This window comes from Rahnella woolbedingensis, assembly GCF_003602095.1.
GTDB lineage: Bacteria > Pseudomonadota > Gammaproteobacteria > Enterobacterales > Enterobacteriaceae > Rahnella > Rahnella woolbedingensis.
This window is the reverse complement of sequence record NZ_RAHH01000010.1, coordinates 1-194,128: the sequence shown is the minus strand read 5'-3', so window position 1 is coordinate 194,128 and position 194,128 is coordinate 1. Positions and strand designations below refer to the sequence as shown.

The window sequence follows — 194,128 nt, the reverse complement described above, 5'->3', positions numbered from 1 at the left end:
ACATAATGCATTTAATAAAATAAAAAATTATTCTATCGATGATCTTAAGTTATCATGGAACCCTACGCATGATGATATAAAGGGAAAACTAGAGCTCATATTTGACCTTTATCAGATAGATCAGTATAGCAAAGGATTGAACCGCCTTAACTCTAAATCAATAACCTACTATGCAGTTATTTTATCCAAATGGATGCATGGTAACTCATTAAGCGAAATCATCGCTGGTGCAATATCTTATTATAAGTCGAATAGGAGAGAATTATATTTTTCAAATGGAGTTCGAGAGTTATTTGATTCCGGCAATCCTACTCATATAACCAAGTTAGTAAATGATACTATAAAGGATATTGAGTTAAAGGTGGGTTATCAACTGCAAAATTATATATCACATTACTGCCAGCTTCTATCGCTAATATTTGAGAGCAATCCTGGAGCTAATTGGTCCCAGTTCATAGAATTTGGATCGAATGATCCAGTTGTTTGGCAATTGCAATTTATGGGATTCTCAAGGCATTGTGCTGTGTTCTTGAAAAATAATTTCCCACGTCATTTAAAAATTGATTCTGGAAATTCACAATTAAACATCTCTAATAGAGAGGGAATTAAATCAAAAGTGAAGCAAAGTCAATTGTATTGGCTTGAGATACAGGCATTACTTTAAATGTTGTTTTACTTTAATATTTGCTCTATCTTTCGTTCATAGATCAGCTTGTTTAGTGCGAACGGTAGGGCTTTGATTTAAAAGTGTTTCATCAATTAAATTTATTAATGAAGTATTATTTTTTGTAATTGGCACTGCTAACATTACTTCTCTTTAGATTGCCAAATAATCAAAAGCCAGACTAATTATCACCGAACTCATAATTTCAAGGGATTACCTATGCAAGATAAAATTACAGTATTTTTTAGCTCGATTAGTTAATATCTGACCTGTTTGGTATAATAAAAGCACCAGCAAGTTAAAGATCTACATTGCAGCTAAGATCACAAAATATCACGTACAACCTGTAATGAGCAGTAAAGAAAAGTTCTTAGGGGATAGAAGTACAGGTCAGATTTCATCAAGATAGTCTAAAACCTGCTGAGACCTACACCTACTGAAATAATGCAGGGTTTAACTATTCATGAGAAATCAACCTATCTTGTTAATTTAATGAACTTTATTATCCATAGCGAAGAGTTTTTTCATTAAAGCTATGCTGTTTTGTTCGCTAAGCATCCGAGTACTGCGTGTTCAAATCCTGCTGCTCGATAAATCCTCAGGCTCCTGTATTCATTGGGTTATATACATATGATTGTTGACTCGAAAAATGAAATGGTGTTTGATCCTATTGGTAGAGTATCCTTTATTAGACTATTAGCTTTTGAGGTGAAAAATGGAAGTCTATTCATCATTCTCTAACTCAATGAACTTTAGACGATCAAATATTCGTACGTCATCAATGTACAAGCGATATGCTTTACTGTTTGACCGGATTATTTTTAATAGGTTTGGCTGTCCTATCGGAGAACGTGATTTATTTTCTAACCTGCATGAATACGTTTCAACTCTCTCAAGCGAAGAGACAGATCTGAAAGACAAGCTGAAGCTTTCTAAAAACAAAAAATTTCAAGACTTATTTGTTGATTTATGGGACGTTGTAGAAAACCCAGAAGCGACACATAATGAAGCTCAAGAGTATGTCTTAGAATTTCACAGCAGTGAAATATCAAAATTCTCCTGGGGAAGAAATCTCATTGATGAAGAGATAGGGATCTATAATCATCATAAAGAGTATAAAGCAGCGGCAATAGTAGGTGGTGATATACGTTCTGATCTTGGCTTCAATTTTTTATTGAAAAACAGATTCAAAGACTTTCACGTAAATTTTGCACCAGTAGTTGCACAAGCGGTGAAGTCAGGATTGCAAGTGCCTGAAGTTGATAAATTATTTACAACTGGCCTACTTGTCCCAAACTTTGAAGAGTTAAGTTGGGATCAAATATTAGAGCTTAGGGAAGACAAAAATATTAAAGCGTTTAGACAAAAATTTTTCTCAGTTGATAACCAAGAACAACCTATAGATAGAGTTCTTTCTTCTTCCTTGGAATCATCACTATGGGATTTAGCTATGCAAATCAAACCGAGTATGGGTAAAAGTAGTTTTGAAGCAGTGGTGAGTAATTTACCCCTTCCCACCGTGTTAAATCCTTTCGGTCTTTACTATGGAGTTAAATCAGTTATTCAAAACTATGAAAACAAAAAGTCCCACTCATGGATATATTTCGTACATTCCATGACACTTAAAACCTAAAAATAAATTTCAGCATTGATCATTACTTCATAAATTTCGACGCCTCAAAGTCAATCATAATTGCTTAAATGCTGCCTTTGGTTGCCACTAAGGCTGAAGTTGAATTCAGTTTCAGCCTTAAGTACTATCGCATTTGGGTACTCCCTACTGATACTCCGTAAGGTTGTCTCAATTAGTATCATTTATAGTTTGAAACTATCTATAAGATACTGTATCATACAAGATATCTAAATGAGACAAAAGGGAAGAGTAATGATTTTTGGGTATGCGAGAGTATCGACAAAGGATCAGAACCTTGAACGTCAGCTTTCTGTACTGAATCCTGCCTGTGATAAAGTTATAACTGAAAAAGCATCAGGCAAATCCACCAGCGAACGTCCTGAGTTGCAAGTGTTGATTTCACACCTCAGAGAAGGTGATACGTTTATCGTAAAGTCCATTGACCGGTTGGCCCGTAATACTAAGGATCTGCTTGAACTAGTTGATAAGATGATTGAGCAGGGCGTTACGGTTAAGTTCCTGGATAACTCAATGAGCTTTGACAATTCACCAGCATCACGGCTGATTCTTACAATGATGGGGGCTGTAGCTGAATTCGAACGTAGAATAATTGCATCTCGTCGTGATGAGGGGATTGCTATTGCTAAAGATGCTGGCAAGTACAAAGGTAAGCAAAAGAATCAATCTCTTCACACTAAGATCATTGATATGCTTAAAACAGAAAAGTATTCCCCAGATGAAATAGCTAAACTTGCCGATTGTGGTAGAGCTACTGTTTTTCGTGTCAAAAAAGAGATGAAGATTACCGAACTGATATAGCGGCAGGGGGTAACAGAGGATATATAACAAATTGCTGTAAATATATCCTTTCGATATCTAACTAGATTATTTTTCTGATCTATCAAGTACTAAGTAACTTGGCTGGCACATACTACCTCGTTCCTGCAGCCAGTAGTAATCCAGATCAGCAACTCGGACATTCAGCCCTGAGTCAACACGGTTGATCTGTAACCGCAGCCCAACGGTATCTTTGTACGATAAACCTGATTTAACAATGTACTTGTACTTAACCCCTTTTTCTTCCTCATACGCCTTGATGAAAGGAGTTATTTTCTGCTGAATCTCTTTTAGACAAATCACTTCATTATCAATAACAAATGGTTTCTCCACTTTTCCATCAGGTACAGCCGCCATTGATGAAATTGAACAGCAGGATAAAAGTACCGCCATTGAATATTTTTTCAATTGTATTTCCTTATTGAAGATTCACATTTAATACTTCACCAGTATCTGCATTGAACGTGCAGGAGTACTCCACATTTTTAAATGCACCGAAACCGTTTTGAGCCTGTGCCCTATGCCCGTAAAGAGTGACTAATTTTCTATTTTTATCTTGCCAATTGTACGAAGAGAACTTTGGTTCAAGAACTCCATCAGTCCATTTAAACTGGTACTGAGCAGAGTTTTCAACGGCAACTTTACATATGTAATCCCCTGCTTTATGTTTTGACGCGTAACAATGAGCATCATCAAGGCATTGAGCCTCTTCTTCTTTTGCTTTCTGCTCTTTTTCAGCTGCAAGCAACGCATCATGAGCGGTCTTGTCTGCTGCTTTAATTCTTTGTTCTTCTTCATACTTTGCGTAATCGGTAGTATTTGTTATGTTGTTTTTTCGAGCAACAGAAAACTCTTTGCCGTCTTTAAAGCCAAGTTTTTCTGCTCTGAGTTCATCGCTTGAGGATCGGGCAACACTTGCAACTATGGCAAGCCCAATAATCAGTACCGGAACGGTGTAGTTATTAACAAATTTATAGGGTAAGTACTTTTCTTTGAGGGTTCCAAATGATAATACAACCCAGCTTATCGCGACCAAGGCAGCACCAAGCTGACAAACCCCAGCAGCAAAAAGCACCACTACCGACCAGAAACCAGTACCTGCGGCGAAAAAATCCCCAAACTTTTCCAGTGCCGCTAAACAAAGCAATATCCCCCAAATCCCGTAAATGCCTCTTTTTAGAACTTTATTCACTGTAATTATCCTTTTTTATACCTTTCAGGCCAAATATGATGTACTGACTCATCTATAAAATCGGCAATGATTTGCTCTCCTTTAGGCCAATGACGTTCAAGTGCGTTATAAAGTGTTCTTTCGTGGAACCCATTTGCCCTAGATAGTTGTGCTAGTGTTCCTCCTTTCTTCTTGATAGCTACAAGTATGTCGGCTCTGTGCCAATTCTCGGTACTGGCATTTTGCTCCTTTTTCTGACATCCTGATTCTTTATGAATACTCATAATGATCACTCGTTACTTATATTGAGAATATAATTGATCATTATAAGGTACATGTCAAATCATAATAAGGAACATTAGTTCCTTTAATTGAATAGTTGTGGGACGTAAATGGCTGACAAGAAAGAGAGCATTGTGCAATTTAGCGAGAGGCTGAAATCGATTGTTCCTTCTGGGTCTGGACGTGATTTCGCAAAGAAAGCGGGTATTGGTTACAGTACAGTGCATAACTATCTTCAGGCTGTCTCAAGCCCAACCTTAGATAATCTTGTATTGCTTGCTAAAGCTGGGAATGTCTCCGTGGAATGGTTGGCTACAGGCAAGGAGTTTGTGGTGACAGAGCTTGCACCAGCACACGAAATGAAGAACGGCAGAGTTTTCAAAATTCCTTTTTATAAAAACAGTGAATTCCTTTTATTGGATGCTGAAGCATTCTCATCCCTCCACGTTAACGCTGAACACCTCACTGCTCTTCGTGTTGATACCGACGTGATGGAACCTACGTTTACGACCGGTAGTGTTTTAATAATAGATCAAAGCCAAAAGCATCTTAAAGACAGCAAAGTGATTGTGATGAGTAAAGGGGGGAGCTACTTATATAAGCGAATCCAGATAGTTTCTGATGGGTATAGTTTATGTAGTGATAATATCAAATACAATGAAATAATTATCACAGAAGACTCGCTTTCTACTTTTGAGATTTTAGGTGAAGCCTTGATAGTACTGAACCGTGTATAACAAGTTCGTCGTCAAATATTAGGATAAGGGTGAATCTCACGATTCAGTACTGTTATAGTACTTTTATGAGTGGTACATTAGCTTTGTTGCACCACAACAATAACCAATTGATTAACCAACACAATTTAGTACTAACGGCTGATGGCAGGGCCTCCACCAATTTCAGGCCTCCCTGTTTTATCCATTCCCTTTTATTCCTGATTCATCACCCCCTCTTAGCCAAGCTGCGCCCATAAAAAAGGGCACGTTCTCCGCGCCCTTTGCTTACTGACTGTTTACCGACTTCCTTTAATGATGAACCAGCGTCGCAAAGTAATACACCAGCGGGATGGCGAGTATATAAAGCCCTAAAGGTACTTCGCGGACCTTTCCTGCCACCACTTTAATGATGATGTAAAACAGCAAACCACCGGCGATACCGGTACCGAAACTGTTGGAAATCAACGTAATCATCACCATCATCAGCACCGGCAAGGCATCAGTGAAATTCGCTAAATCAACTTTGCGAAGATTACTGAACATATTCAGGCCAATCAGAATTAACGCAGGTGCCGTCGCCTCTTTTGGGATCATCAGTGCAACCGGTGTGAACAGCAGCATCAGCAGGAACATCACCGCGGCAGAGAGAGCCGTCAGGCCTGTTTTTCCGCCCGCCTCTGCGGCAGCTGACGATTCTATCAGCGCCGTTGCAGCAGGGATCCCTACAATCGGACCCAGTGCGGCAGCAATAGAATCCACCATAAACGGGCGGTTGATGTTCTTCATATTGCCTTCTTCGTCAAGCAATCCGGCTTCTCCGCCTACGGCCAGAGTTGTGCCCATTGTCGAGAAGAATTCTGACGCAAAGAAAATGAACAGGAACGGCAGGAAAGCGATATTGATCGCGCCAATCAAATCGACTTTGCCAAACAGCGGAGCCATCGAGTGGGGCAGGGAAATCCATTGATCGGGCAGATGGGTCACGCCGAACGGGATACCGGCCACCGTCGCCAGCAAAATGGCCCAGAGAATGGCTCCCGGTACTTTGCGTGCCTGTAATCCCACGGCAATCAGTAAGCCCAGCAGCGCAATCAGCGCACCCGGTGCGGTAAAGTCACCTAAAGCCAGGGCATGTGTTTTGGCATTAGCCATTACCAGTCCGGCGTTACGAAAACCGAGCAGGGCAACGAAAATACCAATTGATGCCGTCAGCCCGAGTTTGATGGACTGCGGAACGGAACGGGTGACGACTTCCCGCAGACCAAAAACGGTCATCACGAAGAATAAGATGCCCGACCAGCAGGCAATACCTAATGCGATGGGCCAGGTGATGCCGTCACCCGCCAGCGTGATGCCGACCAGCACGGAACCGCCGATGCCAGGGCCGACCATAAACGGCAGGTTAGCGTAGAACGCCATTAATAGTGAACCCAGAACAAACACCAGGATCACACCGGTTGTCACCGCACCTTTGTCCATCCCGCTTACCGCCAGCAAACCGGGGATCACCACCAGCAAATACGCGGCGGCGAGAAATCCGGTGATCCCTGCCAGACATTCGGTTTTCACTCTGGTCTGGCGCTGATGCAAATGAAAGCGTCGCTGCAACCAGCTTTCACGCGTGGGGGTGGTGATATTTTTTACAGAACTTTCAGACATGCTTAAATTCCCCTGACAATAATTTTTATAATGTTTTGTTTGCTATCATTTTTGCATCCAGCTTGATGCCGGGCGTTTCAGACTTATTCCGGCCAGATTTCCAGAACCGGGTCGACAATTTCACGCAATCCGCCGTCAGTGAGGCCTAAATCAGTCAGATGCGGCCCGGCATTACACGCCAGACATGTCCCCTCGATGGCTTTAAACACGCGGTAAGGCGGTTCCCAGTCGGCTATCCGTGCGCTGAGTTCACGCAGATTTTTAAACTGTTCAGCCAGCTGCTCCGCCGGCAATTCAGAAAGCATTCCGGCAATGGGCATGTCGACTTTTGCCAGTAATGTGCCGTTCTGACTGAGTGCCATTCCGCCGCCGCTGGAAATAAGCTGATTCGCCGCCACAACCATGTCCGCGGGTGAGCGTCCCAGTACCACCAGATTATGGGAATCGTGCGAGTAGGAAGTGGCAATCGCGCCGCGCAGTTCACCCCAGCCTTCCAGCAATGCCATTTTTGGCGTGGCATCATGCCTTCCGTGACGGTGCTGTACCCAAATCAGGCTGAAGCCTTCAGGGAGTTGTACGACGCCGTCTCTGACATCTACGGTCACTTCGCTCCACTGTGTGAAGCGCGCGCCTTTGATATTGCGCAGGCGTGCTTTGCCGTTTTTCAGACCCGCAATTTTCATGCAGAAGTCTTCCGCACTCAGGGGGCTGAGACGCATCGTATTACGGGGAGGCGTAACGCCGCTCGCAGCCGCCGGCGTAAAGAGAAGTTTGCTCTCTTTTGCCACACAGTTTCCTGCTACGTAAACCGCGCGGGGATGCAGATTTTCCAGCGAATCAAACGCGATGATATCTGCCGTACGTCCCGCTGCAATCAGTCCTAAATCAGAACGCTGCATACGGATTGCGGCGTTGAACGTCGCCATTCTTAGTACATCTTCAACCCGTAGTCCGTATGAAATCAGCAGTTTCACTAATGCAATCAGGCCACCTTTTTCCAGCAGGTGGTCGGGCGGAACATCATCAGTACATAGCGTAATTTGTGAGGAAAGGTGTGGCAGCGCCTGTAAAGCGGCGGCGATATCCGGCAGAAGATAAGGATGTGAACCGCGGATTTGCAGTGTCAGCCCGGCACGCAGTTTCTCCAGAGCATCTTCAGCAGAGGTCAGTTCGTGATCGGAAGTGACGCCAGCCGCCAGATAGGCCTGAAGCTGTTCATCTTTCAGTCCGCGGGCATGACCTTCGATTAGCTTTCCGCTGTTTAAACCGGCTTCGAGAATTTCCAGCATCCGTCCGCTGCCATTAATGACACCGTGCATATCCATGACTTCTGCAACGCCAGCGACCTCCGGCCAGCTCAGCATCGTTTGCATTTCCTGACCGTTAAAGTCAGCACCGGACATTTCCAGACCAGGAGTAGAAGGGACACTGGAAGGTGCCGCGCAAATGACTCTCAGAGGCAGATTGCGGCTCGACTGCACGGCATACTGCACACCGGCGACGCCCAGCACGTTTGCCAGTTCATGCGGGTCCCAGAATACGGTGGTCGTCCCCTGAGCGACGACAATCTCGGCGTATTTTTCCGGTGAAAGGTGTGAGCTTTCGATATGCACATGAGTGTCGATAAGTCCCGGTGAAAGATAGTGACCGATTAAGTCATCAACATTTTCTGCCTGAGAAAATTTTCCGCGCGGGTGGACGCTGGCAATCATGTTGCCAGTGATCCCGACATCTGCTTCACGAATTTCTCCTGTCACCATATCGATAACGTTTGCGTTAATCAGCAGACGATCAAAAGGAATTTTCCCCAGTGCAGCCTGAACTGCGCGCTGGCGCTGAGGTAACGGAGCAATGTTTTCAGTCATGTCAGTATCCGAATTTGCAGAGTGATTGGGCTAATGTAGGGAGAGGAAACAACTTTGCACAGATGAATTATTTTATCCGTTTATAAGATGCGGTTATGCTGAGCAAACGTTTTCTATTTTTAGCGGGATCTCTGAATATTATGTCTGAACCCTGGCGTCGGTTGCCTGCGCTCTCCCTGAAGCAAATTCAATACTTTGTGACCCTGGCGCAGTTACGCAGTTTCACTGAAACGGCGAACCGTCTGGCGATCAGTCAGCCAGCGTTGAGCAGTGCACTGCGGCAAATTGAATTAGTGTTAGGGGGGAAATTATTAAACCGCACAGCGCAGGGCGTGAGTCTCACCGAACAGGGAGAAGCGGTTCTGCCTTATGCCGAACGACTACTGAATACGGCGCATAGTGCCTTCGATGATATGCAACAAATCATGCAACAGGGGGGGGATGGAACTTTACGTATTGGATTAGTCCCCTCAGTCAGCACGTTGTTATTTCCCGCAGTCCCGCAGTTATTATCGGAATATTTCCCTGATATGCGTGTGGAATTCCATGACCTCACGAATGATGCATTATTACTGGAACTGGAGAACGGTTCTGTCGATTTTGGTATCGGTGCGACTGACAGCACTGTGCCGGATTCTGTTGCGATATATCCGTTACTGGAAGACCCTTTCGTGGCGGTTGTCCGCCGGGATGACCCGTTATCAGAGGGGCATAATATTCCCTGGAGGCAACTGGTTAAAAGGGATATTGCATTGTTTTCTAAAGGGAATGTCAGCCGACTGGTGACTTCGTTAATAGAAAGCCACAGACTGAATTTGCGTGTGAGTTATCGCGTAGACTTTCAGGAGACGTTATACGGGTTAGTGCGTTCGCGTCTGGCATTAGCGATATTGCCTGAGTTATATACTGCAACACTTAATGATAATGAATTAACAGTGATTCATTTACAGCAACCGACATTGAGCCGAACGGTCGCGATGATGCGTAAGCCAGCGCCATTGCGTTCGCCTAAAACGGAACAATGTTTCCAGTTTCTTTTGCAAACATTTCACCGGCAAATCAAAGAGAAAGCAGAAAGAAATATCTGAAAAAATAGTTAAAAATCGCTTAAGTTATTTTGTACGAAATATGAGCGTCAGGCCGAAAGGTATTTCGACCTGACTCTGTCTGTCAGCGTACGAATTTCCAGACTGCTACCGGGATTTTATCGTACAGCTTGTTCATCGTCAGCTCCGCTAAACGATGGTCGGCCGCCGAGTAAAACAATTCCAGCTCGTCGTCGGAGAGTTCATACTTATTTTTCTCAATGACACGTTCAAGTGTATCAATTGTGGTGCATTTTCTTAAACGCATCAAATAGTCGATTTTGTTCATCTTAGCCTTTTCATTTTTATCTGATGACTGCATATAAATTATTACTCAAGTCTTCATTAGGGTACAGATGTAGTCCCCTGAGAACATTCTGAATAATCGCTTCTTGGTCTTTTGCCATTGGCGTAAATCAGAATCGTTAATTCCATAATTACTGAACAAGGTGTAGGTATCATCCAGATACTCTTCAACCAGATCACTTAAATGGGTATCATCCGGATACTTTATTTTAAAGCTCATCACAAAGGATGCGATGTGCTCAATCAGTTCGTTGAGCTGCAGGTTAACAGCTGAAGTGGGGTCGTTGACCCAACCGTGGTGACTGTCACCCAGTGTCGCGATGCCTTCATCGTAGAGCATTTCATTCAGGTAGCGTAACTGAGCGATATCGTGCCGCTTAGGCGAGTACTCATCCATATCATCCCCTCCGTAATGGTTTATTCGGTGTTGACAACACTCTGTGAGTAAACAACAAAACTTGATGGCTTACAGAAAACGGCTCTCACTACTAAAACGCTATGAACTGATAACGCTATGAACTGATCTATACATCAAAGACAATCGCAGTCTTTGAGATGGACTTTTCCGGACTTATTTGGAACGGATAATTTAAATATAATTCATTTTTAGAAAGCTGCGCAAACGTATTACTCAAACTTACAATTCTTCAGCAGTTGAACCTTTGAACAAATCAATAATATCAAACTCCAGGCCCTGAGGTTTAACAAGGAATGTGACACTTTGCGTCAAAAACTCATTGGCATTAATGTCCAGGCAACCGTTGAAAATCGTCCATGTGAACTGGTAGTTCATCGAATAACAATTTTCACCGACTGCAGCGATTGACACGATTTGCAAAGAATTCGGTTCATAACGTGCATTTTCTGATAAATAAGTTAAATCACCAATTAAGGGTTCTTCAATTTCAGATAAATAACGTTCAATAATCTGTATCAAATCTGAAGGTGTCAGATTTTCCCCATTAATAGGGTAGGGGATAAATTTTTTCACCGGTTTTCGCCTTTGGACTCTATACCTTTCTATTATTGCATACTTTTATGGGGATGTGTTTTGAGAAAAGAAAAAAAGTTGTAATGCGGAAAAATCATAACTTTCTGATTGTAATGGTAATTAGCTAATATTCATCAAATTTTACCCTTTTCTGACAATTTTACTTTGCCACAGATGCGCCTTCACGACCCGGGGGAGGGCATCCGGTAAAAAATCGAAACAGTTCACGTCTTGATACAAAATGCACTATGTGATGTTATATTGTAACGAATGGAGGGGCTATGACCAAAACACTCTTTACACTATCTTCGCCAGCGCGCTGTCTTGCCGTGCTGGCTGTGCTCGCTGTCTTATGGGCCGCAATTTACTGGGCAATTTCACTACCATGATTTTTGTTAATAATGTTGAAGTCGGCTATGACCGCCGGGCGGTCGCGATGCCAATCAGCGGGCAATTTCTTGCCGGTTCACTCACAGCGGTTATCGGGGCCAACGGGGCGGGTAAATCGACTTTCCTTAAAACGCTGGCAGGCCTTCAGCAGGCGGTTACGGGCAATATTACATTCAGCGCAAACCTGCGTCCGCGTCTGGCCTATTTGCCACAGCAGGCCGAACTGGATCGCGGTTTTCCGATCAGCGTATTCGATCTGGTCGCGATGGGATGTTGGCCACAGAGCGGACTTTTTGGCGGTATAAATCAGCAGTCAGCTGACGCCGTGGCGAAGGCGCTGGAGACGGTCGGGATGACAGAAATGTCGCATTTGCCCGTTGGGTCGCTTTCCGGTGGCCAGCTGCAACGCACTTTATTCGCGCGTTTACTGGTGCAACAGGCGCCTCTGATCATGCTTGATGAACCCTTTACCGGCATTGATACCCAGACAACGGATCTTCTGCTCAAGGTCATTGCCCAGTGGCATCAGGAAGGAAAAACCGTCATTGCGGTTTTACATGATATCTCAATGGTTGCCCGGCATTTTCCTCATGTGCTTTATCTCAGCGCGCAGCAGAATTTGTGGGGAACTGCCCACGACGTGCTGGGACACTTCCCGCATCAGGCACATGCCTGTATTTCGACCGAACCTTTTTCTCTTGTGGCGGGAGTCGCCAATTCATGATGCTTTTCCATTTGCTGGCCGACCCCTTTATTGAGTTTGGTTTCATGCGCCGGGCGTTAATTGCCTGCATAGCATTATCCATCAGCGCCACGCCTCTGGGGGTTTTCCTGCTATTACGCCGCATGAGTCTGGTAGGAGACGCACTATCCCACGCCGTATTACCGGGTGCGGCTATCGGATATCTGATATCGGGAATGTCGCTGGTCGCCATGGGGATCGGCGGTTTTATTGCAGGACTGGCGGTTGCGATGCTATCCGGGCTGGTAAGCCGCCGGACGCAACTCAAGGAAGATGCCAGTTTCGCCGGTTTCTATCTGGGCTCGCTCGCGCTGGGTGTCACACTGGTTTCCCTGCGCGGCTCGAGTGTTGACCTTCTGCACGTTCTGTTTGGCTCCATTCTCGCTATCGATTCTTCCGCCATGATTATGGTCGGCATAATTACCAGTGTGTCATTGCTGGTACTCGCCTGCATTTATCGCGCTCTGGTCATTGAATCTTTTGATTCGCTGTTTTTACGCGTCAGCGCGGGAAAATGGCTGGCAGCGATACACGGGATTTTCCTGGCGCTGGTGGTCGTGAACCTTGTCGCCGGTTTCCAGATCCTCGGCACACTGATGTCGGTCGGTTTGATGATGTTACCTGCGGCAAGTGCGCGTTTCTGGGCGCAGGATTTACCCCATACCTTGCTGAGCGCCATGATTATCGGCGTGATTGCCAGCGTCGTCGGGCTTATCTGGTCTTACTACGCTTCACTGCCCGCGGGTCCGGCGATCGTACTCAGCGCCACGGTGATCTTCTTTATTTCAGTTTTATTTGGAAAGCGTGGCGGGATGTTAACTGCCTCGCGAACGTAAGCAGTACCACAATTAAGGGGACATGATGAAAGTATTACCTGTATCACTCGCAGTCGCTGCCCTGCTGTCGAGCCCGCTGGCCATGGCGAAAACCGTCGAAGCGGTCGCCAGTTTTTCCATTCTCGGGGATATCGTTCAGGAGGTGGGTGGCGAACACGTGAAAGTCACGACGTTAGTCGGGCCGGACGGTGATCCGCACAGTTTTGAGCCTTCGCCAAAAGACAGTAAGGCGATTAACGCGTCTGATGTCGTTTTCGTCAGTGGGTTAGGGCTGGAAGGTTGGATTGATCGTCTGGTGACGGCTTCCGGTTATAAAGGTCATTTAGTGACGGCGTCGGAAGGCGTTAATTCCCGCAAAATGGAAGAAGACGGCAAACAAATCACCGACCCTCACGCCTGGAACAGCATGGCGAATGGCGTGATTTATGCGACCAATGTGATGAATGCGCTGATCAAAGCCGATCCGGAAGATGCTGACTATTTCCGTCAGCGCGGCACGGCCTACATTGAGCAACTGCAAAAACTGGATGCCTGGGCAAAAACGGAATTCACCGGCATTCCCCAATCAAAACGTAAAGTGCTGACCAGCCATGATGCCTTTGGTTATTTTGGTCAGGAATATCACGTCAGCTTTATGGCGCCTGTGGGTTTCTCAACCGAAGCTGAAGCCAGTGCCAGCGGTGTGGCTTCGCTGATTAAGCAGATCAAAGCGGAGAAAGTGAAAACTTACTTCATCGAAAACCAGACCGATCCCCGTCTGGTGAAACAGATTGCTGCGGCGAGTGGCGCGCAACCTGGCGGAGAACTGTATCCTGAAGCGCTTTCAGGTCCGCAAGGCCCGGCGACGACGTACATCAAAGCGTTCAAGCATAACGTTGAGACGATTGTTGCCAGTATGAAATAAGATTTTCCCTCCTCGCGGTTTATCTGTGAGGAGGTTTTACATCATGTCTAAACATAAGAAAAAGCCCCGTCGGGCAAGCGGCGGGGCTTTTGTTTTTTTAGGACAGGCGTAACGAAAAGGCGCGGAATTAACGCTTCTTCTTTTTGCCCTGGACTGCTTTAAAACGCGGATTACTTTTACAGATCACATAGACGCGGCCTTTACGGCGCACTACGCGACAATCCGGATGACGTTTTTTCGCTGAACGTAATGAACTCAGAACCTGCATAACAATTTCCCTGATGTTGTTTACTTCTTACCGAGGAAGCTGCCGAAGCGTTGATTGAATCGCGCGGTGCTGCCTTCTTTTGAATACTCTTTCTGCTTACCGGTGTAATACGGGTGGGAAGCGGAAGAAACTTCAATCGTGATGTAAGGGTAGGTGGCCCCTTCCAGTTCAATGGTGCGGTCTGTCGAGATAGTTGAACCGACCTTGAAGTACTCATCAGCACTGGTGTCGTGAAAAACCACGGTGCGATATGCAGGATGGATAGCGGGTTTCATATTGCCTCAATTTGTTATGTTATACTATAACAATTAGTATGCACCCATCTGTTTTCCGGTTCAAGACTCAGGCGAAAAAAAAGGCCGCATAAGCGGCCTTTCGTCAGGTTGAGGATCCGTTACAGCGTCGGATGCTCTGGTTTATGCGTATGTTCGATATCCTCGTTCTTCTTACCGAAGCGGCGACGAACCACCACGAAGAAGACGGGAACAAAGAAGATCGCCAGCAGTGTCGCTGTGATCATCCCGCCCATTACGCCTGTACCTACGGCGTTCTGAGAACCGGAACCTGCACCGGTGCTGATTACCAGCGGCATTACACCGAGGATAAAGGCCAGTGAGGTCATCAGTATCGGACGAAGACGCATACGAACCGCTTCAAGCGTGGATTCGATCAGACCCTTACCTTCTTTGTCCATCAGGTCTTTGGCGAATTCGACAATCAATATGGCGTTCTTCGCGGACAATCCAATGGTGGTCAGCAGGCCTACCTGGAAGTAAACGTCGTTACTGAGGCCGCGCATCGTTGCTGCCAGAAGCGCACCCACAACCCCGAGCGGAACCACCAGCATGACCGAGAACGGTATTGACCAGCTTTCGTACAACGCTGCCAGACACAGGAATACGACAATCAGGGAGATAGCATATAAGGCCGGAGCCTGGTTCCCTGACAAACGTTCCTGATAGGACAGACCGGTCCAGTCATAGCCGATACCGTTTGGCAGTTTGGAAGCCAGAGACTCCATCATCGCCATCGCTGCACCCGAACTTTTGCCCGGAGCTGGCTGACCCAGAATTTCCATGGATGGCAAACCGTTATAGCGTTCCAGACGCGGTGAACCGTATTCCCATTTCGCACTGGAGAATGCGGAGAACGGCACCATCTGGCCTGCGCTGCCACGGACATACAAGTTATTGATGTCTGACGGCAACATACGGTATTTATTTTCAGCCTGAACGTACACTTTCTTCACGCGACCACGGTCGATGAAGTCGTTGACGTAGCTACCACCAATCGAAGCACCCAAAGTGGTGTTGATGTCGGAAATTGAAACGCCAAGTGCCGTTGCTTTTTCCTGATCAATTTCGATTTTGAACTGAGGCGTATCTTCCAGACCGTTAGGACGAACCTGAGTCAGCAAGTCCGGATGTTGAGCAACCATGCCCAGCAACTGGTTACGTGCTTGTGTCAGTTTGTCATGCCCAAGGTTAGCCTGGTCAACCAGCTGGAAGTCGAAGCCTGTCGCCGTACCTAACTCAACAATTGCCGGTAAGTTGAACGGGAACACCAGTGCATCTTTGATGCCGGCGAAGGCATGCATCGCACGTCCTGCAATCGCAGGAACTTTGTTCTCGGAACCACTACGTTCAGACCAGTCTTTTAGACTGACGAACGCAATACCGGTGTTCTGACCACGACCTGCGAAGCCAAAGCCGTTAACCGTAAACACGGAGTTTACGTTAGCTTTTTCTTTATTCAGATAGTAATCGGTCACTTCATCGAGCACTTTCTGCGTGCGTTCCTGGGTTGCACCTGCTGGCAACTGCGCCATGGTCAGGAATACACCCTGGTCTTCTTCCGGCAGGAAGGAGGTTGGCAGGCGGATAAACAGGAATGCCATGCCGACTACGATCAGCAGATAAATCACCAGATAACGACCGGTGCTGCGCAGAATGTTACCTATGCTGTCGGTGTAGTGGTGCGTACTTTGGTCGAATTTCTTGTTAAACCAGCCGAAGAAACCTTTTTTCTCGTGATGCTCACCTTTGGCAACCGGCTTAAGCATGGTCGCACAAAGTGCAGGCGTCAGGATCATCGCGACCAGAACGGACAGCACCATGGCAGAAACGATGGTGATGGAGAACTGACGGTAGATAACACCGGTAGAACCACCGAAGAAGGCCATCGGGATGAATACTGCGGACAGCACCATCGCGATACCGACCAATGCCCCCTGGATCTGCTCCATGGATTTTTTGGTGGCTTCTTTCGGAGGCAGGCCATCTTCGACCATAACGCGTTCGACGTTCTCGACGACGACGATGGCGTCATCGACGAGCAAGCCTATCGCGAGCACCATCCCGAACATCGTCAGGGTGTTTATCGAATAGCCAAACGCCGCCAGAATTGCAAAGGTACCGAGCAAGACCACCGGAACCGCAATGGTCGGGATAAGCGTTGCACGGAAGTTTTGCAGGAACAAGAACATGACCAGGAATACCAGGACGATGGCCTCGAACAGCGTTTTACCTACTTCTTTAATCGAGATTTTTACGAATGGCGTGGTGTCGTATGGATAAACAATTTCCAGGCCAGCCGGGAAGAACGGCTGCAGCTTATTCAGCGTGGCTTTAACCGAAGCCGCGGTGTTCAGGGCGTTCGCACCGGTCGCCAGTTTGATACCCAAACCTGACGCTGGTTGTCCGTTGAAACGGGCAATAACGTCGTAGTTTTCACCACCAAGTTCGATTTTAGCCACATCTTTCAGACGAACCTGGGAACCATCCTGATTTACTTTCAGAATGATTTTACCGAATTCATCGGGTGACTTCAGACGGGTCTGCGCCACGATAGAGGAGTTCAGCTGCTGGCCCGGAACCGGTGGAGTACCACCGAGCTGACCTGCTGCAATCTGGTTGTTCTGAACTTTGATGGCGTTAATAACATCGACCGGCGTCAGCTGGTAGTTATTCAGTTTGCTCGGATCCATCCAGATACGCATCGCGTACTGAGCACCGAACAGCTGAACGTCACCGACACCCGGAGTACGGCTGATAGGATCCTTGATGTTGGAACCTACATAGTCGGCGATATCATCCTGGGTCATTGAACCGTTATTGGAAATAAAGCCCGCTACCATCAGGAAGCTGCTGCTCGATTTCTCTACCGAAATACCCTGTTGCTGAACTTCCTGCGGCAGCAAGGGTGTTGCCAGCTGCAGTTTGTTCTGAACCTGTACCTGCGCGATATCCGCGTCAGTACCGGAAGCAAAGGTCAGGGTAATCTGAACAGTACCTGATGAATCACTGGTCGACGCCATGTACATCATGTTGTCGATACCGTTCATGTTCTGTTCAATAACCTGAGTAACGGTATCCTGTACGGTCTGCGCATCCGCGCCCGGATAGGTTGCTGTCAGCTGAATCGCTGGTGGTGCAACGGTTGGATACTGTGCGATTGGCAATTTAAGTATTGCCAATCCCCCTGCCAACATGATGATGATCGCAATTACCCATGCAAAGATGGGACGATCTATAAAAAACTTAGCCATGAATTACCGGCTCCTATTAAGACTTCGTCGCTGTAGCGGGTGCTGCTGCGTTTTGATCGACTTCCTGTGCAGTAACCTGTACGCCTGGCTTAATTTTTTGCAGACCTGTCACGATAACTTTATCGCCACTTTTCAGGCCGTCTGTCACAACCCATTTGTCGCCAATCGCCTGCGTGGTGGTCACAGTACGCAGTTCAACTTTGTTGTCCGCGCCAATCACCATCGCCGTAGCATCACCACGTGGGTTACGGGTAATACCTTGCTGAGGAACCAGCAGAGCGTTGTCATTCACACCTTCATCCAGACGCGCGCGCACAAACATGCCTGGCAGCAAGGCGTCATTTGGATTAGGGAAGATGGCACGCAAAGTAATGGAACCGGTCGTTTCATCAACAGTCACATCAGAGAATTCTAATGTACCCGGCTGTGAATATTCTTTACCGTTATCCATCAGCAATTTGACCTGTGCTTTACCGTCAACTTGTTTCATTGCACCATCAGCGAGTTCCTGTTTCAGGCGCAGGAAATCGTTGCTCGACTGAGTGACGTCAACATAGATAGGGTCGAGTTGTTGCACAGTCGCCAGCGCGTTGGTCTGACCGTTAGAAACCAGTGCACCTTCAGTTACAGAAGATTTACCGATACGTCCGCTGATAGGGGAGGTGACTTTGGTATAAGCGAGATTGATACGTGCAGTTTCAACCGCGGCTTTCGCGCTTACAACGGCTGCATCAGCCTGAGCTGCCGTGGCTACAGCGGTATCGTAATCTTGCTTACTGATGTAGTTAGTACCGAGCAGTGGTTTGTAACGGGTGACGGTGAGGCGTGAAATTTGTGCGTTAGCCTGAGCTTTTACCAGATCGCCTTTAGCGCTGTCATACGCGGCCTGATAAGTGGCTGGGTCAATCTGATATAAGGAAGTTCCGGCTTTAATGTCGCTGCCTTCAACGAAATTGCGTTTCAAAATGATACCGCCAACCTGAGGACGTACTTCAGCAATGCGAAAAGCAGCAGTACGACCAGGAAGTTCGGTAGTCACATTTAACGGTGCAGTTTTGAGAGTAACGACGCCAACCTGCGGAGCATGAGGTGCACCTTGTTGAGCTTCTTTATCGTTACATCCTGTAAGTGCTAAGCTTCCGGATAGCATCAGAACTACCGCCAGAGGCGTTAACCCTCTGTTTTTGTTCATAAATAAACCTCAAGTGTCCGATTTCAAATTGTCCAATGGATCACAACATTCCAAATCCATTGCTGCGCTTTTAGTATGTGCGTGCTATGTTACATACATTCAAGAATGTATGTAAATCAAACTCCCCTTAAAGATAAACCTATGGCACGAAAAACCAAATCACAGGCGCTGGAAACCAGACAACAGATTCTGGATGCTGCTGTGCGTGAGTTTTCTGCCCGTGGGGTATCGTCGACATCACTGACTGACATTGCGAATGCAGCTGGTGTGACGCGGGGCGCAATTTATTGGCATTTCAGAAACAAAGTGGAACTGTTCAACGCGATCTGGGAAGCCTATGAATCCCGGATAAAAGTGCTCGAAGTAGAGTATCAGACAAAGTTTCCGAATAATCCACTGCGTATTTTGCGCGAAATCCTTATTTACATACTGGTCGCCACCGTGACCGATACCCAGCGTAAGGCATTGATGGAAATTATATTCCATAAATGTGAATTTGTTGGGGAGATGACATCCGTTCATGAAGCCCGCAAAGCGCTCTATATGGAAGGGTACGGTAAAATTGAACGTATTCTTGTTCATTGCATAGAAGAAAAACAGTTGCCGGCCGATCTCGATACCCGCCAGGCGGCCATTATTCTTCGGGCTTTTCTCACCGGACTGATGGAGAACTGGCTTTTCATCCCGGAAAGCTTTGATTTAGAAGGGAATGCTGGCAGGTTTGTAGATACGTATATTGATATGCTTCGCTATTCCGCGTATCTCACCGCTGTAAAATAATGCCTTAATACTTTCTGTTTAATTAATAAGCCTGCAAATATTTACCCTCACCTGATGATTTAATCAACGTCCAAATGTTGTATTCAGATACGCTTTTCTCCTTCCTTTCACCACGAACGCTGCTATTGTCATCTTTATATTATTCCTTTAGTAAATGAGCTGACGCTGACGTATGTTTATCCGGTTTTTTGCCGCCTCTTCTGACGTAATTCCCACCATGAAAATAAATGGGGTTTTGCGTTTTTTTACGTTTGTGATGTGCCTCGCACTGCTGGTGTTTTCCCTTCCCGGACAGGCCGCCACTAATGATGTTCCTACCCGCAATGAAGTTCAGAATCAGCTCGATGCACTCAATCGCCAGAAAAACCTGACGCCGGTCGATAAACTGTCCCAGCAGGATTTGATCCACACGATTGAATATCTGGATGCGCTGGACAGGGTGAAACAAGACGCCAGCCAGCTGCAAAAACAGGTAGCCGAAGCGCCGCAGAAATTACGAGTGGCGATAAGCGGTCTGGATCAGCTCAAAAACAATCCCAAAGATGATGCAGATAAAGCGCAGCTGTCGGCGCTTTCGTTACGTCAGTTGGAAAACCGCCTTAACGATACCCTCGACGATTTGCAGTCTTCGCAGGAAGATTTATCGACTTTCAACACCCAGCTGATTTCGCTGCAAACTCAGCCTGAGCGCGTGCAGAACGCGATGTACACTTATTCGCTGGCGATTCAGAAGATCCGAAATCAGCTCAATGGCATGTCGCCCGGTCAGCAGGATTTACGTAACACGCAACAAAACATGCTGGTTACGCAGCAGGCTTTACTGAACGCGCAGATCGACTTACAGCGTAAAAGCCTGGAAGCCAACACGACTTTGCAAGATTTACTGCAAAAACAACGCGATTACACCAACGCGCATATCAATCAGCTGGAACATACCGCGCAGTTATTGCAGGAAGTGGTCAACGGCAAACGACTGAATTTGTCCGAGCGGACGGCAAAAGAAGCGCAAACGCCGGACGACACCTCGAATATCCAAAATGACCCGCTGGTGGCGCAGGAACTGGGGATTAACCGCAAACTCAGCGAGCGCCTGATTGCCGCAACCGAAGAAGGCAACCAGCTGGTCCAGAAAAATATTACCGTGAAAAACTGGCTGGACCGCTCGGCTCAGGCAGAACACGACCTCAAAGAGCAAATCACCGTGCTCAAGGGCAGTTTATTGCTGTCACGCATTCTTTATCAGCAACAGCAAACTCTCACGCCGCCGTCCGGTCTGGTCACGGACATGAGCACGCGCATTGCTGATTTACGTCTTGAACAGTTCACCATCAACCAGCAGCGTGATGCGTTATTCCAGGGTGACAGTTACATTCAGGGCGTGGTCGGGAACAGCAAAGAAACGATCAATGCTGATATCAGCGATGCGCTGGATCAGATTGTCGATATGCGCCGCGAACTGCTGGATCAGCTGAATAAACAGCTCGGTAATCAGCTGTCGCTGGCCATCAATTTGCAGATTAACCAGCAGCAATTACTGAGCATCAACCAGTCACTGACAGAAACGCTGACGCAGCAGATTTTCTGGGTTAGCAGTAATAAACCGATGAACTGGGATTTCATTAAATCATTGCCGGATGATGTTAAAAACCAGCTCAGCAGCCTGAGCCTGAATATTCCGCCAGGTGAACTCATGCTGGGCGCAATTCATTCATTGCCGGTCACCATTCCTTTGCTCGTCGTGATCTTGCTGCTGCTGTGGCGGCGGAAATACATTAATCAGCGCATTGAAAAACTCACCAGTGATGTCGGGCAGCTCAAGCGCGACAGTCAGCTGCACACGCCTCAGGCGCTGTTACTGGTGGCCCTGAACGTCTTACCGGGCGTGTTGCTGATGCTGGGCGTCGGCTACTGGCTTTCGCAGTGTGATATCGAACCGAGCGATTTTTTATGGACGCTGGCGCAGCGGCTGGCCGTGTTCCAACTGGTGATGGGCTTTTGCTATCGTATTCTTAAACCGGGTGGGATCAACGAGCGACACTTCAATACACCTGCTGCTACCTGCGCGCATTATCGTCGTTCCGTCATTCGTCTGAGTCTGGTGATGTTGCCGCTGATTTTCTGGTCAGTGCGCGGCGAGAAAGCTCCGCTTGGTCTGGTGGATGACATCATCGGGCAGGTGGTGATTTTCCTGACGTTGCTGGCGCTGACGGTGCTGGTCTTCCCGATCGCACGGGATGGCTGGCGCGAAAAAGATTCTCACAGTATTCGTCTGGTCGTGGTCACGGCAATTGCGCTGGCACCGGCTTTCCTGGTCGGGCTGGTGGTTACCGGGTACTTTTATACCACGCTGCGTCTGGCGGGGCGCTGGATTGACAGCCTTTACCTGCTGATATTCTGGAACATTATATATCTCACGGCGCTGCGGGGATTAAGCGTTGCAGCCCGGCGTCTGGCTTATCGTCGTGCGCTTGCCCGCCGCCAGACAAATGTGGCGAAAGAGGGCGCAGAGGGCAATGAGCCGGTGGAAGAACCGCAAATCGGGCTGGATCAGATTAACCAGCAGTCGCTGCGTCTGACCACCATGGGGCTGTTCTTTATCTTCGCGACGGTGTTCTACTGGATTTGGTCGGACTTGCTGACGGTGATTTCGTATCTCGACAGCATTTCGCTCTGGCATTATTCCAACTCCGTGGCGGGCGCGGTCACTCAGCAAACCGTGACGCTGGGCAATTTGCTGCTCGGTTTCCTGGCGGTGATCGTGGCGTATGTTCTGACGCGCAACCTGCCGGGTCTGCTGGAAGTGGTGGTGCTCTCGCGGTTGCAATTGCGTCAGGGAACGTCGTACGCCATTACTACCATCCTGACGTATTCGATAACCGTGATAGGCGCCATTATGGCGCTCGGTTCCCTCGGGGTTTCGTGGGATAAATTGCAATGGCTGGTGGCGGCGCTGTCGGTCGGGCTGGGCTTTGGTTTGCAGGAAATCTTTGCGAACTTTGTCTCGGGTCTGATTATCCTTTTCGAACGCCCGGTACGTATTGGCGACACCGTGACCATCGGCACATTTTCCGGCACGGTCAGTCGTATCCGTATTCGCGCAACGACGATTATCGATTTTGACCGCAAAGAAGTGATCATTCCGAACAAAGCCTTTGTGACGGAGCGGCTGATCAACTGGTCGCTGAGCGATACCGTGACGCGCGTGCTGATCAAAATCGGCGTGGCGTACGGTTCAGATCTGGAAAAAGTAAAAGAGATCCTGTTGCAGGCCGCGCACGAAAACGCCCGTGTGATGAGCGATCCGGCACCGCTGGTGTTCTTCCTCAATTTTGGTGCCAGCACGCTCGATCACGAACTGCGCGTCTATGTGCGTGAACTGGGTGACCGCAGTTATACCGTGGATGAACTGAACCGCAGCATTGATAAACTTTGCCGCGAAAACAACATTAATATCGCCTTCAATCAGTTAGAAGTGTATCTGCATAATCAGGACGGCAGCGAGGTTCAGGAAGTTAAGCGCGTGTTGAGACAACCGGGTGATGAGCCGGATGCGTTGCCTCAGGGCTAAAGGTAATCGGGCAATTCAGGGGAATGCAAAGTTCCCCTGATACAGTCAGCCGGACGGCTTAAAGATAGCTGATGGACAGCGTACTTTTGCTGTTTTTCAGCTTTTCCTGATAATCGCGTTGTACGATTTCCAGTGCTGCAAGGGCGGTTGCGGGTGCAATTTCGTTGCACTCAAGCAGATAGATCAGATCAACAGCAAGCTGAAGTTCGGGAGGCGCATTTTCTACGGACATATTGGCCAACATTATTATTAGCAGGTTTTGGACTTACCATTATAGATAAGAAAATGCCGGGCCTGAATGCCTGATTAAAAAAATGTGATAAAGATTCAAAAACCTTTTTCCTGCCTCTCGATTTGCCTCTCAATTTTGGCCAGCGCCTGACGACAACGCATTAAGCGTCCTTCCAGTGCGGCCAGTTCCTTTTGCACCCGCTGCTGATCGCTGAACGTGGCGAGTTGCCCCAGCGTTGTTTCCCGGTCTTCAATCATGGCAATCAGGCGACGCTCGAACTGCTGAGTTTCCGCCAGTCTGGTATAATTATCATGGCTTTTGCGTTCCGGTGTCTGATGCGTTTTACGCAGCGTTTGCGTAGCCAGTTCCCGCTGCATGGCGGTGATTTGTGCCACCAGTCGCTCGGCGATAAAAGCCACCTGTGCAGAACGTTTCTCAACCACTTCCTGATTCAGTTGCTGTAAATTCACCTTAATTTCTGCCAAATAATCGCGCAGACGGGTGCCTTTGGTTGAGAAAAGGGCGATATCAAACCGGGCCTGCGAAGCGGAAACATGGCCGATCGGTTCGATTTCCCGCGCCAGAGTTTCTATCTGCTGATCAAGGACATGTAAAATTCGTTCAGTGCTCACAGGTTATCTCCATTAATGACATTCATAGCTTACCTGCAACCGGCGGTTATGACACCTTCGCTGCACTTGTATAAACTGGGGCGCTGAGTTTTTGGCAATTTGTGCGAATCAAAAGGAACTGCATGAAGCGCATATTACTGATTATGGTCGGCTGGCTGTGCGTGGTACTGGCCACGCTGGGCGTGGTGCTGCCACTTTTGCCTACCACGCCGTTTTTACTGCTGGCTGCCTGGTGTTTTGCCCGTTCATCGCCACGCTTTCATCACTGGCTGCTGCACCGCTCATGGTTTGGCCGCTATTTACGGCACTGGCAGGCACACCGCGCGTTGCCCAAAGGTGCGAAGCCGAAAGCCGTTGCGCTGATTGTGATCACATTCGCGATTTCGATCTATTTTGTCCCGCTATTATGGGTACGAATTTTATTGGTTTGCATGATGTTTGCGTTATTGATCATGATGTGGCGATTACCAGTGGTTGACCTTGAGCAATAAAACAGGCGATCATGTCCGGCTGCGGGTTGCTTTTTACAGCAGCTTTGCATAGATTTGGGCATCTCGTACGTCGGTGCGCTCCCAATTTCCTTCCTTGAACGACATGCTTTAAAAGGGCATGACGGGGGACATTTGACCGCCCGCGTTTAAGTATGAACAGCAGCTTTATCAGGCAATTAACATTATGACCGCTACCGCACAGCAGCTACAGTTTATTAAAGACAGTATCAAGACCATTCCTGACTATCCGAAGCCAGGCATACTGTTCCGTGACGTCACCAGCTTGCTGGAAGACCCAAAAGCTTACGCTGCAAGCATTCAGTTACTGGCCGATCGTTACCGCGATGCGGGTGTCACCAAAGTGGTGGGCACCGAAGCACGTGGCTTCCTGTTTGGCGCTCCGGTTGCGCTGGTTCTGGGCGTGGGTTTTGTTCCCGTGCGTAAACCGGGCAAATTACCGCGTGAAACCATCAGCGAAACCTACGATCTGGAATACGGCACTGACAGCCTCGAGATCCACACTGATGCCATTTTGCCGGGTGAAAAAATTCTGGTGATCGACGACTTGCTGGCAACGGGTGGCACTATTGAGGCCACCGCGAAACTGATCCGCCGTCTGGGTGGGGAAGTGACGGATGCCGCATTCATCATCAATTTGCCGGAACTGGGCGGTGAAAAACGTCTGAACGATTCCCATATCAACTGCTACAGCCTGGTGTGTTTCGACGGGCACTGATTCGACGTTTGCAGTGTGATGTAAAAAGGCCCCGCCGTTAACGCGAGGCCTTTTTGTTTTCAGCGTGACTCTTTGGCGCTTTCTCCTGTCCAGACCACCATCACTTTGTCGTCACCGTGCTGGCGGCTGAAGGCGTAATATTGCGCCGTCTGCTGTGATTTTTGTACACCCGCACCGATTGCCGGATGCTGCTCCCTGAATTTCCCCAGTTTTTGCCAGTGATTCAGCAACGCCTGTTTTGCACCGGTCAGCTCCTTCCAGTTCATGTCTGATCGCGTTCCCTGTAAAGGGTCTGATCCCGTCGGGCCGAACTGACGTCCGCTTTCATCACCGTAATAAATCTGCACTGCGCCCGGTGCCAGCAGTAAAAGATCCGCTGCACGCTGTTGCAGGGGAATTGACCCTTTGGCGTCATCGGCGAAAAACAATCGGGTATCGTGTGACGAGAGATAACTCAGCACATTGAAATCCTGCATTTTCTCCGCCATCTGCTGATACGTGGCGTCGATACTGGCAAAGCAATTCAACGCTGCCGCGGCCTGATCCTGAAAATCAAAGTTGATCATCGCATCAAAGCCGTTGGCGTAATAATCACTTTTCATCACACCATGACCCCAGGCCTCACCCGTCATCCAGAATGGTGCATCGTCCAGCGCCTGTGAGGGATTGGCGGCTTTCCACTGTTTGAGTGCTTCGGCAGAACGGGCTTTGAGCAAAGCCAGCGTCGGTTTTTCCACATGCTTGGCGGTATCAACGCGGAAACCGTCGATGCCGTAATCCCGCACCCACTGACTGAGCCAGGTCACCAGATAATCGCGCGGTGTTGCGTCCGGGATTTCACGGGCAGCGGTATCCGGTTTGTTGCGATAGAAAACGGGCAGGCCGCTGGCCTGTGTGGACTCGGTTTTGATATCCGGCAGGAACGCCAGCGACATGGCCAGATCGTCATAACCGGGTGAGTCATAATCGCCGATGTCGGTACGGATCCATTTCTTACCCCACCAGGTGCTCCAGCCGTTTTTGTCGCTGAAATTGATGTAATCATTAAAACTGTGCCAGTTCTGGCCGGGGCCGGGTTGCCAGTTGGTCCAGTTTTTTCCCAGAGTCTTTTCGATTTCATCGCCTTTGAGGTACAGCGAGCCGAAATGGAACGTTTGCATATCCGCCAGCGTGGCATAGCCGGTGTGATTGACCACGACGTCAAAAAGAATGCGGATCCCGCGTTTGTGCGCTTCGCTGACCAGCTTTTGTAAATCTTCGCCGGTGCCCATATTAGCGTCGAGTTTTGTCCAGTCGAGCGTGTAGTAACCGTGATAGGCATAATGCGGGAAATCACCTTTGGTGCCGCCGCCAACCCAGCCGTGGATCTGCTCCAGTGGCGAACTGATCCACAAGGCGTTCACGCCCAGTTGTTGCAGATAATCCAGCTTGCTGGTCAGCCCGGCCAGATCGCCGCCGTGGAAAGTGCCGATTTCCTGCATTCCGTCACTGTGGCGGCCATAGCTGTGGTCGTTATCCGGATTGCCATTTTCGAACCTGTCGGTCAGCACGAAATACACCGTGGCGTTGTGCCAGCTGAAGGTGGCGGGCGTTTTACGCGCTGCGGATTCAAGCAACAACAAACCGCCGCTGGCCGGATCAGGCGTCATCGTAATGTGACCATCAGCGACCTGTGCGCGCTGACCGGAATAAAAATCCCGCACTGTTTCACCCTCGCTAAAAGTACCGGAGACATCCACCGTCAGCGGTTTTCCGTCCCAGCGCGGACAGGTTTCTGCCACCGCCGCGACAGCTTCCTGCGCCGTTTTCAGGCTCAGCTGAAGCGTGGGCGTGCCGCTGCGGGTATCAATTCGTACCTGATAATCTCCCGCGCGGAACTGCTTCCAGTTCACAGGCGGATGACTTTCGCAGGGTTGCAGCGACAGCATCTCATTGAGTTTTACCGTGCCAGAAGGCTGCCAGCACTGATTATCCTGATGTAATTCCAGTATGCGCTGGCCTTTGAATAAAGTGGCATTGCTGGTGAATATTCCGCTGACCGGTTCGGCAAAAGCGGGGAAGCCTTCCAGCGTCCAGCTGGCGTGTGCGGCGGGGGAAACGAGCAGTAATAAAGGCAGGGTCAGGTATTTCATGGCTCTCCTTACGCGGGGCAGGAAGCATTATCAAAACAGAGGTGAACTCAGTGTAATCACTGCGCAAAATTTGCCCTCATCCCTGAACGCGAAAAGTCAGGAGGAGAACGAAGGGGGAGAAACCGCGGCGCAGACCCGAAAAGTAAAGTAATAGGAATGATGGCGACCCTGCTGGTACACTAAGAAGTGGCAGTCTGGCGCGGGCATCATTATGCTTAGCCTGCAGTCGCCGGTCCGCCGACCCGCGCAGAAAGTCGGGTTAAACGGTGTTTTTTCGTGTATTGTCAAATTATTCATTATAAATCAACGATGAAGTATTAATGAGCTATCAGGTTCTTGCCCGTAAGTGGCGCCCCCAAACTTTTGCCGACGTCGTCGGACAGGAACATGTGCTGACCGCGCTGGCCAATGGCCTGTCGCTCGGGCGCATCCATCACGCTTACCTGTTTTCCGGTACCCGCGGCGTGGGGAAAACCACCATCGCCCGTCTGCTGGCCAAAGGGCTTAACTGCGAAACCGGCATCACATCAACACCTTGCGGCGTGTGCGATAACTGCCGTGAAATTGAGCAGGGCCGTTTCGTCGATCTGATTGAAATTGATGCCGCTTCCCGTACTAAAGTCGAAGATACCCGCGAACTGCTCGATAACGTGCAATATGCACCGGCGCGTGGCCGCTTCAAAGTTTACCTGATTGACGAAGTGCACATGCTCTCGCGTCACAGCTTCAATGCGCTGTTGAAAACGCTGGAAGAGCCGCCTTCGCACGTTAAATTCCTGCTGGCGACCACGGATCCGCAAAAACTGCCGGTCACTATTTTGTCGCGTTGTTTGCAGTTCCATCTGAAAGCCCTGGATCCGGAACAGATCCGCAAACAGCTCGAAAATGTATTAACTCAGGAAGCCATTGCCACTGAGCCGCGCGCGCTTCAGCTGCTTTCCCGTGCGGCCGACGGCAGTATGCGTGATGCACTGAGCCTGACCGATCAGGCGATTGCCATGGGGCAGGGCGCCGTCACCACCGAAACCGTGGCACAAATGCTCGGCACGCTGGACGACGAACAGCCGCTGGCGATGCTGGAAGCGCTGGTCAGCGCCGATGGCGGTCAGATGATGGCTCAGGTCGAACAGGCCGCGTCCCGTGGTGTGGACTGGGAAAACCTGCTGGTAGAAACATTGGCGCTGCTGCACCGCATTGCGATGGTTCAGCTGTTACCGTCGGTGCTCGATAACCATTACGCAGCGATCGAACAGCGTCTGCGCGAACTGGCGCGTGTTATTCCGCCAGCGGACGTGCAGCTTTACTACCAGACCCTGCTGATTGGCCGTAAAGAGCTGGCTTATGCGCCGGACAAACGTATGGGCGTTGAAATGACGCTGCTGCGTGCGCTGGCCTTTCATCCCAAAGTGATTATTGCTGAACCCGCTCCGCAGCCCGTCGCTGCTCCGGCCTATATAGCGCCGGTTGCGCCACAGGCACCGTCGCAACCGGCAGCGCCGCGCAATGCACCGCCGCAGCATAACAATCATGCTCCTGCGCCACAGAGCAATGCAGAGCCGGCCGCCATGCCGGATTCCACCGCGCAACTTCTACAGGCGCGAACGCAATTGCTCAGGCAGGGGAGTACCACCCCAAAAAAAGCTGAGCCGGCAGCGCCAGGAAAAGCGCGGCCGGCAACCTCAGCACTGGAGCGCCTCGCTTCGGTGACTGAACGTGCGCAGACATTGGCGGTGAAGAAAGAACCTGCCGCGCAGGTAAAAGAAGAAGCATATCGCTGGAAAGCGATGATGGAACCGGAAGAAGCGCCGGAACCGGTGGCAACGCCTAAGGCGTTACGTACCGCGCTGGAACATGAGAAATCGCCTGAGCTGTCTTCCCGTCTGGCGGAAGAAGCGATTGAACGTGATGAATGGGCGGCTGAAATCAGCCGGATGACTATTCCTAAACTGGTGCAGCAACTGGCGCTGAATGCGTACCGCGAGCAGCCGGAGCCGGGTAAAATCTGCCTGCACCTGCGTTCCTCGCAAAAGCACCTGAATTCGCCGTCTGCGCAAAAAGTCCTGGCGGACGCGCTATCGGCATTGCATCAGACGCCGGTTGAACTGACCGTGCTGGAAGATGATAATCTGGCGGTGAAGACGCCGCTGGAATGGCGACAGGCCATTTATGAAGAAAAACTGGCGCAGGCGCGTCAGTCTATTATTGCGGATAATAACATCCAGACGCTGCGCCGGTTCTTCGACGCGGATCTGGATGAAGAAAGTATTCGCCCAATTTAAACGCCGCGATTGTGACGCGGCCATTGCTGAGAGAGAAGACTATGTTTGGAAAAGGCGGCATTGGTAACCTGATGAAACAGGCCCAGCAAATGCAGGAAAAAATGCAACAGGCTCAGGCAGAAATCGCTCTGCTGGAAGTGACCGGTGAGTCAGGCGCTGGCCTGGTGAAAATCACCATCAACGGTGCACACAACGTGCGTCGTGTTGAAATCGATCCAAGCCTGCTCGAAGACGATAAAGACATGCTGGAAGACCTGATCGCCGCGGCGTTCAACGATGCAGCACGTCGTATCGAAGAAACTCAGAAAGAAAAAATGGCAGCCGTTTCTGGCGGCATGCAGTTGCCACCAGGCTTTAAGATGCCGTTCTGATGCAAACCAGCCCTCTCCTTGAATCTTTAATGGAGGCGTTGCGTTGCCTGCCGGGCGTTGGCCCGAAGTCTGCGCAACGTATGGCATTCCAGCTGCTGCAACGTGATCGCAGCGGCGGAATGCGGCTGGCGCAGTCTTTAACGCGTGCCATGTCTGAAATCGGCCACTGTGCCGATTGCCGTACGTTTACCGAACAGGAAATCTGCACCATTTGCGCCAATCCACGGCGTAAAGAAAACGGTCAGATTTGCGTGGTGGAAAGCCCGGCGGACATCCATGCGATAGAACAAACCGGTCAGTTTTCTGGTCGCTATTTTGTGCTGATGGGTCACCTGTCACCGCTGGATGGTATCGGACCAGACGATATTGGTTTGGGCCGTCTGGAAGAGCGTCTTGAAAGTGAAAGCATTCAGGAAGTGATTCTGGCGACCAACCCGACAGTCGAAGGCGAAGCGACCGCCAACTATATCGCTGAAATGTGCGGCCAGTTTGGCGTGCTGGCGAGCCGTATCGCGCACGGTGTGCCGGTCGGTGGCGAACTGGATATGGTTGATGGCACCACGCTGTCACATTCCCTCGCCGGGCGTAATCCCTTCCGGTTCTGACTGTATATGCGGGCGCAGCCCTCTGCGCCCCGTATTATTTCGCTATCCCTCTGCATTTCTTCCTAAATATTTCTTCCTGCGCTTGAAAAGCCTGACATATAACCCCACCTATTCCTCAACGTCTGATTTGGTCAATAACAGTATCTGGATTGAGGTAATTTGATGAGTATGAAAGGACAAGAGACACGTGGCTTCCAGTCTGAAGTAAAACAACTGCTTCATCTGATGATCCATTCTCTGTATTCAAACAAAGAAATTTTCCTGCGCGAGCTAATCTCTAACGCCTCGGATGCCGCTGATAAACTGCGTTTCCGCGCGTTGTCTGCGCCGGAGCTTTATGAAGGTGACGGCGAGCTGCACGTTCGTCTGGCCTTTGATAAAGAAAAACGCACCCTGACGCTGAGCGATAACGGCATCGGCATGAGCCGCGATGAAGTCATCGACAACCTCGGGACTATCGCGAAATCCGGCACCAAAGCGTTTCTGCAATCTGTAGGTTCCGAGCAGGCGAAAGACAGCCAACTGATTGGTCAGTTCGGCGTCGGTTTCTACTCTGCCTTCATCGTGGCCGATAAAGTCACCGTGCGCACCCGTGCCGCCGGTGCCAGCGCCGACGAAGGTGTGTTCTGGGAATCTGCCGGTGAAGGTGAATACACCCTGGCGGACATCGAGAAAGCCGACCGCGGTACCGAAATTACCCTGCACCTGCGTGAAGATCAGGATGAATTCCTGGATGACTGGCGCGTGCGCTCCATCATCAGCAAATACTCTGACCACATTGCGCTGCCGGTTGAAGTCGAAACCCGCAACGAAGAAGACGGCACCGTTACCTGGGAGCAAATCAACAAGGCTCAGGCCCTGTGGACCCGCGGTAAATCGGAAGTCACCGACGAAGAATACGTAGAGTTCTACAAACATATTTCCCATGATTTCAGCGATCCGCTGAGCTGGAGCCACAACCGTGTGGAAGGTAAGCAGGAATACACCAGCCTGCTGTATATCCCTTCACAGGCGCCGTGGGATATGTGGAACCGCGACCATAAACATGGCCTGAAACTCTATGTTCAGCGCGTATTTATCATGGACGAAGCCGAGCAGTTCATGCCGAACTACCTGCGCTTCGTACGTGGTCTGATAGATTCCAACGATCTGCCGCTGAACGTATCCCGTGAAATTCTGCAGGACAGCCGCATTACTCAGAACCTGCGCAGTGCGCTGACTAAACGTGTTCTGCAAATGCTGGAAAAACTGGCGAAAGACGACAACGAAAAATACCTGCAATTCTGGAAACAGTTTGGTCTGGTATTGAAAGAAGGTCCGGCAGAAGATGGCGCTAACAAAGAAGCGATCGCCAAACTGCTGCGTTTCGCCAGCACCCGCAACGACAGCAGCGAGCAGACTCTGTCGCTTGAAGAGTATGTGGCAAGCATGGTGGAAGGTCAGGACAAGATCTATTACATCACTGCTGACAGCTACGCCGCCGCGAAGAGCAGCCCGCATCTGGAACTGTTCCGCAAGAAAGGCATTGAAGTCCTGTTGCTGTCTGACCGCATCGACGAATGGATGATGAGCTATCTGACAGAATTCGATGGCAAAGTCTTCCAGTCCGTCAGCAAAGCCGATGACACACTGGACAAACTGGCCGACGAAAGCGAAGAGCAGAAAGAAGCTGAAAAAGCGCTGGAGCCGTTCGTTGAGCGTGTGAAAACGCTGCTGGGCGAGCGTGTGAAAGAAGTGCGTCTGACGCACCGTCTGACTGACACGCCAGCCATCGTCACCACCGGTACTGACGAAATGACCACGCAGATGGCAAAACTGTTTGCTGCTGCCGGTCAGGAAGCGCCGGAAGTGAAATACATCTTTGAGCTGAACCCGGAACACGCGCTGGTGAAACGTGCTTCTGATGTGGCTGATGAAGACCAGTTCAGTGAGTGGATTGAGCTGCTGTTGGATCAGGCGCTGTTCGCAGAGCGCGGCACGCTGGAAGATCCCAACCTGTTCATCCGCCGTATGAACACGCTGTTACAGGCGTAACCGGCTGATATAGAAATGAAAAGGGCGTCGTGAAAACGGGGCCCTTTTTTACGATCATTCCTTAGTGAAAAGCCTTACCGCCAGTGCCCGTAAGGTGTGTTCCTTGAGCAAAAGTGCTCAAAATGGTATGGTTGACCGGTTTTCGAAATTCATAATAATTACATGCAAGGGGATTTACGCAATGCGTATCATTCTGCTGGGCGCTCCGGGCGCAGGTAAGGGTACTCAGGCTCAATTCATCATGGAGAAATTTGGTATTCCGCAAATTTCTACCGGTGATATGTTGCGCGCCGCTGTTAAGGCCGGAAGTGAGCTCGGCAAGAAAGCAAAAGAGATTATGGATGCCGGTAAACTGGTAACCGATGAGCTGGTTATCGCACTGGTGAAAGAACGTATTCAGCAGGAAGATTGCCGTAAGGGTTTCCTGTTAGACGGTTTCCCTCGCACCATTCCACAGGCTGACGCTATGAAAGAAGCGGGCATCAGAGTGGATTACGTGCTGGAATTTGATGTGCCAGACGAACTGATCGTTGATCGTATCGTTGGTCGTCGCGTACACCCGGGTTCTGGCCGCGTGTACCACATCCAGTACAATCCACCGAAAGTGGAAGGTAAAGACGATGTGACTGGCGAAGACCTGATCACCCGTAAAGATGATCAGGAAGAAACTGTTCGCAAGCGTTTAGTGGAATACCATGAGCTGACTGAGCCATTGGTCTCCTACTACGGTAAAGAAGCCGAAGCGGGTAACACCAAATACGTCAAAATCGACGGCACACAGCAAGTTTCCGCTGTGCGTGACGAACTGGCTGCAATCCTGAGCTGATCGTCTTTACTGCGCGCTATCACGGGGTGACTTCGGTCGCCCCGTTTGTTTTTCTGCACCAACCCACCTGCTGCCTGAAGTATGACGGGGATTAATAGCAACAATTCGCATTGATAGCTTCTGCCGTCGTTCCGATCGTCTTTGTTTTCGTTACAATGGCCTGCGCCTCTTTTCAGCTTCACAAACAGCAGTATCACAAAACGGCGGCGCCCATCATTTTTCACACGGCTTCTATGCCTTAAATTTAGGATATTCAGCATGACGCAGACTAAATTCGGTGTTCTCCTGGTCAATCTCGGAACACCGGAAGCACCGACTCCGCAGGCCGTTAAAAAATATCTGGCTGAGTTTTTGAGTGATATCCGCGTCGTGGATACGCCGCGTCTGCTGTGGTGGCCTATCCTGAATTTTGTGATCCTGCCGCTGCGTTCTCCGCGGGTTTCCAAACTGTATAAAGCGGTGTGGATGGAAGAGGGCTCGCCGCTGATGGTGTACAGCCGCCGTCAGCAAAAAGCGCTGGCAGAACGTCTGCCGGGAACGCCGGTTGAACTGGCGATGAGCTACGGCAAGCCGGGCATGAAAGAACCGATTGAAAAACTGTTGGCGCAGGGTGTGACAAAAATGGTGGTGCTGCCGCTGTATCCGCAATACTCCTGCTCGACCAGCGCTGCAGTATTTGACGGCGTGGCGCGCGTACTGAAATTTCAGCGCCGCCTGCCTTCACTGAGCTTTATCCGCGATTACGCCACCCATCCGGCGTACATTTCTGCGCTTAAAGCCAGCATCGAGCGCTCCTTCGCTCAGCATGGCGAGCCGGATCGTCTGGTGCTGTCCTTCCACGGCATTCCGAAGCGTTTTGTCGCTGAAGGCGATGACTATGAACAACGTTGTCGTGATACCGCGCAGGCGCTGACCGATGCCCTGCAACTGCCGTCGGGAAAAATAATGCTGACCTTCCAGTCGCGCTTTGGTCGCGAGCCGTGGCTGACGCCTTATACTGATGAAACGCTGAAAGGTCTTCCGGCTCAGGGAGTTAAGCATATTCAGATCCTGTGCCCTGGTTTTGCGGCGGACTGTCTGGAGACGCTGGAAGAGATCAAAGGCGAGAACCGTGAGATTTTTATTCATGCAGGCGGCGAGCGCTTCGAATATATTGACGCCTTAAACGACCAGCCGGAGCATATCGATCTGCTGCAACAACTGGTCACTCAGCACTTCTGAATGAAGTCTGAGCTTTTTGAATTTCCCGAGAATAAAGAATGAAATTTCCTGGTAAACGTAAGTCTAAACACTATTTTCCGGTCAGCGCGCGTGACCCTTTATTGCGTGATTCTATGTTGCAGGCAATGCAGCCGGAATCTGAAGCAGGGTCATCGTACATCGTCGGTATCGACCAGACGCTGGTGGATATCGAAGCGCGCGTGGATGAAAATTTTGTGGCCCGTTACGGCCTGACGCCGGGTGAATCCAATATTCTTGACGATGAAATGTCAGAAGCGCTGTATCAGGAACTGATGAGCCAGCAGCTGATCACGCATCAGTTTGCGGGCGGCACAGTCGGAAATACGTTGCACAACTACTCTGTGCTGGCCGATGACCGTTCGGTGTTGCTGGGCGTGATGTGCAATAACGTCAAAATCGGCGATTACGCTTACCGCTATTTGTGCAACACCTCCAGCCGTGTGGATCTTAACTTCCTGCAAGGGGTGGACGGTGCCATTGGCCGCTGTTTCACGCTGATCAGCGACACCGGCGAGCGCACGTTTGCTATCAGTCCGGGAAAAATGAATGAACTGCATTCGTACAGTGTGCCGGAAGACGTGATTGCCGGTGCGTCCGCGCTGCTGCTGACGTCGTATCTGCTGCGCAGCAAACCGGGTGAACCGATGCCTGAAGCCACCATGCAGGCCATTGAGTACGCGAAAAAATACCATGTGCCGGTGGTCTTAACGCTGGGGACGCAATATGTCATCGCCGATGATCCGCAGGGATGGCGCGATTTCCTGCGCGATCACGTGTCGATTCTGGCGATGAACGAAGATGAAGGTTTTGCATTGACCGGCCTGAAGGATCCGCTGATGGCGGCAGATAAAGCGCTGGACTGGGTGGATCTGGTGTTGTGTACGGCCGGGCCGAACGGCCTGTTTATGGCGAGTTATACCGAAGAGGCCTTCAAACGCACGACTCAGCATCCGCTGCTGCCGGGCGCGATTGCCGAATTTAATCAGTACGAATTCAGCCGCGCCATGCGTCGTGAATGCTGCCAGGATCCGCTGAAGATTTATTCTCACATCGCGCCGTACATGGGCGGACCGGAAAAAATCATGAACACCAATGGCGCGGGTGATGGTGCCCTGTCTGCGCTGCTGCATGATATTGCGGCCAACGGTTTCCACCGTACTTCCGTGCCGAATTCCAGCAAACATTCCCGCGAGTATCTGACCTATTCCTCACTGGCGCAGGTGTGCAAATATGCCAACCGCGTGAGTTATCAGGTGCTGAACCAGCATTCTCCGCGCCTGACGCGTGGCTTGCCGGAGCGTGAAGACAGTCTGGAAGAGAGTTATTGGGAAAGGTAAAAGTTATCGGTAACGATAAAAGTGACCGGGAACGAAAAGTGAAAAGGGCGGGAGATTTAATCCCCGCCCTTTTTTTCAGCCTGTCTGCACCTGATTCCTTCCCGATGTTTTCGCGCGATACAGCGCGTCATCCACCCGTTTAAACAGACTGGTAAAGTCTTCGCCGGTTTCGTACTGCACCACACCGACGCTCACCGTCATCGACGGCAGATCAGCTTGGGCAAACCGTTTTACGGCTAAGCGCAGCGCTTCAGCCACATGCAATGCGCCTTCCAGACCAGTCAGCGGCAGCAAAATCAGAAACTCTTCGCCACCCCAGCGGAACACGGTATCGCTTTCGCGGATCCCGGTTTCCAGCGTTCGCGCCAGCATCACCAGCGCATCATCGCCTTTGTTGTGACCATACTGATCGTTGATCGCTTTGAAGTGATCGGCATCGACCAGCATCAGACTGAAATTATGTGTCCGCTGCGGGTTCTGCGTCCGTGCGTTTTCCACCAGTTGCATAAACTGGCGGCGGTTGCCTAATCCGGTGAGCGGATCGCGTAGTGCGGCGTGCTCCAGTTCCTGCTCAAGACGCTTCTGTTCGGTAATATCGTGAATAATGCACAACATCAGCCGGACGCCATCCACGTCAACGGGACCGGCGTAGGTCTGCACATGGCGAAGATTCCCGTCCGCCAGTTTATGCACGAACGTCAGCGGCTTATGTCCGCCTGGCAGCCGGGCGATTTCATGCATCACCGGCAAAACATCCTGACCCATCGCATTGATTTCCCAGGTATGCTTCATACACATTTCGTCGCGTGTATAGCCATAGAACCGCGTTGCTGCCAGATTCGCATCAACAATCTGTCCGTTATTATCCGGGTCGATCAGCAGCATCGGCGCGGTATTGGTCTGGAAAAATCGCTCATAGAAACCGCTCTGATCGCGGCGGTAAGGTCTGGCTTCGCTCAGGAAAGAACCTGGCACAGGAACATTGGCCGCTGAGGTATGCGTTCCCTCAAACACGATAGCCGGTTCCTGCAAGCCAAACTGCGCCAGCGACAGGCGACAACTGAGCGGAAAGGCGCGGCCTTCTTTGTGAATGGTCCAGATTTCAATGACCTGATCGCCTTTCTTCAGATGCGGCAGATAGGACTCGAGGGATTGCAGGGAATGGACGGAGAACTGACCGTTGCGCAGCGGTGCCAGCAGACTGTTCCCCGCCAGCTTTCTGGCCGCGGTATTGGCGAAAAGAATTTGCTGGTTATGTACTGAGACCACCCAGACCGGCGTGCTCAAAATGTTTAACGTTTCCAGATGGGATAGCAACATCGCAGTACCGATCAATTTTTGGCATAAAAATAGAATACAGCGAAATGACCTGATTTGGCGTTTTTTATGTCGCGCAAGTTAAAGGAATTTTGCGCGGGGAAGGGAAGGGCGCAGCAAACATTCTGCGCCCGGATTTCAGAACCTGATCATACAGGACAAATTGGCCGTTTTTCGTCTTCAGTCATTTTGTCGATTTGCAGCATGTCCACCATACTATTGGCGATTTCCCTCTCGCCCATCACCACGCGATCTGCGCCGCGTTCCATGATGTAGGTGACTTCGTCGTCATAATGCGCACGGGCGATAATCTCGATATTAGGCCGTTTGGTACGGGCTGACGCCACGATTTCCCCGGCCTCGTAGCCATTTGGAATGGTCACCAGCAGCCAGCGGGCGCAATCAAGACGCGCCAGATCCATCACTTCTTGATTGGCGGCATTGCCCAGCACCGTACTGATGCCCTGATCGCGAAGTGCTTCGACACGCGGACGCGAATTTTCAATCACCACCAGCGGAATGCCAGCGGCCTGAAGTTTCTCGCCGAGCAGACTGCCGACGCGACCGTAACCGACCAGCAGGGCGTGGTTGCACAAATCGAACGGGATTTGTTTCTCGTCCTCCACGGCTTCTTCGATGCTTTGGTCTTCAATGGTTTCCGTTTTAGCCAGATACTTTTCAAGCAACGTGAACAGCAGCGGGTTAAACATAATCGACAGAATGGCTCCCGCCAGCACCAGATTACGGCCATGCTCTGACATTAACCCCAGCGAAATCCCGAGGCCCGCGAGGATAAAGGCGAACTCCCCGATTTGCGCCAGACTGACGGAAATCGTCAGTGCGGTGCGTCTTGAATGCCCGAACATTTTCACCAGCATGAAGGCAGCGATGGATTTACCGAACACGATAATCGCCAGCGTGGCAATCACGGTCAGCGGTTCGCGCACCAGAATCATCGGGTCAAACAACATGCCGACGGAGACGAAGAACAGCACCGCAAATGCATCACGCAGCGGTAACGTATCGTGTGCCGCACGCTGGCTGAGCTCGGATTCGTTGAGCACCATACCGGCGAAGAACGCGCCGAGGGCGAACGAGACATCAAAGAATTCTACTGCGCCGTAAGCGATGCCCAGCGCTAATGCCAGAACTGACAGGGTAAACAGTTCGCGTGAACCGGTACTCGCCGTTTTAGCGAGGATCCACGGCACCAGGCGGCGACCGACCACCATCATCAGCACCATGAACGCAATCACTTTGCCGATAGTCACCGCCAGTCCGGTCAGCAGTTCGACCGGGCTTGAGTGATGGCTTTCCAGCATCCCGCTGAACGCGGGCAGCAGGACCAGCGTCAGTACCATCACCAGATCTTCGACAATCAGCCAGCCAATGGCGATTTGCCCGCGCTGGCTTTCAATCAGTTGCCGTTCTTCCAGAGCACGCAGCAGCACCACGGTACTGGCGGTGGACAGACACAGCCCGAACACCAGTCCGGTGGCCAGATCCCAGCCCATCAGGCTCGATAACCCCATCCCCAGCAGCGTCGCTACCGCGATTTGCGCTACAGCGCCGGGAATGGCTATCGACTTTACAGCGAGTAAATCTTTCAGAGAAAAATGCAGACCGACGCCAAACATCAGCAGAATGACGCCGATTTCAGCCAGTTCCGGTGCCAGCGACGTGTCAGCAACGAAGCCCGGTGTAAAAGGGCCGGCCAGCACGCCAGCGGCGAGATAGCCAACCAGAGGAGAGATTCGCAGGCGGTTGGCCAGCATTCCCAACAGGAAAGCCAGGACCAGACCGCCAACGATGGTAGTGATGAGAGGCGTAGAATGATGCATTCAGACTCCTTCTGGTTATGCATAAAGCAAATGTGTTGCTGATTGTTTCTAAGTTTATGGTAAAAATCGTTTTCACGTTGGGGAATTTTGGCCTTTTTATTAAAAATCATCAGCAGACGATAAAAAAAATTCCAACGCGGGATTTAAATGGGTTTTATCAGTCAGATATCAAGGGAATAGGGGTTCATACGCTGCCGATATTTAACTATCGGCAGCCGGAGAGGAAAGGTTAAGGGCTATTTGCGTTCAATATTTGGCAGGAATGCAGTCAGGATCCCAAGCAACGGCAGGAAGGCACAAATCTGATACACCAGTTCGATACTGGTTTTATCTGCCACATAGCCGAGAACCGCAGCGCCCAGCCCGCCCATACCAAAGGCCAGACCGAAGAACAGGCCGGAAACCATGCCGACTTTGCCCGGCATCAGCTCCTGCGCAAACACCAGAATCGCTGAAAATGCTGAGGCCAGGATCACGCCGATAATCACGCTCAGCACGCTGGTCCACATCAGATTGGCGTGGGGTAAAAGTAGCGTAAATGGCGCGACGCCCAGAATTGAGGCCCAGATGACGTATTTGCGCCCAATCCTATCACCCACCGGCCCGCCGATAATGGTGCCCGCCGCGACGGCAAACAGGAATATGAACAGATGGATTTGCGCGTTTTGTACCGACACGCCAAATTTATGGATCAGGTAGAAGGTGTAATAGCTGCTCAGGCTGGTCAGGTAGAAATACTTCGAGAACACCAGCACCAGCAGAATACCCAGCGACATCGCCACCGTTTTACGCGGCAACACAGTGACATTGCTGCTCACCGGCCCCCGCTTTTTGGCGATCTGATTTTGCTGGCGATACCATTTGCTGATTTGCAGCAACACCACAATCCCCAGTAATGCTGCCAGTGAGAACCATGCCACGTTGCCTTTACCATAAGGAGCGATAATAAGTGCCGCCAGTAAAGGACCCAGCGAGGCACCAAAGTTGCCCCCGACCTGGAACAGCGACTGCGCCAGCCCGTGACGTCCGCCGGAAGCCATACGCGCCACGCGTGAAGATTCGGGATGAAACACCGAAGAGCCTGTCCCGACCAGCGCCGCTGCCAGTAATACCACCGGGAAGCTCTGCGCCACCGCCAGCAGCAGCAGGCCGGAGAGCGTAAAGCCCATGCCGATCGGCAAAGAATAAGGCTGCGGATGTTTGTCGGTGTAATAGCCGATCAGCGGCTGTAACAGCGACGCGGTGATCTGATACGTCAGGGTAATCAGCCCGATCTGCGTAAAGCTCAGGGAAAACTCGTTTTGCAGCAACGGATAAATCGCCAGGATCAGCGACTGGATCATGTCATTAAGCAGATGAGAAACGCTGATCGCCGCCAGAATAGAAAACGCAGTCTTTTTGACTGCGTCTTTCTGCGGGCTTTCAGGTTTTGCGGTTGTGTCGGTCATCGCAGGTAAACCTATATTATTTTAGAGGCGCAAAGTGTCGGTCTGTCAGTCGATTTTAGCAATATCAGCGAACTGACCTTTGAGTAAACGGCAAAGATCGCCTGCCGACAGTTCAATATCAAGCCCGCGTTTACCGCCTGAAACATAAATCGTGGGAAATGCCTGCGCCGGACTGTCGATCACCGTCGGCAGCAGCTTTTTTTGACCCAGCGGACTGATGCCGCCAACCAGATATCCGGTGACGCGCTGTGCAATTGCAGGATCTGCCATATCGGCTTTTTTGGCCTTAAGGGCTTTGGCAACCTTTTTCAGATCCAGCATCGAGGCCACCGGCGTGACAGCAACGGCCAGATTTTTGGCATCACCGTTGAGCGAAACGAGCAGCGTTTTATAAACCTGACGCGCATCCAGCCCGAGTTTTTTCACGGCTTCGTCGCCAAAATTCGTTTCATCGCTGCTGTGTTCGTAAGGGTGAAGGGTAAAGCTGACTTTATTTTTTTCCAGGAGGATGACCGCGGGTGTCATGATGACCGCCTATTTTATTTTACTTTTTTGTTCGGAAAATCCTCATCAGCTCAATCTGATGAAAACAAACAATAAAGTATGATTACTGAGCGAGGATGAAATAGTAGAGCAATGAATGGTTATTGCCAAGACCCGCCGCAGATTGATACCCTGTCCGCGCCGGTGCTGTGCCTGCAAAGGCCGGTACTGAAGCTATAACTAATAAAATGAAATTCCTCTTTGACTGGCCGATAGAAATATCGGCCATTTTTTTATCCTTTCAGCAGCTCAGGCAAATTCCCCTCGCCGTACAAATGCAGCGCACCGACGGCTACCACGTAGTTTCCCGCAGGCAAGTCCAGCAGCTGTTTTTTCCAGCGCACATTTCGCTGATTCATCAGCACATCATATAAATCACTGCTGAACGTATTCGGAAGCTGTTCGACCGCCAGCCCCGGTTTGGTGTCCAGCCACCAGCTGATCATGGTTTGCAGCAGGCGGGCGTTAGTGTGCCAGTGCGTCAGGGTATCTTCCAGCAGGCCCAGTCCGTCGTCGGGAAGTTGCTGCAACAACGCAAACTGCTCCTCCGGCCCTTCAAGTTCAATCACCGGCGTTGCCTGTTCTTTGGCAGTTTGCAACAGCTGATAATCGATGCCGTAATTTCCGCGTAGTCCAAGACGCTGCGCCTGCGTGGCCTGCAACATCAGTGCGACCTGCCAGGACGGCAAAGGGTTGAGCGTCCACATTGATACTCCCAGCTCTTCGCATAAGCGTTCGACGTGCAGATATTGGGATTCAGGAAGGCGTTCGGCCAGCGGAGGAAATTCACCGGTCATACTGAAAGGGGAATCGGTGCCGCTGATATCCGCTTCGACAATCAGCGCATCGGCTTTTTTCAGGCGGCGCAACAGATGCACGGGCAGCGGCTGCATATCCTGCGTGCCCATATGAATGCTGCCGACCAGGTGCAGAAAGCGGTTGCCGGGAAGCCGGATATCAATAGCGGGATAGGAATACTCTGCGGGGAACAGCTGACGAAGCCAGCTGAATGCCCGGTTTAAGAACGGCGCCATAATGCAGGGTCTCCCGAAAAATGAGAGACCATGCTAACGCGCCTGCGGTTTAGCGAACAGGGGAAACGTCTTGTTTTTTCGGCGTGTTTTTCATGACTGCCCTTTTTTAGGTGAAAAGCGCAACAGACGGTTTGCGTTGGCTACCACCGTGATGGAAGACAGCGCCATTGCCGCACCTGCCACTATCGGGCTGAGCAGGGTTCCGGTCAGGGGATAAAGCACACCGGCGGCAACCGGGATACCAATCACGTTGTACACAAAGGCACCCAGCAGGTTCTGCTTCATATTACGCAATGTCGCCTGAGACATCGCCAGCGCATCGGCGACACCGTTCAGGCTCGGACGCATCAGCGTAATAGCCGCGGTTTCTATTGCGACATCGCTGCCGCCACCCATCGCAATCCCGACATCCGCCTGAGCCAGTGCCGGGGCATCGTTGATGCCGTCGCCAATCATGGCGACCAGCAGCCCTTTGGCCTGCAAAGCTTTGATAGCGTCGGCTTTGCCTTGCGGACGTACACCGGCAATCACCGTATCAATCCCTGCCTGCGCCGCAATAGCCTGCGCAGTACGCGGGTTATCGCCGGTCAGCATCACCAGCTGATACCCCAGCTGATGCAGGCGTTGCAACGCACTGACGCTGTCTTCACGCAGCGGATCACGCAGGGCAAACAGCGCCGCAATTTTCCCGCTGGCGGCCAGCAATACCGGCGTTGCGCCTTCTCCGGCCAGTTTGTCCAGCAGCGCATCAGCCGCCTGAGTATCGACGCCGTTTTCCTGCATCAGCGCCTGATTACCCAGCAGCAGGGAGTGTTCTTCCACGTCGCCGCGCAAACCCAGCCCGCCAAGGGTACGGAAATTCACGATCTGGGGGATTTCCAGCCCTTCCGCTTTTTCGACAATCGCCTGAGCCAGAGGATGATGTGAACCTTTCTCCAGTGCAGCGGCAAACCGTAAAGCCTGCTGCTCACTGAAACCGCTGAACGTGTGAATGTCTGTCACTTTCGGCAGGCCTTCGGTCAGCGTCCCGGTTTTATCAAATACCAGCGTGGAAAGCGTACTGGCTTTTTGCAGCGCATCAGCATCACGCACCAGCACCCCGAACTCTGCGGCGCGCCCGACACCGGCGGTAATCGACATCGGCGTCGCCAGACCCAGCGCGCAAGGACAAGCGATAATCAGTACCGTGGTGACAATCACCAGCGTGTACATCAGCTGCGGTTGCGGACCAAAGAAGTACCAGATGGCACCACTGAACAAAGCAATCAGCACCACTACCGGCACAAAGACGGCAGAGATTTTATCCGCCAGCTTGCCGATTTCAGGTTTACTGCTTTGCGCTTCGCGTACCAGATTAATAATGCGGGAAAGAGTGGTCTGGCTGCCGATGGCATCCGCGCGGAACAGCACGCTGCCGTCTTTGACCAGCGTACCGGCATGGACTTTTTCACCCTGCGATTTCTGTTGCGGGATCGGTTCGCCGGTCAGCATCGCCTCATCCATCCAGGCTTCGCCACTTTGAATTTCGCCGTCAACGGGGACCCGATCACCGGTAGTCAGGCGCAGCGTCATACCTTGCTGAACTTCCGCCAGCGGCAGGGTTTTCTCGCCTTCAGCGGTCACGACGCGGGCGGTAGGAGGGGTAAGATCCAACAGACGTTCAAGAGCCTGAGAAGAGCGCTGACGTCCGCGTTGTTCCATTGCATGTCCGAGATTAATCAGACCGATAATCATCACGCTGGCTTCGTAATAAAGATGCCGCGCCTGCATCGGGAACGCTTGCGGCCACAGACTGACCGCGAAGGAAAATATCCAGGCTGCGCCGGTACCGAGCGACACCAGCGTGTCCATATTGGCGCTGCCGTGCATCAGGCTTTTCCAGGCACTCCGGTAAAAATGGCCACCCGCGATTATCATGATCAGCAGCGTCAGCACACCGACGATCAGCCAGCCGGTCTGGTTGCCGGCGGTCACCATCATTTCACCGCCCAGTAATCCCCATAACATCATCGGGATACCGGCGGCTAAGCCGACAGCGGCCTGCCAGCTGAAACGGATCATGCTTTTACGTGAGGTTTGTTGCTGGCGCTCACGGCGTTTCGTTTCATCGATAATGATTTCGGCGCCGTAACCGGCATGTTCAACGGCGGCAACCAGGGCAATCTGATCAGCATTACCACTGACCAGCGCGCTGCGTTCCGCCAGATTAACCCGCGCCCGTTCGACACCGTTCACGCCTTCCAGCGCTCGCTGCACTTTACTGACGCAACTGGCGCAACTCATGCCGCTGAGCAGCAGCTGTACGCTGCCGTCTGTGGTTTGTGGCGCATAAGTTTGTGCCGGAACAGGTGACGCCGCCGCTGACAGGGGTTCCGGCAAAACTTTCGCCTTATCGGTCAGCGGCTCAGATTTTGGGGATGCGTCTTCCACTACCTGTGCTTCATAACCGGCGTTAACAACGGCATCGACCAGGCTTTGGCTGCTGGCATCGCCTTTGACGATGGCTTTATCCAGAGAAACTTCAACGGCAGTCGTGCCTTCCACAGCTTCCAGCGCTTTACGCGTTGAAGCCACGCAGTGCCCGCAGGACAGGCCTTGCAGAGATAATACGGTGGTCGTCATGATTATTTTCCTTGGGTTAACTTCACTAAGGACAGAGGATAAACCTTCCAGCAAGGGGAAGGTCAAGCCGCAGTATGGGTTATTTTCATTTATCGTCTATTTACAATTTATTTAGAAACTTCTCAGCAGATTGGCTTATCGTTATCTCCCAAATTATATAACGATGAATGGCAAGGGGATTTCGATGGCAAAGATGCAGACAACGCTTCTGCTGATGGCAGGATTAATGGCGGCACAGGTTTCACAAGCTGCTGACGATTTTCGTGTGACGTACGCCGGTTCGATGGGCGTGGTGATGGACAAATATCTGGGTCCGGATTTCGCGAAAGAGAAGAAGGTAAATTATCAGGGACAAGGGCAGGGCGCTTACGGCATGGCGAACTTGCTGGCGTCGAAAAAAGTCGTGGCAGACGTGTTTGTCTCCATCACACCGGGGCCGGTTGAGATCCTGCAAAAAGCCGGAATGGCCGGGCAGGCTATTCCGGTCGCCAGCACCAGTATGGTGATCGCCTACAACCCAAAAGGTAAATACGCCGAAAAATTTGCTGCTATCAAAGACGGAAAAGCGGGCGCAGAACCGTGGTGGAAAGTGCTGCAAACGCCGGGGCTGCAATTTGGCCGCACTGATCCGGTCAGCGATCCGCAGGGGCAGAACATCATTTTCACCATGATGCTGGCGGAAAACTACTATAAACAACCGGGGCTGGAAAAAGCGGTGCTGGGCGACGTGCAGAACCCTAAACAGATTTCCGGCGAAGGCGGATTGCTGACGCGACTGGAAGCCGGTCAAGTTGATGCCGCGTCGGGCTACGAAAGCGCCACCCTTTCTGCCCATCTGCCGTACATCAAATTGCCGGATGAAATTAATCTGAGCAATCCGCAGATGAGCAAGGGCTGGTACAGCAAAGTGACGTTCAATGTGAAAGATGCGACCGGCAAGGAGAAAACGCTAACTACCCAGCCGCTGGTGTTCTACGCGGTGGTGCTGAACAACGCGCCGCATCCTGAACTGGCAAAAGAATTTATCAGCTACATGCAAAGTGCGAAGGGCCAGAAGCTGTTTGAACAAAATGGCTATGACAAACCGAAAGGCGGAAACCTTTAAATTGCGCGCGTCAGGACTGGCGGTTCCCGCACTGGCACTGCTGATGGTGCCGTTTGTTACCCTGTTTTTCCTGACGCCGTGGTCAGATTTTCATCTGGCATACGGCGACAGCCACGCGGTGGCGGTTTCGCTCGGACTCAGTCTGGTGTCGGTGGGGCTGATTGTTTTGCTTGGTTTACCGGTGGCTTTCTGGCTGGCGAAAACGTCATCGCGCTGGCGCAATGTGGTGGAAGTACTGGTGCTGATCCCGCTGCTGACTCCGCCGCTGGCGATGGGGATTTTGCTGGTGTCAGTTTACGGGCCTTACGGTTCAGTCGGGGAAATTCTTTCTGCTGTCGGTATGACGCTCAATAACAATGCGCCCGCGTTTGTGCTGGCGCAGATTTATGGTGCGTTACCGTATTTTATACTCTCCGCGAGAGGGGCGCTGGAAGCGGTGCCGAAGGATGTTGAGGAGGCCGGTAAAACGCTCGGTGCCTCACCGTTTCAGGTGTTTATCCGCCTCACATTACCGCTGGCTTCGCGCGGGATTGCCGCCGGTGTGGCGATCGCTTGGGTGCGCGCCATCGGGGAGTTTGGCATCGTGATGGTATTCTGCTATTTCCCGCAGGGCATTCCGGTCAAAATGTTTATAAACCTGCAAAACGACGGCGTGACTTCGGTGTATTCGCTGCTGTGGATCCTGCTGATTGTGACTTTACCCTTGCCGATGTGGCTGCTTCTGCGTACCAAAAAACAGACCGTCCATTACAGCTGATCGTCTCTGATGACGTATGATGTTCGTATCATGCGCAAAAATCAGGTTGTCGTGGAGGCGAAATGAATATCAGTGATGTGGCAAAAAAAACCGGTCTCACCAGTAAAGCGATTCGTTTTTATGAAGAGAAAGGGCTGGTCACGGCACCGGCTCGCAGCGAAAACGGCTACCGCAGCTATGCACAAAAACATATCGAAGAACTGACGTTATTACGTCAGGCACGGCAGGTCGGATTTACCCTGGAAGAATGTCAGGAACTGGTAGCGTTGTTCCACAATCCTGAACGGCACAGCGCGGACGTTAAAGCGCGGACATTAGAAAAGGCCGCCGAAATTGAGCGGCACATTGAAGAACTGAAAGCGATGCGTGAGCGCTTACTGACGCTTGCGGATGCCTGTCCGGGTGACGAAGGGGCGGACTGCCCGATTATCGACAATCTGTCCGGCTGCTGTCATAAGCAACACTAACGGGCATTCGGCTCCACGCGCAGTGTCGCGCCTTCTACGCCGGTGATCACCACTTTGTCACCGACGTTCAGCGGTGAGGTGCAGATGGCACGCCAGCTGCTGTCACCGATTTGCACCCGTGTGAACTGATTGTTTACCGGTTCCAGCACGGTGGCGTGAGTGCCCACTAACTGCTGACCGCGCTGGTTCAGCGCTGAATTTCCCGCAGATTTATCCATGCGCTGATTCAGCCACTTCCACCACAACCACGCTGCCACAATCGTCAGCAGCGCAAACGCGGTGCCCTGCCATTCCCACGGCAGCGGGATAATCCACGTTAATACCCCGACCAGCGCGGCTGCGACGCCGCTCCACAGTAAGTAACCACTTGCACCGACCAGCTCAGCCGCCAAAAGCAGGCCGCCCAGAGACAGCCAGAACAGATGCGGACTTGCCATGAGGTCTTGTAGCATTATTTTCCGCCTTTGGTTTCTTTCAGCAGCTCTGCAATCCCGCCGATAGACCCCATCAGACTGGTGGCATCCAGCGGCATCATGATGATTTTGCTGTTATTCGCAGAGCCGATTTTGGTCAGTGCATCGGTATATTTTTGTGCCACGAAGTAGTTAATCGCCTGCACGCTGCCGGCTTCAATGGCTTCAGATACCATTTTGGTCGCCTGAGCTTCTGCTTCTGCCGCACGTTCACGCGCTTCAGCCTGCAGGAACGCTGACTGACGTTCACCTTCCGCTTTCAGAATTTGCGACTGCTTTTCACCTTCAGCACGCAAAATGGCGGACTGACGCACGCCTTCCGCTTCCAGAATATCGGCACGCTTTGTACGTTCGGCTTTCATCTGCGCGTTCATGGCGGAGATAAGTTCAGCTGGCGGACGCACGTCACGGATTTCGATACGGGTGATTTTAATGCCCCACGGATTGGTGGCTTCATCGACGATATGCAGCAAACGTGCGTTGATGTTGTCGCGTTGTGACAACATTTCATCAAGTTCCATCGAACCCAATACCGTACGGAAGTTAGTCATGGTCAGGTTGACGATCGCCTGTTCCAGATTGCTGACTTCATACGCAGCGCGTGCCGGGTCAATTACCTGAATAAAGCAGACTGCGTCGATGGCCACATTGGCGTTATCGCGGGAAATGACTTCCTGAGAAGGAATATCCAGCACTTGTTCCATCATATTGATTTTACGGCCGATGCGGTCCACAAATGGCACCACCAGATTCAGGCCTGGCATCAGGGTTTTGGTGTAACGGCCAAAGCGTTCGACGGTCCACTGATAACCCTGTGGCACGATTTTGATCCCGGCGTAAACCACCAGCAGCGCCAGCACGATCAGAATGAGAATGGGGATGGGAATCAGATCAAACATAGTGTGAAACTCCTGTAAAACGGTGTCCTGACTATTTCGGATGAAATAATCGAGTAAAAACATGTCCCTGGCACATCCGCCAACCGGCATAGTGTGTGTTCAATTGTCGCACAAAAACGGTTGCATCGTATTGATAAAGGATAGTTCAGGGGACAAAAGACGTGAAAAGGCTGCGAATAGTTCGCAGCCTTGAGGTCAGTTTTTACCTGAGCGTATACGTGATCTGTTTGTTTTTTTTAATCAGAAATTATACTTCACCTGAATCATGCCTTCCTGAGATTGATACCCCTGCTGCCAACTGCCGGTGTAACTGAGCGTTGTGTGCAGGTTCGGGCTGAGTTTGACGTCGACGCCCATGGAATACTCGGCAATATCACGGCCTAACGTGTTGCCTGCGACTGAGAATGCGGTCCCGTCATTGCTGTAAACCGTACTGTCATTATCATCCATCATTTCCCGGCGATAGGTCAGGTTCAGGTTTGGCGTCACTTCTTTGCCCGCAATACTGAATGTGTTGTAAATACTGATACCCAGATTCGGCTGCACGCTTTGATAGTTATCTGAACCACCGCGAACTTTCATTTTGCCAATGACCGACCTGAATATTTCCTGGTTAGCCGACATGCTTTCGTCAAAGCCTGAGTAATGGACATTCAGGGCGTTGACGCCTACCTGCGGAACAATTTTTGTGTCTCCCACAGCCAGCGGCCAGCTGATGCTGAGCGCCGTCGAAACTGCTTCGGCAGAAAGGGAACTTTTCCCTTCACCCAGCGAAATCCCACTGCTGGCGACCTGACGAGTGGTGTCCGTAGGTGAGTGTGTATATCCCAGTGAGCCACTCAATACGAAAGCGTTAAACCTCTCTGATGCAAAGACATTGACGGCATAACGGTTTGAGGAAGATGAAGCACCTTCCATTGAGAGATCAAAATCTGAATAATCGACGGAAAGGCCAACGCGGCTATCCTGACTTTCAACATAACCACCGGTAGAAATACCATCAATGTCTGCGTTCAGACCGGAACTGCCCGAACCTTTGCTGGTGTGCGGAGTGATCCAGATTGCATCGTCGCTGAAGCATTCACCTGAAATAGTGCAGGCAGATTTAACGATTGGATTTAATGCCCAGTCCACCTGTTGCAAACTGCGGGTTGTCGGTTTCTGCAAACCAATAGCCATCATTTGCGGATCGTATGCGTGAATATTATCCGGGCGCACAACAAACCTTGGCTGCGGATCGACCGGAGTCACCGGATCAACCGGAACGACAGGGTCAACCGGAACGACAGGGTCAACCGGAACGACAGGGTCAACCGGAACGACAGGGTCAACCGGAACGACAGGATCAACCGGAATGACAGGGTCAACCGGATTCACAGGGTCGACCGGGTTTACAGGGTCAACCGGGTTCACAGGGTCGACCGGGTTCACAGGGTCGACCGGGTTCACAGGGTCAACCGGGTCAACCGGATTCACAGGGTCGACCGGGTTTACAGGGTCGACCGGATTCACAGGGTCGACTGGGTCAATCGGTTTCACCAACGTTGTCAGGGTCACGCTGTTGGCTGCATAACTCAGAGACTGGCTCATGCTGTCATTGCCCATCTGAAGGTTATCGTCAAAACTTCCAGTGACGCCGCCTATCGCAATGAGAACGTTATAAGCCTGCTCAGTATAAGTGCCTGGCGCGAAGAGTGTTTGTATATGTCCGGCTAACTCTGCAGCTCCAGTGATCATCAGCCTTGAGGCACCCAGCAGAGGATCAATGTCGATGAACAACGTAGCATCCGGGCTTTGGCTGTATTTGCCTTTAATGCTAAATGTTTTTCCTGCGCCTGCCGGGCGGACATAGCCGTTATTGTAGACATTTCCGCCGACCGTGCCGTAGCCCTGCAATGTACCGAAAGGATCAACATTGATATTTCCGGCTAATTGCGCGTTGGTATGCATCGCATCACCCACCATCAGTGTGCCTTCCTGAATCACTGTTTCCTGATTAAACGTATTCACTGCGTTGAGCACTGTGCTCCCCGAGCCTTGTTTAACAATGCTCCCGGCTGTGCCACTAATGATATTGTTCAGAGTCAGATCTTCATCGCTGTCGAACGCCAGACTGCCGCCGGTTATTTTAATTTTCCCGCCAGTGACGGATTGTGCTGTGCTAAGGGCTAATTTCCCCTCTCTGATTTCAAGCTCATTAATATAACCCTTGTTATTCCCGCTCAGGGTAAGGCTTCCGGTTCCTTGCTTAACCGCTTTCCCGCTGCCTGCGGAGGTGATACTTGCTCCAATTTTTGTGTCCTGTTCTGGTGCAAAATAAGCAATGCCTTTATTTTGCACTAGCAACTCGCCAGTAAAATCGGACATATCGCCATAAAAACTGACACCCTGATTGCCGGAAATATTAAGTGTTCCGTTGCCGGTAAGGGCGCCATAAAGGCCGAGAACCTTTCCGAATGAGTAATTATTACCCACTAATGTTCCGCTGCCCGTAACATTAATATCACTACGAAGTTTGGCCCCTGCACCGCCCCCATTGCCGTTAGTGCCTGATGCAATGGTACCGCCATCAAGTTCCAACGTTTTTGCTGACCCGGCGGTTTGATCTATGTCCCGCAACTCGAGTGTTGTTCCGTTTCCAACGATGAATGAGCCCGTGCTGTTGCTTAACAAGCCGTTGTTACCGGTCCATTCCACTTTGCTTTGATTGAAAGTAATATCTCCGTTATCAAAGGGTGAAGCGTCTAACTTGGTGGAAATGTTATCAACAGTCAGGTGATGTCCATTTAGCTGATAAGAGCCAATGGTTGCTTTATCGGATGTGCTATAGAACGTCATCAGGCTGTCATTTTTAAGGTTCACTCCCCCAATGCTGACAGCGCCGGAACGGGTATTCAGTAAACTGCCCGAATCCAGTGTTATTATATTCTCAAGGCTATAACCTGAAAGATCGAGTTGCGCATCTTTAGCAACGGTCACGTTATTAGTGCCCTGGCCAAATCCAAGACTGTTATTGAGAACGGTTTTTCCGGATGTTAATAAAGTATCCCCACTGAAGGTATTTGCACCTGTCAGAAATAAAGTGCCGAGCCCCATTTTATTCAGATGGATATTTGCCCCGGAGATAATACTGTTAAGTGTAATGTCGGCATTAACCAGCAAATTAAGTATTGAATCTTTATTATCTTGCGTTGAAATTATTTTGGAGAGTTGACTGCTTTTTTCAATATCCAGAGATGCGGTATGGCCGTTAAGATCGAGAATACTGCCATCTTCTAATATTAAGCGCGCCTTGTTGCCAATTGCCTCATCAACGCCAAGCTTCAGGGTTTCGTCACTTTTCGTTGAAGATGCATTACTGGCATTGTAACCCCGCAAGGTCACCAGACTTTGCAGATCATTTGCCTGGTTCAGGGTAATGACACCGCCCTGATTGTCCTGCGCATCAATCGTGAGATTTTCATTTTTATCCAGAGTACTGTTTATCAGCACATCACCCGACCCCGAGAAGTAATAGCCGGTTTGCGTGGCAGTGAGTGGCTGGTCGAGCGTCAGCGTTTCGCCGGCCAGTGCTCCTAACGCTAATTGCTTGAAATCACTGAGGTCGAAATCAAATTTTTTCGCCTGATCGATGTTGATCATTCCGGCAGAATCACGGGTGATATTTGATAAGAATTTTGAGCTGGCTGCGGCACCGTAACTCACACTCAGAGTGCCATCTCCGAGAGAATCGTCAAAGTCTCCGGTGAGGGTAATTCCTTGCCGTAACTCAATGTTTCCTAGCCAGTTGTCGTTGTGACTTTCTATACGAACGATGCCGTGGCTTTCCCCATTTCCCAGATACAACGCGTCGCCTAACGAGAGGCTGCCTTTGATACCGACTGTGCCATCACCGCCCCCCAGATAGAATTCATCGGAGCTTGTCGTCAGTTTCTGCCCGAAAGTGCCGAGCGATAAATAATTACTGCTGCCGATATACAGTTCATCCGTCAGACTCTTAATATCAGCGGAAGAGGTTATAGCGCCATTGAGCGCAAGCACGCCCCGGGATGTGTCAGATATTGTATCCAGAATACTGGCGATGCTGCCGGCGTTGTCACCCACATCCAGAACACCTGTTTTCTCTATCGTCCAGCCGTCATGCTGTGAGCCCAGACCGGCGAGCGTGCTTACGATCACCCGGCCATCTGAAATCAGGCTGTTTCCGGTGAGCATATTGATACCGGTGATGAAAAGGGTGCCTGCACCTTCTTTGATGATGCGGCCTTTACCGGTTAAATCGGCATTGATTTGCACCCTGAACTTGTCGTCAGGTGTGACCCGGAGAGTAGAATTTTTTGTTGTTAAGTTAACACTACCGTCCAGATAAGCCCCTTCAAGAACACCCTGAGCATCACTGCTTGTCTCACCGCGGGAATCGACGACCAGGGTCGATGTATCATCAAGAACGAAATGTCCACGCGCTGTTGCATTGCGCCCGACGGTAAAACTGGCATCAGTCAGGTTGACCAGGCTGTCGCCCAAATCAAAAGTGGCTTTTTCATACTGAGTCGGGTCGATATATCCGCCGGCATGCAGGGTCAGAGCGCCCTGAACCGCCAGTTTACCGGACGTAATATCCATTCCGCCGCGGGTATTTATATACCCTTTCAAAGTCCAGGATGAATCTTTGGTCGTCGGGGCATATACAAGATGTAGCAACCCGTCCTGAAGTGAGCCACCGTCGATAAAATTGCCCAGGTAGGTTTTAGGTCCGTTGCCGGTAAAGGTGAAAGTGGACTGCGCACCTGATTTTGTGGCAGCAATCGTCGCGCCGTTATCCATGTGGATAATGTCGTCCCAGCTAAGCGACTGGCCGTAGAGGTCAAGGATGCCGCCTCGGGTGCCGAAGCCGACCTGGGTTCCGTCGAGCTGACCGGCGGCACCGAGCCGGACCGTACCGCGACCACTGCTGATATGTAATGTTTTCAGCGCTGATCCGCCGGCGCGTTGTAAAATAGTCAGCCCTTCACCGATGTTTAATCCCGCCTGATTATTTCCGTTACCGGCGATGATGAGCGTGCCTTCACCGAGTTTTCGCCAGATATCACCCACGCCACCGGTAAGTAAACTGGTGACAACAGCGCCTGCATTGATGATATAACCGGCACTGTTGAGGCGGCGACTGCTGTCGCCGCCGTCAGAAAGAATATAATCCGAATTAAAGGTGATGGAACCTGCCCCCAAATTCAAATTACCTGAATTGAGCCGGAGGGTACCCCCCGCGCCCCCGAGGATCAGGTTTTTATTATTTTCAAAATCCGCATCAGCCAGAGTGGCTGAATCGATATCCGTACGTATCCCGTGATAATTAATGTATTTGCCATTGAGTATGAAATGACCTTCTCCGGTATACATATCCTGATAACCGACATCAATAATGTCATCGCTATTTAGCGTATTAATAGCCGGATCGTTAAAACTTTCTATAGTGGCGAGTGTCCAGTCCGGGGCTGCCTTTCCGATGTTTGTCAGAGTGTCATATTGTTGTACTCCGCTATGCGCCGAATGTATGCCAAGAAATTTCCAGCTTTTTGATGTCGAATCCCAGCCCCAGATCCCACTACCGCTATCCCCGGACATTGCGCCAACATCTAATGCCGTTTTTTGCTGTTCAGTTAATTTATAAGTGAAAGTGTAAACATCGCCGTTCTTGCTGACGGTGTTAATAATATTTGTTCCGCCAGCCTCAGGGCCATAATCAAGAGTTTCGGAGCCACCGCCTGCAAAAGCAATGGTCAGATAACCGCCACCGACGCGGGCAATAGCCAGGCCTTTTTTCAGTTGGGACATATCGGTAAACAATTCAGAAGGTGCGGCATCCGTCACCAGCGTTCGTAACCGAGTCAGCTTATAATCATCGCCCGCGCTGATATCGTATGCGCGTTCAGTGACTTCATTCATTAATGTATAACTTGAAGCATTTTCAGCACCACTGAACAAGGTTGCATCAAGTTGCTGAAAACGTTTGGCAAAGGTGAGGTTATCTGTGTAACTAACATGCGCTGCGGAAGGCGCAATCTGAGAGGTAATTAAGGTTGAGAATCCGCCGTCTGAGCTAGAGCTAAAATCAGGAATGACATTGAGTATTCCACTCTCAGAACCGTCTATATGGTAGACGGGAACGTTCAACGCTCCCGGAGAAAATACTCCACGGTTCTCTGCATAGTCACGGTAAACCTGCACGCTTATATCATCACGCATTAATGCTGCGGATGCGCAATTCATCTGCCCCATCAATATTATTGAGGAAATAAATCCTTTTCTCAATTTCATATAATAAACTCCATGTTTATGAAATATTTCAAATGGCTTTCTGTAATAATTTTTTAAATTTTTCTATTGTGTTGATTTAATTGGTTTATGTGTGGGTGCGAAGGGAGTCCGGAGAGCGTTAGTAATATTGCCCGCGCGAAGAATATCATTATTATTAAAGTGTGTATCCTGCTATCTCAATCTGTTAATTAATTTGTATGGGTAATATTTAAATATTAATTCATTTGTTTTTATTATGAAGCGTATCGCTAATTGCTCATGGGTATAAATAGAAGCAATAATTCTGAATGTGATATTGTTTCTCTGCAGGCGGGGTGGCAAAAAAAAAGCCGGCACTGAGCCGGCGTGTCAGGCATCGATTGAATTATTAGTAAAGCAGAGAATATAACTGGCGGCGATATTTGGCAGCCAGTGCATCGCCGGTACCGAGTGCTGCCATGATATCCATCAGCGTTTTACGCGCCGCACCGTTCGCCGCACCTAAATCTTTTTTCAGCGGCGCCATCAGCAGTTCCAGCGCTTCTTCGTTACGCCCGACCTGATGCAATTGCAGGCTGAGTTTAACAATGAGTTCGGCGTTCTCGGGATCTTGCTGTAATTCCTGTTGCAGCAGCTGAATTTCCGGCGTATCAGCCGCCTGTTTCAGCAATTCGATTTGCGCAATCAGCCCCTGATAACGGGAGTCTTTATCCTGCAACGGGATGGTTGCCAGCACGGCTTCGGCATCGTCGGAACGGTTGAGCTGAATTTGCACTTCCGCCAGCAGCATCCCGATATCACTGCGATAATTGCTCAGTTGCCATGCGTCTTTCAGTAATGGCAGCGCGCCTGCAGCGTCGTCCTGTTGCATTAACTCCTGCGCCTGAGCCAGTTTCAGCTCTTCTTCTTTCGGCAGCACTTTTTGCAGTAATTCGCGGATCACTTCTTCCGGCTGCGGTCCCTGGAAACCATCGACAGGCTGACCGTCTTTAAACAGGTAAACCGCAGGGATCGAACGCAGACCAAACTGCTGGGCAATCATCTGCTCGGTATCGCAGTCCACTTTCGCCAGAACCAGCTGACCGGCATATTCCGCAGCCAGTTTGTCGAGAACCGGCCCCAGTTGCAGGCAGTGCTGGCTGCGCTCAGACCAGAAATAGAACATGACCGGCACAGACATGGATTGTTCCAGCGTCTGGTGCAGGTTGGTTTCGTTGATATCGATAATTGTAGGAAGCATGAATTCTGTCTCTCTGACTAAGGCGTTAAAAGCATTAAAAAGGAAATGGGGGCGACTCGTGCCGCTTCAACCCCTTATCGCTTTTACTTAGCTGTTTCCGCGTAATATTTTGTCCAGCAAACGGGATGGCAGCAGGCGCTTAAGCACTGCCAGCGTATGGGCGACCAGCGTGACCGGATAACGAAAACGCGCGCGCGGGTTTTCTAAAGCATGGTGCAGTTTGGGTAAAACTGCCTCCGGTTTGAGCGTAAAACGACGGGCAATACCCGGATTTTCTACCGGCTGGCCGGCCTGCGACTGATTGACGTTGGCGGTGAAGTTGCTGCTCAGCGGGCCGGGCTCAATCAGGCTGACCTGAATCCCGGTGCCGTGCAGCTCCATACGCAGGGTGTCGGACCAGGCTTCCAGCGCAAATTTACTGGCGGCATAAACGCCACGACGCGGCGTGGTAACCAGCCCCATCACCGAACTGGTCTGGATAATGCGGCCTTCGCCGTGCGGTAACATGGCGGGCAGTAAAAGCTGAGTCAGCTGATGCGTGCCGAAAAGGTTGGTGGAAAATTGCTGCTCGAACTGTTCACGGCTGATGGTGCTGAGCGGGCCGTAAACGCCATAACCGGCATTGTTAAACAGGCCGTACAGGCGGTTTCCCGTCAGCGCAATCACCTCGGCGGCGGCGAGTTCGACACTCTGTTTGTCGTCCAGATCTAACTGAATAGTTTCAAAACCCATTTGTTGCAGCGTATCGATATCTTGCGTTTTACGACATGCCGCCAGCACCCGATAGCCGCGTGCGCGTAAATCCTGCGCAGCGACTAACCCGATACCACTGGAACAACCGGTGATTAATACAGCTTTTTGCATAACTTTACCTGTGGGATGTCCCTATTTTTTATGACTGTGATTTACTAGGGAGTCGGATGAAAAGGTAACGTCTTGGTTTTACTCACGTCCCGGTATTATTTTATTCGTCGTATCTTAAACTTAATGCGTCACCAGCGGTGTGAGTTTTTCAGACATCCAGTCGGCAATAAACGACTGCGCTGCCAGTGCCGGATGTAATCCGTCATCCTGCATCCATTCAGGTTTTACGGCGACCTGTTCCATAAAGAACGGCACCAGCGGGATACTTTCCTGCTTCGCCAGCGCCGGATAAATGGCGTAGAACGCATCACCGTAGCGGCGGCCATAATTAGGCGGCAGACGGATTTGCATCAGCAGCGGCTGGGCATTGGCCTGTTTGACCTGACTGATAATCTGCGTCAGCGTTTGCGAAATAGTCTGCGGCGCAAATCCGCGCAACCCGTCGTTGGCGCCCAGTTCAATCAACACCCAGCGCGGATGGTGTTGTTGCAGTAAGGTTTGCAAACGCGCCAGACCTTGTTCAGCGGTATCGCCGCTGATGCTGGCGTTAATGATGGTGGGCTTTCCACCTTCTTTTTGCCATTTGTTATTCAGTAATGTCGGCCAGGATTCGGCTACCGGAAGGCGATAGACTGCACTCAAACTGTCGCCAATAATCAGCAGGTTATCAGCAGCAACGGCGCGAAAACTCAATAATCCTAACAACATAAGGAAGGGGAGATGCCAGCGGAAAATGTTCTTGAGGTTCATCATCTAAGTAAGCACGTCGGTCAGGGTGAAGGTCAGCTCACCATCCTGTCCGGTGTGGAGCTGGTTGTCAAACCTGCCCAGACAATTGCCCTGATTGGCGAATCCGGTTCCGGTAAATCTACTTTGCTTGGCATTCTTGCCGGGCTGGATGACGGCACCAGCGGCGACGTGAAGTTGCTGGGCAAATCGCTCGGCGAACTCAACGAAGAAGGGCGCGCGGCACTGCGGGCAAAAAATGTCGGCTTCGTGTTCCAGTCTTTCATGCTGGTGCCGACGCTCAACGCGCTGGAAAACGTGCAGCTTCCTGCGTTGTTACGCGGGGAAAGCGACGCCAGCAGCCGTCAGCAGGCGGTGCAGTTGCTGGAAAGCCTCGGGCTGGGCGGGCGTCTGCATCATCTTCCGGCGCAGCTTTCCGGTGGCGAACAGCAGCGTGTGGCACTGGCGCGGGCGTTTATTGGCAAACCAAAATTACTTTTCGCCGATGAGCCGACCGGCAATCTGGATCGCGCCACCGGTGAGCGTATTGTCGACCTGCTGTTCTCCCTGAACCGCGATGCAGCGACAACGCTGATCCTGGTCACGCATGATGAGCAGTTGGCCGCGCGTTGCCAGCGGCGGTTACGTCTGCGCGACGGGAAATTGTGGGAGGAAGCATGATCTGGCGCTGGTTCTGGCGGGAATGGCGTTCGCCATCGCTGCTGATCGTCTGGCTGGCGCTGACGCTGGCGGTTGCCTGTGTGCTGGCGCTCGGCAGTATCAGTGACCGCATGGACAAAGGGCTGAGTCAGCAAAGCCGCGAGTTTATCGCCGGTGACCGCGTGCTGCGTTCCGCTCATCCGATTACCGAGGCTTGGTTGCAGGATGCGCAGTCGCAGGGACTGAAAGTCAGCCGTCAGCTCACTTTCATGACCATGACGTTTGCCGGGGAAACGCCGCAGCTGGTGGCCGTCAAAGCCACTGATCTGGCGTATCCGCTGTATGGCGCGCTGCAAACCGAACCGGCGGGGCTGAAACCTCAGCCGGGAACGGTGCTGGTCGCGCCGCGTTTGCTGGCGCTGCTGAACGTGAAAGTCGGCGACAATCTGGATGTCGGCGACACCACGCTGAAAATTGCCGGTGTGATTGTTCAGGAGCCGGATTCGGGCTTTAACCCGTTCCAGACCGCGCCCCGCGTGATCATGAACCTGGATGATGTGCCGAAACCCGGTGCCATTCAACCGGGCAGTCGTCTGACCTACCGTTATATGTTTGCCGGTTCGCCGCAGGCCATTCAGACCTATGGTGAGGCAATTAAAGGCCTGCTCAAGCCCGATCAGCGCTGGAGCGGAATGGAAGATTCCGAAGGTGCGCTGGGTAAATCGTTGCAGCGTTCCCAGCAGTTCCTCACGCTGTCTGCGCTGCTGACGCTGATGCTGTCCATTGCCGCCATTGCCGTCTCGATGGGGCATTATTGCCGCAGCCGTTACGATCTGGTTGCCGTGCTGAAAACATTGGGTGCCGGGAAAAAGGCGCTGCAAAAACTGATCATCGGTCAGTGGCTGGCAGTGATGGTGCTGGCGGGAATTTGCGGCAGCGTAGTGGGTCTGGCGTTTGAAGCGATTCTGATGAAGGTGCTGGCACCGGTTCTGCCTGCCGCTTTGCCGCCTGCCGGTGGCTGGCCGTGGGTATGGTCGATGGGCGCGATGGTGGTGATCTCCCTGCTGATTGGTATCCGTCCGTATCGTCAGTTGCTGGCGACCCAGCCGCTGCGGGTTCTGCGTCATGACGTGGTCGCTAATGTCTGGCCGCTGCGTTATTTCCTGCCGGTGATGGTGCTGGTAGTCGTCGGACTGCTGGCGGCGCTGATGGGCGGCAGTTCGCTGCTCTGGTCGCTGCTGGCGGGTGTGCTGGTGCTTTCACTGCTGCTCGGCGTAATTGGCTGGGGCGCGCTGTTGTTGTTACGCAAACTCACGCTACGCCAGTTGCCGTTGCGCCTCGCTGTTAACCGTCTGCTGCGCCAGCCGTGGGTGACGCTCAGCCAGCTGGCGGCGTTCTCGATGTCGTTTATGTTGCTGGCACTGCTGCTGGTGCTTCGCGGAGATTTGCTGAACCGCTGGGAGCAACAGTTGCCGCCGGACAGCCCGAATTACTTCCTGCTCAATATCACTAAAGAGCAAATTGCGCAGGTGACGGATTTCCTGCATCAGCATAAAGCGGAGCCGGAAACCTTCTATCCGATTGTACGGGTTCGCCTGACGAAGATTAACGATAAGGTCGCCACAGACATCATCAAGCCGGATGATGCGGGCGGGGAAGCGGTGAATCGTGAGCTGAACCTGACCTGGATGGAAGGGCTGCCGGATCATAATCCGCTGGTCGCAGGCAACGGGCCACCGAAAGCCGGAGAGGTATCGATTGATGAAGGGCTGGCAGGACGTCTGGGGCTGAAAATCGGCGATGCCGTCACGTTCAGCGGCGATACGCAGGAATTCAGCGCGAAAATTACCAGCTTGCGTAAAGTGGACTGGGACAGCCTGAAACCCAATTTCTACTTTATCTTCCCGCCGGGTGCGCTGGATGCACAGCCGCAAAGCTGGCTGACCAGTTTCCGCTATCACGGCGATGTCAGCACGATTACGCAGCTCAACCGGCAGTTCCCGACGCTGAGTTTACTGGATATTGGTTCGATCCTGCGTCAGGTCGGACAGGTATTACAGCAGGTGAGCAGGGCGCTGGAAGTGATGGTTCTGCTGGTTATGCTGTGCGGCGGATTGCTGCTGCTGGCGCAAATCCAGGTGGGTATGCGTCAGCGCCGTCAGGAGCTGATCGTTTACCGCACGTTGGGTGCCAGTAAAAAAATGCTGCACCGGACGCTGTGGTGCGAGTTTGCCGTGCTCGGTCTTGTCGCAGGCATCGCCGCTGCAATTGGCGCGGAGGCCGCATTATGGCTGCTGCAACGCAAAGTGTTCGATTTTCCGTGGGAACCGAATTACCTGATGTGGATTGCGGTGCCGGTGGTCAGCGCGGTGCTGCTGTCGGTCTGCGGTGGCTGGCTCGGTGTGCGGTTACTGCGGGGGCGGGCGCTGTTCAGGCAGTACGATAGTTAATGGTTTGCTCCTCCCCCTGCGAAGGGGGAGGCAGGGAGGGGGTTTTAATGGCTAACTGTTTGTCAAAGCACACTTTAACTATGAGATTTTGACCTTAATACCCCACCCCAACCCTCCCCTTCGCAGGGGAGGAGCTTGAAAATCAAAGCTTTTTAACCGCCCATTCAATACCGCTGGCGTATTCTGCCGGCAGCATCGGGATCAGTGCATTCAGGTTTTCTTTCAGCAGGCTGGCACTGGCGTCGTTGAGATTCAGGTGTCCGACTTTACGACCCGGACGCACTTCTTTCTCATACCAGTGCAGATTGACCAGCGGCAGGCTCAGCCACTGTTCTGACACATCGGTGCCAATCAGGTTCACCATCACTGAAGGCGTACTGACTACCGGTTTTGGCAGCGGCAGGCCGAGAATGGCGCGCAGGTGCATTTCAAACTGGCTGTAGGATGCGCCGTTTTGCGTCCAGTGTCCGCTGTTGTGAACACGCGGAGCCAGCTCGTTTATCAGCAAACCTTCGCTGACCACAAAACATTCCATCGCCATCACGCCGACATAATTCAGTTCGTTGAGGATGGCTGACAACATACTTTCCGCCTGCTGTTGCAGGGCGGCATCCGGTTGCGGCAGTGCCACGCTGGTGCGCAGAATGCCGTCCTGATGCAGATTGTGGGTCAGCGGATAAAACACGGTTTTCCCGTCATGTCCGCGCGCACCCACCAGCGAGACTTCGCCGGAAAAGTTGATACCCTGCTCAACGATGCACTCGCCATAGCAATCCTGCGGCAGCGTATTTTCTTCGCCGGAACGTAATCGCCACTGACCGCGGCCGTCGTAACCGCCGACGCGGCGTTTCACAATCGCCAGTTCGCCAATCTCTGAAAATACCTGCGGCCATTCTGCAGCATTAGCCAGCAGTTGCCATGGCGCAGTTGCCAGTCCGAGCTGGTCGAGCAGCTGTTTTTGCGTCAGGCGGTCGGCCAGACGCGGGAAGATTTCACGGTTAACAAACGCTTTGTGTGTCGCCAGTTCGCGGGTCAGCGCGGTTTGCGGCCAGCGTTCGATTTCAGCGGTGATGACGCTTTGCTGATACGGCACGGCTTCCGGTTCGGCATCAAGCCCGACGGGATAAACGGCGATGCCCAGCGGTTCACCGGCCTGGCGCAGCATTCTGCCTAACTGGCCGTTTCCGAGTACGCAAACCGGCTTCATGCTTCCTCCCGCGGATCGGGATTATTCAGTACTTCGTCAGTTTGCGCTGTGCGCCATGCAGCCAGATTTTTAGCAATCTCAGCATCGTGCAGCGCCAGAATTTGTGCGGCCAGTAAGGCGGCGTTGGCGGCACCGGCTTTACCAATCGCCAGCGTACCAACCGGAATACCGCGCGGCATTTGTACGATGGAATACAGGCTGTCGATGCCACTCAGGGCTGCACTTTGCACCGGAACACCGAGCACCGGCACCAGCGTTTTCGCCGCCAGCATGCCCGGAAGATGTGCCGCGCCGCCTGCGCCTGCGATGATCACATCAAAACCATTGGCCGACGCCTGCTCAGCGAAAGTGAACAATTTGTCCGGCGTACGGTGAGCGGAGACGATATCGACATGGAAAGGAATATTCAGCGTTGTGAGGACTTCGGCGGCGAACTGCATGGTCGCCCAGTCACTTTTAGACCCCATAACGATGGCGATTTTTGCCGGGGTAACGTTGGATGACATGTCTGTAAAGCTCCTGTGGTTCGGAAATAGAAACTGCGAGGGCGCAAATGATAGCATGCTCCGCGAGGGAGGAAAACGGTTGCGTCGCCGGAAAACGGCGCATTTTTGATGAGAAGTTTGCCGCAGATTTGTATAATCCGAGCCAATATATTAATAACAAATTTGATTGGAAAATGATTTATGACGCAGGCTTTACTGGCACCGACTTATGATTTTCTTCACTGTGAAACGCCCGCTCTTTGGGTGGATGTGGCGCTGGAAAATCAGACGGTCATGCTGATTGACCACGCGAACTGTGAAAAGAAAGCGGCGGCGACGGCGATGAGCCTGATGACGAAATATCTGGATCGGACCGAGCTGCTGTTTTGTGCGGCGCGTCTGGCTCGCGAAGAGCTTCACCACTTTGAGCAGGTGGTGGAAATCATGCAAAAACGCAATATCACTTATACCCAGCTTTCACCGTCGCGCTACGCCAGCGGTATGATCAAGCATACCCGTCATCACGACGATCTGAATATTCTGGTCGACCGGCTGATTATCGGGGCGTATATCGAAGCACGTTCGTGCGAGCGTTTTGCCAAGATTGCACCGCATCTTGATGAAACCTTGTCGCGCTTTTACACCTCGCTGCTGCGCTCGGAATCACGGCATTTTGCCGATTATCTGGCGCTGGCCGAACAGTATGCCGGAACGGACATCAGTGAGCGGGTAGAGGAGTTTGGCAGAATCGAAGCGGAACTGATTTTAACGCCGGATGAGCAGTTCCGCTTCCACAGCGGTGTACCCGTTACCCTTCATACTTCGAGCTGCTGATGCGTTGACTGCGCTCATTCACCCCGGTCACTTAGTCAGCTATGCTCCCAGGGATTCATGAGCTTGTCGCCTTCCAGAAACTCAAATTATTTCGGGTAATTTTGAGATGGCTTAAAACGGGAAGCTGATCAGTTCGACGTCATCGGCGGTGACTTTCACCATCGAGCCTTCTTCGTGCCATGCGCCGAGTACCACGCGGTGGCCGGTTTTGTTCTCCAGCGGCACATCGTGGATCGCCGGGCGATGGGTGTGACCGTGGATCATCCACTCGACGCCTGCCGCCTGCATTTCGCTGACCACCGCCTGCGGGTTCACATCCATGATTTCCAGTGATTTTCCCTGATTAGACGCCTTGCTGTTGGCGCGCATTCTGGCGGCAATGCCCAGTCGCCATTTCAGCGGCAGTATCAGGAACAGTTTCTGGATAAACGGATTGTGGACTTTTTTGCGGAAGTTTTGATAAGCAACATCGTCGGTACACAGCGTGTCACCGTGCAGGATCAACACGCGGCGGCCATACAGCTCCAGTACTTTTTTCTCCGGCAGCAGCGTCATCAGGCTGTCGCGGGCAAAACGTCTGCCGAGCAAAAAATCGCGGTTGCCGTGAATGAAAAAGCAAGGAACGCCTTGCTGATGCAAATGATTCAGCGCGGCGGAGATTTCGGTGTGAAGCGGTTGCGGGTCATCGTCGCCAATCCAGGCTTCGAACAGGTCGCCGAGAATGTACAGGGCATCGGCCTGCGGCGCATCTTCACGCAAAAAACGCAGAAAACCGGCAGTGATTGCCGGTTCCTGTGCGCAAAGATGAATATCTGCGATAAAAAACGTGGTCATCCCGACGTTGATTATTCGCTGACTGTAACGCTTTTGATCACAACATCTTCTTTTGGAACGTCCTGGTGCATACCGCTGCGGCCAGTTTTGACGGCTTTGATTGCGTCAACCACGTCCTGACCTTCAACCACTTCTGCGAATACGCAGTAACCCCAACCTTGCGCATTTTTGCCGCTGTGGTTCAGGAAATCGTTGTCAGTGACGTTGATGAAGAACTGTGCAGTAGCAGAGTGTGGATCGTTGGTACGCGCCATCGCCAGCGTGCCTTTGGTGTTTTTCAGGCCGTTGTCTGCTTCGTTTTGGATCTGTGCATCGGTGTTTTTCTGGTTCATGCCTGGCTCGAAACCGCCGCCCTGAATCATGAAGCCGTTAATAACACGGTGGAAAATTGTATTATCGTAGAAACCTTTACGGCAATAGTTCAGGAAGTTTTCAACCGTGGCTGGCGCTTTGTCAGCGAAAGTTTTAATGACAATGTCGCCGTGGTTGGTGTGGAAAGTGACCATATTTATCATCCTGCTAATGTTGGTGTGTGCTCTGTGTCAGAGCGGCTACTATAGCCTTTACTTATACCATAACTCAAAAGTTGCCGTCAGCAGCGCGTTTGTGACCACTAAAGCCCGTCCGGCGGCCTTATGCCGTTTCGGTGAAATCATTTTCGTTATATTATGGCCGTGAGTGTCGCTTAAATGCGCCAACGTCATTTTCTACGCCCAACACACGGAATAGCCTGATGCTGAAGATTTTTAATACCCTGAGTCGCCAAAAAGAGGAATTCAAGCCAATTCATGCCGGTAAAGTCGGGATGTACGTGTGTGGGATCACTGTTTACGACCTGTGTCATATCGGCCACGGTCGCACCTTTGTGTCTTTCGACGTGGTATCGCGTTACCTGCGTTACGTCGGTTATGACCTGAAGTATGTGCGTAACATCACCGATATCGACGATAAAATCATTAAACGTGCCGCTGAAAATGGCGAAACCTTCATGGCATTAACCGATCGAATGATCGCAGAAATGCATGCGGATTTTGCTGCACTGAACATCCTGCCGCCGGATTCTGAGCCGCGCGCGACCGGGCATATTCATGAAATCATCGATATCGTGCAGAAGCTGATTGACCGCGACCACGCGTATGTCGCCTCAAACGGCGATGTGATGTTCTGGGTGGAAAGTGATGCGGATTACGGCGTGTTGTCCCGTCAGGATCTGGATCAGTTGCAGGCAGGGGCACGCGTCGAAGTCGAAGCTAACGTGAAACGTAATCCGATGGACTTCGTGCTGTGGAAAATGTCCAAGCCGGGCGAACCGAGCTGGACCTCGCCGTGGGGCGAAGGCCGTCCCGGCTGGCATATTGAATGTTCGGCGATGAACTGCAAACAGCTCGGCGCACATTTCGACATTCACGGTGGCGGTTCTGACCTGATGTTCCCGCACCACGAAAACGAAATTGCTCAGTCCACCTGCGCCCATGACGGTCCGTATGTGAACACCTGGATGCACTCCGGCATGGTGATGATCGACCGCGAAAAGATGTCCAAATCACTGGATAACTTCTTTACCGTGCGCGATGTGCTGAAATATTACGATGCGGAAAGCGTGCGTTACTTCCTGATGTCTGGCCATTACCGCAGCCAGCTGAACTACAGCGAAGATAATCTTAAGCTGGCGCGTACCTCGATGGAACGTCTGTATACCGCGCTGCGCGGTACTGATGCCAGTGCAACGCCAGCCGGTGGTGAAGCGTTCGTGGCACGTTTTTGTGCCGCAATGGACGACGATTTCAACACGCCGGAAGCCTATTCCGTGCTGTTCGATATGGCGCGCGACATCAACCGCCTGAAAGCGGAAGACTTATCTGCCGCGAACGGACTGGCAGCGGAACTGCGTCAGCTGGCGGGCGTGCTGGGCCTGCTGGCGCAGGATCCGGAGCAGTTCCTGAAATCCGGTGCGCAGGCAGATAACGACGATGAAGTGGCCGAAATCGAAGCGCTGATCAAACAGCGTAACGATGCCCGTGCCAGCAAGGACTGGGGCATGGCGGACAAGGCGCGCGACCGTCTCAATGAAATGGGTATCGTCTTAGAAGACGGCGCAAACGGAACGACCTGGCGCCGTAAATAATCTCCTTTAAACTCCAGTTTTTTGGAGATGCGAAATCTAAAGCCTCCTTTTGGGAGGCTTTTTTATAAGGACCGTCCTGTGACTAAAATGCTTCTGACCTATCAGCCCCCGTATGACTGGCAGTGGATGACGGCTTTTCTCGGCGCGCGTGCGTTGCAGGGTGTGGAACAGCAGGACGGCGAGGATTATCAGCGGACGCTGGCGGTGATACATCACGGCGTGCGGCTGACCGGTTGGTTGCGGCTGCGGCCTCTTGAAGACGTTAACAGTGTCGAACTTGAGGTTTCACCCTCGCTGGTGCCGGTTGCGGATATTGTAGCCAGGCAGGTGCGGCGGTTACTGGATCTGGACGCGCAGCCACTGCTTATCGCTGAGGGTTTAGGCGTGCTGGCGGAAAACGCGGTGGGATTGCGTCTGCCGGGCTGTATCAATCGTTTTGAGCTGACGGTCAGGGCAATTCTCGGGCAGCTGGTAAGCGTAAAAATGGCGGCGACGTTGGCGACACGGCTGACCGAAAAATGGGGCGAACCTGTCACAACGCCTTTCCCGGCGCTGACGCATCTGTTCCCGTCTCCGGCATCGGTCGGTAAATTAACGGTGGACGATTTGCGCGGTATCGGTGTGCAGGCCAAACGCGCGGCGTGTCTGATAAATATCGCACTTGCTGTAGAAGAAGGGCGGTTACCGCTTGATGAAATCACCGATGTGCAGGATGGCGTCAGACAATTGCTGGCGATGCCGGGGATTGGCAACTGGACAGCCAGTTATGTGGCGATGCGGGCATGGTCCGCGCCGGATGTTTTCCTCGGCGGGGATTATCTGATTAAGCAGCGTTTTCCGGGCATGACACCGGGGAAAATCGCCCGCTATGCTGAAGTCTGGAAACCGTGGCGTACCTACGCCACGCTGCATTTATGGTTCAATAACGACTGGCAACCAGATACCCCTTAATCGCCCCCGGTTAGTGCTTACCGGTCGGGAATACGCTGTCGTCCGTATGAACGGTGGCGGTTTTCTGTTCCGGCTCGTAGCGGAAAACCCGTCCGCGTCCGTTGTTTTTAGCGGTATAACAGGCCTTATCCGCCTGCGCCATATATTCGCTGCCGCTGACATCGGGGTCATTCATCTTCGTTAATCCGGCGCTGGCACCGATGCGGTAGATTTTGTCTTCCCAGATAAACTCGAACTGATTGATTTCACTGACCAGTTTCGCAAGCGTACTCAACCCCTGATCCGCCGGACAATCGAATAAAATCAGCGCAAATTCATCGCCGCCCAGCCGCGCGAGGCGGTCGCTGTTGCGGATGTGTTCCTGCATCAGCGTACTTATCTGGCGCAGCAGTTCGTCACCGGCGGCGTGCCCGGCGGTGTCATTAATCGCTTTAAAACGATCCAGATCGATAAATGCCAGACAGTGCGACTGATGTGCAGTGGCTATCAGATTCAGTGCTTTTTTCAGGCTGGATTCGAAACTGCCACGGTTGGACAATCCGGTCAGTAAATCGTGAGACGCGCTGTAGCTCAGTCTGCGCATCAGTTCGCGCGATCTGCTGACGTCCTGCATGACCAAAACGATGCCGATCGGCTCATCTTTCAGGGTACGCAGCGGGGAAACCGCCAGCTGGACATCAAACAGGCCGGTGTGATGACCGTGCAGCACCAGAGATCGCTCAACGGAAGAGTGAAGATTTTCATTGATATCAAATTGCAGCAGATTGTCGATAAGCGGGCCATCCTGCCCCTTGCTGATGAGCACAATGCGGTTCACCGGCTGGCCCTGCGCCTGTTCTTCCGTCCATCCTGTCATTTTCTCCGCCACCGGATTCATGAACGTGATGTTCATATTCCGGTCGGTAGAAATCACGGCTTCGTTGATGGAGTTGAGGGTGATGTGCAGCAGCTCTTTCTCTTCATGCAGCGCTTCCGAAAGACGCTTATTGGTCACTTCGGTGTGCTTGAGGTCGTTGATATCCTCAATCTGAGAAATGAAATACAGCGGGTTATGTTCTTCATCGCGCACCAGCGACACCGCCAGTAACACCCAAATCACTTCACCGCTGCGGCACAAGTAGCGTTTTTCCATGGTGTAGTTCTGGATTTCATCATTGAGCAACTGTTCCAGCAACGCCAGATCCTTACCCAAATCGTCCTGATAGGTGATTTCCTGGAAGGTCAGCGTGGTGAGGTAGTTCGCCTCATACCCCAGCAAATTACACAGCGATTTATTCACCTGTAGCAGTCTGCCCTGCGGGGAAACCAGCGCCATGCCAATTGCTGAGTATTCCATCGCGTTGCGAAAGCGGTTTTCGCTTTGCGTGATATGCGATTTCTCTGCCCGCAGGGCGTGCATTGCCATCGCCATGGCGTTTGCGGGAGTCAGGATCAGCAGCAACGGCAGGAAAATCAGTCCCTGAGGAATTTGCACGACGGTATGCGGCTGCACGGAAACAATGCCGCTGGTATGTAGCAAAGCAATCATCAGCGTCATCGACAGAAAAATGATGAACGCTTCGACGCGGGGTAAACGGATGGCGCTCCATAACAGCGGAATGGTGATAAAGGCGAAGGTATAAGGCAGCCATTTGAGCGCCAGAAAACCTGCAACCAATGTAATGACAAGCGTCAGAAGTAACCCGAAAAAACGGTTCGCAGTCAGGTTTTTCCTGAAATAACCGCGTTGATAAATCAGCCCGAGCGGGGTGAGTGCCAGAATGGCGACAGCCTCAGACATGAACCAGGTGGCAAAACGACTTTGCAGTTCCACCGGCGAATGAACGTGCAGGATAAACAGCATCATGATAAATGAGCTGACCAGCGGGCAGAAAATGACTGCAATCAGCAGGAATCTGACCCAGTAACCGAGGCCGGAAAGAGGATCCTGCGCCGGTAACATCCGGCGCAAAAGAGCCGCGCAAAGCGAGGCCTCAAAAAGGTTGTTGAGCAGATAGGGCAGATAGCGCAGGAAAGGCGTGCCCAAAACGGTATTCGCGGCGGCAATACCCAAGGCGCTGGCGCACAGCAAAGGCAGCCAGTCGCGGTAGCGGTGATGAAACAGCACCGGGATCATCAGCGCTGTCGGTAGCCACAAACCCGCCAGACTCGATGATTTCTGAATCACGCTCATGCAGGCGAGCGCCAGCAGGCAGACTGAAATACCTAACAGTACGTGAGATGTCCAGTTCGCCCGATTGACTAAGATCGAGGGTGCTTTGCTTTTTTCCACGGTGAAAACCTTTTTCTGGCTGGAATTTGGATCCAGAACAGTTGCAGTGATGATCGTTTTTCTGTTTTTTTTATCACTTACGCGTCACCATGAGCACTTACGGTGACAGGTACAATCAGTATCGCAATCAGTCTCGTAAGAACGCGTGACTCATTATTAATATAAATTTTACATTACGTTGTAATAGTTGACGAATATTCCGGCCGGATGGCCGGAATACGGGGATCAAAGCAGGAAAATGGTGGCAAGGCCGAGGAAGATAAAGAATCCGCCGGTGTCGGTCAGTGCAGTGATCATGACGCTGGAACCGACCGCAGGGTCGCGCCCCACACGCACCATAGTCAGCGGAATAACTACGCCCATCAGCGCCGCCAGCAGCAGATTCAGCACCATTGCCAGCGTCATCACGGCGCCCATTTCCCAGTCGCTGTACAGCAGCCAGGTCACGACGCCCATCAGTCCGCCCCAGACCAGACCATTGATCAGCGCCACACCCAGTTCCCTGAACATCAGGAATTTCAAATTACCGAGCTGGACATGGTGCAGGGCCAGCCCGCGGACAATCATCGTGATGGTCTGATTACCGGTATTCCCGCCGATGCCGGCAACAATCGGCATCAGGGCGGCCAGCGCCACCAGTTGCGAAATCGTATGCTCAAACAGGCCAATCACGCGCGAGGCGATAAACGCGGTACACAGATTGATCGCCAGCCACGCCCAGCGGTTGCGCACGGCTTTGGTGACCGGTGAAAACACATCCTCTTCAGGGCTCAGACCACCCATGCGGCGTAAATTGCTGTCAGTGTCGTTATTGACGAAATCGACGATTTCTTCCACCGTCAGGCGGCCCATCAGCTTGCCTTTTTTGTCCACCACCGGAGCGGTGATCAGGTCATAACGCTCGAACGCACTGGCGGCGTCCTCGGCTTTATCTTCAGGCTCAAAACTGGTGAGATCGGTCACCATGACGTCTGCAACCAGTGTATGCGGCGGGTTAAGCAGAATCGCAGTCAGCGGCAGTTCGCCCAATAACGTATTTTTACGGTCAGTAATAAACAGCTTATCGGAAGCTTGTGGAATGGCTTTATTCAGGCGCAGAAAGCGCTGTACGGTGCCCAGCGAAACGTCAGGGCGAACTGTCAGCAGCTCAAAGTCCATGATCCTGCCCACGCACTCTTTACTGAATTTCATCACTTCGCGGACTTTATCGCGCTGACGCGGATCCAGTGAAGTGAGAACGCGGCCCGTCAGGTCACGCGGCAGATATTCAGCCAGATAAACCTGATCGTCCACATCCAGCAGCGACATGGTTTTCAGCAGGTCTTTGTCGCTCATTTCTTCAATGAGGCTGTCCCAGACGGTTTCTGAGACTTCGACCAGCGCCTTACCGCGGGCAGCCGGTTCCACCAGTCGCCACAGCGCCAGGCGTTCGTGAATAGGTAAGGCTTCCAGCACGTCCGCCACATCGGCGGCATGGAGCTTTTGCACCCGCGAGCTCAGCTCAGCGGTGTAATCCATCAGCCGGGCGCGGGTGGTATCATCAACGTCAATTTCTTCACCGAGAATGCTGTCAGCGAGGTCATCGGTGTTCAGAAGGAGATCGAGGATCCGGCCGCGGCTCTCGGCCAGTTTTTGGCCGTAACTTCTCGGTTTTTCGGCAGACATTCGGGATCCTTAATCCTTATGGTAGCGGCAGGTCTTGAGTGTGCCGGTACACGTTTTGTCGGAAGTCGGTTCCTGAGGGGCGACGGTTTGCCCATCTGTTTGCTGTTGTTTTTGGTTCTGATGGTGGGAATACGCACCGATACCGGAATAGACCAGGCGTCCTAACAAAATAATGAAGCTGATCGATAAAACGATTTTCGTCATTGTGATGTTGGTTTTTCGAGACATAGTGTGATCGCTTAGTAAATCGTTGCTCCGGTGGAAGGATGAAGAACTGCAAATGATAACGTTTACAATATATAGCACATCTAAACGGGCAGCCAGATAATCAAATAAAGGCGAATTTGCGTTGTGTCCTTTTTTGGAAACAATCCGGCTATTAGGAGTTTTCCTTCTTCTTAGGATTATTCTATCTGACTGGATATCAAAAGCATTTTTGCTAATCTCGGGGTAAATTTGTTTAAGATGATTTTTATGTGAAATCACAAAGATTGTGTTTAATGATCTGCATCAAGAGATTTAAGATAAGTCACATTAGAATCCAGCCATATTTTTCAAGCGTTGTACTCTGGCCTCTGCTGTATTCTTTTTTTCTTCAGTTGTTTTATGTGAAATGACGTTTTTAATACGATAATTTGAGACTGAGCCTGCAACTGTGGTTGTCAGCCTGCTTGTCTGACGTCCGTTACACGATGAATCATTCACCGCAGCATGAAGATCATGCGCAAAACTTAGATGGGCTGAATGCGTAAACTTTTTTCCTGGCATGAGATTCGCCATAAATGGTGGGGACTTCCCGTCATTTGCGCGCTGGTGTTGATCCCCTTGACCTCATGGCTTTCTCCGGTCATCTATTTACCAGAAGGTCGCACCTATCTGATTTATATGCCATTGGCGACGAGTGTTGCGTTGCTGATGGTTTTTGACTGGGCTGCTTTGCCCGGGATCGTCCTGACCTTATTCCTGCGTTATTATTTCAGAGTCGGCGTGGAAATGGCGACGTTGCTGACGGTGATTTATTTCACCTCTCTTTTTCTGGCCTGGCTCGGATACCGCTGGCAGGCCGGGAACCGCTGGTCAGCACCGTTAGGCCTGATGAATCTGGCATGGATCCGTGTCGGGTGGTTGCTCGTATTCCTCACTTTTTTCTTCATGATTGTGCTGCAAATTGTGGTGGAAAGCGGGTTACTGCCGGGTTATCTGGGGCTGGTCACTGTTGATTTCGTAACGTTGCGCGCCCTTATCAATTTGCAGGCGATGATCATCGGTATTTTGCTCAATTCGCATGTAATTTACCTGATTATCCGCATGGTTCGTCAGCCCCGCTACTGGCGAGTGCTGCATATGATGCTGCGTAAGCAACGGGCACCTGGCGTGAAAACCACCGAAATGGTGCTTTGGTTTCTGATCATGGGGATCATGGTGACGCTGCTGTGCGTGCCGGGGATAAGCGAGCCTTTCACTAAAATTTTGCTGAGTGATTACACTCTGACGCTGCTTTTCCCTGTGATGCTGTTCGGGGCATTGCGCTATGGCTATTACTTCATCAGCATCGTATGGAGTATTACCCTCACTATTTTGTTCTTCAATTATCATGGCTTTATCTCAGAAACCGGTTTTGTTCATAATCTGGTATTTGTCTCTGCGCTGATGCTGGTTTATACCATCACCCTGTTGCTGATGGCGGCGCTTTCTTCCCGTCAGCGTCTGCTGATGAAGAAATTCAGATCAGCGGCTTTGCAGGATCCGGTGTTTGGTTTGCCTAATCTGCGCGCCTTTAACCGCGATTTAGCGCGCCATCCGCGTTCCATGCTCTGCTTCATCCGTGTGTCGGATATGGATGTTCTCAGCCGTAACTACGGGATGCAGCTGCGGATCCAGTTTAAACAGCAGCTGGCGGTCGGACTTAAACCGTTCCTCCAGCCCGGCGAACGCGTGTATCACTTACCGGGCTATGATCTGGTCCTGCGCCTCAACTGCGAGGATGCGGATATGAAGTTGCAGGGGCTGCATGATTATCTTGAGGATTTCCGCCTGATCTGGAACGGGTTGCCGCTGCATCCCAACATTGGTTTGTCTTACTGCACGGTGTATTCGCCTGTCGAACATCTGCCTATTTTGCTGGGTGAACTCAGTGGTATTGCAGAAGTTTCACTGACCACCGGTCAGCCGGAATCGAACAAAAGCGATCACAGCCAGGTTCAGCTTGAGATCAGAGACAAAGTCGACATGCTGCACAAAATTCAGCGCGCGTTAGATGACGATCGCTTTGTGCTGATGGCTCAGCCGATTTTGGGTGTGCGCGGTGACAGCTACCACGAAATCCTGTTGCGAATGTTTGATGGCTCGCAGGAAGCACTGGTGACGCCAGACAAATTCCTGCCAGTCGTCCACGAGTTTGGGTTGTCTTATCAGATGGATATGTGGGTGCTCAAACATTCACTGATGTTTATCAATCAGAACCGTGTCCGTTTGCCGAGCCTGCGTTTTGCCGTGAACTTCACGCCATCAACGTTGTGCCGCCCGACATTTACCCGCGACTTTAAATCGCTGATGCTTGAATATGAAATTGAGCCGTTCCAGATCGTACTGGAAGTCACCGAATCGCATCTTTTGCAGAATATGAAATATGCCGATTTCGCGATGCGGGAATTGCGCGCCTATGGCTGCCGGATTGCGATTGACGATTTTGGTACGGGTTATGCCAGTTACGGGCGTCTCAAAGCCATTCAGGCCGATATCCTGAAAATTGACGGCAGTTTTGTGCGCAATATGCTTACCGATTCACTGGATGCTTACATCGTGCAGTCTATTTGTCAGGTTGCACGTATGAAGCACCTGTCGATTGTGGCGGAGTATGTGGAGACAGAAGAGCAGAAAGCCGCGCTTCATGCGCTGGGCGTCGATTACATGCAGGGTTATCTGGTGGGTAAACCGCAGCCACTGGCCACATTGCTCGATTTCCCGACCTCCTGATTTTTGCACGAAATTGAGACGTAGAAACTAGAAAGCCCTCTGAGCACGTTGTGCCGGAGGGCTTTTTTATAGCAACTTCTTAAAACAACAGCTGATCAGTCTTGCGCTGTCGCGTCTTCTTCTTCTTCTTCGAGCATCAGTTTCCAGCCCGTGACGTCATTCCAGTAGCTCTGTTCTTTCTCAAAATCCAGCTGAACCAGGTTGTTCTGCGCCAGATATCCGGCCGGGAAACGCAGTGTCCAGTGGTTATCATCGGTAGATAATCGCAGGGATTCCGGCGTGGTCGTCGACTGGCGCTGGTTATTGAGCAACGCGCCCAGGCGCAGCAGCTGGATCAGAGGAATATAGTGCTTCTTCTTAAACAGGTTCAGGCGTGGCAATTCTTCCAGCTTGATGGCCTTACGATGAAAACGCACCAGCGTTGCCAGCAGCGTTTGCTGTTCCTGATTAAAGCCCGGCAAATTGGTATTTTGCAGGATATAAGAAGAGTGGCGATGCATACCGGTGTGATTAATGCTCAGACCGACTTCATGCAACATGGCGCTGAATTTCAGCAGAGATTCCAGCTGTGGCTGCACCAGTTTGGTATTTTGCGCTAACCACTGACTGTAGAGCTGCTCGGTAGTTTCCAGCACGCGGCGCGCCTGTTCCCGGTCGATATTGTAATGATCGGCCAGACTTTTCGCGGTACGTGTGCGGATGTCCTGATGGCGGAAACGGCCTTCCATCTCATACAACACGCCTTCCCGCAGCGCACCGTCGGAAAGACGCAACTCTTTCACGGCCAGCGCGTCAAATACGCCGCGCAAAATCGCCAGTCCCGGCACAAACACTGACTGACGGTCTTCCGATAAACCCGGCAGATCCAGTGCATCGAAATTTTTAAAGTTCAGCACCGCTTCGGTCAGCATTTCCAGCCGTTCAGGGGTGATCAGCCCGTCTTTTTCACCCATCGCGATCAGCACTTCGTGAGCCGCTTTGATACTGCCTGACGCGCCCAGTGCATACTGCCAGCCTTGCAGACGGTACTGCCAGGCCAGAGTTTCCAGCTTCTGCGCGGCAGCGAGTTGCGCGCGTTTGAAGTTGCTGCGGGTGATTTCACCTTCCGGGAAAAACATCTGCGCAAAACTGACACAGCCCATGCGGCGGCTTTCCGCCAGTAAAGGCTCGAAATCCTCGCCGATGACCAGCTCCGTAGAGCCGCCACCGATGTCGACAACCAGCTTGCGGCCTTTTTCCGGCTGCGTATGTTCAACACCCATAAAAATCAGACGCGCTTCTTCCTGCCCGGAAATAATTTCAATCGGGTAGGGGATCACTTCTTTGGCGCGCTTGAGGAATTCCTCGGCATTCACCGCCTGACGCAGGGTATGCGTACCCACGATGGTGACGTTGCTGTCCGGAAAACCTTGCAGACGTTCTGCAAATAACGCCAGGCAATCCAGCCCGCGTTGAATGGCTTCTTCACTGAGCACACTTTTATTATCGAGACCATCGGCCAGATGAACGCGTTGCTTCAGGCGACCTAAGACCTGCATCGCGCCGTTAACCACGCGCGCGATGACCATGTGGAAACTGTTCGAACCCAGGTCGATTGCAGCAATTTCCTGTGGCTTGGCGTTCATTGGGCTGTTTTTAAGGGGCATAGTTATGTAGCGCTCCAGAGGATCAGGCTTGCTGACTTTGTTGTTCCAGATCTTTCAGATATTCGTAAATCGCCAGCTGTGCACGCACCTTGCGACGATTTCCGCGTGGAACATACCGGTTGCTCAGTTCTTTATCAATCACTCTGGCTTTTACCGTGTCATTAAACAGGAGTTCGAGAATATCCAGAACGCGCTGTTTAAGGCGTGGATCGAGCAGGGCGACAGCAACCTCAATTCGGTAATCGATATTGCGGGTCATCCAGTCAGCAGAAGACAGGAATACTTTGGTATCGCCACCATTTTCAAAGACATAAACACGGTCGTGCTCAAGATAGCGGTCAATAATACTGGTGACCTGAATGTTTTCGCTAAAGCCCGGTAAATTCGGTACCAGCGAACACATGCCGCGGATCAGCAGACGGATTTTCACCCCGACGTTAGACGCGACGTAAAGGCGGTCAATCAGGCCTTTATCTACCAGATTATTGATTTTAAGCGTAATTCTGCCTGTGCCACCTGCCTGTACGTTAGCAATTTCTTTGTCGATCAGGCGATACAGCATGTCGCGCGAGTTTTGCGGCGACACCATCAGATGCTCGAAAGAGACCGGCCGGTACGGGTTCTCAATAAAGTTGAATACCCGGCGGACTTCGTTGGTGATGCGGGCATCGGCGGTGAGCAGCGAATAGTCGGTATAAAGGCGGGCGGTTTTCTCATTAAAGTTGCCGGTCCCAATATGAGCATAGCGGACAATTTCATCGCCTTCGCGGCGGGAAATAAGAAAGAGTTTTGCGTGAATTTTCAGGCCCGGCGCAGAGAAAATAACGTGTACACCGGCTTCTGTCAGACGTTTCGCCCAGTGAATGTTAGCTTCCTCATCGAAGCGTGCCTGAAGTTCGACGACGACCGTCACTTTCTTGCCGTTATGCGCAGCGTGGATCATCGATTCGATGATGCGTGAATCTTTCGCAACACGGTAAATATTGATTTTTATGGATAAAACGTTCGGATCGAACGACGCCTGACGCAGCAGTTCCAGCACGTGTTCAAACGTGTGGTACGGATAATACAGCAGCACGTCCTGCTCGCGGATCGCCGCGAAGCCGTTACGGAATTTATCGAACCATAAATGGCGCAGACGTGGCAGCGGACGGTTGACCAGATTGGCTTTACCGACGTTCGGGAAACCGATGAAATCTTTGAAGTTATGGTAGCGGCCACCGGCAATCACGGAATCATAATTGGAGATGCCCAGCTTGCCGCGCAGCAGTTCCACCATTTCATTGGGCATATCGCGCTGATATACAAAGCGTACCGGTTCGGCGGTCAGACGCTGTTTCAGGCTCGATGACATCAGTTCCAGCAGGCTCGATTCCATCTCTGTGACCAGATCGTATTCGGCATCACGGGTCATTTTCATCGAATAGGCATTCAGTGCATCGTAATCAAAGAAGCCTTTGAAAATATCATCCAGACAATAACGCAGAATGTTATCCAGCAGGATCATCGGTTTACGGCGACGTGGCGCTTCCGGCGGCAGATTGACGAAACGCGGCACTTTATCGGAAGGAATTTCCAGCAGCGCATAGTGAATTTCTTCGCCACGGATGATTTCAACCGCCAGATAGGTGTAATCGTCTTTAAGGAACTGCACCAGATTGGTGTCGTGATTAATCAAAATCGGTGTGATGTGCTGACGCAGGTGATGTTTGAAATACTGGCGCAACCAGGCTTGCTGGTTTTCAGAAACCTGTCGTTCGTTAATCAGGAAGATCTGATTACGTGCCATTTCGAGCAGCAAGTCGTTGTAAAGGCTGTCAAATTCCTGATCAATACGCAGAACTTTTGCCTGAATTTTTTTCAGCAAATGGCGTGATGCGCCCAGAAAGCCTTGTTCTTCACTGATGAGGATCCGTCGCTTTAAATCGGCAAAACGGACTTTATAAAACTCATCCAGATTATTGGAATAGATCCCTAAGAAACGCATCCGTTCGATCAGGGGATTACTTTTGTCTGCCGCTTCCTGCAACACGCGCTCATTGAAGGACAGCCAGCTTAGTTCTTTCTCGATATAAAGCTTTTCCTGACCCATTTTCACTCCGTTCATTTGGCTTGCAACCTGGCCCATACAGGCAAATTTGCCCGAAAACACCGCAATTTAGCTCAGCCTATTCTTCGTGTTGCGGGCTATTGTTAAAATCAGCGCAACAGAAAGTCGTCAGTGAGAGGGGCCTAGTGTCTACTATCAATATTGCGAAAGATTGACAGGAAAGTCCAACATAACTGGGGATGATTTCAGGAGAGTTTATATCAGGGGAACAAATGAGAGAAAAAGGTGGGAAAAGTCTTTGCGGTGAAGGAGTTCATCTCCCCCTCACCGGTAATTTATTGAGTGATTTTTACCGCGTAAAATTAAACCGCGCTGGCGCCAATCAGTGATTCAGGTTTGGCCTGAACCGGTTTGGTTTTGTACTTCGCCAGGAATTGTGGCTGGAAAATACACATGCGGATAGCGCTGCGGTATTCACCATTCACAAAGAATTCCTGCTTCAGTTCTCCTTCCAGCTCGAACCCTAATTTGCTGTAAATATGGATCGCCTTTTTGTTCTCTTTATCGACGATTAAATACAGTTTGTAGAGGTTCAGAACCGAGAAGGCATAATCCATTGCCAAACGGACGGCATCACCGGCGAAACCTTTGCCCTGATGCTGCGGGTCAATGATTATCTGAAACTCCGCACGGCGGTGGATGTGATTAATTTCAACCAGCTCCACTAAGCCAACCGGCCCGCCCTGGAATTCAATGATAAAGCGACGTTCGCTCTGGTCGTGGATATGTTTGTGATACAAGTCGGTCAGTTCGACGAAAGCCTCGTAAGGTTCTTCAAACCAGTAACGCATGATGCTGGCGTTATTATCAAGACGATGAACAAACGACAGGTCGTCCTTTTCCAGTGGACGTAATCTGACGTTGTTATTGCTAAACATGGGGTGTTCCTCAACTATAAAAGCCGTTTTATGAGGGTAACCTTCGTAAATATGAGGTCTGAAACAACCGTGTTTCAGATGAAGGTCGGCGTACAAACGACGTTTAAACGTGCGCCGGGATGTGCATTATATCGGGTGAAATGTAAACAAATGTCAAATAGCGGAAAATAAAAAACCGGCGCGTGGCCGGTTTGTAGTGAAATCTTTGCGCGTATGCAGCTTAATCTTCGGCGTAACCCTGCACAGACAGCGGATTATCATCGAGGACTGCCTGACCGTTTTTCAGTGACAAACGTTCGTCAGCGAACCAGCCGACCACCAGCGGATAAATGTTGTGCTCCTGCGTTTGCACGCGGGCAACCAAATCTTCTTGCGTATCGTCAGCAAAAACCGGCACTTTGGCCTGCAAAATAACCGGGCCGCCGTCGAGTTCTTCCGTCACGAAGTGCACGGAGGTACCGTGTTCAGCATCCTGATTTTCAATCGCCTGACGGTGAGTATGTAAACCCGGATATTTCGGCAACAGGGAAGGGTGGATGTTGATCATGCGTCCCGCAAATCGCTGAACGAATTCTGCGCTCAGAATACGCATGTAACCGGCGAGCACCACTAAATCGGGCTGGAAAGTCTCAATAGCATCGGCCAGCGCAACGTCAAAGGCGGTGCGATCTTCATAGGCTTTGACATCCAGCGCATGGGCCGGAATATCCGCTAAACGGGCTCTTTCAAGCCCGTATGCGGCCGCTTTATTACTGAAGACTGCACTGATTTTTGCGTTGATTCGTCCCTGCTGGCAGGCATCGATCAGGGCCTGTAAATTGCTTCCCTCGCCCGATACCAGAACCACAATCCTTTTCATATCGCTACCTGTCGTCTTCAGTGAAAAAAGTGAGCTGACGCCTGCTTACCCGATAACGACGCGCTCAGCGGAGTCAGAGGCCTTAACATAGCCAATTTTCCACGCTTTTTCACCATTGTCATTCAGCAACGCAATGGCCTGGTCGGCAAGCTCAGCCGGAAGTGCAACAACCATGCCCACGCCACAGTTAAAGGTGCGGTACATTTCGTGACGGCTGACGTTACCGGTAGTCTGCAACCAGGTGAAGACGTCCGGCCATTGCCAGCTGGCTTCTTCGATGATGACCTGAGTATTTTCCGGCAGCACGCGCGGAATGTTTTCCCAGAAGCCGCCACCGGTCAGGTGAACGATGCCGTGAACTTCCACGTTTTCGATCAGATTGAGGATCGACTTCACGTAAATTTTGGTCGGTGCCAGCAGGTGATCGGCCAGAGACTTGCCTGCCAGTGTGGTGGTTTCCGGGTCAGTTTTGCTGACTTCCAGAATTTTGCGCACCAGAGAATAACCATTCGAGTGCGGGCCACTGGCGGCGAGGCCGATCAGCACATCGCCGTCAGCCACTTTGCTGCCGTCGATAATTTCTGATTTTTCCACCACGCCAACGCAGAATCCGGCGACGTCGTAATCTTCGCCGTGGTACATGCCCGGCATTTCAGCGGTTTCGCCGCCGACTAACGCGCAGCCAGACTGTTTACAGCCTTCTGCAATTCCGGTGATCACACTGGCGGCGATATCGACGTCCAGTTTGCCGGTGGCGTAATAGTCGAGGAAGAACAGCGGTTCAGCGCCCTGAACAATCAAATCGTTGACGCACATCGCGACCAGGTCGATACCGATAGTATCGTGGCGCTTTAAATCCATCGCCAGACGCAGCTTGGTGCCAACGCCGTCGGTACCCGAAACCAGCACGGGTTCACGATATTTTTGCGGCAGCGCGCAGAGAGCACCAAAACCGCCCAATCCACCCATGACTTCCGGGCGACGGGTCTGTTTTACTACACCTTTAATGCGGTCTACCAATGCGTTACCGGCATCGATATCTACGCCTGCGTCTTTATAGCTGAGAGAGGTTTTGTCGGTCACTGCGAAGTCCCCACGGCGGTTTGGGTTGGTGGTTGAAGAATAAAGCGCGGCAATTCTAACAGTGGAAGCAAACGTTTGCGAGCGCCTTATTCGATGATGATTTTCAGGCTGTCTATACTCTAACCGGGTTCCTAATGATCTGGATCAGGCTATTTGATATGGCGTTGAAAAAAAATGGCGTTATAATCTCGCGATTTTTTTTTGCAGCTCAACCACCTTAGGAGAATAAACAATGAAGATCGTCGAGGTGAAACACCCGCTGGTGAAACACAAGCTGGGCCTGATGCGTGAGAACGACATCAGCACGAAACGTTTTCGCGAACTGGCTTCTGAGGTGGGAAGTCTGCTGACCTATGAAGCAACTGCCGATTTAGAAACTGAAAAAGTGACCATCGAAGGCTGGAATGGCCCGGTGGAAATCGAACAGATCAAAGGCAAGAAAATTACCGTAGTCCCTATCCTGCGTGCCGGTCTGGGCATGATGGAAGGCGTACTGGAACACGTTCCGAGCGCGCGTATCAGCGTCGTCGGCGTGTACCGTGATGAAGAAACCCTTAAGCCTGTGCCGTATTTCCAGAAGCTGGTTTCTAACATCGAAGAACGTCTGGCGCTGGTCGTTGACCCGATGCTGGCCACCGGTGGTTCTATGATTGCCACCATCGACCTGCTGAAAAAAGCCGGCTGCCAGAGCATTAAAGTGCTGGTGCTGGTTGCCGCTCCGGAAGGGATCGCCGCTCTTGAAGCCGCGCACCCGGACGTTGAGCTCTATACCGCCTCGGTGGATCAAGGACTCAATGAGAAAGGCTACATCATCCCGGGGCTCGGCGATGCGGGCGACAAGATATTTGGTACCAAGTAAGCAGCAAGCAATAAGCCGACTAAGCAGTCGGCTTTTTTTTGGAGTTTTTTTTGCACGTCATACACAACACAACATCACACCTTTAAGAGGATCACATTCATGACCCGTCGTGTCATCGGGGTAAGCGAACGTCCGCCATTGCTGCAGACAATCCCCCTGAGTTTCCAGCATCTGTTTGCCATGTTTGGTGCCACCGTTCTGGTTCCCATTCTGTTCAAGATAAACCCGGCGACGGTGCTGCTGTTCAATGGCATAGGGACTTTGCTGTATTTATTTGTCTGTAAGGGGAAAATACCGGCATACCTCGGTTCAAGCTTCGCGTTTATTTCTCCGGTGCTTTTGCTGTTGCCGATGGGGTATGAAGTGGCGCTCGGCGGATTTATTGCCTGCGGCGTGCTGTTCTGTCTGGTGGCGCTGATTGTTAAGAAAGCCGGAATTGGCTGGATTAACGTGATGTTCCCGCCCGCGGCGATGGGCGCAATTGTGGCTGTTATCGGGCTGGAGCTGGCGGGTGTGGCGGCGAATATGGCCGGATTACTGCCTGCGGATGGCGCACCGGTAGATACCACTACCATCACCATTTCTCTGGTGACGCTGTCGGTGACGATTCTGGGATCCGTATTATTCCGCGGTTTCCTGGCGATTATCCCGATCCTCATCGGCGTGCTGGTGGGCTACGCGCTGTCGTTCTTTATGGGCGTGGTCGATGTTTCTGCCATCGCCAATGCGCACTGGTTTGCGCTGCCAACCTTCTATACGCCGCGTTTTGAATGGGTCGCTATCCTCACGATCCTGCCTGCGGCGCTGGTGGTCATCGCTGAGCACGTCGGGCATCTGGTTGTCACGGCCAATATCGTGAAGAAAGATTTGCTGCGTGATCCGGGCCTGCACCGTTCGATGCTGGCGAATGGTCTGTCGACCGTATTGTCCGGTTTCTTCGGTTCTACGCCGAACACTACGTATGGCGAAAACATCGGCGTGATGGCGATCACCAAGGTTTACAGTACCTGGGTCATCGGCGGCGCGGCTATTCTGGCTATTCTGCTTTCCTGTATCGGGAAACTGGCGGCGGCTATTCAGGCAGTACCGGTTCCGGTGATGGGCGGCGTTTCACTGCTGCTTTACGGCGTGATTGGTGCTTCAGGTATCCGCGTGCTGATTGAATCGAAAGTCGATTACAACAAAGCGCAGAACCTGATCCTGACTGCGGTGATCCTTATCATCGGCGTCAGCGGTGCGAAGATCCACATCGGTGCTGCTGAGCTGAAAGGCATGGCGCTGGCGACGATCGTCGGCATCTTCCTGAGCCTGTTGTTCAAAGTCATCGAGATTTTCCGCGGCGAAGAACAGATCATTGACGTTGAAGATGAGCGGGAAAATCCGCCAGTCTGATCATGATCATTCCTGACCGGCAGGCAGCCGCTTACCGGTCAGGTGCTCGGATCGCAAGCGTTCGCACCGCACACAGTTCATTTCACAACGGATCCTTGCTAGAATTCGGCAGTTCCTTTTATTGACGTGACAACATCTGCGGTCTTCATGCCGCTTCGGTTGAGGTGCTTCTGAATACGCCGGCACAGCTTTCCCTGCCACTTTATCTACCCGATGATGAAACCTTTGCCAGTTTTTATCCGGGGGAAAACCCTTCTCTGCTATCTGCCATTCAGAGCGCATTGCATCAGGAACACGGCACCTATATATATTTCTGGTCACGCGAAGGCGGCGGCCGCAGCCATCTGTTACACGCAGCCTGCGCAGAATTATCGCAGCGCGGAGAAGCGGTGGGGTACGTACCCTTAGACAAGCGGGCTTATTTCGTGCCGGAAGTTCTGGACGGCATGGAGCATCTGGCGCTGGTGTGTATCGATAATATCGAAGGCATTGCCGGTGATGATGAATGGGAAGCCGCGGTTTTTCATCTTTATAACCGCATTCTTGAAACCGGTCGCACGCGTCTGTTTATTACCGGCGATCGTCCTCCGCGTCAGCTGAATCTCAGCCTGCCGGATCTGGCTTCCCGTCTCGACTGGGGTCAAATCTATAAACTTCAGCCTCTTTCTGACGAAGAAAAACTTCAGGCATTGCAGCTGCGCGCCAAACTGCGTGGTTTTGAACTGCCGGAAGACGTGGGCCGTTTCCTGTTGAAACGTCTGGACAGGGAAATGCGTACGCTGTTTATGACTCTGGATCAGCTGGATCGCGCATCTATTACTGCGCAGCGCAAACTGACTATCCCGTTTGTGAAAGAAATTCTCGGGCTGTAACTGAAGGCTGTAACCGGAAGGGACAGCCGGGTTCGTGAACCGAACCCGAATGTGACGGCGGAGTTATAAAATCTCTGTGACCTGTTCCGGCGGACGCCCTAATCGCGCTTTGCCGTTGGCGACCACAATCGGGCGTTCAATCAGCCGCGGATGTTCAGCCATCGCCTGTAGCAGTTGTTCCTCGCTCAGGCTGGTATCCTTCAGGTTCAGATCCTTGTAAATCTGTTCACCTTTTCGCATCAGTTCCCGCGCCGAGCTAAAGCCCAACAAACTGATCAGTTCTTTCAGCTTATCCACCGAAGGCTGCGTTTCCAGATACAAAATCACTTGCGGCTCAATGCCTTCTGCTTCCAGTAACTTCAGGGTCTCACGGCTTTTAGAACAAGCCGGGTTGTGGTAAATCGCGACATCATGCGGCATTAAAATTTCTCCATTCTTGTGCTGAAATCAGCCTTTCTGATACTGACGGAATCGCCCCTGTAACTGACGAAGCTGGTCGATGCGTGCGTCATATCTGGCCTGTTCCAGACTGCCTAATTTTTGTAATGCGCTGGCGTTGCTCAGCATTTCAATCGCCTGATCCAGACGGCCGATTAACGCCATGCTTTCGGCTCTGGCGGCCAGTTCCTGCGCGCGTAAACCCTGCGCGGCGGCGGCCTGAGATAATAAATCCCAGCCATTCGGGTCGCCCGGATAATTGAAAGTATAGCGGTTGAGGATCTTCATGGCATTGGCCGGTTTCGCCCCTTCGAGGTAGGCGTTGGCCAGGTTGAGTTGCAGTACGGCGTTAGAACTGGTCGCCGCGCCCGCCTGTTCCAGACGTGCGATGGCCTGCGGTGCACGTTTGCTGTCGATATCGGTATCGGTCGCTAAATCCAGTAACCATTCATTACCGGGATTTTGTGCCAGCAGCGGATCGAGGATCGCACGTGCCTGATCGTATTTTTTGGCTTTGTAGAATTGCAGCGCATGACCGTATTTTGCCGCCAGTTGCTCACGGATATTGCCGTTGCTCAGTTTCAGTAAATAGTCATCGGAGAGCGGAAAACTATCGGAACCGTACATCCCCAATATGCGCACTTTTGCCATGGTGTAATCTTGTGACGATTGCACAATCGGGTGCGGCATCTGGTTCGCGCGGTTACGGATATCGGCCAGACGGCTGTCCGGCAGGGGATGCGTCAGCAGCATTTCCGGCGGACGGGTCGAATAGGTTGCCTGGTCGGCGAGTTTTTGCAGGAACGCGGGCATGGCCTGCGGATCAAAACCGGAGCGCTGCAGCACCTGAATGCCGATACGGTCAGCTTCCTGTTCATTGCCCTGCGTAAAGCTGATCATCCCTTGTTGCGTTCCCGCCAGCGTACCGGTCAGCGCCGCCATCCCCATTTGCGGGCTGGCCATCGCCAGAAGAATCGAGCCCAGTGCGCCGACCCAGGTCAGCGGCGCATTACGCTGCTGATCTTCCATCGCACGCGCCAGATGGCGCTGGGTCACATGGGAAATTTCGTGCGCCATAACCGAAGCCAGCTGGCTTTCATTATCGGTATAGCGGAACAGGGAGGAGTGGATCACCACGTTGCCGCCGAAGAAAGCGAAGGCGTTCAGCTCATCGTTATTGACGATGAAAAAGTGAAAAGGGGTACGAACGGAATAAGCGTGAGCGACCAGACGTTGCCCCAGCTCGTTGATGTATTGATTGAGCAACGGATCGTTGATTAACGGCGTGCTGGCGCGCATCTGACGGACGTAAAAATCGCCCATCTGCAATTCCTGATTAATACTCAGCGTGCCACCGGCTGTGGTGCCGATGTCCGGTAACTGGTCGCTCACCGGCGGTGCCAAAGGTGAACTGGTTTTGGCAGAACTCACTGGCTTTGACCAGAATGAGCTGTCATCAGCGCCTGCCGGCAGAATACTGCCAGCAAACAGGCTGCCCAGACACAGGGCAATCACCGTTTTTTTCAACCGCATTACCATAAACATTTGCTTCCCAATGAGTTAACCGCGTTACTAATAAGCTTTTAAAGCCTTTCTTCCATGAACTGCATTGCAGACCGTTATTTTGTGGCGCTTTTCTTTGCGCCGCTCTCTATAGTAGCTATCCTCGTGAGAGTTTAAAATACTGTGCAGCTACAGTTGTGTGACAACGAATTTTGAAGATAGTTACTTGTGTCTGAGCGCGCAGGGAACGAACAGCGCAAACTCGTCAGGCCGGGAAATTACAGGAGCGTTATCTGATGTTGGACATGTTATTACAGTGGTATCGCCGTCGCTTTACTGACCCGCAGGCCATCGCCCTGCTGGCCATCCTGGTTGCGGGTTTTTGTATTCTTTATTTCCTCAATGGCATTCTTGCTCCGCTTCTGGTGGCGATTGTTCTGGCGTATTTACTGGAATGGCCAACCGTCCGGCTGCAACATCTCGGGCTTTCGCGCACGCTTTCCGTGAGCGTGGTACTGATCCTTTTTGCCGGTATTCTGATGTTAGGTATCTTCGTTGTTGCGCCTGTCACCTGGCAGCAAGGTGTGAATCTGATGACAGATTTACCCAGTATGCTTAACCGTTTTTACGATTTTGCGGCCACCTTACCCAAGCGTTATCCGGCGCTGGTCGATGCCGGTATCATCGATATGATGGCTGAAAACATGCGCAGTAAATTATCTGGTCTTGGCGAATCGGTGGTGAAATATTCACTGGCGTCGCTGGTCGGCTTACTGACGCTGGCGATTTACCTGATTCTGGTGCCAATGATGGTGTTCTTCCTGCTCAAGGATAAAGAGCAAATGCTCAACGCCGTCCGCCGTATTTTGCCGCGAGACCGCGGGCTGGCAGGGCAGGTCTGGGAGGAGATGAATCAGCAGATCACTAATTATATTCGCGGAAAAGTGCTGGAGATGATCATCGTCGGTATCGCGACTTATCTGGTGTTTGTGGTGATGGACATGCGTTATTCGCTGCTGATGGCGGTGCTGGTTGGCGTGTCGGTGCTGATCCCCTATATCGGCGCGATGCTGGTGACTATTCCGGTGGTGATTGTGGCGATGTTCCAGTGGGGACTCGGTGCAGATTTCTGGACGCTGATCGTCGCCTATCTGGTCGTTCAGGGTCTGGATGGCAACGTGATAGTGCCGCTGTTGTTCTCAGAGGCGGTGAACCTGCATCCGCTGGTCATTATTCTGGCGGTGGTGGTCTTTGGCGGCCTTTGGGGATTCTGGGGCGTGTTCTTTGCGATACCGCTGGCGACGCTGGTGAAAGCCGTGGTGCACGTCTGGCCAGATGAATCACTGAACGAAACGGTCTGAAAACCGGCACCGGGTAAAAATAAAAAAAGCGCGTCTGCGCTTTTTTTTATGTCCACAAACCTGCCATTTAGGCTGTTTACTGTAACGGTTATTTACCGTTTAAGTACGCCATCACAATGTCATGGTGGTTAGTGGTTTTGAAGTCGTCGAACACTTTCTCAACTTTGCCATTGCCGTCGAGCAGGAAGCTGATGCGGTGGATGCCGTCGTAGGTTTTACCCATAAAGGATTTTTCACCCCAGACGCCAAACTGCTCACAAACCTGATGATCTTCATCGGAAAGCAAGGTGAAGTTCAGCAGTTCTTTTTCAGCAAAACGCGACAGTTTTTCTGGCTTATCGGTGCTGATCCCCAGCACTTCAACGCCTGCACTTTTCAACTGATCCATGTTATCGCGCAGTCCGCAGGCCTGTACCGTACAACCCGGGGTCATGGCTTTTGGATAGAAATAGACCAGGACTTTCTGTCCCTGGAAGTCGGCCAGATTAATTTGTTCACCGTCTTGGTCGGGTAAACTAAATTGCGGCGCAGGATCACCGGCTTTCAGTGGGCTCATTGTCTTTCTCCGTATCTTTCAGCTGTTACTGCAGTTTATCTTCATTCTCAGAATAACTAACGACGTTAATACTGCCTTGCGCTTTCAGTTCTGTACATAGCTGATGAAACGCCTGCTCAATAATTGTCGGATCGGTATTCGCCGCACTGTGGGCGGTGATCTGAATGGAAAGCTGCGCGGGCAGGGTCGCGTCTGCCGGACGGGTTTTTGACGCAAGTTCGGCGATATTCATCTGATGTGTATGGAATAAATCGGTAAAACGCTCAATCAGATGAGGGGAGTCTTTCACTTCCACTTTCACCCACACGGTCGCGGGCATCGGCGGACGTTCATGGGCGCTGGTGCGTTTCATCACAATCAGCAATTCAAGCTCCGCCCCTTTTTGTGGCAGGGTGGATTCAATCAGGGTGATGGCGTTCCAGCTGCCGGAAAGCAGCATGATGAACGTAAACTCATCGCCCAGCATTGCCAGCCGGCTGTCCTCAATATTACAGCCGCAGCTGCTCACCTGACGGGTAATCGTGTTTACGATACCAGGGCGGTCGGCACCTAACGCGGTGATGACCAGATAATGTTGTTGTGGCTGCGGCAAAATGAGTCTTCCTGTCGTGCTTTGGAGTATTCCCAAGGTAAACATAAAAAAAACCGCCGGACAAGCGGTTACCGCTCGTTGATTGCTTGCTTTTGCAGTGGTGTCAAAAGTACCATGAGTGACCTGTTTGTGGAGGGGAAGGTCAATGTTTACGGGAAGTATTGTTGCACTGGTTACGCCGATGGACACCAAAGGTGCCGTCGATCGCGCAAGTCTGAAAAAACTGATTGATTATCATGTGTCCAGTGGTACTGCGGCGATCGTTTCCGTTGGCACAACCGGCGAGTCGGCAACGCTGAGCCACGATGAGCACGGTGACGTGGTCTTACAAACACTGGAACTGGCCGACGGCCGCATTCCGGTGATCGCAGGCACAGGTGCAAATGCCACCGCTGAAGCGATTTCTCTTACGCAACGTTTTGAAAATAGTGGCGTTGTTGGCTGTCTGACAGTCACCCCTTATTACAACCGTCCGACTCAGGAAGGCCTGTATCAGCACTTTAAAGCTATCGCTGAAAACACCTCCCTGCCGCAAATTCTCTACAACGTGCCCTCACGTACCGGCTGCGATATGCTGCCGCCGACCATCGCGCGTTTAGCAAAATTGAAGAATATTGTTGCTGTTAAAGAGGCAACAGGGAACTTAAGTCGTGTAAGTCAGATCCAAGTGCTGGTTGATGATGAAGATTTCATTCTGCTGAGCGGCGATGACGCCAGTGGTCTGGACTTTATGCAGCTCGGAGGCAAAGGCGTTATTTCCGTTACTGCTAACGTCGCTGCCCGTGAAATGGCACAACTTTGTGAGCTGGCTGCTCTTGGCAACTTTGCCGAGGCGCGTCGCCTGAATCAGCGCCTGATGCCTTTGCATCAGAATTTGTTTGTAGAAGCAAACCCAATCCCGGTGAAATGGGCCTGTAAGGCACTGGGCTTGATGGCAACCGATACGATGCGTCTGCCTATGACGCCGTTAACAGATGCTGCCCGTCCGGTCGTGGAAGAAGCATTAAAAAGCGCCGGTTTGCTGTAACTCTTAGGAAGATTTGATGGCCTCTTTATTTGACAAGAATAGTTTCCAGATGACCCGATTGCAGAAGACTGCCGTAGCGAAAGTCGTGGGTGTTTCCCTGATTATGCTGCTGGCAGCCTGTTCCAGCGACCAGCGCTACAAGCGCCAGGTGAGCGGTGATGAAGCCTACCTGGATGCGCCAGCTCTGCATGAGCTGAAAGCACCATCAGGTATGATCCTGCCAGTGCAGAACGGCACTTATGATATTCAGTCAGGCGCAATGCAGGGCGCTGTGGGCAAACAGCTAGACATTCGTCCACCAGCTCAGCCGCTGGCCTTGCTTAACGGTTCTCAGACTCAATTAGCGGGCGACAGCAGCACAGTATTGCTGGAAAACACGCCGCAAAACCGCGATTTGTGGAACAACGTTGTTAAAGCTGTTGAGCAAAATAAATTCAAAATTGCCAACCGTGATGACGCGAATCAGACCCTCTCAACCGATTTCGTTGACTGGAATCGTGCCGATGAAGACTTCCAGTATCAGGGCCGTTATCAGATCAGCGTGAAACAGCAGAGCTACCAGCTGGCACTGACAGTGAAAACGCTTGAGCTGAAACAGCAAGATAAAGCGGTGACCTCTACAGCTGAAATCCAGCGTTACAACAGCCAGATGATGAACGCCATCACAGCGAACCTGGATAAGGTTCAGCAGGATACTCAGGCGCGTCTCGATAACCGTCGCGTAGGTGAAATCGACGTGCAGAGTGGCGCTGATGATACCGGCTTACCGGTGCTGATTGTGCGTTCCAGCTATGGCGTAGTGTGGGATCGCTTACCGAATGCCCTGGCGAAAGCGGGCATGAAAGTAACCGACAGCAGCCGTCCGCAAGGCACAATTTCTGTGACTTACAAACCGCTTAATGACGATGCGTGGCAGACGCTGGGTGCGAAAGATCCGGGCCTTAGCTCCGGTGATTACAAACTTCAGGTTGGCGACCTCGACAACCGTAGTAGCTTGCAGTTCCTTGATCCGAAAGGACATGCTCTCAGCCAGTCGCAGAACGACGCGATGGTGGCGGTCATGCAGGCCGCGTTTAGCCAGAGCAGCGCAAAATAATACCAAGGGGCTCCGGCCCCTTTTTACATCTGTTTTTTCCACTGGAGTAAGTAAAGATGCAAAAGTTAGCTGAGTTGTATCGCGGCAAGGCGAAAACCGTCTACACCACCGAAAACCCGGACCTTCTGGTACTGGAGTTCCGTAACGATACGTCAGCACTGGATGGTCAGCGTATTGAGCAGTTCGACCGTAAAGGTATGGTTAACAACAAATTTAACCATTTCATCATGGCTAAGCTGGAAGAAGCCGGTATTCCTACTCAGATGGAACGCCTGTTGTCTGACACTGAAGTGCTGGTGAAAAAACTGGATATGGTCCCGGTTGAATGCGTTATCCGTAACCGTGCTGCAGGTTCGCTGGTAAAACGTCTGGGCATTGAAGAAGGTCTGGAACTGAATCCGCCGTTGTTCGATCTGTTCCTGAAAAACGATGCGATGCACGATCCGATGGTCAACGAATCTTACTGTAAGACGTTTGGCTGGGTGAACGAAGAAAACCTCGCGCGCATGAAAGAGCTTAGCTACAAAGCCAACGACGTGCTGAGCAAATTGTTTGATGATGCCGGTCTGATCCTGGTCGATTTCAAACTGGAATTCGGTCTGTTCAACGGCGAAGTGGTGCTGGGTGATGAGTTCTCTCCAGACGGCAGCCGTCTTTGGGATAAAGAAACTCTGAACAAGATGGACAAAGACCGTTATCGCCAGAGCCTCGGTGGCCTGATCGAAGCTTATGAAGAAGTGGCTCACCGTATCGGTGTGAAACTGGACTAAGCGCAGTAACTTTTTTTTAGCCAGACTGCGCAATCGTTTACGCGGTATGCTCTAAACGGGTGATGATTTTCGTCACCCGTGCTCTTTCGTGCTTTTAATTTTCCTCTTTTCAAACTGTTTTCTTTCATTTAATTCCCCGACCCCTAAAATTACCTCCTTTCGCAGATGGTATTAACTGCATGTGCTGGCTAGTCTTAAAAAAACAGTCTGGAGGTGGATTATGCGTTGGCAAGGGCGTCGCGAAAGCGACAATGTAGAAGACAGACGCGGACAGGGATCTAACGGCGGCGGCGGTTTAGGCGGCGGGGGAATGCGTCTGCCTATTCGCGGCAAAAGCGGTATTGTGATCATTATTGTGGTGCTGGTTGCCGGTTATTATGGTATCGACCTGAGTCCGCTGATTGACGGCGGGCAGTCCGGCGGTATGCAGCAACAGACACAGTCGCAATCCATCAGCCCGAAAGATGATGAACAGGCTAAATTCACCTCGGTGATCCTCGCCTCGACAGAAGACACCTGGAAAGGAATTTTCCAGAAACAGGGCATGACCTATCGTGAGCCGAAACTGGTAATGTATCGCGGGGCAACCCGTACCGGTTGCGGTACCGGCCAGTCCGTAATGGGCCCGTTCTATTGCCCGGCGGACAGCACGGTGTATATCGATTTGTCTTTCTATCAGGAATTACAAAACAAACTCGGCGCAGGCGGTGATTTTGCCCAGGGGTATGTCGTGGCGCACGAAGTCGGCCACCATGTGCAGAATTTGCTGGGCACCGAACGTAAAGTTCGCCAGATGCAGCAGGGTGCATCGCAGACGGTGGTGAATCAGCTGTCGGTGAAAATGGAATTGCAGGCTGACTGCTACGCCGGTGTCTGGGGACACGCCATGCAGCAGCAAAATGTTCTGGAAGAGGGCGACCTGAAAGAAGCGCTGGATGCCGCGCGGGCCATCGGCGATGACCGCTTACAGCAGCAAAGTCAGGGGCGTGTTGTGCCGGACAGCTTCACTCACGGAACGTCTGAGCAGCGTTATACCTGGTTCAAACGCGGATTTGATACCGGCAATCCTGACCAGTGCAACACGTTCGCCAGTCGCTGATTTAGAGGCAATAAGCTCTGGTCTGCCGGTAAAAACTGTTCAATAATCAATGACCGATCCAGAGAGGCTCTGTGAGCCTCTCTTTTTTCCTCATGTTGAACCGCTGGGATTGCCATGGCTTTTCTCGATCCAACCCTATTGATTTTACTCGTCTTCGCCGGTCTGGGCATCATCAGCCATAACAGCGCCGTCACCATCGCAATGTTCTTCCTCCTTACTGTGCGGATTACGCCGCTGAACAACTTTTTCCCATGGATAGAAAAATATGGCCTGACTATCGGCATTATTATTCTGACCATTGGCGTGATGGCACCGATTGCCAGCGGAAAAATCAGCGCCAGCACTGTGGTGCATTCTTTCTTCCACTGGAAATCCATTGTCGCCATTCTGGTCGGCGTTCTGGTGTCCTGGCTTGGCGGACGTGGCCTGACGCTGATGGGCACGCAGCCGCATCTGGTGGCGGGTTTACTGGTGGGCACCGTGCTGGGCGTGGCGATGTTTAAAGGCGTGCCGGTCGGGCCGCTGATCGCCGCCGGCCTATTATCGATGATTGTCGGTAAAACCTGACGGCAATGGATATCGCGCTGAAAAACGGCCTGCAACAGCAGATGCAAAAACAAGGCGTGCGCCGGTTACTGGTTATCAGCGGCGATGCCCGCTGGTCTGCCGTTCAGGCGACGAAGTTTTGCGACGGGCAAGCGGGGGACTGGCTGTGGCTGAGCGATTCACCGCCTGATAACGTGAACGCCTGTTCGGCCTCAGCGGCGCATACGCTGCTCGGACAAGATATTCTGCATGGCGTGTTTGATGCGCGCGACGGTCTGAACGCCCAGGCGCTGGCGGCATTTTCCGGCACGCTGAAAGCCGGAAGCTGGCTGATCTTGCTGGTGCCGGAATGGAACCAGTGGCCTGAACGCCCCGACGCCGACAGCCTGCGCTGGAGCGAACAGCCCCAGGCCATTCCGGCTCCCCGTTTTATTCAGCGTTTTCAGTCTTTGCTCGGACAAGACCGCACCATTGCGGTATGGCGTCAGGGGCAGCCTTTTGAACTCGTGCCGCTGCCTGCTGCACCCGGCTGGCAGGTACCTGACGGCCAGCCCACACCCGCGCAGCAGCAAATTTTACAGCAGCTGATGCAGGCTAAATCTGGCGTCTGGGTGCTGACGGCGCCGCGTGGCCGGGGAAAATCGACTCTGGCAGGCATGCTCACGTTGCAATGGCCGGGCATTTGCCTTGTGACCGCCCCGGCTAAAGTCTCAGCCAGCCAGATCCTTAATCAGCAGACAGAATCGGCCCGTTTTATCGCGCCGGATGCCTTACTTTCGTTATGTCGCGAAGGCGTGGTGACTGACGCTGACTGGCTGATTATCGATGAAGCGGCGGCAATTCCAACGCCGATGCTGTCAGAACTGATTGCGGCATTTCCGCGTGTTTTACTGACCACGACGGTTCAGGGATACGAAGGCACCGGGCGCGGATTCTTACTCAAATTCTGTGCGTCTTTGCCGCAGTGGCAGGATCTGCGTCTGAATGTCCCGATCCGCTGGTCATCCGTCGACACGCTCGAGCCGTTCATCAGCGATTTATTGCTGTTTGATGAGCATCTGCCAGATGCAGATGCGACGGGCGGCACATCAGAAATATTCCCTATTCAGGCGGACGACTGGCTGACAGAACCGGCGCTGTTAGAAGATTTCTACGGGCTGCTGACCAGCGCGCATTACCGCACCTCACCGCTGGATTTACGCCGTCTGCTGGATGCGACGGGCATGACGTTCAGCGCGTCACGAATGAAAAACACGCTGACCGGCGCGCTATGGCTGGTGGATGAGGGCGGGCTGAGCACTGAACTGGCGCAGGAAGTCTGGGCGGGCAGGCGGCGTCCGCGCGGCAATCTGGTCGCGCAGTCGCTCGCCGCTCACGCGGGATCCCCCGACGCCGCCGTATTGCGTTCACGGCGCGTCAGCCGGATTGCGGTACATCCCGCATTTCGCCGTCAGGGTATCGCCCGCGATTTGCTAGCGGAACAAAAACAGCGTGCGCAGCAGGCGGGGCTGGATTTTCTGTCGGTGAGTTTTGGCTACACTTCAGATCTGGCGTCGTTATGGCAGCAGGCCGGATTCCGGCTGGTGCGCATCAGTACGCAGAAAGAAGCCAGCAGCGGATGTTATGCCGCGATGGCGATATTGCCGCTCAGTGCGGCGGGGCAGAAGCTGGCAGATATTGCAGAGCATCAGCTTAACCGCGACTGGCGCTGGCTGGCGCCGCTGATGGTGCTTGAGTTGCCGTTAAACGGCGCGGCAGACACGCAGCCTGATGATGCTGACTGGCGCGAACTGAACGGATTCGCCTTTGCCCATCGTCCGCTGGAAAGCAGTTTACCGGCGCTCAGCCGCCTTCTGTTACACAGCGCTTTGCCGCTGACCGCGCTGCGTGCTCATTTGCAACAGGGGCAGAGCGTGGCACAAATTGTCGTGGCGCTGAAGCTTTCCGGCCGCAAAGCCTTGCTCAGCCACTGGCGTCAGGAAACACAACAGGCGCTGAAAGCCGCGGGAATGGCGGAATAAGTCAGCGGTTTCATTGCAAAAAATGGAAAGACTCGTTCAATAAATCCCAATTTCACTGACCGGCAGGCGGCGTATAGTGAACCCATAAATTTACAACGGGAGAGAGCAATGAGCTCAGAACAGATTATCGTCCAGCAGCCGGAAGAAAGAGCTAACCAGCTGATTTTATTATTTCATGGCGTGGGTGATAACCCGATTTCCATGGGCGAAATCGGTAAGTTTTTCGCTGTTTCGTTCCCGCAGGCGCAGGTGATCAGTGTCGGCAGCCCGGATATTTGTGATTTTGGCCGCGGCTTTCAGTGGTTCTCCGTGCAGGGTGTGACTGAGCAAAACCGTCAGCCGCGTGTGGATGCCGCGATGCCTGCTTTCGTGCAGATTGTCCGCGACTGGCAGCAGAAAACCGGTGTTACGCCGGAGCACACTACTTTGGTCGGCTTCTCTCAGGGTACGATCATGGCGCTGGAATCAACCAAGGTGGAAGAACATCTGGCATCGCGTATTGTCGCGTTCAGCGGGCGTTTTTCCTCACTTCCGGAAATACCGATTACCGCAGCCACGGTGGTGCATTTCATTCATGGCGAACAGGATCCGGTGATCAACCCGTTCCAGTCGAAAAGTGCGGCGGAGCGCCTGAAATCCCTGGGCTGTGACTGTACTCTGGATCTGCAGGCGGGTATGGGACACGGGCTGGATTCACATATGATCAATACTGCTATCGCGCATCTGAAGAACTACCAGCCGAAATCGCATCAGCACTGATTCCTTGCGACGCTAAAAAGAAACGCCCCCGTCTGCATTACAACCGGGGCGTTTTTATTTCTGCTTATGGCGATTATTTGCGGTTTTTTCGCATGAAATCATCCATGAAGTGAGTCAGCTTCTCTGCCGCTGGCAGCGACAATGCGTTGTAGATAGACGCACGAATGCCGCCGATGGCACGATGCCCTGACAGCCCCGAGAAACCGGCTTCATGGCTTTCTGCCAGGAATTTCTTCTCCAGCTCTTCATCCGGCAGTTTAAACGCGACGTTCATTTGTGAACGGTCTGCTTTGCTGCTCCAGCCATTATAGAAACCGTCGCTGTTATCGAGCATCGCATACAGCAGTTCCGCTTTGTGGCGGTTGGTCTGTTCCATATTCTCCAGGCCGCCGACGTCATTGAGCAGCCAGCGCGTGACCAGCAGCACCACATAAATTGCGAATACCGGCGGAGTATTGAGGTTGGAATGGGATTCCACCTGACGACGGTAATTCAGGAACGATGGCAATTCGTCAGACGAGGCTTTCACCACGGTGTCATGTACCAGTACGATAGTGACGCCTGCCGGGCCGATATTTTTCTGGGCATGGGCGTAAATCACTGAGAATTTATTGGCATCGCAGGGTTTGGACAGGAAATCAGAAGACATATCGCAGACACGCGGCACGTCGTCGCGACCCAGAACGCGCTGGAACTGCAATCCTTCCACCGTCTCGTTGGAAACGTAATGCAGATAAGGTGCGTCCGGAGAAAACTCCAGTTCCTCATCCGCTGGCAGGCGGTTGAAGCCGCAAGACTCGCCGCTCCACAGCACTTTCACCGGCCCTTCGCGACGCGCTTCGGTCACGACTTTACTGCTCCAGTAACCGGTATCCAGATATTCCGCCGCCTGTTTCTGACCACGCAGCAGCGTCATCGGCACCATCGAGAATTGCTGCGTCGCGCCGCCCTGCAGGAACAGAATATGGAAATCTTTCGACAGGCCAAGCAGCGTGCGGATGTTGTTTTCGGTTTCTTCAACAACGCTGGCAAACCAGTCAGAGCGGTGGCTGATGCCGAGGATCGACAGGCCCATTTCCGGGACTTCTTTGATCGCGGCTTCAACCTGCGCGAGTACCGTTTCCGGCAATGCGCCGGGACCACCGGAGAAATTCAGAGCGTTACGTGAAATCATGATTATTCTTTTCCTTCTGGCGCATCAGCCGATGCGCCGCTGTGCGCAAAAGCACGGGATAACAGCAACTCGCGGCATGCTGTTTTAACTTTATTCATATGGACTTGTTTGTGTGGGAACATCACTTCCAGGTCCATCGCGTGTACGACCATGGCCGGATCGATTTCAAAGACCAGCAGACTGCCGTCGGGTGCTTCGCTGCAATCAATGCCCAGATAATCGAGCCGGGTGGTCTCAAAAATGGCCTTCAGCGCCTGCTGATGACGGGCAACGAATTCGCCGAAGTTATTCAGAAATGTGGCTTCTTCTTCGCGTTTTTTCTGATCTTCATACATGAACGCGTTGACGTAATGCACCATCCAGTGCGACGAAATCGCCATATGACAGGCATAAGGCACGCCGTCGATCAGCGAAATACGGTATTTGCGGAACTGGCCGTCGGCGTTGCTGTAATCGATGAACTGCGACAGGAAATAATCTTCCACCTGCACGCGGGTCAGATAACTCACCAGTTCTTCCTGACGGGTGACTTTTTCCAGACCGTGACCGCCGTGTGAACCGGCAGGGCGCAGGATCACCGGGAAATCGCTGCCGGACAGGGTGCTGCTCAGGGTGATTTTGCCTTCCGCGACCGCCGACAGCGCGGAAAACGTCACCGGATGCGCCTGCGCAATGGTTAATCCCGGCTGATTCTGCAACAGCGTGCTGGCGGTATGGCGCTCGGAGCTGGGGATATGTTGCGGCGCATTGATCACCGGCACCGGCCACTGGCGGGTGATGCTTTCCAGCTGCTGTAGCAGGAATAAGTTTTCGGTGGTGGCGCTGATACCGACCATCAGTAAATCATGCTCCGGGATCGGCGCTTCAAACGGCGCTTCGGGCGTGATGTAGTAATAAATCAGCTCGATATCGCTGTTTTCCAGCAGACAGTCGAGCGGTACGTTGGCAGACAACGTACCAGGCACCATCAGCATCAGCAGACGCAGTTTTGCCGGTTGTTGCGCGGCGCTGAGGGTATAAACCTGCTGCATGGCCAGCGCTTGTTCCTGAATGGTCAGGCCGAGTTCGGTGCGTTGCAGGCACAGTATGACGGTGGAAAGGTTCATCCACAGTACGGCGTCATCGGGGTTTTGCTGTGCGCGCGTCACCAGCTCCTGTGCGATGTCAGTGCATTCATCACCGGCGATGCTCATACGTAAAAACGGAGCCAGCCCCAGAAATTGCGTGGCGTCGAAATTCTCAGACGCAGCCTGACCGGCGGGGGAAATAGGTAGTGTTTGCAAAGGACTTGTTCTCTCCGTGCATCGGTTTCACGTTGCATGTTACCGGCAGGGGAGAAAGTCAATCGGCGGAGAATCGCTACATTTTCCGCCGACTAATACTGATTAGGAGATCCAACAAGACAGGCCGGGCTTACTTTTTCTTCGGCCAGTCGTCATCGTTATCCCATTCCGCATTGTTGTCGCGGTGCGGGGGGATCTCCGGTTTGTCTTTCAAAAACTTCTTCACATCAACACGGTTCAGCTCTTTGATCCCGCTGATTAACATCCCGACCAGTATGATCAGAACGATCCACCAGTAATCTTTGATCCACTCCATGGTGTGCTCCTTAAAGGGGTGAGAGGGCGATAAATCGCGGAAATATTTCCGTCATCTGACTGGCTAACCAGTCAGCGGCGGCGACTTCCTGTCCTGTCCAGGCGCTGATGAGAACCTGCGGTGAAAGCAACTTCTCGCATTCCTGCGCCAGCGGACGGTAACTCAGATGCCAGGGTTCAACAGCGACGCCACCGGTATCTTCTGCGTACGGGCGGTAAAAACCAAATTCCGCCATATGTGCCGAAAGCCACTGATTCAGCGGATAAAAATAGCCGCCTTCTTCGTATTCCCACGGCTCCAGTTGCAACTTTTTATCGGCCGGTAACAGTGAAGGATCGTACACATCCAGATCACTGCCCCAGTGATGGCGGCTGGCGCCCGGCAGCGCAGACCAGCGCAAAATCAACTGACAACGTTCCGCTGTGGTTAACTCACTGATATCCACCGGCTGGCTGTTCTTATCTAATACTGGTCGCTCGCCGCGAAATTTGCCATTCCAGATAGCCAGTTGGCGACTGAAATCACGAAAAGTGCTGGCTGGCTGCAAATCAAATCCCGCAACACCGGCGGCCTGACGCATTTTTTCAAATGCCTGTGCCGCCTCTTTTTGCAACCGGTGCGGGCCTTCGCCCAGTGTCACCAGATGCGCATCGGAGCGACCGGTCAGCATTTCATGGCTCATCATGCGACTAACTGTTCCATGATGCGCTGATACATGCGGCTGAGAACCTGCAAATCCGCTGCGTGAACGCATTCATTGATTTTATGGATGGTGGCGTTGACCGGCCCCAGTTCGACGACCTGAGCGCCCATCAGCGCGATGAAACGCCCGTCAGAGGTGCCGCCGGTCGTTTGCAATTCCGGCGTAATTTCACTGTAGTGACGCACGGCGTTCACCACGGCATCCACCAGCGCACCGCGTGACGTCAGGAACGGCTGACCGGAAACCACCCAGTTCAGGGTGTATTGCAGGTTATGGCGGTCGAGTAATTCAGCCACGCGCTGTTTGATGATGGCATCGGTCAGTTCGGTGCTGAAACGGAAATTGAACTGCACATACAGCTCGCCGGGGATCACGTTATTGCTGCCGGTACCGGCATTGATATTGGCGATTTGCATGCTGGTCGGCGGGAAGAATTCGTTGCCATTATCCCACTCGGTGGCGACCAGTTCGTTCAGCGCAGGCATGGCGCGGTGCACCGGATTGTCCGCCAGATGCGGATAGGCCACATGTCCCTGAACGCCGTGAACGTGCAGATTGGCGGTCATGGATCCGCGGCGGCCATTTTTGACAATATCGCCGACGCGTGTGGTGCTGGAAGGCTCGCCGACCAGACAATAATCGAGGCGCTCATTGCGTTCCATCAGCGCGTTGACCACTTTGACGGTGCCGTTTACAGCGCTGGCTTCTTCATCTGAGGTGATAAGAAACGCCAGACGGCCCTGATGATTCGGATTGGCGGCGACGAAACGTTCTGCTGCGACCACCATCGCCGCCAGCGAACCTTTCATATCTGCCGCGCCGCGACCATACAGCATGCCGTCGCGCAGCGTAGGCTCGAACGGACCGGTCACCCACAGCTTGTGATCGCCGGTCGGCACGACATCGGTATGACCGGCAAAGGCCAGCGTTTTACCTTGTCCGCGTGTGGCCCAGAAATTCAGGGTATCGCCAAAATGCATCGGCTCCACGTGAAAGCCAGCGGCTTCGAGGCGGGCAATCATAATTTCCTGACAGCCTGCATCGTCCGGGCTGAGGGAAGGTCGGCGGATTAACTGTTGGGCTAAATCGAGAACCGGACAACTCATGTTACTTCACCTGTGCGAGGAATTGCTGATAGGTTTCTGGTTTGAATCCCAGCAGGGACTGACCATCGGCGGCCAGTAAAAACGGGCGTTTGATTACCGCAGGTTGCTCAAGCATTACGGCTTTAGCGCGGGCTTCGTTATCGCAGGCTGAGCGCGTGGCTTCATCGAGTTTACGCCACGTCGTCCCGCGGGTATTGAGCATGGCTTCCCAGCCTTGTTTATCCAGCAGCTTCTGCAATAGCGAGTCATCCAGCCCTTCGACCCGGTAATCATGAAACTGATAGTCAACCCCGTTATCTTCCAGCCAGCGACGGGCCTTTTTGACGGTATCGCAATTTTTTATGCCGTAGAGAATAAAAGAGGTGGAAGCGGAAGTCGTTGCCATAGAAAAACTTAACCTGTCAGTAAAATAAGAACTTTTTACCCGCATAAAAACGGGCGTAAGGATGGGAGACATAATGAGGCAAAACGCCCGCAGGATCCAGACGGGGCGGGATTGTGATCGTGCTTAAAAAATAATGACGGAGTTTTTACATGGTCAAAAAACAGACGTATAATCCGTCCGTCCAATCAAGGGGAGTAAAATGTTAGAGCAAGAGTTAGGTCACTGGAAAGACTTTATCGACCGTATGTTGAAAGCGTAATTGCCCCACATCGTTACCGTTAAAGCAAAGAAAAGATTTATTCTCAGTGCAGCACGTCATTATAAAAAACGTTTGTTCAGGAAGACCATTACGTCCGATTTAGCGACGATTCTCACAGCCAGTAAATCATTAATAAAAAAGGCGTTAATTCACATTAACGCCTTTTTTGTTGCCTGAGATTCTGCGTTTTAGCGGTGCTCGCCCGGCACCGTTTCGACGATATCAGCAATCACCGGATGCGCGTGCTTGCCGGGGAAACGACGGCGGATCAGCACGAAGAACAGCGGCACGAAGAAGATGGCCAGAATGGTCGCGGAAATCATCCCGCCGATGACGCCGGTACCGACCGCGTGCTGGCTGCCGGAACCGGCACCGGTGCTGGTCGCCATCGGCAGAACACCGAAAACAAATGCCAGTGACGTCATCAGAATCGGTCGCAGACGCATTCTCGACGCTTCGAGCGTGGCCTCCAGCAACTCCTTGCCACGAACATTCAGGTCATTGGCAAATTCGACAATCAGAATGGCGTTCTTCGCCGATAACCCGATGATGGTCAGCATCCCGACCTGGAAATACACATCGTTTTCCAGCCCGCGCAGCCAGGTCGCAATCACTGCGCCCAGAACACCGAGCGGCACCACCAGCATCACCGAGAACGGAATTGACCAGCTCTCATACAATGCGGCGAGACACAGGAAGACCACCAGCAGGGAAATAGCATACAGCGCCGGAGCCTGTGAGCCTGATAATCTTTCCTGATACGACAGACCAGTCCATTCGAGGCCAATACCCACCGGCAGTTTCGCAACCAGTTTTTCCATGTCATCCATCGCGGTACCGCTGCTGATGCCCGTCGCCGGTTCACCCACAATTTCCAGTGCGGAATAGCCGTTGTAACGTTCCAGACGCGGTGAACCGGTCAGCCATTTCGACGTGGCGAAAGCGGAGAAGGGCACCATGGTTCCGGCAGAATTTCGCACATACCAGCGGTCAATATCATCCGGCAACATGCGGTATTGCGCACCGGCCTGCACATAGACTTTCTTAACACGGCCACGGTCAACGAAGTCATTGACGTAGGTCGAACCCCACGCGGTGCTCAGCGTGCTGTTGATATCGGCAATAGCCACACCCAGCGCCTGCGCTTTCACCTGATCGATGTCGATCTGTAGCTGCGGGCTGTCATCCAGACCGTTGTGACGTACGCGGGTCAGGTTGCTGTCTTTTGAGGTCATCGCCAGTAACTGATCGCGCGCCGCCATCAGGGCGTCATGGCCGAGACCGGCGTGATCCTGTAATTCCATATCAAAGCCGGTCGCACTGCCCAGGCCGTTGATGGCGGGCGGGCTGCTGGCGATGACGCGGGCTTCTGTGATTTTGTTAAATGCTTTGGTTGCCCGTTCAATCAGCGCAAAAGAAGAGTCGTCTGCACCCGTGCGGTCATCCCACGGCGTCAGGCGCACGAACATACGCGCGACGTTCTGCCCGTTACCGCCGGGCCCTGCACCAATGGTAGAGAACACCGAAAGCACGTCTTTCTTATCTTCAGTCAGGAAATACTTCTCGACCTTTTCCACGACTTTTTGCGTTTGCTGCAGCGTCGAGCCTGGGGGCAATTGCACCTGAACTGTGAATACGCCACGGTCTTCCAGCGGCAGGAACGATGTTGGCAGTTTGATAAACATCACCGCCAGCACGGCGACCAGCGCGGCATACCCCAGCATGTAGCGCACGCTGTTACGCAGAACCCGCGCCACGCCGCTTTCATAACGACGGGCATTGCGGTCGAACATGCGGTTAAACCAGCCGAAGAAGCCGCGTTTACCGTGATGATGACCCTGTGCGATAGGTTTGAGAATGGTTGAACACAGCGCCGGTGTCAGCGTCAGGGCGACGAACACGGACAGCACCATTGCGGAAACAATCGTGATGGAGAACTGACGGTAAATTGCGCCGGTGGTGCCGCCGAAGAAGGCCATTGGCACAAATACTGCCGACAGCACCATGGTAATGCCGACCAGCGCGCTCTGAATTTGTCCCATCGATTTTCGCGTGGCCTCTCTGGGGCTGAGGCCTTCCTCGCTCATCACGCGCTCGACGTTTTCCACCACCACGATGGCGTCATCCACCAGCAGGCCGATGGCGAGCACCATCGCGAACATCGTCAGGGTATTAATGCTGTAACCGAACTGATGCAGCACGGCGAATGTCCCCAGCAATACTACCGGTACGGCAATCGTCGGGATAAGCGTGGCGCGGAAGTTTTGCAGGAACAGGTACATCACCAGGAACACCAGCACAATGGCTTCAAACAGCGTTTTCACCACGTCGGTGATTGCCGCTTTAACAAATGGCGTGGTTTCGTAGGCGATTTCAGCTTTCAGCCCGTGCGGATAATAATGAGAAAGCTCATCGAGGCGCGCACGGACGGCTTTGTCCGTTTGCAGTTCGTTGGCACCGGACGCCAGCTTCACACCCATACCGGATGCGGCCTGCCCGTTATAACGGCTGAGCAGGGCGTAGTTTTCCGCGCCGAGACCGATAGTGGAGACATCGCCGAGTTTGACCTGTGATCCGTCCTGATTCACTTTCAACGTGATCTGGCGAAACTGCTCCGGCGTCTGCAACTGCGCCTGCGCATTAATGGTGGCATTCAGCGCCTGAAAATCGACCGAAGGCGCACCGCCAAGCTGACCGACGGCCACCTGACTGTTCTGCGCTTTAATCGCCGTGACGACATCGGCAGTGGTCAGCTGATAATTATTCAGCTTATCCGGATCGAGCCAGATACGCATGGCGTACTGCGAACCGTAAGCATCGATGCTGCCGACACCGGGCACGCGGCTCAGCGGATCCTGAATATTGGACGCCACGTAATCGGCAATATCCTGCTTATCCATGCTGCCGTCTGTGGAAACAAACGCCACCATCATCAGGTTGGTATCACCGGTTTTTGAGACGGTCACGCCTTGCGTCTGCACATCCTGCGGCAGACGTTTCAGCGCCTGTTGCAGCTGGTTTTGCACCTGCTGAAGCGCTTCATTGGGATCGGTACCGGCAGTAAAACTCAGGGTTATCTGTGATTTACCGTCGTTACTGCTTTGCGACGACATGTACATCAGATTATCGAGGCCAGTCATGTTCTGTTCGATAATCTGGGTAACGGTGTTTTCTAATGTTTGTGCTGATGCGCCGGGATACGTTGCAGAGATTCTGACGTTTGGCGGAGCCAGATCCGGATACTGCTCAACCGGCAGAAAATAGATCGCGAGCGCCCCGGTCAGGGAAATGATGATCGCTAAAACCCAGGCAAAGATCGGGCGATCGATAAAAAAGTTAGCCATGCTTCAGGAACCTCGTTGTCACTCTGGCGTGAGTGACTAACATCAGCAAACAAACACAATGCCAGTAATCTGGCAAAAAAATCCCCTGAGCAACGTCTTCTTAAAAGCGGTCTCAGAGGCGGTACTGTCCCGGCGGGACGGAGCGAGTGTTAGAGTGTAGTTCTACGTCAAAGCACTTTACCTGCTCGCAACGCATAAAACGTGGAGAAATAAAGGAGATAATGTAAAAAAGCCTCCCCGTACACGGGGTTATCTCAGAGCGATATTCGCCGAAACAGTCTACTCTTTGGCTATCTTCATTTTTATGACACCCCGCAGGAGCTGTCCAGATGAGTTTGTCCATGAATTCCGTCTTTGCCCGTCGTTTATATCTTTGCTGGTTGCTCAATAATGAACAAAAACCGAATGTACCAAAACTGATGGAAATCACCGGCTGGCCGCGGCGCACTTTGCAGGATGTGCTGAAAGCCCTGCCCGGAATGGGCGTCGGGCTGGAGTTTGTGCAGCAGGGTGTGCGCAACAACGACGGCTATTATCAGCTCTCGAGCTGGGGGCCGTTAGATCCCCATTGGATTGAGCGCCATAGTGAACAACTTCTGGCCGCGATTGAGCACGGTTGACGGTAGCGGCTGCGGCTGAATCCGGCTATGCTGTCTGGCTTCTCTCACCACTTCTGAGCGGAGGCACGCAATATGTCATCTCATGACAAGTCATCCAGAATCGAAAACGTCCGGAACCAGTTACTCTCTGATAACTGGTATGTTCTTCGTAAATACACCTACGATTTAATCAAGCGCAATGGCGAACGCCAGCCGCAGTCCCGCGAAGTGTATGACCGGGGGAACGGGGCGACTATCCTGCTTTATAACCGGCCTAAAAAAACGGTCCTGCTGATCAAACAATTCCGTATGCCGACCTACGTCAATGGCAACCCGACCGGTATGCTGCTGGAGACCTGTGCGGGTTTACTGGACAACGATTCGCCGGAAGACTGTATCCGTAAAGAAGCGATTGAAGAAACGGGTTTTGCGGTGGGCAGGGTAGATAAATTGTTCGAGGCCTATATGTCGCCGGGTAGCGTGACGGAGATTGTTCACTTTTTTGCCGCAGAATACGATGAGTCGCAGCGTCAGAACGCCGGTGGGGGTGTGGAAGATGAAGATATTGATGTGCTCGAAGTGCCGTTCACCGAAGCGCTGGCGATGATCAAGGACGGGCGCATTAAAGACGGCAAAACCATCATGCTGTTACAACACGCGCAAATTCAGGGCTGGCTGGCGTAACAGTTCACTACTGAGTTTCAGTAAAAAAGGCACCTGCGGTGCCTTTTGTCTTTTACTGTTCCTGGCTGATGGCGACGCTGCCAGCGTGACCTTTCATCGCTGACCACGGCAGAACTGTCCATTCCGGGCTTTCGCATGAACGTAATACCCGGGCAAAGGTTGGATCAAAATACAGTCCTTTCTTCGTGAAATACCACGCCGGGAATTGCCAGACCGACGGTTCTGAATAATCACAATCGTCGTCGCTTTCTTCGGTCGGCTTTTTCATTTGCTGCGGATGCGCCGCAGTCAGCTGTTTCACCAGCCACGGTGCCCATTTTTTATCGCGATACTCAGCAAACGTATCAAAATCGACGTCATTTTTGCCCGTCAGCGTACGGTCTTCTGCGTTCAGATAATGGAAAGGCGCGCCTTCACCGACCCAAACTACATCTTCCAGCGTCAGTGTTTCTGCGGTTTTGGCATTGAGGTTAACTGGCGCTTCACCGAAATCGGGATGTGCGCCGCCGCAGTCATAAGAGGTAAACACGCTGACACTGACGATTTCGTCACTCAGATATTCCGGTGTGACGGTCTGCTGATATTCACCCTGACCAAACCGGCTCGCACCGAGCATACAGGCATGCCAGCCGCTGACTTCCTGCCATAAACGGGTGCGCAATTTCTGGTTAATCGCCTGTATCTCGGTTTCCGGATAGCCCGAAACGATTTCAAACAGGCTAATTTTGGACTGCGGTTCCGTCCACCATTGCAGCTGGTAACCCATGAAATTTTCGCTTTTACCTGCTTTGAGTTGCAGCGCAGATAACCGCAGATACTCGTATGCATCGGTATGAATAAGCGCACTCAGATAGCCGTCGTCCGTGCTCGCCGCAGGCAGTTGCACGGGTTGCAGCAATACCGGCAACGTTTTTCCTTGCGGATTGGTCCAGTTGCCTTGCCAACTGCCATTCTCACCTTTCGTCAGGGTCAGCTCAGGACGCGGCGTATCGTCAAAATCGTCGAGGCCTTCCTGAAGTTTGAGTTCCTGACCATCCAGCGTACCGTTCAGGGGCAAATCTAAATGATATTTCTGATAGAAATAGCGGCCAGTGACTTCGTCTGGTTTATTTAAATCCAGCTCGAGCACAATGCTGCTTTTACCCAGCGTGCCGGAGTACACGACCGGTGGTTCTTCAGCCAGTGCGGGTAGTGAAAACAAGGCTATCAGCCAAATCCATAACTTCATCTGAATCTCCCGGAGAAATGAAAGTCATCCTTTGCGCCATTATTTTTGTTATTGGCTTTGCCAGTGTACTGAATGTTTCGTTACGTCACCATTACGTGATTTCTTATCAGGCGAAAAATTATCCTCTGTCAAAGTACAATCTGACCGGGTATCTCTTTCTTATTTCGAATAAAAAATGCTGCATTGTTGGCAGTCTCTTGTCGGGCGTTACGCTATTATCAGAAAGATAAATCCAAACAGAGCTGAAACTCAAAATGTGCAGATGGATAACCGCCCCTTTATGCCTGCTGGCCACAATGCTGGCTTTTAGCGCGCAGGCTGAGCCGTTACAGGCCATTTATAGCGACTGGCAGGTCAGTTGTGACAACCTTAACCATTGTGTCGCGCGCAATTCTCAGGATGGCCAGGAACTGGTCATGAAAATTTCCCGTGAAGCCGGACCGGAAGGGAAATCGTCGGTCAGCATTGATTATCAGCGTAACAGCGATGAACAGACTGCTGATGCGCCGATTGGCAACCGCCTGCAAATGAATGGCAAAACCCTGAGTTTTAATCACCGCGAATGGGATGTCAGTAAAAAACATCTTTCCACCAATAATCGCCTGGTGGTGAATGACTTTATCGCCGCCATTCGCGAGGGAAGTGCGATTTCGCTGGCGGGGAAAGCGGATCCGGCACAGCCGGTGCCTCCGGTGATTTCCCTGAAAGGGATAAAAGCCGCTTTGCTGGCGATTGATGCCCGGCAGGGGCGCGCGGGCACCAAAACAGCATGGATTAACCGCGGGGCCAAACCGGCAAATACCGTACCGCCTGTTCCGGCCACGCCTGTTCTGCCACGTTTCAGCGAGCCGCAGGCGTTAACCGAATCTGAAATTTCCGCCATCACGCAAAATGCTGCCACCACCATTGAGAATAACGATTGCAGCCTGGATCCTTCTGAACGTGAAGTGCATATTTTTGCCCTGAGCAGCGACAAAGCCCTGATGACCGTTAACTGCGATATGGGTGCCTATAACCTGTTCGCGCTGGGTTTTCTGGTCAGCCGGCAGGCACCTTATAAGATGGATGATCTGGCGCTGAATATGCCGTTTAAACTGGGCGAAGATGAGGAGTCACCGGAACTGATCAATGCCGATTTCGACCCTAAAACGGGCATGCTTTCGACGTATGACAAGGGACGCGGTATCGGAGATTGCGGTGTTTCATCACGCTGGATATTTGACGGTAACGCGTTCCGCCTGGCAGCGTTTGCTTCTGAACCGAGCTGCGATGGTTACAGCAGCGGGGGCGAATGGCCGGTACTTTGGGTGACACAAACCCCGTAATTTGAACGTATAAAAACAAAAAGCCCTGTCAGCGCGAAGCTTGCAGGGCTTTTTGTCGTCTTTTTACGATAAAAGCGCGGAGTAATTTTACTCGGATGCTTTAACGACGACTTTATTGCTGGCGAACTCAACGTTCATATCAGCAACGATTTTGCAGCGTTTACGGGTTTCGACTTTACCGTTGACCATAACCTGGCCTTCAGCAATCACTGCTTTCGCAGTACCGCCGCTGTCACACCAGCCCATAAATTTGAGCAGGTCGCACAGTTCTACGTGCGGGTGTTTTTCGAGAAAGAAAGTTTCCATGTGTTCCTGACTTTTTGTGTAGTGCGAATTGTTTAAGGCTTACTGGCGCTGATGTCGTGATATTCCTCGCACGCCTGCAAGGTATTCTGAATCAGCGTCGCGACCGTCATCGGGCCAACGCCGCCCGGCACCGGTGTGATAAAGGAAGCGCGCTCAGCGGCGGCATCATATTCCACATCGCCGACAACTTTACCACTTTCCAGACGGTTAATACCGACATCAATGACAATCGCGCCCGGTTTAATCCATTCACCAGGAATAAAGCCCGGTTTACCGACGGCGACAACCACCAGATCGGCATTCTCAACATGATGACGCAAATTTTTGGTGAAACGGTGCGTGACGGTCGTCGTGCAACCGGCCAGCAGTAATTCCATGCTCATCGGACGGCCAACAATGTTGGACGCGCCAATCACCACCGCGTTCAGACCGAAAGTATCGATACCGTAACGCTCGAGCAGGGTCACGATACCGCGCGGCGTACAAGGGCGCAGTGTTGGCGCACGCTGGCACAGACGACCCACGTTATACGGATGGAAACCATCGACGTCTTTATCCGGATGAATACGTTCCAGCACTTTAATGTTATCGATACCGGCTGGTAGCGGAAGCTGAACCAGAATGCCGTCGATTTCGCTGTCGTTATTGAGTTTATCAATTAAACCCAGCAACTCGCCTTCGGTGGTGGTGGCGGGTAAATCGTAAGAGCGGGAGATGAACCCGACTTCTTCACACGAACGGCGTTTGCTGGCGACATAAATTTGCGACGCCGGGTTTTCACCCACCAGCACTACCGCCAGACCCGGAGCACGTTTTCCTTCGGCCAGTCGTTGTTGAACATGCGCTGCAACTTCGCTTCTGACTTGCTGCGCAATCGTTTTACCGTCAATAATCTTTGCTGCCATCAGGGAATAAATCCATCAATTAATAAATGCAGGGGATGCGCCTATTTTGGCAGAAGCGGCGCGCGCTGTCAGGCGCTGAATGCGAATTGCTTGTTTTATACCGGTAAAGAATACCAGCAACGAATACCGGCGAAGATTTAAGCTGAGACAGTGGCGGAAAAACTGTCTATTTTAGAATCAGGTCTTTTTAAATCATAAGGAAAGGAAAGAATGGCGCGTAAAGTGGGGATCATCGGTGCCGGTCATGTCGGTGCTGACGTTGCATTTTCTTTAGTCACACAGGGATTGTGTGACGTGATTGTTCTGCTCGATGAGAACGAACCTAAAGCCGCCAGTCAGGCGCTGGAGTTACGCGATATGGCATCGCTGACCGCTTCCCGCGTGCAGGTTATCGCCAATGATTACAGCGAACTGCAAGACGCCGACGTTCTGGTGATCGCCGTGGGTCCGAAAACCTTACAGCGCGAAGACCGCCTCGAAGAACTCGCAGAGACCCGCGTTGCCGTGCGGGAAGTCATCCCCCGCGTGATTGCCAGCGGCTTCAGCGGCGTCATCGTCAACATCACCAATCCGTGCGATGTCATTACCCAGATTATCCAGCAGACCAGCGGATTCCCTGACTCGCAGGTATTTGGTACCGGTACGTCGCTCGATACCGCACGCATGAAACGCGTGGTCGGTGAATTCTTCGGCTTCGATCCGAAAAGCGTGACCGGATATGTGATGGGCGAACACGGCGAATCACAGTTTGTCGCCTGGAGCACGGTAACGCTGGGCGGTCGTCCGGTCGCTGAACTGGCGGGCGACCGTGACGTCGACTGGGCCAAAATGGACGATGCCGTACGCGGCGGTGGCTGGGAAATCCTGCAAGGGAAGGGCTGGACCAGTTTTGGTATCGCCACCGCCACGGCGCGCCTGGTTGATGCGATTTTGTCGGATGCGAACAGCGTCTATCCGGTTTCCGCTCTGGATGAAGAGCTGGGTGTTTATATTGGTCAGCCCGCCGTCATCGGCAAGAAAGGTATCGTGCAAACGTTGCAACCGGAACTGACCGCTTACGAAGGTGTGGCGTATCACGCTTGCGCCCGCGTTATCGCTGCCGCGCTGAAATCCGAAAAATAGCCAATACTCAATAAAAAACGTTGCAAGGCTCACCGGGAATAGCTGCAAATTGTTCAGGCATTAAGCAGTGAGTTCGAAAGCCATTGACTCATCCCGGTCTGCCCGTATAATCCGAACCCGCAACGCTCCCGAAAGGGACAAGCAATGCGCCCTTAGCTCAGTTGGATAGAGCAACGGCCTTCTAAGCCGTAGGTCACAGGTTCGAGCCCTGTAGGGCGTACCATTTTCACTTCTCTGCGCGTCTCCTAAAGTCTATAAAATCCCATAAAATAAGGCTACATAGCCATATCTCCCTCTCTTGACGTCTACTAACATCTATTGAAATCTACAGTCAAGTGGGGGTATCTTTGGGGGTACGCGCCCGTTCAATAAAGTGAGATACCCCCAAGTGAAGCTAAATGCCCGCCAGGTTGATACCGCCAAAGGCAAAGAGAAGCCCTATAAACTCGCTGATGGTGGCGGTCTGTATCTATTGGTAAATCCTAATGCGACCAAATACTGGCGCTTGAAGTACCGCGTCAGTGGTAAAGAAAAGTTATTAGCCGTGGGTGTATATCCTGACGTGTCATTGGCTGATGCCAGGGGCAAGCGTGACGAGGCGAAAAAGATACTGGCTGCTGGTGGCGATCCCGGTGAAGAAAAGAAAACGGAAAAGCTGGCAAAGAAAGCCAGTATAGAAAACACCTTCGAAGCTCTCGCCAGAGAGTGGCATGCTTACAAAGAGCCAAACTGGTCAAAAGGGTATGCTGAGGATTTGATGGAGGCATTCGAAAACGATATTTTCCCGTATATCGGCAAGAAGCCCATAGATGAAATCAAGCCTCTACATGTGCTCGACGCGCTTAGAAAGTTAGAGAAGCGTGGAGTTATCGATAAGATGCGCAAGATTCGTCAGGCGTGTAGTCAGACGTTCCGTTATGCCATTGTCACCGGCAGAGCTGAAAATAATCCAGCCAGTGAGTTGGCCGGCGCCTTGGTGGTTCAGAAGCATAAGCATTACCCGCACCTGGTCGCCTCTGAATTCCCTGAATTCCTGCAATCCCTGAGTGATTACTCTGGAAGCATTGTCACGCAGATGGCAACGCGCCTGCTAATGCTGACCGGCGTTCGTACGATTGAGCTGCGTGCAGCGGAGTGGGCTGAGTTTGACCTCGACAAAGGTGTTTGGGAAGTCCCGCAAAGCCGAATGAAGATGCGCCGCCCACACTTAGTGCCGCTATCTGAACAGGTGATGTTATTACTCCACCAGCTTCAGGAGATAACAGGGCGTTTTAAGTTTGTTTTCCCTGGCCGCAATGACAGCGCCAAACCAATGAGTGAAGCCAGCATTAACCAGGTGATTAAGCGTATAGGTTACGGCGGTCGAGCTACAGGCCACGGCTTCCGTCATACCATGAGTACCATTCTCCACGAACAGGGCTATAACACTGCGTGGATTGAAACCCAGCTCGCGCACGTTGATAAAAACAGTATCCGAGGCACCTACAATCACGCTCAATATCTGGATGGACGTCGAGAGATGCTTCAATGGTACGCCGACTATATGGACAGTCTCGAAGGCGGAGAAAGTGTGGTGCATGGGAAATTTGGGAAAAGCGCATAACTGGATGGATAGACAGTGCTGGTGGTTGATAGTAGACTTCTGTAGACGAACGAAAAACAGGCTATGTCTAGGCTGATCCCCGAAAACCAGTACGCCTCTACTGGCTGGCATAGCCCGATGCTTAGAGGGCTTGAGGTGGTTTTATGGGCGAAATACCGAGCAGTGAAGAAGAATTTAAAGCACAAATGAGAGAAATTGAGAATAAGATAAACTCTTCTAAGGACTTTTTTTCTACGTTAAACGAAAACAAATTAACACCGCAAGGGATTGCTGAAATAATTGATGTAAAAAAATATGATGAACTAACCAAAGACTTTGAACCAATTCAATACTTAGTCTCATTTGAGAGAAGGAGTGAGGTTTTTTACGCTTTAGAATATATAGATGAACTTAAAGCGGAAACCTATGAGGATTATATTGATTCAGGCAGTGATTTTTTAAGCGTTGAGGAATATGAGAGCGAAAAAAAAGAAAAAATATACTCAGAGCTTTTCGATATATCCGGGACAATCACTAGGATTATGGAAGGAGACAATATAAGCATCCGCCATGAGGATCTACAGTACTCACTTGGGTGGCAGCGTCAGATGCCGGTAAAACTTATTGATATGAAGCATATAACGTTTGAGAACCGATTAAACGGGCATTTGGGCGGCATGGAAAATGAAGCTAACAATAAATTAATTTGTGAGATTATCTCAGGTAATCCAACGGGGGCTGACATAAAAGCATTGCGAGAGATTCGTGATGGCTATGGTTGGCCCCGCTATGGTCTTAATCAAAGGGTTTGGGCTGAGGTGGATTTAAATACACCTGACGATATTTTATTTGATAGCTTTAAAAAGTTTGTTACTGAGGCAAGGGGGCTATCAGTGTTTCAAGATGATTCAATACCATATAGCTCATTTTCAGATGGTGTTGTTAAGTCTTCACATATTAATAAATGGTACTCTCTGAGGCTGTTGGCATACTTTGATTTAAAAATAATTTCAACGGTGACGAACACGAAGTTAACGATGAAAAATTATGGTGACATATTATTTTATGATGATTATGACGTTGATACCACAGAGAAAGTTAGGAAAACTGTAATCCCAATGGCAAATGAAGTTATGGGAAGTGGGTATCTTAATAATTTGCTAAAAAAAGTACTTTCGGAAATTTAGCCAAAAAAATATTACCGGAAGAAAATTTTAGAAAAATCTTCCGGTAAGTTTTCTTTTTTTTTCATCCCTTTGTTCATCATTTTCATTGATACAGAATTGCTCCTGTAGACCGCAAACACCGACAGGAGTTATATCAATGTCTCAAAATTTAATCCGCCTCCCTGAAGTACAGCGCCGTACTGGCTATAGCAAGGCGTGGATTTATCGCCTCATCAGTCAGAACCGTTTTCCTCGTTCCGTAAAGATCGGCATACGTGCTATCGCTTTTATCGAAAGTGAAATTGACGAATGGATCACTCAGCGGATCACTGAGTCACGCGGGGAGGCTGCCTAAATGCAAAAGAAAACCCGCACAGAGGCGGGCATTATCGAACAGGTTAGCGCCAACGATAATACCGCTATTCCTTCTATCAGACCAGCGCCTAAGAAATTCCGCGCACGCTGCTACATGATGCGTACCGGCGTTGAGGGCTGGACTGAAAATGATATTCTCCGCTACTGCCGCTTATCGTCTGGCCGCAACTACGCTACTGAATTAGAGCGCCAGCTGGATATTAATTTGGAACGCATTGACGAAAAGAACCCGGACGGCATCGGTAGCCATTTCCGTTATCGCTTTTCCTGCCGTGGCGACGTACTGCGCGTGATCCAGTTAGTGAACTATAACGCCGTTACTGGCGGCTATCGTGGCCTTTCTCAACCTGAGATTGCTGATATCCTCAGTCTTTACCCTGACGCTTTTCACGCCGCATAACGGAGCCTGAAAATATGAAGATGAAAAATATGCCCGTCATGGGGCAGGGATTCACTCACTCTGAATCTAGCCAGAGCACTATTTCCGGAAATGAGTTCGCCGCTATTGTTCCGGTTATTTCTGGTCAAATTGGCGGACGTGAAACCAATATTGTTAGTGCGCGAGCTTTGCATAAAACGCTGGGCGTTGGTCGTGACTTTTCTACCTGGTTTGGTGATCGAGCCGAAGACTATGCCTTTGTTCGTGGCGTAGATTATTTCACCGAAGATGATTTGACGGCAACATGGTTATCAAACGACCAATACTCCCCCATTTCGGGGAAAAATAAAGGTAAGGGACGACCTCAGAAAGACTACTACCCGACTATTACCATGGCTAAAGAGCTGGCGATGGTAGAACGCAATGAACAAGGCCGCGCCGTTCGCCGTTACTTCATCCAGTGCGAAGAAGCATTACAGATCAGTGCGCCAGCTATAGCGGCCAAATACCGCCACCAGCTCAAAGCCCGTATTGGTGCGGCAAACCTATTTAAACCGATGTGTGCCGCGTTAGAGGCCTATCGTGCCGAGCAGGGGAAGCAGACGTTACAGCACCACTACACCCTTGAAAGCAACATGATCGCACGCATCGTGCTGGGTGGGCTGACAGCTAAACAGTGGGCGAAGGCGAATAGCATTACCGGGGAACCGCGCGACGCTATGAACGCCGTTCAACTGGAGCATCTCTCCTATCTGGAAAGCACTAACACGACCCTGATCGATATGGGCATGGCCTACGACCAGCGTAAAGCCGAATTGATGCGCCTTTCTCAGCGCTGGTTAGCTAAGCACCTGGGGGCTGATCATGACTAATGCGGCCGTCCAGAAAGAAGCCCTTCCATTGGCTGGCGGGTTAACACCGGTTAACGTTCAGACCTTAGCCAAACTTAGCATGTTGAGCCTCACAAAACCTGACATGGGAACAGCCCCGGTTATTTCCGGTCAGTTGCGCGTCTCTTTTAGACCCGCGCAAACTTTACGCAACTCTTTCGGAGTTTCCCGATCTCTGCCCGGGAGTCTAACGTACCGCCCTAGTTTTGATTATCGCGAAACGCGAGAAAAGACTAACTGGATGATTTTGTTTAATTCCGGTGAATCGACGGAATCAGCTAACCCGTTGATTTCTTCTAAAACCTGCGTTGCAGGGCGTCGGGCAATCAAACACGATTACTGTTCGTGTTCACTTAAACCGGAAAACTATTCCGGTTCGACTGAACATAATCATTACTTAGGTTCGCTGGTCATCCGTTGCGGATGTACCTATGTAAATCAGCAACCTATAGGCAAAGAAAAAGGCAGCACTGCGAATGCTGCCCTTGAGATGGTGCCATTTTTGAATCATGAAGGAAATCAAGAGCATCCAGCATTGGAGAATGGCTATTTTTTCAGTCATCAAGAAAATAAACACCGTAGAAGTATGTACAGTGCTCGTAAGCCAACTCTGGCTTACCTTACAAATCATGAAGTTGCAAAGTTGCAGGATAACCAACCCTCTTTAAGAGGGTCAGCTCGGCATTTGTGCATCGCTAAAAGATACGCGCAAAACCTCCTGTCTCTAAGCGAGTCGGTTAACAGCCTTACCCGGAGTAAGCCTGTTCAGCCCTTTGGATCCACACCAAGAGACTTTTCACAAACGGAACGCAATAAATCATGCTCTTTACTTCCACACACAGAAGCGGAGGAAGAACACGATTTAAAAATAATGAGTGCGATTATTATTACTGCTAACCCTAAGACAATTTTTTTCATTGCTCATCCTTTTGGCTCGATGCCGCGTGATTGTAATTCCTTGCGGATGATTCTCTTAATCCAAGCGGATACAGAGGCGTCTCCATCTTGCGCCAATGCTTGCTTGATGCCTTCTTCTAAACCTGGCTCCACGCGCAAAGCGATCTGCTTGTTACCTTTACCTTTGATTTCGATGGTTGACATTTGGTTGACACCTGATTACTTTGAAATGGCAACCAAGTGTATGACAGGTGCATACCAAAAGGCAACGCCCCGGACTGTTCGAGCAGTACCGAGGCGTCTTACCACCAACGATAGAATAAGTATCGAGGCAGCTATGAAAGAGCATACCCAAACTCACCCGAAATATCAGTACCGCTTTCGTTTTCTGGCTCTCTGCGCGACTGGCAGTGCCATTATCCACATCACCGCGCCTGACGAGCACGCAGCACGTGAAATGTCTCCCACTGGTTTTGTGATGGTCTTCACCGCTCGCCTTCCGGTGGAGGTGCGCCATGCATAAAGAAACCTTTGAAGTAGTCACCCATGCTGAAAACGCACTGGCATACGGTAATCAGGCCATCGCAGTACTGGATATGTGGATGGACACCCTGACGATAAACGACAACTACGAAGCTAATCGTGTGGCCGCTGTGCACAGTCTTATGCATGAAGCGCTATCACACCTTCAAAAAGCCACGGAGGTACGCCATGCGTGAGCCAATTGCTTTAGACGTTGCCGAATACCGCGCCGGCCTTGCCTGTTCGCTTTACGAAACCATTATGGAAAAAGCCTGCAACGAGTGTTCGCCGCAGCTTATCGACCTGATTAGTCTCGCATGCGATATCAACCAAGAGGTTCATCAATCCCTGAGGGCGGCAACGGGGGTGAACCATGTCGCATGAAATCACAATCCAGCAGGCAGCTAATCGCGCTGACCAGGCGAATGTAACCCTGCTGATGCTTCGCAAGGTAATCGACGATATGGACACTTGCGATATTGAAACTGCGGTAGTTATAGCCTGCGATCTGGTGGGTTCAGTCGCGGCATGGCTTATCGAAGAGCAAGCACAGAGGGAGAAAGCCCATGCGTGAGCCAATGCCAAATGAACGTTATCAGGATAAACAGGGCGACGTGGTCACAGTCCGGTCGGTGTCATTCCGTCGTGTGACTTTCGTTCGCGAGGGCTATACCAGCCCGGCATTTATGCTAGTCCATCACTTTACTGAACAATACACGCTGATCCCGGAGGTCAAATGAAGAGCAAATTTATCCACATTAAAGCAACCCCGGCCGGTATCAGCATTGTGTTACGCGCCGACGCAGGCAAACAGCAGATCGGATACTCAGCGGCTATCAGACAGCTTGAGGAGGGTCACTATGACCACTACCTGTCTGATGGGCTGCGTGTGGTATCGGAAATCGCTCAGGCGAGTAAAAAAGGCTGGTTTAAGCAGTCCGACGAGCAGGCGGTAATCGTCTGGCGCTGGCTGGTGGCCTGCCTGTTTATCGATGAACAGTTGGCGAAACACGGCACCATTGATGCCACCAAAATGGATGGAACGACAGAGAAAGCAGCAGTCTATCGCGGGCAGTACGGCGGCATTGTTATTTACCCGGCAACTGAGCGTTTCGCTTTGGCAAACCATATCGAGGGTATGGCTTTTGAGAGGTTCAGCGCTGTTAAGGCCCATGACCAAATAGTGAAGCTCTATCAACACATGGCCGAAGCCGATCCCCTCAACGGTAATTTGCGTTTGTCTCAGTGGGGGCGTGAGTCGTTGGCAATTTTACATGACGGCTTCATTCAGAAGGTTAACGCCGAAGGCTGGCCGGAAACACCAACGGCTCACTAAGGGAATTGAAATGAGAAATATTGACCTAATTCGCGAAGTGACCGCCGCAGCCGCAGGGCGCTGGCCTGACGTTTTGTCATTGGCTGGCATTACCGTTCCGCAATCACCGCGCCAGCACTCAACCTGCCCGGCGTGTGGTGGAAATGACCGTTTCCGCTTTGACGATGGCGGGCGTGGTTCCCATTTCTGCAACCAATGCGGTGCTGGTGACGGGCTGGATTTAGTAGCGAAGGTGAACCGCTGCGACACTTCAGAAGCGGCGCGGATTGTTGCTGACACGATAGGTATTGATTACCGGGTAACAGAAACCAACCACGAAGCAGCCAGCCAAAGGCGTGAGCAAATGGAAGCCAGACGTCTGCAGCGTGAGCAGGAGCGCCAGCAGCGGGCGGACACAGAAACATCGAAACGCCGCAAAGTCTTCACAGGAAAATATCAGGCAATGGCAGCGCAGGCAAAGCCGGGCGAAAGCGCATACCTCATTGCTAAGGGGCTGGATGGTTTCACATATCCAGTTCTGCCCGACGGTTCGCTATTGCTGGCGCTCTATGACGAATTTGGGACGGTGACCGCCGCGCAGACTATTACCCCAATGGGGGTAAAGCGTCTTTTAACTGGTTCTGCGAAGAAAGGCGCCTTTCACGCCGTCAACGCACAGGAGAAGCCACAGAGCATAATCATTGCCGAAGGGTTAGCCTCAGCACTGACGGCACACCTGATGCGGCCTGATGCCCTCACAGTGGCAGCAATCGACGCGGGCAATCTGCTACCCGTGGCTCAACTCATGCGCCAGCAACACCCAGACGCGCAAATCATCATTGCCGGTGATAACGATTGGCACATGCCGGGAGAACTTGACGAAAACGGAAAGCCGAAACAAAACATTGGGCTTATCTCCACCGAAAAATCCGCAAAATCAGTGAACGGGTGGGCATCACTACCACCGACAGAGCACGAGGCCGATTGGGATGATTACCGCCATCAAAACGGGCTTGACGCCGCCATAACCGCTTTTAACGAATCCATGTATCAACCGCAGGGGAAAGCCGTGACCGTTCAACTTAAAGCCATTGAAGGCGGTAAAAAAGACCATCAGGGCGCTGATCCTCTTAAGCCTCACGTTGTAAGCCGAAAAGATGGCGTTTTTTGGATAACACCCAAGGTGGACAAAGAGAGTGGCGAGATCATCAACAATGAAGCGTGGCTTTGCTCACCACTGGAAGTCGTCGGATTGGGACGTTACGAGTCCGACGATTATCTCATTCTCTGCTGGATCCCTGTCGGGGCAGATAAACCAGTTACCCGTTCTATTCCTGCCGCAGATATTGGCGAACGTGAGGGTTGGCGCTCACTGAAAGCTGGTGGGGTAAGCGTCACAACCAAAAACCAGTTGCGAGCCGTACTGGCAGACTGGTTACAACGTACCGGCACCCGTGAACTATGGAGTGTAACGCCTCGTTCTGGCTGGCACTGTGGTGCCTATATCATGCCGGATGGTGAAGTTATCGGCACACCCGACCAGCCCGTATTGTTTCGTGGTGGCAGTGCTGCCGCTGCTGGTTATTCCGTACATGGAACTGTTGAAAGTTGGCGGGATAGCGTGGCCCGTCTGGTTCGGGGCAATCCATCTATGATGCTGGGAATTGCCACCGCGCTTGCTGCGCCGCTGGTGGGACTGGTACAAGCTGATGGGTTTGGCGTTCACCTATTTGCCCGTTCCAGTGCAGGGAAAACTACCACTGCCAATATTGCTACCAGCCTTTATGGTCAGCCTGATTTACTGCGTTTGACATGGTACGGAACGGCGCTGGGTATCGCTAATGAAGCAGAGGCCCACAATGACGGCCTATTGCCTTTGGATGAAGTCGGGCAGGGCGCACGGGCACAGGATGTAGCAACCAGCGCCTATACCCTGTTCAACGGCAAAGGGAAGCTCCAATCAAAAGCTGAAGGCGGTAACCGGGCACTACGACACTGGCGAACGGTGGCTATCAGTACCGGTGAGCACGATATCGAAACATTTTTGCTTAATGAAGGGATTCGCCCTAATGCGGGCCAGCTGGTACGCCTGCTGAATGTGCCAATGGAAAAATCTGTCGTTCACCATGAACACAAAGATGGTAAGCAACATGCTTGGGCCCTGAAACAGAGCTGGGAAGCCAACCACGGAGCCGCAGGCCGGGAATGGATCCGCTGGCTGGCAGAACACAAACAGGAGGTCAACGACGCACTGAAAACCGCAGCAACCCGTTGGCTATCTCTGATCCCTGCTGACTATGGTGAGCAAGTTCACCGCGTAGCTGACCGCTTTGCCATTCTGGAGGCGGCATTGTTGATGGGTAGAGTGATCACCGGCTGGAGTGAACAGGAATGCCGGGATGCCATCCAGTACAACTTCAATCTTTGGGTGCAGGAATTCGGTACCGGCAATAAAGAGATTCAGCGCATTATCGAGCAGGCAGAGGGATTCCTAAATGCTTATGGGTTTAGCCGTTATCTTCCACACCCTGAGACGGATGCGCGTGATCTGCCGATTAAGAAACTGGCGGGTTATCGTGAAGAAGATAAAGTTACTGGACGCATGAAGTTTCACACCTTCCGGCAAGCCTTCCAGGAAGAAATATCACAGGGCGTTAACTATAAAACATTCGCTAGTGTGCTAATTGATGCTGGCATGTTGTGGGCAGATCATGACGGGGGGCATACACGGAAAACACTGCGTGTTGGAGATAAACAGCAACGATTTTATGTGTTGATGTACGCACCGGACAGTGCGGAAAGTGAATAATATGCGCCCACACGAGTAAAATCATCCGGTTCAGTCGGTTCAGATACAGATATAAATGAACAAGTGGCTGATATTAAATAAAATAATTCATTTTAAATGAACCGACTATGAACCGGATTTATCGTTAAATGAACCGACTTTATACTATTCTGAACCGGATTATTTACTGGCTAGCAAATTGGACAGAAGGCACCGTAAACCGGATTTGAACCGGGTGAACCGACTCGGAAAACAGCATTTCCGGTTCAAAGAAAGACGTGATTTTTATTATGATTCAAGTGGTTGGCAATAGTGAACCGGAAAACCGACTGAACCGACTGCTTTTGCATATATACAAAAAATATAAAATATGGGGTGGGAAATGACTATCAAGAAGTATGTTGAAGCTAAAGGGCGTCCGTGCCTGTATGTTCCGGGAGATCATTTGGATTACTGTGATGAACATAAATACCCGGTGCTCATTGTCTGGTACCGAACCACAAAAGCAGATATCACCTGGATTAATGAACCCTATCAGTGTTCGCATAACTGGTTATTCTGTCGTGATGATTTCAGGCAGGACATCGAGGCGCGCGCAGAGAAAATCTATCTCAGATATGCCACAGCAAAAACAGCCAGAGCAATAACCTACTCGTTTATGACGCTATACGATTTGAGTATCCCTGATGCCAGGTGTGCTGCTGATGAACTGTTTGATATGACACTGGCAATAATCGGTGAATATACCGAAAAGGAAAAAACACAATGACCGCACAAATATCAGCATACGGGCGCTTAGTCGCAGATCCACAGACGCGCACCACAGCGAACAATAAACATATGGCGATGGCTCGCCTGGCCGTTGCGCTTCCCTGCCATTCAGCACAGAACGGCGAGGCCACTTACTGGCTGGGCGTAGTGGCTTTCGGAAAGCAGGCGGAATTGCTGGCGCAGCACCAGAAGGGCGACCTGATAAGTGTTGCCGGTAATATGCAGCTTAACCAGTGGAAGGCGCAGGACGGCACCCAGCAAGAAGCGCCACAGGTTATTGCCGATAGTGTTATCAGCGCACGTACAGTTCACGCTGGCGCGCAGAAGACCGCAGGCACGGCGCAAGGACAGCCACCCACCCCACAAGGCACACCGCCAAACCACGCGCCGGGTTGGGAAGTTTACCAAAACGAGTTTGACCAACGCCCACCGTTTGATGATTAATCCGGGCTTTAAGGCTACTGGAGTTGCCAGTGATAAGAGACGATAAGGCCGAGCATTTGGAAGAGTCCGGGCTTTACTACAGAGCGGCTAGCCGGTGGCTGGCAGTATTCGATCAGCACCAAAGCGAAGATGCCCGCGAGTGGCTCATAAAACGCCGTGAACAATGCCTTTCAAAGGTTGGTGATCCGCTGGCTGACAGAGCCAGACGCAGGCGGGAATATAAAGCGATGGCGCGATACGCAGGATAAGTGCGGTGTTCGATTAATGGCCTTTGGGCACAAGCTTCAAAATCACCCAGCCTTTCACAAAACGCAACGATAGCGTTTGTTATTGCGATAAATGAAACTATAATACCTGTATAAATATCAGGGGGTGCCATGAGTAAAACAAACGTTAAAGTCGTCTTACTGAGCAGTGACCAGTTAGACGCTATCAAAAAGATTCAGGAACAAGAGCGCATAAAATCACCGCTGGGTGTTGCGCCAACTATTCACGTCATTGCCCGTGGATTGATGGATAAAGCGCTGGAGGGGCTGAAAGCATGAGTCAGAACTGGATGCGTCACTTCGAGTTAAGGCTACTCGATGAAAATGGAAAAGGTATCAGCCTCAGTGATTTCAAAGTTACTTTTGAAGTAGAGCGTAATGACAACAAGTGGCCAGCTGTTGGCACGGTCAAGATTTACAACCTTTCACCTCAGACGCAAAACCGCATTATGCAGAGAGAGTTTGCCAAAATTGTACTAATCGCAGGCTATGACGGCCTTGCGCCAGATGTTCGTACCAGCGATGTTGGTATCGCGCGGGACATACCCACCAGTGAAGTCGGGAATTCCAACGGCTCAAATTATGGTGTCATTTTTAGCGGAGATATTCGCTTTACGGTGACCGGAAAGGACAATCCTGTTGATTCGTGGGTTCAGGTACAGGCGTGCGACTCTGTAGAAGCGTTTACCAATGCGTTTATCAACACCTCTATCAGCAAGGGTTACACCACGGAAGATATTTATATCGAGCTTATGAGAAGGTTAGAACCTTACGGAATTTCCCGTGGCATCGTCCCCGAATTCCCGTCGACGGTGTTTCCACGTGGTCGCGCACTCTTTGGTTACGTCCATAATTATCTCGATGAAATAGCGACGCAGTGTAAAGCTACCTGGCAATTCAATTACGGAAAAGTCGATATTGTGGCAAGGGACAGAGCAACGCATGAGGCTGTAGTCCTAAATTCAAACACCGGTCTGATTGGAATGCCACAGCAGACCATCGGCGCAGGCGTCAATGTGCGGTGCCTGATTAATTCCGAAATACTCCTGAACGGGCTTATTCAGCTGGATCAGGCTTCGGTGTATCGCAATAAGTTAACAGAACAGGATTTATTCAGTGGCCGTTTCGTTGAGAAAGATATAAACGGCAATCTGGTACCGATAACCAAGATTAGAGATGAAAACGGTAACCTGATTAATGCCCCGGCAACATCCCAACCTGCCAGCGTAGCCACCGATGGAGTTTATAAGGTTCGATATATCAGTTACACGGGCGACACTCGCGGGCAGGCATGGTACATGGATCTGGCCTGTGAGGCTCGAGGAAGTACGGATGTGCCTTCTAGCTCATTTATGAATAAACAGGGTTAAGAATGAAAAAAATCATATTGCTGGTTGGTATTTTAAGTGCGGGGGCAAGTCATGCCGCGCAGATTATCACTATGCAGTGCGGGGGATTTCGATTTGAAATAATCGAAAACTCAATGTCAAAAATTAACGGGGAGTTTGTTACATCTCAGAAAATAACCGAGTTCGGCAAAAATGGCGCCAAAGTGGAAATGACGCTCATGCCTGCCAGTGACGGTAACATGTATGGCTTCGAATACATTCACCCAGACGGTAGTAATAAACGCTGGCTGAACGTCGAACTTATCCGCACCAATATGAATCAGGGTCGGATTATTGGCACATTTGACTGTTCGCGAGTAAAGGGCTGAGGGGAATAAAATGCCATTCATTCGACCAGCAGGCGAACAGGATGTAACGCAGCTTATTATTAACAATAGCAAAGCGTACGTAAACAATGTGTTGCCCGGCATAATTCGTTCATTCGACCCAGAAACAGTAACCTGCGATGTTGATATAGCCATTATAGCAAAGCTCACCAAGCCGGGTACTGTTAGTGAAGATTGCCAGTATGAATCTGTCCGGTATCCAATCCTCACTGATTTACCCGTCATATTCCCTCGCGGAGGCGGGGTTACGTTAACTTTCCCCCTCAAAGAAGGTGACGAATGCCTGATTGTTTTTTCGTCGCGTAGTATTGATTTCTGGTGGCAAAACGGAGGCGTACAGGAGAGAGCAGATAGCAGAGTTTTAGACATCTCTGATGCGTTCGTTATCCCCGGGCCGCAGTCTCAGACAAAGAAAATCAGCGGTATCAGCACCAGCGCCGTGCAATTGCGCACCGATGATGCTGGTGCCTATGTTGAGCTGAATCCGGGCAACCACGCTATCAATCTCAAAACATCCGGCAACCTCACGGCACAGGCCGCTGGTAGCATCACCGTTACCGCACCGACCATCACGCTCAACGGCGACGTGACGATTAACGGCAATCTCTCACAGGGTATGGGCGATGGCGGCGGCGCCGCGACGATGCTAGGGCCGATCACCGTTACCAACGACGTTACCGCTGGCGGCAAGAGCTTACAGAATCATGTTCACAGCGGCGTACAGACGGGCAGCGGACAGACCGGAAAGCCGCAGTAAAGATGCGCCACCCAAGAAAGTGACGGAGGTTAATTCTATTTGGACTTTGTTACTTATCGTGAGCCGCTTTAAAAATTGAGTCCGTTATGCAAAAAACCAATGCGCCAGCAGGTCATGCGCAAGGTTTTAAGGAGTTGGAATGACCCTATCAGATGAACAAAAAACGCTTTTCGATACCCTTACGAGATTACAGAAGCGCTTCGTTACCCAGCTGCTTAATGGCGACAATCAAACGCAGGCATACCGGAACGCAGGTGGCAAAGCCAAAGGCGATACTGAACGCTCTAAAGCCAGCCAGATAGGTTCAAATAGGAACGTGCAGGCCTTTTTGAAAGCCGTTCAGTATGAAACGTTGAATGAAGCCTTCATGACCTACGAAGAGTCTATCTCACGACTCTCAGCGATGGGACGCACGACCATTCAGGATATCGTGACCTGGGGGAATTTTCAGATAGGCGAGGACGAGAACGGCGAGCCGGTCTATCAGGCATCATGGAAATTCAAACCTATCGAAGAAATAAAGCCAGAGCACCTGTCCGCTATCGCTGAACTATCAACGGGTAAAGACGGCATTAAACTGAAACTTCACGACCCGAAGGCGGCCATCAAACAACTGGCAGAAATGCGCGGCTGGGAAGCACCGAAGAAAACCGAACTTAGCGGGCCGAATGGCGGAGCAATTCAGACAACCAATCTTACCGCTGACGAAGCCGCCGAAGCGTACCGCAAGCTGATGGGATAGATGTAGATGCGGGGTAATCCCGCATGATGATTTCCAGATTAAGAAAAGTACGCATTCTGGTACGCAGTCAAAAGACAGTTCTCTATGCGAACCTTAGCACCTGGCAAGCAGGCATTGCGAAATCACACTACAACATGAGGCCACATCATGCGAAGCCAGCACACGTTAGAACTCGCCATGTTACAGGTAGCCAGCCAGAGCGGTGAGCCGATGGACAGTCAGACGCTATACGAGGTGAGAAATGAGATTAGAAATGTTCTGGCGGTGAAAGAGCGCCAGCGTCAACGAATGACCGCACCGGCCTACCAGTGGAAGAAACATGTACCACTGAGATGAACCAGATTGTTACTAAATGGATATAAGATTTTGAAATAGCCCCTAGGTTGGGCAGAGACTCCATCCTCATATGCAAGTGAAATCGGATAAAGTATAAACATTGATAGGTAAAAACATTTAGCCCTCTCTGTAGGGGCGGTGATTAGTTATAACAACTACATATAGTGTTTCTATCTGATGTACAGCCAGCTGTACACAATTTAGCGTGACCAGTCACATTGACATAAAAGCAACGTAGTGTAGATTTAGCAGCAACTGAGCCCGGCCCACTGGCTTGATCCCATCATAGATGGGTGATTGTTATGGCCGGGCCTTCTCATATCTGGGGCATGGAAACGCTGAATGACTGATCCGGTAAAGGTTCATAAAGAATATGACCAACTAATCGATCTGCTACTTTCCCGTGGCATGAATGTTCCCGACCGTCCCCATGCAATAAAAAAAATCTCGCAGGTAGGCTATTACCGCCTCTCGGGCTTTTGGTATCCGTGTCGAATCCCTCACATAACCCCTGAAAACATCAGAACGCGATTGGATCAGGTGCGCCAAGGGACAAACTTCCGGGATGTATACGACCTGTATTTGTTCGATAAAAATCTACGCCTTTTGATGATGAATGCCTTGGAGCGAGTCGAGGTTTATGTTCGCTCCGTCATTGCACATGAAATTGGCAAAATATCCCCTCTTGGGTACTTGGACGATACGCTGATCAATCCCAAGCATTTGACGCCTCGGCGCGGGGGTCGTTGTAGCGCAAGAGATGAATGGCTTACCAAGCATTCAAAAGAAATAGCCAAAAGCAGAGAGGATTGTATCAAGTGGCACGAAGGTAAATACGAAGGATTGCCGTTCTGGGTAGCTATTGAGGTTTGGGATTTTGGCTTAATGTCAAAATACTACGCCATGCTGAAGGATGGTCACCGCAATGGGATACTTTCTAGGCTTGGTATAGCTCCTGGTAATGGAGCTATCTTTCAAAACTGGCTTAGTGCCATGAACGTACTTAGAAATCGGTGCGCTCATCACTCACGTATCTGGAACAAAGTTAACGAGCCTAAGATAATGCCATTACCAAACCATCCTTATTTCGAACGTTTACGCATGAACGACGATGCTTACGAAAGGATGTACGGGATGATAGCCGTGCTATGGTTATTGGTGAAGGAGATAGGCCCTGGCTCTAATTGGGTCAGAGATGTTGCTGATTTGATAGATAAAAAACCATACTTGCCCGGGTGTAATTTGACGGCGATGGGGTTCCCTAACAATGAAGGATTCCCCCGGGAATTATTTGATATTCAATAAATTAGCTTTGTGTTATCCGATCAGGGCGGCAGTAATTAGGTTGGCATTGTCCCCGTGCCGCTTCCACGCGCTGTAAATGTCCTTATCCCACGCTTTACCCGCTTTACTCTGATAACCGGCCTCATTGAGCCGTTCAGCAATAACACACCTGTTCTCGAAACCTGCATGTACTGTGACAATCAATATCATGAATCATGGCAGCTTCAACGTATAGATGTAAGGAATTGCTTGCTTACCAACTGCGCCGCGCCGGTAACTTACTCGGTACGCAAACTGGTACGCAGTGAGAACGCAACCGCAAAGTGCGTACCGCATAATCCCGCGCCAGACCTGAACGCAGCGAGCATGGTACGCAAAGTGAAAGCGAGTTTCCGGGAAATACGAAACGGATAAAGAAGTGCGTACCGCCCCCGAATAACACAAGCGCCAGACAAAAGAACGTATGGACTCCATCGCAATAACCATCAGCACAGTGTTAAAGCAAAGCTGTATCAGATTTTTTTCCCTTCCAGATGGCAATCGTAAGATGTACCCCCGTGTTCATTGATCAACCAATCCACAGCATGCCCCGAGATTCGATTTATTGAGACATGGGTCATCGCACCCCAAGTTTTCCTATTTCTAGATGCTTCAATTGTGTACTCAATTTCTTTATCAGTAATAACCGGCCTTACCACTCTAAACCATGTATCGTCCCGACCTTGCGACTCACCATCGATGGATACTATAACTGCCTCGCTGAACCATGTTGTTGTAAGCCCATTTTTGACGCATGTACTTCCTGACTGAGCTTTCATGTTAAAGCAAAGTTTACTTTGCGATAGATACGGGGCAGGCCAAATACCAGTAGCTGATTGGTCATTTTTATTGGCAGGTTCGCAGACTATTAAGTGAGTGGTGGTTGCTCCTGCAGGCAAGGCGAACATAAGGGCGGCGGCTAAAAGTTTATGTTTCATTGAATAATGGATCCTTAGTGAGCTGGGTTTATCTGATGCAAAGTAGCTGAGTGTTTCTTTTTTGAGGGCTACCATTCTCATGGCTGGCTGATTACATACTGTGGATACATCTATCCTACAATAAGGGTACGAGAAAATTTTAGTCATGATTTTTCTACCTTCAAAACAGATGGAAAACGTCATAAAAAGAGCCACACAAAAACAATTGGGGGTATCTTTGGGGGTATGTAGAAAGATATTGTATTTATATTGTGTTTAATAACAGCTTATTAGCTATTTATATCTAACCCTGTAGGGACCATTTCGAAGAAAAAAATTTCTCACCAGTCAGAACACACCAGCCGCTACTACCAGATTCAACATCACACAGATAACTTAATTATTTGAAATTCATATTGTTGAATGCGTATTTACGCCTTCAGCCTGTACGCCGGAATGCGCCTTGTTGTTCCTGTCAGAGTATCAAATACCTCGACTTCAGACGTTGCTATTGCCATCCCTGTTTTTCTCAGCCTTTGTACATCAGCCGCAATACGCTGAAGTCCGAACCAAAAAAGCCCATCCAGCGGATTGACCTCCAGCCCGGCCTCCAGCGACAAACGAAGACGTTCACGCGGTGCTTTTGTTTGTTGCGCTATTTCCCGGTAAGTGGCTTCCGTTAAACCTGTCGCATCAATGCGCCGGATTCGCGTCGTAAGATGGTATTGAAACTCGTCCGGTATCCCACCCAGATCCATTTTGAGACTGTAGACGCAGCCAAAGCGCTTGCCATTAAACAGCACATTTTTTTGACTGAGTTGCAATTCATCGCGCACGCTGTCAATGAGTTGGGGGGCTCGGGTAAGCAGAAGCCTGAAAGGAAGCTCAAAGCTGGTGACATAATCTACATTGAGAAGTGCGATACGCAGACGCTCTGCTGCACCCGCCTTATTCTCCTGACATTCGGCAATGACATCTTTCCATTGCTGGATAAGGCGAGGGTGTTTTGCCGCTTCAGAAAAAAGGTATTTCTCAATCTGGTAGTCAATGCGTCCAGTCACACCGAATTCCCCTCTGGTCATATTTCAATATCGGTTGCTTACTTTATGACCGCGTCAGGTTATCACCGGAAGCTTTCATAAAGGCCTCATCGCGGGGACAGAAAATGTCTTCCACAACGAATTATTTCATAGTGGCTCAGAAATCCAGCTCAAGCGCAAAACACAGATATGCCATCAGTGGCGCGCAGTGTCTGAACTGCTCAGCGCAAAAATCGACAACATCTGGCTTGCACAGATCCTCAAAGGCGATGTTTTTAACCGCGATGAAATCTTTGCGTTTTAACTCTGTCAGCAACGGATGATTTTTATCAAAGCCTCTTGGCGGACGACTCAGGCTGTCGCCATCCATCACAAATCCGTTATCGTGCAATGTCTTCAATGCTTTCTGATAAGCGTTCGGATTTTCGTCAATGCATGCGCGAATGGCGTTTAATGCTTTCGATTCCGGATGCCAGATCCCTGCCGCAATAAAACATCCGTCTTCGGCGATGTGCAGATAGAGCCCCGGAGCGTGAACATCTTTACCCTGAAAATGACGAAACTGAATCCCGACATTGGTCTTGTAAGGCGTTTTGTCTTTGCTGAACCGGCTGTCGCGCTGCGGGCGCATAAGGCTTCCGCCGACTTTCTTCGAAACGGCGGTCAGCCTCGGCGAAATGGCAATAATCTCTGGCTGCATTTGCTCAATAAACTGCAGGGCAGGGGTTCTCAGCGTGTTCTCGTATTCATCCTGATTAGCTTTAAACCAGTCACGGGTGTTGTTTTGTCCGAGCTTATTGAGAAATTGCAGACCGGCTGCGCTAAAAATTGTCCCTGCCGCAACCGGCGTTTCAGGTGTCTGAGTCGTCATTATCGATGAACCTTTCTTGCTGCCAATGGATGATGCCTTAGGGAATGTTAGCGAGTTTTCAGCGCATCTGCTACGGGCTTAGACAGTATAAGCCCGATTTGCATGGGTAATATCCAGGCTAAGCATGGTTAGGATATTAATTAGTTAATGTGATAGTTAGCGGTTAGGTTTATTTTATAGTGAATATAATCCTACCGATAATGGAATTAATATCTTTTTCTGTCGAAAAATATAATTAAATACTGACAAAGATCAACCAGGCAGAACAGTAAGGTCTTACTCTCTCGGAGGGTTTTTACATTACAACTGGGGGATTTATGAAAATAAAAGAGTTTTTTGCTATGACAACGCCTGATCGTCGCCGGTACGGTGTCGCCTTATTTGTCGGTATTATTGCCGGTATCTTGTCGGCATTTGTAAAATGGGGCGCTGAGGTGCCTTTACCACCACGCACTTTCTCCGGAGGACGCGATGAATTTAATCCACCGTATCTGTTCCTGAGGGATTATCTGGGTATCGATCCGACGCAGACTATTTTTCACTTTTCCGAACACATTATTAATCCTGTGCATATTACGCATATCATTTTCTCTCTGACTTTCGCGATTGGCTAGTGTCTGGTTGCTGAAGTCTTTCCGAAAGTGAAATTATGGCAAGGTGCGATGGCCGGTATCATTGCGACCGTTGCTGTACATTGGATGTTTATCCCGTTACTGCACCTGTCACCGCCATTATCAGGGATCCCGCTGGATGAATATATTTCAGAATTGCTGGGACATATCTTCTGGTTCTGGACGATTGAAATGATCCGCCGCGATTTGCGAAACAGAATAACGCGTCAGCCGGATGCAGAAGTGCCATTGGATTCACCTTTCCGTTAAGGCTTCAGAAAACATTAACCCGAAGGTAATATTCTTATTGTCAATGCTAGGGTGCTGAAATGCTAAAGATAGATATGGATGGTTTATCAATGAGTAAATTAAAACTCTCTGCTTTAATCACAGGGGGAATTCTGTTTGTTATTATTATGTTTGGAGCATGGTATTCCGTTGATGAAACTGAGCGCGGTGTTTTGTTACGTAATGGTGCGCTCGTCGGAGTTATTGAGCCTGGCTTATCGTTCAAAATGCCTTTATTTGAAAAAGTGAAGTTTATTTCTGTGCAAAGTCAGGTCAGCGTCTACGACCAGATGCAGGCGTACAGTAAAGATCAGCAGGCCGCAACGCTGAAAGTCTCGGTGTCATGGCATGTGCCGCCGACAGAAGTCGCGAAAGTTTACAGCCAGTATCAGAATAATGTCGGATTAAACGATCGTTTAATCAGTCGTCAGGTTCCCACTCAGGTCGAGAATGTATTCGGTGGCTATACGGCAGTGGATGCTGTCCAGCATCGCGGACAGCTGGTCACGGATATTGCGAACGCCATTAAAAAGAATGTGGTAGGCCCGGTCACAATAGACAGCGTTCAGGTCGAAAATATCGATTTTAGCGAAGCTTATGAACGCGCGGTGGAAGCCCGAATGACGGCAGAAGTCCAGGTGAAAACTCGTGAGCAGGAACTGTCGACAGAGCAGGTACAGGCGCAAATCCGTGTCACTCAGGCACAAGCTGAAGCGGATGCACAACTGGTTCAGGCCAAAGCGCAGGCCGAAAGTACGCGTCTGCGGGGCGAGGCGGAAGCCACCGCAATCAAAGCCCGTGCACAAGCGCTGGCCAGCAATCAGAATCTGGTGGAGTTAACCAAGGCCGAACGCTGGAACGGGGTATTACCCACCACCGTTCTTCCGAACGGAACTTTACCCTTTATTGATGCCGTTAAATAAAATGGCAATATGAATCAGCGCCTGCTTTTTGCGGGCGTTTTTCTTTCCCTTCGGTTGATCCCCGTCACAAAAAATCCCGCATAGCACGATTGTGTATATATGTGCCTTTCCTGCTCTCACCCTGCCGGTGACTTTTGCCTATCGTAACCGTTGAATACTTTCAGGGAGCGGCTAATGCGTGAATTAGAAAAAATGACACGTGGTTTGGATTACCACATTAATGATGAAGAGCTGCGGGAAATCCGTTTTCAGACCCGCGATAAAGTGGATGAATTTAATGCGCTGAACGCCCGTCAGGGGGCTGAGAAAGATACGCTTATCAGAAAAATATTTAGTGAGGTGGGCAGTAATGTTCATTTCGAGAAGGGAATGCGCATTGATTACGGCATCAATACCGTTCTCGGCAATAATGTTTTCATCAATTTTAATTTTGTCTTACTCGATTGTGCACCTGTCACGATTGGGAATAACGTTTTTATCGGGCCTGACGTGCAAATTTATACCGCGCAGCATCCGCTGGATATTGATTTACGACGTGAACATAGTGGCAGCGCACAGCCGGTGAGTATCGGAAATGATGTCTGGATTGGCGGCGGATGTGTAATTTTACCCGGCGTGACGCTGGGCGACGGCTGCACGGTTGGCGCAGGCAGCGTGGTGACCCGTTCTGTACCTGCGGGCGCAGTCGCCTGCGGTAATCCGTGCAGGGTTATCCGCCATAACGTGCAAGATAACTGACTTTACTTTTTAGTATTTCAGGGGCAGTTTCTGCACTTCTAACCGTATTCCTTCAAGATATTAAGCGGTTGCTTTCATTTTCTCCCCGTGTACTTTTTAAAAATGAGCCATACTTGAAAGGCGCAAATCAGGTTTATCCCGAATTTTCAACGTCTTTGAAGGAATGTCTATGCAGCCATTGTTAAGTCATCCGGCTTTCTTTTTTGTGGCCTGTTTTGCTCTGATGTCACTGGGTGGGTGTGGAAGTATCTTTTTATTACGTCGCCAGAAAAAACTCGATAATGATGTACTGGAAGATTTTGGCATCGTGCAGGCTGCAACGTTAACGCTGCTGGCGCTGCTGATCGGGTTCAGTTTTTCCATGGCGGTCAGCCGTTATGATCAGCGAAAAAACTACGAAGAAGAAGAAGCCAATGCCATCGGAACAGAATATTTGCGTGCGGATCTGGCGCAGGAAGGCAATGCCGGGAATATCCGTCAGCTGCTGAAAGATTATCTGGAACAACGGCTGGCGTTCTATCAGACCCGTGCTCCGAAAGAGCTGGAGAAAATCAGTACGCAAACGGGGGAGCTGGAAACTAAGCTCTGGCAGTCTGTATTAACCGAGGCGAAAAGCAATCCTACTCCGGTGGTGGCTTTGCTGGTTTCCGGCATGAACGATGTGATTAATACGCAGGGCTACACGCAGGCTGCGTGGTGGAACCGGATCCCGGTATCAGCATGGATACTGATGATGGTTATCGCATTATTCAGCAGCATGCTGGTGGGGTACGGTGCGCGCAGTAATTCAGCCAAGAGCGCCTATTTGTTTATTCTTCCGCTGATGGTGTCACTTTCTATGGCACTGATTGCCGATATCGACAGCCCGCGTGGGGGCTTAATCCGCGTTGTGCCTCAGAATCTGATCAGTTTGCAGCATTCTTTGGCACCCTGATAAATAAGTGAAAATATTCGCAAGGCAATCTGTATTTGCAAATGAATGATACCTCAGCGGTTAAAACATCATTTCATGCAGGTTGCTTTCGATATTAATAAAGAAATCACCTCTTCTGAATTTTAGATCCAGTCAATTAATGAATGAAATTCATAACGCCATTCTGATTTGTCCTCTGGTTGCTGCCAGTCAACGGCGTTATTGTGAACTTACAATGACTAAGACAACGGCAGCCTGTGCCGAAGCGGAGAATGAAATGACTGACAAAATGAAAATCACCAAAAGCGGTTCCGTCCCTTCACAACAGGGACCGGAGAATTACTTCACCGGTAAAGTGCGTATCGATTCACCTTTCAGCGGTACCGAATCTGCCCGCGTTGGTGGCGCGACCGTGACCTTCGAACCTGGAGCCCGCACTGCATGGCATACGCATCCGCTGGGTCAGACGCTGATTATCACGCAGGGGCGCGGCTGGTTGCAGGAAGAGGGTGGCGAAATCCGTGAGATGAATGTCGGAGATATCGTGTGGATCCCTGAAGGGGTGAAACACTGGCACGGCGCTACGCCGCAGAATGCCATGACTCATATCGCCATTGCCGAATCCCTTAACGGCAGTCCGGTTGAGTGGATGGAAAAAGTGACTGACGCTCAGTACTCCAGATAATTTACCTCCCTGCCTCAGGACGCAGCTTTTGGGCTGCGTTCACTCAAATCCTGTCCGGTATTGCTGGTCAGGATTTCGTTGTTTAACCTAAATTCCCTGATTAACGATCAATGCCTCTTATTTAAGCCTAAAAACCCCGCTGTTCGGGCCATTAAAACCCATGCTTTCAGTAGCTCTCCGATAACCAACTCGACTACTATAAATAGACATCAACTTAAGAGTCGTTTCAGGTATGCCATATTATTCTCCCGGTGAAAGCCTCGTTCGCGAGCGTTCAGATCGCTTTTTACGCCGAATATACTTTATGCGCATGCTGGGCACGTTTCTGTGCTTTTTCCCGATCCTTTCCGTTCTGCTGGAACGCGGCGCTTCCTGGGTTGCGGTCACACTGCTGACGCTGAATGCTTTTATCTGGCCACATCTCGCGATGCTGATTTCCCAACGTTCGAAACAACCCAATCAGGCAGAATTTCGAAACCTGGCTTTTGATGCGATTGCCGGTGGCGCGTGGGTGGCGCAGATGGGCGTTTGTCTGCTGCCCTCGGCGGTGCTGACGTCCATTCTGATTGCTGACCGCTTCTCTGCCGGAGGCTGGCAATTACTGCGTCGCGCGGCGCTGTTTTACTGCATCGGATTTATTGTTTGCTGGCCGTTCACCGCACTGACTTTCTACACCACCGTCACCGACCGGACGTTATGGCTGACATTGCCTCTTTCGACGATTTATATTATTGCTTTCAGCGCCGCTAATTATTCAATTTCAAGAAAGCTGCGCGATAAACAGCATGAGCTGGAAAAGTCAGCGCTGATGGATCCTTTTCTCGGATTACCCAACCGGCGGCTGCTTGACCGGCGACTGATGCTGGAATTTGAACGTTCTAAACATGACCTTGCCTGTCTGATGGTGCTGGGCGTCGATGATCTGAAAATGGTGAATGATTTATTCGGACGAGAGGCGGGTGATTATGTTTTGCGATCGGTTTCCGCTATTTTGCGTCAGGAAACGGGGCAGAATGATTTTCCTGCTATTCTCGGTAGCGATGAATTTGTGGTTATCCTGCCGGGCATTTCAGAAGAAGAAGCTTATGCCGTCGGATACCGGTTATTACTGAAAACGTCCGAAATTCGTTTATCGCAGGATGAGGGTTTTCAATGTTCGCTGAGCATTGGCGTGGCAACATCGAAACATCATGAGAATTACAACCAGTGGCTGGCGACAGCGGAACGTGCGCTGGTGAATGTAAAACGCAATGGCAAAAACAGTATTGGCAGCGCGGGCAGGGCCGAAGCCGTAGCATAACTCTACTGAACACATATTTTCCCGGATGAAAAATGAAAAAAAGTAAAATAATGATGGTGGCAGCAGTTGCAGTAACGGTTTTACTGGCCGGATGTACATCAATAGATAAACCCGTAGGCGCCGAAACGTACCGCCCGGCGAATTTTGATGCATCTTTTGCACTGGGCGAGGCGAGTTATACCACGTCGGTGTTTTCGATACTTGAACGTCACCGCCGCGCGGATACTTACAAGAAGATCTTCGAATTCTGTAACGGCAAATTCCAGACGCAGGGCGAAAGTGATGACGGCGAAACAATGCATATCCGCTTCGCCTGTTTACCAAAAGAAACAGTTCAGACCCAGAGTGCCTATTCGATGCAGCAGAAATCTCCTTCACTTTACTGAGCCTGAAACTTACGCGGAGGTGGTATGAGCAAGGAAAGACCTGATTTTATCCGTCACTGGACTGAGCTCGAAGGCGCTGATGATAGCAATTATCCCGGCGATGATGAGCTGATGTCGATTGGCGCGCCGCTGGGGAAAACGCTCGGGCTGACGCGCATTGGCATCCATCATGAACGTCTGTTACCCGGCCGTCGCACCTGTTATGCCCATGCCGAAAGTTCAGAAGACGAATTTGCGTATGTGCTGGAAGGGCATCCTGATGTCTGGATCAACGGCACATTATACCGGCTGAAAGCGGGCGACGCCGTGGCGTTTCCACAGGGTACCGGGATCTGCCATACCTTTATCAATAATACCGATGAGGAAGTGCGGTTGCTGGTCGTGGGTGAAGCTAATAAACCGGAAAACCGGATTTATTATCCGCTCAATCAGGAATACGAAGCGACGCGCAAAGACCGCTGGCAGGATGTTCCGCAGCAGGAATTGGGCGGGCACGATGGTCTTTCCGATTCAAGAAGACAGCAAATTAAGAAGCCGGTTTAGAAACCGGTCTTTCTGTTCTTTCAATTAATTTCTCAATAATCAGCCGATGATTACTGAATGGAAAGTGACTGCCAGCGTTGCTGACAATAGGGCATCATCTTGTGAATCTTCAGGCTTTGCGCCTGATGATGATTCAGGGAATAGCCTTCCGGCGTGATCTCTAAAGTATCACCGGTTTTCAGGGTGAAATCGTTATCCACAGACAGGATCAGCTTCAGATTTCTGAATGCCTGGATGCAGATATACTTGAGTCCCGTCTGCGGGATATTCAGGATATCTATGATTTTCCATTCCATATTCTCACTCCTTTCTTGTTACTGTCTGATTTCTCGTGAGTCTTTCTGCCTCTTTTTTAACTCAAAAGTCCGTCATGTTTTGTCATCACAAAGTAATGATTTCTTTATAGGCGTTCCGATAGGTTCATTGCTTGAACTGACTCACAAAAGAGGCACTAAGAACTTTCGCAGATCGCAGAATGAATGAATTAGGACAAAATGCATTTATCGGAAATGGACTTTAGAAACGAAAACGAAAGCAAAAAGACTTGAAATGACAACGACAAAACAGGTATTTCTGAATCCTTTCTGATTTTCAGGGCTGAACATCATGACAACTGATTCATTATCTGTGCCGAAGGATGATTTCATCTGGCTGGAAGGATTACGCAACGAAAAAGCGCTCGGATGGGCGCATGAGCAAAACGCCATTACGCTGGCGGCTTTTACCCAAAGCAGCGAATTTAATCCTCTGCGCGAAAAAGTGCTGAAAGGGCTGAATTCTCCGGAGCAGATCCCCGTCGTCTCAAAGTGCGGCAATGACTGGTACAACTTCTGGCAGGATGCACAGAACCCAAAAGGATTATTGCGCAGAACCTCGCTTGAAGAATTCCGTAAAGCGCAACCGAAGTGGGAAACGGTACTGGATATCGATGCGCTGAGTAAAGCCGAAGGCAAAGACTGGGTGTATCACGGCGTATTTGCACTCAAGCCAGATTTTAACCGGGCGCTGATTTTCTTGTCACCGGACGGCGGCGACGCTTCAGAAGTACGCGAGTTTGATTTACGGACGCTGGAATTTGTCACTGACGGCTTTTTCCTGCCTGTCGCTAAAAGCCGTACCGGCTGGATTGATAATGACCATCTGTTTGTCGCCACTGACTTTGGTGAAGGCTCACTGACCGGTTCCGGTTATCCGCGCATTGTGAAAATCTGGCAACGCGGTACACCGCTCTCAGAAGCCAAAACGATGTTCAGTGCCGATAAAAAAGACATGATGGCGGTCGGTTATCACGACAGTTTTAAAGGGTTCGAACGCGATTTTGTGGTCCGCGTTATAGACTTTTATCACCGCGAAGCCTATGTGCTGAATGCGCAAAAAGAGCTGACCAGAATAGACCTGCCCACTGATGCCAAATTCAGTACCTGGCGCGACTGGTTGCTGGTTCAGCCTTCCAGTGAATGGCAGATTAATGGCGAAACCTGGCCTTCCGGCTCGCTACTGACGGTAAACTTTGATGCGTTTCTGGCCGGTGATCGCGCGCTGAAACCGCTGTTTATACCGGGGGCGCACTCCTCTCTCAGCGGTGTGACGGCGACCCGCGACCAGCTCAACGGTTATTCTTTTACCCGCGATCACATCATCCTGAGCATCACGCATGATGTGGTGAACCGCCTTGAAGTGCTGACACCGGAAAACGGTGAATGGCGGCGCGAACCGTTCGGCAAGGTAGGGGAGCTAAGTAAAATTCATGCCTGGGGTGTGGATGACGACACCAATGAATATTTCGTGACGGTCAGCGGATTCCTGCAACCGGCGAGTTTATCGCTCGGTAATCTGGATAACGGCGTGGAAGTGGAGGCTGAACTGCTCAAGCAGGATCCTTCGCATTTCGATGCGTCCCGTTATCAGGTCAGTCAGCATTTCGCGCAATCTGATGACGGCACGCGTGTCCCGTATTTTGTTATCTGCCGCAAAGACGTGGTTTCCGACGGGCAAAATCCGACGCTGCTTTATGGTTACGGGGGGTTTGAAGTCTCGCTGGATCCGTATTATCTCGGCGTCAGTGGTGTGGCGTGGCTGGATCGCGGCGGCGTGTTCGTGGTCGCCAATATCCGTGGCGGCGGCGAGTACGGGCCGGAATGGCACAAAGCGGCGCTGAAAGAAAAACGTCTGCGGGCGTATGAAGATTTTGCTTGTGTCGCCAGAGCACTGATTGCCAGCAAGATCACGTCACCGGCGCATCTGGCCGCACAGGGTGGCAGCAACGGCGGTTTGTTGGTCGGCAATATGCTGACGCGCTATCCGGAATTGTTCGGGGCGATTGTCTGTGAGGTCGCGCTGCTGGACATGTACCGTTATACGCAAATTTCGGCAGGTGCTTCATGGATTGCTGAGTACGGCGATCCGCAAAAGCCGGAAGAGTGGGCGTTTATCCGTGAGTTTTCGCCGTACCATAATCTTGATTCGACGAAAAAGTATCCGCCGGTACTGATTACCACCGCCACCAGTGATGATCGCGTCGGGCCAGACCATGCACGCAAAATGGCGGCCAAAATGCAGGCGATGGGCATTCCGGATGTGTATTTTTATGAGAACACCGACGGAGGCCACAGTGCGGCGGCAGACAAGGCGCAGTCAGCGTTTAAACGCGTGATGGTGAGTGAATTTCTGCTGCATTTCCTGGGGCGCAAAGTCCAGGAATAGCACCAGTGCAGCGATCCGCGGACTTAAGCCAAACGGGATGCCATTACGGTATCCCGTTAATATTTCGACATGTTTTATCCGCCATTATTTTTTGTAAAAACATTGCCCCGCCAATCCTTCCTTGTTTATTATTTCAACTTCATTTGATAACAATTATCAAAATCATTTCTTATTCATTCTCATCTTCGGGTAATCGCATGTTAAAGAACACCGCTCGCGTGCTGTCTGTTGCAGGTCTGATGGCTGCCTCATCCTCAGTGTTTGCTACCACCTATCCGCTGACCGTGACCGATATGGCCGGGCAAAAAGTCACCATTGATAAAGCACCGCAGCGTGTGATTTTGCAGGACGGGCGTGATTTGCTGGCGCTGGCCGTTCTGGATAAAGCCAATCCGTTCCAGCATGTGGTGGCGTGGAATAACCTGCTGAAGAAAACCGACAGCGGTACCTGGGACATGCTGAAAAGCAAATGGCCTGACTCAGCGGAAATCCTCGATATGGGATTTAGCGATAAAGGGCAGGTGGATCTGGAAACGGTCATCGCTAAAAAACCTGATCTGATGATTGCTCAGGTGCGTGCGAAAGACTCGCTGGCACAGGCTGGCGTGCTGGAAAAACTGGCCGCTCTGCATATCCCGGTGCTGTTCGTGGATTACGAACTGGATCCGGCCAAAGACACGGCGCCGAGCATTGAGCTGCTGGGTAAAGTGATGAACCAGGAAGACAATGCCCGCGCTTATACCGCGTTTTATAACGAGCATTTCCATAACATCCAGAAAGTGGTTTCGGCCATTAAAACCAAGCCAAACGTCTTCATCGAACCGATTGCCGGCCGTGACGACTCCTGCTGCTTTACCCACGGGAACGCTGGCTGGGGCAAGCTGATCCAGGCCGTGGATGCCAATAATATTGGTTCTAAACTGCTGCCGGGTGCATCGGGCACTGTTTCTCTGGAGCAGGTCATCAGCATGAAACCAGACGTTTACATCATGACCGGTTCGGCGCGTCCGGCTTCCGGTTCCGTGACGCACATTCTGCCGTTCGGTTATGGCGCGAATGAGGCGGACGTGGATAAACAAGCCAAAGTGCTGCTCTCCCGCACCGGCGTTGCGCAGATCCCGGCAGTCAGCGATAAGCACGTCTATGGCGTTTATCACCAGTTCTACAACCATCCGTACAACATTGTTGGTATGGAATATCTGGCGAAATTTATCTATCCGGAACAGTTCAAAGATTTAGATCCGGCGAAAACCTACCACGATATCGTGCGTAACTTCACTCATCTGCCGGACCAGGATTTCATTCTGGGCTGGACGCCGAAAAAGTAACATCTGACATATCTCAGCACTTTACGTTTAATGACTCCGCCTGTGATCTTGCAGGCGGATTTTCAATCCCTCCGCGTACTTTCTGCACGAACTTTACCTCCGTCACATTTGTTGACACTCCGTTAATTCATACAAAAATATAACTGTATTACTGTATCTGCATAACGCCGGCGGGCATCGTTTATGGCGTCGTACGACACATCAATAAGGTGAACTTATGCAATCTGAAGAACAGCGTTTAATTGACGGGCTTTTTAGTCGCTTACAACAGGCTGAGTCCAATACAGCACCGCGTGATACGGAAGCTGAGCGTGTGATTCAGGCCCATATTCGTCAGCAACCGTCTGCCCCGTATTACATGGCGCAGGCGATGATTATTCAGGAAGCGGCGCTGACCAAGCTCAATGCGCAGATGCAGGAACTGCAACAGCAGAACGAGCAGTTGCAGCAGCAGGCGCAAACCGCCAAACCGCAAAGCAGCGGTTTCCTGGCCGGTTTGTTTGGCGGCGGTTCCTCACAGGCTGCGCCACCGCGTCAGGCGTCGCAGGGCAGTCAGCCGATCCCAGGCACTCAGGCGTGGGGAAATCAGCCTCAGCCTCAGCAACCGCAATATGCTTCACAACCTCAGCAGACTCCGGCGCAGGCCGCGCCATCGCAGCCGGGCTTTTTAGGCAGCGCATTGCGAACTGCGGCGGGTGTCGCGGGCGGTGTGGTGCTGGCCGATATGCTGACCGGCATGTTCCATCACAGCCAGCCGCAGGAAATCGTCAATATTATCGAAGAACCACCGGTGCAGGATCTTAATCCGGCTGACAGCAGTTTCCTCGACAACAATCAGGGGTTCGATAACAGTCAGGGTTTTGACAACAATCAAAGCTTCGACAGCGGTCAGCCTTCCTGGGAAGATGCTTCACTGCGCAACGATAATTCGGATCTGGGGTTCGGTTCTGACAGTTTCGATTCGGATGATTACAGCAACGACGACGATTCGTTTTTCTAACTGTTTGATGTCATAAGGCTATTAAACGCCTTTTTGGCAGAAGAAAAATGCAACAGAAAACGAAGAGTGAGAGCTTTATCGCTTATTGCCATCAGAATTCTGGACAAAAGTTAAATCTGTTGCTGTACTGTATTTGACACACATTTTGTGTCCAACATTCACGTAAAGGTAAGTTTGATGTCTAAGATTAAAGGTAGCGTTAAGTGGTTCAATGAATCTAAAGGTTTTGGTTTCATTACCCCTGAAGATGGCAGCAAAGACGTTTTCGTTCATTTCTCTGCTATTTCAAGCAACGGTTTCAAGACCCTTGCTGAAGGCCAGCGCGTAGAGTTCGAAATCACCAATGGTGCCAAAGGCCCGTCGGCTGCTAACGTTATCGCTATCTGACTTTAGCCGAATTCTAAAAAACCCGCCGAAGCGGGTTTTTTTTTGCCTCTTTTTCAGCAACTTCTAGTTCTCTACGCCGATGGCTTCATCCGTTTCGAAGAGGCTCTGAAAATAGTGATGGTATATGGCTTCCAGAAGCTCTGCGTCGGCGTGAACTGTCGTCAGTCGACGAAATGCGGTGCCCTCACAAATGACCGCTAAAGTTTCCACTTTGGCCGTCATTTCAGTCTCTGAAAATTGTGGGAAAGTGGCACTGAGCAGAGACTTAGCTTCGTTGAATAATTGTTTTTCAGAATCGCGCCAGATTTTTTCCACTGCAGGATTGCGGGTAGCTTCTGCGGCCACTTCCAGCATGAGTGCGTGGTCAATTTCTGCCTGTTCTTTTTGTTCAGCGCACTGTTCTTCTTTATATGGCGCGCTGAGATTGCCAATCCTACGGTGCGCCAGATTGTGTGCCACCTGTTGCAGGTTGTGGGCATTGCCGGTCATCAGCCTGATTTTTTTCATGACGATGCGGCGCACAATTTCTTCGATGATGGCGTCTTTATTGGCGAAATAGCGGTAAATCTGTCCCACACTGAGCAGTGAAGTTTTCGCAATTTCAGCCATGCCTGCACCATGAAAACCATGTTTGCGAAAACACAGGCGTGCTGCGGCAATAATCTGGTCGCGTCGTGCGCTGATGCGCGCGTCTTTACTGCATTGTTGTGGGGGGAGCATGATTTACCTGAGAATTTTTCTGATATTGATTGTGAACGATCATTCTCAAGTATAGGCAATAAGGAGGAACAGGTAAATATTTGTATTATGAATGGAATGAAAAGTGACGTTTCGTTTCTGCGTCATTAAGCCCGGCGCAGAAATGCAAACGGCGCAATCCAGAGGAGTGCGCCGTTTACGGAAAGGGGGAAGTTCTAAATCACAGTGAGTTATGCAAAGTAGGCCTGTAAAAAAGCAACCACTGTCAGGACACAAAGAGCAACAGTCAGGAGCTCAGAAGACGTTTTTGGAACAGAAAACATGCCATACCTCGAAAATAAACCAGAGTGAACTGACGCTATTATCTGCACAGAAGATGAAGGAAACATTAAGAAACGGCGGAGGATAAGAACCTGTGTCACATATTTATCACGGGGATGCCTTTTGTCATAAAAAAGGCATCCCCGGAAGATAGGATCAGTGCGCGCTAAACCAGCTGACCAGCATAAAGGCCAGTAAAGTCATGGTCAGGGAACCGGCAAGATTGAGCGCCATATTGAGCAGGGCGGCACCAAAACGACCCTCCTGTAACATGTATACGACTTCGAGGGAGAAGGTGGAAAAGGTGGTCAGGCCGCCGCAAAAGCCGGTGGTGATCAGCAGTTTCCAGACCGGTTCGATATGGGTCAGACGGGTGAAAAGGGCGATGCCCAGGCCAATAATAAATGCACCGACCAGATTCACCGTCAGTGTACCGACCGGTAATACCGGGCTCATCCCGTTCATTTTGAGGCTGACATACCAGCGAACCACGCTGCCAATACCACCGCCAATAAAGACTGCAAGTAAGGTGCTAAACATAGTAATGCCTTAAAAAAGCGATGAATTCAGAAAGGGCCGGGCGCTAAGTTTACCTCGCGTCACAGGGCTTGTGTAGCCGCGATACAGAAACAGTGTGTAACCAGGAAAACGCTATGTTAATCAGAGAAGGTGTCGTTTCAGATGCGCAAATTCTGGCGCAATTACTCGGCGATTTGGATTATCCCAATACGCCGGAAGCCGTAGCAGAACGTGTGGTAAAAATGGCCACTAACCCGGACAGTTGTCTGCTGGTTGCGCAAGCCGAGGGCAAGGCGGTGGGCTTTATCTCATTGCATTATATTCCGCAGATTGCGCTGGCCGGAGAGTTCTGCCGGGTGAGCTATTTATGCGTCAGCGACCAGTGTCGTGGCGCAGGTATTGGCCAGAAACTGCTGGATGAAGCAGAGCGTCTGGCGGCGGAACGCGGCTGCGACCGTATGGAAGTACACAGCCATACCCGCCGCGTGCGCGCCCACCAGTTCTATGCGCGGGCGCGATACGAAGAGTCGCCGAAATATTTGCTCAGGCATTTACCCAAAAAACCCTGAGCAATCAGGCTCCCATTGCCAGAACCAGGGCATCAGCAATTAAATCTACCTGCTCCGGTTTCACCTGACTGGTACTGATACGGATAAACTGCCCCGGCCCGATGCGGCTGCGCTCGCCGGGCAGAACCGCGATGCCCCGCGCAGCCATCGTCACCAGCGCGAACTGCTCGGAGGGCACCGGGATCCACATCGCCAGTCCGTCGCGTTCGGGAATGGTAATGCCGCGTATACGTAAAGCGTCAGACATGGCTTTGCGGCGCTGCGCATAGACGTTTTTGGCGTGCGATATCCCTTCCTGCGTTTTCGGATCTTTAATCAGCCAGGCCAGCGCTTCCTGCAAAATACGGCTCGACCACCCGGCACCAAAATTACGGAATGATTTGATTTGTTTGATTAAATCGTTCGAACCTGAAATCACCGCCAGCCGCAAGTCCGGGCCATAGGCTTTGGAATAAGAACGGACATGTACCGTCCGGTCAGGCAACCGGCTGCCCATACTCACCGGCGGATAACAGGACAATTGCCCGATGCCGTCATCTTCAATGATCAGCGTATTGCTCTGGCTGAGAATTTCCGCCAGCGCAGCATAACGTTCTGCATTGATGGCGTGGCCGCAATGTGAGTGTGTACGTGGTTGGTAAATAAATGCGGAAGGATTTTTCAGCAGCGCCTGAGCCAGAGATTCCGGCAGCGGACCGAACTCATCGCATTTCACCGCGAGCACCTGTGCGCCCAGATTATCCAGCATATCCAGCAAACGGGTGGCCGTCGGATCCTCAATCGCCACCACCGAACCCTGCATCAGTAAGGTTTGCAGCGTCAGGTTCATCCCGTCAAAACCACCGTCCGCAGACATAAACGCGGGTGCGTCATAAGGCCAGTCGAGTTTTGCCGCTGCAAGCAATGACGGCGCAATGGCTTCACGCTGATAGCTGTTGAGATTATCCGCACCAACGCCGTGTTGCATGGCTTCGAGCAGGTTAGGCAGCAGCTCCGGGTCCGGCGAGGACAGCGCCAGATCCGCAATAATATGTTCGCCAAAATTGCCGATTTTCTCAAAGCGCGCCGGTCTTGGCGAAAGCATGTCCCCGCACACCCAGACGCCGTTGCGCCCGCGACCGGCGATCACTTTCTGACGTCGCAGTTGCCCCCACGCGGCGGATACCGTGGCCGGACTGACCCCCAGCGCCTGCGCCAGTTCGCGAACGGCGGGCAGGTGCGTCCCGATTTCGATCACCCCGGAACGGATCATCGCCGCGGTTTCAATCGCAATGCCCCGCATGGAACGATCCTGTAATTGCGTCGCTAACCATTGTGCGTCCAGCGTTTTTTCGAGGGGATTTTCTGCCATTTTCTCGCCTTTTGTTCAGTAACAAAGAATCTATTGTACATATTAATTTATGCCATTAGTATCAAACTTAGCCAACGGAGGCGATAAAATAATCACATTGCGATGAAGATGGTCTCCTTCGTAAAAGAATTTGGTGTGTTTGCTGGAAAGTTTGTAAACGCACAGTTGTTTTTCTGCATATCAACCATGCTGACACTTAAGGGGACGGATGTGACGATTACCATCAGGCTGGCTGTTCGTGACTGGGATTATTTTACGCCGCTGGCGTTAGGCGACCTCAAACCGCAAGGCTTTACTCTTGAAATCGATCGTGTGGGTACGCTGGTCGATAATCTGGGCACCAGCGACCAATACGATGCGGGTGAAGTGTCTTTCAGTCGTTACGCACAAGGGCGTGCGCGGGGCGAATCCGATTTGTTGGCCATACCGCATTTCCTGATGCGCGGTTTCCGTCAGCGCTGCATTATCACCCGTGAAGACAGTCCGCTGACTGAACTTTCCCAGCTGGCTGGCAAGCGTATCGGCCTGACCGGCTGGCAGGATTCCGGCAATACCTGGACCCGTACGCTGCTGGCGCTGGAAGGCGTGGGCATTGAAGATGCGAACTGGTATGTGGGTCGTCTGACTGCCGCGCACCCGATTGTGGATCGTCTGGCCGGTTTTGGCCGTGAAGGTCGTATTGAAGCGGTGCCGGAAGAACGTCCGATGATGGAGTTGTTGCAGGAAGGCTGGCTGGACGCCATTTTCACGCCGTTTATGCCTGACGGTTTCTTCAAGCCTGACTCGGGTTTCCGTCAGTTCCAGCCGGATTTCCGTGCTGCCGAGCTGGCCTATTTTAACCGCGTCGGTTACATCCCGGGCATTCACCTGCTGGTGATTAAACCCGCACTGGCTGAAGAACACCCGTGGCTGCCACAGGCGCTGAGTGAAATCATCGACCGCTCTTATCAGGTCTGGATGGACAAGCGCGCCAAGTATGCCGATACCACGCCGTGGTTACTGGACGATTTACGTCGCACGGTCGTCGATTTACCTGCGGACTGGAATGCAAACGGTTACGCAGCCAACGAAAAGATGATCGACGATTTTGCTCATGAATTACATGCACAGGGGCTGACGGCTAAACGACTGACTCCGCAGGAGTTATTCCCGCAGTTTGCCAATACTATCTAACCATTTGCCTGAATGTTCAGGCGACAGGGGAGTAAAGATGAAAGTTGCATTAGGTCAGTTTGCCGTTTCCCGTGAATGGGAAGCGAACGTCGAAACCTGTCTTTCGCTGATGGCGAAATCACGGGAAGCAGGCGCGGATTTGCTGGTATTGCCGGAAGGTATTCTGGCGCGTGATATCACCGATCCGGATCTGGTGTTGAAAGCGGCGCAGCCGCTGGATGGCCCGTTTGTCAGCCAGTTGCTGGCGGCCAGTCGTGGCAATCAGATGACCACCATGATGAGCGTTCACACGCCCGCACCGGACGGTCGTGCCTATAACGTCCTGATTTCAATCCGTAATGGCGAAATTATTTCTGAGTATCAGAAGCTGCATCTTTATGATGCGTTCTCTTCGCAGGAATCGAAAAACGTCACTGCGGGCGATGAAGTGCCGCCGCTGGTCAATGTCGCCGGTTTTAACGTCGGCCTGATGACGTGTTATGACGTGCGTTTCCCGGAACTGGCGCGTCGTCTGGTGCTTGATGGCGCAGACGTACTGGTTCTGCCCGCCGCCTGGGTCAAAGGCCCGCTGAAAGAAATGCATTGGGAAGTGCTGGTCACGGCGCGCGCACTGGAAAACACCACTTATATGGTGGCAGTGGGTGAGTGTGGCGAGCGCAATATCGGCAACAGCATGGTCGTCGATCCGCTGGGTGTGGCTATCGCCCGCGCAGCAGAAGCCCCGGCGCTGGTGTTTGCTGAACTGGACAAAGATCGTCTGGCACATGCCCGCAAAGTGTTACCGGTGCTGGCAAACCGCCGTTTTGGTTTACCGCAATTACGTCACGACTGATTTTCGCTGCCGGTCCTCAACGGTAGCCACTGATTTTAAGCAGTATCGCGCGCCTCACCAGGGAACGCGTTTGTTTTGATATAAAAAGTAAAATAAACAGCCTTATAAAAAGCTTCTTAAAGAAGTACCCGGAAATCCGCCACGGAAGGCGCTCACTATAAAAACACAACATTCATAAACTCACAGACCGACTTTTTCGACAGAGGAAATAAGAGAATGATGGCAAAAAAACTACGTCAGGCTGCTGCTCTGACCGCTGCATTACTTTCCGTATCTTCCATTAATGCCTTTGCTGCTGAAAATGTGTCAATCCCGACGCAGACGATGGATCCGGCGATCCACGCTAAATTGCCTGCGGATATTCAAAAGTCAGGCGTGATGACGTCGGTTAACAACGGGTCTTTCCCTCCGTATGAAATCGTCACCGGCGCCAATGGCCTGGATGGCGCAAGCGCAGATCTGGCGCACGCACTGGCTGAAGTGTTAGGTGTGAAAATTGAACATGCTTCCGTGAGTGGCTTATCTGGCATTCTCAGCGGTATGGCGGCAGGCCGTTACCAGATGGGCATCGGCCCGATTGGTGATTATCCCGACCGTCAGGCGAAAAATGATTTCATCGATTTTGTGAAAGAGTACGTGGTGTTCGGTGTGCGTAAAGGCAACCCGGAAAAAATCAATTCTCTCGATGATACCTGCGGCAAACGTATAGCCGTCATGGCAGGTGGATCAGCTGAACAGGTTATTCGCAAGCAATCGGATGTGTGCGTCAAAGGCGGTAAACCGGCGGTGACGGTGCAATCTTTCAGTGACCAGCCGACGTCTATTCTGGCCGTGCGCTCAAACCGTTCCGATGCATTCTTCTCTTCTCAGGCACCGCTGACGTATTTTGTGGAAAAAGCCAACGGCCAGCTTGAACTGACCGGCACCGGCAAATCCAACGGATTTGGCGATATCTTCCAGGGCACCGTCGTTGCCAAAGATTCTCCGGTACGTGACGCAATCCTTGCCGGTTATCAGAAACTGTTCGATAACGGCACGTACGGCATCATCATGAAAAAATGGGGGCTGGAAGGCAATATGATCCCGGCACCGGGCATCAACCTGGCAAAGGCGCAGGCTAAATGACTGATAAAACGTATAGTTCAAAGCCGGCAGTCATGGACGACTATACGCAGGATCCACGACGTAACGTTGAGTTTTCCCATGCACCGCGTCACTACGGTCGCTGGATTGCCTGGATAGTTGTGCTGCTGATTGCAGCTGATGTGATTTGGGCGGTGTCCCACAACCCTAATTTCGAATGGCACGTGGTGGCGCAGTGGTTTACGGAAGGTACTGTCATCAAAGGCCTGGGCGTGACGCTGGGTCTTACCGTGGTCTCGATGGTGCTCGGCGTGTTCATTGGCCTGATGCTGGCGATTGCCCGTTTGTCTGACAGCATGTTGCTGCGAAGATTAGCAGGATTGTATATCTGGTTCTTCCGCGGTACCCCGCTGCTGGTGCAATTGCTGTTCTGGTACAACATGTCGACGCTGTTCCCGCGGGTGGTGATCGGCATCCCGTTTGGCCCGGAATATTTTAGCTGGAATACCAATGATCTGATCACGCCGCTGACGGCGGCAATTGCCGGTCTGGCGCTGAATGAAGCGGCGTATATGGCGGAAATCATTCGTGCCGGTTTGTTATCGGTCGATAACGGTCAGGGCGAAACCGCGCAGGCGTTTGGCATGAGCCGTGGGCGCGCGCTGCGCCGGATTATCATTCCGCAGGCAATGCGTTCGATCATTCCCCCGACGGGTAATCAGCTGATCAGCATGATTAAAGCGACATCGCTGGTCAGCGTTATCGCCATGGGCGACCTGCTGTATTCGGTGCAAACCATCTACAACCGCACCTTTGAAGTGGTGCCGATGCTGATGGTGGCGGTTATCTGGTATCTGTTTATCACGTCATTGCTTAACCTCGGGCAGTCCGCGATTGAACGCTATTATTCCCGCGGCACGCGCCGGACGTTGCCTAACGTAAAACGACGTCAGACCAATGCGGAAGAAAAAGCCGCGCCGATCATTAATTCGCCGGGCCTGGTCCGAAAGGAGGACTTATGAGTCAAATGCCATCCGGCGCACAGTCATCCGAACCGGCATCACTGGTGACGGCACGCAACGTGCATAAAAGTTACGGTGATAATGAAGTATTGAAGGGCATTGATCTGGATGTCAAACCGAGTGAAGTGGTGGTGATCCTCGGGCCATCAGGCTCGGGTAAATCCACCTTCCTGCGCTGCATTAATCACCTGGAAGATATTGATCGTGGCTCGATTATGGTGGGCGGTGAGCAGATTGGTTATGAGCTGCGTGGCGACCATCTGCATAAATTGTCTGAACGGGCCATTGCTCGCCAGCGCCGGGATATCGGTATGGTGTTTCAGCAATTCAATCTTTATCCGCACATGACTGTGCTGCAAAACATTACGGAAGCCCCGGTCGGCGTGCATAAAGAAAGCCGACATGACGCAGAGAAATATGCCCGCGAGTTGCTGCAAAAAGTCGGGCTGAGCGATAAAGCGGATGCGTATCCGCGTCATCTTTCCGGCGGACAACAACAGCGCGTGGCGATTGCGCGGGCGCTGGCGGTGAAACCTAAGCTGATGCTGTTTGACGAACCGACTTCTGCACTGGATCCTGAGCTGGTGGGTGAAGTATTAGCCACCATGCGGGATCTGGCACAGCAGGGGCTGACAATGATTGTGGTCACCCATGAAATCGGTTTTGCGAAAGAAGCGGCTGACCGTGTGGTGTTTATGGATCGCGGAGTGGTGGTCGAGCAGGGCGCGGCGGATGAGGTGTTAGTGAATCCTCAGCATCCGCGCACGCAGGCTTTCCTCAGCCGTTTCATCTGACAATTACGGGCTGAAACCGGGAAATCTGTCGTTCTAACCGGCTATTTCGACCCGGTTTCGCCCGTTTTTCTTTGCGATGTACAGGGCATTATCGGCGGCATTCAGCCAGTGCGTCGGGGTTTCCTGCGCATCATCGCATTCGGCTATTCCTGCGCTGATGTGGATCTGTAATTCGGGATGAAGCAGAAACAGGCTATTAGCCAGGCGGCTTTGCAGCCGCTCTGTCGCCCGTTTCGCCTGTAGCTTAGTGCTGTGCGGTAAAATTGCCGCAAATTCATCACCGCCAAAACGCCCGATAATATCCGCGGTACGCATGGTTTGTTGCAGTTCCTGAGCCAGCAAAATAATGGCCTGGTCGCCAACGCTGTGACCGTAGTTGTCGTTGATGCTTTTGAAGTGGTCGATATCAATCAGCACCAGCGTGGTTTTGTGCCGGTAACGCCGGAAACTCTCGAGCTCAGTTTGCAGCAGAGATTCCCAGTGACGGCGGTTATAAAGCCCTGTCAGACCATCCCGCACGCTTATCTGCATAATCGCCTGTTTGTGTTCGGCGAGTTTTCGTGATGTCCGGTAGGTGACATTCCCGAGGAAAATCGGGTAAATCATGAGCATCGGTAAGCAGAGATAAAGCTGGAACTGTGTGGTTTCGGGCAGGAAAGGAAGTTTCGCTATCCACAGTAATGCCAGCGCAACGGTAATCTGCGCAATAACGCAGCGAAAGAACAACGTCTTGCCACCTGCGGAGATATTATTCATACCCATCATGGCGAAAATGGTCGCCGAGGGCAGGGCGTTGAATCCCATCACGGCAATCCAGATGCCGCCGAAAATCGCGTCAACCTGCAGGTTATGAATTTCACTTTTAAACGGCGTCGCCGACCGTTTTGCTTTCCAGTAGGCAAGGTGCGGCCAGATAAAACCGTTGAAAAACAGCAAAAGCCACAGCCAGCCTGGCGTTGAATGTTCAACCATCACCGAGCCGACACAAAAAGTTCCTGTGCCCAGTCCGACAATGCGGGGCAGGTAAGTCCGTTTCGCAAAACGCAGTCCGGAATGATGAGTATCGTTAACCAGAGTCGTATGAAGCTTTTTCGGCATCGGTTCTCATTAAGGGTTCGCAAACCCGGGTTGATAAAGCGGGTCGAAATCAAACTAGACGTTGTTTTGCTGCAAATAAAGACAGAAGTACTTTGTGCGTGTGCTATTCACGCTCATAATAGCTCACTATGGTTATAATGCGCACAGTTCTGGATCCGTTCTGTTACATTTTCGGGTTGTATTAACGTCGCGAATGGCCGTTAATAATGACAAGTTGTCACTGCTGTATTCCAGCACTCAGTGTAAAGAAGGTATGTATGGAAGGTCTAAGTATTACTAAATTGTTGGTGGTCGGCGTGCTGATCGTCCTGTTGTTCGGTACCAGCAAACTGCGCTCTCTGGGCGGTGACCTGGGTGCAGCACTGCGTGGCTTCAAGAAAGCCATGAATGATGATCCGGCTCCGGCATCTGCTGAAAAAACAGCAGAAGAAAAAGCGGCAGAGCGCGTAGAGCACAAAGACTGAGTCTGACTCAATCTCGTTTTCCGGGCATGAAAAAAGGTTGTTCTTGCGAACAACCTTTTTTGTTTTCTGCGATAAGAAGTAACAAAATGTTAAAACACAGCGTCTGAACGCTACGCCTGACTTTATTTAACCTCTAAGCCTTTGGCTTGCAGATCGGCGTGATAAGAAGAACGCACGAACGGACCGCAGGCCGCATGAGTGAAGCCCATTTCCATCGCGGCTTCTTTCATCTGATCGAACTCTTCCGGGCTCACATAACGCTGAACCGGCAGATGGTGACGGCTTGGCTGCAGGTACTGGCCGAGCGTCAGCATGGTGACACCGTGGCGACGCAGGTCGCGCATCACTTCGATGATTTCTTCGTTCGTTTCACCAAGACCGACCATCAGACCTGACTTGGTTGGGATTTCAGGGTGCGCTTCTTTAAAGCGTTGCAGCAAGGTCAGCGACCATTCGTAGTTCGCACCAGGGCGAACCTGGCGGTAAACGCGCGGCACGTTTTCCAGATTGTGGTTAAACACATCCGGCGGGCTGGCGTTGAGAATATCCAGTGCGCGATCCATACGGCCACGGAAGTCCGGTACCAGTGTTTCAATTTTGATGGTCGGGTTTTTCGCACGGATAGCTGTAATACAGTCAGCAAAGTGCTGGGCACCGCCATCGCGCAGATCATCACGGTCAACGGAAGTGATCACCACATAACGCAGGCCCATATCGGAGATGGTTTGCGCCAGTTTTTCCGGCTCGTTGGTGTCTGGTGCGGTCGGACGCCCATGTGCCACATCGCAGAACGGGCAACGACGGGTACAAATAGCGCCGAGGATCATGAAGGTCGCGGTGCCATGGTTAAAGCATTCGGAAAGGTTAGGGCAAGCCGCTTCTTCACAGACAGAATGCAGGCCGTTCTTACGCAGCGCTGATTTAATGCCCTGAATTTTCGTTGAGTCGGCAGGTAATTTGATTTTCATCCATGCCGGCTTACGTAACATTTCCTGCCGGTCACTGACCACGGTTTTCACCGGGATTAACGCCATCTTGTCTGCATCGCGGTATTTTACGCCGCGTTCCATCTGAATCGGTTTACTCATAATCTTGCAGCTTCCAGGTTTGTCACTCGTTATCCGAGTTTTTTCAGGACATTCAATGAACTGGCTGATTCATCAAAAAAAGTAGAAATAATGCGGAAATTATATCATTGAAGCATCCCTTCGTTCAGCCCTTCGTCATGGCCGGAAGTGCTAAATGCTGCAATTTTTTAACCTGAAATCCATGCAATAGCGAAAATCCCGTCACCAATTTCTATTCATCATATTGAAAATTAGAATGATTTTTATCATGCACTGTGTATTAATTTTTGGTGTTAACAACGTGTAAATATTTTTTATAAATGGAAAATTTATAGCGCAGAAGCGGTTTCCTGTCGGGAGAAGGCTTCACCGATCACATGAATAATCTTGCTGAGCGTTTTGTCGTTTTTCGCTGACTTGTTATACATCATCATGATGTCGTAAGGCTGCACCGGTAAATCACATTGCAATTTTTGAACCGGGAAGGCGGGCATGAAAATATCAACCATTCTCTCCGGCAGGACAGCCAGTAAATCAGTACCGGAGACCATCGAAAGCACATTAATCGCGTTGAAACTGGCAAAGGCGACAAATCGGTCAGGCAAGGCTTCGCCTATCTCAAACTGCATTCGTTTTAAATCCCCCACAGTTGTCATGACGCTGGCGTATTGCTGGCTGGCAGCCTGTTCTGCGCTTAGCGTTTTGTCGATCTCCGGATGATTTTGCCGGCAAACAAGCACTGTTTTATCCGACATCAGCCGGATGCTTTGTATTGACCGGTTAAATTGCGAGCTGATATCAATAACCAAATCTGCACGGTGCTGGATCAGCGTATCTTCCGCGTCGGTAAGGGGCACGTGTTGCAGAATGTAGTGACTGTTAATTTTCTCGAGTTCACGGAGGATCAGCGGAAAGGTAATTTGCGCGATAAACGGATAGCAGCTGATAGTCAGAACGCGGGATTTATCATTATCGCTGGTGAAATCCAGGCCGGTAAGAATAGAGCTGAATCCCTGACTGATGTGTTTATGCAGATTGGTGGCATATGCTGTAGGGCTGATCCCCTGTCCGTCGCGGATAAATAACGGATCGGGAAAAATATTACGTAATTTTTTAATCGACTGACTGACAGAAGAAGGGGTCAGATTGAGTGCGTTTGCGGCGTGTACAATGCCTTTATTGATATAAACCGCTTCAAATATGGTCAGCAAATTAAGATCAAGGCTGCGAAGTTTATGCAAACTGGCACTGCTATCTTTATTATCCATATAACATTCCTGACAGTGTAAAAGACTGTCCCGGCAAGTGAGGGGCCGGGGAGTGCGCTTATCCGTAAGCGATGAGATGCTGAAAAAGTAACGGGATGATATTAAATCAAAATGAACCGTAACTCTTGTTATAAGTTATGCAGTATTAGGGCACTGGAAGGAAAATCACAGCACCTGGGATGCGTAGTGTTCAACCTGCCAGGGAAGATAATCCACCTGCTGGTAATCGAGACAATGGTTAAAAGATTTCACCAGAACAGGCATGACCTGATCAACCGTTAATCCTGGTTTTTCGAGACTGGCCTGAGTCATTTCGAGACCGGCATATCCGCAGGGATTAATACGATGGAAAGGCTCCAGATCCATATCAATATTCAGGGCCAGACCATGTAATGAGCAGCCTTTGCGGATGCGCAATCCGAGTGAGCAAATCTTTTTGCCATCGACGTAGACACCCGGCGCATCGGCACGGGGATAGGCATCAATAGAAAAATGCGCCAGCGTGTCCACCACCGTTTGTTCGATAGCGGTGACCAGCTGACGGACGCCGAGTTTTTTCCGCTTGAGATCGACCATCACGTACATCACCTGCTGACCGGGACCGTGATACGTCACCTGTCCGCCGCGATCGCTTTGAATAACCGGAATATCACCGGGCATTAAAACGTGCTCAGCTTTGCCAGCCTGGCCTTGCGTAAAAACGCGCGGGTGCTGAACCAGCCAGATCTCATCAAGTGAGTCAGCGTTACGGTGCTCAGTGAAATGGTGCATAGCCAGTGAAACAGGTTCATAAGGCTGAAGGCCAAGCTGGCGCAGTACGATACGTTCTTGCGGATTATATGGTTGCACGGCAGTTATCGTCAGTCAGGGAAGGGGAAAACGCGCGAAGATTGGCTTTCGCGCATCTCGGTCAGAAAGGGCTTACAGCACCATGCGGACAATTTCGATATTACCCAGCTCATCGTACAGGGTTTCGACCTGATCGATGTGAGTGGCCGTGATCGTAATAGAAACGGAGTGGTAATTCCCTTTACTGCTCGGTTTTACCTGAGGATTGTAGTCACCAGGCGCATGGCGTTGCACGACTTCCACAACCTGGTCCACCAGCTCGGGTTGTGCCAGGCCCATTACTTTGTAAGTAAAGGGACAAGGGAATTCGAGCAGTTCGTTCAGTTTGGTTTTCATGTGCACTCCAGCGTGTTGTACAACGTATTAAGTTTTGTCTCTAAAAGTATAACTCCCGCCGTAGCGGGAGCCATAATCTATACCGGTTATATGGGGATTGTTGCAAACTTTTTCAAGCAGCAACTTAACCGAACCAGTGGTGGAACATCAGTTTGATGTAATCCACGATGCGACCGAAGAAGCCGCCTTCTTTCACTTCATTCATGACCACCAGAGGGCGTTCATCAATCGTTTTGCCATCAAGCTGGAAATTGATTGAGCCAACCACCTGGTTTTTCTGCAACGGCGCATGCAATTCAGGGGTGTTCAGCACATAGCTGGCTTTCAGGTCCTTCATGCGGCCACGCGGAATAGTCAGGTAAGCATCTTTCTCGACGCCCAGCGCAACACGGTCGGTATCGCCAAACCAGACTGGTTCAGAGGCAAACTCTTTACCGGCTTTCAGCGGAGAAACGGTTTCGAAGAAGCGGAAGCCCCAGGTCAGCAGTTTTTTACTCTCAACTTCACGGCCTTTATAGGTATGACCGCCCATGACGGCAGAGATCAGACGCATCTGGCCTTCGGTTGCGGAAGCCACCAGGTTGTAACCTGCAGAGTCAGTATGACCGGTTTTAATGCCATCCACGTTCAGGCTGTTATCCCACAGCAAACCGTTACGGTTCATCTGGCGGATATTATTGAAGGTGAATTCTTTCTCTTTGTAGGTGGCGTACTCTTCCGGCACATCACGGATCAGCGCCTGACCAATCAGCGCCATGTCGCGGGCGGAGCTGTACTGACCGGCTGCATCCAGACCATGTACGGTACCGAAGTGGGTATTTTTCAGACCCAGTGCGTTCACGTAGTTGTTCATGATAGCGACGAAAGCGTCCTGGCTGCCGGCAACGTGGTCGGCCATCGCCACACAGGCGTCGTTACCTGATTGCAGGATGATCCCGCGGTTCAGCTCAGAAACCGGCACACGATCGCCTGGTTTGAGGAACATCAGGGAAGAGCCTTTGAACACCGGATTGCCGGTCGCCCAGGCGTCCTGACCTACGGTCACGATATCCGTCGGGGAGATTTTGCCGGCTTTGATGGACTGACCAATAACATAACTGGTCATCATTTTTGTCAGGCTGGCAGGGTCGCGGCGAGCGTCGGCATTCATTTCTGCCAGAACTTTACCGGAGTTGTAGTCGATCAGGACATAGGCTTCAGCATCAATTTGCGGAACGCCAGGGATCATTGTTTTTAAATTAACATCGTCGGCATAGGCGGACGCTGCACTCAAAGTGATTACGGTGCCAAATGCGAGGCTTTTGACTAAACGTGAAGTATTTACAAGTTTCATGATCGGGACAACAACATCCGTGGGAGTAAGTGATAAACGTGCGCCACTATAGCAGAAGAGTCATAAGTCAGACATCTTCGATTACCGGCGCTTACTGATTTTTACTTATAAGAGCGGGTATTTATAACAAAGGGCATTGATAAGAACGGGGCCACAGCCCCGTCTTTAAAATTACATACTGGCAGTAATAAAGGACTGCTGCTGGGCTTCGCTGGACAGTCGCTGTTTCAGCTGTTCAGCCTGCTGGCGGGTGCTGAAAGGGCCAAGCTGCACGCGGTAGGTGCTGCCATTCGCCTGCACTTTACCCGGTACAGAGAAACGCTGGCTGAGGCTTTTTTGCCACAACTGCGCGTTCTGAGGATTGCTCAGTGCGCCAACTTGTACCATATAGCCTGAAGTTGGGATTGCCGAAGTATGCGCAGGTGCTGCAGAGGCCGCCGCAGCGGCTATCGGTGCGGCGCTGGCGACAGCAACCGGAGCTGCTGCTACAGGTTCGCTGCCTTCTAACACGCCCTGACGCAGAGGTGTTGGCGCGCTCAGAAACCCGCCGCCGCTGTTACCCGACTGAGTGGTCGCCGTTGGCGCTGAGGCCACCGCACCGCCGTTATCTTCGTCATTGGTTAATGGCGCAGCATTCGGATTGCTCAGGGTACTGTTGCTGATCGGGCGCACATCGGAAGTATCGACTGGCTGAGCGCTGAGCGTAGGCGTGCCCATGCTGCTGGCACCTAAACTTGGGCGCGAGGGCAGAGCGTAAGATTGTTTCGCGACCGTCGTACCAATTGTACCCGGGCCAGACAGCGTGCCGTCCTGTGCCACGTTGATGAAATCGATGCGAACTTTAGTACTGTTGGTCAGATTCAGGCGATCTGCTGCGGCCTGTGACAGGTCAATGATTTTGCCCGGCACGTAAGGGCCACGGTCGTTAACACGCACCACCAGCATACGGCCCGTCGCCATGTTAGTGACACGAACATAACTAGGAATAGGCAGCGTCGGATGAGCGGCAGTCATGGCAGTCGGGTCGAATTCTTCACCGATAGCGGTCATATTGCCGCCATTTTCCTGGCCATACCAGGCGGCCTGACCGACCTGAGAGAAATTGGATGGGTCTTTGATTATCTTATAGGTCTTACCGTTAACGGTATAATCCTGCATCGTGCCCTGATTATAAGGTTCGTAACGCGGATCAGCCCCGCCGATTTCCACCACTGGGCCGTTGTAGGCTTGTTGCGGTGCCGGTTGTTGTTGCTGGGTATCGTCAGTGGCACAGCCACTTAACAGCAAACCGATAATGACAGCTCCAAGCCACTCCTTACGCATTGCTCACCTCTATAAATTTTTTGACAACATTTTTCGATGAGTATGTATCGACATGACGATACCAAACCCTGCCATTAGCACGATGAGTGCTGACCCGCCATAGCTGACCAGAGGCAAAGGTACCCCAACTACCGGGACAATGCCACTGACCATGCCGATGTTAACAAAGACATAAACGAACAGGATCAGCATTAGTCCGCCGGACATCACGCGCCCGAAAGTGGTTTGCGCATTGGCCGCAATCACCAGTCCGCGCATGATGAGGCACAGATAAAGCCCCAGCAGTACCAGTACACCTATCAGGCCAAGTTCTTCAGCCAGTACGGCAAAGATAAAGTCGGTGTGTCGTTCCGGCAGGAATTCCAGCTGCGATTGCGTACCGTGCAGCCAGCCTTTGCCGGACAGACCGCCCGAGCCGATGGCAATTTTTGACTGAATAATATGATAGCCCGCACCCAGCGGATCGCTTTCCGGATCGAGTAACATCATGACGCGGTCACGCTGATAATCGTGCATCAGGAAGAACCATAAAATCGGGATAAACGCGGCAACCAGAATCGCGGCAACGGCGATCAGTTTCCAGCTCATGCCGGACAGGAACAGAACAAACAGACCAGAGGCGGCAATCAGAATCGAGGTGCCCAGATCGGGTTGCGCGGCCACCAGCAGGGTAGGGATGAAGATCAGCGCCAGGGCGATAGCGGTATTTTTCAGCGACGGCGGACAAACGTCGCGGTTGATAAACCGCGCGACCATCAGAGGTACGGCGATTTTCGCCAGCTCCGATGGCTGGAATTTGATGATCCCCAGATCCAGCCAGCGTTGCGCACCTTTACTGATACTGCCGAAGGCATCCACCAGCACCAACAGGAATACGCAAAAAATATAGAGATAGGGTGCCCAGCTTTCATAAACGCGTGGCGGGATTTGCGCCATCACCAGCATAATCACCAGTCCCATCAGGATCTGGCCGATTTTGCGCTCCATCATGCCCATGTCCTGACCGCTGGCGCTCCACATGACAAACGCACTGTACGTCAGCAGCGCAAGTATGATCAGCAACATTGTCAGGTCGATATGCATTTTCGACCACAATGATCTTTTCTGTTGGTTCTCAGTCATTGACGGTTAATCACCTTCGGTTCCCGGCGGCGCTGGCGCGTCAGCCGGTAATTGTGTCGTGTTGTCGCCCAATAAAATATGGTCGAGTATCTGGCGGGAAATTGTGCCCACCGCCGGACCTGCGCCACCGTTTTCCAGCACCACGGCCACGGCCACGGTCGGTTTGTCATACGGAGCAAAAGAGGTCATCAGCTTATGGTCACGCAGATGCTCAGCGATTTTATGCGCATTATAGATTTCATTGGCTTTCAAACCGTAAACTTGTGCTGTCCCGGATTTAGCCGCCGCTTTGTAAGGCGCATCAGCAAAATATTTACGTGCAGTCCCGTTCGGGCGGTTAGCCACGCCGTACATTCCGTCTTTGGCGATTTCCCAATAGCCGGAATGGATGTCACCAATTTGCGTGGTTTCCTGTTGTTTGTACGGCACCTGCTGGCCGTCAACTTTGGTACTCAGCAGCAAATGCGGCGTTTTGACATCGCCGTCATTGATAAGCGTGGTCATGGCTTTCATGATTTGTATTGGCGTAGCGGTCCAGTAACCCTGACCGATACCCACCGGAATGGTGTCGCCCTGATACCAGGGTTTTTTGAAGCGTTTAAACTTCCAGTCGCGGTTAGGCATATTACCGCTGCGTTCTTCCGATAAATCGATGCCGCTGTAATGCCCGTAACCAAATTTGCCCATCCACTCGGAAAGACGGTCAATGCCCATATCATAGGCCACCTGATAGAAGAAAGTATCAGCCGATTCCTCAAGTGCTTTGGTCACATTCAGACGACCATGCCCCCAGTGTTTCCAGTCACGATAACGCTTGTCTGACCCCGGCAACTGCCACCAGCCCGGATCGAACAGTGAAGTGTTTTTAGTGATCACGCCAGAGGTCAGTGCAGAAACCGAAATGTACGGTTTCACGGTCGAGGCTGGCGGGTAAACCCCCTGCGTTGCACGGTTGATCAGCGGCTTGTTCGGATCGTTTAACAGACCGCTGTAATCTTTGCTGGAGATACCATCAACAAACAGGTTCGGGTCATAGCTCGGGTTGGAAACGAGCGCCCGAATCGCTCCATCGCGGGGATCGGTGACAACGACTGCCGCACGGCTGCCGGTCAGCAGCACTTCGATATACTGTTGCAGAGGCAGATCGATGGTCAGATAAATGTCTTTTCCGGCCTGCGGGGGTTCTTCATGCAACTGGCGGATAACGCGGCCACGGTTATTGACTTCAACTTCTTCATAACCGGTTTTACCATGCAGGGTATCTTCGTAATAACGTTCAATACCGAGCTTACCGATATCGTGTGTCGCTGCGTAGTTAGCCAGAATGCCGTCTTTATCCAGACGTTCGACATCGCGGTCGTTAATTTTCGATACATAGCCGATCACGTGCGTCAGGGCGGAGCCGTAAGGATAATAGCGACGCTGATAGCCTTTGACTTCAACGCCGGGGAAATGAAACTGGTTCACGGAAAAACGCGCAACCTGGACTTCGGTCAGGGCCGTTTTAACCGCAATAGAAGTAAAACGACGCGAGCGCTGACGTTCTTTTTTGAAGTTGTCGATATCATCATCTGTGAGATCAACAATCGGTCTGAGGCCATCGAGCGTGGCCTGCAAATCGTCGACCTTTTCCGGCACCAGTTCCAACTGATAAATAGTCCGGTTCAGCGCCAGCGGGGTGCCATTGCGGTCATAGATAATCCCGCGGCTAGGTGCTATCGGCACCAGCTTGATGCGGTTATCATTGGAACGGGTTTGGTAATCCTGAAACCGGACAATTTGCAGATTATAGAGATTGAAGGCCAGGACACCGCTAAGTAGCAGAATGCCGATGAACGCCACCAGTGCACGGCGCACAAAGAGGGCTGATTCAGCCGTATAGTCGCGAAAAGGGTTACGATCTATTTTCATCCCACTACTTAATTCATGTTGCTGACATTCACCACCCGTTATTCGCGGTGGTATGGATGATTAGTGGTAATACTCCAGGCACGGTAAAGACTTTCCGCGACCAGAACCCGAACCAGCGGGTGAGGAAGTGTCAACGGAGAGAGCGACCAGCTCTGTTCTGCCGCAGCCTTGCAGGCTGGAGCTAACCCTTCCGGACCGCCGATCAGCAGGCTGACATTTCGTCCGTCCTGTTTCCAGCGTTCCAGTTGTTGCGCCAGTTGCGGGGTTTCCCACGGTGTCCCTGGAATATCCAGCGTCACAATGCGATTCCCTTTACCGACAGCGGCCAGCATCAGCTCGCCTTCTTTCTCAAGAATGCGTTTGATATCTGCGTTCTTCCCGCGCTTCCCTGCCGGAACTTCTGTCAGTTCAAACGGCATGTCTTTTGGAAAGCGGTGCAGATAGTCATTGAAACCGGTTTGTACCCAGTCAGGCATTTTAGTGCCGACGGCGACAAGTTGCAGCTTCACGCATCAGCCCCAGAGTTTCTCAAGCTCATACAACTGGCGGCTTTCTTCCTGCATAACGTGAACGATCACTTCGCCCAGATCGACAACAACCCAGTCAGCTTCGTTAATGCCTTTCACGCCCATCGCATCAAGGCCGACGGCTTTAATTTCTTCAACCAGATGTCCGGCGATGGACATCACATGACGGCTGGATGTACCGGTACAAATAATCATGCAGTCAGTGATGCTTGATTTACCTTTAACATCAATGGCAATGATGTCTTGTGCTTTCAGGTCGTCGACTTTATCGACAACAAAATCTTGGAGCGCTTTACCTTGCAAAGGTTCCCCCTGGGGATGTTTGAAACAATTGACACCACAAGACGTTCGCCGGTGTGGCACCGAAGCGACAGTCAGTCTCATGATGGATAAACATAGCGGTTATCAGGAAAACAGCTTAAAACGTTTAACAATCAATACATTGTATTGGTCAGTGACGCAGCGTTATCGAGAGCCGAAATTAAGCGGCGCAGTATAGCACGCGTTCGCTACTGGCGGTACAAGCCCTGCGATTCTATATAGTGCTCAACGGCAGCTGGCAGTAAATCTGAGCAATCAAGCCCCGCATGGCGCCGTTCACGGATTTCCGTCGCTGAAATATCCAGCAGTGGCGTATTGGCCTGATAAATAAATCCGCAAGGCTTCTGTTTGAGCTTTTCCGCCCCGGTCACCCGATGGGCGTCATACCAATTCTGCAATTCTGGCGTATCAAGTTGCTCTTTGTAGCCCGGTCGCGCCATCACCACCAGATGACAAAAATCCAGCAATGATTCCCAGCGGTGCCATTTATGCAGCGTCAGTAATGAATCCTGACCAATGATAAACGCCAGCGGGCAATCATCGCCATGTTCTTTACGTAACGTTGCAAGTGTCTCAATGGTGTAGGAGGGCGTATCGACTGTCAGTTCCCGCGGATCAACAGAAAACAGCGGGTCTGCGGCGACCGCAAGTTCCACCATTTCCAGCCGCTGTTGTGCGCTGGCTTCGGGCTGCGGACGATGCGGCGGGACATTATTAGGCAGCAGGATCACCTGATCAAACCCGGCGATTTTCGCCAGACCGGCCACCGGTTTCAGATGACCATAATGGATCGGGTCAAACGTTCCGCCAAAAAAAGCCAGCAGCTGTACAGAGCCGGAAGATGAAGTAAGAGAGGTGTTACGCGGCATACTGATACCTGACTTCAATACGAACCCAAACCAGCGAAATGAGTGGGTAATGGTTTTCCACATAATAGCATGGAGAGGCTTTCAAGCTCTGACCAGACTGACTGGCCGTAATCTTGTTTGAGCGTAATTTCCATCTGAGTCAGTAAACGCACGGCCAGAGAAAGTTGCTCAAGCGATAAGCGTTGCAGTGCCTGCGTCACCAGTGCCCGGCGGTTTTGCCAGACTTTTTGCTGATCAAACAACGTGCGAAGCGGCGTGCTATCCATTTTGCGTTTCAGATTCAGCAACATCAGAAGTTCGCGTTGCACGGTGCGCAGTAAAATGACCGGCTCGCTGTCTTCCTGTTGCAGCTGACGCAAAATATGCCAGGCGCGTTTACTTTTACCCGCAAGCAGGGCATCCAGCCAGTGATATGGCGTAAAGTGCGCGGCGTCATTCACAGCTTCTTCGACGCGTGGCAGCGTGAGTTTGCCATCCGGATAGAGCAGGGAAAGACGCTCCAGAGATTGCGCTAACGCCAGCAGATTGCCTTCATAGCAATAGCACAACAGCTGATTGGCGGGCTCATCAAGCTCAAGGGATAACTCTTTTGCACGGCGTGAAACCCAGCGCGGCAACTGAGCCTGCTCGGGAGTCTGACAACTGACAAAAACACCTTTGTCACTCAGCGCTTTAAACCATGCGCTGTTTTCCTGGGCTTTGGTCAGCTTGGTTCCACGTAACAACAGCAGAATGTCGTCATGCAATAACGTCGTCAGCTTAAGAAGTTGTTCGGCTACCGGCGCTGTCGGACCATTTTCGGGCAGGATAAGCATCAGGGTCTGACGGCTGGCGAAAAGGCTGAGCGCCTGACAGATGCTGAAGATTGATTCCCATTCCGTATGGTTATCAATGATAAAGGTGTAATGCTCCTGGAAATCAGCCAGCTGTGCCGCTTTGCGGATGCTGTCCTGGCTTTCCTGTAGCAGCAAAGGATCGTTGCCACATAACACATAACAAGCGCGCAGCCCCTCACGGAGCTGCGCGGCAAGTTGTTCCGGATAAACTCGGATCATTTTACAGAAGTGCTGGACGAAGTCGTTGGTGGTACCTCTTTGGTATCCTCAGACGACTCGCTGGCAGCGGATGCACCGGTAGAAATGACTTCTACCTGACGCGCGCCGACATCTTCTGCTTTGTGCAGTTCAGAGGCATGAACGGTCAGCAACTTACGGATCAGCTGCTGGGCAGCCTGCTGACGCATTTCCTCGAGAATAATGTCCTGCTCGTTATCTTTTGCCAGCGCCGTTAACGGGTTGTCAAAGAACGAACGGAACACTTTCACGTGGATTGGATAAATGTCTTTACCCGGCATCAGAACCGTTGCACTCAGGTTCATTTCCATCTGGTACTCAGCGGTTTTACCGTCCTGGAAGATCGACGCCGTACTCTGGCCAGTGACTTCCGGACCCACGCGCAGCGACGGGATATCCTTACGCTGCTGCGTGGTTGGATCTTCAACAATGGTCACATTGCTCAGACGCAGCTGAGTCCTGATATCACGAGTCATCGGACCATACGGATCCCCACTGTCTAAAACAATTGTTTGCAGTTCGTCAGGAACGTTGGTTTTTCCACGTAAATGGAATCCGCAACCTGCTGTCACCATGACTGCGGCGGTCAGCAGCAGTGTCACTAAGGGATGTCGCACAGATCCTCCTTGACTCAACCTACAACCAGGTTAAGAAGTTTGCCCGGGACGTAGATTACTTTGCGAACCGTAACCCCATCCAGATATTTTGCGACCAAATGCTCTTCTGCCGCACGCTCGCGCACTTGCTGCTCGGTAGCATCAGCGGCTACGGTGATTTTAGCACGCACTTTACCGTTCACCTGTACCACGACCAGTTTAGAGTCTTCAACCATTGCCTGTTCGTCAGCCTGTGGCCACGGCGCGGTATCGACATCGCCTTCACCTTTCAGCGACTGCCAGAGGGTGAAGCAAACGTGTGGAGTGAACGGATAGAGCATACGCACAACCGCCAGCAACGCTTCCTGCAGCAACGCACGATCCTGTTCAGTCTCTTGCGGCGCACGTCCCAGCTTGTTCATCAGCTCCATCACGGCGGCAATAGCCGTGTTGAAGGTCTGACGACGACCAATATCATCAGTCACTTTGGCGATGGTTTTATGCAGGTCACGACGCAGATCTTTTTGCGCTTCGTTCAGTGAAGCAGCATCCAGAGCCACGGTTGCGCCTTTGCCGGTGTGCTCGAAGGCCAGTTTCCAGACACGTTTCAGGAAGCGGTTTGCCCCTTCAACGCCGGATTCCTGCCATTCCAGGGTCATTTCGGCCGGAGAAGCGAACATCATAAACAGACGCACGGTATCGGCGCCGTATTTATCCACCATCACCTGCGGGTCGATGCCGTTGTTTTTAGACTTGGACATCTTGCTCATGCCGGCGTAAACCAGCTCGCGGCCCTGCGGATCGGTCGCTTTAGTGATGCGGCCTTTCTCGTCACGCTCAACTGTGGCATCCGTCGGGGAAACCCAGATACGCTCGCCGCTGCTGCCGGTGTGGTAGAAGGCATCAGCCAGAACCATACCCTGACACAGCAGACGTTTTGCCGGTTCGTCGGAATCGACCAGACCTGCATCACGCATCAGTTTGTGGAAGAAGCGGAAATACATCAGGTGCATGATGGCGTGTTCGATACCGCCGACATACTGATCAACGGGCAGCCAGTAGTTTGCTGCAGCCGGATCCAACATGCCTTCGTCGTATTGCGGGCAGGTATAGCGCGCGTAATACCATGAGGATTCCATGAAGGTATCGAAGGTGTCGGTTTCACGCAGACCCGGAATACCGTTCACGGTGGTTTTCGCCCACTCAGGATCGGCTTTAATCGGGCTGGTGATGCCATCCATTACGACGTCTTCCGGCAGGATAACCGGCAGCTGATCTTCTGGCGTAGGAATAACGGTACCGTCTTCCAGCGTGATCATTGGAATTGGCGCACCCCAGTAACGCTGACGGGAAACACCCCAGTCGCGCAGACGGTAGTTCACTTTGCGCTGACCCACGTCCAGTGCGACCAGTTTGTCAGCAATGGCATTAAAACCATCTTCGTGGTTCAGACCGTCGAATTCACCTGAATTGAACAACGTGCCTTTCTCGGTCATCGCTTCCGCGCTAACGTCCGGCTGGCTGCCATCAAGGTTCAGGATGACCGGTTTAATTTGCAGATCATATTTGGTCGCAAATTCCCAGTCGCGCTGGTCGTGGCCAGGGACAGCCATGACTGCGCCGGTGCCGTATTCCATCAGAACAAAGTTGGCGGCCCAGATTGGCAGTTTTTCACCGGACAGCGGGTGAATGGCATAAAGACCCGTCGCCATGCCTTTTTTCTCCATGGTCGCCATTTCTGCTTCGGCAACTTTGGTATTGCGGCATTCGTCGATGAACTCGTTCAGTGCAGGATTGTTCTGTGCGCCCAGCTGTGCCAGCGGATGACCGGCAGCGACAGCCACATAGGTCGCGCCCATGAAGGTGTCCGGACGGGTGGTGTAGACCGTCACTTTTTCGTCGGTGTCTGCCACGTCAAAAGTGATTTCCACGCCTTCGGAACGGCCAATCCAGTTGCGCTGCATGGTTTTCACCTGCTCCGGCCAGCTTTCCAGCGTGTCCAGATCGTTAAGCAGCTGATCGGCGTAATCGGTGATTTTGATGAACCACTGAGGGATTTCTTTGCGTTCTACTTTAGTGTCGCAACGCCAGCAGCAGCCGTCGATAACCTGTTCGTTCGCCAGAACGGTCAGGTCATGCGGGCACCAGTTCACCGCGGAAGTCTTCTTATAAACCATGCCTTTTTCGTACAGCTTGGTGAAGAACCATTGTTCCCAGCGGTAATAATCCGGTTTGCAGGTCGCGACTTCGCGATCCCAGTCATAGCCGAAGCCCAGCAGTTTAAGCTGGTTCTTCATGTATTCGATGTTTTCGTACGTCCACGGCGCAGGCGCCGTGTTGTTTTTCACCGCAGCACCTTCAGCAGGCAGGCCGAAAGCATCCCAGCCGATAGGCTGCAGAACGTTTTTGCCGAGCATACGCTGATAACGGGAAATCACGTCACCGATAGTGTAGTTGCGCACGTGTCCCATATGGAGACGACCTGACGGGTAAGGCAACATGGAGAGGCAGTAATATTTCTCCTTGCCAGGCTGTTCGGTAACTTTGAAGGTTTGCTTCTCTTGCCAGTGAAGCTGAACGTGTGACTCGATGTCTTCTGGACGGTATTGCTCTTGCATGGCGGCCGGTGGTCCTGTGAGTGAAAACAGCTACGCCTGTAGCTCAAAAAGTTTTAATCAAAAGATCCGCATAGCATAGCTGATAAGCGGATGTTGCAACAACACCCAGCGAAGGCTAAAGGGGATTTCTGTCCGCTATTGGCGCAATATTCATAATCTGCGAGCCAGCACGACATAATCTGCGCAACGGATCAGGGATTTACGGCTAAAATAAAGTCAATGCGCTTTCGCCGGGCAAATGATTACGTCAGTTCAAGGAGAAGAAATTATGAGCAATATTACGCAATCTTACCGCCAGCTGGTGGCCTCACTCACTGAACGGTTAAAAAATGGGGAACGTGATATCAGCGCGTTGGTGCAGGATGCCCGTACAGAGCTGCAAAACGAAGGCAAATTGTCTGAAATCCAGATTGAGCAGCTAACGTCCGCAGTAAGGCGTGACCTGCATGAGTTCGCGCGCAGCTATTCTGAAAGCCAGCAGGCGGTGGCAGAAGCAGAAGATGACGGCACGGACAGCGTATTTATGCGGGTGATAAAAGAAAGCCTGTGGAAAGAGCTGGCGGATATGACCGACAAAACCCAGCTGGAATGGACAGAAGTCTTTAAAGATGTCAGCCATCACGGGATTTATCACAGCGGGGAAGTGGTCGGGCTGGGGAATCTGGTGTGCGAAAATTGTCATTTCAACTTAGCGGTTTATACGCCGGAAATTCTGAGCAAATGTCCTGAGTGCGGTCATACCGAGTTTACGCGCCGTCCGTTCGAGCCTTGAGTATTAATAACCTGCCCCGAAGATGCGGGGCAGGCTTTATTTTACCAGCGCAGGTGTATCAGTGCAGGATTTTTGCCAGGAAGTCGCGCGCACGATCTGATTCCGGGTTATTGAAGAAATCGTCTTTATTACGGTCTTCCACAATTTTACCTTCATCCATGAAAATCACGCGGTTCGCCACTTTACGGGCAAAGCCCATTTCGTGCGTGACCACCATCATTGTCATGCCTTCGTTTGCCAGTTCAACCATCACATCCAGCACTTCGTTGATCATTTCCGGATCAAGCGCAGAAGTCGGTTCGTCAAACAGCATAGCGATGGGATCCATACATAACGCGCGGGCAATCGCGACACGCTGCTGCTGACCACCGGAAAGCTGGCCGGGGAATTTATTGGCATGCGCGGATAAACCCACGCGTTCCAGTAATTTCAGGCCTTTATCTTTCGCGGCGGTTTTATCACGTTTCAATACTTTGACCTGCGCCAGCGTCAGGTTATCGATAATGGAAAGGTGCGGGAACAGTTCGAAATGCTGGAACACCATGCCGACTTTGGCACGCAGTTGCGCCAGATTGGTTTTCTTATCATTCACCGGCGTGCCGTTAACCAGGATCTCGCCTTTCTGAACCGGCTCCAAACCGTTAACGGTTTTAATCAGCGTCGATTTACCTGAGCCTGACGGCCCGCAAACCACCACAACTTCACCTTTTTTAACTTCGGTGCTGCAATCGGTAAGCACCTGAAAGTGCCCGTACCATTTAGAAACATTCTTCAGTGAAATCATGAAACGGTCCTTTTCTTCAAATAACGCACCAGCAAGGAAGCACAAAGGCTGATAACAAAGTAAATAAGTCCTGCAAACAGCACCATCTCAACCAGCGTGCCGTCACGGTCGCCAATGTTGGATGCACTGCGGAAGAAGTCCGCGAGGCCCAGAACATACACCAGTGACGTATCCTGGAATAACACGATGGCCTGCGTCAGCAGCAACGGCACCATGGCGCGGAAAGCCTGTGGCAAAATCACCAGCTTCATCGACTGCCACTGCGTCATACCCAGCGCCAGCGCGGCAGAAGACTGGCCGCGTGCGATACTGATAATCCCTGCGCGAATAATCTCGGAATAGTAGGCCGCTTCAAACAGCGCAAACGCTACCATCGCAGAAATCAGACGGATATCGGTTTTAGGCGACAGTCCGAGCACTTTTTGCAGAAAGCCCGGCACAATCAGATAGAACCACAACAGCACCATCACCAGCGGAATGGCGCGAAACACATTGACGTAGGCCGAAGCAAACCAACTGATCGGTTTGAAGGTCGACAGGCGCATGACCGCCAGCAATGTTCCCCACAAAATACCGACCACAATCGCCAGCGACGTAATCTTCAGCGTAATGACCATGCCTTGCCACAGATAGGGCAGGCCGGGGCCAATAGAACTCCAGTCAAATTCATGCATGCTTATTTACCTCCCATGTTGCCCGGCAGGCGGACTTTCCGTTCTACAAAGTGCATCAGCAGCATGATGACGGCATTAATCAGAACATAGGCCAGGGTGATTGCGGAGAAAGACTCATACGCATGCGCGGAGTAATCCAGCAATTTACCGGCCTGCGCCGCCATATCCACCAGACCAATGGTCGAAGCGATGGCAGAGTTTTTAACCAGGTTGACCATTTCAGAGGTCATCGGCGGCACAATCACGCGATAAGCATTCGGTAAAAGCACATAGCGGTAGGTTTGCGGCAGGGTCAGACCCATCGCCAGACCGGCATTGCGTTGTCCGCTTGGCAGTGACTGGATGGCAGCACGTACCTGCTCGCACACGCGGGCAGCGGTAAACAAGCCGAGACAAATCACAGATGAGGTGAAGAATTGGACGTTTGGCGCCAGTTCTGATTTAAACCACATGCCGATATTTTCCGGCAGCAGTTCAGGAACCACCAGATACCAGATGAAGAACTGCACGATCAATGGGACGTTACGGAATAACTCGACGTAACACGTACCAATGCCGGAGAGGATGCGGTTGGGGACGGTACGAAGAATACCGAACAGAGAGCCGACGAAGAAGGCGATGATCCATGCGCAAATTGACAGTGCGACAGTGACCTGAAATCCATTCCAAATCCAGCCCAGATAAGTGGTATTACCGAAGGGGGCTTGTTGCAGAAAAATGCCCCAGTTCCAATCTATTGACATAAAAACTCCGTAAAACGGGTAATGAATTACCCTCTGAGTGATGACGTAATCCGCCTAAAGTGAATGGGAAGAAACGCGGGGTGGGGAACGACCACCCCGCATCTTTATCATCACAGGCTGGTGGTCCAGCCTTATATTTTAGTCACTTTTCACTTTTCACTTTTCACTCTTCTCTTGGTTATACCTGTCTGTCTGGTATTTCTTACAGCGCTTTATCGTTTGGCGCTTTGAACAGAGCTTTCATGTCGTCTGACAGTTCAAAGTTCATGTTCAGGTTTTTCGGAGGAATAGGTTTTTTGAACCAGGTTTCAAACCATTTGGTCGCTTCACCAGAGGTCTGTGCTTTCACGATGGTGTCATCAACCAGTTTTTTGAACTCAGCATCGTCTTTACGCATCATGCAGCCATAAGCTTCTTTGGACTGCGCAGTGCCAACGATTTCCCAGTTATCAGGTTTTTTCGCTTTGGCGCGTTCACCGGCCAGCAGGGCATCATCCATCATGAAGGCAACGGCACGACCGGTTTCCAGCGTACGGAAGGAGTCGCCGTGGTCTTTCGCGCTGATAATGCGCATATCCAGTTTCTTCTCTTCGTTCAGCTTGTTAAGCAGCACTTCTGAAGTGGTACCGGAAGTCACAACGACGGTTTTGCCTTTCAGATCAGCAAAATCTTTAATGTCGGAACCTTTTTTCACCAGCAGACGCGTACCAATCACGAAGATGGTGTCAGAGAACGCGGCTTGTTGCTGACGTTCCAGGTTGTTGGTGGTGGAACCGCACTCAAAATCGTAGGTGCCATTTTGCAGCAGCGGGATACGGTTCTGGGAGGTGATCGGCATCATCTTGATCTGCAGGTTTGGCAGATCGAGTTTTTTCTTCACGGCATCAACGATAGCGTCAGAATAGTCCTGTGAGTAACCCACGACTTTTTGTTCGTTATTGTAGTAAGAGAAGGGCACTGAGGATTCGCGGTGACCCACAACGATAACGCCGTTGTCTTTGATTTTTTTCAGGGTACCGGTCAGTTCTTCTGCGTGAGCAAAGCTGCTTACGGTAATGCTTGCCAACAGTACTGATAATGCCAATTTGCGCAATTGCATGTCCAACTCCTTGCTGTCATTAGGGATCCAAACTAAGGGATCAGAAAGTACTAATGCCTCGTCATATGAAGCTAGAAAATAGCTGAATGTGAATATTATGAAACCATATTGTTTCTTTTTTGAGACGGGACGCGCACCAATTCGAAGCAGTCAAACGGCTGTGCACTTAAAAAGTGCAAGAGGATCAGCCTGTTTGTATCAAAATGATGCATCTCGTCGCAAAAATCACTAAACAGATATCTTTCAATCAGATGTAGCAAGAGTCGTGCCAGTTAGCCCAATTTAACTTCATTAGCGGACATTCCGGCAGCGCTAAATGCGGTATTCGCGGCAATCGGCAGCAGGTAAAAGGGTGGGGTAGGAACGGGGAAGAGAAGGGGGCAACATATAAAACAGGCGCCCTGAGGCGCCTGTTTTATATATTGCAACCCTGCGCCGCAATCCTGCTAAATGCTGATAATCAGGATTTACGACGTCCGAGCCACAATGCGGCACCTGCCATGACTATCGTCGCAAACCAGACAGGCCACCAGCCCGCGCGGGCATACGGTGTCATGCCGGTGGTTGGCGTGACTTTCACGTTGAGAACCTGGCGGGTGAACTGCGGGATTTCATGCGTCACATCGCCCTGAGCATTCACAACGGCGGTTACGCCGTTGTTGGTGCTGCGCAGCAACGGACGGCCGAGTTCCAGTGAACGCATACGTGCCATCTGGAAATGCTGCCACGGGCCGATGGAGTGCCCGAACCAGGCATCATTGGAGATTGTCAGCAGGAAATTGGTGTCCGGTTGCAGGTTATCGCGCACCTGTTCACCAAAGATCACTTCATAACAAATCGCCGTGGTCAGATTCAGGCCGCTGACCACCAGCGGTTTCTGCACGTAATCACCGCTGGTCAGCCCTGACATCGGCAAATCGAAGAACGGTGCCAGAGGGCGGAGAATGGCTTCAAGCGGCACGAATTCACCGAACGGCACCAGATGATGCTTGTTGAAGCGGTTTTCGTCCGGATAGCGATACGGCTTTTCCCCGCCGAGCACGATGGCGCTGTTATACACCTTCATGCCTTCTTCATTGCGGCGTGCATCGATAATGCCGGTGATTAACTGGGTGCCGTGTGAGCGGTAAATATTATCCACCATGCTCAGGAAACCCTGCTGATCCGATTCGATGTCTGAAATCGCAGATTCCGGCCAGATGATCATGCTGGATTTGCCCACATACGGACGGCTGAGATCCAGATAGGTCTGCAACGCGCTTTCCAGTGCTTTCGGATCCCACTTCATCGACTGCGCAATATTGCCCTGAACCAGTGCTACATCGACCGTTTTATCGGTTTGTTCCTGATACCAGTGGATATAGCGCAGCGGCCAGGGCAGCAGCAGCATAGCGACAGCGATAATTCCCGGCGTGAGGCGACGCTGATGGACCGCGTACACAATCAGCCCGCTCAGCGAAGTCAGTAAAATAGTGATGCCGTCGACGCCGGTAATCGGCGCCAGACCTTTCAGCGGGCCGTCGATCTGGCTGTAGCCGAACTGCAACCATGGGAAACCGGTCAGCACCCAGCCACGCAGGAATTCAGTAATCTGCCACAATGCGGGCGCGCCAAGCGCCAGTTTCCACCAGGTGGTTTTCGGCCACAGTTTGCTGAATAAACCAGCAAAAAGCATCGTGTACAGCGACAAATACGCTGCCAGCAATACGACGAGGAAAAGGTTAATCGCTTCCGGCATGCCGCCAAAGGTGGCGATACTGACATAAACCCAGTTTACGCCACTGCCAAAAAGCCCCATTCCCCAGAAGAAACCGATCAGTGCGGCCTGAGGCGGACGGCGATCGAGTGTTAATGCCAGCAGCCCGCATAAAGAAATGATCGCCGCAGGCCAGAAGTCATAAGGGGAAAATGACAGCGTGCCACAGGCACCGAAAAAGAGCGCCAGCAGGGCGCGAACCCGCTGGCGTTGATATAAAGAGGCAATTGCCATGGAGTGATTATTCTTCCAGTATCGGTTGCGGCGCGTCGTCCGGTATTTTTACGTGAACCTGAATGATACGGCGGCTGTCGGCCATCGCAACCTTGAACAGGTAACCGTCAATTTCAATGCTTTCGCCACGTGCCGGTAAATGGCCGAATGACTGCATCACCAGACCACCAATGGTATCGACTTCGTCGTCACTGTAGTTTGTCTGGAACACTTCATTGAAATCTTCAATCGGCGCGAGTGCGCGGACGGTATACGTATGACGGCTGAGCTGGCGGATATCCAGATCTTCCGCTTCGTCGTACTCATCGTCGATTTCGCCGACAATCAGTTCGAGAATATCTTCGATGGTCACCAGACCGGAAACGCCGCCGAATTCATCAACGACTATCGCCATATGGTAACGCTGGGAGCGGAACTCTTTCAGCATACGGTCTACGCGTTTGCTTTCAGGAACCACCACCGCGGTTCTCAGCACCTTATCGATGCTGAATGGTTCAGACGCTGTACGCATAAACGGCAGCAGGTCTTTGGCCATCAGGATGCCTTCAATGTGATCCTTATCTTCGCTGATCACCGGGAAGCGTGAGTGCGCGGATTCGATGATCACATCGAGACACTCTTCCAGCGGTTGATTGCGTTTTAGCGTGATCATCTGAGAACGTGGGATCATGATGTCCCGGACGCGCTGCTCGGCGATATCCATCACGCCTTCCAGCATGTCACGGGTATCGGGGTCGATCAGATCGTTTTGTTCAGAATCACGGATCAGCTCAACCAGATCGCCACGGTTTTTAGGTTCACCGTGAAAAAGCTGGCTAAGGATAAGGGAAAAGAAGCCCTTCTTGGGACTGGGGCTGTCACTATTTTGTGAATGGTCATCGCTCATGGCGTTTGGTTTGTTTTACTCTTATTAGTGAAAATTATGCGAAACGCCTGCGGGTGGTAAACCTTCACCGGGCAGGCGCTGCGCGAGTTTACTGAAATACTCAGTGGTCTTCTTTCTCTGAAATATAAGGATCCGGATAACCGAGGCCCTGCATGATTTCAGTTTCAATCGATTCCATTTCTTCGGCTTCTTCGTCAACGATATGGTCATAGCCGAGCAAATGCAAACTGCCGTGAATGACCATATGCGCCCAGTGGGCCAGAAGTTCTTTATCCTGCTCTTTCGCTTCTTTCTCAACGACCTGGCGGCAAATAATCAGGTCGCCCAGAAGCGGCATCTCCATACCCGGAGGTGCTTCGAACGGGAAGGATAACACGTTGGTTGGTTTATCCATTCCCCGATACGTCATATTCAGTTCGTGACTTTCCGGAATATCGACCAGACGGACAGTCACTTCTGATTCTTCCTGAAACTGCGGCAGCACGGCTTCAAGCCAGGTCTGGAAGTCATTTTCTGACGGTAAACCTGCGGGTTCTTCGCAGGCAATTTGTAAATCTAGAATTACCGTATTCATTGACTGGCCTGTGGTGTTGAGCTGTTTTGATGTTCATGTTTACGCTCTGCGGCGATCGCATCGCGGCGTTTTTGATCTTCTTCTTCCCAGGCTTCGTACGCGACAACAATGCGCGCAACTACCGGATGACGAACGACGTCTTCACTGTGGAAGAAGTTAAAGCTGAGCTCTTCAACAGAAGACAGCACTTCAATCGCATGACGAAGTCCTGATTTCTGATGACGCGGCAAGTCGATTTGCGTGACGTCACCGGTGATCACTGCTTTGGAGTTAAAACCAATACGGGTCAGGAACATTTTCATCTGTTCGATAGAGGTGTTCTGGCTCTCATCGAGAATAATAAAGGCGTCGTTCAGGGTTCGTCCACGCATATACGCCAGCGGAGCGACTTCAATCACGTTGCGCTCAATCAGCTTTTCAACTTTTTCAAAGCCGAGCATTTCGAATAATGCGTCATACAGCGGGCGCAGATACGGGTCGACTTTTTGACTGAGGTCTCCCGGCAGGAAGCCCAGTTTTTCACCGGCTTCAACCGCAGGGCGGGTCAGCAGAATACGACGCACTTCCTGACGCTCCAGCGCATCCACCGCAGCAGCCACGGCCAGATACGTTTTACCGGTACCCGCAGGGCCAATACCGAAGGTAATATCGTGGTCGAGAATGTTGGCGATGTACTGCGCCTGATTTGGCGTCCGCGGCTTCACCATCCCGCGCTTGGTTTTGATAATGACCGCTTTACCGAAATCCGGCACGCTTTCTGCCGTCTGTTCGAGCACCCGGCTTTCTTTAATCGCCAGATGGATTTTTTCAGGACTGATGTCCTGGATTTCACCGCGCAATGGCGCCGTGTCGACATATAAATCACGCAGGATGTCGGCAGCTGCCGCAACAGGCAGACTCTTTCCGACCAATTTAAACGCGTTATCACGACGGTTGATTTCAACGCCCAACCGGCGTTCCAGTTGTTTGATATTGTCATCAAACGGCCCGCACAGGCTCAGCAAACGCTGGTTGTCTTCGGGCTCCAGTAAAATCTCTTGTGTTACAACGTTCAAACGAATCCTTTGGGTCACTTCGGACCAGTTGTCATTTCACCCGGCTCACTATTATTCTCAGCCTTCAACAAAACTTTCAGCCTTCAACCATACCTGAGTTAATAATACATCCCCTTGGCAAAATATGCTGCGCCATGGCGGCAGTTGCAGGGACCTTCATCCGAATATGCGGCCTTTGCCGAAAAATTAAACCCTTACGATGAAGGTATTAGCGAAAAACTCAAAAGAAACAGGACGCCGTAGCGCCCTGTCGATATCAGGTCATGCATCACTACTATGATTCAGGGTTGATACATTCCAACGCCCAATTCATTTTCTTTACGGGTACGTTCGATGACGGATTGCGGAGATTCATGCAGGCGCAGCGCCATCTGTTCTTCGGTGCGGACAACCACACCGCGCAGTGAGTTGGCATAAACATCGACAATTTCGACATCCACGAACTTACCAATCATATCCGGCGTGCCTTCGAAATTGACCACGCGATTACATTCGGTACGCCCTGTGAGCTCCATAATGTCTTTACGTGACGTGCCTTCCACCAGAATGCGCTGAACGGTGCCCAGCGTGGCGCGGCTGAAACGCATAACCTGCTGAGTGATTCTGTCCTGCAACAGCGCCAGACGCTGTTTTTTCTCGTCCATGCTTACGTCATCCACCATATCTGCCGCCGGTGTGCCCGGGCGCGGAGAATAGATGAAACTGAAACTGACGTCGTAATTCACCTGCGCGATCAAATCCATCGTGCGTTCAAAGTCCTCGTTCGTTTCGCCAGGGAAACCAATGATGAAATCTGAGCTGAAATGAATATCCGGACGCGCGGCGCGCAGTTTGCGGATAGTGGATTTGTATTCCAGCACGGTGTGCGGACGCTTCATCATCGTCAGAATGCGGTCAGAACCGCTCTGAATAGGCAGGTGCAGGAAGCTCACTACTTCTGGCGTGTCTTTATACACGTCGATAATGTCATCGGTAAACTCGACCGGATGGCTGGTGGTGAAGCGGATGCGGTCGATGCCGTCAATCGTTGCCACCAGACGCAATAACTCAGCAAAGGTGCAGATGCCGCCGTCAAAAGAATCGCCGCGATAGGCGTTGACGTTCTGGCCCAGCAGATTGACTTCACGCACACCTTGCGCGGCCAGCTGTGCGACTTCAAACAGCACGTCATCGCACGGACGGCTGACTTCTTCGCCTCGGGTATAAGGCACCACGCAGAAGCTGCAATACTTGTTGCAGCCTTCCATGATGGATACGAAAGCCGTCGGACCGTCGGCGCGCGGTTCCGGCAGGCGGTCAAATTTTTCGATTTCAGGGAAACTGATATCCACGACCGGGCTTTTGGTACCGCGCACGTGATTTACCATTTCCGGTAAACGGTGCAGAGTTTGCGGCCCGAAAACAATGTCGACACAAGGCGCACGTTTACGCAGCATTTCGCCTTCCTGCGAGGCCACGCAGCCACCGACGCCGATAATGAGATCCGGGTTTTTCTTTTTCAGTAACTTCCAGTGTCCGAGCAGGCTGAATACTTTCTCCTGCGCTTTTTCCCTGATTGAGCAGGTGTTGAGCAGCAGAATATCTGCTTCTTCAGCGTTATCCGTCAGCTGGTAACCGTGAGTGCTGTCGAGAAGGTCGGCCATTTTGGATGAATCATATTCATTCATCTGGCAACCCCAGGTTTTAATGTGCAGTTTTTTAGTCATCAGCGTGTCAGTACTCAATACGGGGAACGTTAGATCGGCAATGCCGCAGTGCATAGCAGAGTTCAGGGTCGCTATTGTAAACCCTCACTCCGGTGCTGACCAGTGCAGGAAAGCAGCTTAGCCCCTGATGCTGACACAAAAATCCGGTACACTTCGCATAATGAACTGAACAGAAAGCCGGAATAAAATGAATAATTCTGAGAAGACATTTGATGCAGTAATTGTCGGCGGCGGCATGGTCGGCGCGGCCGCGGCGCTGGGGCTGGCAAAACAGGGCCTGCAGGTTGCACTGATTGAGAATGAAGCGCCTGCCGGATTTGACCCTTCAGCACACGCTGATTTGCGGATTTCCGCCATTGGCTGTGCGTCTGTCCGATTTTTACAAAAACTGGGCGCGTGGGAAGCGGTTGAGAAAATGCGCTCGGTGCCGTACCGCCGGCTTGAAACCTGGGAAGCGGACGGTTCTGATGTGAAATTTGACGCGCAATCGCTCGGATTACCGGAGCTGGGATTTATGGTCGAAAACCGCGTGCTGCAGTTAGCGCTGTGGCAGCAGTTCGACGCATTGGCGAATCTGACACGTTTTTGTCCGGCAAAGTTACGCCATCTTTTGCAGCACGATGATAAAACCTGGTCTCTGCAACTGACCACGGGGGAGTTGTTGCGCACGAAACTGGTGATTGCTGCCGATGGGGCGAACTCGCTGGTACGTCAGCTGGCGGGAATTGGTGTGGATGGCTGGGAATATCGCCAGCACTGCATGCTGATTAACGTTGAAACCGAAACGCCGGATCAGGATGTCACATGGCAGCAATTTTTCCCATCCGGGCCGCGCGCGTTTCTGCCGCTGTTCGGTCATCAGGCCTCGTTGGTCTGGTATGACAGCCCGCAGCGCATCCGTTACCTGAAAACGCTGAATATGCAGCAGCTCACCACAGAAGTGATGCAGGCTTTCCCGAAGCGTCTGGGCAATATCAACGCCCTATCCGCAGGGGCATTCCCGCTGGTTCGCCGTCACGCTCAGCGTTATGTCTTACCGGGACTGGCGCTGGTGGGCGACGCGGCGCATACCATCAATCCGCTGGCAGGGCAGGGCGTGAATCTGGGGTATCGCGACGTCGAGGCATTGTTATCGGTGCTGGAGAAAGCCCGTGATAGCGATGAGGAGTGGAGCAGCGAGAAAGTATTGCTGCGTTATCAGCGTCAGCGTCGTCTGGATAATTTGCTGATGCAAAGCGGCATGGATTTGTTCTATTCCGTCTTCAGCAACGATCTGGCACCGGTGAAAGTGCTGCGTAATCTGGCGCTGATGACCGCACAACGTGCCGGCGCACTGAAAACCAAAGCACTGAAATATGCGTTAGGGATTTAATGACGTCAGGGCAAACCGTAGAAATACTGGTTTGCCTTTTCATTTTTGCTGACTAAAAGACAAATAACAAAAAGCCCGCACGAGGCGGGCTTTCTTAATGTGGCTGGGGTGCCAGGATTCGAACCTGGGTATGCTGGTATCAGAAACCAGAGCCTTACCGCTTGGCGACACCCCAATTTTGTTTCTCACTACCTTTTGAGCAGTGTACTGCAAGTAAAATGGTGGCTACGACGGGATTTGAACCTGTGACCCCATCATTATGAGTGATGTGCTCTAACCAGCTGAGCTACGTAGCCAAATTTTACTGACTTACTTCAAAACTTCAAGCACTAATTTAATAATAAATTTCAAGTGCTTACCAATTATACAGAAAGAAGTATGGCTGGGGTACCTGGATTCGAACCAGGGTATGCTGGTATCAAAAACCAGTGCCTTACCGCTTGGCGATACCCCAACAGTACAACTTCTTCAAATTGGATTTTCCTCACAAACACATCAGTACAGCAATGTGAAAGATAAGAAAATGGCTGGGGTACCAGGATTCGAACCTGGGAATGCTGGTATCAAAAACCAGTGCCTTACCGCTTGGCGATACCCCAACTGTGCTACCGATGTCTGGAAATGGTGCGGGAGGCGAGACTTGAACTCGCACACCTTGCGGCGCTAGAACCTAAATCTAGTGCGTCTACCAATTTCGCCACTCCCGCAAAAAAGATGGTGGCTACGACGGGATTCGAACCTGTGACCCCATCATTATGAGTGATGTGCTCTAACCAACTGAGCTACGTAGCCATCTTTTTTCGCGCTACCTTCATCGGCGTTGCGGGGCGCATTATGCGTATATGACCGTTTTGCGTCAACACCTTTTTTGGAGAAAAAGCCCTGATTGCGTCCATTTGTCTGGGTTATAACCACTCTGGTGATTAATTGGACAAAAGACATTATTTTTACTGACTTTACCCACAAAAAAACGGGCCTGGAGAGGCCCGTTTACTACAACGAGATTAACCGGTAATTCGATTATTTGTAGGCAGACTGATGCACGCCCACAGCACGGCCAGAAGGATCGTCCATGTTTTTGAACGCTTCATCCCACTCAATGGCTTTCGCGGAAGAACAGGCCACTGAAGGGCCGCCAGGCACGCATTCAGCCGCGCTTGGAACCGGGAACAATTCTTCAAAAATCGTACGGTACAGGTAGCCTTCTTTAGACGTCGGCGTGTTGTACGGGAAACGGAAATGCGCAGTTTCAAGCTGCTGATCGGTGATCTGCTGAGAGGCCACTTCTTTTAAGGTATCGATCCAGCTGTAACCTACGCCATCAGAGAACTGTTCTTTCTGACGCCACGCCACACTGTGTGGCAAATAAGACTCAAAACATTCACGCAGGATATGTTTTTCCATCTTGCCGTTGCCGCACATTTTGTCTTTCGGGTTGATACGCATAGCGACGTCGAGGAATTTTTTGTCCAGGAACGGTACACGGGCTTCCACACCCCAGGCTGACATGGCTTTGTTAGCACGCGCACAGTCGTACATGTGCAGGGCCAGCAATTTACGCACGGTTTCTTCATGGAATTCTTTGGCGTTCGGCGCTTTGTGGAAATACAGGTAGCCGCCCAGCACTTCGTCTGCGCCTTCGCCAGACAACACCATTTTGATGCCCATCGCTTTGATTTTACGCGACATCAGATACATCGGCGTAGATGCGCGGATAGTCGTGACGTCGTAAGTTTCGATGTGATAAATAACATCGCGGATAGCATCCAGACCTTCCTGCACGGTGAAATGAATTTCGTGGTGCACGGTGCCCAAATGGTTAGCCACTTCCTGAGCGGCGCGCAGATCAGGTGAACCTTCCAGACCGACAGCAAAGGAGTGCAGCTGCGGCCACCAGGCTTCGCTCTGATCTTTATCTTCGATACGGCGACCGGCAAATTTCTTGGTGATCGCGGAAATTACGGACGAATCCAGACCACCGGACAGCAGCACGCCGTAAGGCACGTCAGACATCAGATGGCTTTTCACTGATTCTTCCAGTGCATCTTTCAGTGCAGCAGCGTCAGTGACGTTGTCTTTGACGTTTTCGAAATCAAACCAGTCACGCTGGTAGTATTCGCGAATTTCACCTTCCTGGCTCCACAGATAGCTGCCAGCCGGGAATTCTTTGATGGTGCGGCAAACGGGTACCAGCGCTTTCATTTCAGAAGCGACATACATGTTGCCGTGTTCGTCGTATCCCATATACAGCGGGATGATGCCCAGATGGTCACGGCCGATCAGGTACGCATCTTTTTCTGTGTCATACAGAATAAAGGCGAACATGCCTTGCAGTTCGTCCAGGAAGGCAGGGCCTTTTTCCTGATACAGCGCCAGAATCACTTCGCAGTCGGACGCGGTCTGGAATTCATATTTGTCGCCCAGTTCTGCGCGCAGAGCCTGATGGTTGTAGATTTCGCCGTTAACAGCCAGAACGTGAGTGTGTGCCGCGTTGTACAAAGGCTGTGCGCCGTTGTTCACGTCAACGATGGACAGACGCTCGTGCGACAGAATCGCTTTATCGCTGGCAAACACGCCGGACCAGTCTGGTCCGCGGTGACGCATCAGGCGCGACAGTTCCAGCGCTTTTTTGCGCAGCTCGATGGAGTCAGTTTTGATATCGAGCACACCGAAAATTGAACACATATTACTTTCTCCCTAACGACGTTTCTCTGGCTGTCATTTTTATGTTTATGAATGAGGATCAACGTTGCCGTTATTGCAGTTTTAGCCGGCGTTTGTTGCGTTGCTGACTATGAAAATGCGTCAAAACCCCCATGTTGTGCAAGTGATTTAACGCTCTTCTGATAAATAGTTGGTTGATGGTGGTGTATCTTTAACGAATCACCAGTTTTATGGCGATTTCATTAGCGGATTATTAATTTAATCGCCAAAAATTGAGGAGGATTCAAAAAAAGAGAAAAGTGGATAAATATCAGACAGCAAGACAAAAAAAAACGAGCCGGGATACCCATCCTGGCTCGTTTTCATAGACTTATCAGTACCGTTAAATCACGTCGATATCGGCAACGGAAGGATAAATCCAGGTCGGGCGGAAGGGCATTCCCTCAATATCATTGAGAGTGGAAACGCCGGTCAGCACCAGAATGGTTTCCAGCCCCGCCTGGAAGCCCGCCAGAATGTCGGTGCGAAGATTATCGCCCACAATGACCGTTTCTTCGGAATGCGCCTGCATTTTATTGAGCGCCGAGCGGATGATCCACGGGCTCGGCTTGCCCACGTAAAACGGCTGGCGGCCGGTAATTTTTTCGATAGGGGCGCATAACGCGCCGCAGGCAGGGGTGAAACCATGCCCGTGATTATCAGGGTTCGTTGCTATGAAGCGCGCGCCATTTGCCACGAAATAAGCGGCTTTATGGATCATATCCCAGTTATAAGAACGGGTTTCGCCGACGATCACGAAATCAGGATTGATATCGGTAATGGTAAAACCGGCTTTATACAGTTCATGGATCAACGCACCTTCGCCGACGACATAGGCTTTTTTGCCTTCCTGGCGTTTCAGGAAATCAGCGGTCGCCATGGCGGAAGTGAAGAACGCACTCTCGGGGACGTCAAGACCGGCCGCGCTGAAACGGTTTGCCAGATCTTGCGCTGTCTGGGAAGGGTAGTTAGTGAGAATAACTAACGGCATTCCCTGTTCCTGAACTCGCGCCAGAAAACGGTCGGCGCCGGGTACTGCGGTATTGTCGTGCAGCAGCACGCCATCAATGTCACAAATTACGTTCTTTATTGTCATGATTTCCAAACCCACATTTTCAGTCCCATTCCTGGCAGCCCGATACTATAGCACGTCTCAATTTTCCATCAGGCGCTGCAACAGAACGCCATTGAGCATAGCCCGTTTGACCAGAGCAAAAGCGCCAATCGCGGACTGATGATTCAGGGCTGAAGTGACTACCGGTAAATTGCGGCGGAAATCTTTCAGAACCTGCGCATTAATACAGTTCTGAATGGCAGGAAGCAGCACTTTGTCGGCTTCCGTGATTTCACCGGCAATCACCACTTTTTGCGGATTAAACAGGTTAATCGCAATCGAAACGCCTTTACCCAACTGGCGCCCCACATGCTCTATCACTTCGGTAGCCAGCGCATCGTGACGATTGGCGGCCTTACAAATGGCAGAAATCGAACAGTCTTCCAGGCTCAGTTTGCTGGCATAGCCTTGTGTCAGCAGATGGCGCACGCGGTTTTCGATGGCGGCGTTGGCTGCAACGGTTTCCAGACAACCGAAGTTACCGCAGTGACAGCGCTCGCCCAGCGGATCGATTTGGATATGCCCGATTTCACCGACGTTGCCGTTACTGCCAAGAAAAATCTGACCGTTAACGATGATCCCGGCACCGGTTCCGCGGTGTAAGCGAACCAAAATGGAGTCCTGACAGTCGCGGGTCGCACCGAAGTAGTGCTCAGCCAGCGCCAGACTGCGGATATCGTGGCCGACAAAACTGGTGACTTTAAATTTGGCTTCCAGCGCATCCACTAATTTCCACGCACCGACGCTGATATGCGGCATGTAGCGCACGATCCCTTTATTCGGATCGACCAGCCCTGGAAGGATGACAGATATGGCAATCAGTTCGCGGATTTTACGCTGATTCATCTCGATGAACTGGGCGATGGCTTCGAACAGCGCGTTCTCCAGCGTTTCCTGAGTGCGCTCGGGCAGGGCGTAATGTTGTTCTGCCAGCGATTTGGCACTGAGATCATAGAGCGTAATCGTCGCATCATGACGTCCGAGACGGACGGCAATCGCATGGAAAGGACGGGTTTCGGTAATAATGGAGATTGCGCGGCGGCCTCCGGTAGAAGCCTGCTGTTCCACTTCTTTGATAAGCCCGCGCTCAAGCAATTGCCGCGTAATCTTGGTGACACTGGCGGGCGCTAACTGGCTCATATCGGCAATCTGAATGCGCGAGATAGGCCCTTGTTGGTCAATCAGGCGGTAAACCGCCGCCCCGTTTAACTGCTTAACCAGATCAACGTTGCCGATTTGTGCCTGCTGTCCGCCAGTTGTCATCAATGCTGTTATCCGCTCAATTAAACTTCGTCACCATTAACGATAGTTTTTGTGATTTTAAAATCATGAGTGAACGCGGTGAGGTTAGCGACTTTACCTGCTTCGATGCTGCCAAGCTGGTCATCAAGACCAATGGCACGAGCCGGATAAAGCGATGCCATACGCAGCGTTTCATCCAAAGCAATGCCGACATGTTCGACGCTGTTTTGCACCGCTTCGATCATCGTCAGCGCAGAGCCGCTCAACGTACCGTTTTCGTCCACACAGAGTCCGTCACGGTAGTATATTGTTTTACCGGCAAAAATGAACTCATCAATATTCGCGCCAGCCGGAGCAGTGGCATCTGTGACCAGCACCAGCTTTTCGCCTTTGAGCTTTTTCGCGTTGCGGATATTGGCCCAGTCCACATGTAAACCGTCTGCAATCACGCCGGTGTACACTTCAGGCGTATCGAAGATTGCACCAATAAGGCCTGGCTGACGACCGGTAATCGCCGGCATTGCATTATAAAGGTGCGTCGCAAAGCTGATACCTGCCGCAAAACCGGCACGTGCTTCAGCATAAGTAGAATTTGAATGGCCTGCGGAAATCACGATCCCGGCATCACGTAACTGGCGGATATATTTTGCTTCAACCTGTTCCGGTGCCAGCGTCAGCTGAGTGATCACATCGGCGTTAGCGCACAGGAAATCAATCATGGCGCTGTCTGGCAGGCGGATAAAGGCAGGATTATGCGTGCCTTTTTTCGCCGGGCTGAGATAGGGCCCTTCCAGATGAAGACCCAAAGCCTGGTTCGGATACTTTTCCAGATAGGTGCGCATCACGCTGATACCGTGTTTCATGTAGTCATCGCTACAGGTAATCAGCGTCGGTAAGAAACTGGTACAGCCGGATTTTTCATTGGCTTTCTGCATGATTTCTAACGTTTCTACGGAAATCGCTTCCAGAGAATCGTTGAACTGCACGCCGCCACAACCATTGAGTTGCAGATCGATAAATCCGGGGGCAAGAATGGCGCCGTCCAGACTGCGGGTTTCCACATTCGCCGGCAATTCACTCACCGGGCAGACACGTTCGATTTTGCCATCCGCAATCACTACCGCGTGGTTATCCAGAACGTCATGACCGGTATATATCCGGCCCTCAATCAATGCGTACATCATGCCCCCTAGTACGTTTGCCCTTCTCCAGTCACGCTGCTGCTGCGTTGGCTGCCTCACTCACTCCGGTCACTTACTTGAGTAAGCTCCCGGAGATTCGCTTCGTCGCCGCCTTGCCGCAACGCGACTGGCTTTGGGCACAATTTTGAATCAGAGATTTTTCATATTTTCCGCTTCTAACTCGCGGAAATATTTAACAGTTTTGACTTTCAGTTCCATGGTGGACGGTTCGTCACATACCATAACGGCTTTTGCGTGCAATTGCAGGCAACTGATGGTCCACATGTGGTTAATGTTGCCTTCAACAGCGGCTTCCAGAGCCTGTGCTTTCGCATGACCGGTAACCAGAATCATCACTTCTTCTGCATCCAGCAGTGTACCCACGCCAACGGTCAGAGCAAATTTTGGCACCTGAGACACATCGTTGTCGAAGAAACGGGAGTTCGCGATACGGGTTTCGTGGGTCAGGGTTTTGATACGCGTACGGGAAGCCAGGGAAGAAGCCGGTTCGTTGAATGCGATATGGCCGTCGTTGCCCACGCCACCCATGAACAGGTTAATTTTGCCGTAAGACTTAATTTTCGCTTCGTACTGGCGGCATTCTTCGTCAACGTCTGGTGCATTACCATTGAGCAGGTTGATGTTTTCGCGTGGAATATCAACGTGGTCAAAGAAGTTTTTGTACATGAAGGTATGGTAGCTCTCAGGATGTTCCTGTGGCAGACCAACATATTCGTCCATGTTAAAAGTAACAACGTTCTTAAAGCTAACCTGGCCTGCTTTATGCATGGCGATTAAATGTTTGTAAGCTTCGAGAGGGGTACCACCGGTAGGCAGGCCCAGAACGAAAGGACGGTCGGCGGTAGGTTTGAAAGCGTTAATGCGTTCAACAATATGACGTGCAGCCCATTTGCCAACTTCAGTGGTGGTGTTTAAAGGAATAAGTCTCATCACGTACCTCTAGTTTCAGAATATTGAATATACTGTTGATATCCTTTGTCCTTGACCTTGCAGGGGCGTTGGCTGCTCTCGCTCACCCGATTCACTTACCTGTGTAAGCTCATCGGGATTCACTCGATTGCTGCCTTCCTGCAACGTCAATGACTGCGGATATACGTAGTCAAAGTAAAAACTAAGTTCGTCAGTTCAAAGGCGGTCTTGTTAAGCGTAAACCACCGCGGCGGTTTATGACTGGCACAATGCCGTCTAGATTTTTTTAATGATAAAATAAGTTTTGTGTGTTGACCAGTCTGATGGCATGTTATGACCTCTTTTTGGTGACATTTCTCACAAAAAGAGAGGTTTTAATTTGCGATACGAAATAATCTTTTTACACTCGCATTGCTGTTAGTTATAAGTGCAGTCGGTTAAATCGGAACGTTAAATGTAAAGGTAGTAACCATACTAATTAAACTACTTAGGTGATTCGCCTGACGGCGGATAGGGGGAAATGTGAATATTCTTGGATTCTTTCAGCGTTTAGGCAGAGCGCTACAGCTGCCGATAGCCGTACTACCGGTCGCTGCTTTATTGCTGCGTTTCGGTCAGCCTGATCTTCTTAATATGCCTTTCATCGCGCAAGCCGGTGGCGGGATTTTCGATAACCTCGCATTAATTTTTGCTATCGGTGTGGCATCCAGCTGGTCTAAAGACAACGCGGGTGCAGCAGCTTTAGCGGGCGGTATTGGTTACTTCATCCTGACTAAAGCGATGGTCACCATCAACCCGGCGGTAAACATGGGCGTGCTGGCCGGTATTATTACCGGTCTGGTGGGCGGTATGGTTTACAACCGCTGGTCTGATATCAAACTGCCTGACTTCCTGAGCTTCTTCGGTGGGAAACGCTTTGTTCCTATCGCAACGGGCTTCTTCTGTCTGATTCTGGCCGCTATCTTCGGTTACGTCTGGCCTCCGGTGCAGGATGCAATCCGTGCGGGCGGGGAGTGGATCGTAGGTGCTGGCGCATTCGGTGCAGGTATCTTTGGTTTCGTAAACCGTTTGCTGATCCCAACCGGTCTGCATCAGGTTCTGAACACCATTGCATGGTTCCAGATTGGTGACTTCACCAACGCTGCAGGGACTGTATTCCACGGTGACATCAACCGCTTCTACGCGGGTGACGGCACTGCAGGGATGTTCATGTCCGGCTTCTTCCCAATCATGATGTTCGGTCTGCCAGGCGCAGCATGTGCAATGTACTTCGCGGCACCGAAAGAACGTCGTTCGCTGGTTGGCGGTATGCTGGTATCAGTGGCGGTGACGGCATTCCTGACCGGTGTTACTGAACCGTTAGAATTCCTGTTCATGTTCCTTGCTCCGTTGCTTTACTTAGTACACGCCATCCTGACCGGGATCAGCCTGTACATCGCAACTGCTCTGGGCATTCATGCAGGCTTCTCCTTCTCTGCGGGCGCCATCGACTATGCGTTGATGTACAACCTGCCGGCAGCAAGTAAAAACGTCTGGATGTTGCTGGTGATGGGTGTGATTTTCTTCATCATCTACTTCGTTCTGTTCAGCGTCATTATCCGTATGTTCAACCTGAAAACGCCAGGTCGTGAAGACGACGTTGACCATATCGGTGAACCAGAAGCGAACAGCAACACTGAAGAAGGTCTGAATCAGCTGGCTGTGAGCTACATTGGTGCTCTGGGGGGGTCTGATAACTTCAAAGGGATTGATGCCTGTATTACCCGTCTGCGTCTGAACGTAAAAGATGCCGGCACCGTTGATGACGCGGCCTGTAAGCGTCTGGGCGCATCAGGTATCGTTCGTCTGAACAAACAAAGCATTCAGGTTATCGTCGGTGCTAAAGCCGAATCTCTGGCTGATGCCATGAAGAAAGTGATGGCTCGTGGTCCGGTTCCTGCAGGTGTAGCTACACCCGTTGCTGCGGTTAAAGCGGCTCCTCAGGCTGTGCCAAACAGCGTGAAAACGGTTGTTGAAACGCTGGTTTCGCCGGTTACCGGTGACATTGTTGCGCTGGATCAGGTGCCAGATGAAGCATTTGCCAGCAAAGCCGTCGGTGATGGCGTGGCGATTCGTCCGACAGATAAAACCGTGGTTTCTCCTGCGGCCGGTACTGTGGTGAAAATCTTCAATACCAACCATGCGTTCTGCCTGGAAACCACTTCCGGCGCTGAAATCGTGGTACATATGGGGATTGATACGGTTGCATTGAACGGTCAGGGCTTTACCCGCCTGGTCGAAGAAGGCGCAACGGTCGTCGCGGGTCAGCCTGTACTGGAACTGGATCTGGATTATCTGAACGCCAACGCGCGCTCAATGATAAGCCCGGTTGTGGTCAGCAACATCGACGATTATACCGGTGTGATTTCTCTGGCCAGCGGCTCTGTAGTTGCCGGTCAGACCAAACTGTTCGAAATCCAGAGTAAATAATTCTGCTGATTAAGTAACAGTCGAAAGTAATGCAAAAAGTCCAATCGCGGGAAGAGAGCAATCTCTTCCCGCTTTTTTATTGCTTCTAAGCAGACGTCATGCAGATAACCACGATTTTATGCAACTAACGGTTGTTTCCTTACGTGGCTTGTTGGAACATAAGCGGTTATCCGTAGAGTCAAATGTCGCGTAGAGGAATTGCACAATGAGTGAGGCAGAAGCCCGCCCAACAAATTTTATCCGTCAGATTATTGATGAAGATCTGGCGACCGGGAAACACAATACCGTTCATACCCGTTTCCCGCCCGAGCCTAATGGCTATCTGCATATTGGTCATGCGAAATCTATCTGCCTGAATTTTGGCATCGCGCAAGACTATCAGGGACAGTGCAACCTGCGTTTTGACGATACCAACCCGGCAAAAGAAGATATTGAATTCGTTGATTCAATCAAACACGACGTGCAATGGTTAGGTTTCGACTGGAGTGGTGATATTCATTACTCTTCGGATTATTTTGATCAGCTGCACGCCTACGCGCTGGAACTGATCAATAAAGGTCTGGCTTATGTTGATGAACTGTCTCCGGACCAGATCCGCGAATACCGTGGTTCCCTGACATCGCCGGGTAAAAACAGCCCGTTCCGCGATCGCAGCGTAGAAGAGAACATCGCGCTGTTCGAAAAAATGCGTAACGGTGAATTTGCCGAAGGCGCTGCGTGTCTGCGTGCAAAAATCGATATGGCTTCACCATTCTTCGTGATGCGTGATCCGGTGATTTATCGTATCAAGTTTGCAGAACACCATCAGACCGGCACTAAGTGGTGCATCTATCCGATGTACGATTTCACCCACTGCATTTCCGATGCGCTGGAAGGGATCACACATTCACTGTGTACGCTGGAGTTCCAGGACAACCGCCGTCTGTACGACTGGGTGCTGGATAACATCACCATTCCATGCCATCCGCGCCAGTACGAGTTCTCCCGTCTGAATCTCGAATATTCCATCATGTCCAAGCGTAAGCTGAACCTGCTGGTGACGGATAATATCGTTGAAGGCTGGGATGATCCGCGTATGCCGACCGTTTCCGGTCTGCGTCGCCGTGGTTACACTGCCGCGTCTATCCGTGAATTCTGCCGTCGTATCGGCGTAACGAAACAAGATAACAACGTCGAAATGATGGCGCTGGAATCCTGTATCCGTGATGACCTGAACGAAAACGCACCGCGCGCCATGGCTGTTATCAATCCGGTTAAAGTGATCATTGAAAACTTTACCGGTGAAGACGTGCAGAGGGTGAAAATGCCAAACCATCCGAGCAAACCGGAAATGGGCACCCGCGAAGTGCCGTTCACCCGCGAAATCTATATCGATCAGGCCGATTTCCGCGAAGAAGCCAACAAACAGTACAAACGTCTGGTGCTGGGCAAAGAAGTTCGCCTGCGCAATGCGTATGTGATCAAAGCGGAACGTATTGAGAAAGATGCAGAAGGTAATATCACCACCATCTTCTGTTCTTACGATATCGAAACACTGAGCAAAGATCCTGCCGATGGCCGCAAGGTGAAAGGTGTGATCCACTGGGTTTCTGCGTCTGAAGGTAAACCGGCGGAATTTCGTCTGTATGACCGTCTGTTCAGCGTTGCCAATCCTGGCCAGGCAGAAGACTTCCTGACCACGATCAACCCGGAATCGCTGGTGATTGCTCACGGTTTTGTTGAGCCTTCTCTGGTGGCCGCTCAGGCTGAAATCAGCCTGCAGTTCGAGCGTGAAGGTTACTTCTGCGCCGACAGTCGCTACTCAAGCGCCGATAATCTGGTGTTCAACCGTACCGTTGGCCTGCGTGATACCTGGGAAAGCAAGCCCGTCGCGTAATTGCCTCTGAACGGCGGGTTCTGATCGACTTGTTTTAGAACGGCTTAACATTAAACGCAGCTCCGGCTGCGTTTTTTTATGCCTGACATTTGCCAATTATGTTTTTCATCGCGAATTAATGTGTTTTTAATGTTTGCTTTTAAACCCTGTTTTTTGTGTGCTGAAACGTTTAAATAGAAGCCGGAAAACGTCATTTTACTGATTTTGTTATTTATTTTTATTACTCCTCTGCCTAATCTATTTCTATAGACTTTTGTTACATTTTTTCATCTTTATGTGCACTTTGTCATACTTCGGCGATCAATGAGTAATTACCCATTGATAATTCGCGTCGCGAAAAATACTCTTGGTGTTGATTTAACCGGTTACGCCTTTGGCGGCCGTTTTTAATACCCGTTTGGGTTTTGTTCGTATTTTTTAGTCAAAAATGAGGAATTTCTATGCACAAGCACCTTAACAGGGGCAGGGGATCGGCTTACCTGAAACCTGCACTTTATTCTCTTGCCGGCACCTTATTGGGTGGCGGAATGATGTTTTCAGAAGACGCCAAGGCGGCAGGCTTTATTGACGATTCGACGCTGACCGGCGGCGTGTATTACTGGCAGCGTGAACGTGACCGCAAAGACCTCAACAAAACCAAAGAAGAAACTCGCCCTGATGGCTCAAAAGTCACGGTGAACAATCCCGATTACGACAAGTACGCCACCAACCTTTCGCATTCCACCGCTAACCTGAATCTCGATTTCTCCTCCGGCTATGCCTGGGATATGTTCGGGATCGACGTCGCTGCATTTACTGCCATTGAATTAGCCGAAGCCAGCGACAGCGGCCATCCAAACGAAATCGCGTTCTCCTCTAAAAACCACGCTTACGACGAAGATTATTCGGGCGATAAAGGCGGGGTCAGCCTGTATAAAGCTGCCGGTAAATTTAAATACGGCGGATTCTGGGGACATGCCGGTTACATTCAGCCAACCGGTCAGACGCTGATTGCACCACACTGGAGTTTCATGCCGGGGACTTACCGCGGTGCGGAAGCGGGCTACAAGCATGATTTCGGTGATCCGGGCGAACTGAGTTTCTCCTACATGTGGGCTGACGAATATAAATCTCCATGGCATCTGGAAATGGATGATTTCCGCCAGAACGATAAAAAAACCGGTGTTTCGTATATCCATTCTCTCGGTGCGAAATACGACTTCAAAAATGATTTCGTACTGGAAGGTGCTTTTGGTCAGGCTGAAAGTTATGTCGATCAGTACTTTGCCAAAGCGTCGTACAAAATCGATCTGATGGGCAATCCGCTGACCACCAGTTACCAGTTCTATGGTGCGGAAGACCGCATCAGCGACAAGAACGATCCGAACAGCTTGTACGACGGACTGGCCTGGTTGCAGGCGCTGACTTTCGGCTACACCACGGGGCAGTTTAACTGGCGCCTGGAAGGCACGATGGTCAAAGCGGAAGGTAATCAGGGCTACTTCCTGCAACGTATGACGCCGACGTATTCCTCTTCAAACGGTCGTCTGGACGTATGGTGGGATAACCGTTCGGACTTCAACGCCAACGGCGAAAAAGCAGTGTATGCCGGTGTACTTTATGATCTGGCGAAATGGGATCTGCCGGGTCTCGCCGTCGGGGGGTCTTACGTTTATGCGTGGGACGCCAAACCGAGCACTAACGCCGCCTATGATCAAAGCCAGCGTCTGAAAGAGAGCGCCTGGAGTCTGGATGCGCTTTACACCATTCAGGAAGGCCGCGCGAAAGGTACGCTGTTCAAACTGCATTACACCCAATACGACAACCATTCGGATATTCCGAGCTGGGGCGGGGGTTACGGCAACATATTCCAGGATGAAAAAGACGTGAAATTCATCGTTATTGCTCCATTCACTATTTTCTGAGGTCGTTATGTCGATGAATAAATTACTGATGATTGTGGTATCAGCTGTTCTGCTGGCAGGCTGCGCGCCAACCGGCGATCAGGCACAGATTTCCAAAACGCGTGAAGACTACAGAGCGTGTATTAATGCGTCGGAAGGTAATCCGGACAAACTGGCGACCTGTCAGGTGTTGCTGGACAAGCTGAAACAGGAAAAAGCCCACCAGAAATTTGCCGATCAGGAAACGGTACGCGTGGTGGATTATCAGCGCTGTCTGACGGCGAGTAAAACCGGTGATGGTCAGGCGTATGCGGCGGATTGCGGCAAAATCTGGCAGGAAATCAAATCCAGTAACGCGCCAGCACCCGCTCACTAATCGCAGAGTGTGGGCAAAACATCATTGAGAACACAACCCCGGCTTGCCGGGGTTTTGACGTTTTAGCTACATCAGCTTCTTATCCCGAACCGCAGGCATAAAAAAACCGCTTTTCAGCGGTTAGTTTATTCAGATAACTTGTCATTCAGATCCCTTGCGACAACAAAAACCGGCAGATTAGTGCGCAGGTTTGTCGTTGTGCAGAGATTCATCTTCACGGCAGTCGCCTGCTTCACAGTGACCGTACAGATACAGACTGTGGTTGGTCAGTTTGATGCCGTGTTTTTTAGCAATCTCACGCTGACGACCTTCGATATATTCGTCACGGAATTCAATCACACGACCGCAATCCAGGCAGATCAGGTGATCGTGGTGATGTTGCTGAGTCAGTTCGAATACGGATTTGCCGCCTTCGAAGTTATGACGGGTGACAATACCGGCATCATCAAACTGGTTAAGAACACGGTAAACCGTGGCCAGACCAATTTCTTCGCCCATATCAATCAGTTGCTTGTAAAGATCTTCCGCACTAACGTGATGACCTTCCGGCGCTTGCAGCACTTCCAGGATTTTGAGGCGCGGAAGCGTGACTTTTAAGCCGGCTTTCTTCAGTGCGGTGTTGTTGTCAGTCATGCGGATTCAGTCCTGTTACTATGTGCTAATCAAGTTGAGGCATGCAGCCTGTGGCATCGGCGGCACAAAATTGTTCGTTTGCTGTTCTTTGTTTAAGGGAAGTGTGCCCATTCTCGTAAACGACAGCCTGTTAATAAAGATCACATATTATCTGTCACATTAATAATGCAACGACTTGATCGATAGAAAAAACAGATGAACTCAGTGTACCTTGATACGACCGAAAGTTACAATTTTGTAGCGGTTAAATTGTTAATTTCAGTAATAGTTTGGCCCTTCAATTGTAGAATAAATCCTCAGGGCCAACAGGGTTTTTAGCCAATAATTTCTGAAAGGCTGAGTTCTTCTGTGATCTGTTTCACCCACGCATCAACACGTTCAGCAGTCAGTTCCGGCTGACGGTCTTCGTCAATTGCCAGTCCGATGAAGTGCTTATCATCAGCCAGGCCTTTAGAGGCTTCGAAATGATAACCTTCTGTTGGCCAGTGACCGACAATCACAGCGCCGCGTGGCTCAATGATATCGCGCACGGTACCCAGCGCATCGCAGAAATACTCGGCATAGTCTTCCTGATCGCCGCAGCCAAACAGGGCTACCAGCTTACCTTCGAAATCTATCTCTTCGAGCGACGGGAAAAAGTCGTCCCAGTCACACTGCGCTTCACCGTAATACCAGGTTGGAATTCCGATCAGCAAAATATCGAATTTTTCCAGATCCTCTTTGCTGCTCTTCGCAATGTCATGCACCTCAGCAACATCTTTACCCAGTTGTTTCTGGATCATTTTTGCGATGTTTTCGGTGTTACCTGTATCGGATCCAAAGAAGATACCTACAACGGCCATAAGATTACCTAACCTCTTGTTCTAAATGAAGTGCCCTGCATTGCAGGCAATAATAGCGAAGATGATACCAAACTCGCGAGGCGGAGAATATGTTTCTGCTCGCCTTCTTAACTGGGGAATAAGTTTATCGGGCTATTTTTTAAAGTGTTATCGCCATCGTGTGCTAATTAACCTCAACGTTTCTCAGGGTAATTAGCAAAGTTAAGAAATAACTCTGCTCCTTCCTTAAGTTTATGCACGTCCAGCCGATAGATGATTCGAGAGCAATCTCATCATAATAAAGAAATCGATGCCCGGAGAGGTGTTCAAACATGTCCCGGGGCGTAAGCCTGCTGGTTACCTGTCTTGATTCTCCGCATCCCCGTCAATCCTCAGACCAGAAACAGTTCTGTTTCGAGAGAGGCATATCGTGCAGTTTTTGAAAAATATTACCATCAGGGTAATGCCGATCGTTTAAGGATCAGTTGACCGATCCGGTGGCTCGTGTAAAAAGGGTTCATGCTCAACATGGACCCTT

Annotated in this window: 182 protein-coding genes, 7 tRNA genes, 2 pseudogenes and 1 other annotated feature; of the genes and pseudogenes, 91 read left to right on the top strand and 100 right to left on the bottom strand. The window is 51.2% G+C overall.

Annotated elements, in window-relative coordinates:
* From D6C13_RS10805 to D6C13_RS10795, 3 genes and pseudogenes are all read left to right on the top strand, one after another.
* Positions 1–664: pseudogene (locus D6C13_RS10805) on the top strand (DEAD/DEAH box helicase); the annotation flags it as partial.
* Positions 665–1,379: 715 nt separating this feature from the next.
* Positions 1,380–2,297 carry a hypothetical protein gene (locus tag D6C13_RS10800; RefSeq protein WP_147408179.1) on the top strand — a complete coding sequence of 306 codons (918 nt, stop codon included), beginning with the start codon at positions 1,380–1,382 and terminating at the stop codon, positions 2,295–2,297.
* A 252-nt stretch (positions 2,298–2,549) separates the two neighbouring features.
* Positions 2,550–3,116 carry a recombinase family protein gene (locus D6C13_RS10795; RefSeq protein WP_120132747.1) on the top strand — a complete coding sequence of 189 codons (567 nt, stop codon included), beginning with the start codon at positions 2,550–2,552 and terminating at the stop codon, positions 3,114–3,116.
* 66 nt (positions 3,117–3,182) lie between these two features.
* Here D6C13_RS10795 and D6C13_RS10790 read toward each other — a convergent pair whose 3' ends face one another.
* The 3 genes from D6C13_RS10790 to D6C13_RS10780 are packed head-to-tail and all read right to left on the bottom strand — an operon-like array spanning position 3,183 to position 4,589.
* Positions 3,183–3,542, bottom strand: a complete 360-nt coding sequence (locus D6C13_RS10790) for a hypothetical protein (RefSeq protein ID WP_120132746.1) — start codon at positions 3,540–3,542, stop codon at positions 3,183–3,185.
* A gap of 10 nt (positions 3,543–3,552) precedes the next feature.
* Positions 3,553–4,326, bottom strand: a complete 774-nt coding sequence (locus D6C13_RS10785; protein WP_120132745.1) for a hypothetical protein — start codon at positions 4,324–4,326, stop codon at positions 3,553–3,555.
* 5 nt (positions 4,327–4,331) lie between these two features.
* Entirely contained in the window at positions 4,332–4,589 is a 258-nt protein-coding gene (locus tag D6C13_RS10780; RefSeq protein WP_120132744.1) for a helix-turn-helix domain-containing protein, read from the bottom strand.
* Between the two features lie 108 nt (positions 4,590–4,697).
* Between D6C13_RS10780 and D6C13_RS10775 the strand changes: the two genes are divergently transcribed.
* Positions 4,698–5,324, top strand: coding sequence for an XRE family transcriptional regulator (locus D6C13_RS10775; RefSeq protein ID WP_120132743.1), 627 nt, complete (start codon positions 4,698–4,700; stop codon positions 5,322–5,324).
* A 288-nt stretch (positions 5,325–5,612) separates the two neighbouring features.
* Here D6C13_RS10775 and D6C13_RS10770 read toward each other — a convergent pair whose 3' ends face one another.
* Entirely contained in the window at positions 5,613–6,962 is a 1,350-nt protein-coding gene (locus D6C13_RS10770; RefSeq protein ID WP_120132742.1) for an NCS2 family permease, read from the bottom strand.
* Positions 6,963–7,045: 83 nt separating this feature from the next.
* The gene (locus D6C13_RS10765) at positions 7,046–8,827 is read right to left on the bottom strand and encodes an adenine deaminase (protein WP_120132741.1); all 1,782 of its coding nucleotides are present in this window, start codon (positions 8,825–8,827) and stop codon (positions 7,046–7,048) included.
* Positions 8,828–8,964: 137 nt separating this feature from the next.
* On the opposite strand from D6C13_RS10765, the gene D6C13_RS10760 reads away from it, so the two are divergent.
* On the top strand, positions 8,965–9,915 hold the full coding sequence (locus D6C13_RS10760; RefSeq protein WP_244212676.1) for a LysR family transcriptional regulator: 951 nt from the start codon (positions 8,965–8,967) through the stop codon (positions 9,913–9,915).
* Positions 9,916–9,997: 82 nt separating this feature from the next.
* On the opposite strand, the gene D6C13_RS10755 is transcribed toward D6C13_RS10760, so the two are convergent.
* The 3 genes from D6C13_RS10755 to D6C13_RS10745 form a co-directional block, all read right to left on the bottom strand.
* Positions 9,998–10,201, bottom strand: coding sequence for an HHA domain-containing protein (locus D6C13_RS10755; RefSeq protein ID WP_056771138.1), 204 nt, complete (start codon positions 10,199–10,201; stop codon positions 9,998–10,000).
* A gap of 45 nt (positions 10,202–10,246) precedes the next feature.
* Positions 10,247–10,615 carry an Hha toxicity modulator TomB gene (gene tomB / locus D6C13_RS10750; RefSeq protein ID WP_104923047.1) on the bottom strand — a complete coding sequence of 123 codons (369 nt, stop codon included), beginning with the start codon at positions 10,613–10,615 and terminating at the stop codon, positions 10,247–10,249.
* A gap of 240 nt (positions 10,616–10,855) precedes the next feature.
* The gene (locus D6C13_RS10745; RefSeq protein ID WP_120132740.1) at positions 10,856–11,209 is read right to left on the bottom strand and encodes a hypothetical protein; all 354 of its coding nucleotides are present in this window, start codon (positions 11,207–11,209) and stop codon (positions 10,856–10,858) included.
* 385 nt (positions 11,210–11,594) lie between these two features.
* On the opposite strand from D6C13_RS10745, the gene D6C13_RS10740 reads away from it, so the two are divergent.
* Genes D6C13_RS10740 through D6C13_RS10730 form a run of 3 tightly spaced genes read left to right on the top strand, consistent with a single transcriptional unit; the run spans position 11,595 to position 14,081 of the window.
* Positions 11,595–12,323, top strand: a complete 729-nt coding sequence (locus D6C13_RS10740; protein ID WP_208642879.1) for a metal ABC transporter ATP-binding protein — start codon at positions 11,595–11,597, stop codon at positions 12,321–12,323.
* Complete coding sequence (locus D6C13_RS10735) at positions 12,320–13,177, top strand: metal ABC transporter permease (RefSeq protein WP_120132738.1); 858 nt, start codon at positions 12,320–12,322, stop codon at positions 13,175–13,177. The genes D6C13_RS10740 and D6C13_RS10735 overlap by 4 nt, the downstream gene beginning before the upstream one ends.
* A gap of 25 nt (positions 13,178–13,202) precedes the next feature.
* The gene (locus D6C13_RS10730; RefSeq protein ID WP_120132737.1) at positions 13,203–14,081 is read left to right on the top strand and encodes a metal ABC transporter substrate-binding protein; all 879 of its coding nucleotides are present in this window, start codon (positions 13,203–13,205) and stop codon (positions 14,079–14,081) included.
* Between the two features lie 127 nt (positions 14,082–14,208).
* Here D6C13_RS10730 and ykgO read toward each other — a convergent pair whose 3' ends face one another.
* The 4 genes from ykgO to D6C13_RS10710 all read right to left on the bottom strand — a co-directional run bounded on the left by ykgO (position 14,209) and on the right by D6C13_RS10710 (position 19,088).
* Positions 14,209–14,349, bottom strand: a complete 141-nt coding sequence (gene ykgO / locus D6C13_RS10725) for a type B 50S ribosomal protein L36 (protein ID WP_072034012.1) — start codon at positions 14,347–14,349, stop codon at positions 14,209–14,211.
* Between the two features lie 20 nt (positions 14,350–14,369).
* Complete coding sequence (locus D6C13_RS10720; protein ID WP_015698298.1) at positions 14,370–14,624, bottom strand: type B 50S ribosomal protein L31; 255 nt, start codon at positions 14,622–14,624, stop codon at positions 14,370–14,372.
* A gap of 119 nt (positions 14,625–14,743) precedes the next feature.
* Positions 14,744–17,896: a multidrug efflux RND transporter permease subunit AcrB gene (gene acrB, locus D6C13_RS10715; protein WP_120132736.1), complete on the bottom strand. Its 3,153-nt coding sequence runs from the start codon at positions 17,894–17,896 to the stop codon at positions 14,744–14,746.
* Between the two features lie 16 nt (positions 17,897–17,912).
* Positions 17,913–19,088 (bottom strand): efflux RND transporter periplasmic adaptor subunit, encoded by a 1,176-nt coding sequence (locus D6C13_RS10710; RefSeq protein ID WP_120132735.1) that lies wholly within the window; start codon positions 19,086–19,088, stop codon positions 17,913–17,915.
* A 141-nt stretch (positions 19,089–19,229) separates the two neighbouring features.
* On the opposite strand from D6C13_RS10710, the gene acrR reads away from it, so the two are divergent.
* Positions 19,230–19,868 carry a multidrug efflux transporter transcriptional repressor AcrR gene (gene acrR, locus D6C13_RS10705; RefSeq protein ID WP_120132734.1) on the top strand — a complete coding sequence of 213 codons (639 nt, stop codon included), beginning with the start codon at positions 19,230–19,232 and terminating at the stop codon, positions 19,866–19,868.
* 217 nt (positions 19,869–20,085) lie between these two features.
* Positions 20,086–23,436, top strand: a complete 3,351-nt coding sequence (gene mscK, locus D6C13_RS10700; protein WP_208642878.1) for a mechanosensitive channel MscK — start codon at positions 20,086–20,088, stop codon at positions 23,434–23,436.
* Between the two features lie 58 nt (positions 23,437–23,494).
* On the opposite strand, the gene rsmS is transcribed toward mscK, so the two are convergent.
* The gene (gene rsmS, locus D6C13_RS10695) at positions 23,495–23,668 is read right to left on the bottom strand and encodes a pleiotropic regulatory protein RsmS (protein WP_120132756.1); all 174 of its coding nucleotides are present in this window, start codon (positions 23,666–23,668) and stop codon (positions 23,495–23,497) included.
* 95 nt (positions 23,669–23,763) lie between these two features.
* On the bottom strand, positions 23,764–24,300 hold the full coding sequence (gene priC / locus D6C13_RS10690) for a primosomal replication protein PriC (RefSeq protein WP_120132732.1): 537 nt from the start codon (positions 24,298–24,300) through the stop codon (positions 23,764–23,766).
* A 122-nt stretch (positions 24,301–24,422) separates the two neighbouring features.
* Here priC and D6C13_RS10685 point away from each other — a divergent pair, with 122 nt between their 5' ends.
* Both D6C13_RS10685 and apt read left to right on the top strand, forming a co-directional pair.
* The gene (locus D6C13_RS10685) at positions 24,423–24,791 is read left to right on the top strand and encodes a DUF454 family protein (RefSeq protein WP_120132731.1); all 369 of its coding nucleotides are present in this window, start codon (positions 24,423–24,425) and stop codon (positions 24,789–24,791) included.
* A gap of 184 nt (positions 24,792–24,975) precedes the next feature.
* Complete coding sequence (gene apt, locus D6C13_RS10680; RefSeq protein WP_120132730.1) at positions 24,976–25,527, top strand: adenine phosphoribosyltransferase; 552 nt, start codon at positions 24,976–24,978, stop codon at positions 25,525–25,527.
* A gap of 59 nt (positions 25,528–25,586) precedes the next feature.
* On the opposite strand, the gene D6C13_RS10675 is transcribed toward apt, so the two are convergent.
* On the bottom strand, positions 25,587–27,659 hold the full coding sequence (locus D6C13_RS10675; protein WP_120132729.1) for an alpha-amylase: 2,073 nt from the start codon (positions 27,657–27,659) through the stop codon (positions 25,587–25,589).
* A gap of 320 nt (positions 27,660–27,979) precedes the next feature.
* Here D6C13_RS10675 and dnaX point away from each other — a divergent pair, with 320 nt between their 5' ends.
* The 7 genes from dnaX to D6C13_RS10640 all read left to right on the top strand — a co-directional run bounded on the left by dnaX (position 27,980) and on the right by D6C13_RS10640 (position 36,353).
* Positions 27,980–29,938 carry a DNA polymerase III subunit gamma/tau gene (dnaX, locus tag D6C13_RS10670; RefSeq protein ID WP_120132728.1) on the top strand — a complete coding sequence of 653 codons (1,959 nt, stop codon included), beginning with the start codon at positions 27,980–27,982 and terminating at the stop codon, positions 29,936–29,938.
* Positions 29,274–29,338, top strand: a sequence feature (DnaX frameshifting element). Its footprint overlaps the gene before it by 65 nt.
* A 41-nt stretch (positions 29,939–29,979) precedes the next feature.
* On the top strand, positions 29,980–30,309 hold the full coding sequence (locus D6C13_RS10665; protein ID WP_056771195.1) for a YbaB/EbfC family nucleoid-associated protein: 330 nt from the start codon (positions 29,980–29,982) through the stop codon (positions 30,307–30,309).
* A complete protein-coding gene (gene recR / locus D6C13_RS10660) occupies positions 30,309–30,914 on the top strand; it encodes a recombination mediator RecR (protein ID WP_120132727.1) in 606 nt (201 codons plus the stop codon). Before D6C13_RS10665 ends, recR begins: the two co-directional genes overlap by 1 nt.
* Positions 30,915–31,082: 168 nt before the next feature.
* Entirely contained in the window at positions 31,083–32,948 is a 1,866-nt protein-coding gene (htpG, locus tag D6C13_RS10655) for a molecular chaperone HtpG (protein WP_167458020.1), read from the top strand.
* Positions 32,949–33,129: 181 nt separating this feature from the next.
* Positions 33,130–33,774, top strand: coding sequence for an adenylate kinase (adk, locus tag D6C13_RS10650; protein ID WP_120132725.1), 645 nt, complete (start codon positions 33,130–33,132; stop codon positions 33,772–33,774).
* Between the two features lie 258 nt (positions 33,775–34,032).
* On the top strand, positions 34,033–34,995 hold the full coding sequence (hemH, locus tag D6C13_RS10645) for a ferrochelatase (RefSeq protein WP_120132724.1): 963 nt from the start codon (positions 34,033–34,035) through the stop codon (positions 34,993–34,995).
* Between the two features lie 38 nt (positions 34,996–35,033).
* The gene (locus tag D6C13_RS10640) at positions 35,034–36,353 is read left to right on the top strand and encodes an inosine/guanosine kinase (RefSeq protein WP_120132723.1); all 1,320 of its coding nucleotides are present in this window, start codon (positions 35,034–35,036) and stop codon (positions 36,351–36,353) included.
* A 75-nt stretch (positions 36,354–36,428) separates the two neighbouring features.
* Here D6C13_RS10640 and D6C13_RS10635 read toward each other — a convergent pair whose 3' ends face one another.
* From D6C13_RS10635 to copA, 7 genes are all read right to left on the bottom strand, one after another.
* The gene (locus tag D6C13_RS10635) at positions 36,429–37,673 is read right to left on the bottom strand and encodes a sensor domain-containing diguanylate cyclase (protein ID WP_120132722.1); all 1,245 of its coding nucleotides are present in this window, start codon (positions 37,671–37,673) and stop codon (positions 36,429–36,431) included.
* Between the two features lie 146 nt (positions 37,674–37,819).
* Entirely contained in the window at positions 37,820–39,511 is a 1,692-nt protein-coding gene (gene ybaL / locus D6C13_RS10630; protein WP_120132721.1) for a YbaL family putative K(+) efflux transporter, read from the bottom strand.
* A 236-nt stretch (positions 39,512–39,747) separates the two neighbouring features.
* Positions 39,748–40,959: an MFS transporter gene (locus D6C13_RS10620; RefSeq protein ID WP_120132719.1), complete on the bottom strand. Its 1,212-nt coding sequence runs from the start codon at positions 40,957–40,959 to the stop codon at positions 39,748–39,750.
* Positions 40,960–41,004: 45 nt separating this feature from the next.
* A complete protein-coding gene (gene ybaK, locus D6C13_RS10615; protein ID WP_120132718.1) occupies positions 41,005–41,484 on the bottom strand; it encodes a Cys-tRNA(Pro)/Cys-tRNA(Cys) deacylase YbaK in 480 nt (159 codons plus the stop codon).
* An 82-nt stretch (positions 41,485–41,566) separates the two neighbouring features.
* Positions 41,567–41,731 carry a hypothetical protein gene (locus D6C13_RS25635; protein WP_167458018.1) on the bottom strand — a complete coding sequence of 55 codons (165 nt, stop codon included), beginning with the start codon at positions 41,729–41,731 and terminating at the stop codon, positions 41,567–41,569.
* A gap of 4 nt (positions 41,732–41,735) precedes the next feature.
* Positions 41,736–42,536 carry a TraB/GumN family protein gene (locus D6C13_RS10610; protein WP_120132717.1) on the bottom strand — a complete coding sequence of 267 codons (801 nt, stop codon included), beginning with the start codon at positions 42,534–42,536 and terminating at the stop codon, positions 41,736–41,738.
* Between the two features lie 90 nt (positions 42,537–42,626).
* The gene (copA, locus tag D6C13_RS10605) at positions 42,627–45,158 is read right to left on the bottom strand and encodes a copper-exporting P-type ATPase CopA (protein ID WP_120132716.1); all 2,532 of its coding nucleotides are present in this window, start codon (positions 45,156–45,158) and stop codon (positions 42,627–42,629) included.
* A gap of 193 nt (positions 45,159–45,351) precedes the next feature.
* Between copA and D6C13_RS10600 the strand changes: the two genes are divergently transcribed.
* The 3 genes from D6C13_RS10600 to cueR all read left to right on the top strand — a co-directional run bounded on the left by D6C13_RS10600 (position 45,352) and on the right by cueR (position 47,487).
* Positions 45,352–46,263 (top strand): extracellular solute-binding protein, encoded by a 912-nt coding sequence (locus D6C13_RS10600; protein WP_425272711.1) that lies wholly within the window; start codon positions 45,352–45,354, stop codon positions 46,261–46,263.
* Positions 46,235–47,020 carry a molybdate ABC transporter permease subunit gene (locus D6C13_RS10595; RefSeq protein WP_208642876.1) on the top strand — a complete coding sequence of 262 codons (786 nt, stop codon included), beginning with the start codon at positions 46,235–46,237 and terminating at the stop codon, positions 47,018–47,020. Before D6C13_RS10600 ends, D6C13_RS10595 begins: the two co-directional genes overlap by 29 nt.
* 62 nt (positions 47,021–47,082) lie before the next feature.
* Positions 47,083–47,487 (top strand): Cu(I)-responsive transcriptional regulator, encoded by a 405-nt coding sequence (gene cueR / locus D6C13_RS10590; protein WP_120132713.1) that lies wholly within the window; start codon positions 47,083–47,085, stop codon positions 47,485–47,487.
* Here cueR and D6C13_RS10585 read toward each other — a convergent pair.
* The 6 genes from D6C13_RS10585 to tesA all read right to left on the bottom strand — a co-directional run bounded on the left by D6C13_RS10585 (position 47,484) and on the right by tesA (position 58,007).
* Entirely contained in the window at positions 47,484–47,939 is a 456-nt protein-coding gene (locus D6C13_RS10585) for an NfeD family protein (RefSeq protein WP_120132712.1), read from the bottom strand. The two genes, cueR and D6C13_RS10585, sit on opposite strands and share 4 nt — an antisense overlap.
* Positions 47,939–48,859, bottom strand: a complete 921-nt coding sequence (locus D6C13_RS10580) for an SPFH domain-containing protein (protein WP_120132711.1) — start codon at positions 48,857–48,859, stop codon at positions 47,939–47,941. The genes D6C13_RS10585 and D6C13_RS10580 overlap by 1 nt, the downstream gene beginning before the upstream one ends.
* 240 nt (positions 48,860–49,099) lie before the next feature.
* On the bottom strand, positions 49,100–55,102 hold the full coding sequence (locus tag D6C13_RS10575; protein ID WP_167458017.1) for a S6 family peptidase: 6,003 nt from the start codon (positions 55,100–55,102) through the stop codon (positions 49,100–49,102).
* Positions 55,103–55,541: 439 nt separating this feature from the next.
* The gene (locus tag D6C13_RS10570) at positions 55,542–56,393 is read right to left on the bottom strand and encodes a co-chaperone YbbN (RefSeq protein WP_120132709.1); all 852 of its coding nucleotides are present in this window, start codon (positions 56,391–56,393) and stop codon (positions 55,542–55,544) included.
* 87 nt (positions 56,394–56,480) lie between these two features.
* Positions 56,481–57,257: an SDR family oxidoreductase gene (locus D6C13_RS10565; RefSeq protein WP_120132708.1), complete on the bottom strand. Its 777-nt coding sequence runs from the start codon at positions 57,255–57,257 to the stop codon at positions 56,481–56,483.
* 120 nt (positions 57,258–57,377) lie between these two features.
* Entirely contained in the window at positions 57,378–58,007 is a 630-nt protein-coding gene (tesA, locus tag D6C13_RS10560) for a multifunctional acyl-CoA thioesterase I/protease I/lysophospholipase L1 (RefSeq protein ID WP_244212674.1), read from the bottom strand.
* On the opposite strand from tesA, the gene ybbA reads away from it, so the two are divergent.
* Both ybbA and ybbP read left to right on the top strand, forming a co-directional pair.
* A complete protein-coding gene (ybbA, locus tag D6C13_RS10555; RefSeq protein ID WP_120132706.1) occupies positions 57,978–58,664 on the top strand; it encodes a putative ABC transporter ATP-binding protein YbbA in 687 nt (228 codons plus the stop codon). The genes tesA and ybbA overlap by 30 nt on opposite strands.
* The gene (gene ybbP, locus D6C13_RS10550) at positions 58,661–61,093 is read left to right on the top strand and encodes a putative ABC transporter permease subunit YbbP (protein ID WP_120132705.1); all 2,433 of its coding nucleotides are present in this window, start codon (positions 58,661–58,663) and stop codon (positions 61,091–61,093) included. Before ybbA ends, ybbP begins: the two co-directional genes overlap by 4 nt.
* Positions 61,094–61,235: 142 nt before the next feature.
* On the opposite strand, the gene purK is transcribed toward ybbP, so the two are convergent.
* Positions 61,236–62,300, bottom strand: a complete 1,065-nt coding sequence (gene purK / locus D6C13_RS10545) for a 5-(carboxyamino)imidazole ribonucleotide synthase (protein ID WP_120132704.1) — start codon at positions 62,298–62,300, stop codon at positions 61,236–61,238.
* Positions 62,297–62,806, bottom strand: a complete 510-nt coding sequence (purE, locus tag D6C13_RS10540; protein ID WP_112287560.1) for a 5-(carboxyamino)imidazole ribonucleotide mutase — start codon at positions 62,804–62,806, stop codon at positions 62,297–62,299. Before purE ends, purK begins: the two co-directional genes overlap by 4 nt.
* Positions 62,807–62,986: 180 nt before the next feature.
* Between purE and D6C13_RS10535 the strand changes: the two genes are divergently transcribed.
* Entirely contained in the window at positions 62,987–63,619 is a 633-nt protein-coding gene (locus D6C13_RS10535; RefSeq protein WP_120132703.1) for a MiaE family protein, read from the top strand.
* Between the two features lie 111 nt (positions 63,620–63,730).
* Here D6C13_RS10535 and lpxH read toward each other — a convergent pair whose 3' ends face one another.
* Together lpxH and ppiB are read right to left on the bottom strand one after the other, a co-directional pair.
* Positions 63,731–64,453 (bottom strand): UDP-2,3-diacylglucosamine diphosphatase, encoded by a 723-nt coding sequence (gene lpxH, locus D6C13_RS10530; RefSeq protein ID WP_120132702.1) that lies wholly within the window; start codon positions 64,451–64,453, stop codon positions 63,731–63,733.
* Between the two features lie 11 nt (positions 64,454–64,464).
* On the bottom strand, positions 64,465–64,959 hold the full coding sequence (gene ppiB / locus D6C13_RS10525) for a peptidylprolyl isomerase B (protein WP_120132701.1): 495 nt from the start codon (positions 64,957–64,959) through the stop codon (positions 64,465–64,467).
* A gap of 227 nt (positions 64,960–65,186) precedes the next feature.
* On the opposite strand from ppiB, the gene cysS reads away from it, so the two are divergent.
* A complete protein-coding gene (cysS, locus tag D6C13_RS10520; protein WP_120132700.1) occupies positions 65,187–66,578 on the top strand; it encodes a cysteine--tRNA ligase in 1,392 nt (463 codons plus the stop codon).
* Between the two features lie 87 nt (positions 66,579–66,665).
* Positions 66,666–67,529: a DNA-3-methyladenine glycosylase 2 gene (gene alkA / locus D6C13_RS10515; protein ID WP_244212673.1), complete on the top strand. Its 864-nt coding sequence runs from the start codon at positions 66,666–66,668 to the stop codon at positions 67,527–67,529.
* A gap of 10 nt (positions 67,530–67,539) precedes the next feature.
* Here alkA and D6C13_RS10510 read toward each other — a convergent pair whose 3' ends face one another.
* The 3 genes from D6C13_RS10510 to D6C13_RS10500 form a co-directional block, all read right to left on the bottom strand.
* Positions 67,540–69,801, bottom strand: a complete 2,262-nt coding sequence (locus D6C13_RS10510) for a PAS domain S-box protein (protein WP_120132698.1) — start codon at positions 69,799–69,801, stop codon at positions 67,540–67,542.
* A gap of 225 nt (positions 69,802–70,026) precedes the next feature.
* The gene (gene mgtE, locus D6C13_RS10505; RefSeq protein ID WP_120132697.1) at positions 70,027–71,466 is read right to left on the bottom strand and encodes a magnesium transporter; all 1,440 of its coding nucleotides are present in this window, start codon (positions 71,464–71,466) and stop codon (positions 70,027–70,029) included.
* A gap of 9 nt (positions 71,467–71,475) precedes the next feature.
* Positions 71,476–71,694 (bottom strand): YfgG family protein, encoded by a 219-nt coding sequence (locus tag D6C13_RS10500; RefSeq protein ID WP_112287568.1) that lies wholly within the window; start codon positions 71,692–71,694, stop codon positions 71,476–71,478.
* A gap of 516 nt (positions 71,695–72,210) precedes the next feature.
* On the opposite strand from D6C13_RS10500, the gene D6C13_RS10495 reads away from it, so the two are divergent.
* Positions 72,211–74,442, top strand: a complete 2,232-nt coding sequence (locus D6C13_RS10495) for a sensor domain-containing phosphodiesterase (protein WP_120132696.1) — start codon at positions 72,211–72,213, stop codon at positions 74,440–74,442.
* Between the two features lie 95 nt (positions 74,443–74,537).
* Here D6C13_RS10495 and ppx read toward each other — a convergent pair whose 3' ends face one another.
* The 5 genes from ppx to purM all read right to left on the bottom strand — a co-directional run bounded on the left by ppx (position 74,538) and on the right by purM (position 81,018).
* On the bottom strand, positions 74,538–76,088 hold the full coding sequence (ppx, locus tag D6C13_RS10490) for an exopolyphosphatase (RefSeq protein ID WP_120132695.1): 1,551 nt from the start codon (positions 76,086–76,088) through the stop codon (positions 74,538–74,540).
* 22 nt (positions 76,089–76,110) lie between these two features.
* Positions 76,111–78,180 (bottom strand): polyphosphate kinase 1, encoded by a 2,070-nt coding sequence (gene ppk1 / locus D6C13_RS10485; RefSeq protein ID WP_120132694.1) that lies wholly within the window; start codon positions 78,178–78,180, stop codon positions 76,111–76,113.
* Between the two features lie 320 nt (positions 78,181–78,500).
* Complete coding sequence (gene speG, locus D6C13_RS10480; protein ID WP_120132693.1) at positions 78,501–79,076, bottom strand: spermidine N1-acetyltransferase; 576 nt, start codon at positions 79,074–79,076, stop codon at positions 78,501–78,503.
* Between the two features lie 220 nt (positions 79,077–79,296).
* Positions 79,297–79,935, bottom strand: a complete 639-nt coding sequence (purN, locus tag D6C13_RS10475; RefSeq protein ID WP_120132692.1) for a phosphoribosylglycinamide formyltransferase — start codon at positions 79,933–79,935, stop codon at positions 79,297–79,299.
* Positions 79,936–79,980: 45 nt separating this feature from the next.
* Positions 79,981–81,018, bottom strand: coding sequence for a phosphoribosylformylglycinamidine cyclo-ligase (gene purM / locus D6C13_RS10470; protein WP_120132691.1), 1,038 nt, complete (start codon positions 81,016–81,018; stop codon positions 79,981–79,983).
* A gap of 232 nt (positions 81,019–81,250) precedes the next feature.
* Between purM and upp the strand changes: the two genes are divergently transcribed.
* The 3 genes from upp to hda all read left to right on the top strand — a co-directional run bounded on the left by upp (position 81,251) and on the right by hda (position 84,141).
* A complete protein-coding gene (gene upp, locus D6C13_RS10465) occupies positions 81,251–81,877 on the top strand; it encodes a uracil phosphoribosyltransferase (RefSeq protein WP_120132690.1) in 627 nt (208 codons plus the stop codon).
* 99 nt (positions 81,878–81,976) lie between these two features.
* Positions 81,977–83,269 carry a uracil permease gene (gene uraA, locus D6C13_RS10460; RefSeq protein ID WP_120132689.1) on the top strand — a complete coding sequence of 431 codons (1,293 nt, stop codon included), beginning with the start codon at positions 81,977–81,979 and terminating at the stop codon, positions 83,267–83,269.
* A 164-nt stretch (positions 83,270–83,433) separates the two neighbouring features.
* Positions 83,434–84,141, top strand: coding sequence for a DnaA inactivator Hda (gene hda / locus D6C13_RS10455; protein ID WP_013576559.1), 708 nt, complete (start codon positions 83,434–83,436; stop codon positions 84,139–84,141).
* Between the two features lie 63 nt (positions 84,142–84,204).
* Here hda and arsC read toward each other — a convergent pair whose 3' ends face one another.
* Both arsC and bepA read right to left on the bottom strand, forming a co-directional pair.
* Entirely contained in the window at positions 84,205–84,561 is a 357-nt protein-coding gene (gene arsC, locus D6C13_RS10450; protein WP_120132688.1) for an arsenate reductase (glutaredoxin), read from the bottom strand.
* A 27-nt stretch (positions 84,562–84,588) separates the two neighbouring features.
* A complete protein-coding gene (gene bepA / locus D6C13_RS10445) occupies positions 84,589–86,118 on the bottom strand; it encodes a beta-barrel assembly-enhancing protease (protein ID WP_167458019.1) in 1,530 nt (509 codons plus the stop codon).
* Between the two features lie 260 nt (positions 86,119–86,378).
* Between bepA and D6C13_RS10440 the strand changes: the two genes are divergently transcribed.
* On the top strand, positions 86,379–87,443 hold the full coding sequence (locus tag D6C13_RS10440) for an AI-2E family transporter (RefSeq protein ID WP_120132686.1): 1,065 nt from the start codon (positions 86,379–86,381) through the stop codon (positions 87,441–87,443).
* A gap of 88 nt (positions 87,444–87,531) precedes the next feature.
* Here the strand turns inward: D6C13_RS10440 and bcp are convergent, their stop codons facing one another.
* Both bcp and D6C13_RS10430 read right to left on the bottom strand, forming a co-directional pair.
* The gene (bcp, locus tag D6C13_RS10435; protein WP_015698249.1) at positions 87,532–87,999 is read right to left on the bottom strand and encodes a thioredoxin-dependent thiol peroxidase; all 468 of its coding nucleotides are present in this window, start codon (positions 87,997–87,999) and stop codon (positions 87,532–87,534) included.
* 25 nt (positions 88,000–88,024) lie between these two features.
* Positions 88,025–88,591 (bottom strand): glycine cleavage system transcriptional repressor, encoded by a 567-nt coding sequence (locus tag D6C13_RS10430; protein ID WP_120132685.1) that lies wholly within the window; start codon positions 88,589–88,591, stop codon positions 88,025–88,027.
* 145 nt (positions 88,592–88,736) lie between these two features.
* On the opposite strand from D6C13_RS10430, the gene dapA reads away from it, so the two are divergent.
* From dapA to ypfH, 7 genes are all read left to right on the top strand, one after another.
* Positions 88,737–89,618 (top strand): 4-hydroxy-tetrahydrodipicolinate synthase, encoded by an 882-nt coding sequence (dapA, locus tag D6C13_RS10425; protein ID WP_120132684.1) that lies wholly within the window; start codon positions 88,737–88,739, stop codon positions 89,616–89,618.
* A gap of 16 nt (positions 89,619–89,634) precedes the next feature.
* Complete coding sequence (gene bamC, locus D6C13_RS10420) at positions 89,635–90,714, top strand: outer membrane protein assembly factor BamC (RefSeq protein ID WP_120132683.1); 1,080 nt, start codon at positions 89,635–89,637, stop codon at positions 90,712–90,714.
* A 56-nt stretch (positions 90,715–90,770) separates the two neighbouring features.
* Entirely contained in the window at positions 90,771–91,484 is a 714-nt protein-coding gene (gene purC / locus D6C13_RS10415) for a phosphoribosylaminoimidazolesuccinocarboxamide synthase (RefSeq protein WP_015698209.1), read from the top strand.
* Positions 91,485–91,704: 220 nt separating this feature from the next.
* Positions 91,705–92,583 (top strand): KPN_02809 family neutral zinc metallopeptidase, encoded by an 879-nt coding sequence (gene ypfJ, locus D6C13_RS10410; protein ID WP_120132682.1) that lies wholly within the window; start codon positions 91,705–91,707, stop codon positions 92,581–92,583.
* Positions 92,584–92,697: 114 nt separating this feature from the next.
* Positions 92,698–93,150, top strand: a complete 453-nt coding sequence (locus D6C13_RS10405; RefSeq protein ID WP_112287584.1) for a DUF441 domain-containing protein — start codon at positions 92,698–92,700, stop codon at positions 93,148–93,150.
* Positions 93,151–93,155: 5 nt separating this feature from the next.
* Positions 93,156–95,150, top strand: coding sequence for a tRNA(Met) cytidine acetyltransferase TmcA (locus tag D6C13_RS10400; protein ID WP_120132681.1), 1,995 nt, complete (start codon positions 93,156–93,158; stop codon positions 95,148–95,150).
* A 108-nt stretch (positions 95,151–95,258) separates the two neighbouring features.
* Positions 95,259–95,909: an esterase gene (gene ypfH, locus D6C13_RS10395; RefSeq protein WP_120132680.1), complete on the top strand. Its 651-nt coding sequence runs from the start codon at positions 95,259–95,261 to the stop codon at positions 95,907–95,909.
* 73 nt (positions 95,910–95,982) lie between these two features.
* On the opposite strand, the gene D6C13_RS10390 is transcribed toward ypfH, so the two are convergent.
* The 7 genes from D6C13_RS10390 to acrD all read right to left on the bottom strand — a co-directional run bounded on the left by D6C13_RS10390 (position 95,983) and on the right by acrD (position 104,479).
* Positions 95,983–97,083 carry a phosphoserine transaminase gene (locus tag D6C13_RS10390; RefSeq protein WP_120132679.1) on the bottom strand — a complete coding sequence of 367 codons (1,101 nt, stop codon included), beginning with the start codon at positions 97,081–97,083 and terminating at the stop codon, positions 95,983–95,985.
* A gap of 2 nt (positions 97,084–97,085) precedes the next feature.
* Complete coding sequence (locus D6C13_RS10385) at positions 97,086–98,366, bottom strand: ATP-grasp domain-containing protein (protein WP_120132678.1); 1,281 nt, start codon at positions 98,364–98,366, stop codon at positions 97,086–97,088.
* 130 nt (positions 98,367–98,496) lie between these two features.
* A complete protein-coding gene (locus D6C13_RS10380) occupies positions 98,497–98,682 on the bottom strand; it encodes a YpfN family protein (RefSeq protein WP_120132677.1) in 186 nt (61 codons plus the stop codon).
* 10 nt (positions 98,683–98,692) lie between these two features.
* Entirely contained in the window at positions 98,693–99,352 is a 660-nt protein-coding gene (locus tag D6C13_RS10375; protein ID WP_208642884.1) for a M15 family metallopeptidase, read from the bottom strand.
* 11 nt (positions 99,353–99,363) lie between these two features.
* Positions 99,364–100,491 carry a succinyl-diaminopimelate desuccinylase gene (gene dapE / locus D6C13_RS10370; protein ID WP_120132675.1) on the bottom strand — a complete coding sequence of 376 codons (1,128 nt, stop codon included), beginning with the start codon at positions 100,489–100,491 and terminating at the stop codon, positions 99,364–99,366.
* Position 100,492: 1 nt separating this feature from the next.
* Positions 100,493–100,876, bottom strand: coding sequence for an ArsC family reductase (locus D6C13_RS10365; RefSeq protein WP_120132674.1), 384 nt, complete (start codon positions 100,874–100,876; stop codon positions 100,493–100,495).
* Between the two features lie 447 nt (positions 100,877–101,323).
* The gene (gene acrD, locus D6C13_RS10360; RefSeq protein WP_120132673.1) at positions 101,324–104,479 is read right to left on the bottom strand and encodes a multidrug efflux RND transporter permease AcrD; all 3,156 of its coding nucleotides are present in this window, start codon (positions 104,477–104,479) and stop codon (positions 101,324–101,326) included.
* A 335-nt stretch (positions 104,480–104,814) separates the two neighbouring features.
* Between acrD and D6C13_RS10355 the strand changes: the two genes are divergently transcribed.
* Positions 104,815–105,099: a winged helix-turn-helix domain-containing protein gene (locus D6C13_RS10355; RefSeq protein WP_208642883.1), complete on the top strand. Its 285-nt coding sequence runs from the start codon at positions 104,815–104,817 to the stop codon at positions 105,097–105,099.
* A gap of 72 nt (positions 105,100–105,171) precedes the next feature.
* The gene (gene nudK, locus D6C13_RS10350) at positions 105,172–105,762 is read left to right on the top strand and encodes a GDP-mannose pyrophosphatase NudK (RefSeq protein WP_120132671.1); all 591 of its coding nucleotides are present in this window, start codon (positions 105,172–105,174) and stop codon (positions 105,760–105,762) included.
* A gap of 52 nt (positions 105,763–105,814) precedes the next feature.
* On the opposite strand, the gene D6C13_RS10345 is transcribed toward nudK, so the two are convergent.
* The gene (locus tag D6C13_RS10345) at positions 105,815–106,990 is read right to left on the bottom strand and encodes a DUF3298 domain-containing protein (RefSeq protein WP_120132670.1); all 1,176 of its coding nucleotides are present in this window, start codon (positions 106,988–106,990) and stop codon (positions 105,815–105,817) included.
* Between the two features lie 254 nt (positions 106,991–107,244).
* Between D6C13_RS10345 and D6C13_RS10335 the strand changes: the two genes are divergently transcribed.
* Positions 107,245–108,315, top strand: a complete 1,071-nt coding sequence (locus D6C13_RS10335; RefSeq protein WP_120132668.1) for a DUF1176 domain-containing protein — start codon at positions 107,245–107,247, stop codon at positions 108,313–108,315.
* An 87-nt stretch (positions 108,316–108,402) separates the two neighbouring features.
* Here D6C13_RS10335 and ybcJ read toward each other — a convergent pair whose 3' ends face one another.
* Positions 108,403–108,621, bottom strand: coding sequence for a ribosome-associated protein YbcJ (gene ybcJ, locus D6C13_RS10330; protein WP_112287597.1), 219 nt, complete (start codon positions 108,619–108,621; stop codon positions 108,403–108,405).
* A 32-nt stretch (positions 108,622–108,653) separates the two neighbouring features.
* A complete protein-coding gene (folD, locus tag D6C13_RS10325) occupies positions 108,654–109,526 on the bottom strand; it encodes a bifunctional methylenetetrahydrofolate dehydrogenase/methenyltetrahydrofolate cyclohydrolase FolD (RefSeq protein WP_120132667.1) in 873 nt (290 codons plus the stop codon).
* A gap of 210 nt (positions 109,527–109,736) precedes the next feature.
* Here folD and D6C13_RS10320 point away from each other — a divergent pair, with 210 nt between their 5' ends.
* The 7 genes from D6C13_RS10320 to D6C13_RS10290 all read left to right on the top strand — a co-directional run bounded on the left by D6C13_RS10320 (position 109,737) and on the right by D6C13_RS10290 (position 115,022).
* Positions 109,737–110,648, top strand: coding sequence for an L-lactate dehydrogenase (locus D6C13_RS10320; RefSeq protein ID WP_120132666.1), 912 nt, complete (start codon positions 109,737–109,739; stop codon positions 110,646–110,648).
* Positions 110,649–110,794: 146 nt separating this feature from the next.
* Positions 110,795–110,871 (top strand) — tRNA-Arg (locus D6C13_RS10315).
* Positions 110,872–111,036: 165 nt separating this feature from the next.
* Positions 111,037–112,251, top strand: coding sequence for a tyrosine-type recombinase/integrase (locus D6C13_RS10310; RefSeq protein WP_120132665.1), 1,215 nt, complete (start codon positions 111,037–111,039; stop codon positions 112,249–112,251).
* Positions 112,252–112,394: 143 nt separating this feature from the next.
* Entirely contained in the window at positions 112,395–113,417 is a 1,023-nt protein-coding gene (locus D6C13_RS10305; protein ID WP_120132664.1) for a DUF6387 family protein, read from the top strand.
* Between the two features lie 136 nt (positions 113,418–113,553).
* A complete protein-coding gene (locus D6C13_RS10300) occupies positions 113,554–113,751 on the top strand; it encodes a helix-turn-helix transcriptional regulator (RefSeq protein WP_120132663.1) in 198 nt (65 codons plus the stop codon).
* Positions 113,752–114,171: a hypothetical protein gene (locus D6C13_RS10295; protein WP_120132662.1), complete on the top strand. Its 420-nt coding sequence runs from the start codon at positions 113,752–113,754 to the stop codon at positions 114,169–114,171.
* 14 nt (positions 114,172–114,185) lie between these two features.
* Positions 114,186–115,022: an antA/AntB antirepressor family protein gene (locus D6C13_RS10290; RefSeq protein ID WP_120132661.1), complete on the top strand. Its 837-nt coding sequence runs from the start codon at positions 114,186–114,188 to the stop codon at positions 115,020–115,022.
* 783 nt (positions 115,023–115,805) lie between these two features.
* On the opposite strand, the gene D6C13_RS25905 is transcribed toward D6C13_RS10290, so the two are convergent.
* Together D6C13_RS25905 and D6C13_RS25900 are read right to left on the bottom strand one after the other, a co-directional pair.
* On the bottom strand, positions 115,806–115,958 hold the full coding sequence (locus D6C13_RS25905; RefSeq protein WP_244212672.1) for a hypothetical protein: 153 nt from the start codon (positions 115,956–115,958) through the stop codon (positions 115,806–115,808).
* 3 nt (positions 115,959–115,961) lie between these two features.
* The gene (locus D6C13_RS25900; protein ID WP_120132659.1) at positions 115,962–116,141 is read right to left on the bottom strand and encodes a hypothetical protein; all 180 of its coding nucleotides are present in this window, start codon (positions 116,139–116,141) and stop codon (positions 115,962–115,964) included.
* Between D6C13_RS25900 and D6C13_RS26130 the strand changes: the two genes are divergently transcribed.
* The 17 genes from D6C13_RS26130 (at position 116,065) to D6C13_RS10200 (ending at position 126,918) form a co-directional block, all read left to right on the top strand.
* On the top strand, positions 116,065–116,460 hold the full coding sequence (locus D6C13_RS26130) for a host cell division inhibitor Icd-like protein (RefSeq protein WP_341868022.1): 396 nt from the start codon (positions 116,065–116,067) through the stop codon (positions 116,458–116,460). The genes D6C13_RS25900 and D6C13_RS26130 overlap by 77 nt on opposite strands.
* A complete protein-coding gene (locus tag D6C13_RS10270; RefSeq protein WP_120132657.1) occupies positions 116,453–116,656 on the top strand; it encodes a hypothetical protein in 204 nt (67 codons plus the stop codon). The genes D6C13_RS26130 and D6C13_RS10270 overlap by 8 nt, the downstream gene beginning before the upstream one ends.
* A complete protein-coding gene (locus D6C13_RS10265) occupies positions 116,649–116,843 on the top strand; it encodes a hypothetical protein (protein WP_120132656.1) in 195 nt (64 codons plus the stop codon). Before D6C13_RS10270 ends, D6C13_RS10265 begins: the two co-directional genes overlap by 8 nt.
* Positions 116,833–117,033 carry a hypothetical protein gene (locus D6C13_RS10260; RefSeq protein WP_120132655.1) on the top strand — a complete coding sequence of 67 codons (201 nt, stop codon included), beginning with the start codon at positions 116,833–116,835 and terminating at the stop codon, positions 117,031–117,033. Before D6C13_RS10265 ends, D6C13_RS10260 begins: the two co-directional genes overlap by 11 nt.
* Positions 117,026–117,199: a DUF4222 domain-containing protein gene (locus D6C13_RS10255; protein ID WP_120132654.1), complete on the top strand. Its 174-nt coding sequence runs from the start codon at positions 117,026–117,028 to the stop codon at positions 117,197–117,199. Before D6C13_RS10260 ends, D6C13_RS10255 begins: the two co-directional genes overlap by 8 nt.
* A complete protein-coding gene (locus D6C13_RS10250; protein ID WP_120132653.1) occupies positions 117,196–117,795 on the top strand; it encodes a hypothetical protein in 600 nt (199 codons plus the stop codon). Before D6C13_RS10255 ends, D6C13_RS10250 begins: the two co-directional genes overlap by 4 nt.
* Positions 117,796–117,805: 10 nt before the next feature.
* Positions 117,806–120,583 (top strand): TOPRIM and DUF927 domain-containing protein, encoded by a 2,778-nt coding sequence (locus tag D6C13_RS10245; protein WP_120132652.1) that lies wholly within the window; start codon positions 117,806–117,808, stop codon positions 120,581–120,583.
* A gap of 361 nt (positions 120,584–120,944) precedes the next feature.
* Positions 120,945–121,331, top strand: coding sequence for a hypothetical protein (locus D6C13_RS25630; protein WP_244212670.1), 387 nt, complete (start codon positions 120,945–120,947; stop codon positions 121,329–121,331).
* The gene (locus tag D6C13_RS10235) at positions 121,328–121,777 is read left to right on the top strand and encodes a single-stranded DNA-binding protein (protein ID WP_120132651.1); all 450 of its coding nucleotides are present in this window, start codon (positions 121,328–121,330) and stop codon (positions 121,775–121,777) included. The genes D6C13_RS25630 and D6C13_RS10235 overlap by 4 nt, the downstream gene beginning before the upstream one ends.
* 29 nt (positions 121,778–121,806) lie before the next feature.
* A complete protein-coding gene (locus D6C13_RS26200; RefSeq protein ID WP_425272710.1) occupies positions 121,807–122,025 on the top strand; it encodes a PerC family transcriptional regulator in 219 nt (72 codons plus the stop codon).
* 129 nt (positions 122,026–122,154) lie between these two features.
* Positions 122,155–122,322 carry a hypothetical protein gene (locus D6C13_RS25625; RefSeq protein WP_167458014.1) on the top strand — a complete coding sequence of 56 codons (168 nt, stop codon included), beginning with the start codon at positions 122,155–122,157 and terminating at the stop codon, positions 122,320–122,322.
* Entirely contained in the window at positions 122,319–123,413 is a 1,095-nt protein-coding gene (locus tag D6C13_RS10225; RefSeq protein ID WP_120132649.1) for a hypothetical protein, read from the top strand. The genes D6C13_RS25625 and D6C13_RS10225 overlap by 4 nt, the downstream gene beginning before the upstream one ends.
* A gap of 2 nt (positions 123,414–123,415) precedes the next feature.
* Positions 123,416–123,760, top strand: coding sequence for a hypothetical protein (locus tag D6C13_RS10220; protein ID WP_120132648.1), 345 nt, complete (start codon positions 123,416–123,418; stop codon positions 123,758–123,760).
* A gap of 10 nt (positions 123,761–123,770) precedes the next feature.
* Entirely contained in the window at positions 123,771–124,535 is a 765-nt protein-coding gene (locus D6C13_RS10215) for a Gp138 family membrane-puncturing spike protein (RefSeq protein ID WP_167458013.1), read from the top strand.
* A 139-nt stretch (positions 124,536–124,674) separates the two neighbouring features.
* Positions 124,675–125,277, top strand: coding sequence for a terminase small subunit (locus D6C13_RS10210; RefSeq protein ID WP_120132647.1), 603 nt, complete (start codon positions 124,675–124,677; stop codon positions 125,275–125,277).
* A 147-nt stretch (positions 125,278–125,424) separates the two neighbouring features.
* Positions 125,425–125,613 (top strand): hypothetical protein, encoded by a 189-nt coding sequence (locus D6C13_RS10205; protein ID WP_120132646.1) that lies wholly within the window; start codon positions 125,425–125,427, stop codon positions 125,611–125,613.
* Between the two features lie 342 nt (positions 125,614–125,955).
* The gene (locus tag D6C13_RS10200) at positions 125,956–126,918 is read left to right on the top strand and encodes an Abi family protein (RefSeq protein ID WP_120132645.1); all 963 of its coding nucleotides are present in this window, start codon (positions 125,956–125,958) and stop codon (positions 126,916–126,918) included.
* Between the two features lie 491 nt (positions 126,919–127,409).
* Here D6C13_RS10200 and D6C13_RS10195 read toward each other — a convergent pair whose 3' ends face one another.
* The 3 genes from D6C13_RS10195 to D6C13_RS10185 form a co-directional block, all read right to left on the bottom strand.
* On the bottom strand, positions 127,410–127,874 hold the full coding sequence (locus D6C13_RS10195; protein ID WP_120132644.1) for a hypothetical protein: 465 nt from the start codon (positions 127,872–127,874) through the stop codon (positions 127,410–127,412).
* A 410-nt stretch (positions 127,875–128,284) separates the two neighbouring features.
* Positions 128,285–128,914 (bottom strand): ECs1377 family protein, encoded by a 630-nt coding sequence (locus tag D6C13_RS10190; protein WP_120132753.1) that lies wholly within the window; start codon positions 128,912–128,914, stop codon positions 128,285–128,287.
* Between the two features lie 136 nt (positions 128,915–129,050).
* Positions 129,051–129,764, bottom strand: a complete 714-nt coding sequence (locus tag D6C13_RS10185; protein ID WP_120132643.1) for a DUF2461 domain-containing protein — start codon at positions 129,762–129,764, stop codon at positions 129,051–129,053.
* 317 nt (positions 129,765–130,081) lie between these two features.
* Between D6C13_RS10185 and D6C13_RS10180 the strand changes: the two are divergent.
* The 8 genes and pseudogenes from D6C13_RS10180 to D6C13_RS10145 all read left to right on the top strand — a co-directional run bounded on the left by D6C13_RS10180 (position 130,082) and on the right by D6C13_RS10145 (position 136,151).
* Positions 130,082–130,645: pseudogene (locus D6C13_RS10180) on the top strand (YagU family protein).
* An 89-nt stretch (positions 130,646–130,734) separates the two neighbouring features.
* Positions 130,735–131,586: an SPFH domain-containing protein gene (locus D6C13_RS10175; RefSeq protein WP_120132642.1), complete on the top strand. Its 852-nt coding sequence runs from the start codon at positions 130,735–130,737 to the stop codon at positions 131,584–131,586.
* 174 nt (positions 131,587–131,760) lie between these two features.
* Positions 131,761–132,324 (top strand): sugar O-acetyltransferase, encoded by a 564-nt coding sequence (locus tag D6C13_RS10170; RefSeq protein WP_120132641.1) that lies wholly within the window; start codon positions 131,761–131,763, stop codon positions 132,322–132,324.
* Between the two features lie 169 nt (positions 132,325–132,493).
* On the top strand, positions 132,494–133,258 hold the full coding sequence (locus D6C13_RS10165; RefSeq protein WP_120132640.1) for a bestrophin-like domain: 765 nt from the start codon (positions 132,494–132,496) through the stop codon (positions 133,256–133,258).
* Between the two features lie 268 nt (positions 133,259–133,526).
* A complete protein-coding gene (locus D6C13_RS10160) occupies positions 133,527–133,922 on the top strand; it encodes a (R)-mandelonitrile lyase (RefSeq protein WP_120132752.1) in 396 nt (131 codons plus the stop codon).
* 304 nt (positions 133,923–134,226) lie between these two features.
* On the top strand, positions 134,227–135,222 hold the full coding sequence (locus D6C13_RS10155) for a diguanylate cyclase domain-containing protein (protein ID WP_244212669.1): 996 nt from the start codon (positions 134,227–134,229) through the stop codon (positions 135,220–135,222).
* Between the two features lie 32 nt (positions 135,223–135,254).
* Complete coding sequence (locus D6C13_RS10150) at positions 135,255–135,608, top strand: membrane protein insertase YidC (RefSeq protein ID WP_120132638.1); 354 nt, start codon at positions 135,255–135,257, stop codon at positions 135,606–135,608.
* A 24-nt stretch (positions 135,609–135,632) separates the two neighbouring features.
* Positions 135,633–136,151: a cupin domain-containing protein gene (locus tag D6C13_RS10145; RefSeq protein ID WP_120132637.1), complete on the top strand. Its 519-nt coding sequence runs from the start codon at positions 135,633–135,635 to the stop codon at positions 136,149–136,151.
* A 50-nt stretch (positions 136,152–136,201) separates the two neighbouring features.
* On the opposite strand, the gene D6C13_RS10140 is transcribed toward D6C13_RS10145, so the two are convergent.
* Positions 136,202–136,447, bottom strand: a complete 246-nt coding sequence (locus tag D6C13_RS10140; protein ID WP_120132636.1) for a hypothetical protein — start codon at positions 136,445–136,447, stop codon at positions 136,202–136,204.
* 310 nt (positions 136,448–136,757) lie between these two features.
* Between D6C13_RS10140 and D6C13_RS10135 the strand changes: the two genes are divergently transcribed.
* The 4 genes from D6C13_RS10135 (at position 136,758) to cspE (ending at position 141,569) form a co-directional block, all read left to right on the top strand.
* Positions 136,758–138,854 (top strand): prolyl oligopeptidase family serine peptidase, encoded by a 2,097-nt coding sequence (locus tag D6C13_RS10135; protein WP_120132635.1) that lies wholly within the window; start codon positions 136,758–136,760, stop codon positions 138,852–138,854.
* 197 nt (positions 138,855–139,051) lie between these two features.
* A complete protein-coding gene (locus D6C13_RS10130) occupies positions 139,052–140,182 on the top strand; it encodes an ABC transporter substrate-binding protein (protein WP_120132634.1) in 1,131 nt (376 codons plus the stop codon).
* A gap of 217 nt (positions 140,183–140,399) precedes the next feature.
* A complete protein-coding gene (locus tag D6C13_RS10125) occupies positions 140,400–141,182 on the top strand; it encodes a DUF2076 domain-containing protein (protein WP_120132633.1) in 783 nt (260 codons plus the stop codon).
* Positions 141,183–141,359: 177 nt separating this feature from the next.
* Positions 141,360–141,569 (top strand): transcription antiterminator/RNA stability regulator CspE, encoded by a 210-nt coding sequence (cspE, locus tag D6C13_RS10120; protein ID WP_009636912.1) that lies wholly within the window; start codon positions 141,360–141,362, stop codon positions 141,567–141,569.
* Positions 141,570–141,632: 63 nt separating this feature from the next.
* Here the strand turns inward: cspE and D6C13_RS10115 are convergent, their stop codons facing one another.
* Positions 141,633–142,289 carry a TetR family transcriptional regulator gene (locus tag D6C13_RS10115; protein WP_120132632.1) on the bottom strand — a complete coding sequence of 219 codons (657 nt, stop codon included), beginning with the start codon at positions 142,287–142,289 and terminating at the stop codon, positions 141,633–141,635.
* A gap of 456 nt (positions 142,290–142,745) precedes the next feature.
* A complete protein-coding gene (gene crcB / locus D6C13_RS10110) occupies positions 142,746–143,129 on the bottom strand; it encodes a fluoride efflux transporter CrcB (RefSeq protein ID WP_120132631.1) in 384 nt (127 codons plus the stop codon).
* A gap of 113 nt (positions 143,130–143,242) precedes the next feature.
* Here crcB and D6C13_RS10105 point away from each other — a divergent pair, with 113 nt between their 5' ends.
* The gene (locus tag D6C13_RS10105; RefSeq protein ID WP_120132630.1) at positions 143,243–143,677 is read left to right on the top strand and encodes a GNAT family N-acetyltransferase; all 435 of its coding nucleotides are present in this window, start codon (positions 143,243–143,245) and stop codon (positions 143,675–143,677) included.
* Positions 143,678–143,681: 4 nt separating this feature from the next.
* Here the strand turns inward: D6C13_RS10105 and D6C13_RS10100 are convergent, their stop codons facing one another.
* The gene (locus tag D6C13_RS10100) at positions 143,682–145,028 is read right to left on the bottom strand and encodes an aminotransferase class I/II-fold pyridoxal phosphate-dependent enzyme (protein ID WP_120132629.1); all 1,347 of its coding nucleotides are present in this window, start codon (positions 145,026–145,028) and stop codon (positions 143,682–143,684) included.
* A 210-nt stretch (positions 145,029–145,238) separates the two neighbouring features.
* On the opposite strand from D6C13_RS10100, the gene D6C13_RS10095 reads away from it, so the two are divergent.
* From D6C13_RS10095 to D6C13_RS10075, 5 genes are all read left to right on the top strand, one after another.
* Positions 145,239–146,201, top strand: coding sequence for a substrate-binding domain-containing protein (locus tag D6C13_RS10095; RefSeq protein WP_120132751.1), 963 nt, complete (start codon positions 145,239–145,241; stop codon positions 146,199–146,201).
* Positions 146,202–146,238: 37 nt separating this feature from the next.
* On the top strand, positions 146,239–147,033 hold the full coding sequence (locus D6C13_RS10090; RefSeq protein ID WP_120132628.1) for a deaminated glutathione amidase: 795 nt from the start codon (positions 146,239–146,241) through the stop codon (positions 147,031–147,033).
* Positions 147,034–147,249: 216 nt separating this feature from the next.
* Positions 147,250–148,158 carry an ABC transporter substrate-binding protein gene (locus D6C13_RS10085; RefSeq protein ID WP_120132627.1) on the top strand — a complete coding sequence of 303 codons (909 nt, stop codon included), beginning with the start codon at positions 147,250–147,252 and terminating at the stop codon, positions 148,156–148,158.
* The gene (locus tag D6C13_RS10080; RefSeq protein ID WP_120132626.1) at positions 148,155–149,138 is read left to right on the top strand and encodes an amino acid ABC transporter permease; all 984 of its coding nucleotides are present in this window, start codon (positions 148,155–148,157) and stop codon (positions 149,136–149,138) included. Before D6C13_RS10085 ends, D6C13_RS10080 begins: the two co-directional genes overlap by 4 nt.
* Positions 149,135–149,932 (top strand): amino acid ABC transporter ATP-binding protein, encoded by a 798-nt coding sequence (locus tag D6C13_RS10075; protein ID WP_120132625.1) that lies wholly within the window; start codon positions 149,135–149,137, stop codon positions 149,930–149,932. The genes D6C13_RS10080 and D6C13_RS10075 overlap by 4 nt, the downstream gene beginning before the upstream one ends.
* A gap of 33 nt (positions 149,933–149,965) precedes the next feature.
* Here D6C13_RS10075 and D6C13_RS10070 read toward each other — a convergent pair whose 3' ends face one another.
* Positions 149,966–151,030, bottom strand: coding sequence for a diguanylate cyclase (locus tag D6C13_RS10070; RefSeq protein ID WP_120132624.1), 1,065 nt, complete (start codon positions 151,028–151,030; stop codon positions 149,966–149,968).
* A 257-nt stretch (positions 151,031–151,287) separates the two neighbouring features.
* On the opposite strand from D6C13_RS10070, the gene tatA reads away from it, so the two are divergent.
* Positions 151,288–151,494, top strand: coding sequence for a Sec-independent protein translocase subunit TatA (tatA, locus tag D6C13_RS10065; RefSeq protein ID WP_120132623.1), 207 nt, complete (start codon positions 151,288–151,290; stop codon positions 151,492–151,494).
* A 122-nt stretch (positions 151,495–151,616) separates the two neighbouring features.
* On the opposite strand, the gene lipA is transcribed toward tatA, so the two are convergent.
* The 14 genes from lipA to leuS form a co-directional block, all read right to left on the bottom strand.
* Positions 151,617–152,582 (bottom strand): lipoyl synthase, encoded by a 966-nt coding sequence (gene lipA / locus D6C13_RS10060; RefSeq protein WP_095921145.1) that lies wholly within the window; start codon positions 152,580–152,582, stop codon positions 151,617–151,619.
* 308 nt (positions 152,583–152,890) lie between these two features.
* On the bottom strand, positions 152,891–153,829 hold the full coding sequence (locus D6C13_RS10055) for a YbeF family transcriptional regulator (protein WP_120132622.1): 939 nt from the start codon (positions 153,827–153,829) through the stop codon (positions 152,891–152,893).
* Positions 153,830–153,994: 165 nt separating this feature from the next.
* A complete protein-coding gene (lipB, locus tag D6C13_RS10050; RefSeq protein WP_120132621.1) occupies positions 153,995–154,678 on the bottom strand; it encodes a lipoyl(octanoyl) transferase LipB in 684 nt (227 codons plus the stop codon).
* 72 nt (positions 154,679–154,750) lie between these two features.
* Positions 154,751–155,014: a DUF493 family protein YbeD gene (gene ybeD, locus D6C13_RS10045; RefSeq protein ID WP_013576500.1), complete on the bottom strand. Its 264-nt coding sequence runs from the start codon at positions 155,012–155,014 to the stop codon at positions 154,751–154,753.
* 124 nt (positions 155,015–155,138) lie between these two features.
* On the bottom strand, positions 155,139–156,347 hold the full coding sequence (gene dacA / locus D6C13_RS10040; protein WP_112287628.1) for a D-alanyl-D-alanine carboxypeptidase DacA: 1,209 nt from the start codon (positions 156,345–156,347) through the stop codon (positions 155,139–155,141).
* Between the two features lie 171 nt (positions 156,348–156,518).
* Complete coding sequence (gene rlpA / locus D6C13_RS10035; protein WP_120132620.1) at positions 156,519–157,670, bottom strand: endolytic peptidoglycan transglycosylase RlpA; 1,152 nt, start codon at positions 157,668–157,670, stop codon at positions 156,519–156,521.
* Between the two features lie 9 nt (positions 157,671–157,679).
* Positions 157,680–158,792 carry a peptidoglycan glycosyltransferase MrdB gene (gene mrdB, locus D6C13_RS10030; RefSeq protein WP_112287630.1) on the bottom strand — a complete coding sequence of 371 codons (1,113 nt, stop codon included), beginning with the start codon at positions 158,790–158,792 and terminating at the stop codon, positions 157,680–157,682.
* A 6-nt stretch (positions 158,793–158,798) separates the two neighbouring features.
* Positions 158,799–160,703, bottom strand: a complete 1,905-nt coding sequence (gene mrdA, locus D6C13_RS10025; protein WP_120132619.1) for a peptidoglycan DD-transpeptidase MrdA — start codon at positions 160,701–160,703, stop codon at positions 158,799–158,801.
* A gap of 38 nt (positions 160,704–160,741) precedes the next feature.
* Positions 160,742–161,212 carry a 23S rRNA (pseudouridine(1915)-N(3))-methyltransferase RlmH gene (gene rlmH / locus D6C13_RS10020; RefSeq protein WP_112287631.1) on the bottom strand — a complete coding sequence of 157 codons (471 nt, stop codon included), beginning with the start codon at positions 161,210–161,212 and terminating at the stop codon, positions 160,742–160,744.
* A gap of 3 nt (positions 161,213–161,215) precedes the next feature.
* A complete protein-coding gene (gene rsfS / locus D6C13_RS10015; RefSeq protein WP_015698163.1) occupies positions 161,216–161,533 on the bottom strand; it encodes a ribosome silencing factor in 318 nt (105 codons plus the stop codon).
* A 206-nt stretch (positions 161,534–161,739) separates the two neighbouring features.
* A complete protein-coding gene (gene nadD, locus D6C13_RS10010; RefSeq protein WP_120132618.1) occupies positions 161,740–162,420 on the bottom strand; it encodes a nicotinate-nucleotide adenylyltransferase in 681 nt (226 codons plus the stop codon).
* Positions 162,421–162,434: 14 nt separating this feature from the next.
* A complete protein-coding gene (gene holA, locus D6C13_RS10005; protein WP_120132617.1) occupies positions 162,435–163,475 on the bottom strand; it encodes a DNA polymerase III subunit delta in 1,041 nt (346 codons plus the stop codon).
* Positions 163,472–164,110 carry an LPS assembly lipoprotein LptE gene (gene lptE / locus D6C13_RS10000; RefSeq protein WP_120132616.1) on the bottom strand — a complete coding sequence of 213 codons (639 nt, stop codon included), beginning with the start codon at positions 164,108–164,110 and terminating at the stop codon, positions 163,472–163,474. Before lptE ends, holA begins: the two co-directional genes overlap by 4 nt.
* Before the next feature lie 14 nt (positions 164,111–164,124).
* Positions 164,125–166,707: a leucine--tRNA ligase gene (gene leuS / locus D6C13_RS09995; RefSeq protein ID WP_120132615.1), complete on the bottom strand. Its 2,583-nt coding sequence runs from the start codon at positions 166,705–166,707 to the stop codon at positions 164,125–164,127.
* A 268-nt stretch (positions 166,708–166,975) separates the two neighbouring features.
* Between leuS and D6C13_RS09990 the strand changes: the two genes are divergently transcribed.
* Positions 166,976–167,479 carry a zinc ribbon-containing protein gene (locus D6C13_RS09990; protein ID WP_120132614.1) on the top strand — a complete coding sequence of 168 codons (504 nt, stop codon included), beginning with the start codon at positions 166,976–166,978 and terminating at the stop codon, positions 167,477–167,479.
* A gap of 58 nt (positions 167,480–167,537) precedes the next feature.
* Here D6C13_RS09990 and D6C13_RS09985 read toward each other — a convergent pair whose 3' ends face one another.
* The 9 genes from D6C13_RS09985 to miaB all read right to left on the bottom strand — a co-directional run bounded on the left by D6C13_RS09985 (position 167,538) and on the right by miaB (position 176,990).
* Positions 167,538–168,263, bottom strand: coding sequence for an amino acid ABC transporter ATP-binding protein (locus D6C13_RS09985; RefSeq protein ID WP_120132613.1), 726 nt, complete (start codon positions 168,261–168,263; stop codon positions 167,538–167,540).
* Positions 168,260–168,937 carry a glutamate/aspartate ABC transporter permease GltK gene (gene gltK, locus D6C13_RS09980; protein ID WP_120132612.1) on the bottom strand — a complete coding sequence of 226 codons (678 nt, stop codon included), beginning with the start codon at positions 168,935–168,937 and terminating at the stop codon, positions 168,260–168,262. Before gltK ends, D6C13_RS09985 begins: the two co-directional genes overlap by 4 nt.
* Before the next feature lie 2 nt (positions 168,938–168,939).
* Positions 168,940–169,680 carry an amino acid ABC transporter permease gene (locus D6C13_RS09975; RefSeq protein WP_120132611.1) on the bottom strand — a complete coding sequence of 247 codons (741 nt, stop codon included), beginning with the start codon at positions 169,678–169,680 and terminating at the stop codon, positions 168,940–168,942.
* 202 nt (positions 169,681–169,882) lie between these two features.
* The gene (locus D6C13_RS09970; protein ID WP_120132610.1) at positions 169,883–170,779 is read right to left on the bottom strand and encodes an amino acid ABC transporter substrate-binding protein; all 897 of its coding nucleotides are present in this window, start codon (positions 170,777–170,779) and stop codon (positions 169,883–169,885) included.
* Positions 170,780–171,239: 460 nt separating this feature from the next.
* Positions 171,240–172,769 (bottom strand): apolipoprotein N-acyltransferase, encoded by a 1,530-nt coding sequence (lnt, locus tag D6C13_RS09965; protein WP_120132609.1) that lies wholly within the window; start codon positions 172,767–172,769, stop codon positions 171,240–171,242.
* 7 nt (positions 172,770–172,776) lie between these two features.
* Complete coding sequence (corC, locus tag D6C13_RS09960) at positions 172,777–173,655, bottom strand: CNNM family magnesium/cobalt transport protein CorC (protein ID WP_120132608.1); 879 nt, start codon at positions 173,653–173,655, stop codon at positions 172,777–172,779.
* 100 nt (positions 173,656–173,755) lie between these two features.
* Positions 173,756–174,229: an rRNA maturation RNase YbeY gene (gene ybeY, locus D6C13_RS09955; protein WP_120132607.1), complete on the bottom strand. Its 474-nt coding sequence runs from the start codon at positions 174,227–174,229 to the stop codon at positions 173,756–173,758.
* A complete protein-coding gene (locus tag D6C13_RS09950; RefSeq protein WP_120132606.1) occupies positions 174,226–175,302 on the bottom strand; it encodes a PhoH family protein in 1,077 nt (358 codons plus the stop codon). Before D6C13_RS09950 ends, ybeY begins: the two co-directional genes overlap by 4 nt.
* A 263-nt stretch (positions 175,303–175,565) precedes the next feature.
* Positions 175,566–176,990, bottom strand: a complete 1,425-nt coding sequence (gene miaB, locus D6C13_RS09945) for a tRNA (N6-isopentenyl adenosine(37)-C2)-methylthiotransferase MiaB (RefSeq protein WP_120132750.1) — start codon at positions 176,988–176,990, stop codon at positions 175,566–175,568.
* A gap of 187 nt (positions 176,991–177,177) precedes the next feature.
* On the opposite strand from miaB, the gene ubiF reads away from it, so the two are divergent.
* Positions 177,178–178,362, top strand: a complete 1,185-nt coding sequence (gene ubiF, locus D6C13_RS09940; protein ID WP_120132605.1) for a 3-demethoxyubiquinol 3-hydroxylase — start codon at positions 177,178–177,180, stop codon at positions 178,360–178,362.
* A gap of 100 nt (positions 178,363–178,462) precedes the next feature.
* Here ubiF and D6C13_RS09935 read toward each other — a convergent pair.
* The 11 genes from D6C13_RS09935 to nagB form a co-directional block, all read right to left on the bottom strand.
* A tRNA-Gln gene (locus tag D6C13_RS09935) sits at positions 178,463–178,537 on the bottom strand.
* A 44-nt stretch (positions 178,538–178,581) separates the two neighbouring features.
* Positions 178,582–178,658: transfer RNA gene (locus tag D6C13_RS09930), tRNA-Met, on the bottom strand.
* Between the two features lie 83 nt (positions 178,659–178,741).
* Positions 178,742–178,816, bottom strand: a tRNA-Gln gene (locus D6C13_RS09925).
* Between the two features lie 70 nt (positions 178,817–178,886).
* Positions 178,887–178,961: transfer RNA gene (locus D6C13_RS09920), tRNA-Gln, on the bottom strand.
* A 23-nt stretch (positions 178,962–178,984) separates the two neighbouring features.
* Positions 178,985–179,069: transfer RNA gene (locus D6C13_RS09915), tRNA-Leu, on the bottom strand.
* 8 nt (positions 179,070–179,077) lie between these two features.
* Positions 179,078–179,154: transfer RNA gene (locus tag D6C13_RS09910), tRNA-Met, on the bottom strand.
* A gap of 228 nt (positions 179,155–179,382) precedes the next feature.
* Positions 179,383–181,047, bottom strand: coding sequence for an asparagine synthase B (gene asnB, locus D6C13_RS09905; RefSeq protein ID WP_120132604.1), 1,665 nt, complete (start codon positions 181,045–181,047; stop codon positions 179,383–179,385).
* 361 nt (positions 181,048–181,408) lie between these two features.
* Positions 181,409–182,161, bottom strand: a complete 753-nt coding sequence (locus D6C13_RS09900; protein ID WP_120132749.1) for an HAD-IIA family hydrolase — start codon at positions 182,159–182,161, stop codon at positions 181,409–181,411.
* A gap of 57 nt (positions 182,162–182,218) precedes the next feature.
* A complete protein-coding gene (gene nagC / locus D6C13_RS09895) occupies positions 182,219–183,442 on the bottom strand; it encodes a DNA-binding transcriptional regulator NagC (protein WP_120132603.1) in 1,224 nt (407 codons plus the stop codon).
* A 20-nt stretch (positions 183,443–183,462) separates the two neighbouring features.
* Positions 183,463–184,602, bottom strand: coding sequence for an N-acetylglucosamine-6-phosphate deacetylase (gene nagA, locus D6C13_RS09890; protein ID WP_120132602.1), 1,140 nt, complete (start codon positions 184,600–184,602; stop codon positions 183,463–183,465).
* A 150-nt stretch (positions 184,603–184,752) separates the two neighbouring features.
* On the bottom strand, positions 184,753–185,553 hold the full coding sequence (gene nagB / locus D6C13_RS09885; protein WP_112287648.1) for a glucosamine-6-phosphate deaminase: 801 nt from the start codon (positions 185,551–185,553) through the stop codon (positions 184,753–184,755).
* Positions 185,554–186,054: 501 nt separating this feature from the next.
* Between nagB and nagE the strand changes: the two genes are divergently transcribed.
* From nagE to chiQ, 4 genes are all read left to right on the top strand, one after another.
* Positions 186,055–188,001, top strand: a complete 1,947-nt coding sequence (nagE, locus tag D6C13_RS09880; protein ID WP_120132601.1) for a PTS N-acetyl glucosamine transporter subunit IIABC — start codon at positions 186,055–186,057, stop codon at positions 187,999–188,001.
* 205 nt (positions 188,002–188,206) lie between these two features.
* Positions 188,207–189,877, top strand: a complete 1,671-nt coding sequence (glnS, locus tag D6C13_RS09875) for a glutamine--tRNA ligase (RefSeq protein WP_120132600.1) — start codon at positions 188,207–188,209, stop codon at positions 189,875–189,877.
* Positions 189,878–190,317: 440 nt separating this feature from the next.
* Positions 190,318–191,781, top strand: coding sequence for a chitoporin ChiP (gene chiP, locus D6C13_RS09870; RefSeq protein WP_120132599.1), 1,464 nt, complete (start codon positions 190,318–190,320; stop codon positions 191,779–191,781).
* Between the two features lie 13 nt (positions 191,782–191,794).
* On the top strand, positions 191,795–192,136 hold the full coding sequence (gene chiQ / locus D6C13_RS09865; RefSeq protein ID WP_167458011.1) for a ChiQ/YbfN family lipoprotein: 342 nt from the start codon (positions 191,795–191,797) through the stop codon (positions 192,134–192,136).
* Positions 192,137–192,313: 177 nt separating this feature from the next.
* Here chiQ and fur read toward each other — a convergent pair whose 3' ends face one another.
* Together fur and fldA are read right to left on the bottom strand one after the other, a co-directional pair.
* Entirely contained in the window at positions 192,314–192,769 is a 456-nt protein-coding gene (gene fur, locus D6C13_RS09860) for a ferric iron uptake transcriptional regulator (protein WP_015698140.1), read from the bottom strand.
* A 314-nt stretch (positions 192,770–193,083) separates the two neighbouring features.
* Positions 193,084–193,611, bottom strand: a complete 528-nt coding sequence (gene fldA / locus D6C13_RS09855; protein ID WP_112287653.1) for a flavodoxin FldA — start codon at positions 193,609–193,611, stop codon at positions 193,084–193,086.
* Positions 193,612–194,128: the final 517 nt, after the last annotated feature.

Excerpts from the sequence above, each read along its gene's own strand:
- D6C13_RS10170 (WP_120132641.1), top strand. The coding sequence starts at position 131,761 with ATGCGTGAATTAGAAAAAATGACACGTGGTTTGGATTACCACATTAAT.
- lnt (WP_120132609.1), bottom strand. The coding sequence starts at position 172,769 with ATGGCAATTGCCTCTTTATATCAACGCCAGCGGGTTCGCGCCCTGCTG.
- D6C13_RS10300 (WP_120132663.1), top strand. The coding sequence starts at position 113,554 with ATGTCTCAAAATTTAATCCGCCTCCCTGAAGTACAGCGCCGTACTGGC.
- D6C13_RS26130 (WP_341868022.1), top strand. The coding sequence starts at position 116,065 with ATGCCTTCTTCTAAACCTGGCTCCACGCGCAAAGCGATCTGCTTGTTA.
- htpG (WP_167458020.1), top strand. The coding sequence starts at position 31,083 with ATGAAAGGACAAGAGACACGTGGCTTCCAGTCTGAAGTAAAACAACTG.
- arsC (WP_120132688.1), bottom strand. The coding sequence starts at position 84,561 with ATGCCGCATGATGTCGCGATTTACCACAACCCGGCTTGTTCTAAAAGC.
- D6C13_RS25635 (WP_167458018.1), bottom strand. The coding sequence starts at position 41,731 with ATGGCCGATATTTCTATCGGCCAGTCAAAGAGGAATTTCATTTTATTA.
- tomB (WP_104923047.1), bottom strand. The coding sequence starts at position 10,615 with ATGGATGAGTACTCGCCTAAGCGGCACGATATCGCTCAGTTACGCTAC.
- D6C13_RS10250 (WP_120132653.1), top strand. The coding sequence starts at position 117,196 with ATGAAGAGCAAATTTATCCACATTAAAGCAACCCCGGCCGGTATCAGC.
- cspE (WP_009636912.1), top strand. The coding sequence starts at position 141,360 with ATGTCTAAGATTAAAGGTAGCGTTAAGTGGTTCAATGAATCTAAAGGT.
- D6C13_RS10165 (WP_120132640.1), top strand. The coding sequence starts at position 132,494 with ATGCAGCCATTGTTAAGTCATCCGGCTTTCTTTTTTGTGGCCTGTTTT.
- folD (WP_120132667.1), bottom strand. The coding sequence starts at position 109,526 with ATGGCAGCAAAGATTATTGACGGTAAAACGATTGCGCAGCAAGTCAGA.
- crcB (WP_120132631.1), bottom strand. The coding sequence starts at position 143,129 with ATGTTTAGCACCTTACTTGCAGTCTTTATTGGCGGTGGTATTGGCAGC.
- glnS (WP_120132600.1), top strand. The coding sequence starts at position 188,207 with ATGAGTGAGGCAGAAGCCCGCCCAACAAATTTTATCCGTCAGATTATT.
- D6C13_RS10130 (WP_120132634.1), top strand. The coding sequence starts at position 139,052 with ATGTTAAAGAACACCGCTCGCGTGCTGTCTGTTGCAGGTCTGATGGCT.
- speG (WP_120132693.1), bottom strand. The coding sequence starts at position 79,076 with ATGTTTAGCAATAACAACGTCAGATTACGTCCACTGGAAAAGGACGAC.
- D6C13_RS10800 (WP_147408179.1), top strand. The coding sequence starts at position 1,380 with ATGGAAGTCTATTCATCATTCTCTAACTCAATGAACTTTAGACGATCA.
- D6C13_RS10140 (WP_120132636.1), bottom strand. The coding sequence starts at position 136,447 with ATGGAATGGAAAATCATAGATATCCTGAATATCCCGCAGACGGGACTC.
- D6C13_RS25900 (WP_120132659.1), bottom strand. The coding sequence starts at position 116,141 with ATGTCAACCATCGAAATCAAAGGTAAAGGTAACAAGCAGATCGCTTTG.
- D6C13_RS10380 (WP_120132677.1), bottom strand. The coding sequence starts at position 98,682 with ATGGAGTGGATCAAAGATTACTGGTGGATCGTTCTGATCATACTGGTC.
- D6C13_RS10780 (WP_120132744.1), bottom strand. The coding sequence starts at position 4,589 with ATGAGTATTCATAAAGAATCAGGATGTCAGAAAAAGGAGCAAAATGCC.
- D6C13_RS10205 (WP_120132646.1), top strand. The coding sequence starts at position 125,425 with ATGCGAAGCCAGCACACGTTAGAACTCGCCATGTTACAGGTAGCCAGC.
- D6C13_RS10665 (WP_056771195.1), top strand. The coding sequence starts at position 29,980 with ATGTTTGGAAAAGGCGGCATTGGTAACCTGATGAAACAGGCCCAGCAA.
- D6C13_RS10125 (WP_120132633.1), top strand. The coding sequence starts at position 140,400 with ATGCAATCTGAAGAACAGCGTTTAATTGACGGGCTTTTTAGTCGCTTA.
- ypfH (WP_120132680.1), top strand. The coding sequence starts at position 95,259 with ATGAGCTCAGAACAGATTATCGTCCAGCAGCCGGAAGAAAGAGCTAAC.
- mscK (WP_208642878.1), top strand. The coding sequence starts at position 20,086 with ATGAAAATAAATGGGGTTTTGCGTTTTTTTACGTTTGTGATGTGCCTC.
- D6C13_RS10620 (WP_120132719.1), bottom strand. The coding sequence starts at position 40,959 with ATGACCGACACAACCGCAAAACCTGAAAGCCCGCAGAAAGACGCAGTC.
- nagC (WP_120132603.1), bottom strand. The coding sequence starts at position 183,442 with ATGACAACTGGCGGACAGCAGGCACAAATCGGCAACGTTGATCTGGTT.
- ybeD (WP_013576500.1), bottom strand. The coding sequence starts at position 155,014 with ATGAAAACCAAACTGAACGAACTGCTCGAATTCCCTTGTCCCTTTACT.
- D6C13_RS10100 (WP_120132629.1), bottom strand. The coding sequence starts at position 145,028 with ATGGCAGAAAATCCCCTCGAAAAAACGCTGGACGCACAATGGTTAGCG.
- bcp (WP_015698249.1), bottom strand. The coding sequence starts at position 87,999 with ATGAGCCCACTGAAAGCCGGTGATCCTGCGCCGCAATTTAGTTTACCC.
- D6C13_RS10390 (WP_120132679.1), bottom strand. The coding sequence starts at position 97,083 with ATGATTTCACGTAACGCTCTGAATTTCTCCGGTGGTCCCGGCGCATTG.
- D6C13_RS10215 (WP_167458013.1), top strand. The coding sequence starts at position 123,771 with ATGCCATTCATTCGACCAGCAGGCGAACAGGATGTAACGCAGCTTATT.
- lpxH (WP_120132702.1), bottom strand. The coding sequence starts at position 64,453 with ATGACCACGTTTTTTATCGCAGATATTCATCTTTGCGCACAGGAACCG.
- D6C13_RS10500 (WP_112287568.1), bottom strand. The coding sequence starts at position 71,694 with ATGTCTCGAAAAACCAACATCACAATGACGAAAATCGTTTTATCGATC.
- D6C13_RS10200 (WP_120132645.1), top strand. The coding sequence starts at position 125,956 with ATGACTGATCCGGTAAAGGTTCATAAAGAATATGACCAACTAATCGAT.
- ybbA (WP_120132706.1), top strand. The coding sequence starts at position 57,978 with ATGCCAGCGGAAAATGTTCTTGAGGTTCATCATCTAAGTAAGCACGTC.
- D6C13_RS25625 (WP_167458014.1), top strand. The coding sequence starts at position 122,155 with ATGAGTAAAACAAACGTTAAAGTCGTCTTACTGAGCAGTGACCAGTTA.
- D6C13_RS10675 (WP_120132729.1), bottom strand. The coding sequence starts at position 27,659 with ATGAAATACCTGACCCTGCCTTTATTACTGCTCGTTTCCCCCGCCGCA.
- holA (WP_120132617.1), bottom strand. The coding sequence starts at position 163,475 with ATGATCCGAGTTTATCCGGAACAACTTGCCGCGCAGCTCCGTGAGGGG.
- nagB (WP_112287648.1), bottom strand. The coding sequence starts at position 185,553 with ATGAGACTTATTCCTTTAAACACCACCACTGAAGTTGGCAAATGGGCT.
- mgtE (WP_120132697.1), bottom strand. The coding sequence starts at position 71,466 with ATGTCTGCCGAAAAACCGAGAAGTTACGGCCAAAAACTGGCCGAGAGC.
- rlpA (WP_120132620.1), bottom strand. The coding sequence starts at position 157,670 with ATGCGTAAGGAGTGGCTTGGAGCTGTCATTATCGGTTTGCTGTTAAGT.
- D6C13_RS10775 (WP_120132743.1), top strand. The coding sequence starts at position 4,698 with ATGGCTGACAAGAAAGAGAGCATTGTGCAATTTAGCGAGAGGCTGAAA.
- fur (WP_015698140.1), bottom strand. The coding sequence starts at position 192,769 with ATGACTGACAACAACACCGCACTGAAGAAAGCCGGCTTAAAAGTCACG.
- corC (WP_120132608.1), bottom strand. The coding sequence starts at position 173,655 with ATGAGCGATGACCATTCACAAAATAGTGACAGCCCCAGTCCCAAGAAG.
- recR (WP_120132727.1), top strand. The coding sequence starts at position 30,309 with ATGCAAACCAGCCCTCTCCTTGAATCTTTAATGGAGGCGTTGCGTTGC.
- D6C13_RS09985 (WP_120132613.1), bottom strand. The coding sequence starts at position 168,263 with ATGATTTCACTGAAGAATGTTTCTAAATGGTACGGGCACTTTCAGGTG.
- ybeY (WP_120132607.1), bottom strand. The coding sequence starts at position 174,229 with ATGAATACGGTAATTCTAGATTTACAAATTGCCTGCGAAGAACCCGCA.
- D6C13_RS10600 (WP_425272711.1), top strand. The coding sequence starts at position 45,352 with ATGCAGACAACGCTTCTGCTGATGGCAGGATTAATGGCGGCACAGGTT.
- D6C13_RS10685 (WP_120132731.1), top strand. The coding sequence starts at position 24,423 with ATGAAGCGCATATTACTGATTATGGTCGGCTGGCTGTGCGTGGTACTG.
- alkA (WP_244212673.1), top strand. The coding sequence starts at position 66,666 with ATGCTTCTGACCTATCAGCCCCCGTATGACTGGCAGTGGATGACGGCT.
- D6C13_RS10375 (WP_208642884.1), bottom strand. The coding sequence starts at position 99,352 with ATGCTGACCGGTCGCTCCGATGCGCATCTGGTGACACTGGGCGAAGGC.
- D6C13_RS10085 (WP_120132627.1), top strand. The coding sequence starts at position 147,250 with ATGATGGCAAAAAAACTACGTCAGGCTGCTGCTCTGACCGCTGCATTA.
- D6C13_RS10440 (WP_120132686.1), top strand. The coding sequence starts at position 86,379 with ATGTTGGACATGTTATTACAGTGGTATCGCCGTCGCTTTACTGACCCG.
- ppx (WP_120132695.1), bottom strand. The coding sequence starts at position 76,088 with ATGCCCCTTAAAAACAGCCCAATGAACGCCAAGCCACAGGAAATTGCT.
- nudK (WP_120132671.1), top strand. The coding sequence starts at position 105,172 with ATGTCATCTCATGACAAGTCATCCAGAATCGAAAACGTCCGGAACCAG.
- D6C13_RS10755 (WP_056771138.1), bottom strand. The coding sequence starts at position 10,201 with ATGAACAAAATCGACTATTTGATGCGTTTAAGAAAATGCACCACAATT.
- D6C13_RS10175 (WP_120132642.1), top strand. The coding sequence starts at position 130,735 with ATGAGTAAATTAAAACTCTCTGCTTTAATCACAGGGGGAATTCTGTTT.
- bamC (WP_120132683.1), top strand. The coding sequence starts at position 89,635 with ATGGCCTCTTTATTTGACAAGAATAGTTTCCAGATGACCCGATTGCAG.
- D6C13_RS10055 (WP_120132622.1), bottom strand. The coding sequence starts at position 153,829 with ATGGATAATAAAGATAGCAGTGCCAGTTTGCATAAACTTCGCAGCCTT.
- D6C13_RS10255 (WP_120132654.1), top strand. The coding sequence starts at position 117,026 with ATGCGTGAGCCAATGCCAAATGAACGTTATCAGGATAAACAGGGCGAC.
- ppiB (WP_120132701.1), bottom strand. The coding sequence starts at position 64,959 with ATGGTCACTTTCCACACCAACCACGGCGACATTGTCATTAAAACTTTC.
- D6C13_RS10290 (WP_120132661.1), top strand. The coding sequence starts at position 114,186 with ATGAAGATGAAAAATATGCCCGTCATGGGGCAGGGATTCACTCACTCT.
- D6C13_RS10710 (WP_120132735.1), bottom strand. The coding sequence starts at position 19,088 with ATGAACAAAAACAGAGGGTTAACGCCTCTGGCGGTAGTTCTGATGCTA.
- D6C13_RS10070 (WP_120132624.1), bottom strand. The coding sequence starts at position 151,030 with ATGCCGAAAAAGCTTCATACGACTCTGGTTAACGATACTCATCATTCC.
- D6C13_RS10570 (WP_120132709.1), bottom strand. The coding sequence starts at position 56,393 with ATGCTTCCTACAATTATCGATATCAACGAAACCAACCTGCACCAGACG.
- gltK (WP_120132612.1), bottom strand. The coding sequence starts at position 168,937 with ATGCATGAATTTGACTGGAGTTCTATTGGCCCCGGCCTGCCCTATCTG.
- D6C13_RS10245 (WP_120132652.1), top strand. The coding sequence starts at position 117,806 with ATGAGAAATATTGACCTAATTCGCGAAGTGACCGCCGCAGCCGCAGGG.
- D6C13_RS10730 (WP_120132737.1), top strand. The coding sequence starts at position 13,203 with ATGAAAGTATTACCTGTATCACTCGCAGTCGCTGCCCTGCTGTCGAGC.
- fldA (WP_112287653.1), bottom strand. The coding sequence starts at position 193,611 with ATGGCCGTTGTAGGTATCTTCTTTGGATCCGATACAGGTAACACCGAA.
- lipA (WP_095921145.1), bottom strand. The coding sequence starts at position 152,582 with ATGAGTAAACCGATTCAGATGGAACGCGGCGTAAAATACCGCGATGCA.
- D6C13_RS10495 (WP_120132696.1), top strand. The coding sequence starts at position 72,211 with ATGCGTAAACTTTTTTCCTGGCATGAGATTCGCCATAAATGGTGGGGA.
- tatA (WP_120132623.1), top strand. The coding sequence starts at position 151,288 with ATGGAAGGTCTAAGTATTACTAAATTGTTGGTGGTCGGCGTGCTGATC.
- ykgO (WP_072034012.1), bottom strand. The coding sequence starts at position 14,349 with ATGCAGGTTCTGAGTTCATTACGTTCAGCGAAAAAACGTCATCCGGAT.
- D6C13_RS10080 (WP_120132626.1), top strand. The coding sequence starts at position 148,155 with ATGACTGATAAAACGTATAGTTCAAAGCCGGCAGTCATGGACGACTAT.
- hemH (WP_120132724.1), top strand. The coding sequence starts at position 34,033 with ATGACGCAGACTAAATTCGGTGTTCTCCTGGTCAATCTCGGAACACCG.
- D6C13_RS10610 (WP_120132717.1), bottom strand. The coding sequence starts at position 42,536 with ATGGCGCCGTTCTTAAACCGGGCATTCAGCTGGCTTCGTCAGCTGTTC.
- D6C13_RS10135 (WP_120132635.1), top strand. The coding sequence starts at position 136,758 with ATGACAACTGATTCATTATCTGTGCCGAAGGATGATTTCATCTGGCTG.
- mrdB (WP_112287630.1), bottom strand. The coding sequence starts at position 158,792 with ATGACTGAGAACCAACAGAAAAGATCATTGTGGTCGAAAATGCATATC.
- D6C13_RS10145 (WP_120132637.1), top strand. The coding sequence starts at position 135,633 with ATGAGCAAGGAAAGACCTGATTTTATCCGTCACTGGACTGAGCTCGAA.
- ubiF (WP_120132605.1), top strand. The coding sequence starts at position 177,178 with ATGAATAATTCTGAGAAGACATTTGATGCAGTAATTGTCGGCGGCGGC.
- D6C13_RS10270 (WP_120132657.1), top strand. The coding sequence starts at position 116,453 with ATGCATAAAGAAACCTTTGAAGTAGTCACCCATGCTGAAAACGCACTG.
- D6C13_RS09990 (WP_120132614.1), top strand. The coding sequence starts at position 166,976 with ATGAGCAATATTACGCAATCTTACCGCCAGCTGGTGGCCTCACTCACT.
- purC (WP_015698209.1), top strand. The coding sequence starts at position 90,771 with ATGCAAAAGTTAGCTGAGTTGTATCGCGGCAAGGCGAAAACCGTCTAC.
- D6C13_RS09975 (WP_120132611.1), bottom strand. The coding sequence starts at position 169,680 with ATGTCAATAGATTGGAACTGGGGCATTTTTCTGCAACAAGCCCCCTTC.
- cueR (WP_120132713.1), top strand. The coding sequence starts at position 47,083 with ATGAATATCAGTGATGTGGCAAAAAAAACCGGTCTCACCAGTAAAGCG.
- D6C13_RS09900 (WP_120132749.1), bottom strand. The coding sequence starts at position 182,161 with ATGACAATAAAGAACGTAATTTGTGACATTGATGGCGTGCTGCTGCAC.
- D6C13_RS10265 (WP_120132656.1), top strand. The coding sequence starts at position 116,649 with ATGCGTGAGCCAATTGCTTTAGACGTTGCCGAATACCGCGCCGGCCTT.
- copA (WP_120132716.1), bottom strand. The coding sequence starts at position 45,158 with ATGACGACCACCGTATTATCTCTGCAAGGCCTGTCCTGCGGGCACTGC.
- dacA (WP_112287628.1), bottom strand. The coding sequence starts at position 156,347 with ATGAAACTTGTAAATACTTCACGTTTAGTCAAAAGCCTCGCATTTGGC.
- dapE (WP_120132675.1), bottom strand. The coding sequence starts at position 100,491 with ATGAGTTGTCCGGTTCTCGATTTAGCCCAACAGTTAATCCGCCGACCT.
- purK (WP_120132704.1), bottom strand. The coding sequence starts at position 62,300 with ATGAAGCCGGTTTGCGTACTCGGAAACGGCCAGTTAGGCAGAATGCTG.
- D6C13_RS10640 (WP_120132723.1), top strand. The coding sequence starts at position 35,034 with ATGAAATTTCCTGGTAAACGTAAGTCTAAACACTATTTTCCGGTCAGC.
- chiQ (WP_167458011.1), top strand. The coding sequence starts at position 191,795 with ATGAATAAATTACTGATGATTGTGGTATCAGCTGTTCTGCTGGCAGGC.
- rsmS (WP_120132756.1), bottom strand. The coding sequence starts at position 23,668 with ATGTCCGTAGAAAATGCGCCTCCCGAACTTCAGCTTGCTGTTGATCTG.
- D6C13_RS10075 (WP_120132625.1), top strand. The coding sequence starts at position 149,135 with ATGAGTCAAATGCCATCCGGCGCACAGTCATCCGAACCGGCATCACTG.
- D6C13_RS10115 (WP_120132632.1), bottom strand. The coding sequence starts at position 142,289 with ATGCTCCCCCCACAACAATGCAGTAAAGACGCGCGCATCAGCGCACGA.
- D6C13_RS10260 (WP_120132655.1), top strand. The coding sequence starts at position 116,833 with ATGTCGCATGAAATCACAATCCAGCAGGCAGCTAATCGCGCTGACCAG.
- cysS (WP_120132700.1), top strand. The coding sequence starts at position 65,187 with ATGCTGAAGATTTTTAATACCCTGAGTCGCCAAAAAGAGGAATTCAAG.
- D6C13_RS25905 (WP_244212672.1), bottom strand. The coding sequence starts at position 115,958 with ATGAAAAAAATTGTCTTAGGGTTAGCAGTAATAATAATCGCACTCATT.
- nagA (WP_120132602.1), bottom strand. The coding sequence starts at position 184,602 with ATGTACGCATTGATTGAGGGCCGGATATATACCGGTCATGACGTTCTG.
- acrD (WP_120132673.1), bottom strand. The coding sequence starts at position 104,479 with ATGGCTAACTTTTTTATCGATCGCCCGATCTTTGCCTGGGTTTTAGCG.
- ypfJ (WP_120132682.1), top strand. The coding sequence starts at position 91,705 with ATGCGTTGGCAAGGGCGTCGCGAAAGCGACAATGTAGAAGACAGACGC.
- D6C13_RS10335 (WP_120132668.1), top strand. The coding sequence starts at position 107,245 with ATGTGCAGATGGATAACCGCCCCTTTATGCCTGCTGGCCACAATGCTG.
- tesA (WP_244212674.1), bottom strand. The coding sequence starts at position 58,007 with ATGAACCTCAAGAACATTTTCCGCTGGCATCTCCCCTTCCTTATGTTG.
- acrR (WP_120132734.1), top strand. The coding sequence starts at position 19,230 with ATGGCACGAAAAACCAAATCACAGGCGCTGGAAACCAGACAACAGATT.
- bepA (WP_167458019.1), bottom strand. The coding sequence starts at position 86,118 with ATGGTAATGCGGTTGAAAAAAACGGTGATTGCCCTGTGTCTGGGCAGC.
- mrdA (WP_120132619.1), bottom strand. The coding sequence starts at position 160,703 with ATGAAAATAGATCGTAACCCTTTTCGCGACTATACGGCTGAATCAGCC.
- D6C13_RS10305 (WP_120132664.1), top strand. The coding sequence starts at position 112,395 with ATGGGCGAAATACCGAGCAGTGAAGAAGAATTTAAAGCACAAATGAGA.
- D6C13_RS10535 (WP_120132703.1), top strand. The coding sequence starts at position 62,987 with ATGACGCAGGCTTTACTGGCACCGACTTATGATTTTCTTCACTGTGAA.
- D6C13_RS10210 (WP_120132647.1), top strand. The coding sequence starts at position 124,675 with ATGACCCTATCAGATGAACAAAAAACGCTTTTCGATACCCTTACGAGA.
- D6C13_RS10195 (WP_120132644.1), bottom strand. The coding sequence starts at position 127,874 with ATGAAACATAAACTTTTAGCCGCCGCCCTTATGTTCGCCTTGCCTGCA.
- ybaK (WP_120132718.1), bottom strand. The coding sequence starts at position 41,484 with ATGACACCCGCGGTCATCCTCCTGGAAAAAAATAAAGTCAGCTTTACC.
- D6C13_RS10365 (WP_120132674.1), bottom strand. The coding sequence starts at position 100,876 with ATGGCAACGACTTCCGCTTCCACCTCTTTTATTCTCTACGGCATAAAA.
- chiP (WP_120132599.1), top strand. The coding sequence starts at position 190,318 with ATGCACAAGCACCTTAACAGGGGCAGGGGATCGGCTTACCTGAAACCT.
- ybbP (WP_120132705.1), top strand. The coding sequence starts at position 58,661 with ATGATCTGGCGCTGGTTCTGGCGGGAATGGCGTTCGCCATCGCTGCTG.
- D6C13_RS10185 (WP_120132643.1), bottom strand. The coding sequence starts at position 129,764 with ATGACGACTCAGACACCTGAAACGCCGGTTGCGGCAGGGACAATTTTT.
- asnB (WP_120132604.1), bottom strand. The coding sequence starts at position 181,047 with ATGTGTTCAATTTTCGGTGTGCTCGATATCAAAACTGACTCCATCGAG.
- acrB (WP_120132736.1), bottom strand. The coding sequence starts at position 17,896 with ATGGCTAAGTTTTTTATAGATCGTCCCATCTTTGCATGGGTAATTGCG.
- ybaL (WP_120132721.1), bottom strand. The coding sequence starts at position 39,511 with ATGCATCATTCTACGCCTCTCATCACTACCATCGTTGGCGGTCTGGTC.
- upp (WP_120132690.1), top strand. The coding sequence starts at position 81,251 with ATGAAGATCGTCGAGGTGAAACACCCGCTGGTGAAACACAAGCTGGGC.
- purN (WP_120132692.1), bottom strand. The coding sequence starts at position 79,935 with ATGAAAAGGATTGTGGTTCTGGTATCGGGCGAGGGAAGCAATTTACAG.
- apt (WP_120132730.1), top strand. The coding sequence starts at position 24,976 with ATGACCGCTACCGCACAGCAGCTACAGTTTATTAAAGACAGTATCAAG.
- D6C13_RS10220 (WP_120132648.1), top strand. The coding sequence starts at position 123,416 with ATGAAAAAAATCATATTGCTGGTTGGTATTTTAAGTGCGGGGGCAAGT.
- D6C13_RS10575 (WP_167458017.1), bottom strand. The coding sequence starts at position 55,102 with ATGCGTGATGATATAAGCGTGCAGGTTTACCGTGACTATGCAGAGAAC.
- D6C13_RS10090 (WP_120132628.1), top strand. The coding sequence starts at position 146,239 with ATGAAAGTTGCATTAGGTCAGTTTGCCGTTTCCCGTGAATGGGAAGCG.
- dnaX (WP_120132728.1), top strand. The coding sequence starts at position 27,980 with ATGAGCTATCAGGTTCTTGCCCGTAAGTGGCGCCCCCAAACTTTTGCC.
- D6C13_RS10585 (WP_120132712.1), bottom strand. The coding sequence starts at position 47,939 with ATGCTACAAGACCTCATGGCAAGTCCGCATCTGTTCTGGCTGTCTCTG.
- dapA (WP_120132684.1), top strand. The coding sequence starts at position 88,737 with ATGTTTACGGGAAGTATTGTTGCACTGGTTACGCCGATGGACACCAAA.
- D6C13_RS10295 (WP_120132662.1), top strand. The coding sequence starts at position 113,752 with ATGCAAAAGAAAACCCGCACAGAGGCGGGCATTATCGAACAGGTTAGC.
- D6C13_RS10720 (WP_015698298.1), bottom strand. The coding sequence starts at position 14,624 with ATGAAACCCGCTATCCATCCTGCATATCGCACCGTGGTTTTTCACGAC.
- D6C13_RS10635 (WP_120132722.1), bottom strand. The coding sequence starts at position 37,673 with ATGTTGCTATCCCATCTGGAAACGTTAAACATTTTGAGCACGCCGGTC.
- D6C13_RS10565 (WP_120132708.1), bottom strand. The coding sequence starts at position 57,257 with ATGCAAAAAGCTGTATTAATCACCGGTTGTTCCAGTGGTATCGGGTTA.
- ppk1 (WP_120132694.1), bottom strand. The coding sequence starts at position 78,180 with ATGGGTCAGGAAAAGCTTTATATCGAGAAAGAACTAAGCTGGCTGTCC.
- D6C13_RS10155 (WP_244212669.1), top strand. The coding sequence starts at position 134,227 with ATGCGCATGCTGGGCACGTTTCTGTGCTTTTTCCCGATCCTTTCCGTT.
- leuS (WP_120132615.1), bottom strand. The coding sequence starts at position 166,707 with ATGCAAGAGCAATACCGTCCAGAAGACATCGAGTCACACGTTCAGCTT.
- D6C13_RS10795 (WP_120132747.1), top strand. The coding sequence starts at position 2,550 with ATGATTTTTGGGTATGCGAGAGTATCGACAAAGGATCAGAACCTTGAA.
- D6C13_RS10225 (WP_120132649.1), top strand. The coding sequence starts at position 122,319 with ATGAGTCAGAACTGGATGCGTCACTTCGAGTTAAGGCTACTCGATGAA.
- uraA (WP_120132689.1), top strand. The coding sequence starts at position 81,977 with ATGACCCGTCGTGTCATCGGGGTAAGCGAACGTCCGCCATTGCTGCAG.
- D6C13_RS10150 (WP_120132638.1), top strand. The coding sequence starts at position 135,255 with ATGAAAAAAAGTAAAATAATGATGGTGGCAGCAGTTGCAGTAACGGTT.
- nadD (WP_120132618.1), bottom strand. The coding sequence starts at position 162,420 with ATGCCGCGTAACACCTCTCTTACTTCATCTTCCGGCTCTGTACAGCTG.
- ybcJ (WP_112287597.1), bottom strand. The coding sequence starts at position 108,621 with ATGGAAACTTTCTTTCTCGAAAAACACCCGCACGTAGAACTGTGCGAC.
- D6C13_RS10345 (WP_120132670.1), bottom strand. The coding sequence starts at position 106,990 with ATGAAGTTATGGATTTGGCTGATAGCCTTGTTTTCACTACCCGCACTG.
- D6C13_RS10765 (WP_120132741.1), bottom strand. The coding sequence starts at position 8,827 with ATGACTGAAAACATTGCTCCGTTACCTCAGCGCCAGCGCGCAGTTCAG.
- miaB (WP_120132750.1), bottom strand. The coding sequence starts at position 176,990 with ATGACTAAAAAACTGCACATTAAAACCTGGGGTTGCCAGATGAATGAA.
- adk (WP_120132725.1), top strand. The coding sequence starts at position 33,130 with ATGCGTATCATTCTGCTGGGCGCTCCGGGCGCAGGTAAGGGTACTCAG.
- D6C13_RS10580 (WP_120132711.1), bottom strand. The coding sequence starts at position 48,859 with ATGTTTGATCTGATTCCCATCCCCATTCTCATTCTGATCGTGCTGGCG.
- D6C13_RS10735 (WP_120132738.1), top strand. The coding sequence starts at position 12,320 with ATGATGCTTTTCCATTTGCTGGCCGACCCCTTTATTGAGTTTGGTTTC.
- D6C13_RS10740 (WP_208642879.1), top strand. The coding sequence starts at position 11,595 with ATGATTTTTGTTAATAATGTTGAAGTCGGCTATGACCGCCGGGCGGTC.
- D6C13_RS09970 (WP_120132610.1), bottom strand. The coding sequence starts at position 170,779 with ATGCAATTGCGCAAATTGGCATTATCAGTACTGTTGGCAAGCATTACC.
- purE (WP_112287560.1), bottom strand. The coding sequence starts at position 62,806 with ATGTCATCCAACGTTACCCCGGCAAAAATCGCCATCGTTATGGGGTCT.
- D6C13_RS10235 (WP_120132651.1), top strand. The coding sequence starts at position 121,328 with ATGACCGCACAAATATCAGCATACGGGCGCTTAGTCGCAGATCCACAG.
- D6C13_RS10320 (WP_120132666.1), top strand. The coding sequence starts at position 109,737 with ATGGCGCGTAAAGTGGGGATCATCGGTGCCGGTCATGTCGGTGCTGAC.
- D6C13_RS10105 (WP_120132630.1), top strand. The coding sequence starts at position 143,243 with ATGTTAATCAGAGAAGGTGTCGTTTCAGATGCGCAAATTCTGGCGCAA.
- D6C13_RS10160 (WP_120132752.1), top strand. The coding sequence starts at position 133,527 with ATGAAAATCACCAAAAGCGGTTCCGTCCCTTCACAACAGGGACCGGAG.
- D6C13_RS10400 (WP_120132681.1), top strand. The coding sequence starts at position 93,156 with ATGGATATCGCGCTGAAAAACGGCCTGCAACAGCAGATGCAAAAACAA.
- D6C13_RS25630 (WP_244212670.1), top strand. The coding sequence starts at position 120,945 with ATGACTATCAAGAAGTATGTTGAAGCTAAAGGGCGTCCGTGCCTGTAT.
- D6C13_RS10770 (WP_120132742.1), bottom strand. The coding sequence starts at position 6,962 with ATGTCTGAAAGTTCTGTAAAAAATATCACCACCCCCACGCGTGAAAGC.
- D6C13_RS10595 (WP_208642876.1), top strand. The coding sequence starts at position 46,235 with ATGACAAACCGAAAGGCGGAAACCTTTAAATTGCGCGCGTCAGGACTG.
- D6C13_RS10405 (WP_112287584.1), top strand. The coding sequence starts at position 92,698 with ATGGCTTTTCTCGATCCAACCCTATTGATTTTACTCGTCTTCGCCGGT.